Below are 230,686 nucleotides of genomic sequence, written 5' to 3'. Positions count from 1 at the left end.
GAAGAAGGCTATAAAGCCATATGGAAAAATTTAAACTCTGATATAGAAAATATGTTAAATGGATTATGCAAAGGGAGGTAAAGGTGATTTATGAGAATGAAAAGAAGAAGAAAAAATAAATTAGTATTAAAAAGATATGCCTTTATCTTAGGTGTTTTAATGTGTATTACAGCTTTTATAACATCATTAGTTTCAGAGTTTGATGTTTATGCAAATAATAATATAAAAACTTCTGAAAGTTTTGATGAAGTAAATGGAATAAAGTACCTTAAAACAGCAGCTCCAACAGGTGAAGAAGGGGTATATGAGATTACATTTAAGATAAAGGGTACTCCAACTACTGAAATAATTCCATCAGATATAATTATGGTAATGGATACATCAGGTAGTATGAAAAATGATATGAGAACATTAAAAACATCTATGAATAAATTTGTAGATGAAGTTTTAAAAATAAAAGATACAAGGGTATCAGTAATTGAATTTGCAGGTCCAAGCGATTTCCGTACAGAAGGAAAAAGTTCAGATGCTAAAGTAATTCAAGAATTTAGTCAAGATGCAGAAACTATAAAGTCAAAAATACAAGCTACAACAGCAGGTGGCGGTACAAATGCTCAAGCAGCATGGCAAGCTGTTGGAAATCAATTAAAGAAAGCGAGAAAAGGAAGTAAAAAATATGTTGTATTTTTTACAGATGGTATACCAACAGTTAAAAATGAAATTAAGTCAGTTGAAGCTACAGATTTAAATAAAATAAGAAAAGAAATAAAACCAGATACTATAAAAGCATATAATGAAGCGATAAAAGATAAAGGTGCAAAAGTATATTCTATTGGATTATTAGATAATATAAAAGGAAATTTGTGGGTTTCAACAGAAAAAGTAAGAGAATTAGCTAGAGAAATTTTAAATGCAACTCAAAATGCTGGTACTCATTTCATTGAAAATGGAAATAGTGATTTAGGTAGTATATATAAGGAAATAGCAAATAATATAATTACAGATATGTCAATGTCTACAAACACTATTATAACAGATGAAGTAACAAAAGAATTTGATATAATACCAAATTCAAATATACAAGTAATAAAACCAGGGGTAGAAGGAAAAGAAGATGAAATATTAAATATACAACCAACTATTAATGGTAATAAAATATCATTTAATCTTGGTAATGTTGGAACAGAAGGAAGAATAATAAAGTTTAGAATAAAACTTAAAGATGAGTATTATGGAATAGGGGATGAAAAAATAAAAACAAACGTAAAGGCAACAATGAATTATAAAGATAAAAACAATCAAAATAAAGAAATAACATTCCAAGTTCCAGAAGTTAATATTCCTTATAAACAAGGTTCAATAACTATAGAAAAAGAAGTAATAAATAAAGATGGCTTAAAAGCTCCTAAAGATGATAACTTTAATATATTATTAAAGGGAAATAGTAATAGTTACGCATTTAATTTAAAGGATGGAGAAAGTAAAAAAATAAACTTTACATTAAAGCATAAAGATGCTAAAGTTTCAGATGAAAATTTAGCAAAACAGGATTTCTTAAATATTGGAGAATTTAATATTAAGGAAATAGTTCCAATGAACTATGAAATTCAAAGTATAATTGTAAATAATGAAAATGTAACTAATAATCCTAAAGTTACAATAAACAACAGTACAACAGATATAAAAATAAAAATAACAAATAAATATGTAAATGATAATTACTTCTATGATAAAGATGGAAAGAAGAATGTACTTAAAGTTAGTAAATAAATTTAAATTATTAATAAGTGTAATATTGATAATTATAATAATTATATGCAGTTTTATTTTAATAGATAAAGTAAATAGTTATAAAAAAGCAAAGAACACCTATAAAGAATTATTAAATATAAAAAATGAATTAAATAATAAAGATCAAATATTGGATAGTAAACTAAAAGCTATAAATAAGGATTATAAGATGTGGCTCCAAGTTGAAGGTACAAGTATAAACTATCCAGTAGTTCAAGGAGTGGATAATGAGTATTATTTAAATCATGATTTTAACAATAATATAAATAGTTCTGGAAGTATTTTTATTGATTATAAAAATGATATAAAAGAAGATAAAAATATAATTGTTTATGGACATAATATGAAAAATAAAACTATGTTTCAGCCACTTATTAATTTTAAAGAAAAACAATTTTTTGAGAAGAATAAATATATAATACTAAATGTCAATAATAAGGAATATAAATATGAGATATTTGCAAGCTATTTAATTGATGCAAATATTGATGAATTAAGAATAAATTTTTCATCAAATGAAGATTTTCTTAATTATATAAAAAAAATTAAAGAAAAAAGTTTATATAATAGAAATTTAAATATAAAAAATGATGATAAAATTATAACTTTAAGCACTTGTAGTTATGAAACTAAAAGTACTAGAATTGTAGTTTGTGGAAAATTAATAAAATAATTTAATTTAAAATAAGGTTGGATGTAAAGTAATATCCAACCTTATCTATTTAAGGTATTTATAACTTAAATAGAATAAAATTTCTAAGTAAAAACTTTTCGACTTTTTTATACAGTTAAAATTTAACAATATTTGATGAATTATATAAAATATATATGAATTTATTAATTTAAGTTTAAATAAGCAAATTTTTATGTTAATTATACATATTAAGTTTAATAAAAAGAAAAAAATAATCCTTTAAAAGTAAAAAAAAGGAGAAAAAATATATTAAAAAAATTACAAGTTTCTTAACATTTAAAGAAAGATATAGTAGAATAACAAAGTAATACAAAATAGTATTAAAAAAATGTGAATTTATAATATATAATATGTTAAAAAAGGATAAATATTGATGGAAAAAGGAAGAATAAATTCATATTTATGTTATAATTTCAAAGGAAATGTAAAAAATACGGGGGAACTTAAATGAAAGAAGAAAATATTAATATTAGTGAAATCTTTGAAGCTCTTAAAAAGAGATGCAAAATGATAATTGGTATAACATTAGCATTTACAATTATCACTGGAATTATAAGCTTTTTCGTGATAAAACCAAAATATGAAGTTACAACAAAGCTTTTTATTGGTAAACAAGAAAGTAAAACAGAACAATATAATAGCAATGATGTAATGATGTATCAAAAATTACTTCAAACTTATGCTGAAGTTATAAAAACTGATGATTTAATAGAAAAAGGCTTAAAGAAAGCAAATGCAAGTCATGATGTTAAAGATATAAATGATGTAGAGGCAAGTTTAAAAGTTACTCCAAGAGCTGATACTCAAATACTTGAAATATCTTATACTGGAACAGATAAAGATGAAGTTGCACGTGTAGTAAAAGGAATTACAGATGAATTCATAAAAGAATCAAAGCAACTTATTCCAAATGGAAATGTTAAAGTTATAGAAAAAGTAAAAGTTCCAGAAAAGCCAGTAAGTCCAAATAAAAAACTTAATATACTTATAGCTTTTGTACTTGGTCTTATGGTAAGCGTTGGATTAGCATTACTTTTAGAATTTATGGATAATACATATAAGTCAAAAGAAGAATTAGAAGATGACTTAGATTTACCTGTTATTGGTGTTATACCAGAGCTTGATGATGAAACTAATAATAGAGATGTAAAGAGAAAGAAAGGTAGAAGGTAGGTGGAAATATGTTAATAGTTGAAAAACAGCCAAAATCAATACCAGCAGAAAGTTATAGAACTTTAAGAACTAATATTCAATATTCATCTTTTGATAAAGAAATTGAAAAAATATTAGTTACAAGTTCAGAACCAGGAGAAGGAAAATCAACAACAGCTGGAAACTTAGCACTTGCCTTTTCACAAGATGAAAAGAAGGTATTACTTATAGATTGTGACCTTAGAAAGCCAAGTATTCATAAGAAGTTTAGAATATCAAATAATATTGGTCTTTCAGATGTTGTAATTGATAGTTCAAAGTTTAGTAAAGCAGTAATTCATCACACGGAATATCTTGATGTATTACCATCAGGTAAAATTCCACCAAACCCTTCAGAGCTTTTAGGTTCAAAAGCAATGGAAAATTTACTTAATGAGCTGCAAAAACATTATGATTTAATAATACTTGATACTCCACCAGTACATGCAGTTACTGATGCTCAAATACTTTCAACAAAAGTTGATGGAGTTGTGCTTGTAGTAAGAGCAGAAATAACTAAAAAAGATTCAGTTGCATCAGCAAAGGCATCACTTGAAAAAGTTAATGCTAATATTTTGGGAGTTGTGTTAAATGGTGGAGAAAGAAGCTCAGGAAAATATTATTATTACTACGCTGACTAGGAGGACAATATATGATAGATATACATTCACATATATTACCTGGAATTGATGATGGATCAAAAAGTATAGAAATGTCTCTTGATATGATAAAAAGAGCAGAAAGAGAAGGGCTTAAAAATATTGTAGCTACTCCACATTTTAGGAGAGGATGTTTTGAAGTTACTTATAATGAAGTAAAAGAGTTAGTTTCAAAAATTAATAAGCTTTTGGAATTAGAAGGAATTGATATAAAGGTTTATGTTGGACAAGAAGTATATTTTTCAGAAAGAATAATTGATGATTTTGAAGAAGGAATAATTGGAACAATTAATGGTGGAAAATATATGTTAATTGAGTTTCCAATGAGAAAAATTCCAAAAGAAGCTACTGATTATATGTATGAACTTAAATTAAGAGGAGTTACTCCAATTATTGCTCACCCTGAAAGATATTCTGAAGTTATAAGTAATGTTGAAGTATTAAATCAATTTATTGATGAAGGATGCCTTTTTCAGCTTAATGCAGGAAGTATAAGAGGAGACTTTGGAAAAGATGTCAAAAAAACAGCAGAAAAGCTTATAAAATCTGGAGTATATGCTTTTATTGGAAGTGATGCTCATAATAATAAAGGTAGAAATACTGGAATATTTGAAGAGTCTCAAGAGGTATTTAAGAAAAATATTTTATTAAGAAGTGTATTTTTAGAAAATGAAGTTAAGTTACTTAATAATGAAGATATAATTTATGAAGGAAGTAAATTAAAGAGAAAGAAATTTTTCTTTATATAAAATAAAATTATAAGGGGGAAGTGCTTTGGAGAGAATAGAAGTGGATAGTCAGGCTCAAGAAAAAGAATCTACTTTATATAACTTTACAAAAAGATTAATTGATATTATTGGTTCATCACTTGGGGTTATAGCTTTAAGTCCTTTGTTTTTAGTTGTTGCTATTCTTATAAAAAAAGAATCAGAAGGGCCAGTTATATTCTCTCAAGATAGAATTGGGAAAAATGGAGTTTCTTTTAAGATGCATAAGTTTAGATCAATGGTTCAAAATGCAGAAGAACTTAAAGAAAAACTTAAGGAACAAAATGAAATGTCAGGACCAATGTTTAAGATGAAGGAAGATCCAAGGGTTACAAGAGTAGGGAAATTTATAAGAAAGACAAGTATTGATGAATTACCACAGCTTATAAATGTACTTAAAGGAGATATGAGTCTTGTAGGTCCAAGGCCAAGCCTTCCTAAAGAAGTAAAAGAGTTTGAACCATGGATGATGGAAAGACTTAATGTAAAACCAGGTCTTACTTGTTACTGGCAAGTATCAGGAAGAAATAATATTGATTTTGAAGATTGGATGAAACTTGATATTAAATATGTAAGGGAACGTAATACACTTACTGATTTAAAACTTATATTTACAACAGTTTTTGTTTTATTTGGAGATGAGAATGCTAGATAGGGGATGGATAATATGAAAAAATTAAATATTATAGGATTAGGTTACATTGGATTACCAACTGCACTTTCTTTTGCATCTGCAGGTGTAGAAGTTGTTGGTACAGATTATAATAAAGATATAGTAGATACTTTAAATCATGGAAAGACAACATTTAAGGAAGATGGATTAGATGAATTGTATAAAAAAGCACTTAATAAAGGAATTACATTTTCTAATGAGTACTTAAGAACAGACAGGTATATAATAACAGTTCCAACACCATATATAAAGGAGACCAAGAAATTAGATTCAAAATATGTTATTGCAGCTGTAAATTCGGTTTTAGATGTATGTGAAAAAGGAACTATTCTTATAATAGAATCGACAGTATCACCAGGCACTATGGATAAATTTGTTAGACCGATAGTTGAAGAAAGAGGTTTTAAAATAGGTGAAGATATACATTTAGTGCATGCACCAGAAAGAATAATACCAGGTAATATGGTATATGAATTAGAATATAATTCAAGAACTATAGGTGCTGATAATGTAGAAATTGGACAAATGGTAAGAGAATGGTACAAATCTTTTTGTAAGGGAGATATAGTAGTTACAGATATAAAAACTGCTGAGCTTTCAAAAGTTGTAGAAAATACATTTAGAGATATAAATATAGCATTTGCAAATGAGCTTTCAAGAATATGTAGAAGAGAAAATATGGACGTTTATGAACTTATAAAAATAGCTAATAAGCATCCAAGAGTGAATATATTAACTCCAGGCCCAGGTGTTGGTGGACATTGTATATCTGTTGATCCATGGTTCTTAGTTGGAGATTATCCAGATTTAGTTAACATAATAAAAGCAGCAAGAGAGGTTAATGATTCACAACCAGATTTTGTTATAGATAGAATAAGAGATGTTATGAATGAAAATGGAATAACTGATATTTCAAAAGTTGGCTTATATGGACTTACATATAAAGAAAATGTTGATGACATGAGAGAAAGTCCAACTCTTCAATTATTAGAAAAATTAGAAAGATATTTTGTAAAGGGAATTAAGGTATATGATCCATGGATAGAAGAAAAGAAGTTAGAAAATCAATATAATAGCTTTGAAAGATTTTTAAATGATGTCGAGTTAGTTGTTATACTTGTAGCACATGATCATATAAAAGATAATAAAGAATTATTAGATAATAAAATAGTATTAGATACTAAAAATATCATTAATTTTGCTAAAAAAATATATAAGCTATAGGATGAATGAATTATGAAAGAAATTTTTATTATTGGATCAAAAGGAATACCTGCAAAATATGGAGGTTTTGAAACTTTTGTAGAAAAACTTACAGAGAATAAAAAAAATAACCAAATAAAATATCATGTTTCATGTTTGAGTGATAATTTTAACGAATTTGAACATAATAATGCTAGATGTTTTAATGTAAAAGTCCCTAATATTGGACCAGCTAAGGCTGTATATTATGATATAAAAGCATTAAAAAAAAGCCTTGAATATATTGAAGAAAATAATATAAAAAATTCGATTATATATATTTTAGCGTGTAGAATAGGACCTTTTTTAGGATATTATAAAAATAAGGCTAAAAAATTAGGTGTTAAAATTTATGTTAATCCTGATGGCCATGAGTGGAAAAGAGCAAAGTGGAATTATTTTATAAAAAGATATTGGAAACTTTCTGAAAAATTAATGGTGAAAAACGCTGACTTATTAATATGTGATTCTAGAAACATAGAAAAATATATAAAGGAAGATTATAAAAAGTATAATCCAAATACAACTTTTATAGCGTATGGTGCAGATATGAATAAATCTAAATTAACTGATGAAGATGAGGTTTTATTAAAATGGTATAAAAAAAATCAACTTAATACTAAAGAGTATTATTTAGTTGTTGGAAGGTTTGTTCCAGAAAATAACTATGAAGTAATGATAACAGAGTTTATGAAATCGAAGACAGATAAAAACTTTGTATTAATAACAAATGTTGAAAAAAATAAATTTTATGATGATTTAAAAGAAAAAACTGATTTTGATAAAGATAAAAGAATAAAATTTGTTGGGACTGTATATAATCAAGAATTGTTAAAAAAAATAAGAGAAAATGCTTATGGATATATTCATGGTCATGAAGTAGGTGGTACAAATCCATCATTACTAGAAGCTTTAGCAAGCACTGACTTGAATTTATTATTAGATGTAGGATTTAATAGGGAAGTTGGAAAAAATGGAGCGGTATATTATTCTAAAGAAGAGGGAAGTTTATGTAAATTACTTAATAATCTAGAATATATTTCAGATGATGAAATAAAGAATATATCATTAATGGCAAAAAAAAGAATAATTAATAATTATACATGGGATATTATTGTAAATAAATATGAGGATACGTTTTTTAATTAAATATGAAAGATGTGAGTAGTTTCTAATGAAAATAAAAAATATATTTAAAATTTCAATTTTTAAATCTATTTGGTATTCTATTAAATTTAAAGGAAAAATATTTGTTGGAAAAGGTTGTAATATAATTATAGCGAAAAATGCAAAAATAAAAATTAATAATGGAATTTTAAAATTAGGAATTTCGTATAACATTCCTAATAAAATGATATTACAAATAGAAAAAAAAGGATTATTTATAGTAAATGGTAATGTTTCTATAGGAAGAGGATGTAAGGTAGTTATTGGTGAAAATGCTGAGATGGAAATAAATAATAATAGTTATATAAATGAATGTTCAAAAATTGTATGTATGAAAAAGATAAGAATTGGTGAAAATTGTGCAATTTCTTGGAATGTTAATATATTGGATACTGATTATCATTTTATTATAAAAGATGGAGTAATAAAAGAAAGGGAAAAAGAGGTAATTATACATAATAAAGTATGGATTGGATGCAATTCAACAATTCTAAAAGGTACTGTAATAGGAGAAAATAGTATAATTTCAGCTAATTCTTTAGTTAATACAATTATACAAAATAATATTTTGTTTTATAATGGAAAACAAATTTCAGGTTATGATTGGAAGATATAAATTATAAGCCAGGAGATTAAAATGATAAAAAAAGTATTTAAAATTATTAGAAAAAAAGGATTAAAGCAACTAATTAATATAATTTTAAAAAGATTAAAAATTTATATTGAAAGCTATATATATAAGTTTAAAAAAGATAAATATACATATTTGAATTATAATACAAATAAAAAAAGATTATTAAGAAATAATTATGAAATAAAAGAAATGTTCAAAAATGATGGGAATATTTTAAATGCAGCAGATAAAATAATTAATCATAAGTTTAATTTTTTGGGAATGAATTATTTAAATATAGGAAAAAATATTCTTTGGAATAGAGATTATATTAATAAATTTTCGTGGAAAAATAATTATTATAAAAAAATAAAAATTGTAGATAAAGATTATAATGCTGATGTTAAGTTACCATGGGAGTTATCAAGAATGCATCAATTGGTTATTTTAGGACAAGCGTATATTATATCAAATGATGAAAAATATACAATTGAGTTTATAAATCAATTAAATTCATGGATGAAAGAAAATCCATATAAGATGTCGGTAAATTGGACTTGTGCAATGGAAGTTGCAATAAGGTCAGTAAATATAATTATCTCTCTAGAATTATTTGAAGATAGTAAATTATTAAATAAAGATTTTAAATATTTAATTAATGATTTATTGTATAAGCATGGAAGCTTTATATATGAAAATTTAGAAATAGTTGATGGAGTCAAATCAAATCATTATTTAGCTGATATATGTGGGTTATTTTGGTTAGGAATATATTTTGGACAATATGATAATAAAACAAAAGAGTGGTTTGAATTTGGGTGTAAAGAATTAGAAGTAGAAATATTAAATGAGACCAATAAGGATGGAACAAGTTATGAAGGCTCCACTTCTTATCATAAATTAGTTACAGAAATGTTCTTATTTAGTGCGATATTTGCTGAGAAAAATGGATATTATTTCTCAAAAGATTTTAATGATAGATTAAAATTGATGATAGAATTTTTATTTAATATTTCAAAAGTAGATTATACAATACCATTATTAGGAGATAATGATGATGGAAGATTTATAATTTTAGAGAAATATTATTCAAGTAAAAAGTATTCAATAAAATATCTTATTGCCTTGGCATGTGGGTATTTTGGTTGTAAAGATGTAAATCTAAATATAAAAAATATAGATTCATTTAAATTTGTATATGGAAAAAAGGAAATTAAAAATAATTGTCAATTCATAAGAAATAATTGTTATAAATATGGTGGATATTACATGTTAAGAAATGAAAGAATTAATATGATAATTAGATGTGGAGAATTGTCATTTAGAGGTCAAGGTGCACATAGTCATAATGATCAATTGAGTTTTGTATTGAATATAGATGGAAATGATATATTTATAGATCCAGGAAGTTATGTATATACTTCAAATTATGAGTTAAGAAATAAATTCAGAAGCACATCCATGCATAATACAGTTTTGATAAATAATACTGAACAAAATGAAATAGATTTTGAAATTTTATTTGCGCTTAAAGAAAGAACATATTCTAAAAAGGTATTTTTTAATGAGTATAAGTTTATAGGAATCCATGAAGGATACAAAAGTGCTTATGGATTAATTCATAAAAGAGAAATAAATTTAAATAAAAATGAAATAAATGTAATTGATGAAATATTAGGAGAAAATAAAGAAATTAAAAAAGTTATTTTAAATTTATCACCAAATGTAGAATTGAAAATAATAGATAATGAGATAATTATAAATTCATATATTCATATAATAACGGATTTAGAATTTTATGTAAATAAATCTATGATGTCAGAATCATATGGCGTTTTAAATAAAAATAAACAAATAATTTTTGAAACTAGTTTAAATAAATTTAAAATAAAAATAAAAATATAAAAAGGAATTGTTATTATGAAAAAAAACTTGATAAATAAATTACTACAACCTTTAAAATATGTATATAAAAGTATTCCAGATTATTATAGATATGGACGAATATATAGAAAAAGATATAATGAACTATGTTCATTTGATGAAACTTTATCAAGAAATCAAGTTGAAAAATTACAATTACAAAAATTACAAAAACTAATTAAATATTGTTATGATAATGTTCCATATTATAAAGAATTATTTTTAAAAGAAAATATTATTCCAGAGGATATAAAAAATATAGAAGATATAAAAAAGATTCCATATTTAACAAAAGATATTATTAGAGAAAATGCAGAAAAACTAATATCTAATAAATATGATAAAAATAAAATTTCTCCAGTAGTAACAGGTGGAACTACTGGAGTTCCTCTAAAATTATATATGGATAAAGGTTATGACAAAGATAATGAGTGGGCATATACAACATATATATGGAAGGAAATAGGATATAGCCCTTTTAAAGTGAATAAAAGTGTGATATTAAGAGGAAATAAACCAGAAGGTGAATTTTTTGAATATAGAGGAAGAGATTTAATACTATCAGGATATGATATGAGTGATGAAAATATAGAAAAGTATGTGAACCTAGTAAATAGATTTAATCCAGACTTTTTTCAAGTATATCCTTCATTTGCTTATGAATTTGTTAAATTAATAAAGAAAAATAATTTAAAAATAAAAACTAAAATTAAAGCAGTAATATCTGCTTCAGAAAATTTATATAGTTTTCAAAAAGACTTAATTGAAGAGGTATTAAATTGTAAGGTTTATACTTTTTATGGGCATACTGAACATTCAGTATTAGCAAAGCAATGTCTTAAAAGTGGAAACCTTCATTTTATTCCCCAATATGGTTATGTAGAAATAATTAATGAAAACAATGAATATGCTAAAAATGGTGAAGCGGGAGAAATTGTTTGTACAGGATTTAATAATTATGTTATGCCATTATTAAGATATAGAACAAATGATATTGGAGTATATATTGAAGAAAAATGTGAATGTAATAGTAATTATAAAAGTATTTCTAAAATTGAAGGAAGAAAACAAGAATTTTTTGTTGATAAAAATAATAAAAAAATTTCATATATTTATCAAGATGTCCCATTATGGGAAATAAAAGATAAAATAAAAGCATACCAATATGTTCAAGATGAAAAAGGAAAACTAATATTAAAAATAGTTTCTAATGAAGAAATATCAAATAAGCAAGTTGAGTTAGTAAATTCAGTATTTAATAAATATTATTCAAATATTGAACTAAAAATTATATTTACAGATAAATTAGAAAGAACTAGAAGTGGTAAATTTAGATATCTTATACAAAATATTAAGTAAAAATAAGAAGTTGAGGGAATAAATATGATAATTCAAATTGGACCATATCCGCCACCAGTAGGGGGAATATCAATTTATATAAAGAGATTAAAAGAAATTTTAGATAAATTGAATATAGAAAATGAAGTATGGACTAATACTGATGTAAAAGAAAAGTATGGAATTAAAGTATATAGGAATAGAGAGATATTATTTAAAGTTTTAAAGTACAAGAAAAATATAGATATTATACATATAAATCAAGCTGGAAGAAAAAATAAAATTTATTTTGGAATTTTAAATTTGTTTTTTGGGAAAAAAATAAGAAAAATAATAACTATGCATGGAGATTGCACAGATCTTTTTGACGGATTTTGGGGTAAAATAGCAAAGTATACTTTAAATACATTTGATGTTATTATTTGCGTAAAAAAAGGAGATAAAGATTTACTACAAAAGAATGGAATAAGCACATGTATTATTGAAGAAAATGCCTATATAAATCCAATAAAATTTGAAAAATTACCAAATAAAATAGAAGAATTTATATTAAAAAAAGATTTTATTATTTCAAGTAATGCATCTTCTTTAGATAATTTATATTCAATTGAAGAGATAATAATAATGGTTTATAAATTAAAAAAGATATATTTTAATAAAAATATAGGTTTAGTATTCTTAATTCCTCAGATTGATGATATTAAAGAATTTAAAAGATTAAATGATATTATTAAAAAATTAGGATTAAAAGATGATATTTTATTATATAGTGAAGAAAAAGTAGAATTTTCTTCATTAATTTTAAAAAGTGATTTAACTATAAGAGCAACAAAAGAAGATGGATATGGAGTTTCTATACCAGAATCTATTAGTTTAAATACTCCAGTTTTAGCAAGTGATGCATGTAAAAGGGCAGAAGGAACAATTTTATTTAAAAACTATGACTATGATGATATGTTAGAGAAGACTAAAAATATTATTGATAATTATCACTATTATTTAAGAAAAGTAAAAAAAATAAAAATAAAAGATGCAAGTGAGACTATATTAAATCTATATAAAAATAAAGGTCAATAATAAAGAGGTAAAAATGAATTCAAATAATAATTCAAAAGGAAATTTAATAAGAAAAGCAACTATAATTTATGTTATAGGACAATTTATTATGAAAGGTGTTAATTTTTTCTTAATACCTTTATATACACATAAATTAGGAACTGTTGGATTTGGACAATTATCATTAATAGATATGATATATTCTTTTGCAACTATATTTATAACTATAGGAATAGGATCAGGATATACTAGATTTTATAATGAATATAAAAGTGAAGATGAAAAAAGAATATTAAAAAACACAACAATAACTTTTGCAATAGTTTTAGCGGTTATAATAACAATTTTAGGAACTATATTTTCTCCAGTATATTCTGAAAGCCTGTTACATATAAGTAATTCTAATTTTTTAATGTTTTTATTGCTGGTAAGGTGTGCTACAGATCAAATAATATATATATTATTAATAGAGTATTCAATGACATATAATGCTAAAAAAGTGGTAATTATAGAAACTTTGAAAGTTATATTAAGTACAATTTTAATAATAATATTAATAAATATTTTAAAAAACGGAGTTATGTCTATATATATGGGATATGTCATTGGCAATATTCCTATAATGATATATTTATTTATAACTCAAAGAAAATCTTTTGAAATTACAATTAATAAAAAGATGTTGCAAGAAATGTCAAATTATAGTATACAATTGATTCCATCAGGATTATCAAGTGTAGTATTAAATTTAGCAGATAGATATGTTATAGAGTATTTTTGTGGTTTATCAACTACGGGGATATATTCATTGGGATATAAGATAGGAATGCTTATAGATCCAATTTTTATAGATCCATTTAGAAAAACATTCACTCCTTTTAAATTTTCGGTTTGTCATGATAGTGATGCAAGTGAAAAACTATCATCTAAATATGAAAGTTATAATATTTTAGGAATAGGAATTGTGTTTTTAATATCAATATTTAGTAAAACTCTTATAGGAATAATTTCTACTCCAGATTTTATAGATGCATATAAGATAATACCATTAATATTAATATCATATTTTATATACGGTAAATCGCAATTTTATAGTTTAGGAATGCATGTATCAAATAAAACATATTACGATGCTTATGTGATGATAATTGGAGGAGTATTAAATATTATACTTAATATCATTTTAGTTCATTATTTTGGAATGTATGGTGCAACTATATCAACAGTTATATCATATTATATTATGAATATTTTATATAAAAAAGTATCTGATAAATTATCAAGTTATGAGTTTAAAACAAGTAAAAAAACAATATTTATGTATTTAATAACTATAATAATGTATGCAATATATTTTACTTTAACATTATTTATTAAAAGTTCAATATTAGAATTTTTGTTTGAGTGTATAATTGCATTTTTATGGATTTTCCTAGTAGATAAATTAAAGATAATAGCTGTGAAAAGTATAGTTATAAATATATTTTCAAAATATTTAAGGAGATAGTAATGAAAGAAAAATTAAAATTGTTGACCTTTGATACACAGTCTGCAACTACACTTAGCTTAATTAGAAATTTGGGACAACAAGGAATAGAAATATTATTAGTAAAAGACAAAAAAAGTAGTATAACTAGTTTAAATGAAAAATCAAAATATATAAAGGAAATAAAGAAAATAACATGGCATGATAATGATGAAAAACAATTTATATATGATTTAATTAATATAGGTAAAAAAGATGCATATATTATTATTGCAGCTGACGATAATATTAATAGTATAATATGTAATAATTTTAGTGTTCTTAATAAATATTTTAAGTTACCATATAAAAATGCTGATATTATAAAATCTAATATAGATAAAAAATTATTCTATAATTTAATGAAAGAAAAGAATATAGTGATACCTAAAACTATTTTTGTAAACAAAGAAGCTGATTTAGTATATATTAAACAAAATTTTAAATTTCCAATAATATTAAAGCCAAATAAAATGTATAATAAAATTTTTAGAAATATATTTGGTGATAAATATTATAAAATATATTCTTATGAGGAGTTACAATCTTTCAAAAATGACATTTTAAAATTATATGGAGATTTGATAATACAAGAGTGTGTTAATTATAAAAAGTCGCTTTGTGTCTATGGATTTTTCAATAATGAATTTAAGAAAGTTAATGTACTAAAGAAAGATCTATTAGGAGAAGGTGGAACTACAGTATTAGGGCATTTAGTAAATGATGAGGATATAGTTTATATAAGCAATAATATATTGAAAAGTATAGACTATAATGGTTTTGCAGAATTAGAATTTTTGTATGATGAAGATAATAAAGAATATAAGTTGTTAGAAATAAATACTAGGCCGGTTCAATGGTGTAGTATAACAAAATATGTTAATAATTCATGTGAAGTATACCCATTTGATGAAAGTAATAAATTAAAAGCAACAAATAAAGATATATATATATATTATGAAAGTGGATTAATAGAATTATATAAACAAAAGAAAATTTCATTAAATAAATTTTTGAAAATAATGTTTGGATATAAATATAAATCTATGTTTTCAGATTATAGAGATTTAAGACCTACTATTAGATATAAATTAAGGTGTTTAAAACAAATATTAAAATAAACTAAGGCAGGAAAATGTAATGAATATATGTAAATGGTATAATGATGCGAACTCACCAGTTGTATTTATGATAGATGATTTAGCAAATGTATGGGTTGATACTAATAATAATGGAGAGATTGATATAGAAGAAGATTGGGGATATGCAGGATTTTCTGAAAATTCTTCATTTAGATATTTAGAAAATAATATTCTTAGGGATTTTAAGAATATAAAAGTTACTTTTTTTGTTCCAGTAGGTAATAGAGTTGGAATGATAGAAAATCCTTATATAAAATCAATATCAAGACCAATTAATAATTCAAATAAAAGTAAAGAATTTTTTAAAAAAATAAATGATAGTACAAAATTTGAAATAGCATACCATGGAACTGATCATGGAAGAGTTGGAAAAATAAATGAAGATTTTATACAGGAATGGGAACTATTCAATAGTGTTGAAGAAGCCAATTTAAAAACTAGAAAAGGAATTGATATTTATATAGATACATTAGGAAAAAAACCATTAGGTGGTAAGTACTGTGGATATATGAGTAATCAATTTTCAGATTGTAGTATAGATGAATTGAAATTTTTATGGTGGTGTAGATTCTGTAATTTAGATACTCAGGCTGCATCAAAGGAAAATAGATTAATTAAAGAATTTCATGGAATAGATACAAATTTTATTACTAATAATGATATAAAATTTTTTGGAAAAAACAATATTATAGATATTCCAACAACAGTTAATGGTGGATTGCTTACAGGTATATATTCAAGAAATGGGAATTTACCAAAAAAAATATTAAAAACTTTATTTCCACAAATTTTATCAAGAAAAAAATTGAAAATTATAGATAGTTTAATTGAAAATAAATTAATAATATCTATACAAGAGCATATATCTCCAGCTAGAGATGATGGTAGAAGGCAAACTCCCAATATATATGATGATAAAAAAAGCTTAGTTAATATATTTAAGTATTTAAAAAATAAAAATATATGGAATTGTACATGCAGTGAACTTGCTTCTTATGTATATTATAGAGAAAATATTAAATTTGAGATAGTTGAAGATGGTTTTGATACAAATTTTAAAATGTTGGAAAAATATGAATATAGATTTATTACTATAAAAATTAAAAAAGTAAAAAGTATAAAAACACCTTCTGGAAAAATTATAAAGGGAATAAGTGGAATTTTTAATATTCCATTAGAAAATGGAATATATAAGTATGTAGATTAGATATAGTAATAATAATTTATTGGGAAGAGGAGATTTGTTTGGAAAAAATTAATTCTGATATAGATGCATCTAGTAAAAGTTTATCAAAAATAATGTTTTGGATAATTATTTCGATAATGTTTTTTAATGATGTTATAAGAGAAACAATTTTTGGACATAATATATTTTCAAAATATAATATTATTTATATAATACTAAGTTTTATTTTATTTTATAAATTAATTGTTTACAAAAGATTGAAAATAGTATGGATTATAATATTATTCTTTTTTTGGAGTATTGGAATAGCATTTAATAATAATTTTGATTTAATAAGTAAATTTAGAATAATATTTTTTCTTATAATTCCATTATATTTTTGTGTTGATAATTTTATTACGATAAAAAGTATAAATAGATTTTTGAAGATTTATAATAAAATAATAATAGTGTTATTATTGTTTGGAACTATAGATTTTTTCTTGGATGGAAAGTTAATGAATTATGTTATATCAATATTTAATAGATATCCATTGAAAGATTTAATGTATGAAGAAAGAAGTTGGGAAGTATACAGATATTATTCAATTATTGGACATCCACTAACCAATGCAACATATTTTCTTTTTTATCTTATTATTAATTTTACATATGGAATAAAAGATAAATTTGTAACTAATAAAGCAGTTATTATAATTGTTGGGTTATTAGGACTACTTATTTCAGGAAGTAAAACTGCAATTTTAATAGGGCTAGTTTACATTATATTAATGTATGGACTTGGCGGAAAGAAAAAAATATTAAATAGTATTTTAATATTAAGTATTATTATCTTATTATTTAATACAAGTTTTTTTAGAGAAATATTATTAACAAGATTTAAGGTTGCTATAGATTCAGGAGATATTACAACTGGTAGAAATTCATTAATTTCTATTTTAGAATCATCATCTTATGTATTAAAGCCAAAATTTTTAGGATTAGGTTTAGGAGTATCAAGAAAGGTGGCAATTAGTTTAGGAAGTAATATATTTAACTTTGAATATCCATTTATAATGTTATTATATGATTTTGGATATTTAGGTGAATTAATTATATACATATATATGATTTTAATACCTTTAGTTAAAGGAATTTTAAATAGGAATATGGTACATATAATTTCTATAGTAGCTATTTTCGTTATGGTAAATACTAATAATGGAATTGCAAATATATCTGATTCTACTGTTTTATATGGAATTTTTATCCTTGTGTTGAATAGTATATTTTTTAATAAGAAAAATGATAAATTTAAAATAGATATATAGATTTTAAAATATAAATTTCTTGAATATTAATAATTTTAGTTAATGTAAATGGTGAAGAAATCTTTAGAAAAGAGGAAAAGTAATGGAAAAGATCATGTATATAACAGATTATGTTGAAGGTTTTCCTGTAGTTGCATCAGTAAGATACTCAGATCTTATGGAGCAATATAATAAAGCATTTGATGTTATTGTTGTTAATGATTTAAAGTATGGAGATTCAAAGAGTAAATATTCAAAAGAAAATTTAAAATTTTATACTGGAAAATTAAATTTTAATGTTAATAATAGAGGTTCAAATAGAAATTCTTTTAAAGATTTATTTAGGCAAGATTGGATATTAAAAATTTGGAGGAATTACAAGTATAGCTATTTGAAATTTAAAAGAGAGAATGATAAAAATTTAGATAAAATTATTGAAATTATAGAAAATAAAAAAATAAAAAAGGTTTTTATAACTGTTCCAGATGTTTATTCAATATATATTGCTAAATATATAAAAGAAATAAATAAAAGTATAATAATTATTACTGAAATTAGAGATATATTAAATCATAATATAGGTAAAGGGAATCCAAGATTTATAATGAAAAAAGCAGAAAGAAATATGTTAGAAATTTCAGATGGATTAATAGTTTTATCAGAAGGAATAGAAAATTATTATAGACAAATGGATAATACAAAGACAATTAAATTAATAAAAAATGGATATAATAGTAGAGACTTTGAAGAGTTTGATTATACATATGAAAGTAAAAAAGGAAGAATAGTTTTAGCTCATATAGGATCTATTTATAAAGGAAGAAATATAAAAGATTTTATTTTAGCATTGATAAAATATAGTGATGAAAGAAATATAAATATTATATTTAATGTTGTTGGATTCTTAGATAGTGAAGCATTAAATGACTTAGAGGAAATAGATCATTTAGTAAAAGAGTCTAAAGTAGTTTTAAATATTATAGGAACTGTTGAACATAAGAAAGCAATAGAATATTTAGTTAACTCAGATATTGCAGTTATATTAACACATATTAGCGGAAGTGGATTTGCTATTCCAGGAAAGACATTTGAATATATAGGTGCAGAAAAACCTATATTAGCAGTTACTAATGATAAACCATTAGTTGATTTAATAAATCATAAGTATGGGGAATGTGCTAAGCATAATATTGATGATATAGTAAAAAAACTAAAAATTATATTAGATACATCATATGATTTTCAAGATAAATATAAATATACACGTAAGTTTCAAGCTGATAAAATAATAGATTTTATAAAATCATTTTAGAAAGGAAATTTATTATGAGAGTATTAATGCAATCAAGGCAAAATCTATTTACTTTGCCAGGAGGAGATACAATACAATTATTAAAAACTAAAGAGTATCTAGAAAAAAGAGGCATAGATGTTGATATATCAACAGAACTTGAACCAGATTTAAATAAATATGATATAGTACATTTGTTTAATTTAACGAGAGTACAAGAAACTTATTTTCAAGCAAAAAATGCAAAAAAACAAAATAAAAAAATTATATTATCAACAATATATTGGCCTACTGATGAATTTGAAAGAAAAGGTCAAATTGGTATTAGAAAAGTTATAAATAATTTAATCAGTATAAATAATATAGAGAGATTAAAGGCTTTTTATAAATATTATATAAAAGATGAGAGGCATAAGGGAACTAAGTATTTAATGCTAAATAGTTTTAAAAAAATGCAAGATGAAATTTTACAATTAGTTGATTGGTTTCTTCCTAATTCGTATATGGAAATGGATGAGTTAGGAAAAAAATTCTATTTTAATAAGGATGATTATACAGTTGTTCCAAATGCGATAGACTTAGATAAAATAAATAATTTAGATGATTGTGAATATGAAGAGAAATATAGTAAGTATAAGGATTACATATTATGTGTAGGTAGATTAGAAACTAGAAAAAATCAATTAAATGTAATAAAAGCATTAAAAAATTCAAGTTATAAAGTACTATTTATAGGAGCTATATCACCTGGGCATAGAAAATACGGAGAAAAGGTAATTAATGAAATAAATTCAAATTCGAATTTTGAATATATTGAAAAAATTGATAATGCAGAATTATATAAGATATATAAGCAATGTAAGGTTCATATATTACCAAGTTGGCTTGAAACACCAGGATTAGTTTCATTAGAAGCAGCTGTAATGGGGTGTAATATTGTAGTATCTGATAGGGGGACAACTAAAGATTATTTTAAAAATTATGCTTATTATTGTAAGCCTGACGATATAGAGTCAATATTATGTGCAACTAATAGTGCTATGAATAATGACTATAGTAATGATTTTAGAAAATATATTTTACAAAATTACACATGGGAAAAAGCCGCTGAAAAAACAGAAGAAGGATATAGAATTTTATTAAGTTTATAAAAAGAAATCTTAGGAGGAATTTATATGAAAGGAATAATACTAGCTGGAGGAAGTGGAACAAGACTTTATCCAGTAACAAAGGCAATGTCAAAACAAATGGTTCCAGTATATGATAAACCAATGATATATTATCCAATGTCAGTTTTGATGCTTTCAGGGATAAAAGATATTCTAATTATATCAACACCAAGAGATATAGTTCATTTTAAAGAATTATTTAAAGATGGTTCAGAACTTGGATTAAATATAGAATATGCAATTCAAGAGCAACCAAATGGACTTGCAGAAGCATTTATGATAGGAGAAGAATTTATAGGTAATGATAATGTTGCCATGATACTTGGAGATAATATATTTTATGGACAAAGCTTCTCAGAAAAGTTAGTAAATGCAGCAAATCTTAAAGAAGGTGCAATGATATTTGGATATTATGTTCAAGATCCAAGAGCTTTTGGAGTTGTTGAGTTTGATAAAGAGGGTAAAGTGTTATCTTTAGAAGAAAAACCAGAAAAGCCAAAATCAAAATATGCAGTTCCAGGTCTTTATTTCTATGATAATTCAGTAATTGAAAAAGCTAAGGCTTTAAAGCCATCAGCAAGAGGAGAACTTGAAATAACTGATTTAAATAAAGTTTATATGGAAGAAGGAAATTTAAGTGTAACATTACTTGGAAGAGGAATGGCTTGGCTTGATACGGGAACTCATGCTTCAATGCTTCAAGCATCAAATTTTGTTGAAGCTGTTCAAAATACTCAAGGAACATATATTGCTTGTCTTGAAGAAATTGCATATAGAAAAGGTTGGATAGGTGAAGATAAAGTAATAGAACTTGCTAAACCTTTAATGAAAACAGGATATGGAAAATATTTAGTTGATATTGTTGAAGAAGCTGAAAAACAAAAGGCATATGAAGAAGTTGCAGCAACTAAATAGAGAGGATGAAATAAAATGGGAAAGTTTAATTTTATTGAAACCAAAATTAAAGATTTATATATTATAGAACCTACAGTCTTTGGAGATGAAAGAGGATACTTTATGGAAACATATAGTAAGAAAGATTTTTTTGAGGCTGGTCTTGCTATGGAATTTGTTCAAGATAATGAATCAAAGTCAAGAAAAGGTGTATTAAGAGGACTTCATTTTCAAACACAAAAAACTCAAGGTAAGTTAGTTAGAGTTACAAGTGGAGCTGTTTATGATGTAGCTGTTGATTTAAGAAAAGGATCACCAACATATGGACAGTGGGAAGGTGTACTTTTAACATCAGAAAATAAAAAACAATTTTATGTTCCTGAAGGATTTGCACATGGTTTTCTAGTAGTTTCAGATGAAGCAACTTTTAATTATAAATGTACAAACTTCTATGCACCAGAATATGATGGTGGAGTTTTATGGAATGATCCAGATATTGGAGTAGAATGGCCATTAGAAGGAATTGATGAAATTTTATTATCAGAAAAAGATAAAAATCAAAAAACATTAAAAGAACTTGATTTACCATTTGTATATTAAGCATTGGAGGAACGTATTATGAAAATACTTATTACAGGTGCAAAAGGTCAACTTGGTAATGAATTAATTTCAATAATTAATTCAGGAAAATCAGAAATAGGGGATATGCCAAGTTATGTTAAAGATTATGAAGTTATAGCATTAGATGTTGATAAACTTGATATAATAAATCTTTCACAAGTTAAAGAAGTTGTAAGAATTGAAAATCCGGATGTAATAATAAACTGTGCTGCAGCTACCAATGTTGATGGATGTGAAACAGATAAAGAATTTGCATTTAAAGTTAACACTTTAGGAGCAAGAAATTTAGCTATTGCAGCTGAAGAAAATGGTTCAAAATTAGTACAAGTTTCAACTGATTATGTATTTAGTGGTACAACTCAAGAAACTCCTTTTACAGAATTTGATTTAACTGGACCATATAGCGTATATGGAAAAACAAAACTTGAGGGAGAGAAATTTGTCAGAGAATTATGCTCAAAATATTTCATAGTTAGAACAGCATGGCTTTATGGATATATAGGACATAATTTTGTATATACAATGAGAAAACTTGGACAAGAAAGAGATAAGTTAACAGTTGTTAATGATCAAACTGGAAATCCAACAAATGCAAATGATTTAGCTTACCATATTTTAAAGCTTATAGAAACAGAGGAATATGGAGTATATCATTGTACAGGAAATGGAGAATGTACATGGTATGATTTTGCTAAGAAGATAATGGAACTTTCAAATATTGATTGTGAAGTAGTTCCTTGTACTTCAGAACAATTTAAAACAGCAGCAAAAAGACCAGAGTATTCATCATTAGATAATATGATGCTTAGATGTACAATTGGTGATGAAATGAGAGATTGGGAAGAAGCTATAGAAAACTTTATAAGTAATCTTAATAAATAATAGGAGTGAATAATAATGAAAACATACTTAGTTACTGGTGGAGCAGGATTTATAGGATCAAATTTCGTACTTTATATGCTAAATAAGTATAAAGATATAAAAATACTAAATTTAGATAAATTAACTTATGCAGGAAATTTAGAAAATTTAAAATCAGTTGAAAATGATGAAAGACATATATTTGTTCAAGGAGATATTTGTGATAAAGAATTAGTTACAAGACTTTTTGAAAAATATGATATAGATTATGTAGCTCATTTTGCTGCTGAATCTCATGTTGATAGAAGTATAAAAGAACCAGAAATATTTGCAAAGACAAATGTTTTAGGAACAGTAAACTTACTTAATTGTGCAAAAAATGCATGGGAAACAGAAAATGGATGGAAAGAAGGGGTTAAGTTTCTTCATGTATCAACAGATGAAGTATATGGTTCACTTGGAGATACAGGATACTTTATGGAAACAACACCATTAGATCCACATAGTCCATATTCATCAAGTAAAGCAGGATCAGACTTAATGGTTAAGGCATATGCAGATACATATAAAATGCCAGTTAACATAACAAGATGTTCAAATAACTATGGACCATACCAATTCCCTGAAAAATTAATACCACTTTTAATAAATAATTGTTTAGAGCATAGAGATTTACCTGTATACGGTGATGGTATGAATATAAGAGATTGGTTATTTGTTGAAGATCATGCTAAAGCAATTGACATGGTAATTAATAATGGAAGATTAGGAGAAGTTTATAACATTGGTGGACATAATGAAAGAACTAACATTCAAATAGTTAAAACAGTAATTTCATATATTAATGAAAATGTTGATAAAGAAGTTACAGAAAACTTAATTAAGTTTGTTGAAGATAGAAAAGGTCATGATAGAAGATATGGAATAGATCCAACTAAAATCAAAGAAGAACTTGGGTGGTATCCAGAAACAACATTTGAAGTTGGAATAAAGAAAACTATTAAATGGTATTTAGATAATAAAAAATGGATGAATAATGTAACATCTGGAGAATATCAAAGTTATTATGAAAATATGTATAGGTAGGAGATAATATATGAAAAAGATAAAAGTATTATCAGTTTTTGGAACAAGACCTGAAGGAATAAAAATGTGTCCACTAGTTAAGGCACTTGAAAAAGACGATAGATTTGAATCAATAGTATGTGTAACAGCACAACATAGAGAAATGCTTGATACAGTACTTGAAATATTTGATGTTCATCAAGATTATGATCTTGATATAATGGCTCACGGACAAACAATAGTTGATATATCAAGTAAAGTTTTAAAGGGAGTAGATGAAGTAATTAAAAAATGTCAGCCAGATATAGTATTAGTTCACGGAGATACTTCAACAACTTTAAATGGAGCACTTGCTGCATTTTATAATCAAGTTCCAGTAGGACATGTAGAAGCTGGGCTTAGAACATATGATATATATTCACCATTCCCAGAAGAAGCAAATAGAAAACTTACAGGTGCTATAACAACACTTCATTTTGCTCCAACAAAAACAAATAAAGCTAATCTTTTAAAAGAAGGTGTAGCAGAAGAAAAAATATTTATTACAGGAAATACAGTAATTGATGCGTTACTTAGTGTAATAGATGATACATTAATGTTTGAACAGCCAATATTAAATGATATAGATTATAAAAATAAAAATGTAATATTACTTACAACTCATAGAAGAGAAAATTGGGGAGAGCCAATGGAAAATATCTTCAAAGCAATGATTAAGCTTATTGAAGAAGATGAAAGGGTAGAAGTTATATTCCCAATGCACAAAAATCCTGCAATAAGAGAGTTAGCTCATAAATATTTTGATGAATATGCAGGAAGAGTATTCTTAATAGAACCTCTTGAGTATGTTGAATTTGCAAATCTTATGTCAAGAGTTAAGCTTATAATGACAGATTCAGGTGGAATTCAAGAAGAAGCACCAACACTTGGAAAACCAGTAATGGTACTTAGAACAGAAACAGAAAGACCAGAAGCAGTTGAAGCAGGTACAATAAAACTTGCAGGAATTGAAACAGATAAAATTTATGAAGAAGCTAAGAAACTTTTATTAGATGAAGAAGCATATAAAGAAATGGCACATGCAGAGAATCCATATGGAGATGGAACAGCTTGTATAAAGATATTAGATGTAATAAGTAATTACTTTATTTAAATTTTTAGTTAGTTAAAAAGGAAAAAGAATTATGAATAAAAAATAAGAAAGGCAATAATACCATCAGCAGGCCTTGGTACAAGATTTTTACCAGCGACAAAAGCACAACCAAAAGAAATGCTTCCAATAGTTGATAAACCAACAATTCAATATATTATAGAAGAAGCAATAGCTTCAGGAATAGAAGAAATACTTATAATAACAGGAAGAAGCAAAAAATGTATAGAAGACCATTTTGATAGATCAGTAGAACTTGAGCTAGAACTTAAAAAATCAGGTAAAAAAGAAATGCTTAAAATGGTTGAAGATATATCAAATATGGCAGATATATATTATATAAGACAAAAAGAACCTAAAGGACTTGGACATGCTATAAGTTGTGCTAAAACTTTCGTAGGGAATGAACCATTTGCAATATTACTTGGAGATGATGTTGTATATAATGATGAAAAACCATGCTTAAAGCAACTTATTGATTGTTATAATGAGTATAATACATCAGTACTTGGAGTACAAACTGTACCAGAAGATAAAGTAAATAAATATGGTATAGTTGATGGAATATTAATTGAAGATAGAGTATGCAAAGTTAAAGGATTAGTTGAAAAGCCAAGTGTTGAAGAAGCACCATCAAATGTTGCTATACTTGGAAGATATATTGTTACACCAAAAATATTTGAAATTTTAGAAAGAACAAAACCAGGTAAGGGTGGAGAAATTCAACTTACAGATGCATTACTTGAGCTTATAAATGAAGAAGCAATGTATGCATATAACTTCGAAGGAAGAAGATATGATGTTGGAGATAAGCAAGGTTTCTTAGAAGCAACAGTTGAATATGCATTAAGAAGAGAAGATTTAAGAGATGGCTTTATGGAGTATTTAAAAGCATTAGCAGAAAAAGAAGAAAATAAATAATAATTACTTTATTACCTCAAATGTATTATTAAATTAAATTTTAATAGTATATTTGAGGAAATTTTTTTATCTATATATAAATTTAATTAAATAGTATAATAAACAAAGTTTTTTATATATAATATTATTATGTTAATTTTAGAATATTATAGGTTACTATTAATATTAATCTTCATATAACATAATAAATAAAATTTAATATAGGGGGAAATAAAAAACAAATGAAAAAAGAAAGTATAATAAAAATATTAATATTATCTGGTATTTTATTAAGTTTTATTCCAGCATTAGATGGAAATGCTGCAACTTATCATAAAAATAATGTAAAAAAGATAAGTAGCAATGTGCAAGCAGGATGGATAAAAAGAAATGGTACTTGGTATTATAGAAATAGTAATGGCACTTTAGCAACAGGATGGAAAAAAGTAAATAATAAGTGGTATTACATGGATAGCACAGGAAAAATGAAGATAGGTTGGGTTAAAGTAAAGGGAATATGGTATTACTTAAATGATAATGGGGACATGGCAACAGGATGGAAAAAGGTAAGAGATAAATGGTATTACTTAAGTAGCAATGGAGAAATGAAAACAGGTTGGATTAAAGTAAGAGGAAATTGGTACTATTTAAATAATAATGGGGATATGGCAACAGGATGGAAAAAGGTAAATAATAAATGGTATTACTTAAGTAGTAATGGAGAAATGAAAACAGATTGGATTAAGGTAAAAGAAAATTGGTATTATTTAAATGATAATGGAGAGATGCAAACAGGGTGGCTTAAGCTTGGTGATAAAAAATATTATTTAAAATCTTCAGGTGAAAGAGCTACAGGAAAAATAAAAATAGATAATAAGGAATATGAATTTAACAGTGATGGAACTTTAAAAATAAGAAAAGCTGAATGGATTAAGAAGAATGGAAAGTGGTACTATAAAAATGAAAATGGTACTTTAGTAAAGGGTTGGAAAAAGATAAATAACAAATGGTATTATATGAATAAAGATGGTGAAATGCAAACAGGTTGGCTTAAACTTAATGATAAATGGTATTATTTAAACAATAATGGAGATATGGCAACTGAGTGGAAAAAGGTAAATAATAAATGGTATTACATGAATAATAGTGGAGAGATGCAAACAGGTTGGATTAAACTTGATAATAAGTGGTATTACTTAAATAAAGATGGTGATATGAGAACTGATAGAATAAACTTAGGAAATAAGGCTTATGAGTTTAACAGTGATGGTTCAATGAAAGATCAAAAATATGCTAAAGGAAAAATTACAGATTATACAATGAATCTTAGAAAAAGTCCAAGCCTTAAGTCAGCAGTTTTAATAACAATTTCACCAAATTCAAAAGTTGAAATTTTAGGTAGAGAAAAAAGTGATCTTACTTATTATCATATTAAATATACTGATGATGGACAAGTTTATTATGGTTATGTAAGTGTTTATTTAGGTGGAGATACAGCAGTAGAAGTTTATGAAGATAATAATTGTAATGATTATTTAGGAATATTATCTGAAAAGTATGAATCAAATGGTGATCCAGGTTGTGTGTCTTCAGGAGAAGGAGATTATGGTGGTAAATCTTATGGAGCTTGGCAATTATCATCAAAGTTAGGTTCTTTAGATAATTTTGTTAACTGGCTTTCAGGAGAAAATAATGAATTTTATACAAAGTTAATTAATGCAAGAAAGTTAGATAATGGATCAAATTGTGGAAAGAATTTTGATGCAGCTTGGAAGACAATTGCAAAAGAGCATTACAATGAATTTTATAATTTACAACATACATATACAAAGATAACTTTTTATAATGATTTAGTAAATAGATTAGAAAAGAGTGGAGATTTTAATAAAATTTTAAATGATTTTTCTGCTAGAAATGTACTTTGGTCAACAGCAGTACAACATGGTGGATATGGAGCTTACAGAATAATAGAACCTCTTAAAAATATTTCAAACATAGAAGATTTTATAACAGCTGTATATAAAGAAAGAGGACGTAGAAATTCAAAAGGAGCTTTGGTTCATTTTCCTAATTGCTCAAAAGCTGTACAAGAGGCTGTTGCAAGCAGATACAATAGAGAAAGAGAAGATGCTATAAGGATATATAGAGATGAAAAGTAAAGGAAGAATAAAAATGAAAAATAAAAGAAGACTTTTATATAGTTTGTTCATTTGTGGAATTTTAATTTTATTTCCAATATATGCTTTTGTTGGATGTGGAAATAAAGATTATAATAATGAAAATACAAAAATAGAAGATAAATCTAAGTCTAAAGAAAATATTAATAAGCAAGATAATACAGGTGGAAATAATTCTATAAACATAGAAGAAAATAAAAATACAAGTAAAGAAAGTACTAAAAGTGAACTTAATAAAAATATAAAAAATAAAGTTAATAAAGAAAAAGATTTAAATAATAAAAAGCCTTCAATTAATAATGAAGGTAATGATACAAAAAAAGTAGTTACTGCTAAAGAAAGTAATAAAGGAATTAAATCTGAAAATCAATTATCTAATAAGAAAGAACAATCAAAAACAGTATCAAGTAAATTTACATCAAAGGATGCTGTAATTGCTTGTGAAAAAAAGTATGGTAAAGATTCAGATACAATATATTCATGTAGTGAAAATATGAAAAATGTTAATGGTGAAAAAGGTTATTTGGTTCAAGTAAAATCAAAAGAGCTTATGAAACAAGGTGGAAATGGAGTAGCATTTACTGTACTTGTTACACCAAGTGGGAAAATAATAGAATTATAAAGAAAATATAATAACATAGATTGATTATATACGAAGTGTTTTATTTAAAAACACTTCATATTTTTTATATGATAAAAATTTTAAAAAAGATAAACTTAAATTTTAGCATTAATATTTGTAGTAAAATTATTATCAAAAAGAAAAGAGCAAAATTAAATATGAGTTAATTTTGAACAATTATAGAATTAAATAGTTATTTTAAAATGTAAAATTTGAATAAAATAACAAAAATGCATATTATACATAATTAAGTATTTTTTTATTTGGGAAAATTAGTTATAATAGTACTGTGTAAAGATATACAAGGGGGATTCAGAATGAATTACAAAGAAAAATATAGCAATTGGTTAGAATCAGAAATTTTTGATGAAGCAACAAAAAACGAACTTAAAGAAATAAAAGATGAAAAGGAAATTGAGGATAGATTTTATAAAGACTTAGAATTTGGTACTGGTGGACTTAGAGGAGTAATTGGAGCTGGTTCAAATAGATTAAATATTTACACAGTTGGTAAAGCAACAGAAGGACTAGCAAGATATTTAGTTAATAAGTATAAAGAAAACATATCAGTATGTATAGCTTATGATTCAAGACATATGTCGCCTGAATTTGCTGAAGAAGCTGCTCTTGTACTTGCAGGACATGGAATAAAAGCAAACCTTTTTGAAGCTTTAAGACCAACACCTGAATTATCATTTTCAGTAAGAGAACTTAAAGCAAATGCAGGAATAGTATTAACTGCATCACATAATCCAAAAGAATATAATGGATACAAAGTATATGGAAATGATGGTTGTCAAATTACTGATGAAGCTGCACATGCAATTATTACAGAAATAAATAATGTTGATTATAAAGATATTAAGAAAATTTCTAAAGAAGAAGCTTTAAATTCAGGACTTCTTAACATAATTGGAGAAGAAGTAGATAGAAAATTTATTGATAAATTAAAATCATATACTATAAGAAAAGATTTAGTTAAAAAACATGCAAAAGATTTAAAAATAATTTATACTCCATTACATGGTACAGGTTTAATGCCGGTTACTACAATATTAAAAGAACTTGGATATGAGAATTTACATGTTGTAAAAGAGCAAGAAAAACCAAATGGAGACTTCCCAACAGCTCCATATCCAAATCCAGAAGATCCAAAGGTATTTGAAATTGCACTTGATATGGCAAAGGAAATTAATCCAGATATAATATTTGGTACTGATCCAGATGCAGATAGAATTGGTGCTATTGTTAAGGATTCAAAAGGTGAATATAAAATACTTACAGGAAACCAAATGGGAGTATTACTTACTAATTACATCATTGAATCATATTCAGATTTAAATGAATTACCAGACAATGGTGCAGTAATTAAAACAATAGTTACAACTGAAATGGTAAGAAATATTTGTAAGCATTATAATGTAGAATTATTTGATGTTCTTACTGGATTTAAATATATTGGAGAAATGATGACAAACTTTGAAAAGACAGGTAGTCATAAATTCTTATTTGGATTTGAAGAAAGTTATGGATGTCTTTTTGGAGATCATGCAAGGGATAAGGATGCAGTAGTTGCCGCTGAGCTTATTGCTGAAATGACTCTTTACTATAAAACAGAAGGGTTAAGTCTTTATGAAGCATTTATAGAACTTTGTAAAAAGTATGGATTCTATAAAGAGCATTTAGTTTCAATTACTTTAAAAGGTAAAGAAGGACAAGAGAAAATTAAAGAATGTCTTGATAGCTTAAGAAAGAATCCGATAATGGATGTTAATGGAGTTATGGTAGAAACTTTCTTTGATTATAAAGCATCAACAGAAATGAATTTAAAAACAAGAGAAGTTAAAGATGTTACACTTCCAAAATCAAATGTACTTAAATATGTACTTGAAGATGGTTCATGGTTTGTTGTAAGACCTTCAGGAACTGAACCAAAAATTAAGATTTACTTAGCTGTTGTTGGTAAGTCAGTTGAAGATTCAGAAGAAAAAATTAAAGCTTTTGAAAAAAATGTTATGGAAATAGTAAATTTATAATATTTTATTTAATATAGAACCTTTATTAGCATAGTATTCGCTAATAAGGGTTCTTTTTTATAGTAATAATATTTAAAAGTTAACAAACAAAAATTAACAAATTAATAAAGAAAAGATTAAGAAAATATTAATTACAACATAATATTGATAAATATTAATAAATTAATATTGAAACAGAAAAAAAGACTGTATATAATAATGGTACAAAATATATTTTAAAATTAACATACGATAAAAGGAAGTGGATTATGGGAAATATTAAAAAATTTAAATCTATAAATGATATAGAATTAAATGAGTTTTATGGGGCAAGCGAATTTATTTTTAAAGAATATATTAAGAAATCGGATAAATACAAAATCATACTTATTGATGAAAATTATTCGGATTACATATTTAAAGAAATATATGATATGCAGATAAATGGACATATTGTAATAATACTTTATCCAGAGAAGTTAGACAAAATAACAAAAAATATAGAGGAAATTAATCATTTTTTAGATGCTGGATGTCTTTTTATTCTTGATGCAAAAAGCCTTGAGGGGGATTATGGAAGAAGTGTAAAAAATGTTGCAAAGTATTTACTTGAGAAAAATATATATAATTTTATAATAAAAAATCGTGTATCAGAAGACAGAATCGAAAACAAAATAATAAAATTTAATAACGTAAAAGATAAATTATTAAATAATTTAGAATGTTTAGTTAATGATGAAGTTATAGAACAAAGTAATAGAAGAATAAAGAAGAAAAAACTATTAGGAATTTTTTAAAGACTTTACTTATTGTAAGGTCTTTTTTATTTTATATTAATTAAAGAATTTTAGTAAATAATTATTTAATTTAAATTACTTCATTAAAAATTTCTTAAATAATATTATTTTAATAAATTTTTACATTTATAGTAATATAATAAATTAGTAAAATGAAAGAGGGATGGTAGGATATATGATCAATAATCAAAGCGATATACATAATAATGAACAACATAATTTAAAAATAAATGAAGTTAGTATAGAGCATAATAGAAATAAAAATAGAAATATTAGAAATAAACATAAAATGAATACAAATAAAGACTTATTTATGATAATATCAGTAATTTTAAGCAGCATAATAAATATTGAATTTATTTTACCGTTTTGGATTAAACTTGGATATTCGAAGAATATATTTATTCAAACAATATTTATAACACTTATTTCACTAGTTTTATATATATTATTTAATTTTTTAATAAATAATGAGAAGATTAGTATTCATGCAAATAATTTTATAGTTATTTATATATTATTTTTAATAGCTATAACTTTTTTTAAAGCAAGAACTAATAATATGTCATTTATATTTAATCCATTTGATTCTATATATAACTTAAAATCTGAAATTTTATCTCCATTAATAAATATAGTTGGTAACTTATTAATGTATATACCGATTGGAATATACATAAAATTTAAATTTAATAAGAATATTACAACTATGACAGTTATATTTATAATATATATATTATTAGTTGAATTAACTCAAGGTATAACTAAAACAGGAATATTTGATGCTAATGATATTATTATGAATACTTTAGGTTTTATAATTGGTATGAAACTAATCTCAAAATATTAGAGGTTAGTTTTTTTATATTTATTTGTAGAGTAAAATCGACATATTTCCAGGGAAATTTGTATTATAATATAAATTCTAGAATTAATATATTATATACAAAAAGTACTTAAAACTATAAATTTTTTTATTGATAATATTAATATGGTATGTTAAGATTTTCTTTAATGCCAAAAAAAGTTATATGAAAGGGATGTGGACAACTATGGATTCATCAATGAAACCCAAAAAGGAAAAATTTTTGAGTAAGAAAAAATTAATAGACAACCTATTAGTTATGCTTGGCATAATAATATTTATATCAATATTTTCAAAGTTTTTTGGAGAAGACAATACATTAGTTGGTGTAACAATAATAACTGCAGCTCTTATGTTTAGTGCTATGGATGTTAGTATAAAATTTAAAGATGCAATAGCATCAATAATTATTGTATTTACAATTATGGGAGTAACTTCATACGTAAGTATGCTTAATGCTTTTATTGGAATACCACTAAACTTTATATCAGTATATTTAATTACATATATATTTTCAAATAAAGTAGAAAATAAAGCTTATCTTCCTTTTATGTTATGTTATGTATTTATGCAAGGAAATCCAATACTAGGATTAAATCAGTTTTTAATAAGAATAGGGGCACTTTTTATTGGAAGTATTATAGTTGCATTAGTATATTATTTTACACATAAAAAATCAAAAGATGATGATAAGAGAAGTATAAAAGAAATGTTTACTACAGAATTTCATGCTAATAAAATACAAGCTAATTTTGCTTTAAGAATGGCAATTGGAATCACTATATCAATGTTTATTGGAAGTTATTTTGGATTTCAAAAAGGCATGTGGATAAGTGCTACTGTTTTATCACTTACTCAACCTTATTATGAACAAACTAAAGAAAGAATACCAGAGAGAATATTTGGAACTATAATTGGTGCAATAGCATTTGTTATTATATTTTATTTTATTGTTCCAAAATCACTAGAGTCTATGGCTGTTTTAATAATAAGTTATGTTTATATGTTTGTTAAACCTTATAAATATCAAATGATATTTGTTACTCTTAATGCACTTTCAGCTGCAATGATTTTATTTAATTTTACTGTTTCAATTCCAATGAGAATAGCTTTTATGTTAGTTGGAGTAGTTATAGCTATAATAGTAAATAAATCAATGAGACATGTTAAAGAAAAAATTGATAAAAATGAAATTTAGCTAATTATATGATAGTTGTAATGTTATAAAGATAAATCTGTTATAAAATAATATATTATAAATAAATCGTATAAAAAATAATCTAAATACAAAAGCTTAAAATGAAAGCTTTTTGTATAGGAGGTTTTATTATGGCAAAAAAGAATCAACCATCATCATGGGAAAGTAAAAGATTTAAAACACCACAAAAAAATGATATGAATCCAGTACCAGAAATTCAAGGTAAGGAAAAACATAAAAAATAATTATAAAAATAAGCAAGGATTTTAATTAAAGTCCTTGCTTACTTTTTTATGCATAACATACAATAATATGTTAAAATTAGATATATAATACAAAAAAATAGGAGGAACTATGAAAGGAAACTATATAAATGAATATACATTCCTTAAAGGAAGAGGAATAAGATACGCTGTATTAGTTGATAAAGATGATAATTTAAAAACTATTCCGTATAACTTTGATTATTTAACTTTTTTAATTGGAGGTATTTCTTATATTATAAGAAAGGAGTTTATAAAAGGTATTGGGTTATTATTAATACAAGCTCTTTTAGTCTTTTTAATAGAAATGCCTTTTGGAATTTTAGCTGATTTTGCTTTAACCTTTGTACTTTCATTTTTTACTGGTAAGGAATATGTAAAGAAACTCATTAAAGATGGAGCTATAGCTTTTGAAGAATATAAAGAAAATGGATATTCATTAAAGTACGAAGAAGGACAAGTTATAAGTAGATCTAATGATAAAAAAGGAAAAAGAATGATGGATGAATATAAAAATAGTATTAAAAAGCAAAATACTTATTTTTATATTTTTGGAATTTGCCTTTTAGTAGGAGTATTTTTAGTTTCAGGCTATAAATTTAGGCACTTAGAAAGTAAACCTACAAATGTTAATATGCAGGCTGTTACATTAGAAGATGAAGAGAGTAACAAAGAAATTAAATTACCAGAAAAATTTGTTTTACTTTTAAATAAAGGTGATGATTTACAGTATTTTTCAATAGTAAACTTAAATGAAAAAGATAAGAAGATTAGTGGAAAATATTATGATGGAAAAGTTCTTGTTTCAGAAAAGGATAATGATACTTCAACTCCATTAAATGAAATAGTAAAGAAAAAAGGAGAAATTCCAAGCTTCGTATTTAAAAAATATTTTAGTATAGATAAAAATATTCCAGAAGTAAAAGTTAATATCTCAGAGGTTGAAAAGGTGTTACCTAAATTAAAAGAAAGTGATGTAAAAGAAAAGTTTAAAGAGATTTTAGTTAATTCTACAAAACTTTCAGAAGAAGATTATGAAACTTTAATAAAAAGTATAACTTATTGTTATGATAATGCTTCAGATGATGTAAATAATGAAATTAATAAAGACGTATTTTTAAAGTACAAGGAATTTGTAAGTGAAATAAATATTAAAGAAAACTATGATTTTAATAAGGGTAATTATTATGAACTTGGTTTAGAAAGTATAGCATCAAAAGACATAATAAATACATTTAAAGATAAATTAAATGGTAATGTTATGTATTATTTAAATAATATTGATATTGAAAATAATAATATTGTAAAAGAGATTAAGAAAAAGGTAGCTGAAGAAGAAAAGAAAAGACAAGAAGAGCAAGAGAAAGAAGAAAACAATAATAATGTGAATAATTCTAATGATGATGATAATATAAATAATAGTGAAAGTAATAGTAACAATAATAATTATAGACCATCATATAATACAAATAATTCAAGACCAAACAATTCATCTGGTAATTCAAGTAGTAGGCCAACACATAGACCAACACATAGACCAAATAGGCCTTCAACACATAAGCCAGTTAATAAGCCAAGTAATAAACCAAGTAATGATAATGTACAGAATGAAGAAAATTCAGGTTCTAATGGAGAACAACATAAACCAGAAGTGGATAATAATTCAGGAGACAATAATGTTGAAAATCAAAAGCCAGATAAGCCATCTGATGGAGAAGAAAATTAAAGCTTTATATTTTAAGTAATTACTATAAATTTAAAAGAAACAATTATCCTATAAAAGAAAATAGAATATAATTAAAAAGTATAAATTATGTAAAGTGTACCCCGTTAAGAAGATACAGTAAAAGGTGCTGTTATAAATTTACTTGACGGGGTAATTTTTATTTCAAAATTTATTTATATAAATAATTTATAATAAAAGAATAAATTAATATATGGTGTAAGAAAAAAAATTTTAATTATAGAATTAAATCTTTTAAAAAGTCATATAATAAATAATATATTTGATAAATGAAATATAAGCTTAGTATATATTTAAAAATATCTTCTTTAATTTAGTACATAATTTTTTCTTTTGATATATACATTTAGAATAATCAATGTTGTATTTTTCAGAATATCTTTTTAATGGACAACGAACACCACTATACATTAAAAAATCAAAAAGTTGTCTTTCTTCAGTGGATAAAAGCTCTCTTGCTTTAAGTATACGTTTATCTTCATAGTTATTTATAAAAATATCTTCTGTTGATTTATTATCTTCAATTAAATCTATAATTTCTAATCCGTCTTCATTTTCTATATTTAAACTTGTAGCACATTTTTCTGAAGGATTTTGTCTGCAAAGATAAGCAAAGTTATTTATTACAGCAAATTTAACGTAAGATGGAAATTGTGTTTTCTTTTCAACATCAAAGGCTTTAATAGCTTTTAATATAGAAAGTATTCCGTACTGAATAAGGTCATTATAATCATAATTATCTATAAAAGGATATTTTTTAATTTCCTTTTTTACTAAAGGTAAATATTTTTCTATTAATATTTGTTTTGAATTTTTATCATTATTTTTGGCAAGTAGAATTAAAGTTATGTCTCGCATTATTATGTCCCCCTTTCAATTTATACGTTTTATTTTTAGTTTTTAATTAATAATTTTCAATAATATATTTACTTATATATATGCAAATAAAATAAAAAATAATAAAAAATATGAACGTATGTTCGTATAAATGTTAAAAATTTTGCTTAGCTACATTATGAGTAACTAAGCTTATATTTTAACTTTGCTTATACTTTAGATTTAATTATTGCTATATAAGTTTTATTATCTTTAATTATGTTTATAAAAAATAATTCTTTATTAAATAAAATATATTTTTATAAATATAGTATAGCATTATAAGGATTTTATGTAAATAAAAGTATAAAATGATTTAAAGAAATTTTTAATATAAAAATAAAAAACAAGTAGTACTATAGTTCTACTTGTTTAACTTCATTAGTTTTATAAAGTACAAAAGTAGGAAATAATATTCCTACTTTTATGTCTTAATTAATTTTCAAAAATAAATTTATGCAATTCTTTTGTTTCAGCTGGTATATCAAATGTCATATAATAAACACCTTTTATAAGCTTTCCATTTTCATGTTTATCACAAGGAACTCTTAGTTCATCAATTTTATTAGCTCCAGTATCAATTATATCTTTACCTAAGCTTATAAATTCATTTGAACTTATATTAGTAGTTACAAGAGGTAATAATTGATTTAAAATTCCTGGATAATCAGTTACAGGAGAATTTTTTATTTTATCGAAGACAGCAGTTATAACTCTTCTTTGTCTTTCAGTTCTTCTTTGATCTCCGCCATCATATCTAATTCTACAATAAGCAGTAGCTTGAACACCATCTAAATGTTGCATTCCTGTACTTGTTATATGAGGTGAATTTGTATGATCATAATTATTTATACTATCTATATAACCATTTATATATTTTAAATCACCTTTAGTAATATTCATATCAATTCCACCAAGCTTATTAATAACATTTGGTAGTGAAGTAAAGTTTACTGTTATAAATTTATCAATATTCAAATCGAAATTAGTATTGATAGTATTTAATGCAAGTTCAGGACCACCATAAGCATAAGCATGAGTAAGTTTTGTCATTCCATGACCTTTCACATTAACATATGAATCTCTCATAAGAGAAGTAAGCTTAATTTTATTATGTTTATTATCAATTGTAAGAATCATGTCAGCATCAGATCTTCCTACTTGACCTTGAGGAGCATCGATTCCAAATAATGCAATATTAGTTATATCTGATTTTTTAGCTTCATTTTGAGCTTCTTCATTAATACCAAGATTATTTTTATTAAGTTCTACTTTATTAGTTTTATTAAGCATAGCATATACATATCCAGCTCCAAGTCCTATTATAAATAATATTGCAATAACTATACCTATAACAACCTTTTTCCAAGTTGCCATTTTTCTTTTTGATTTTTCCCCCATTTTTTGTTCTCCTTTCAGTATAAAAGATTAAAGAGCAAACTTTCTAATGGCTTTAGCTACTCCAGAATTCACATTTGTATCAGTAATATACTGAGCTTCTTTTTTCAATAAATCAAGTCCATTACCCATACAAACTCCAATGCCGGCATATCTTATCATAGAAAGATCATTCTCACTATCTCCAATACACATTATTTCATCTTTATTTATATTAAGCATTTCTGATAAATGCTTAACTGCATTTCCTTTTGAAGTTCCTTTTTTCATTACTTCAAAATTATTAAGTCCTGAACTTACAACTTCATATCTGCCAAGACTTAGGAATTCATTTTTTGCTTTTAAAAGTTCTTCATCATTATTTTCATTATTTACAGCGATAAATTTTAAAATATCTCCTTCAAGCTTTATTAAAGTATCTGTTAAGTCTTTAGATACTATAAATTTAATTTTATCTTCTTCTGGGATATTTTTATTAGTAATTTTATAAGCATGATTTTCTTTAAACTCAGTAGTAGATATTGCTGTATCATGAGTATTAAAGTAAGCATTAAAATTGTAGTTTTTTGATATATTATATATTTCTAAAGATTCATCAAGTGATAATGGTCTTTCATATAAAACATGAGATGATTTTTTTTCTCTTATGTAGGCACCATTAGATGAAATTATAGGGGCATCAATTCCTATTAAATCAGAATAATATTTAGCTGATGTAAATAATCTACCTGTAGTTAAAGCAATTATAATACCTTTTTCTTTGGCTTCTATTAAAGCTTTTTTATTATCTTCTGATACTTGATGATTATTATCTAAAAGCGTTCCATCCATATCAATACAAATTAATTTTATAGACATATAAAAAAACCTCCTTTACTTAAGTTTGGAATAAATTAAATATTATAAATTTACACATTCAAAATTTTATCATTATTAAAAAATAATGTAAAGTTAACTATTTATAACGATTAAATTACAATAAAAGCAATAAATTTAAAATTATATTAGCAAAATTATATTATGTATTTATAAGAAATATATTTATAAATAAATTCTAAGTTAAAGATAATTTAATTAATAAAATGAAAAATAAAATTAATATTAAATAAGAAATAATTAAAAAGAAGCTTCTTAAAATTAAGAAGCTTCAATTTCATTTAAATTATTTAAATTAGTTTCATCATTTTTAGATTTAGATCTAAATATTACATATCCTAAAAGTATAGCAACTATTGTTGGAATAAGCCAAGGGAATCCTTGAGCTCCAAGTGGAATAAAGTTTAAGTTTACTCCAGGAATTATTCCAATTACTCCAAAAACTAATGAAGTATAAACTCCAAGTCTTACAGCATTTATATTAGTTAAGAATTTATCTAATAAAGTTGTTACAATAAGAGTTATAGCAACTGGATATAATATATTAAGTATTGGTCCTGATATTTTTACAATATGATCAACACCAAGAGAACCAATTCCGATACTAATTACTGAAATAATTAACGCATTAACTTTATAAGGTAATTTTCCTTTTGATATTTCAGTAAAGAATGATGCTCCAGCAGATATTAATCCAATTGAAGTTGTAAGACATGCTAGCCCCATAGCTATTCCTATAATTGCTGGACCAACATTTCCTAAAATATTTTTTGAAATAAATAAAAGTAATGTTGTTTTTGTTGCATCAGCTGGTGCAGCAGTAGCAGTTTGTGCTCCGATAAATGTTAAACCACCATACACAAAGGCTAGTCCAATAGCAGCAACTACTCCAGCTTTTATAGTCATAGGAACTAAATCTTTTTGTTTATAACCTTTAGCAATTATGTTACCAGATACTATTGCTGCAAAAAGTAATGCTGCAAGAGCATCCATTGTTTGATATCCTTCAAGGAATGAACTTGAAAGAACTGATGTAGCTCCAGTACTTTCAATAGCATCAATTGGAGATATTATTCCTTTAAAAATAATTATAGCTAATATAATAAGTAATGCAGGTGTTAAAAATTTACCTATTAAATCAATAACACTTGATTTTCTAAATATAAAAAATAAGTTTATAGCAAAATATACAACCATCCAAGCTATTGATGGAACTTCTGGGAAAAATGGATGTATAGTTAATTCATAAGTTGTTGCTGCAGTTCTTGGAATTGCAAGCATAGGTCCTATTGCTACAAATAAAAGTGTTGCGAAAATTAAAGCAAACTTAGGACTAATTTTTGAAGCCATTGTTTCAAAAGTACCATCACCTTTTATACATGCAATTATAGCAAGTAAAGGTAGTCCAACTCCAGTTAAGCAAAAGCCAATTATAGCAAATATATATTCACTTCCAACCGATTTACCAAGAAACGGAGGGAATATTAAGTTACCAGCACCAAAAAACATAGCAAATAGAGCAAAGCCTACTATTAAAAAATCTTTTGTTCTTTTGTTCATAATTAAAACCTTCCTTTTATAAATTCTTTTTAAAATTAAAATAATATAATTTTATTTTTTAACGTAAAATCAAATATATTTAAAGTTTGTAAACTTTTTATTTATTTACATTTTAATATATCAACTATATTAGCATTAAATTTTATAAAATTCAATAAATAAACTTTGGAAATGATGTAATATAGATTTGATAATGGCAAAAAAATTATCAAATTATCAACAGATAACGTTTAACATTGATGAATAGTTATATAGAAAAATAACTTAATGTTATGATATAATAAATTCGTATTTTTAATAAATTTTATAAATTTAACTTTACTAGGATAATTTTAGTAGATAATATTTAAATTATTGTTCTAAAGAGGGGGATAAATAATGAGAGTAAAAAAAGCAATAATACCTGCAGCTGGACTTGGAACTAGATTTTTACCTGCAACAAAAGCACAACCTAAAGAAATGTTACCAATAGTTGATAAACCAACTATACAATATATTATAGAAGAAGCTATTGCATCAGGAATTGAAGAAATATTAATTATAACAGGTAGAAATAAAAAATGTATTGAAGATCATTTTGATAAATCAGTAGAACTTGAAATGGAACTTGAGAAATCAGGAAAAGATGAACTTTTAGAACTTGTAAGAGATATATCAGATATGGTTGATATTCATTATATAAGACAAAAAGAACCTAAGGGATTAGGTCATGCTATTCATTGTGCTAAAACATTTGTTGGCAATGAGCCATTTGCAGTATTATTAGGGGATGATGTTGTAGATAGCAAAAAGCCATGTTTAAAACAACTTATGGATTGCTTTGATGAATATAAAACATCAATATTAGGAGTTCAAACTGTTCCAGAAGAAGATGTTTCAAAATATGGTATAGTTGATGGACTTCATATTGAAGATAGAGTATACAAAGTAAAGGATTTAGTTGAAAAACCAAAACAAGAAGAAGCACCAACTAATGTAGCTATTCTTGGTAGATATATAATAACTCCACAAATATTTGAAATATTAGAAAATACAGCACCAGGAAAAGGCGGAGAAATTCAATTAACAGATGCTTTAAAAACATTAATTTCTCAAGAAGCTATGTATGCTTATGACTTTGAAGGTAGAAGATATGATGTTGGAGATAAGTTTGGTTTCTTAAAAGCTACAATAGAGTTTGGACTTAAGAAAGATGAGTTAAGAAATCAGCTTTTAGATTATTTAGAAAATAAAGACTGGGAAGAAGTTCTTAAATAAATATAAATTAAAAATATAAACAAAATAAAAAAATAATACTTTTAAAAAGTAACATGAATAGAAGGTATAAACTAAAAGCTATTATGAAATAATTATTGATTTATTTCATAATAGCTTTTTTATATAAATAAACAGATAAGTAGAAATATATATTAAAGTTTAATATTTTAATTATTTTATTTAAATATATAGTACTTTTTGATAAAGAATATACATATAAACTATCAATATAAACAATAATGTTTCTAAAGTGTTAATTTGAAACAAATTATTAATAAATAGAGGTTTTTTATACATATTTTTACTAAAGTAAAATTACAAATAATCAAAAAATAATAAAATTAACTAACAAATATTAATTAGTAAAAAATCCCGAATAAAACAACAAAAAAATATATAAATATTAGTTAACATTTACATTTACATATTATATATAAAATGTCTATTATCCCTTTAAAATGAAGGATATAGCCATTTTTAAATTTTTAAAAATTTGGATAAGTTTTCAATGGAATATTAAAGAAAAAACGTATAGTAAACGGGTGAAGTACATATGTATATTATATGTGTACATATAACAAAATGATAAAAAAACAAGTATTTATTTAATAATTTATTAATCGTGTTTAAAGTTTACTAAAAATATAAAATTGCTTCTTTAAATTTTTGATAGAATATATAAAAAGGGGGCAGCAGTATGAAAGCTAAAAAAGCAATAAGCACATTTTTAATTAGCGGATTAATAGTAATTTTATTCACAGGGTGTGGAAGTAAAAGTTCTACATCATCTAAAAATTTAAAAAAGTTAAATTTAACAACTGGGGCAATTAAAACTATGGATTCTGTAAAGGCTACTGATTCTGAGTCTTTTAACATATCTCAAAATACTCAGGAAACATTATTAGTATATGATAATGATAAGCCAGTGCCTGGAGCAGCAAAATCTTTTGAAAAGAGTAAAGATGAAAAAACATATACATTTCATTTAAGGGATGGTCTTAAGTGGAGTGATGGAAAAGATCTTACATCAAAAGACTTTAAATATGCATGGATGAGAATGTTAGATCCTAATGTTGCAGCTGGATATTCATTCTTTTTATTTGGTGTAAAAAATGGAGAAAATTATTTTAATGGAAAAGCAAAAGCAGAAGATGTTGGAATAAGAACACCAGATGATAAAACTTTAGTTGTAGAACTTGAAAATCCAATTCCATATTTTTCTCAATTAGTAGCATTTCCAGCTTTAGCACCACAAAGAAAAGATGTGGTTGAAAAGCAAGGTGAAGAATATGGAAGTAGAGAAGAAGGATTAGTATTTAGTGGACCATTTATGATTTCTAATTGGCAAAGAGGAGCTAAAGTTGAATTAGTTAAAAATCCAAACTATTGGAATGCAAAAAACATTAAATTAGATGAAGTAAATTTAACTCAAATTAATGAAGCAAATACACAATATCAAATGTTTTTAAGTGGTCAGCTTGATGTAATGTTTAAGGTTAATGGTGAATACATAAAAGAACTTCAAAAAGGAGTTAGTGAAAATAAATGGGATGAAGTAAGTGGTGTAATGCCAACTGTTTTCTATAATCAATTTAATTTTAAGTCAAATAAAATATTACAAAATACAAAAGTAAGACAGGCTTTATCCATAGCTATAAATAGAGAAGAATATACAAAAGATATATTAAAAAGTGGAGTTCCAGCTTATGGATTAGTTCCAGATGGAATTGTAGTTGGAGACATGAATTATAGAAAAAAAGTTAAAGAACCATTGAAAGAAATAATAAAAGAAGATCCTAAAAAATTATTTGTAGAAGGATTAAAAGAGTTAGGACTTGATCCAGATCCTTCAAAATATAATATAAACTTTTTACTTCAAGGAAGTAGTTCAAGTTATAAAAACTTAGGAGAATATTTACAAAATACTTGGAAAAATAAAATTGGAGTAAATATTAAACTTTCAATACCAGCAGATTTTTCAGATTTCTTAAGAAAAGAGGATTCAGGAGAATTTGATATAGCAATGGCTGGATGGGGTGCAGACTATAATGACCCTATGACTTTCTTAGATTTATATGGGGCAAAAAATGGAAGTAATTATGGAAAGTATAATGATCCTAAGGTTAATAAGTTATTAGAAGAATTACAGACAGAAATAAATATTGATAAAAGGCTTGATATGTATAAAGAAATAGAAAAAATTGAAGTTGCTGAAAATCCAGCAGTAGCTCCAACATATTATTTAGATATACATTCATTCCAAAAGAAATATGTTCATGGAATGCAATATCCAAAGTTTGGTGGAAATTATCAATTAAGATGGGCATATATAGAATAAGCTAAATAAATAAGGGGGCAAAATATATGGTTAGATATCTTTTAAAAAGATTAGGATTAATGATAATAACTTTATTTGTTATAGTATCAGCTACATTTTTCTTAATGAATAGTATGCCAGGAAACCCTGTAAGGGCACAAGCTAAAAAATTACCAGAGTCAGTACTTAAGACTATGGAAGCTAAATATGGATTAGATAAGCCAATTACAGAAAGATATGTGCTATACATTAAGAATCTTGTTAAAGGAGATTTAGGTGATTCTTTTGTAACTCCAGGACTTGGAGTTGGAGAAATAATTAAAGATAGATTTCCAGCATCAGCAAGAGTCGGAGTTCAATCAGTACTTTTAGGATTAGTAGTAGGTGTGTTGCTTGGAATTATAGCAGGATTTAAGAGAAATACAGCAATAGATTATGTAGTTATGTTTATTGCAATACTTGGAGTTTCTATTCCAAGCTTTGTTCTTGCAACTTTAATACAAAGTACTGTAGGAGGAAATAGTGGACTTCCTATTGCAGGTTGGTTTAGTAGTAGTACTCCATTTTTAGAAAGATTTAAGTTTACAATATTACCAACAATAGCATTAAGTTTTAGTAGTATAGCAACTTATGCAAGATATATGAGAACTTCAGTTTTAGATGTTCTTGGACAAGATTATATATTAACAGCAAAGGCTAAAGGTTTATCTTTTGGGGCAATAACTTTTAGACATGTTTTAAGAAATTCTATGTTACCAATAATAACAATACTTGGACCACAAATAGCTACAATAATAACAGGAACTGTAGTTATTGAAAGAATATTTGCTATTCCTGGTATTGGTAATGGATTAGTAGATGCAATATATACAAAGGATTATAACGTGATTATGGGACTGACATTATTCTTTGCAGCTCTTTATATATTATCACTTCTTATGGTAGATATTTTATATAGTGTCGTAGATCCACGTATTAAATTAGAGGGTAAATAGGAGGGGGAAATATGGCTGAATTAACTAGAGAAAAGTTTAAAGTTGTTGGTATAGATAAAAATAAAGCAGAACAAATAGCTAGGCCAAACTTAACATATTGGCAAGATGCTTGGAGAAGGCTTAGGAAAAATAAAGTAGCTTTAAGCTCATTAATTATTTTAATGGTACTTATACTTATGTGTATAATACAACCTATTATTGCAGGTGATAATTATATGGTTCAAAATATAAATGCTATGAACCAAGGACCTTCAGCTTCTCATTGGTTTGGAACTGATAATCTAGGAAGAGATTTATTTGATAGATTATGGATTGGTGGAAGGGTGTCATTAATTATTGCTTTTGTTGGTACTTTAATTGAATGTGTAGTTGGAATTATATATGGAGGAGTAAGTGGATACTTTGGTGGAAAAGTAGATAGCATAATGATGAGAATAGTGGAAGTTTTAAGTGGAATTCCATATTTAATTGTTGTTATATTAATAGCTATAAGACTTGGAAATGGTATATTACCTCTTCTAATTGCACTTTGTATAACAGGATGGACAGGTATTGCAAGAATGGTTCGTGGACAAGTAATGCAACTTAAAGAGTCAGAGTATGTTATGGCAGCAAAAACTTTAGGTGCTAGTCCTTTTAGAATTATAATGAAACACATGATTCCAAATACTTTAGGGATTATTATTGTATATATAACTTTTGATATACCAAGTTACATATTTGCAGAAGCGTTTTTAAGTTTTATTGGACTTGGAATTCAACCACCACAAACAAGTTGGGGTGCTATGGCATCAGCTGGACAACAAGTAATGCAATTTTACCCAAGTCAGCTTATATTCCCATCATTAGCAATTGCAATAACAATGCTTGCGTTTAACTTATTAGGTGATGGATTAAGAGATGCTTTAGATCCTAAGCTTAGACAGTAATAATGGTTCTTGATTTGGGAGGTAGAGAGATGTCAAAAGTACTTGAAGTTAAAGATTTAAAAGTAAGGTTTAAAACTTACGCTGGGGTTGTTCAAGCTGTTAGAGGTGTTAGTTTTGATTTAAAAGAAGGAGAAACTCTAGCAATAGTTGGAGAATCTGGTTGTGGAAAGAGTATAACTGCTAAATCAATAATGAGATTATTACCAACACCACCAGCAGAAGTAGATAAAGATTCTAAAATTATATGTAACGGAAAAGATGTATTAAGTTTAAATAAAAGGGAGCTTCAAAGTTTAAGAGGTGGGGATGTAGGAATGATATTCCAAGATCCTATGACTTCTTTAAATCCTACTATGAAGCTTGGGAAGCAAATAATTGAGGTTTTAAATATACATAGAGGATTAAAGGGCGAAGAAGCCAAACAAGAAGCTATTAGGCTACTTAAGCTTGTTAATATTCCAAATCCTGAAACTAGAATAAATCAATATCCATTTGAGTTTTCAGGTGGTATGAGACAGAGAATGATGATTGCAATTGCACTTGCATGTCATCCAAAGGTATTAATTGCTGATGAGCCAACTACAGCACTTGATGTAACTATTCAAGCACAAATAATGGAGCTTATAGATAAATTAAAAGAAAAATTTAAAACAGCTGTTGTATTAATAACTCATGATTTAGGAGTTGTTGCAGAACATTCTGATAAAATTCAAGTTATGTATGCTGGAGTAATATTAGAAAGAGGAAGCGTAAAAGAAATATTTGAGGATGCAAAACATCCATATACATGGGCGCTTTTAAGATCAATGCCTACTCTAGATACAGAGCATAAAGCTGAATTATATTCAATAGAAGGAACACCACCTGACCTTTTAAATCCACCAAAAGGATGTCCATTTGCAGCTAGATGTGAGTATGCAATGGAAATTTGTAAGGAAGAGATGCCAGAAGAAACAAAACTTTCAGAATCTCATAAGGTTAATTGTTGGCTTATGCATGAATATGCTCCAAAGGTTGTATCACCTTTAAAGATAGGAGGAAAAGCTAATGAGTAAAGAAGTATTATTAGAAGTTAAAGATTTAAAAAAGTATTTTAATGTAGGAAAAGGAAAAACATTAAAGGCAGTTGATGGAGTTAGCTTTACTATAAATAAGGGTGAGACATTAGGTTTAGTTGGTGAATCAGGATGCGGTAAAACTACATGTGGTAGAACAATAATAGGTCTTTATGATGTAACTGATGGAGAAGTATTGCTTGATGGTGTTAATATGAGCAAGTTAAGCAATAAGGAAAGAAGAAAGTATGCAAGATTTGCACAGATGATATTCCAAGATCCTTATGCATCATTAAATCCACGTATGACAGTTGGAGATATAATAGCAGAAGGTATTGATATACATAAACTTTATACAGGTCAAGCAAGGACAAATAGAATATATGAGCTTTTAGATCTTGTTGGACTTAATAAAGAGCATGCATCAAGATTTCCACATGAATTTTCAGGTGGACAAAGACAACGTATAGGAATAGCAAGAGCACTTGCTGTTGAACCTAAGTTTATTGTATGTGATGAACCTATATCAGCTCTTGATGTATCAATACAAGCACAAGTTGTTAATCTGCTTATTGAGCTTCAAAGAAAAATGGATTTAACATATCTTTTTATAGCTCATGATTTATCAATGGTTAGACATATATCAGATAAGGTTGGAGTAATGTATTTAGGAAACTTAATGGAATTATCAGATAGTAATGAATTATATGAAGAGCCACTTCATCCATACACTAAGGCTCTTATGTCTGCTATACCAGTTGCACAATATAGTGAATGTGAGAAAAAGAGAATAGAACTTGAAGGTGAAATAAGTAGTCCTATAAATCCGAAACCAGGTTGTAGATTTGCAAGCAGATGTAAGTTTGCTAAGGATATATGTAAGAGTGAAACACCTGTATTAAAAGAGGTTAAGAAAGATCACTTAGTTGCATGTCATTTATATTAATTTTATAAAATAATATAAATTGAAAATTGATTTTAAATAAAGATTTATAGAATTAGTTTTAAATAGAATTAGTTTTAAAAAAAGAAGTTAAAGCATATTGCTTTAACTTCTTTTTTTTATCTAGGAATAAATCCAATTTTCTTTTGCATTTTTCTTAAAGTTTTATTAGCTATATATGAAGCTTTATTAGCTCCTTCTTTATATATAGCTTCAAGAGTTTTCTTATCTTTAATAAGTTCTTTAACTTTATCTTGAATTGGAGATAACTCATTAACGATTGCTTCAGCTACATCTTTTTTTAGATCTGCATAACCTTTACCTTCATAATTTTTAACTAAACTTTCAGGTTCTACATTATTTATTGCAGCTAGTATATTAAGTAAGTTTTTAACTCCAGGTTGTTCATCTGAATAATTAACGATTCCGATACTGTCTGTTACAGCTCTTGAAATTTTCTTTCTTATAACATCAGGTGGATCCATTAATAATATGAATGAGTTTGGATTATCATCAGATTTTGACATTTTCTTAGTTGGTTCTTGTAAACTCATTATTTTAGCACCTGTTTTAGGAACATATCCTTCAGGAATCTTAAATGTTTCACTATAATTGTTATTAAATCTTATAGCTATATCTCTTGTAAGCTCTAAATGTTGAATTTGATCTTTTCCAACTGGAACTAAATCAGTTTGATAAAGTAAAATATCAGCAGCCATAAGTACAGGATATGTAAATAATCCTGTTCCTACTGAATTTCCAGCTTTTTTTGATTTATCTTTGTATTGAGTCATTCTTGAAAGCTCACCCACATATGAGTTACAAGTTAAAAGCCATGCACATTCTGAGTGTGCAGGTACATGAGATTGAATGAAAAGAGTATTCTTTTCAGGATCAATGCCACATGCTAAATATATTGAAAGAAGTTCTAAAGTTCTTCTTCTTAAATCTGCTGGTTTTTGTGGTACTGTTATAGCATGTAAATCAACTACACAGAAATAACAATTGTATTCATCTTGAAGCTTAACCCAATTTTTTATAGCTCCTAGATAATTACCTAATGTAAGATCACCAGAAGGTTGGATTCCACTAAAGATGACTTTCTTAGCATCTTTATTTTCCATAGTGCGTCACTCCTTAATTTTAGTTATATATAAAATTATAGGGGGCATATATATTAATGTCAATTTGTATATATTAAGTTATATTTTTATTTGTATTTTTAGATTTTATGTCAGGAATAAGTTTTTTACGCCATTTAATATAATAAATTAAAAATGTTACAAATGGTAGAAGACAAAATACAATTAATGAAATAAGCTTATATAATTTTAATAAATCAAATAATAAGTAATGATGTCTAGCTAAAGGAAGAGCCAATACAAATACTAAAATTGAATATATAATTGAAAATAAAATTTTGTTAGTAAATATATTTGAATAAATATGTCTTATTGCTATTACAGCAAGGGTATATTTAAGTGTCCATATACATACTGTTTTAGCTATAAAAAATAAATCTCCAAATTCTATAAAGCCGTTAATTTGAATTCTTTGTACTCTTATAAATTCTGGATAATAAATATTATAAGCTCTAAGAGGTCCAAAAGTTCCAATAGCTGCAGCTATACTTATAACTACAATAAAAACAACAAAAATATTAGTTAAAGTTGTATATTTTAAAAATTTATTTTTTTTATCCATATATTTTAAAAATGGAAATGTTATTGCAGTTGAAGCAAATGAACCAAGTATAAGAAGTACTGCATATATAAATTTTTTACTAATTCCATAGCCCATAATTGGTAATAACAGCTGTGGCTTTATATATTTAAATGTAAATATTTCTACTATGAAAACTGAAATATATATAAAAGCACAAGATATTATTACAACAATCATAATGGTATCTAATCTTCTTGTTATTAAATAAGCAGTTGGAATTATAAACAATAATAAAGAATACCAAACTGGAGTTTCTAAAAATATATTTGTATGAATTGAATCAGCTTGTATTGCAGCTGTTTCTACTGATGTTATAAATAAATGTAATGAAAATAAAAATATAAAAATATTACTTAATGTTTTAGGATATGTAAGTTCAAATATTTCTTTGAAGTCAAAAGTATCAGTTTTCTTACATACATAAAAAATAAAAAATGAAAAAGCTATATAAATAATTCCAGCTATAATTGCTGCAACCCAAGTGTCTCTATCACCTAAATCTATAAATATAGAAGAATAACTTCTAAGACTTATTGCTGAAACTATAAGTATGAGAAATATATAATGTTTACTTGATATTTTATTCATTTAATCACCTCTAAAACTATAACTTACCATATTCAAGTATAGTATTAGCAAAATAATGAATATTAAACATTTATAGAGGAATAATATTTTTAGGTGATGCTTATGGATAAAAATTTACAAATAATAAAAGAGAGATTTAAGGATAGCTTTGACGTTAAATATAGAGAGATAAACGGCGAGCTTGGTAAAATGACTTTAGTATTTATTGATAATTTGTGTAGTACTCAGTTTATAAGTGATTATATTGTTGCGCCAATAAGAGCTCAAAGAGTTCCTTGCAATAACTTAGATGAACTTATTACTAATGTACTTGAGATAAATATTGCAAATTATGTAAAGGATAAAACAAATATAGATGATGCTATGCTTCATATAGTTTCAGGAGATATTGTAATATTTGTTGAAGGCTATGAAGAAATGATTTATTGCGAGGTAAAGGGATACGTAAGAAGAGGTATTGGCATACCAGTTACTGAATCAGTTATAAAGGGGCCAAGAGAAGGGTTTAATGAGCTTTTTGTTGATAATATTGCATTAATAAGAAGAAAAATTAAAAATCCTGATCTTAAGTTTGAACCAGTTTATGTTGGTGAAAAAAGTCAGACTGTTATTTGTGTAGCTTACATAAAGGGAATAGCTCCTAAAAATTTAATAGATTATGTAAAAAAGTGTGTTAACGATATGGATTTAGATTTTGTACTAGATACAAACTATGTTGAAAGTAAACTCAAAGAAAATAATTCTCTCTTTGACACAACTGGATATACAGAAAAGCCTGATGAAGTAGCAGCAAAGATTATGGAAGGAAGAGTAGCTATATTAGTAGATGGAACTCCATTTGTAGTTACAGTGCCATATTTTTTTGTAGAGAATTTTCAAATGCCAGATGATTATTATATAAATAGGATTTTTGCTAACTTTACAAGAGGATTAAGAATTTTAGCATTTATATTTGCTACATTTGTACCAGGAATTTATGTTGCAATAATAACATATCATTTTGCGCTTATACCGTCATTATTTTTGTTTAGGCTTGCTGTATCAAGAGCTGGAGTACCTTTTCCAACTATTGTTGAAGTGCTCATGATGATGTTTGCATTTCAAATAATAAAAGAAGCTGGTCTTAGACTTCCCCAGCCAATTGGAGGGGCAATGAGTATAGTAGCAGCACTTATTTTAGGTGATGCGGCAGTTGGTGCAGGAATTGCATCTAGAATAACTATAATTGTAGTTGCACTTAGTTCTTTGAGTTATTTCTTAATTCCAAAGCTTTATGGTGCAGTATCAATTTGGTCTATAATTTTTGTTATTGCTGGTTCTATATATGGATTACCTGGTATATTTTTATGCTTTATAGTATTCCTTACTATATTGGCAGATTTAAAGAGTACAGGATATCCATATTTATTCCCATTAGGAAGTTTAGAGGAGTTTAAATTTAAAGATTTATTATATAGGGGTAGATTAAGTAGAATATCAAAAACTATAATTGGAAAGGGTGGAGATTATGACAGTATTAAGAAAAAGTTTTAAAGTTTTAATTGTTATTTTGCTTATTCCAATTATGTTGACAGGTTGTTTTAATTATAAAGAAATAAATACAGCTACATTCACAACTTGTGCTATATTCGATATAGCAGATAATGGAGATGTATTAATTTATTTAGATTGTGTAAAGCCTTATAGAAATGCAAATGAAAGTTCTGATAAAGGTAAAAGAATAATATATAAAGGTACTGGAAGAACTGCTTTTGAGGCAATAAGAAGTATAAATATGGCATCAAGTTATAAGGTTAACTTCACTCAAAATAGAGCAATAATATTTACAGAAAAGGCTGCAAGAGGTGGAATAAACAAATATCTTAGTTTAATAAATACTGATCAAGAGTTCCAAGTTAAGCCATATGTTTTTGTATTTTTTGGAGATGTTGAACAATTAATAAAAATAAGTTCAAGTGATGAAGAGTATCTAGGGGTACTTTTAAGTGAATTAGTTCAAAAAAATAAAACTAATCCAAGAGCAATAACTACTAATATAAATGATTATTTAGTTGAATCAAAGGTAGGAAATAACTACACAGTACTTGGAGGATTAGATATTAGAAAAGATGCATTAGATGAAAGAGTAGAGCTTTCAGGTGGTGTTCTTATGAGAATGACTGAAATGGTAGAGAGAATAGACGTTATTGAATGTATGAGCTATAATTTTTTAACAAATAGAATAAAAACGGGCACTTTGGAAGTTAAAAATCCTCAGATGAAACAGGGCTTTTTAAGTTTAGAAATATTAAATAGTAATACTAAAACAGATATAGAATATAAGGATGATGAAGTTATATTAACAAAAGATATAAAAATAAATGCTGTAATTGCTGAATCACAAGGAAGATTTATAGTAACTGAAGAATCACTTAAGGAGCTTAAGAGAAATGAAGAAGAAAACATTAAACAATATTTAATGCAATTTTTTAAAAGATTTTCAAATAGTCAAGTTGATGTGTTACAAGTTGAAAGGCTTTTAGAGATGAAATATCCAAAACTTCAAGTTGAAAATATATTATCAAAAATAGATTTAAGAATAAATGTTGATGTTAATATATCAGAAAGTAATAGAGTTGAGGATAGTTATTTTTAGTATAAAATTATAATAAACTCTTAGTAATATATGATTTTTTATATATTACTAAGAGTTTTTATTTAAAGCATAGTTTATTTATTAATTTTAAGTAAGAATTGTTATAAACTTAAATAAGTTATTTATTATTTAAATTCAATATAAATAGAATGTTGTGTTATTTTAAAGAAAATATATTATATTGTTTATGAAATTAAAAAATTATGTATTATTTTTATAATATCAGTAATTTAGTAGTAATTCATAATAATATATTTAATTTGAATAATAATTTTTAATGATACAATTTGGAGCAATGCTTCAAATAGAGTAGTATTATATAGAGAGAAACACTTTATATAAAAAGGGGAAAGAGCTAGTGGATATTAAAAAGTTACACTCCTTAATTCAAAAAGATGAGGGGCAAAAATTAGATTTTAAATTGAAGTTAGACCTATGGTCAGAAAGTGGGAAAAAGGAATTTGTAAAAGATATTTGTGCTATTGCTAATTCAAAAGGTGGTAGAGGTTATATAATAGTTGGAATTAGAGATAAAAGTAAGCGTGTAGAAGGTATAAGGAAAGATGATATGTTTTCAGAGGAGCAAATTCAGCAAATAATATCATCAAGAACTGAACCTCCAATCCCTTTATTAGTAGAGTTTTTTAGGATAGAAAAGAAAAAAGTTGCTGTAATTACTATATGTGATAGTAGTGAAAAACCACATCAAGTTAAAGAGCATGGTATTTTTTATATAAGAAGGGGATCTACAACTGATGTTATGAGAAGAAGTGAGCTTATATCTGCATTTGAAGATAATATGGAGTTAACAGTTGAAACTACGAGTGTTATTAGAAGTAATATAAACATGTTAGATGATTCTTTAATAGAGAGTTATTTTTTACAAAAAGGAATAAATATTAATGATAAAAATAAAATAGCATTATTAGAGGCATCAGGAATAATAAATTATGTAAGTGAATTAAATGAATACAGATGTACCTATGGAGGCCTTTTGGTATTTTCAGAAGTTAATAGCTTATGTATACCAAATAATATTATAAAAATTGTAAAAGGAAACTACAGTAAAATAATACAAGGTAGTTTAATTACTATGGTGGACAAGGCTGAAAAGGAATTAAATAATATTTTGGATAAAAGTTATCCTAAAATTGCAGTTTTTGAAGCAATAAAAAATGCAATACTTTATAGAGAATATACAGATATTAATAAGTTTATAGAAGTTGTAATAGATGATGATAAAATAACAATTACAAGTCCTGGGGACTTTATTGATAAAGATATTGTAAAGCTACGTGGAAAAAGAAATATGTGGATTTATGAAAAGTTAATAACAATAGATAGTAAAAAAAGATTTTTAAATAATGGAAATGGACTATCAAGAATAAAGGAAGTTTTTAAAGAGAATAAAGTTAAATTTATAAATTCAAGTGAGGAAAATTGCTTTAGTGTAGTATTACCAAATAATATAAAATAAAATTTATTAAAGTTAGGATTAATTTAAAAGTTATGAATATAATGTAATATAACTAAAAATAAGGAGTGGTCCTAATGATTAGAGTATTTTGTAACAGAAGAGGTTCAGGAAAGACTAAGAAATTAATTGAGCTTGCAAATAACTATATAGATAAAGCTAAAGGAGACTCAGTATATATAGATAAAAACACTAAACACAGAAGCAGTTTAAATTGGAAGATAAGATTTGTATCTATGGAAGAGTTCAAAATATCTGATTGTAATGGATTTTATGGATTTATTTGCGGAATGATATCTGCAAATTATGATGTTGAAAATATATATATAGATGAGTTTTTAAGTATAGTTTCTTGTGACATCAATGATACCTACTATTTATTTAATAAATTAAGATCACTTACAAAACAATATAATATAAATTTATTTATTAATATTGATTCAGAGGAGAATGTTCCAAGCTTCTTAAAAGAGTATATATGTGATGCTGCTTAAAAGATAAATATTTAAAAAGTAAGTTAAAAGATTAAAAATTATAAAAATATTTTCGTTGAAAACAATTACTTTAATAATTTAAATTTTGTTTTTTAGTTAGATTAAAATTTGTTTTTAGGTTTTGAAATACACTTGAGTATATTAGCATGGGGTATAAATCAAGATAATTATAAATTAAAAAATTTTTAAAATAATAAAAGCAAGGACTGTATAAAATTACAGTCCTTTTATATTTATTCTAATTGAATGTTAAATGACAAACTTTTTTATAATATTTAAAATTAATTTATTTAAATTATACTAAAGTATTATTTAAGTTAAAGTATGCTTAAAATTTTATAATAAGGTGCCTTTTTAATTGCAAAATTTACATATTAAATATATACTATTTATTAGGCATTTAGTATATGGATTTGGAGGAATTTAAGATGGCTAGTGTATTAGACGAATTATTAGAACGTGGTTATATAAAGCAATTTACTCATGAAGCTGAAACAAGAGAATTATTAGAAAAAGAGAAAATAACTTTCTATATAGGATTTGATCCAACAGCTGATAGTTTACACGTTGGACATTTTATAGCAATGATGTTTATGGCTCATATGCAAAAGGCAGGACATAGACCAATAGCTTTACTTGGTGGTGGAACTGCAATGGTTGGAGACCCAAGTGGTAAAACTGATATGAGAAAAATGCTTACAAAAGAGCAAATTCAACATAATGTTGACTCAATAAAGAAACAAATGGAAAGATTTATTGATTTTACAGATGATAAAGCTCTTATTGTAAATAATGGAGATTGGTTATTAGACTTAAATTACATTGATTTCTTAAGAGAAGTTGGAGCTCATTTTACAGTAAATAAAATGCTTTCAGCAGAGTGTTTTAAAAAGAGACTTGCAACTGAAAATGGTCTTTCATTCTTAGAATTTAACTATATGTTAATGCAAGGATATGACTTCTATGTGTTAAATAAGAAATACGGATGTAAAATGGAACTTGGTGGAGACGACCAATGGTCAAATATGATTGCTGGTGTTGATTTAGTTAGAAAGAAATCAAGAGATAATGTATTTGCAATGACTTGTGCACTTTTAACTAACAGCCAAGGTGAAAAAATGGGTAAAACTGTTGGAGGAGCTTTATGGCTTGATCCAGAGAAATGTTCACCATTTGATTTCTATCAATATTGGAGAAACGTAGCAGATGCAGATGTTGAAAAATGCTTAAAACTTTTAACTTTTGTACCAATGGATAGAATAAAAGAACTTAGCAGTCTTGAAGGTGCAGCAATTAATGAAGCTAAAAAAGTTCTTGCTTTTGAAGTAACTAAGTTAGTTCATGGAGAAGAAGAGGCTAAAAAAGCTGAAGAAGCATCACAAGCTCTTTTTGCAGGTGGAAATGATATGACTAATGTTCCAACAGAAGTTATAAAGAAAGAATTTATAGGTAAAAGCTTAATAGATGCATTAGTTGATGTTAAAATATTCCCATCAAAAGCTGAAGGTAAGAGAATAATAAAGCAAGGTGGTCTTACAATAAACGAAGAAAAGGTTACTGATTTTATGAGACTTCTTACTGAAGAAGATTTAAAAGATGATGGAGCATTAATTAAAAGAGGTAAAAAGAAATTCTATAAGCTTATAGCAGAATAAAATATTTATATAAAAATTAAAAGTTTAAATTGTTTTTAGTTAATTATGTAAATTTAAACTATAAAAACCTTGGTAGCACGCTATCAAGGTTTTTTTAATCTATTGATGTTATGTAATTTTTTACTTTATTTACAACGTCATTTTCACCAACATAAACTATTATGTCTTTTTCAAGTATATTAAAGTATGGACCAGGTGAAAGAAATAAGTGGTCATCTCTTTTTATACCAACTATTGTTGCACCAGTATTATGCCAAAAATTAAGTTCACCTAAATTTTTACCTATCATTAAGCTATTAGGTTGAACTATACTTTCATAAGGAACTATAAGTCCAACATTTCTAAGTTGTGTTGCAAATTCTATTAAATTTTGGATTTTATTTTCTAAATTTTTTTCAAGATTTTTCTTTTCATCAAGTAAATCGTAAATTTCTTCTTTTAAATTAGTAAATTCACTTTTAGTTTTAAATTGTTCTAAAAATTTTAAGGCATTATCTCTACTACATATTCTAATACCACTTTTTTCTTCAACTTCAACAACATTCATATCTCTTAATAGTGCTATTGCCCGACGAATTGTTTCAGGAGAAACATGATATATACTTACTAAAGTAGAACGTCCTGAAAGTTTTTCACCTTCTAAAAAACCACCGTTTACTATTCTAGAAGCAACATCAATTGCTATCTTTAAATATGCTGGAGTTGATGCTTTTCTTGCCATATTGAATCACCCCTATCAGTGATTAATTGTACCATAAATGTAATGAACTTAATAGATATTAGGGGAGAATTTAAACTTGATAAGTATACATTATTTGAAATTTGAAAACTTATATGGTATCATAAAGTTGTTAGATGAATAATATAAATTAATGAAGTATTGAATTTTGCATTAATTTATATATGATATTAGGTTATTAAAAGTAAAAAATAAGTAAAGTGACAACTTGTTATTTAGAATAAAGTTATCACTTTGATTTAATTTAATAACGTGGTATCAATAGAGATAAAAATTTTTAACAATACTGACAACTTTAAAAATAAAAAAGAGTTGTCAAAAGAAAGGGTGTTACGATGAAAAGTGTAATTCAAAATATAAAAAATAATATAACTTATTATTTAACTATAATTATATCTTTAGTAGTTCTTATATGGGGAGGAATTTTTACTGATAATTTTAAAACATTCTTTGATAAAGCATATAAATTTACAACGGAAAATTTCTCGTGGTATTTTATGGCTTTAATGGCCTTCTTCTTTGTATTTAGTATTTATTTATTATTTAGTAAATATAAAAATATAAAGCTTGGAGATGATGATTCAAAACCAGAGTTTTCAAATATTTCTTGGTTTGCAATGCTTTTTAGTGCAGGGATTGGAATTGGACTTGTTTTCTGGGGAGTTGCAGAGCCATTAACCCATTATTTAAATCCAGTTGGAGCTGAAGCCGCAACAAAAGAAGCTGCAGCTTTTGCTTTTAGAAAATCTTTTTTACATTGGGGAATATCAGCTTGGGCTTGTTATGCATTACTTGCTCTTATAATTGGATATATGCATTTTAGAAAGGGTAAACCAATTCTTCTAAGTTCAGTTTTAATTCCTTTAATAGGAGAGAAAAGAGCTAGAGGACCTATTGGAAAAACTGTTGATATATTAACTATTTTCGTAACAATAGCGGGTATAATTACTTCTCTTGGAATGGGAACTTTACAAATAAATAGTGGACTTAATTATTTGTTTGGAGTGCCTGAAACAAAAACTGTACAAATTTTTATTATTGCTATAATAACAGTTCTTTTCTTAATATCAGCAACAACAGGAGTTAAAAAAGGAATAAAAATATTATCAAATTTAAATTTAGGTGTTGCTGTAGTATTTTTCTTAGGAGTATTTCTTATAGTTCCAAAGATGGATTTATTTAATAATTTTACTGTAAGTATTGGACAATATGTACAAGCAATAACTGTTGATAAGTTTAATTTATTTGCAAAAGGGGATTGGTATTCTAAGTGGACTATATTTTATTGGGCTTGGTGGATTGCTTGGGCACCATTTGTTGCTATTTTTATAGCTAGAGTTTCAAAAGGAAGAACAATAAAAGAGTTTATTAAAGGGGTCCTATTAGTACCAGCTGGATTTTGTATGCTTTGGTTTTTAGTATTTGGAACACTTGGTATTTCTGCACCATTAGATGTTGCACATAGAGCAGTACAAAAAACAGAAACAGCACTTTTTGTAATATTAAATGAATTTAGTGGTGTTGGACTTTTATTAAGTATAATAGCAGTTGTCTTGTTATTTACATTCTTTATAACATCAGCAGATTCAGCAACTTATGTTTTATCTGTAATTGCAAGTGATGGAATATTAGCACCAAAAAATTCAAGAAAAATTATTATAGGTGTTACTCAAAGTTTACTTACAATAGCATTTTTATTTGCAGGAGGATTTGATATGATTCAAACGGCAACTATTGTAATGGCGCTGCCCTTTGGTATAGTTATTTTAGGAAGTATAATATCATTTATAAAAGAAGTTAGGTGTGAAAATATTAAGGAAGTTGACGAAGCATTTTATAATGATAAGTTACAAGAAAAAGTTAATGTTGGAACAGAAAATAGAAACTTTAATGGAAACAGGGGAACTGTTAAATTAAGACTTCCTAAAGGCTTAACAATTATAAATGTTAATAATGTAAACCATAAAATAAGTTAATATAAAGATAGGGTTTCTAAGTGCATTAGAGCCCTATTTTTTTATATATTTTTAAACTCATTGGAAAAAAATAAGTATATGATGATATAATGTTTATTAGCTTATAAAATGATGAAAGAATATTAATATAGTTATTAATTATTATATTTAATTCATCTATTAATTAATATTTCTTTAATTTTAGTTTTATATAGAATATATTAATAATATTGATTGTTTATATACAAATATAGATATGGAAAGGTGATTTTAAGACATGGCTTTATATGCTATATCAGATTTACACTTAGCTTTAAGTGGGGATAAGCCAATGGATATATTTGGAGAACATTGGAGAGACCATCATGAAAAAATAAGAGTAAATTGGTTATCTAAAATAACAGAAGATGATACTGTTTTAATTGCAGGAGACATATCTTGGGCAATGAAATCAGATGAAAGTGAAGAAGACCTTAAATGGATAAATAATCTTCCAGGTAGAAAAATAATTTCAAAAGGAAATCATGATTATTGGTGGGGAAGTATTAGTAAGTTAAATAAAATGTTTGAGAATACTAAATTTCTTCAAAATAATTTTTATGAATATGGAGAATATGCTATCTGTGGAACTAGGGGATGGATATGCCCAGGGACAGATAGATTTACAGCACATGATGAAAAAATATATTTAAGAGAAGGTATAAGGCTTAGACTTTCATTAGATGAAGCTAAGAAAAAGGGATTTAATAAATTTATTGTTATGCTTCATTATCCTCCAACAAATGAAAAGTTTGAACCTTCCCAGTTTACTGAAATATGTAAGGAATATGGTGTTGAGAAGGTTATATATGGGCATCTTCATGGAAAGTGTTTAAATAGAGTTTTAGAGGGAGATTTCCATGGAGTAGAATATATAATGACAGCAGCTGATTTTATTGATTTTAATCCTAAGCTTATAAAAGAATAGTTGATTTTTGTAAAAGGGCTAAAATTTTATTTTTAGCTCTTAATTAGGTTTTAAATTTATAATAGATATACTATTTAAGATTTTTTATTAGTTAACATAATTTTAATTATAAATGGTATATCACATAAAGTTTAAATTTTGGTATAATATAGTGTAGTAATAAGGAATAGGTGGGTTATTTAAATGGCTATAAATGATTGGAAGAGTTTTTTAGTGCCTTATGATCAGGCAGTAGACGAACTAAAAGTTAAACTAAAAAGTATAAGAAAAGAATACAGAAAAAAGAAAGAATATTCTCCAATTGAATTTGTAACTGGTAGAGTTAAGGAAGTTGCAAGTATATTAGAAAAAGCCAATAAATTTGGGATTCCTGTTGATAGAATAAGATATGAAATGGAAGACATAGCTGGTATAAGAGTTATGTGTCAGTTTGTTGATGATATAGACAGGGTTGTTGAGCTTTTAAGGGGAAGAAATGATATGCAGGTTCTTTATGAAAAGGACTATGTAAGAGGGGTAAAATCAAGTGGATATAGAAGCTACCATATGATAATTAAGTATACTGTAAATATGGCAGAAGGACCAGTTGATATTTTGGCAGAATTTCAAATAAGAACCCTTGCTATGAACTTTTGGGCAACTATAGAACATTCATTAAACTATAAGTACAAGCAGCAAATTCCAGTTGAACTGAAAAGGAAGCTTAAGAGTGCTGCAGATGCTGCATTTAAGCTTGATGAAGAAATGCTTGAGATAAAAGATGAGATTAAAGATGCTCAAAAATTATTTGAGGTTAAATCAGGAATAATATCAGATATTATGAATAACATATTAGTTTTAATATCTTTAGGAAAAATACCTGAGGCAAGTAGATACGAAAAATCGTTAAATAAATTAATAGAAGATGGAGATGTTTGGGAACTTAATGATCTTCTATGTCTTATAAAAAGGGAAATAGATAAATATAAAGATTAATTTTAAATATAATTTGAAAATAGTGCTAGATGCTTAAAGTTTAAGTATCTAGCTTTTTTATGTTTTAAATATATGATTATAATTCTATTAGTTTTATATTTATTTTTTGATTTAATGTTGAGTATAATAGTAAGAAATGATATAATTTATAAATGATAATTATTATTATATAATAATTAAGTTGAATTTGAAGTTTATTACTGTATTTTTAAAAAGGTATTATATAAAAATATAATATAAATATTAGTTTTAAAAAATGTTATAGAAAACTTTATTATATATTGTTTAAGAGGTGTTATAGTGAAGGACGTTAATTTAAATGAAAAAGAAATAATAAAAATGATAGAACAAAATCCTACAAGAATAGCTGAAATTGAAAATCCAACAGAGGATATGAAAAAAGCAGCTCTTAAAGGTAATGGAATGATGATTAAATTTATGAAAAACCCAAGTGTTGAACTTCAAAGACTTGCTGTTAAAAGTGACCCTTTATCAATAGAGCATATTGATAATTTAGATGAGGAAGTTGCTATTTCATCTGTAAGAGCTTTATGGAATTCATTAAAGTATATAAAAAATCCAAATGAAAAAATTATTGAAGAAGCAGTTAAGTCAAAAGGATGGGCAATTCAATATGTAGAGAATCCTTCAGAAGAACTTAAGCTATTAGCAGTAAATAAGGATTATGATGCAATAAAATATATTAAAAATCCTTCAGAAGAAGTTCAAGAGGCAGCAGTATTAAACTACTGGGGAGCAATAAGATTTATAGAAAAGCCAACTCTTAAAGTAAAAAGACTTTCTGTAATTAAAGATGAGGAAGCTATTAATTATATAGCTGGATATTCTTACGATGAAATGAAGCTTTTTATAGAGGATAATATAAATGTTGTTAAGTATCTTTATGAAAGTATAGATCCAGAACTTGTTGTTGATGTATTAATTGAAAAATTAGATAAAGGTGAAATGACAAGGGAGTATATGAAAAACTTCTTGGATTTAGAAATATTAGAAATGGATAAGGTTTCTTTCATAAGAGAATACGGAGATAAAGAAACTAAAAAACTTTTAGTGGATTGTAAGCTTTAGGGAGGTAGACAAAATGAGATATTCAGATACTTTAAGTGCAGCAGAGTTAGTTATGTCTTCAAATGATGTTCCACTTATTATTGGAGAAAGTGGAATAGGAAAGACTGCACTTGCAAGAGAAATAGCAAAAAGAAATAATTATGTTTTAATTACAATAGATGCAAATCTTTTAAAGGAAGGGGAAATAGGTGGACTTCCAACTGTTGTAAGAGGCAGAACAGTGTATGCAACTCATGATAAGCTTTCTAAAGTTTCAGAGATTATAGAAAATGGAAGAAATGTATTGTTATTTATTGATGAACTTAACAGATGTGAGCATGCTGTTCAACAAGAGCTTATGAACTTAATATTAAATAGAGAAATAAATGGATATAACCTTCCAGAAGAAGTTAAAATAATTGCAGCTATGAATCCATCAAATAAATATGATAATTACAGAGATAGTGAATATGCAGTTGTTGATATGGACCCAGCTCAAGAAGATAGATTTGTATGGCTTGATATGGAAGTTGATGTTAAAGAGTGGATTAAATGGGCTATGAGCAAAGATGGAAATATTGATGAGGATATTATTGAATTTATAAGTACATTCCCAGAATATTTAAATACTCCAAACTCAAATGAAAGTATTAAAGCTACTCCGAGAAGTTATGAAAGAGTTTCTAAAGCTTATAAAGTTTATAAAAATAATAAGGAAAGATATTCTTTTGATGTATTTTTAAGTACAGTTAAAGGTAATTTAGGAGTTAATATATCAACTGATTTTGCAAGTTTTATAAAAAATAAGAAAAAACCTATGCTTAAACCAGAAGAAATATTTAAGTTTGATATTTTACCTGAAAATATTAAAGAAAGAATATTTAGTGAAAATAGTTCAAGACTATATATATTAGCTAAAAGTAGTTTGTTATATTTAGAAGGATTAGATGAGTTTAATAGTGAAGTTTCTATATTTGGAGAAGTTTTAAGATGTTACCCAAGAGATTTAAGACTTGGAATAATGAAAGAAATAAAGCATGAAGGAAGTAAAAGAGTTTATGAAGCTCTTCTTGATACAGATGAGTTTTTAGAAGCATTTTTTGATATTTATGCTTAAGATTATGTTACGTTAAAAAGTATATTAGTAGGAGGAAGGATATGGCTACAAGTTTTGAGGATAAGAGAAATTTACTTTTAAAAGAAGCTCTTGAATTTCAAAATATAAATGATGTTTCAAGTAAGTTTAAAAGAGAATTTTTCAGTTTAATAGAAAAAATAATAATAAATGAAATTGAAGAGGAAGACAGCTTTTTTGGTAATTTTATGCTTAAAATTGACAGAGATATAAAGCTTGATATATCTTGGCCACTTGCTACAACTCCTACATTAAATGGATTTAAAATGTTTTTTAATCCAATATTATTTTTAAATAATACAAAAAGAGAAATGGGAGCCCTTTTTAAACATGAAATATATCATATAATGTTTAATCATTATGAGAGAGAAAAAGATCTTAAAAATACTTATAGCAAAGAAGCTGTAAGTGTTGCCATGGATATATCAATAAATCAATTTATAAAGCATCTTCCTATGGAATGCAAAAGACTTCAAGCAGTAGCTATGGAATATAATATTGAACTTAAAGAAGATAAACCATTAGAATATTATGCAAAAGAAATAGATAAGGCTATTAAGAAAAGAATAGATAAAAATAAATCTAAAAAAGATAGCGATAAAGTAAAAAGAGAATATAATAGTGAAACAGCTCATGATATTTGGGAAAATATTGAGATGGATAATGAAAGAGTAAAAGAACTTACAAAAAAGACTGCTATAAGTTCAGCTAAAGGTGATACTCCAAAAAGTATATTAGATATTATTAAAGGATATAAAGAAAAAGAAGAAATTGATTGGCAAAATACTTTAAAAAGATTACTTCCAATAGTAAAGAGTGGATATAAGAAAACTATAGTTAGAAGAGATAGGAGACAGCCAAATAGGGTAGACCTTAGAGGTGTTTTACGTGATTCTATTCCAGAAGTTATTGTTGCAATAGATATAAGTGCAAGTATGAGTGATGAGGAAGTACATAAAATAATGATTGAAATACTTTCTATAACAAGAAGTAGAGTGGATAAAATAAAGGTTATAGAATGTGATGATGAAATAAGAAGAGTATATGATATAAAAACCCAAAAAGATATTAAAGCTAGAAGTAAAAAAAATGGAGCAACTAAATTTTCAAAGGTTTTTGAATATATAAAAGATAATAGATTACAAGATAGAGTTTTAATTTATTTTACTGATGGTGAAGGTGAGGCAGAACTTACTATAAAGCCAAATATAAAAAATGTTATATGGGTAATAACAGGGGACTCTAATCTTTCATTAAAAAAACCTTTTGGAACTATAAAGCATATTAATAAAACAATAAAAAAATCAGAAAGTGGAGATGCTGCTCTTCAAATGATTAGAGGAGTTATTCATGATTGGGCAAGGTGATTTATTATATAAATTATAGTTATGTAAAGTTATATGATTAAATTAATATTAATAGAATTAAATAAGATTATATATTATATAAGATTATAAGTATTTTAAATTTGTTAAGTTAATAGAAAAAATGTGTACTTTATGTTAATATTAATTTATAAGGGGTGTTAACATGCATAAGTTAAAAAAACACAATAAGTATTTAACGTTACTTGTATTAATAATGTTTGTAAGTTTTGTATTCAATATAATTATGTATTTAAATAATAGTAGATATGAACATAGAGTAGGAATGAATTCATACAAGAACATAGTAACTATAAAAGTTAGTAATGATAAAATATATAATATATTAAACAAGGCTACTGAAATAAAAAAGATTAGCAATGAAGAAGTATTATTATTATATAAAAATTATGGGGCTTTATCTGAATGTCTAATTGAACTTTGGGATGATTATAATTATTATAATTCTAATTATTCAGGAGTGTTTTCTAAGAAGAAAATAGATACAAGTTCTATATTACAAAATGAAGTATATTCAAGAATAGAAAATTATTTAGAAAATAGTTTAAGTAATATAATGAATACAGAGGAAAATGAATTAAAGCTTTCAGGAAAAGGACTTCAGGATTTCCAAGTGATGAAGAGTTTATCTGAGAAAACTAAAATGTTTTATCATGAATTTAATGATAAAAATTTAAGTGGATTAGATGGTAAAGAGAAAGAAGAAAAAGCTGTAAAAGATAAATGTTGGATTGATATGTTAAATAAAATAAATCAAATAAATGAAAATTATACAGACTATGATTTTACAAAAGAAGTAGTTAAAACAAAAATAATAAATTAATGAAATTTTGTAAATAATAAAAATAAAAGGATGTCTTAATTAAGACATCCTTTTTGTGTGGATTAGTGACATCCACCACCACATGAACCGCAACCACCTTCTGGAGCGATTACTGGTTTTAAGCTTAATCCGTTTCCGTTATTTTCTTCTGATGCAAGTAAGATAAATCCACCAAATTCATCGATTAATGATTTTTCCATAATGAAGTTTACTTCATTTACTGCTTCAACAACATCATTATCGTTAGCTTCATCAACAGTAATGTTGAATACTGGACCACTACAAGCCATTCCAGCTAAGTTTATTCTTATATTATAATTTTCAACTTTATTTTCATCTAAAAATTCTTTAAATTCATTGTAAGCTGCATCGCTTATTGTTATGTTTTTCATATATTTCACCAATCCTTATAATTAAAATTAAATTTTGAACTTATAATTATTATAACACAATTTAATTCAAAGTAAACCAGTCAGAATTAAAAAAATTATGTAAATTTTAAAAAATAAAGGTATACTAAGTTTTAAGGCGAATTTATTATTAAGTAAGGAAATAGTATTAAATGTAGAAAGGATGGTTTTTAGTGAAACCATATGTAAAAAAATTTGTAGTAGAAAAAATTAAAGAATATAATGACAAGTTAAAAGAGGAAGAAATAAATGAACATAAAATAGTAAAGCTTAAAGGACCTTTTAAAAGTACAGAAGGATATCTTTATGAAAATGAACAAGGTATAGAATTAGATTTCTTTGAACTTGTAGGTAAAAATAATTATTGGATGAGATTAGACTTTAGAGAAGTTGAAAGTACTTATGGTATTATAAAAAATGCTCATGGAAGAGTTGGAGTTGTTGGACTTGGACTTGGTTTTACTGTTCAAGAAATGGCAAAGAGAAAAGAAGTTAAAGAAATAATAGTATATGAACTTGAAAAAGATATTATAGATCTTTATTTAAATAATTTTGGAGAGAATGAAAAAATAAAAATAATTAATGAAGATGCTTTTAAAGTAAAAGGAGAAACATTTGATTATTTTTATGTTGATATATATGAATACAAATTAACAGAAAAAGTTGTTGAAGATTATAAGCATTTTATGAAAGCACATAAAATAACTGATTATGTCTTTTGGGGAGTAGAACATTTCTTATTAAGTTGTAGATATGAAGAAATAGTATGGGTTTATATTCCAGAGCTTTGGATGGATTTAAGCAAACATATATTTGTTTCACTTCAGGAATCTGGTTACTTAAAATGGTATAAGCAACTAAATGGTTCTCTTGTATCTAAAATTTTAGAGGAATTTAAAGAAGAGCTTAATAAGTAAAAATTATATTATAAGGCAACTTAATTTAATATAAAATAATTCTAAGTTAAAATATAATCTATTTTATAAATAAATTTATTATAAAAGCAAATATTTAAAATAAGTAAAAAATGAATAAATTATCATAATAATTCTAAAACTACTAAAGTGTAATAAGGCTTATTAAATAAAGCTTAGGAGGAATTATTATGAAGGTCACTAATTCAGAGGAATTATCTAAAAAGATGGAACAGCTTAGAGCTGCTCAAAAAAAGTTTCAAACATACACTCAAGAACAAGTAGATGATATTTTTAGAGCAGCTGCAATGGCAGCTAATAATGCTAGAATTGAGCTTTCAAGAATAGCTGTTAAAGAGAGCGGAATGGGAATAATAGAAGATAAGGTAATTAAAAATCATTTTGCATCTGAATATATTTATAATCAATATAAAGATATGAAAACTTGTGGAATTATAGAGAGGGATAAAACTTTTGGAATTACAAAAGTAGCTGAACCAATTGGCGTAGTTGCAGCAATTGTTCCAACTACTAATCCAACTTCAACTGCAATTTTTAAGGCTTTAATATCTTTAAAGACAAGAAATGCAATAATTATATCACCTCATCCAAGAGCTAAAAATGCAACAATTAAGGCTGCTAAAATAATATTAGATGCAGCTGTTAAGGCAGGAGCTCCAGAAGGTATAATTGGTTGGATTGATGAACCATCAGTTGAACTTTCTCAAAAGGTTATGCAAGAAGCGGATATTATACTAGCAACTGGTGGACCTGCTATGGTTAAAGCAGCTTATTCATCAGGAAAGCCAGCAATAGGTGTTGGTGCTGGAAATACTCCAGCTATAATTGATGAAACAGCACATATTAAGATGGCTGTTAACTCTATATTACTTTCAAAAACTTTTGATAATGGTGTTATATGTGCATCAGAGCAAAGTATTATAGTTTTAGATGAAGTTTATAATGAAGTTAGAAGTGAGCTTATGGATAGAGGAGCTTATCTTTTAAATGATAGAGAGTGTGATCAAGTAAGAAAAGTTATTTTAAATGAAAAGGGTGGATTAAATGCAGCCATAGTTGGTCAATCAGCATATAAGATTGCCAAGATGGCTGGGGTTAAAGTTCCAAAGGATGCTAAAGTTTTAATTGGAGAAGTAAAATCAGTTGAACTTGAAGAACCATTTTCACATGAAAAACTATCACCAATACTTGGAATGTATAGAGCAAAAACTTTTGATGAGGCTTTAAAGAAAGCATCAAGACTTATAGAACTTGGTGGATATGGCCATACATCAGTACTTTATACAGATCAAGTTAAATCAAGAGATAGAATTGATAAGTTTGGAACAACAATGAAGACAGCAAGAACTTTAGTTAATATGCCATCATCACAAGGAGCTATTGGAGATATATTTAATTTTAAACTAGCACCATCTTTAACCCTTGGTTGTGGTTCATGGGGTGGAAACTCAGTTGCAGAAAATGTTGGTCCTAAGCATTTATTAAATATTAAGAGTGTAGCTGAGAGGAGAGAAAATATGCTTTGGTTTAGAGTTCCAGAAAAAACTTACTTTAAGTATGGATGTCTTCCAGTTGCTCTTAAAGAATTATGTGAAATGGGCAAGAAGAAAGCATTTATCGTAACAGATAAAGTTTTATTTGATCTTGGATATACAGATGAAATTAGAGAAATATTAGAAGAATGTGATATAGAATTTAAAGTATTTACAGATGTTGAGCCAGACCCTACACTTGGAGCTGCAAAAAATGGAGCAAAAGAAATGCTTTCATTTAATCCTGATGTAATAATTGCAGTTGGTGGTGGATCACCAATGGATGCAGCAAAAATAATGTGGGTTCTTTATGAACATCCAGATGTTAAATTTGATGAACTTGCAATGAGATTTATGGATATAAGAAAGAGGGTATTTAAATTCCCTGAGCTTGGAAAAAAAGCTATGATGGTTTCAATTCCAACATCAGCAGGTACAGGTTCAGAAGTTACACCATTTGCTGTTATAACAGATGAAGAAACAGGTGTTAAATATCCACTTGCTGATTATGAATTAACACCAAATATGGCTATTGTTGATGCAGCACTTATGATGAGTATGCCAAAAGGTCTTACAGCAGCATCAGGAATTGATGTATTAGTTCATGCATTAGAAGCTTATGTATCAGTATTAGCTTCTGAATATACAAATGGATTAGCACTTGAAGCAATAAGATTAGTGTTTAAGTATCTTCCAGTTTCATATTTAAATGGTTCAGAAAATATAAAAGCAAGAGAGAAAATGGCTCATGCAGCATCAATGGCAGGTATGGCCTTTGCAAATGCTTTCTTAGGAGTTTGTCACTCAATGGCTCATAAGCTTGGAGCATTCCATCATATACCACATGGAATGGCAAATGCTTTATTAATAAAAGAAGTAATTAAGTTTAATGCAGAAGATGCACCAAGAAAACAAGCAGCATTTCCACAATATAAATATCCAAATGCTAAGTGGAGATATGCAAGGGTAGCAGCTTATCTTGGACTTCCAGGAGATAATGATGATGAAAAAGTTGAAAGTTTATTAAAGGCTATTGATGATTTAAATGATACAGTTGGAATGCCAAAATCAATAAAAGAAGCTGGAGTTTCAGAGGATAAATTCTATGCTACTTTAGATGAAATGGTTGAGCAAGCATTTGATGATCAATGTACTGGAGCAAATCCAAGATATCCACTTATGAGCGAAATAAAACAAATGTACATAAATGCTTATGAAGGAAATAGGGATGCAGAGCCAGTTAAGGAAGATAAGACAGAAGTCTAATTAAAATAAATATATTATAATACATATGAAATTAAAAAAAGAGATTATCTAAAATAATAGATAATCTCTTTTGTATTAAATTACTTAACAACTATATTAACTAATTTTCCTTTTATAACTATAATTTTAACTATGTTTTTACCTTCTGTATTTTTAATTACATTTTCATCAGCTAAAACAGCAGCTTTTATAGTTTCATCATCTGCTCCGTTTGGAATAACAACTTTAGCTCTTACTTTTCCGTTAATTTGAACAGCTATTTCAACTTCATCTTTAACTAATGCACTTGGGTCAAATTTTGGCCAAGCTTCGTTAAATACTGAAGTAGTATTAGAGAACTTGCTCCATTGTTCTTCAGCAAAGTGAGGTGCAAATGGTGCTAGAATTTTTATAAAGCTTTCGCATACTTCTTTTAAGAACTTAGTATTTTTAACTTGTTCTTTGTTGTATTTTGATAGGGCATTTATAAATTCCATCATTCTTGCAATTGCAGTATTAAATTGCATTTTTTCTCCATCTTCAGTAACACCTTTAATTGCAGTGTTTAACCAGAAGTTAAGTTCTTTTTCAGCCTTATCAACTGTATCTTTAGTTTGGTCTCCATTTATAGCTTCTAGTGCAGTTTCTAAGTTTCTTTCGATTCTATCTACAAATCTTGCAACAGATTTAATTCCGTCATCACTCCAAGCTCCACCTTCAGTATAAGCAAAACCAAACATTAAGTACATTCTAAATACATCAGCACCATATTCTTTAATGTAATCATCTGGTGAAATTGTATTTCCTTTTGATTTACTCATTTTAAGTCCATCTGGTCCTAAAATTAATCCTTGGTGAACTAATGAAGTAAATGGTTCATCAAAGTTTAAGTATCCCATATCTCTTAATGCTTTTGTTATAAATCTTGCATATAGAAGGTGCATACAAGCATGCTCTGGTCCTCCAACATACATATCAACAGGAAGCATTTTATCTATAAGTTCTTTATTGAAAGGTTCTTTTTCATTTTTGTTATCTGGGTATCTTAAGTAATACCATGATGAACAAACAAATGTATCTAAAGTATCAACTTCTCTTTTTGCTTTTCCACCACAGCAAGGACAAGTTGTATTTACAAATTCCTCACACTTAGCAAGTGGTGATTTACCATCTGGTGCAAATTCAACATCATATGGTAATTGAACTGGAAGGTCTTTTTCAGGTACTGGAACTGTTCCACATTTTTCACAATAAATCATTGGAATTGGAGCTCCCCAGTATCTTTGTCTTGATACAAGCCAGTCTCTTAATCTAAAGTTAACTTTTTGACTTCCTTCATTAGATTCAGCTAGTTTTTCAACTATTTTAACTTTAGCTTCTTTTGTAGTTAATCCATCAAATTCACCTGAGTTAACTAATATTCCATGCTCGCAGTATGGAAGTTCTACTTCTAAGCCATCTTTTGGCGCTATAACTCTGTTTATTGGAAGATTAAACTTAGTTGCAAAAGCAAAATCTCTTTCATCATGAGCTGGAACTGCCATAACAGCACCTGTACCATAGCTTGCAAGTACATAATCAGCTACCCATATTGGAACTTCTTTTCCGTTTATAGGATTTATAGCATAAGCACCAGTAAATACTCCAGACTTTTCTTTTGTACTTGATTGTCTTTCTATATCTGATTGTTTTATAGCTTCTTCTTTGTATTTTTCAACAGCTTCTTTGTTTTCATCAGTAACTAATTTGTTAACTAATTCATTTTCAGGAGCTAAAACAACATATGAAACTCCATTTAATGTATCAACTCTTGTAGTAAATACGTTAAATGATAAATCACTATCTTTAACTTTAAATGTAACTTCAGCACCAGTTGATTTACCAATCCAGTGTTTTTGCATAGCTACAGTTTTTTCTGGCCAGTTAAGTCCATCAAGTTTTTCAAGTAACTCGTCAGCGTAATCAGTAATTTTTAAGAACCATTGAGTTAAGTCCTTTTTAGTTACTTCAGTTCCACATCTTTCACATGCACCATCAACAACTTGTTCATTAGCTAAAACTGTGTTACATGATGGACACCAGTTTACAGGAGCTTTTTTTCTGTAAGCTAATCCTTTTTCATAAAGCTTTAAGAATAACCATTGAGTCCATTTATAGTAATCTGGTCTACAAGTTACAAGCTCATTTTCCCAGTTGAACATAGCTCCCATAGCTTTAAGTTGAGCTTCCATGTTTTTAATATTTTTTTCTGTTGAATCTTGTGGATGAATACCTGTCTTTATAGCAAAGTTTTCTGCTGGAAGACCAAAGGCATCAAATCCCATTGGTTGAAATACGTTGTAGCCATTCATTCTTTTAAATCTTGCCCATGTATCAACTGGTCCATAGTTAAACCAGTGTCCAGCGTGAAGTTGGCTTCCTGATGGATAAGAGAACATTTCAAGAACGTAAAGTTTTTTATCTAAATTGTTTGGGTCAAATTTATATAATTGTTCATTTTCCCACTTTTCTTGCCATTTCTTATCTATGGCAGTTCCATAGTTTCCCATTAAAAATTCCTCCTTAAATATATCTTTTATATGTAGCACATAATATGCTTTATAATTTGCAAATTTAAATTTTGTTTTATTAAATTCAAGAAATAAAATTGAAATTAATAACAAAATTATTAGAAAAGGAAATACATATAAAAATATTTAAAATAAGATTTAGATTAAAAATATTTTATTTCCTTTTAAGTTTGAGAGTGTTTATTTTAATAAAATATAATAAAAAAGTTAAAATCCTTACTATAATTTTTATTAATTAAAAAAGTTTAAGTTTTTATTATAAGTTCTATAAAAATTAAAGAAAATAAAAAAATCCTTAAGCCTCTTAAAAATTTAAGAGACGAAAGGATACTTCCGCGTTACCACTCTTTTTAGGAATTTAATAATTCCTCACTCAATAATTTAACGGTTTCCCGTACTTGCTTCAACACAAGTAAGCTCCTAGGCAAGTTCCTATATTTGTGATGCTATTTTGCACCAAACAATAGCTCTCTAAAAAACACAAGTTTATAGTACTACTCCTATTCAAAGCAATATATAATTAAGTTTTAAAAAATTAGTGCTATAAAAACTATAACACTTTTTCTAATTATATATTAGAAAATATAATTAAGTCAATGATATTTTAAGTTATATAGATACATGAAGGAAATATTAAGAGATTAAAGGAGAACAGGTGCCATTTGTTATAGCAATTGATTGATAGAGTTATAGATAATTAGGGAGATTTCACAATATATAGCACTTGTAATATAATACATAGTATAAGGCCTAAACAAAAATTTGTAATTTGGAGCGTGATATTTTGTATTCCAGGTCAAAAAACTTGAAAGGTATTATTAAGGGAATTCTTTTAGTAATACTAGGGTCAAGTATATTAGCTTTTGGTACTTATAATTTTAATTACCAAAATGGCATTACAGAAGGAGGGGTTTTAGGATTACTTCTTCTTGTTAAAAATATTTTTAATATATCGCCATCAGTAACTAATCTTATAATAGATTTTTCATTATTTGCTCTTGGAGCAAGATTTTTTGGAAAAAGATTTTTAATTTTTTCTATATTCTCAACAGCTTGCTTTTCAGTATTTTATAGAATATTTGAAAGCGTAGGTTTTGTTGTGCCAAGCCTTAATGAATATATGATTTTTGGAAGTATTTTTGCAGGACTTTTTGTAGGAGTTGGTGTAGGATTTGTACTTCGTGGAGGAGGAGCATCAGGTGGAGATGATGTTATTGCTCTTTTAGGTAGTAAATTTACTCCTTTAAAGGTTAATCATGTTTATATGTTAACTGATGCCATAGTACTGTTACTTTCATTAGTATATTTAAGGGTAGATCAGGTTATGTATTCTATATTAGCTGTTACTATAAGTGGAAATCTTATTGAGATTATATATGAATATAAAAATAAAAGTATTGAAAATGATAAGATAAATAAAGATGAAGAAGAAAATATAGATACAAAAAAATCTATAACAACATAGAGATTTTAAGCTATTATAGTTAATTCTATAATAGCTTTTTTGTTTTAGATAATTATACTTTATATTTAATAATATTATATTAAAAAAATATGTATCGATACATTTGACTGCCTGTCCTTAAGGTAATAACATAAAATAGAGATTATTAAATATTAAATTTTGGAACAATAATTAGTGTATAAAAAGTAAAAAATAATTTAAAGAATGAGAATATAAATAAATTTGAGGTTTAGGAGATAAGGGTTATGAAGAAGCCAATAGATAGAGTATTAATGATAAATAGTTTTTGTACAGTAGGAAAGGTTTCTATTACAAATATGATGCCTATTATGAGTGTTAGAGGAATAGAAGCATGTCCAATGCCTTCAATAGTATTATCAAGTCATACTGAAGGATTTAAAGATATTGCTACATTCACTGGTAAAACTTTTATAGAAGATGCAACTAGAAGTATGAAAGAAAATAATATATATTTTGATTTAAATTATATTGGATATTTAGGAAATATAGAAAATATAAATCAAACACAAAATTATTTGAAGGAAGTAAAAGATTGTATAAATATAATTGATCCAATATTCGCTGATGATTTTAAATTATATAGTGGATTTGATATGAATTATGTTTATAAAATTAGGGAACTTTTAAAATATAGCAATATAATTACTCCAAATTTTACTGAAGCTTTATTTTTAACAGGAAGGGAAAAAGAAATTAGAGAAATTTATAATGAAGATTATATTAAAGATATAATTTATGATTTAAGAGAACTTGGAGCTAAAAATATAATTATAACTTCAGTACCATCAAGTAAGGAAAATGAATTAAAAATAGCTGTATTTGATGGAGAAGATTTAACTTTTGTAACTCATGAAAAGATGAAAAAATCATATACAGGTACTGGAGATATTTTTGCTGGAGTTTTATGCACAGAAGTTTTAAGAGGAACAGATTTAGTTACTGCTTCAAGAAGGTCTGGGGAATTTGTTAAAGATTGTATTGAATATAGTATGCAATTTGATTATCCAGCTATTGAAGGAGTTTTACTTGAAAAGCAATTATATAGATTAATTTAAAAAGTATGGTAACATTACCATGCTTTTTTATGTTTATACATAATATAATAAGAATATTGGTATTAGTTTATTAAAAAAATAATAATATAAAATATATGACTTAAAAGATTTTAAAATTATAATTGTACTAAAACATTAAACTATTTTTATAATAGGTGGTGAAATTATGGTTAATATTTTAAATAATATCCCTTTGAAAATAAATGCTGTAAAAGTGGAGCATTTATTAAAAGGTTGGTCAAGTGATAAAAAATTTTATATTGAAGATGATAAAGGTAATAAGTACTTACTTAGAGTTAACGATATTTCACAAAAAGAAAATAAATTTAATGAATATAAAAGCATAAAGCTATGTGAAAAACTAAAAATAAAAACATCCAAAGCTATTGAAGTTGGTATTTCTAAAGATTTAAAGTATGTTTATATATTAGTTAAGTGGGTTGAAGGATATGATGCACTAGAAAAAATAAAGGAATTTAATGAAAAGGAACAATATAAGCTTGGTGTAAAATCAGGGGTAATTTTAAAGAAGATACATACAATAGAGCCTTTTGAGTTTAAAGGAACTTGGGAAAAAAGATATGAAGAAAAAATAGAAAGAAAAATTAAGCTTTATAAAGAATGTGGATATAAAATAAATGAAGATTTAAAGATGATTAACTTTATAAATAATTTAAAACCTTATATAAAGGGAAGAAAGCAAAGTTTTCATCACGGAGATTATCATATTGGAAATTTAATTATTACTGATAATAACAATATTGGAGTAATTGATTTTAATAGGTTTGATTATGGTGATCCATGGGAAGAGTTTAATAGAATATTTTTCTCATGGAGAGTAAGTGTTCCGTTTGCAATTGGTCAAATTCATGGATATTTTAACAATAAAGTACCAGAGGAATTTTTTAGGCTTTTAGCATTGTATGTTTGTACAAATTCTCTATCTGCAGTTTCATGGGCAGTTCCGTTTGGAGATAAAGAAATTAATTTTATGATTGAAAACGCTAATAATCTTGTAAAGTGGTATGATGAATTTAATACAGTTATTCCGGTTTGGTACAAAGGTCCAAAGGATATGAAGTTACTATATAAATAAATTATTATATATCTAGAAATAATAATTTAAGTCGTTTAGCTTGATATGAATTTAATATATAAATAGATTATTTAACTTGGATTTTACTGGAGCTGTCAATATTAATTTAATATAGAAATAGATTATACTAATAAAGGCATATAACTTTAGATTAAAAGTTATATGCCTTTTATTATTTTCTCTTAAAGAAATTTAAATATATCAATAAAATTATAAGTACTAATATAAGAAAAAATAAAAATAATAAGTCTTTGTTGAAAATAAATGATACAAAACTTGTTCCCATAAATATCCCCCTTTAACCTCTTCTTTTACATAAATTTATGTTGTAAATTAGAGAAAATGTTTAATATTAATAATCATTTGAAGTATAAATTAAGTGAAGCAAAATCCTATATTAAAATATAAAATTTAAAAACTAAAATTAAATTAGAAAAATAAATTATATATAATATTTTACCTTATATTTCCATAAATATTAATGAGATTAGATTTATAAATAATAAAAATTATTAAATATATAGAGTAGGTTAATAAAAAATTTAAATATAATAATAAATAAAGTTTAAATAGGGGTGATTATTTTATGAGTAATCTAAATATGAAACAAGTAATGCTTGATATAATATATAATGCTGGAGAAGCTAAAGTTGAAAGATTTGATAAAGCAGAAAAGCTTCTTAAGAAGTCTGACGAGTTACTTTTAAAGGCTAATTCAATTGAACATAAAATTATTCAGGAAGAAGCAGCAGGTAATAATATAGAAGTAACAATTTTAATGGTACATGCTCAAGACCATTTAATGACAGCAATAGAAGCTAAAAATTTAATAGAAGGCATAATTGATTTTTATAAAATAAAGACATATTCAGATAGTTCATATAACCCTATTTAATTAATAAATTTTAAGGGGGAAATTAATTAAAAATGTTAAAGGTTTTATTTGTTTGTTCTCAAGGAATAACAAGTGCAATTGCAGTTAATGAATTAAAAAAGGCAGCTGATAAAGAAGGAATTAAAATGGTAGTATCAGCAGTTAGTACTCAAGAATTTGAAGATGAAATAAAAAATGGATATGATATTGCAATGATTGCACCTCAAGTTAGGCATAGGTTTGATTATTTAAAAAATCATGCAAAGAATTTTGATACTCCATTTGCATTAATTGAATCACAAGGTTATAGACAACTTGGTGGTGATAAGCTTTTAGAACAAGTTAAGGAGATTCTTAAATTGTAATTTAGTTCAATAAAAGTTAAATAAGAAAAAAAGTATAGATTTAAATAAAAATCTATACTTTTTTATTAATTTTTATTATTCAATAAAAACAACTGGTTTAATTAAATTTTTTGGTTTGTCCTTCATTAAAAGAAGAGCTTCCTCTATTTTATCAAATCCAGTGAAGCGATGTGTTATTAATTTAGAAGGATCTACACGTTTTGTTTCAATTAAGGAAATAAGTTTTTCCATACGTAGACGTCCTCCAGGCATTAATCCAGCAGAAATTTGCTTATGTGCCATTCCGCATCCCCATTCAACACGTGGGATTTTTACATAATCACCTTCACCAAGATAATTTACATTTCCAATTTTTCCACCAGGTTTAAGTACTTTAATAGCTGTGCTGAAAGTATCTACATCTCCACCGGCAATAATAACTTTATCAACACCTTTTCCATTTGTTAGTTTCATAACTTGATCTTCAATTGAACCATTTTTATAATTAATTATGTGTGTAGCGCCATAATCTTTAGCAATTTCAATACAGTTTGGTCTACTTCCAACAGCATAAATTTCAGAAGCACCTCTAATTGCTGCACCAGCTACTGACATAAGTCCAACTGGACCAATTCCTATAACAAGAACTTTATCTCCAAATTGAACATCTGCAAGTTCAACACCATGGAATCCTGTAGGCATCATATCACAAAGCATAACTCCAGATGCATCATCAATGGATTCTGGAAGAATAGCCATATTTCCATCAGCATCATTTACATGAAAATATTCTGCAAATACCCCATCTTTAAAATTTGAGAATTTCCAACCAGATAACATTCCACCAGAATGCATAGCATAACCAGCTTGAGCTTCTAAAGAATCCCAATCTGGTGTAATAGCAGGAACAACAACTCTATCTCCAGGTTTAAAATCCTTTACTTCACTTCCAACAGCTTCTACAATACCAACAGCTTCATGTCCTAAAATCATATCTTTACGATCACCAATTGCACCAGCCCATACTGTATGAACATCTGATGTACATGGTGAAAGGGCAGTAGGTCTAACAAGTGCATCCTTTGCACCTAGAGAAGGAACTTCCTTTTCTACCCAACCAATTTCTCCTATTTTTTTCATTGCAAAACCTTTCATTAAGTCTCAACCTCCTTTGAAATTTTACTATATAATTATAACATATAGAATGGGATATTAGTAAAATATATAATAAAATGTATTTAAATGGAACACTATAATTTAATATTTATTTAAATACAGAAATTAATAATATCATTAATAATTGGTTAGACAAGAAAAAAATGGTATAATTTATGTAATTATTATAACTTTACAAAAAATATAACAAAATAGCTTTAACTACTAAAAGAAAAAGGGGGATAACTTTGGATTATTTTGGAGTTTTTTTAGGTATTGTTTTCTTTATAATAAATATAATACTTATTATAAAAACAATAAAGAGTAAAAAAGAATTAAAAGGTTATGAGTATAATATTGTAGATTTAAATTTAAAAAATGGAAGAGAGAAAAATAATTATAAAATTTCTTATTATTCAATAATAATTATGATAGTCTCTATTCAAATCATGGTTATATGTTCATTAATAGTAGGAGATATTAAATTTATAATGTTTGTAGGTTCTTTTTATGCAATGATATTAGCTTTAAATAATCAATATTTTTATGTATCTAAAAATAGAATTGGAACTTTATATAAAATAAATAATACAGAAAATATTAATTATATTGAAGCGGAGTTTAATAAGGACTATTGTAAGATGAAACTTTGTTATAAAGATAAAAGTGAAAAGAAATTATCTTTAAGATGTCGTAACACAAATGGACTTATAAAAAAATTAAGAGACCATAATTATGAAGTTCATTATATACAAAATTAAATGGCAGTATTACATAAAAGTGATGCTGCTAAAATTTTATGTATAAAATAAGTTTTTATATAGTTAAATTTAAGAATATCTTTAGAAATAGTTGATATAATTGTTTACAAGTAAATTAATAATAAAATAATGTAAGATTATAATATAAAATTTAGGACATTATAAAGTTATAAAATAAATTAACAAAGGAGGAAGTTTATTTGGAAATCTTTAATATATGCTTAATTACAGTGCTTACAATATTTAATTGTTTTCTTTTTATCGCTTTTATGAAAAATGGAATATACTTAAAGAAAAATAGTGCGGAATTTGTTGACCTTTTAAAAAAAGGATTAAAAATTAGAAGAATTAATTTTAACTTTATAGTTTTACTTTTAGCTATACAAGTTGGGTTATTTCTTATAGCATATTTAAAAGAAGAAAATTTATACTTCGTACTTATAATATACATATCACTTATGATTATTAATGACAGAGGATTTTATGTAAGTGATAAAAAAATTGGTAAGATGCTTAAGCTTCAAGATACAGAAGGTGTAGAGTATATAACAATAGCTCGTACTATTGACTATGCAGAGTTTACATTAGTTTATAATGATAACAGTATCAAGAAAATTAGAACACAAAACAAAAATGTAGAAGGAATAGAAGATGCATTAAAAGATTGTGGATATGAAGTTTATGAGAAGTCAAAATAATTAATGAAAAAGGCTAGTAGTTATTTAAACTACTAGCCTTTTGTTATTTAAATTAAATTCGTTTAAGCTTTTTATATATTTTAATTATAAATAAATATAATAACCAAACTAAAGGTACTACTTGTCCAATATAAGTAATTAATGCAGTGTAAGTATAAATAAAAGGTGATAATATAATTTCTAATAATCTATCTAAATTACTAAAGACAAATAATATACCTATTAATTTTAAGTATAAAGGTCTATTTTTTATAAATGTATTAGTAGTGTAGCATAAAAATATTAACAATAATACTGAATAAAATAAAATACTTGAATAATTCAAATAAAAACCCTCCTTATCATTTGTAATAACAGTATTATACAATATTATTTATAATAGTAATAAATTAATAATTGTAGAATAAATTGTATAATAATGGCGGAATTATAATAATATCAGTATATACTATTATTTTCTTATAATTAGTTAAAGGCTTACAGTTATACATATAATTTTAATATTTTAAAGTAGCATATTTTAACTTAAGAAATAATAAAAATACAGTAATATTAAGTTTTGTGGAGGGTTTAACTTGGGAGTTTTAGGAGAATTAATAAATTCTTTTACTGGTCAAGGAATCGTAGGATTTTTATTTGTTTTTATTATTTTAGCATTAGGGGTAACTGGGATAATTTTAAGCTTGAAACTTAAAAAAAATTATAGTGAGTTGAAAAGTAACTTTGAATCTTCACCAATAATTAATGATGAAACAGGTGAAAGAAATCTTGAAGATAAAACTCTTTATAATATTTCAGAAGAGTTTAAAAGAAGTGCATCTAAGGGAACTGAGAACATAAATACAGAAGTACTTATGGCAAAACATTTAAGTAATAGATTAGGGGTAAACGAAAAAGCACTTCATTTATTTCCAGCTTCATCAATAGCCTTAGGTCTTCTTGGAACTTTTTTAGGACTTACAGTTTCAATTAACTCAACAAATACTGTTTTGGAATCAGGTGTTAATTCAATGGAAGCTTTTTTAAGCCGTATGGAAATACCTCTTCAAGGAATGTCAAGTGCATTCTGGACAAGTATTTTTGGTGTTATTATGTCTTTGATTTTAAATTACGTAATTCAGCTTTCTAAAAAGGAAAAAGAAAGTTTTTATGACCAATTTGAAGACTACTTAGATAATATTTTATATAGTGAGCATGCTTTTAGTTTTGTTACTCAATTTGAAAGATTTAATGATGTTATTAAAGGCTCAATGATTGATTTAACTAAAGAAATTAGAGTTTTATTTAAAGAAGGTATTGATGAGCTTGTTAAAAATATTAATAAAAATACAGTTGATATGACTGAATCTGCAAAGGTTCTAGCAATATACACTAAAGATTTAGAACTTGTAATAAGTTCTCTTAATAATTCTGTGGATAATTTTAAAGCACCTATTGATAAATTTAAAGGTTCAATTGATGATTTTAATATAACAACTGAAAAGCTAGAATTTATAATGAATACTTCAATAAATAAGCTTTCAGATAAAATGGATGTTTTAGCTGAGATTCTTAATAAATTAGATATATCAATGGATGGACAAAAAGAAGTTATTGAAGTTGTTAATGATGAAATAAGGTCATATAAGGAAATAGTAAGTAGAAGTTATAGAGAACTTTCAGAAGGAATTTATAATATTTCTAAATCTATTGATCAAAATAATGAAATTTCAAAAGAGCATATTGATGAATTAAAAGATGTTTTTGAAGGGGTTAATGAAACAATAGGAGATTTTGCAAATAATGTAGATTCATTGAAAGAAGGTATTGGAGAAGTTGTTTCAAGAATAATAAAAGAGGAGCTTTTAAATATATCAGATGAAATTGCAGAAAGGCTACAAGTTTCAATTAAAGGTATAGAAGAAGCAACAGATAGTTTAAGTTATAATACAAAAACTATTGGAGAGCTTGTACGTGCAACTAATGAGTGGGTTGCTGTGGCAAATGATGATTAAAGGAGGTCCTCTTTATGAAAATAAGAACTAGAAAATATAGAAGCAGAGAAGAAGGACAGTCCTACTGGCCATCTTTTGTTGATATTATGAGTGTTTTTGCTCTTGTATTTTTCTTTCTTATGATGATTTCAATGGCTATATCATCATTATTTGTTGACAATATATCAAAAAAGAGAGAAGAAATATATAATTCTATACAAGATAATTTAGATAAAAATAATGTAGATGAAAATATTATGTATTTTGATAGAAATGAAGGCAAGATGGTTTTAAATACAGAAACATTTTTTGATACAGATAAATGGGTATTAAAAAAGGACGGACAAAATTTAGCAAAACAGCTTAATAATATTTTTTATAATATTTTATCTTCTGAAAATATAAAAGATGAAATTGAATATATTGAAGTTGTTGGTCATACAGATTATGCAGGAAGTACAATAGAAAACAGAAAACTTTCAACAGAACGTGCAATGAGCTTTTTAAATGCTATGGTTCCAATGGATAGTCAGCTTGAAAACGAGTTTGGAGGGAAATTTAAAGCTTCTGGAATGTCAGAGTTTGAAACTAATCCAAATAAAGAAGATAGAGATAAAAAAACTTACACTAAAGAAGATATAGAAAATACTAAAGATCAAAGAAAAATTGAAATTAATATGGTATTTTCTAATAAAGATTTAGAAGAGGCTATAAAGTCTAGAGTAAGTAACTAGGAGGACTTTATATGGAAAGCTTAGATAATAAGGTTTATGGCTTTAGTGTAGAAGATGCATTAAGATATAGAGAAAGAACATCACTTACTGATAGAGTATTAACTTATAAAAGAGAAAATGGACTTCATAAGGAATTTTGGATTAAATATGAAAGTGATGGTTTACTTTATAATATAAATAAAGTTTCTGTAAAGCATAATGAAATCATAGATGTTATAATTGAAAATTCTCTTTATGAAAAAAGAATAAAAGTATCTATAAATATTCCAAGGCAGTTAAGGCGTCAATATAATTTTAAGGAAACATTAATTATATACACAGGTTATGATGTTAGAGAATTTTCCTTTTACGTTCAATGCGAAGGGGCAAGAATAGAAAAAAATATTATAAAGCTTACTGATGTATTAAAGTATAGAAAAAGTGAAAGTACACTTTTAAGCATAGTAAATAACATGAATGACATTGATGATATATTAGATATTACAAGAAAAGCTCCTTATATTATAGATATGGATATCTCAATAGATACTTATTTAAAGATTGTAAAAAACTGTAAGGAAATTTCAAAAAATGATATAAAGCTTTCTTTATTTTGTGAAGAACTTATAAAAAATAAAGCAATTGTAACTAATGATATTGTTGAGTGTGTAAAAAACATGTATACAAAAGGTTTAGTTACTAAAAACACTTTAGGAGCTATAAAATATTTAAGTATTACTTGCTCAAATGATAGAGAATTAAGCTTTATATTACTTGGAATAAAAGCAAAACTTAATTTTATTGATGATGATTTTGCAAAAGAGTTTGTAAAATTATATAAAGAGGCACCAAATGTCAAAGCTTTAGATAAAATATTAAATTTAATATTATATTCAGAAAGAGTTAAATACAATAAAGAGCTTATAAAAATAATATTTGGATTTCATAAAAGAAATAATGATGTAAAATCACTATTAACTGTATGTAGATGGCTTACTAAAAATAAAGTTTCGTTAGAGCTTTATGGAATAAGTCTTAAAGATAGAAATCTTTTAGTTAAAGCTTATAGGAAAGATATTATAGATTGGAAAGAGCTTTTATTATATTGTGATGGATATTACAATAAGAGCATTTATATAAGAGATGCTTTAACTAAGCTTTTTGAAGAGAAGATTTTAAGAGGTAAAGAAAAAGATAAAAGATTTATATATTCAAAGTATAATCACGTAGTAAAAGATTTAAGTAAATATAGTAAAGTTATATACAAAGATTATATTGATTTTATTTTAAGTCTTCAAAATAGAACTGATACATTTAAAACTTTAACTCTTGAAAATTATTTAAATAACTTTAGAGATTCGTTATCTAGAGAAGAAAAAAATAATATAGTAGAAAAAATAATAACTTTTTATATAGAAGAAGGCAATAGAGAAAAATATATAAAGGTTATAAAAGAAAATAAGGAAATTTTAAATTCTATAATATATAGAAATATAAAAAATATTAATTTTATAGAAGAAATTTTATTTAGTGATTTAACTAAAGAAATACTGTTTACAAATGAATTATTAAAAGATTTTTCAACATGTATTATAAAAAACAAAAGGTTTGAATTGTTATTTTATATTTTAGAAGAATATAAAAATATAGAAAATTATGATGAAAACTTATTTAAAATATTTAAAAGCTTTATATTTAATTTTAATGGAATAAATGAAGCAGTATACGAAAAAACAATATTCCCAATATACTATAAGTTATCTCTTGAAGAAAAGGAGAAGTTTTATAAACTTTTATTAAATAGAGAGGATTTACCTTATTATTTTAGGGAAGAAAATTATAAAATATTTAAAATAAGTAAAGATAAAAAATTTATAATTGATAGTTTCTTAAAAGGAAATAATGAAAGTGTATTTTCTAAAAATTTAACTCTTAAAGAGTATTTTAATGAAGATGATATTTTTTTAAAAGCATTAAAAAAGGGTAATGAAGATGACATTACAATAAAAATTGTTTTAGAAAAAATATGTAGTAAGTTTAAAGAAGATAAGACGTATGTAGTAAGTTTATGTTCTAATATAAAAAATAAAAATACAAAAATTAAAGATATAGAAATTTTTGCAAAGGATTATTTGAAATTTAAAAACGATAAATTTAATAAATATATATTTGAGGAATTTAAAGTAACAAATAAAATTTCAGGAGAAGTTTGTAATAAAGTAGAACTTACTAATATATTTACTTTAAAAACAGAAAGTGGATATATATTTAAAGAGGAAAGTATAAAAAATTTAATAAAGAAATATTTAAAAAGAAACTATATATCCTTTAAGGAAATTGAAGGTGAAGTTATAGTAATTGATGAAAAGCCTAGTAAAGCTATTAATGATAATAATATAAATTTATTTTTGAAAAATATGATAAAAGTTATATCACTGCAACAAGGACTTATGAATAATGGATGTATTATTTTAGACTTTGGAAGTGACAGCTTTATTTATTTTAAAGAAGATATATTTTTAGATAACCTTCAAAATATATCAATATTTAAATACAATATAGAAAATAAAAACAATAAAGAGCTTAGAATAGAAAGTAAAGATAGTAGAACATTTGGTACACAAAATAATGAAGTAGTTAATATAAAATTTAATGATAAAGAATTCAATATAAAAAATAATATAACCTTCAATAATATAGAAAAAAGCTCAGTTAATAGTTTAAAATATTTTATAAATAAAAGTATTAAAGCTTTAAGTTTAGATGATAAAAATAAAGAACAACTAATTAAAAATAATATTATAAAAAATATAATTTATAATGATAAAATTAAAACTTATATAGACCTTAAAAATTCCATTAATGAAATATTAAAGGGAGAAGATGAAGGCTTTAAAGAATATAAATACAATAAGTATTTAGATGATTTTCAAATACTTCAAGATAGTTTTAAAGAAAAGGTATTAGAACTTATATTAAAGAGATGTGATATAAGAAAAAAAGCTAAGAGTATAGCTATATATTCTTCTGTTTATGAGAAGGCTCGTGAAGCACATTTTAAGTATTTACTTAATTGCTTCAATAATCACTTTTTTGATTTAGAGGATAATGATTTTAAAGAAATATACAATAAAATAATAAGTATAATAAAAGAAGATAAAAATATAGCCTATGAGTACCAAAATGAAATTACTGAAGTATTTTTAAATGCACCAAAGAGATGTAATTATAGTGGATATGATGTGCTTTTTGAAGTGAAAAAATTTCCAGATATGTTTGATGTAGATTATATTAGAGATAAAATTATAAGTTAAATATAAAATAAACGTAGGTATAATATATACCTACGTTTATTTTGCAAACAATATTAAATTTGTTTAACAAACTTAGTCTCTATCATATGAGCAAGGATTGCATGGGTTGTCATGATCTTGTTTATGACATTGTTGGTTTCTTGGAGTTGGAATAGTTAAAACTGATAGCTTTTCTTCAGCTAAAGCATATATAGTTTTCTTTATTAATAATGAAGATTCTATATTAGCTTTGAATTTCAATTGATTATCAGGTTTTCCAGGTTTATTAGTATCAACGTCTTCAGCAGCAATTTCTTGATCAGTATTATCTTCAAGACTAGGAGCTCTATTAAATAAATCAGTTGTAGGCTCTATGCAGTCTATAGAAAGACAAGATTCAAAAATTTCCCTAATTATTACACCAGAATTTGATTTAGGAATACATAATTTACCGAAGAAGTTATAATTGTTTGGTAATCCTAATGTTTGATGTAATCCAGTAACAGTAGAAGTAGGAACATATTCAGCAGTAAATGGTAGGCAACCAACTCTACCAGTTACAATAATTTTTAATCCTAAAATTCTAAATGGGATGTTTTGCTCTATAACTTTACATTGTTTTCCTTCTTTTATACGATTATTTTCATAACAACAAGAAGTATTAGTAGTGTTAAATACAAAATTATTTGAAATAAATTGACCAGGAAAAGTTGATGGAATACTTGATCCAGGAACAGCTTGGGGTGTTACTGTTTTAGAACATATAGAAACTTTGCCCTCTGGATTAAGAGAACCAGTATTAGTTATTAATGCTCCTATATGATCATATTTAACACAAATTTTATCAATACAAACTTTATCTCCTTCATTATAATTTGTATTTGGAGGTGGTGTGCTTATAATTTTAAATGTTTGTTCTGATATTGCAAAATTAGGGTTTTCTAATTTTATGCAATCAAATATTCTGTTTGTAAGAACTGGCACTGCCTTAACATTATTTAAATCTGGCACTACTTTAGGTAATCCAGAACAACATTCAGGTTTACAATTTGGTTTAAATGGAGCACAGTCAGTACAGCATTTTATTTCATCACAATGATGATGGTCTTCATGATGATGACAATGATCTTCATGGTGGCAATTATCTTCATGATTACAATTATCATCAGTATGAGGTTTTTCTTCATAGCAATTTAAGTCATTTTCGAAGTATGACATATTATCTTCAGGATATTTACAATCGGACATAAAAAGTTCCTCCTTAAATAAAATAATTTTATAAATTAAATTCCTTACTTTTATATTATGGAGATAGCTTAAATTGTTTACGAATAAATTTAATTTTAAAGAAAAATATTGACGAATAAGTAAAAATAAACGTAGGCATAAAGCCTACGCATATTATAATTGTTTATTTATGAGGTTTCATTAATCCAGAATTATTACAGCAATGCTCTCTAGGAGTATCAATAGCTAATACTGATAAATTTTCTTGAATTAAAGCATATAAAGATTTTATTATTAAAATTGATGATTCTACAGTTGCATTAAAAGTAAAGTCGCCTTGTGTTTCTTGTAATTGATTTGTTGGTTCTATACATTCTATAGATAAACATTCTTTAAAGTTTTCTCTTAAAGGTATTCCAGAATTTAAATGAGGTAAGCATATTCTACCAAAGAAATTAAATTCAGAAGGTAATCCTAAAACTGTAGTTAATAGTCCGCTTTGAGGAGCAGATTCAGCAGTAAATGGTATGCAACCAGCTCTACCAGTTACAGTTATAACTAAATCACTAATATAGAAATTAAGTCCTCTTTCTAATACTCTACAATTAGTTCCGTTTTTATTATTATGATGATTATGACAGCTATGACAACAAGGAATATTTCCAGTTGTAATAGAAAAATCATTTGCTATAGTTGTACCATTTATTGTTGTTGGATTAATAGCTGTTGCTATAGCTGTTTCTGAGCATATTGTAATGTCACCGTCTAAGGTATTATCACCAGTAACTATAGCCCCTATTGCATCATAACTAAATGATACTCTATCAACACATACATCAGTACCAGCTGCATATGCGCCATTTTGTGGTGGTTGAGAATTTATAGTAAATTCTAAATTTTCAAGAAGTCCAGGGAAAGGAATTTCTAATTTCATACAATCAAATATTTTATCAGCTAATATTGGTACACTAAAAACTGAACTTAAATCTGGTGTAACCTTTGGTAATCCAGAACAACAATTTGATTTGCAATTTGGTTTAAATGGGTTGCAAGTTGTAGCTTGGCAACATCTTTCAGGTCTATCAAAACAATTTTCTTTTTCCTCATGATTTAATCTATCATTACAGTTTAATCTATCATTATGGTTTAATCTATCTTCAAAATAAGAATCTTTATCTTTACAATATCTATAATCGGACATAATTTGAAATCCTCCTTAAAATTTTATCAGTTGTCTATCAATTTTTTATATTTTATTGAAGTGTTAAAACTATTTTTTGTAAATTTGATTTACCTACTTATATACTATGAAAATTGTCTTATATGTTTACAGAAATTTTTATAAAGTATATTAAATTATTTAAAGGAGATTAAAATTAGTTGTAATTCATAAGAATAACCAAAATAGAATATATATTTCATAAAAATAACTTTTAGGAGTGAGCATATGTCTTTTGTAAGGGAATATGGAACAATTTTAAAAAAGTCAGATGGAAGTATATATTCAATAAATTATAGTAATGGAAGTTTTAGTGTTTATGATGATGAAAAAAATATTTGTAATGAGAAAATTACAAATGAAGATTTAAGCTTTGTTGATGTATGGTTTGATATAGATAATAAAGATAATATTTATGGAATTATAAATAATAAAGAAGGTAAAATTTTATATTTTAATGAACTTAACAATATTAAATCAAAAGTATCTTTTTATAATTATGATAAATATAAAACTTTAATAAAATTTCCTTATATAAAAAATATAAATGATGAAAGTCATATTATTTATTATTCAATGGATGCTTATGATGGGAATTTTTTTAGATTGATACATTATAACAAGGTTGGAGATAAAATAGTAAAACAAGAAATAGATAAAGTTGAATGTATTATTTTAAGTAATTTTTGTGTTGATTTTACTAAGGATATGATGTATGTATTTTATTTTAAAATTGTAGACCAATTAGAAGAAATTTTTGTGTCTTGTTATGATTTAAAAAGTAAAGTGTGGGGAAATCCAATTCAACTTACAAGTACAAATAAACAAAAGGTGTATTTATCTTTAGCAAAAGATAATGAGAATAATTTTTTTGTAACATATTCTGAAAATAATGATAGCAAATATTATTGTATGTGCTTAAAGGTTAATATTTTTGAAGGAAAAATAGTTAATAAAAATATTAAGGTTGTTAATGAGTGTGTTGAGTGTACTTTTCCTCAAGTAATTAGGGAAGGGGATAGCTTATATATTCAATGGGTTGAATATGGAAAGTTAATTGAATGTTTTTCAAAGGATTCTGGAGAAAGCTTTAGTAAAGGAATTATTTATAGTAAATCAATTGATAGTGATTTTATTAGATGTAACTATGGATCAAATAATTTGGAAGATAAAGATTTAAGCTTAACAACTGTATTTTTAGAGTACTGATAAATGAAGGTTTAATTATAAATATAAAATAAAGTATAGTAAATTTTTGTTAATTTTTATAATTAATACTTATAATAAAACTGTAATAACTTAAAATAGAAGTATAAGTATATAAAGGGGAGTGAGTTTTTTGAAGATATTTATAGATACTGCAAATGTAGAGGAAATAAGAGAAGCTAGTAAGCTTGGAATTTTATCTGGAGTAACTACAAATCCATCTTTAATAGCAAAAGAAGGAAGAGATATTAAAGATGTTGTAGAAGAAATTTGTAGCATTGTAGATGGTCCTATAAGTGCTGAAGTTATGAGCCTTAATGGTGATGAAATGGTAAAAGAAGCTAGAGAACTTTCAAAAATTCACAAAAACATAGTAATTAAAATTCCTATGTGTGAAGAAGGTCTTAAAGCTGTTTCAATTCTTTCAAAAGAAGGAATTAAAACAAATGTAACTTTAATATTTTCACCACTTCAAGCATTACTTGCAGCAAGAGCTGGAGCTAGTTTTGTAAGTCCATTCATTGGAAGGCTTGATGATATAGGAAATCCAGGAATTGAAATTGTAAGGCAAATATCAGAAATGTTTGCACTTCATGGAATAGAAACAGAAATTATAGCAGCTAGTATAAGAAATCCAATGCATGTTTTGGATTCAGCTATGGCAGGTGCAGATATAGCAACAATACCTTATAAGATTATAGTAAGTATGACAAAGCATCCTTTAACTGATGCTGGAATTGAAAAATTTATAAAAGATTATGAAAAAGCTAATAAATAAGGCTAAAAAAATAAAATTATAACTTTATTTTTATATGAAAAATCAATTAGTAATTATGTATAATTAAAGTAATTTATAAACAATTATAGGATTATAAAGGAAAAAGAAGAAAGAGGGGAGCTTTTAGAGAAATTTAAAGCTAACCTCTTTTTTAATATTTATTTTCGTTTGATAATTATTATTAAAAATTATATTATAAAATAGAAAGTGTAAGGTTTTATTTTAAATCAATTTTTAAAGTAGCATTAATTATGGTTTTAAAATTATTTAAATATATAGTATAAAAATTGGGAGCGAAAGCTATGAAAAAATTAAAAATAAATAAAAATGAGAAGGAGATAGAAGTAACTCTTATAAGAAAAAATGTTAAAAATATAAATTTAAGAGTTAAAGATTCAGGAGAGATAACTGTAACAGCCAATAATAAAGTTGATGAAGAATATATTATAGATTTTCTTAAAAGGAAGATGGATTGGATTTTAAAACATATAGATGAGTTTGAGGAAAGAAAAAAACTTAAAGTAAAAAAAGAAAAGTTACTTAAAGATAATAATATAATATATTTAGGAAACATATATAAAATTAAGGGTGTTAAAAGTAATAAGGAATATGTAAAGTTAGGGAAAGATGAAATTTATGTATTCTTAAAAGATAAGGATAATTTACATAAAATAAATTTAGCATTAAATAGATGGTATAAGGATAAAATTAATGAGATATTTTTAAAAGTTTATAGGGAAACGTTTAAAAAATTTAAGAGATATAATATAAAGCATGTTGAAATAAAATCAAGAAAAATGAAAAGAAGATGGGGTTCTTGTAATCCAAATGATAGAATAATTACTTTAAATAGTGAACTTATTACAAGAAATATTGAATGTATTGAGTTTGTTATGGCACATGAGCTTGCACATTTAGTTCATGCAAACCATAGTAAAGATTTTTATGAAGTTTTAGAAGATGTTATGCCAGATTGGAAAAATAGAAAAGAAGCTTTAGGAAGTATATAAAGTATAAAAAAGCTTTAGGAAACATATAAGGTATTATTTTAAAATAATATAAATAAGTGAAACTTAAATTTAATATGTAGTTTAATTAAATATATTTATTAAGAAAACTAACCAGTAGAATTTAAATTTCTGCTGGTTTTATTATTTAATGAACTTATTTATTATGAAAGTTTGTATAAGATAAGAAAAATATACTTAAATAAAAATATATTTGTAAAAATTTTTAAGGTAAACTAAAAGAGTTTATTTAAAGTATTTATTTTATTATAGAGCTTTTATATTAGTTTATTTTTATATTTTACAATATATTTAGTTAATAATTTGAAAAACAACTAAAATTGGTGATATAATCCTAATGAAAAGGATTAAATTAACTAGGGGAGAGAATATTTTGAAAAATAAGGACAGAGTCGAAAGGTGTTTGGAAGATTTAACTTCAAGATTAATAGATAGAGAAGATTTTTTGGGCATAGAAACAACAGAAATTGCAGAGAAGCTAAATTTAAAAAGAAATTCTGTTAGTCACTATTTAAACGTTTTAGTAGATGAAGGGAAAGTTATAAAAAGAAAAAGTAGACCTGTTTATTTTATTCATAAAGGTGTTATGGATAAGTATAAAGAGGAAAAGGATATAATCGAAGGCAAAAAGGAAAAATCTTATTATACTTATAAAGATGTTATAGAAGAAGAAATTTTAAAATTAAAAAGTTTTTTAATTGAATATGACAAAAGAAATATAACTATAGATTATTTAAAAAAAGAAGTAAGATTATGTGTAAATAAAATACTTAGCATTATAGTTTACAAGGATTTTGATTTTAATGATGAAATTTTGAAAAATAATTATAATGAAAGTGTAAAAGTTGCTCTTGATAAAAGTAGTAAGTTATATGGATTTAAGTATTATAAAAATGCAGTTAATGCAGTAAGTAAAATATTATTATTTTTTAATAAGTACACTGAAATTGATGAATTTTTTGATGACTATAATAAAACAAGAATAAGAGAAATAAAAAATAAAATTTTCTGGAAAGAAAATATAATTTCAGATTACATAATAAAAGAATTATCAAGTTTAATAAATTATAAAAATAGTTTTATTATAGATTTCTTTTTTACAATTTACATATTTACAATAACAGATAATAAAGATTTAAAAACAAATATTATACTTATGGCACATGGGGAGTCTACTGCTAGAAGTCTATCAAGTGTTGTAAATAAATATTTTGGAGAATTTTTAATAACTCCTTTTGATTTTTCATTAGATACTAAAAGAGAAGATAAAATTAAGACTATAAAAGGATATTTAAATTCAGTTTGTACTTTTGGAGATAATATTATATTAGTTGATATGGAAGAATTGCTTGAAATTAGTGATGAAATTGAAAGCATAGTAAAGGGACATACATTAATTATAAAAAATATAACTACTGATTTTATTATAAATATATCTAAGAAAGTTAATGAAGGTTCTGATTTAAATTCTATTATTCAAATACTTGAAGAAGAAAATAATTTTAAATATAAGCTTGTTAAGGGTAAAAAGAAAGAAAGAGCAATTCTTACAACTTGTGTATCTGGTATTGGAACTTCTGTAAAAATAAAAGAACTTTTATCAAGATGTATTGATGATAAAGAAATAAATATAATACCTTATGAGTATGGAAGACTTGCTAATAAAGGCTTAGATGATGAAATTTTTAATGATTATGATGTTAAGCTTATAATAAGTACAACAGATTTGAAAATTGAAGGAATTGAATGTATTTTATTAAATGATTTAATGAAAATTAAAAGTTATGAAAAGATAAATAAGGCTCTTATTGAAAATATAGATAAAGATAAAGTTCAAATAATAAGAAAAGATTTAGCAAAACATTTTTCATTTGAAAATATAATAAGTAAATTAACTATTTTAAATCCACAAAAAACAATAAATGAAGTTGAAACTATTGTTACATCTATGGAAAAGAAGTTAAAGAAAAACTTTACTCCAGAACTTAGAATGCTTCTTTATATTCATATGAGTATAATGATTGAAAGACTTATGATTAATAAGGGAATAGATTGCAAGGAAGATGAATTAAAGGATTATATTAAAAATAACAAAAGAATAATAAAAATTATAGAAGATAGCTTCTATGAAATAGGAAAAGAATATAATTTGGTCATAACAACAAAAGAAGTTCAAATTATACAAGAAATAATTGAGGGACGTATAGGGAAATTATAAATTAATTTAAAAAAAGACATGTATATCCTCCATTTAGGTTAGATATGCATGTTTTTTTGTTTATAAATTAATAGGTATTATTTTAAAGAAAAGAGAAGAATTTGTAGTAATATTTAATATTTTTACAAATTAACAAAATATTATTTAACAATAGGTTTTATTTGGTTCACAGAAAAATAATTACTGATTAATTATTATGATACAAATTATTGATAAAATTTTTTTATAAAATAAAAATATTAGAAATGGGGAAAAAGAATGAAAAAATTTCAAATAAATGATTTATTAAAACAAATAATTATTATAAATAGAAACATTAATCCAGATGATAAGGAAAAATTAATAAAACAAATAAAATATAAAGAAGTTACAAGTCTTCAAGGAGTTAAAATAATAGAAGGAATATTAAATTATGGTGTTATTTTAAGTGAAGAACAGATAGAATCACTTCCTTATGTAGATTGTAAGAGGTTAAACACTGCATTATATTTAATAATTAAATGTTATAAAATTATGGATATAGAAAGCTTAAATGAAGCTTTAGATTCAATGCTTACAATTAATATTGATGAAATAACTGGTGGATTTTATGAGAGAGATACAATTGCAGATGTATCAGCGGTAAACGATATTATTGATGGATATGTTTTAGCTTCTAAGCCTTTAGAAGATGATGGTTATAACATAGGAAATGATGAAATAAGTATAGATAAAATAAAAATCAATTATGGAAATAAAGAGATGATAAGAGAATTTAATCGTGAATTATTTAGTTAATTATAAAACTAAAGGAGTGATAAAAATGAAAAATATAATAAGACTATTATTAGGTTCAGCTTTTATTTGTACATTAGCGATTTCTCTTGTAGGGTGTAACAATAATTCTATATCAAAAAACATTGATGCAGCAAAGGACTTTATAAATAATAAAGAATATAACAAGGCAGAAAGTGCACTTGAAAATGTAATTGACCAAGATAGCTCAAATAGAGAAGCAAAACAATTAATGGATATAGTAAGTAATTATGAAGGTGCATTAGCTCATTATAATGCTGGTGAATATAAAGATGCTGTAAAAGAATTAAATGAGATTCCAGTAGAATATAAAGATTATAAAATTAAAGATGATATAGATAATTTAAAACATGAATTAGCTTTTCAAATTGATAAAACTAAAGATGTAAATGGATATATAAAAAAGGCAAAGGATTTAATTGCAAAAAATAAATATGATGAAGCAGAAGAAGTTATTGAAATGATAGATGTAAATTCACCAAATAAAGCTCAAAGAGATGAAATCAATAATCTTATGACAGAAATAAGTAAACATGATGATTAATTTAAGTAAGATTTTAAAAATAAAACTTAAATAAACAAATTAGTAAAGTAAGTAAAAGATTTAAACTATATAATATTAAATTTTAAATTAAGAAGTTTTATACTTAAAATATTAAAGGAAATTAGAAGAATTTAAAGAGAGCTAGAAGAATTTACTTGTATAAAATAGAATGATTTAAAGAAAAATAATAGTATAATGAAAGGAGTGGATTCATATTATGTATACAAATGTTTATAACATGCTTTATGAAACAGGATCAACTACTTTTGGTATTATTTTATATGCTGTGGTATATTTAATTGAAATATATCCCCTTTATGTAATGGCTAAGAAGGCCAATCTTAGCAATCCATGGCTTATGTTTATTCCAGTATTTAATATGTTTAAGCTATATCATTTAGCAGGACTTTCTTACTGGTATGTATTGTTATCATTTATACCATTTATAGGATGGATTGTACCTATAATAGTTTTATACAGAGTCTTTAGGAACTTTGATGTTGGAGTTCTTGGAAGTATACTTGGAGTTGTATTCTCCTTTATAGGCTTCTGGTATCTTGCATTAAGTAACAAGAGATTCGTTGGTGAAATACCAGATAGATTTAGAGAATATATTTAAAATAATTTAAATAATGTTAGTATGAGTCATCTATTTAAAGATGGCTCTTTCTTTATATTTTAAAATATAAAAAACTAAACGAGGAATTTATTTAAAACAAGTAGTTAATTTTAAAATTATTAAATTATAAAACATTAAAACTAATACTAAAATTCTAATGTGAAATCTACGTGAAATTAGAAAATAAAAGTCTATAAAGTGTTAAAATGAAAATTAATAAAAATCTATTTAGTTAAAAACTTATTTAGTAAATAATAATCTAATTTTAAACTGTAAATTATTTTAGCTTGAAATGAATAAGAGTTAAATAAAAATATCTATTAGGAGGTAACTTAATTTCATTATGGAAAAAATATTAGTAGTTGAAGATGATAAAAAAATAAATGAGCTTATTGTAGAATTTTTAAAAAGTGAAGGCTATAAGGTTATAGGAAGTTATGATGGAATTGATGGTTTTAGTAAATTTAAAGAGAATGAATTTGACTTAGTTATTTTAGATGTAATGATGCCAAAGCTTGATGGATATGAATTATGTAAATTAATAAGAGAAATAAGCAATGTTCCAATAATATTTTTAACAGCACTTAGTGAAACAGGAGATGAGATTAAAGCTTTTGATATAATGGCAGATGATTATATAACAAAACCTTTTTCTTTTAATATACTTATAAAAAGAGTTGAGGCTATTTTAAGGAGAACTAAAATAAATAAAAAAGATAATGATAATTCTAAAGAAAAATTAAAGTTTAATGAAATAACTATAAATCCAAATACTTATAAAGTTTATGTAAATGGAGAAGATGTAGAGTTTACATTAAAGGAATTTAATATATTAAAGCTTTTAATGGAATATTATCCAAATGTAGCTTCAAGGGAATTTATTATGGATAAAGTTTGGGGATATGATTACTACGGTGATATGAGGGTAATTGATGCTCATATAAAAAATATACGAAAGAAAATAGTTTATGATTACATAGGAACTGTTAAGGGAGTTGGATATGTACTTAAAGAATAAATGGAATAACCTTGGAATAAAGAATAAATTATTTATAATATCAACAACTGTTATACTTATTACATCAATAATAACTTATACAATTTTGTTTTTTGTAGCACCAACAATATATTCAAATTCTAGAGAAAAGTCTATAAAAAATTCAACAGAAAACTTAATTAAGCTTATAGAAAATGATAATGAAGAAAATTATATTAAAGAACTTGATAAATTTTCTTATGAAAATAAAGGGTTTGTATTACTTAAAACTTTAGATGGGAAAGTATTATATGCATCAAATGATTTTTTAATTAATAAGCCTCCATTTTCAAGAGAAAAGTATTTAGGTTCAACAATAAATAATATAAACAAAAAAGAAGAAATAAAAATAATTAAAAGAGTAAAATTAAAAGCTTTAAACGAAGAATGTATTTTAGAAATATTATCACCAAATAAATTAGGTGGAGAAATACAAGGGGCAATGCTTACAATATTACCTATAATATTTTTTATAACAATAATAATTGGAGTATTATCTCAATATGTTTATTCAGTAGTAATAAGCAAGCCACTTCTAAAAATAAATGATGTATCAAGAAAAATTTCAAAAATGGATTTTGATGAAAAATTAAATTATAAAGGTAATGATGAAATTGCAGAGTTATCTGAAAGTATAAATTCAATAAGTGAAAACTTAGAAGAAACTATAAATGATTTAAAAGAAGCAAATAAAAAGCTTTTAAGTGATATTGAAAGAGAAAAACTTCAAGACAGAAGAAGACGAGATTTTATAAAAGCTATATCTCATGAACTTAAAACACCTATTACTGTTATAAATGGGCAAATAGAAGGAATGATTTATAATATAGGTCCTTATAAAGATAGGGATAAATATTTAAAAGAAAGTTTAGATAGTGTAAATGATCTTAAAGCTTTAGTTCAAGAAATAATAAATCTTGCTAGATATGAGGAAAGTATAGCTTTAAATTATGAAAATATTAATTTAAATGATTTGGTTTATGAGATTGTTTATGGATATAATTATTTAAAAAATGAAAAAAGAATTGATATAAATATAAAAGAAGAAGGAAGTATTAATATTTTTGCTGACAGCAATATAATTAAAAAGGTTATATCAAATTTAATAAATAATAGTATAAAATATTCAGATAACAATAAGGATGTAAATATAATTTTAAAATCAGATGGAACTTTAAAAATAATTAATTATGCAGAAGGAATAGAAAATATAGATAAGGACGCTATATTTACAGCTTTTTATAGAGGAGAAAAGTCAAGAAATAAGGAAACTGGAGGAAGTGGACTTGGTCTTTATATAGTTAAGACCCTTTTAGAGCTTCATAAGGATATTGATTATAAAATTGATACTAAAGATGGAAAGTTTATATTTACATTAAAATTTAAGTCTATTAAATAAATTATAAAGATTAAATAAGTTAAAGAAAAAGAAAAGTAGAAGTAACAAAATGTTATTTCTACTTTTTTTCTTTAAAAATAATACTATTAATTTCACTTAATTACTAACTTCACTTAAATTTCATGTCTCTTTCATATTCATTACAGTTTAAAGAATTAATATGATACCTGTGATGAATATTAAAAAGAGGAGGGATAAAATGAATTTTTTGTTTAGAGGATTTTTAAGTGTAAAAGAAAGATTTTCAAAATCCTTTATATTGTTTTTAGTAATGACAGCTATTTGTGTATTTGTATTAGCTGGATTTTCTATAAGAAGTGCAACAGAAAAGGCTGGAGTTTTGGCACGACAAAAGCTTGGAGCAACAGTTACTTTTTCAGCCAATATGGAGAAGATTAGAGAAAATATGAAACAAGGCATGGAAGAAAAGGGTGAACCAAAGAAGATGGAAATGCCAAAGGTTTCAATTGATGATGTAAATAAAATTTTAAAGTTAGATAATATAAAATCTTATAATCTTATATCAAAGGCTGAAGGAATAGCAGACGGGTTTGAACCAATTACAAGTAGTGATGAAGAAGATAATAAAAACAATGGGAATATGCAAATGGGAGGTGGATTTAGAGGACCTATAAGTAATGCAGATATTACTATTTATGGAGTTTCAAATTTAAGTTCATTAACTACATTTTCAGATGGAGAAAGTACATTAGAGAGCGGAAAAACAATAGATGATAGTTTAAAGAATGATAAGGTTTGTGTAATTGAAGAAACTTTAGCTAGTCAAAATAGTTTAAAGGTTGGAGATTCAATAAAGGTTAAATCATCAATTAATGAAGATGATACAGTAACATTAAAAATAGTTGGAATTTATAAAAGTGGAGAAGAAGTTACAGATTTTGCAGTAAGAAATTCAGCTATGAATCCATATAATAAAATTTATGTTCCATATACTGTGGCAAATACTTTAAAGGGAGCTGATTATAAAAACACTTTAGATAGTGCAGAGTTTTATTTAAATGACCCAGTAAATGTTGATTCATTTATAGAAGCTGGTAAAAAGATTGATATAGATTATGACACATATACACTTGATGCAAATAGTAGAGCTTATGAAACTATGATGAGCTCAATTGATAATGTAGCATCATTTGCAAAAATGACTGTAATAGTTGTATCAATAGCAGGAGCTGTTATATTAGGACTTATTATAATGCTTTCAATAAGGGAGAGAAAAAATGAAATTGGAATATTATTATCTTTAGGAGAAAGTAAGATTAGAGTAATAAGTCAGTTTATAACTGAAACTATTATAATTTTAATTTTAGCATTAGCAGTATCATCGGTATTAGGAAATACTGTAAGTAAATCAATTGGAAATGTATTAATGTCTAAAGAAACAGAAGTTACGGAAAGTGTAAATAATTTTGGACCAGGTGGTCCTATGGATAGACAAGGTGGCCCAGGCGGTATGGATAAGGGCGGAAGAGGCAGAGAAGAAAAAGTTGAAACAATAGATAATTTAGATGTATCAGTATCTGGAGAAGATTATGGCAAAATGTGTGGATTAGCAGCATTAATATCTGTTGCTTCTGTATTAATTCCATCAGGTGCTATTATGAGATTACAGCCAAAAGAAATTTTAAGCAAGCATGATTAAAGCTTATAAAGGAGGGTTAGTTTATGTCAGAGTGCATATTAAGTTTAAATGACGTATCTTATTATTATAATAGTGATAATAATATATTAGATAATTTAAATGTAAGTTTTGAAAAAGGAAAGTTTTACACTATAATTGGACCTTCTGGAAGTGGAAAGACTACATTTTTATCAATAATATCAGGACTTGATAAAGCAAAGAGTGGAGATGTTTTATATAAGGGAGAAGCTCTTAAAAAAATTGGTCTTTCAAGTTATAGAAATAAGTGCATATCAATAATATTTCAAGGGTATAATCTTATAAATTATATGACAGCACTTCAAAATGTTATTTCTGCAATGTCAATAAAAGGTGTTAAAGTAAAAAATAAAAAAGAAGTTGCATTAAATATGTTAAAAAAAGTTGGACTTACTGAAAGTCAAGGTAATCAAAAGGTTCTTACATTAAGCGGAGGACAGCAACAAAGAGTTGCAATTGCAAGAGCACTTGCTTGTGAATCAGAGCTTATAATAGCAGATGAACCAACAGGAAATTTAGATGAAAAAACGTCAGATGATATAATTATGCTTTTTAAGCAGATTGTAAAAGATGAAAATAAGTGCCTTATAATGGTAACTCACAACAATGAAATTGCAAGAAATTCAGATAAAACATATAGGCTTAAAGATAAAAAGCTTATAGAACAATTTTAATAATTTAAACTGTAATAATTTAAAGTGTAGTAAATTAAAAATAACTAAAAATTTATAAATAACTAAAAATTATAAATTAACTAACAATTTATATCCATAAGCTAGAGATAAATATGATGTTAAATCCCCCCTAAAAATTTAATATATATGTATTTAAGGCTTATGGGTAAATTGAATATAAAAGCCATATAAAATATTAAAAAATAAAAGAGGGTGTTTTAAAAAACACTCTCTTTTATCTATTATGGGATATTTTTTGGTTAACTAGCTTAATTTAAATTAAATTACTTATTTTCTTTATTTTCTTTTTTGTCTTTATTATCTAATCCACATGGTACCCATGGATAATCTGGATGTGATGGATCACATGGATTTTGTGGGTTAACTTTCTTTTCTTCTTCATAAATTTGTTCATATTTGTTTAAGTTTTCTTTATCGCTCATAATTAACATCTCCTATCTATAACTCTCAATCACTTTATGTTTATATTATATATTAAGTAATAATAATTATCAAGAAATAATTTGAAAAGTTTTTATGAATTGAGTTCTTAATATTAATATAAAATAAATTGATAGTTTAATAATATTTTTACCACAGTGATGATTTTTATTATTAAATCTAGTTAATAATAGCTTATTTTAAAGAATTAGATAGGTTATTTTGATAATAGTACCTTTTGTTAATTATAAATTATAAAGAATTATTTATAACTTTGTTTAAATAATAAAAACTATTTAAACTTATTTATAAGTATTATAAATAAACTTATGCACAAAACTATAATAAAGATTATTAATATTATAAATGTGTTTAGAACATATATATTTAAAGATTATTTAATATTATAAAAGGATTTAGGACATACTATTTATTAGAGGATAAATTACATTTAAACCCTTTATTTATAAAGGGTTTAAGTGATTAATTAAAAGCTTATATTTTATTAATATAAATTTAATATTTAACATATTGTAAAGAATGTTTAGTTATAATAAAATCAATGTAATTTATAAAATATATATAGCTTTAAAGAGAAAGCTAATATATTTTTTAAGCGTTATTACAAACTAAAAGGGAGGTTTGAATTGTATGGATATAAAAGAAAAATTAATAGACTTAGTTGTCTTAAATGGGGATGAAAGTGAAATTAAAGCATTAGAAGCAAAAGCTTTAAATGAAGACATATTTGATATAGACAATGGCAGAGAAATTGTGCGTAAAAATAATGAAAGCCTAGGAAATTACATAGATAGATATTCAGTAGAAATAATGAAGAATTTTTCAAAAGAAAAGTATTTTAAGTTAAAAAGATTATCAGAAATTTATAGTAGCAAAGGTGATAGTAGTGAAGTAGTAGTTACTATGACAATTGAAGAAAAGCCTAAGCAAAATATTTTTGGAAAACACAAAGGTAAAATTGCAGTTGGAGCTTTAGCAGTAGCAGCAGGAACAACTTTATTTAAATTTTTCTCAAAGAAAAATACTAAATAATGAAAGTTTATTTAAAGAAAAAACTTAATATATTTTTATTAATATAGTTTAAAGAGAGATAAAGTATTAAAATTTATCTCTCTTTTTTATAACTTTTATAAATAAAATTTATTAAATTATAAAAATATATTGCTTTTATAATGAAGATTAATTAATATTTATTATATCATAGTATGTTATGATATTACTTAAATGGGGTAAAAAGTAAAATTTTAAATCTATGGGAGGGTTAAATGGGAGTAAAGTTAAGTAATGATGTTGTTGTAACTAAAGTTTTTAATAATAGTATAGTTTTAGTTAAGTCAAAAGGAAAAGAAAAAATATTATTTTCAAAAGGTATAGGATTTGGCAAAAGATTTGGAGAAAAAATTTTAAAAGGAACAGAAGTTGATAAATTATTTACTATTGAAGATGAAAATAATTTAATAAACTTAAATAAAATAGTTGATAGAGTTGATTCAGAATTTTTTGCTTTCTGTGAAGAAATCATATATAGCATATCAGAAAGTTTAGGAGAAGAATTAAGTGAAAATATACATATAGGACTTATTGATCACTTATATTTTGCAATAAAAAGGCTTAAAGATGGGGAAGAAATACAAAATCCTTTTATAGTTGAAATAGAAACTTTATATCCAAAAGCTTTTAATTTAGCATCAGAAGCTTCTAAAAAAATTGGAGAAAAATTTAATGTAAAAGTACCAAATGGGGAAATTGGATTTATAGCTTTACACATTCATTCAGCAATAAATAATAGTAAGCTTTCTCACACTATAAAGTATAGCTATTTAAGCAATTTAATAGTTCAAAATGTTGAAGAAAAATTAAAAATAAAAATTAATAAAAAATCATTAGATTATGCAAGGTTTTTAACTCATATAAGATTTGCAATAGAAAGATTATTAACTAAGAAAACTATAAAAAATGAACTTACAAGTGTTATTAAAGAAAAATATGAAAAGTCTTATGAAATTGCAAGTTATATAAGTAAATTGTTAGAAGACGAGTTAAATACTAAGATTGAAGATGATGAAATTGCTTATTTAGCTATGCATATCGAAAGATTAAAATTATCTTTGTAGAAATTTAAAAAAATATGTTGAAATCGTTGACAACATTTTCAAAATGAAATAAAATTAAATTGATAAAGCAAATAATGTTTAGATCGGCGTGTTACCAATTTAAATTTGGGCATTAGCTGGGGAGAATACCATACTAATGGTATAGGTATATTCTTTCCAGCTTTTTTTGTGCTTAAAAATAAATTTATAGCTATAATATCATAATTCTTACTTTTAATCGCCTATCTAAATATAAAAAATTTATGTTGGGGGGAATTATAATGGCAAAAGGAAATGGAAAAATACTTGGCCCATTACAAAAGCTAGGTAAAGCACTTATGACGCCAGTTGCTTGCTTACCAGCAGCAGCACTTCTACTAAGACTTGGAGCTCCAGATGTTTTAGACATTGTTTGGATGAATAAAGCAGGGGCTGCTATCTTTGACAATATGGCAATTTTATTTGCAATTGGTATTGCAATAGGACTTGCTAAAGAAAATAATGGTGTTGCAGGACTTGCAGCTGCAGTTGGTTATTTTACTATTACTAATGTGGCAACTTCCTTTGATAAAGAAATTAATATGGGAGTTTTAGCTGGAGTTATTGTGGGAGTAGTTGCAGGATTACTTTATAACAGATTTAGAGATATTCAACTTCCACAATTCTTGGGATTCTTTGGAGGAAAGCGTTTTGTACCAATAGCAACAGCATTTACTTGCTTAGCATTAGGATTTGTTGCAGGATACGTTTGGCCAATGATTCAAGGTAACTTAAATGCATTTGGTAATTCAATGGCTCAAGCTGGAGCAATTGGAGCATTTGTTTTTGGAGTATTAAACAGATTACTTATTCCTTTTGGTTTACATCACGTACTTAACACTATATTCTGGTTCCAATTTGGAATATTCCAAGGTCCAGATGGAGTTGTGACTTGAGATATTAATAGATTCTTTGCAGGAGATCCAAATGCAGGAGCATATACTACAGGATTCTACTTTATAATGATGTTTGCATTACCAGCAGCTTGTATAGCTATGATAGCAGCAGCTAAAAAAGAAAATAGAAAAGCTGTAACAGGTATGCTTATAAGTATAGCAGCAACTGCATTCTTAACAGGTATTACAGAACCAATCGAATTTACATTTATGTTCTTAGCACCAGTACTTTATGTATTCCATGCAATTATGACAGGAATAGCACTGGCGGTAGCAAATATATTTGGAATGAAGATGGGATTTGGATTCTCAGCAGGTCTTTTAGATTATCTTTTAAGCTTTGGTATTTCATCAAAACCAATAATGATTGCAGTTGTAGGTTTAATATTTGCAGCAATTTATTTTGTAGTTTTCTATTTTGTAATTAAGAAATTTAACTTACCAACTCCAGGAAGAGAAGAAACTGGAGCAGATTTATTAGAAGAGGTATCAGATGGTGATTACTCAGCATCAGCTTCTTCACCAATAAAAGCTAAGGCAGAAGCTATGATTAATGCTTTAGGTGGAAAAGAAAATATAGAACACTTAGATGCATGTGTAACAAGATTAAGATTAGTTCTTAAAGATTCATCAAAAATGAATGAAAGAGAAATTAAAAAATTAGGTGCTAGTGGAATAATGAAATTAGATTCTAAAAATGTACAAGTAATAGTTGGAACAATTGCAGATCCATTAGTATCTCAAATGAAAAAGCTTATGTAGTAAATTAATAGAAGTTATATATTAAACTTTTGAGAATTATATAATTTTAATAATAATTTATAGTTTTTGTTATATGGTATTTACTAAAGTCTAAAACTCACTCCGCTCAACCATTTGGACTTATTAATGTAAATACCATTGTACAAATACTTAAATTTAATTATTTATGTTAACCATATTATATAAATAAAAAACTATTAAATACCCAAAGAACGCCAATAATATTTCTTAAGTTTAATAATAATATTCTTTAGTTTTTGAGTTTTTAAATTAAAACTCTGTAAACACTCTATTTGTTTTTAAATAGAGTGTTTTTTAATATTTAATTATTTTTGATTTTAACAAAAATGGTACTTAAATTATATGTTTTTTTATTATTTATGTAATAATCTCATAATATTTCTTGCAAAGGGTTGTACAAGAAGTAATTCTAAAAAGATAACTATGCAAAAATTACGTGGCCAGTTAAGTGGAAATTCTCTAAAGACTATAATATCAAGACCATTTGCAAAAAATCCACCTATAGCGGTCATAATTATTGACATACCGATAACAGTGAAAAATGTTTTAAATAAGATATAGGCATTTAAACTATCTGTTGGTGAAGTGAAAATTTCTACTAATTTATCAGCTATTTTACTTACAATAAAAGTTTCAATTAACATTGCAATTATAAAAAGCAGTGGGAATGCTTTTAAAGTTGTAATAAGTGATAATTTTGATATTCCACCCATAGCAATTGAAATGTTAATAGTTGCCATACATATGCAAGTTAATGCACATATAATTCCTCCATATAATAAGCCTTCTTTTGCATTTCTAGGCATACAATTTTTCATTTAATGTCCTCCTATTTTGTTTAAAATTTTTTTGATTAAAAGAAAAAATGCGTGTATCCTTTGACAAGTGGTATGACACTTTGGTACAACGCATTGACTTTCATAAGTATAGCACAAAAAAATTTTTTGATGTAATAGCAAAAAATTTAAATAATTTGTTAATTTTTAAATATTAATTTTTTTATTTCAGAAACTATTGTATGCAAATCTTTATATGTTGTATCTATTTTTATGGTGTTCATTTTATTATATAAAGATAATCTTTCTAGGCTTCTTTCGATGTTACTAGAATCCCTTAAGCCATTTTTTATATCTTTTTCTATTCTAGAAATTAATGCATCCTTTTTACATATTAATGATATTTTATATACGTCTACATTACAAAGTATTAGTTTATTTAAAATAGTTTCCATTATTTCATCTGTATGAATAACCCAATTGAATATAATATATTGACCGGATGAGTTTTTTATAAAATTATTTAATATATAAGTTATATTATCTAAAACCATACTTTTATTTTCTTCATTTAATATAAAAGGATTCATCATCCAGCAATTATCACCATCTAACCAAAAAGAGTTTTCAAGTTCTTTATAAAGAAGTTTGCTTATAGTTGTTTTACCAACCCCCATAACACCATTTATTATTATTAGTTTCTTTCTCATAAAATTCTCCTTAAAAATATTAGTTTATATTAGATTATTTAAAAAGTTGTTTGTATTCATCTGAAAGAATTGAATACAGTGAGTAATCACATATTCCTTGATTATTTATTTCAGCTTGTCTGATAGTACCCTCATATTTCATATTACATTTTATCATTACTTTACCTGAGTTTGGATTATTAGAGTCATGTCTTGCTTCAATACGATTTGCTTTAACTTCAGTGATAAAATAGTCAATTAAAGCGTTTAATGCTTCAGAAGTAATCCCTTTATGCCACCATTTTTCTCCAATACAATAACCTACATTAACTATTCCTAATTTTTCATTTTGGTCGACAATACTAATACTTCCAATAGGTTCATCCCCTGTTTCTTTAAAAATAATTGCCCATTGATAATAGTTTTTGTTTTTATACTGAGAAATCCAAGAATTTAAAATATCTTTTGTAACTTCTATATTTTCATGAGGTTTCCAAGTTAAAAACTTAGTTACATTAGAACTATTTGCCCAGTTTCTAAACATAGCTTCTGAATCTTCTAATTTGAATTGTCTTAAAATTAATCTTTCTGTTTCAATATATTTTGTTCCTAAATGATTCATAATAGCCCCCTTTTTTAGTTATCTTTAAATAATTTAAAATTATTATGCTGAAAATTAACATTAATAGACCTTGACCATATTTTTTATAGGAATTTAAATTTTGAGGTAGAGTAGTATTTTTATCATCTTATAAACGTGAAAATAGCATAGATATTGGAGTGATTAAATTTAATAGTTTATTTGTACTTTTATATAGGTTATGTTTTTGTATTAAACCTATAATAATCATTAGTAAGGAAATACATATATTACAAATTAAAATAAAAGTATTAATATTATACGCATTCTATATAAATTATATCAAAATATTAGAAAAAATAGGGGTTTAAAGAAATTATTTTATAAAAGGATAAAATTTTATTATTCTATTATTAATTAAATTTTTTACTACAATTTAATAAAATAATTTTCATAAAATATGGTAATAATTATAAAACAAACATAAAATAATAATGGTGTAATATTTTTAGGGGGATTTATTGTGGATAGTAGGAGCATTAAATCAGTTGTTTTGTGTATTATTTTTGGAATTATATGGGGAACTATACTATATGAATTTGGAATATTTATAGTTCAAAATAGTAATGAGAAATTAAGTGATATTTTATTTATTGAAGGAATTATATGTATATTATTTGGTCTTTTTTCTCATGTTGGAGGAAATTCTATTGGAATTTATATGCAAGGACTTGAAGAAAATAATGCTCATTACATTGGTAGTTTAAATCTTTCTATATCTAAAATAGAGAAAAGTAAGTTTAAAAGTAATATTAGGTCAATTGTTAGTTTAAGTTTAAGTATGGTTTCTTTTATTGTTGCAGGAACGATATGTTTTGGAATTAATTTTATTCTTTAGAAGTTTAAAAAATAAGCTAAAGATATATAATATTAAACTTTGAAAAATATAGTATATTGAAAAATATGGTATAATATTAGTTGATATTATAACTAAAGGAGAATTTTTATGAAATTAGTTTATTTTATAACTCCAGCAGTTCTTTGGATATTAGGGTTAATAATTGGAACTGGAAAGGCAAACTTTTTAATAGCAGGATATAATACTGCATCTAAAGAAGAAAAAGAGAAAATAGATGAAAAAGCATTAAGTAAGTTTATGGCTAAATTTCTTGTTGTTTTAGGTTTTATTCAATGTATTTTACCAATTGCTCAAGTTTTGGAGGTTAATAATATTGATGTTATTTTAATTTTTGAAAATATATTATTTTTCTTAGTTGTAATCGGTGGAGTTGTATATATGAATACTGGAAATAGATTCAGTAAGTAAGGTAATTATTTATGTAGTTAATAATTTATAATTTATAATAAAAAACTATGGTTTAAGTAAATGTTTATTTTTATGAGTTATTTAAATTTTAATAATAAGTTTATTAGAATTAATATTAAGAGAAAGCTATAACTTTAAATAATAAATTTATAAAAATGTAAGTATAAGTGTAATGCTTATCCTATTTTATTTAAAAAATTTAGATTTAAATAAAATGAATATTAAAATTAATTAAAGATAAATAAAAAATCAATTTAAAATACAATAAATTTTAAAAAATATTTAAATTATGCTATAAATATTTCCACTAAATTAAATGAAGGGTTATACTTGTAAATAGAGTTAAAAAGTTTATTTTTGTTTTAAAGCTAATCATAATTTATAAAAAGAAATATTTTGTAATTGGAATTTATTTAATAAAAGAAATATTTTTTATTAGAATGTATTTAATATAAGTATAGTTTTAAAACAATAGCTTAATTCATATAAGTTATAATGGATTTAATTTTGGGAGGCATAAAATATGAAAGTAATATTAGTTAATGGAAGTCCAAACGAAAAGAAATGTACTTACACAGCATTAAGTGAAGTTGCAAAGACTTTAGAAGAAAATGGAGTTGAAACTGAAATATTTCAATTAGGAAACAATCCTATGGCTGACTGTATTGGTTGTGGAGCATGTAAAAAGACAGGTCAGTGTTTTAGAGGCGATAAAGTAAATGAATTTGTAGAAAAGGCAAAGGATGCAGATGGATTTGTATTTGGTTCACCAGTTTATTATGCTGCATCAAGTGGTGCTTTAAGCTCTTTCTTAAATAGAGTATTTGTTAGTGGAGGAAAGCATTTAGCATTCAAACCAGGGGCTGCTGTTTGTAGTGCAAGACGTGCTGGAACAACATCAACTTTAGATGAAATCAATAAGTATTTTACAATATCAAATATGCCAATTGTAAGCTCTCAATATTGGAATATGGTACACGGTTCTAATGTAGAAGATGTTAAAAATGACTTAGAAGGCATGCAAACAATGAGAATATTAGGAAGAAATATGGCTTGGTTATTAAAATGTATAGAGTTTGGAAGAGAAAATAATATTAATAAGCCAGAGTTAGAAGAAAGAATATGGACTAACTTTATAAGAAATTAATTTATACAAATTATTCCTTAACATCCTTGAAATGTATAAGTTTTGTTATATATAATAAACTTATATAAAGGGTGTAGGGGGAATAATATGAAGGGAATTTTATATAAAAATCCAGTTGTATCATGTATTATTATAAATATAGTATCTTTAATAACTTATATTTATTTAATTAAAGATAGAAATTTTATATTTACTGTATTTTTGATACTTATAGGAGTAATTAATAGAAAAATTATTGAAAATGGAATAAATATTAATAAACAAAAGAAAACTATAATTTATATTAGTTTCTTTTTAATGCTTGCTTTAGGATTAATTTATGGACTTTATGTAATAAATTTTAGTGAAAAGTTTTAAATTTATAGTAACTAATAGTAATCTGTTATGAGTTATTATAAAAAGTATTCTTGTATATTAATATTATATAATATAAAAGGGAAGTAGATAAGTGCTACTTCCCTTTAAATTTATTTAAATAATTTATCAGTTTTATAATATCTAATTAATACAACAATAATTATAATTCCTTTTAATATGCTAGTTAAACTTACAGCCCACCATACACCATTTATTCCTAAAAGATTAGGACTTGATAAAATATAAGCTAAAGGAACTCTAGCTCCAGTTAAAACAATACTTATTATTGATGGAATATGAGTTTTTGAAACACCATTAAATATTCCTGATGTTGTAATTTCTATACACATAAATATTTGTGAATAACCAAGTATTTTAAGGTAAGATGTACCTTGAATAATTGCTTCTTTCTCTGGAATAAATATTGAAAATACATAATTACCAAAGAATATAAGAAGTATAGAAGCAAATACACCAACACCAAGGGCAATTAATAAAATTGCTTTATAACCTTTAATAATTCTATCAAATTTTTTAGCACCAAAGTTTTGACCAACAAATGCTCCAAGTGCAACGGCAAGTCCTTCAGTAGTCATCCAAGATATAGATTCTATTTGAGAACCAACCTTTTGAACAGCAATAGGAATTGGGCCCCAAACTGCAATAATTCTTCCAAGTATCATTGCAAATACAGTAAATAATCCACTTTGAACTGCAACTGGAGTCCCAACTTTGCATATTGTTTTTGCATATTTAAAATTAAAGTTTTTAAGTACATTAACTTTTAAAAAATCATAATTGCTTTTAATTATGTTGTATAAAAATAATAATGATACAACTACTTGAGCAATAACAGTTGCAATAGCAGCTCCTAAAACTCCAAGTCCTTTAAAATTTCCAATACCAAGTATAAAAATTGGATCTAAAATCATATTTACAATAAGACCACATGTATTTACGAAAAAAGGCATTCTACTATTGCCAACAGCATTAAAAATTGAAGTAAATACTGGATTTATAAAATAAAAAGGTAATCCAAAAACAATAGCAACTAAATAAGTTTCTGCCATATTTATAACTGTTTGGTCACCTAAGTGAAAGAAGCCAATTAACGGCCCTTTAAAGAAAATTAAAACTAACGAATATAAAATAGATAAACCTATATTTATTTGAAGTGCAGTTCTAATATAATTTTTAGCACATTCATAATCTTGACGACCAAAGCTTTGTGCAACTTTAACTTCAGCTCCCATTTTTGAAACTAAAACAAATGCCATTGCAAGCCAAGTGAAAAATCCAGCAGTACCAACAGCTGCAACTGCTGAACTACCAACTCGTCCTACCCATATCATATCAATCATATTATAAGCCATTTGTATAAACGAAGTTCCCATTATAGGCAGGGACAGTGCAATAAGCTTTTTAATAATTGGCCCTTCAGTAAGATTTAACGTTTTTCCCATATTTAATACCCCCTCTATAAATTTATTTAAATATTAAGCTATAACTATTAATTATTAGATTATATCTTATACAATTTATCAAATTATTATATTATAGCTTTTATAATTTATAATTTCAAGAAAGAAAAATATTAAAAAATATTTTTCTATATATTAGTGGCTTAATAAAGAATTTAATATATAAACAATTGAAAACTACATTTTATTTACATTATATGATAATATTAAGTTCTATTATATATTAAGGGAGAATAATAATGAAAAAAAGGTTTTTGACAATTTTACTAAGTACAGCTATTTCAAGTACTTTATTATTAGGATGCCAAAATTCTAAATTTAATTTAAGAAGTAGAGAGAATAAAACTGCTAAAGAAGCCACATTATCATCAGGGGAATGGGAAGTAGGAAAAGATATTAATGAAGGTAGATATACTATTTTTTCTAAAGGCGATACTAATAAATTAACTATTTTAAATCCTGAAGTAGAGGATATATCAAATATTTATAAAAATGTTTATACTATTTTAGATGAAAAAGGTAAAGAGGGAGTTGAATCAATTACTTGTAATTTAAAAAAAGGAGAGGTTATTAATATTTCTGGAAAAAAACAAGTTCAATTTACACCTGCAAAAAAATTAAAGGACAATAGTAAATTAACTTCTGGTGATTGGGAAGTTGGGGTTGACATAGTACCTGGAAAATATAAAGTTAAGTCTGAAAAAGAATCAGGTAATTTTATTATTTTGAATAAAGATAGAAGTAAAGCAAAAGTAAATGAAATATTAGATTCTAACGGATGTAATGGGTTAAAAGAATTAGAATGTGAATTAAATGATGGTGAAATTGTTGAATTAAGAGGTGTACATATAGTAGATTTTGAAAGATTATAGTAGATAAAAGGGGTCTTATAATTTATAAATAAAATACTAAAAGGCTAGGTAGAATGTCTATATAAGACAGCCTACATAGCCTTTTAACTTACAATTTACGGGTAACTAATAATTATACTAGGAAGTTTATATTTTAAATAGATTAATATCTATTTAAAGTCTTTTTTAAATTCATCAACTAATTTTTTTTCATCTGCTTTGCTTAATTCATTATCTTTAACAAATTGCTTCATTCCTTCATCAAACATTTTGTTAAATTCCTTTATAATTTCGGCACTTGATTTGCCTTCTTCTTTTTCTATTTTAATAAGTATCTTTTCACAATCTTTCAAGAATTTTATTTTTTCTTTAGCTTCTAACTTAGTTTCATGTTTTAAATCTTTTATTGTATCTAAGTCTAATTTCTTTTCAGCTCTTGCAATACTTGATGGTTCATCAGTATCTTTAGTTTTTTTAATTTCTTGCTTCATCTTTCCAAGTTCATCAAGATCATTTACTTTTTCAGTTTTGATGCCTTCTTTAACTCCTTTAAAGAATTCTTTTGTTTCTTTGATTTCTTCCTTTTCATTTTCTTTAATATCTTTAACATCATTACTCATTTTAAATTCACCTCAATTTTTTTAAAAGATATTTATATAATTTATAATGTAATACTCTAAAGCTCCTTAAAGGAACTTTAGAGTATTATATTGTATGGCTATAAAAGGGGGATGGGGGGTTAAGTAGATTAATATTATATTAAGGATAAGCATTAAATTTTTTTTATTTAAAAGAATATTAATCTACTTAACTTATTTTTACTACATGTTTATTATAACAAGTAAAACTCAAAAAAGTTCATGTGTAAATCAAGTTTAATAGGTTTATAAGTAAATGTTTAAAATTGGTAATATTTGTTCATTTATGACTCAAATAATAAGATTTGAAATAGACTTTAAACAAATATATTTAAATTTAAACATAATAAAGAAATCATTTATTTATGTGGTAATATAGTAAATAATTTTCAATTAAATTATAGAGGTGGTATAAAAATGAAAACAAAAGAGGTAGAGTTAAATATTAATAAAGATAATGCAGTTTATATTTTACAGATGGAAATAAACAAGCTATCTGATATAACAGGAGCTAATTCTATAAAGCTTGCAATAGAGGAGATTTTATCAAAGCTTGATGAGGTTTTATGTGATGAAAATTTGAAAAATGTTTTTAAGGAAAAAGAAGAAGAATTACTTAATGATGATGTTTTAAAAGCAAAGGAAAATGTTATAGATTTTCTTAAAACTTTAATTTATGAAATAAATGATAAAGCTTACAATGACGTTAAGAGCATCTCTGATGAAACAGCAATTAATATTGTTGAGAATGCTTTAAAAATAAAAAATAATAAGTAAAAATATAAAAGATGGGCTGTATTAAAAACAACTCATCTTTATTTATTTAAATAAAATTTTCTTATTAGAATTTTTAGTTAAAATTTCTTTATAAATAAGTTTAATATTTTATCTTATAAACTCTTTAACATAATTAAGTTTTTAGTTGATTTCTATTTAAAATAAATTTTTTATTTTAAAGTATTTAAAGATTAAAAAATTTTTCTCAAAAATTTATATAACTGCATATATGTAAAGTAGATGAAGTTTTATAGGGGAGTTGGTTTTTATGAGAAAAATAGTTTTAGGATATTTACAAGAGGAGGCTATAAAATTAGGGATAGACCTTAAAGATTTACAAATTATTAGGTACATTTATGATTTTATAAAATTAGGTTTTGTTGTAAGTAGGGAAATTGATGGAGAAAAATTTTATTGGATAAAATCATCACATTTACTTAAGGAGCTTCCAATACTTGAAATAAAAAATTGTGAAGTATTAAGAAGAAGGCTTAAAAATTTAGTTGAACTTAAAATACTTGATTATAGGTTAGTTAAAAAAGGTGGATTATTTACTTTTTATAGGTTTGGAGAGAATTATAAATTATTGTTAGCTAGGGAAGAAGAAATTAATGAGTTTAATTTTAGATTTAAAAAATTTTGCCCTAAAATAACCGTTTTATAAAGAAGAAAGGGATAAGAGTTTTAAATCTGATGCTTTAAACTCAAAGGTAGAAACAAAAGATAATCAGGTTTATATAAACAAAGAAAAAGATAATAAAAAAATATATACAAAAAAAGTTTGTGAAGAAGTAATAGATTTTTTAAATAATGAACTTGGTACAAAATATAAAAGCAATACTAAGCAAACAGTAAAGCTTATTGAAAGACTTATTGATTTAGGTTTTGATATTTCGGATTTTAAGAAAGTTATATTAAATAAAAAAAGATGTTGGAAAGATACTGAGTATGAAATTTATTTAAGACCATCAACTCTTTTTAGAGAAAGTAAATTTGAAGAATACTTAAACGAAAAGTATAAGAAAAAAGATTTTAAGGAGAAGGAAAGAAAGCTTAAAGATGTTTATAAACCTTTTTTTGAGGATTAAAATTTTATAAAGATATTTATATAAGCCTATTTGATTTTTATAAAAGCTTAGATTAGTTTTATTAAATAATTTTATATTTTATGGGGAGAGTTTATGGGTATGAATAATTTTTGTAGTATAAAAAGTATTGAGGCTGAAATAGAAGTTTTAGGAGCTATATTAGTTAAACCAAAGCTTATAGAAACTTGTGTTATGAGTCTTAAAATAGAAGATTTTTATTTGGAAAAACATAAAAAGTTATATAAGGGTATACTTAATCTTTATTATGAAGGGAAGGATATATCCGTTACAACTTTAATTGAGGAAATAACTAGAGAAAAGCTTAAAGAAGTTGGTGGAATAAGTTATATTAGTGAGCTTATAACAAGTGGACTACCTGTTAATATAGAAGGGCATATAGAAATTTTAAAAGAAAAAAGTTACAGAAGAAAAATAATGATGGCTCTAAATAAAGGACTTAAATATATACAAAATGAAAAAATAAAAGCTTTTGAAATAGCAGGTAAAATACAAAATGACCTTTTAGAAGATGAAGAATTTAGTAAAAGAAAAATTTTAAGTGATGAGGATTTGTTTAGTAAAACTTTAGATAAAATTGAGAAAATTTATAATTCTAAAGGGAATATGTTTGGCATGAAAACAGGTTTTTATAAATTTGATAGTGTAACAAATGGTCTTCAAAAAGGAGAACTTGTTGTAATTGGTGGTAGACCTTCAATGGGAAAAACAGCAACAGCTTTAAGTATTGCAGAGGGACTTGCAGATAATGGCTCAAATGTATTGCTTTTTGAAATGGAGATGACAGAAGAAAGTCTTGGTATAAGAAGATTTGCAGCAAGATCAAATATAAAAGCATCAAAAATATCAAGTGCAAAGCTAAATGATATTGAATTTACTAAACTTATAAATACTTTTAATGAATTTTCAAAAAGAGGGAGAATATTTACTGACTGCTCAAGTTACCAAGATATTTTAAAAATAAAATCAAAGTGCAATGGGTTAAAGCTTTCAAAAGGCCTTGATGTAGTAATAATAGACCACTTAGGACTTATGGATATGAGTAAAGGTGAAAATAGAGTACAGGCAGTAGGGGAAGTAACAAGAAGTTTAAAGTTACTTGCAAAAGAATTAGATATTTGTATAATTTTACTTTGTCAATTAAGTAGAGCAGTAGAACAAAGGCGAGATAAAATTCCTATGCTTTCTGATTTAAGAGAAAGTGGAAATATAGAGCAAGATGCTGACTTAGTTATGTTTATATATAGAGAAGCTTATTATGATAATGAATGTGAAAATAAAGATGTAATATGTTGGGTTATTGCAAAGCAGAGAAATGGAAAAACGGGAACATTAGAGTTTAAATACTTAGATGAATTCCAAAGAATAGAGAACTTATAATTATTTTAGTAATATTATATTAATTTATAGAGATATTTAAACTTGATTATATAAAAGAAGTATCAATAAAAAAAGACTTAGATATTAATTCTAAGTCATTTTATTTTTATATATACTTTTTATTTATATTTTTCTTTTATAGGAATGTTTGTATCAATATTTAATATTATTTTAGATGGAACTTTTTCTTTTAAAATAGCCATAATTTTATCATAATCTGATAATTTAAAGTATAAAGAACATTCTATAAAATCGCCTATTAATTCAATTTTTATATGTTTTTCACAAGACACTGTAACCTTACTTATATTTTCCCACTTAATAAGCTCATAGGAACGATATTGTCTAACAAATCCATTTTCACAAATTCCTTTATCTAAAAATATTGATATAAAACCTATTATAGCCAAAGTTCCAATTATGTAAAAGCTTATTGTATCTGAATAAAAATAAACAAATATAACTAATGCAATTATAGAAACAATCATAATAAATGATTCTAACTTTTGATTTATTGCTTTAACTTTAAGATGTATTATTGAATGTATATGTCTTATTATAATGTATAGAAAAAATATACCTACCAAAATATTTAAAATATCCATTTCTTTAGCCCCCTTATTTATATTATTTATACAACCTTGTAAAAATATCCCTATAATTATGTTAAAGAAATTATTAATATAAAACAATATAATACAATACTCTATTCACAAAAAGTTAAAATTTAAAACATTGACGACACAAAGTTAATATATTATTATTATCAATGTGATAATGATAATAAATATCAATAGAAAGAGGTAAGAAATTATGCATTTAATTTATTCATTAATTATAGTTACGGCATTATCATTGATTTTACCAAAAGCTATAAGAAAATATTCAAAAGTATTTTATGGGTTAGCTACTGTAATTGGAATTCTAGTTACAGTTTATGAAATATTAAGATTAACAAATGGTTATAAACTAGAAGGGTTTATTGGAGCTTTAGAAAAAGCATTTATGAGAGGAAATGTTGCAATAGCATTTTTCGTACTTGTTATGTTTGCAGGAGCTTTAAATAAAAAGCTTAATATAACTAAAAAATTAATAAGTATTAGAGCAGAACTTGCTATATTAGGTTCAATACTTATAACTCCACATTGTATTATGTATTTTGTAAGATTTATAAATAAATTTATGTTAGGAAAACCAATTAAATTCCTTTATGTAACTTATTTAATTATAGGACTTATAGCATTTTTCATAATGATTCCTTTATGTGTAACTTCATTTAAAAAAGTTAGACGTAAAATGGACTTTAAAAAGTGGAAGAAGATACAAAGATGGGCTTATCCATTTTATTTCTTAGTTTATGTACATATAATGATAGCTTTATTTAATCACAAGTTAGATTGGATAAAAATAATTACATATACAGTTTTATTTGTTGGATATTTTATTTTAAAGATTTTCAATGAGAATAAAAATTAATTTCGCTTAAATTATATAATAAAAATTTATTATATTTAATTTATAAATACAAATATATTATTTTAATTGTAATATGAAACATTAATATTCATTATAATAGCATTTGAAATGCTTACAAAAAATCACCTAGATTTAAACACATAATTAAAAGTAGTTAAAGAAAATAAAAGTATTTTCTTTAACTATTTTTTTATATAAATTTTAAACATTAATAAACATAAATAATAAATTATTTTATAATATTTTTTTTGTATTTTTGAGATTTAATAATTAAAACACAACCTAATACAGCAAGTATTATTGTTATTATAAATGATAATAATATTGGTAGTTCATATATGTAATAAATAGGATTAGTGTAAAAGCTACTATGCATTTGCATATCAATGTACTGAATGATTTTTAAGCCGTATAATTCTAAGGATAATAATACCAAACTTATAATAATTGCAAGCCATCCAATATAACCTTTTTTATTCATAGTTATCCTCCTAATAGTTTAAAATGATTATTTATAACTACTTTTAAAAACTACATTAAATTTATGAAAGTATAAAATTTTATTATACTTTTAATATATAGTATCACATATAACCTATTTAATAACAGAAGTGTTAAAAATTTTTTATTTTTTTAATAGATTTTTATATTCTGTATATAAATTTTCATATAATTTCGTATGCTTTTTAAATTCTATATTATGTTAAAATTAATAAGTAATAATTATGAATATAAAATTTAATTATATTGATTTATAAAATCTAAAATATATATTAAGAGAGATAAAATATTATGGAAAAGCTTACATTACAAGAATTAGAATCAACACTTTGGCAATGTGCAGATATTTTAAGAGGAGAATTAACAGGTTCATATATTTGGAATTTTATTTTTAAAAAGATTAAATGATGAATTTAATGAAGAAAGAAATGAAAGAAAAAAAGAATTTAAAGAAGATGGACTTTCAGAAGATGAAATAGAAGAAATTTTAGAAGATGCTAGTATTTACGAAACTTTCTTTGTTACAAAACAAGGAATATGGGAAAAACTTTAAAATTTAAGTTTAAATATTGGATCTGAACTTGATAAGGGATTTAAAGCAATTGAAGATGAGTCGAAAAATACAGAAATTGTTGGAGTATTAAGCACAACTAACTACAATAATAAAGAAAAAGTTCCAGATAAGAAATTATCATAGCTTTTAACTCTTTTTAATTATGTAAATTTAGCAAATTCAAACTTAGAATCAGAAGATATGTTTGGAGATGCTTACCAATACTTAATTAAACAATTTGCAGACCAAGGGGGTAAAAAAGGAGGAGAATTTTATACTCCAACAGAAGTAGTTAAAATTCTTACTAATATATTAAAGACACAAGAAGGGGAAAGAATATATGATACAACTTGTGGTTCAGGTGCTATGCTTATTCAAAGTATAGGTTATGTAAAAAAACATGGTGGAAATCCAAAGAATTTAAGTCTTTTTGGTCAAGAAATAAACCTTTCAACATGGGCAATATGTAAGATGAATATGTTATTCCATGGAGCAAAAGGGGCAGATATTTAAAAAGGTGATACTATAAGAGAACCAAAGCATATTGAAGGTGGAGCTCTTAAAGTTTTTGATAAAGTTCTTGCAAACCCTCCATTTTCTCTTAAAAACTGGGGAGCAGAAGAAGCAGAAAATGATGGATTTAATAGATTTAATTATGGAATACCACCAAAGTCTTATGGAGATTTAGCCTTTGTTGAGCATATGCTTTCAAGTTTAAATATGAAAGGGAAAATGGCGTCAGTAGTGCCTCATGGAGTATTATTTAGAGGTTCAGCTGAAGGCAAAATAAGAAAAGGCTTTATTGAAGATGATTTAATTGAAGAAGTAATAGGACTCCCTCAAAATATATTTTATGGAACAGGAATACCAGCAGCTATAATTGTTTTAAATAAAGAAAAGATGGAAGAAATAAAAGGAAAAATATTATTTATAGATGGAAGTAATGACTTTGTAAAAGAAGGAAATAAAAATAAGCTTAGAGATGAAGATATTGAAAAAATTATATCCACATTTGATGCCTTTGAAGATGTGGAAAAGTATGCAACAGTTGTTGAATTTTATGAAACAACTGATAAATCAAGTAAATAAGTGAGATTAGTCTGTTAATTGAAATTTAAAAGAATAATATGTAAAAGTAATGCTTTGAGTAATAATTAATGAAAAAAATTTTTTGTGAATAAAAGTTATATAATATAGATAATTTTATGGGGGGATTAAATGTTTAGTAAATCAGATATTTATAAAGAGTTAGGTAAAGGTATTAATATATATCCTTTTAATGAAAATAATATAAAAGAGAATTCAATAAATTTAAGTGCCAGTAAGTATTCATGGGCAATGAAATCTGGAAAAGTTTTTATAGATAAAGATGGAAATATATATAAGAATAATCATAATAATAACTTAACAGAATTACATATATCAAGGGGAAAAAGTTGTGTAAGAAAAATAAATGAAAAGGAATATATAATATTATTACCACTATCTACAACCTTGATTGAAACGAAAGAGGTTCTTGCAATTGATAATTATATTGGTGGTACATATCATTCAAAAGTAGGAATTGTATCTTTAGGGATTGGTCATATAGGAACAATGGTAGGTCCTAATTTTTGTGGACATTCTCTTATTGCTATTCATAATGTATCAGATTATCCATTGAAGATAGATATAAATGATACAATAGTGTCTGTAATATTCTATTATTTAAAGACACCTATTGATTTTAAAAATGCAACATAAAATGGTCATCTTGATAAGATGTCTAATTTTGGAATAAGGTTAGATAAAGATGAGTTAGAAAATATAAATCAAGACTGGAAAAAGGATATAGTTGAAGTAAGAAGTAAGATGCTAAGAAGTGAATCATTTAAAATATATAAGAAAGAAATGCGTAAAAGAAAATTTTCAAATTTAAAAGAGTATATTAACTTAGTTAATATGTTAAAATTTTTTATAGCATTTGGAGTTTTTATCGGAACCTATGAAATTTGTAAACATCTTGATATTAAGAATGGAAATACAGTATGGATAGATAGGTTTTGGAATATAGGGCTTTCAGGTAGTTTAGTATTAATAATACAAAAAATATTGAGTTCATTTAATCCTAAAAGTAGAAAGTAAAGATTTGAAAGATATCAATAATTATATAATAATATTTAATTTAGTATTTACTTAATAATTATTTATATATTTAACTGAATATTAATTTAAAATTTAAAAACAAAAGTAAAATTTTAGGAGGGATAAAAAATATTATGAAACAGATTAATAATGAGTATTATTCAAAAAAGATATTTAAAATATTTGATGATTTATTAAATCAATTTAATTTAATAGATATTAAAGAATGGGGAAATCCAGCAGGTACAACTGAGGAACTTGATATATATGAAATAAAAAATAATGAAGGAACTGTATGGGCTTCATTAATTGAATGGGGCAATGCAAGAACTTTAGAAACAAATAGACTTGGACTTGTTGCAACTACACCTTCAAAAAATAATCTTTCATCATTAGGACATATTGTAGAAGTAACTATACCATTTGAATTTAATAGAAGATTTAATACTAGAGCATACGAGGAAGATGGAATAATAGAAATAAGAAATTATGGTAGGTTTACTGTTGGAAGAAAAGGAATTAAAAAGAAAGATTTTTTTGATTTTGTAAGAGAAAAAAATAAAGATTTAATAAATATTGATGAAGAAGATAAAGAATATATAACTGTATTTTCAATAAAAGATGAAAATTTATCAAAAGAAGATTTTGCAAATTCTTTAATAAGGTTTACTTATTTAATAAAAGAATTTAAAGATGAAAAAAGATAAATTTAAAGATGAAAAAGAAAAGTTAGAAGAACTTAAAAAGGATTAATGAAAAATCTTTTAACTGGTAAAATAAGAGTAGTATAATTTTATTATAGGTAAATAATTATTAAATAGATTAACAGTGAATATGACATTTGTAGGGAAATAAAATAATATTTGAAATGTGTTGGTAAAAAATAATAGAGAAATCTATGATTTCAGAGTATCGACTTTGTCGACACTCTAAATATATAATATTAATTAGTATGTAAATAAAGTTAATTATTTATTTAGGAGGAAGAAATGTCTAAAGAAGAGTTAAATGAATCTAAAATTATGCAAGTATTAGATTGGAGTTATGATAAAGCTGTAAATGGATTACCAGGAATGGAAACAGCAGGAGAATTAGCTGATAAATATATGAGTAAATCAAATTCAATTGATGAAGCTATAGATAAATTTATTAATTGGCAACAAGCTAAATGTGCAACCAGTGGATTTATAACTGGATTAGGTGGAATTATAACATTACCTGTTGCAATTCCTGCCAATATAAGTTCTGTAATATATGTTCAGATGAGAATGATTGTAGCAATAGCGATTATGAAAGGTTATGATTTAAAGGATGATCAAGTTAAAACTCTTGTGTATGTATCATTAACTGGTCAAGCAGCTACTGATATATTAAAACAGGCAGGTATAAAGATAGGAACAAAGATGAGTACGGTATTAATAAAAAGAATGCCTATTGAAATAATAAAACAAATAAATAAAAGAGTAGGCTTTAGACTTGTAACGAAATTTGGGGAAAAAGGAATTATTAATCTAGGAAAATGTGTGCCTGTATTAGGGGGAGTAATTGGAGGAACTGTAGATGCAGTTGGAACACGTACTATTGGGAAAACTGCAAAGAAAGTTTTTAATTAAAAGTAAAAATATCTTTAATATAATAGTATATAAAATTTAACACTATAAAGTCATAGAGAAATCTATGGTTTTTTTGGTGTATAATTAAGGTGTAATTACAATAATTTAGGGGGATTAAAATGTCATACTTAGGAAATGAGGAAACCTTAGTAGAACTACCGGCAGTAGAATACTTAAAAGAAAACTGATGAAAATTTAATAAGTATTTCAAAATTAAAGAAAATAATTGTACTTGATGAAGAGAGATTAAGAGATTATATATAAAAGGCTCTGTTAAAATGCAGAGCTTTTTTTCTTTTTATAAATATAAATAATTTAAAGTATAAAATTTTAATTATATGAAGTTAATTTAAGTCCAAAACTTTAAAGACTATCAAAAGTATATATAAAATAAATTATATTAAATTATGTTTTTAATATAAAAATAGTTAAATGAATAAATGATATTTAAGTATATAATAGCTGAACATAAGAAAAAATACTTTGTATATAAGAAAAATATGAGGTGAATTTATGGAATCAGTATGGAGCGAAAGCTGTAAAATTACAAAAAGAGAAAGCTTAAATAAAGATATAAAAACTGATATTTTAGTTATTGGAGCTGGAATAGCAGGAATATTAACAGCATATATGTTAAAGGAAAATGGAAGAGATGTTGTTTTAATTGATGGAGATAAAATTGCAGGGGGAAACACTAAAAATACTACTGCAAAAATAACTTCTCAGCATAATTTAATTTATCACAAATTAATATCAGAATTTGGAGAAGAAAAGGCAAGGCAATATGCAAAGGCAAATGAACTTGCTATAAAAAAGTATAAAGAAATTATTGAAGAGAGAAAAATCGATTGTGATTTTGAAGAAAGACCTGCATATGTTTATTCTTTAAATGAAACATATTTTCTAAAAGATGAAGTGGAAGCTGCTAAAAAACTTGGTATTAATGCTGAGTTTGTAGAAGAAACTGAACTTCCATTTAAGGTTGAAGGTGCTGTTAAATTCAATAATCAAGCACAATTTAATCCACTTAAGTTTTTAGAAAACATTTCAAAAGATTTAACTATATATGAAAATACTAGAGCAATAGAAATTAGGAGAAATGAAGTAGTTACTAATAAAGGAAAGATAACTGCAAATTATATAGTTATAGCAACTCATTACCCAATAATGAATGCACCAGGATATTATTTCTTAAAAATGCATCAAGAAAGGTCATATGTTATTGCTTTAGAAAATGTAGATAAAATTGATGGTATGTATATAGATGTTGATGAAAGTGGATATTCTTTTAGAAATTATAAAGATTTAATGTTACTTGGTGGAATAAAGCAAAGAACAGGAGATAATGAAACTGGTGGTAGTTATGATAAATTAAGAGAAGTTTCAAAAGAATTATATCCAAATTCAAAGGAAAAGTATCATTGGTCAGCTCAAGATTGTATGACTTTAGATGGAATACCTTACATAGGAAGATATTCAGATGATACACCTAATATATATGTAGCAACTGGATTTAATAAATGGGGAATGACAAGTTCTATGGTATCTGCAATGATAATATCAGATATGATACTTGAAAAAGAAAATGACTTTAAAGAAATATTTTCGCCAAAGAGATTTGACTTATCTTTATCAATAAATAATGTTGCAAAAGATATAAGTGAAACAGCCAAAAATTTTATTGCACAAAAAATATATATTCCAAGTAGTCAAATAGAGCATATTCAAAATGGTCATGGAGGAATTGTTGAATATAATGGAGAAAAGGTTGGAGTTTATAAAGACAAGAATGGAAAAGAATATATTGTATCAACAAAATGTGCTCATTTAGGATGTGAACTTAAATGGAATGCAGATGAGTTAACATGGGATTGTCCATGTCATGGATCAAGATTTGATTATAAAGGAAGATTAATTGGAGGTCCAGCAGTTAAAAATATTGTGGAAGACTAATTTTAAAGGCTTGTGTAAAGTTATTTGTATAACATTTTTGTTGAAATAAATAGAAAAAACATAATTAAAAAATGTAGCGAAATTAATGGGATTAATAGTATTAAGGAAACTTATGGTTAAAATAAAAAGAACCAAATTTATAAAGATGAGGTTCTTTTTTAATATAAGTTATAAAAGAAATTTACTAAATTTTAATAAACTTGAACAATAAATGGAAGAATACTAGAATTAATATAGAGAGGTATAAATATTAACAAAAGTTAAAATAAAAGGAGTGTTTGAGATTGAAAAAATATTATTGCAACAAAAGAAGAATGGAAGATAAAATAAAAACCTTTTCAAAATATGGTCACACAGAAAAAGGTGGAATAACAAGATACTCTCTATCAAAGGAAGCAATACTTGCAAGAGAAGAGTTTATAAAGAGAATGAGAGCAATTGGAGCAAAAATACAATTAGATGATATGGCAAATATATATGCAACAATAGAAGGTACAGATAAAAATGCAAAAAGAATTGTTATGGCATCTCATTTAGATTCAGTAAAAAATGGTGGTAATTATGATGGAATACTAGGGGTTATTGGTGCTATGGAAGTTTTAGAAACTATAGTATCTGAAAATATAAAACATAAACATCCAATAACAGCTATGGTATGGACAAATGAAGAAGGTTCATTATATCCACCAGCAATGATGTCCTCTGGAATATTATGTGGAAAATTTGATAAAGAAAAAATGCTTCAATCAAAAAGTATAGTAGATGGAAAGAGTACATTTGGAGAAGCTTTAAAAAAGAGTGGCTATATTGGAGATGAAAAAAATAGATTAAATCCTAATGATTATAAATGTATGCTTGAATTTCATATAGAGCAAGGGCCAATACTTGAAGCAAATAAAAAAGAAGTTGGAGTTGTTACTTGTGTACTTGGAATGGTTAATTACAGAATTAAAACTTATGGACAAGCAGATCATGCAGGAACAACACCAATGAAATTTAGAAAAGATGCACTATACGCAGCAGCAAAGGTTCTTATACATATTCATAATGAACTTGATAAACTTGATGAAAATCTTGTATATACAACTGGAGAAATTACATGCCACCCTTGTGTTCACACAGTAATACCAGACTTTGTATCTTTTTCATTAGATGTAAGGCATGAAAATCCAGAAGTTATTAAGGAAGTTGTTAATGTAATTAATAATATACCAAAGGAAGTTTGTAAGTGTAAAGTTGAATGTGAACTGGCTTGGGAACGTGATACTGTTTATTTTGATAAAGAACTTGTAAAACTTATTAAGGAAAGTGCAGATGAGCTTAATATAGAAAATCAATATATAAATAGTGGAGCTGGACATGATGCACAGTATGTAGCAAGTATGCTTCCTACTGCTATGATTTTTGTTCCGTCAAAGGATGGACATAGTCATTGTGAGGAGGAGTTTACAAGTGTAGAGGAATGTACAGATGGTGCAAGTGTTATGTTAAATACTGTACTTAAAGTGGATGAGAGATAGATTAATGTTTTATAATGAGGTAGAAAAATGGAAAGGTTTAAATTTTATTCAACAAATAATTTAACATATGGATTTAATTTGAAAGAATTAGAATTTATAATAAATAAATTTAACATTAATAATATTAATTATACAATAAATGATGTTATAGATATATATAATATCAATAGATATATTGATAAAGGTATATTTGAAAATAATTGGGATAGAGATTTGATTAATAAATGTAAAGAAACAAGTATTAAATTCAAATCTTTAATAGGAAGATTTTTTTCTGAGATTTCAGACGAAAATGTAATATCAAGGTATCTTGAAGTTGAAATTGTATATAGAAAAGATTTTTGGAGTTTATTTGAGTCATTTAATTTAATATCTAAAGTATCTAGCATTAAATTTGAAGAGCTTATTAGATTAGATGAGGTTATATTATATGATGTTCTAAAATATAAAAAAATTGTTAAAGGGTATGGTGAAATAATAAAAAAGGTATTATTAGAAGACAATTCATCTGCAAAAATTTTATTAGATAAATATGAAATGAATATTGATTTAGGAAATAAAAAAATTTATTTATCAGATGAACTTACAAAAGATGATAAAGAATAAATAATTTTAAACTATATTGACTCACCAATAGCACATTTGAATGTTTTAGAGATAATACGAAATATTAGAAATAGAAGTGAATTTTCTATTTCACCTAAAACTAAGCTTAAAGCAAAAATACGTATTGATAAAGAAAAAGAAAAATATTTAAGTAAAAATTTAGGGATAGAAACAGAATTTTGTGTTAGTTTTTCTAAAAAACAAACAGAAGAAATAATTTTTGAGGATGAAGGAGAAAAAATTAAGTATTCTTACAGTAGCAATTGGATTGAGGAAAATAAAGATTTTAATACGTTATTAAATAATTTTATATATTTATTTGATTATGCAGATTGGCAAATGAGAATAACTTTTGTAAGTAAAATGATTGAAATGGGAATTTTAGAAAGAACTGTTTTTTTTCGTTCAAGATATGATTATCCTAATGGAATTACGTTCAAAAGTAAAAATATTTTAGCATTATTAAAAATGACATCATATTATTTAGAACTAGAAAAGAACAATATAAGATTAGAAGAAATAATAGAATGGTTTTTTAAAAGTTATGTAAAAGAAGAATTTGGAGTAGAGGGATTTACAATAAAATTACCATCAAAAAATTCAACATACTTAGAGAAGTGTAGAATTATATTTCCTGAAATGGAATCAGTATTGAGGCAGTATAAATTATATGTAGAAGATGGTTATATAAATAAAGAATTATTAGAAATTTCTTCAACATCTTTAGATTATGGTAGTCTACCAAGCATATTAACTGAAAAAAAATACGTATATGGTAAAGGAGAAAAATTTGAAAAGGTAAGATACTACTTAACATCTGATCAATGTATGTTAACTTATGTTAAAAGAATTGGTGATAAATATGAAAACTTCTATGAATTGATATGTAATGAGTTAGTTAATATTAATGATTATATAGAAAATTATAATTATGATATTAATTGGTTAGTCGATAATAATATTATAGTAGTTAAAAGTAATGGGGATATTAAATGGAAAGATGAAGTTATTGTGGCTATATTTATGGACTTATCTATAAATGATGTAATTAGCTATTGGAGATATCCAAAGACTTTTAGGAATAAGATTGATGAATTAAAAGAAAATGATTTTTTAGAATTTTCATGTTCACTTTTATCAAAACCAGAGCAAGATTATATAAGTTTTTTATTAAATAAAAATAAGTTTTCAAATGGATATGATATTAGAAATAAGTGTATACATGGAACACAGGCAAACAGTGAAAATGGAAAAGAAACACATAAAGTTTATTATATGTATGCAATTATAGTATTTATAATTTGTATTATTAAGATAAATGATGAATTATGTATATTTGATTCTTTTAAAAAGCATTAATAAATAGAAGTTGTAGAAATAGTTTAAGAGTTTGATACACGCTTATAATGCAGTAAAATGGTATGTAAAATCAATTTTACATAGTAAAAAGTAATGATGTAAAAGAGTTTTGATAGTACAAAAGCTCTCCAAGGTATAGAATGTAAGCAGGAGGAATATCAAAATGGACATTAGTAAACAAATAAAAAAATATAGACTAGATTCAAAATTATCTCAGGAGGCTTTGGCTGAAAAAGTATTTGTAACACGGCAAACAATTTCAAACTGGGAAACTGGAAAGAATTATCCTGATATAAATAGTTTGGTACTATCAAGTACTCTATTTGGTGTTTCTCTTGATACTCTAGTTAAAGGAGATTTAGAGGAAATGAAAGAAGAAATTAAGGCGTAGGATATCAAAAGATTTAACCATGATGGTATGATTTTTACTATACTGCTTATGGCAACAGTAGTATTATGCATTCCATTATTTCTTTACTTAGATTTTATTGGAATTGCAATTTGGTTAATACTATTTGGCGTTACAATGTATTATGCAAACTAAGGCTATAAAATAATATAAAAAAGTACCTAAGTTTTATCTTAACTATGAGGAATGTAAATAAATTTAAAACTTCATCTAAAGTATAAACATTTACGTGTTTTATCTTAACTATGAGAGAAGTTTGATATAAGTTAGTGAAAGAAGCACTACAGAACTTTAGTATAGATATAATTAATTTGTAAATTACTATATAGAAAAAAATGTATAAATTTTCAATTACTTTAAAAAATAAATAAAAAAGGTTGTAATTGATTAAAGACTATGTTATACTAAACTAGTAGCAAAGTGCTAACAAAAAAGTTTCATTTAGGTAAATAGTTTCTCAAATATTAGAGATTATTATATCAATTTAGAATCTTTAATTTTAGGAGGAATATTTATGACAGATAAGACATTAAAGTGTAGAGATTGTGGAAGTGAATTCGTATTTTCAGTAGGAGAACAAGAATTCTACAAAGAAAAAGGATTTGACAACGAGCCAACAAGATGTATATCTTGCAGAAGAGCTAAGAAAGAACAAAATAGAAGATAATTTTAGATTGTTAAGGGTTGTAGTTTAAACTACAACCTTTTTTTATTTATAAAATAAATATTAAACATAGTTATTAGATTGGATAAGAGAGGTATGTGGAGGTATAATGAAAATAATCTAATATTTTAAACTTATAAATATTAGTCATTTATATATTTAATTATGTAAGATTAATAATAATTTTTGATATTAATAGTTCCCTTATTACAATTATATATAGTAATTTTAAATTTATATTGTTTACAGTTTTTAATATTTTTAATTAGAATATACACTACTAGAACAGGGTTATTTTCCTGATAATATAATTTTAAATATTTTATTATTAAGTTCAAGAATATATTTTTTGTTATGTTATATTTTATAGTTAACTATTAGCAAGTTAAATATGAGGTTACTAAAGAATGAAAAAGCGATTTTTAGCATATAGGAAGTTAGTTTGTGGGAATATGTGTTAAATTAACAAAAAATTATTAAATTTAATAAAAAAATAAAAAAATAAATAATTTTTTAATTAGATATTATTTACCAAAAGTAGTAAAATTTAAAAGTAACATATTACATAAGGGGGATAAAAATTACATACACCTGATAGAATTTCAGTGTTAAAAGAAAAAAGATTAGTATAGAAAAACAAACGGAGTTGCCACTTGAAAATAAACGGGTTGCTACTAAATTGGTAGTAGCCTATTTTTATGAAAAGGAGGAAATTATGGAAAAGATATTCATTTTTCTTTATGGAGTATATACAGTACTTAATTATCAAGTTATAGACATGAAAAGATTTAATAGTGAGGACATGACTTTATTTTTTATAACAGCAATTATAGGTAGTATAATTATGTTGATAGTTAACAGTGGATTTAAAGATTTCTTACATAAAATTTATGCTACAATCACTGGAGGTATAATAGTTGGAATACTAATTATGATTATTGGAAAAGGTGAGGTGCTTATAGCAAATTATTTACATGAAGCTATTGTTAATAAATCTTTAAATAGTGGATTTTGTGATTCTCTTATAAAATTTATAATTATTATATTGATGATTTTAGGAGTACCATTCCTATATACTATGTTAACTATATTTGTACCAGAGTTAATGAAAACGCGTTCTAAAAACTTTTTTGTAGATTGTAAACAAAGAAAAAGAACAGGAAGAAGAAATGAAATATTAAATCATTTACGTAGTAAAATTGGTAATGTAGAAGATTATGATTTAACAGTTTGTAATAATTTTGATGAAGATAAAATTTATTTATATGATAATACATTAAAATTTGTAGAACATGAAGGTAAAAAAAGATGGTGTACAAATGAAGAAAGGGAAAAGTTAAGATTAGATGATATTGAGAAGATAAAAGAAATATCTAATAAACTTAAAAAAATAGATTTTAATTTTATAAAGAATGAAACTTGGGCTATAAATCCAGAACATAAGGCATTTGTACAAAATATAGAAAATAAAAGTTATGAAATATATAATTTAATTAATAGAAGAAAATATATATGCGAAACTGACTATAATAATATTAAAAATGGTAGGTTAGGTGAAGAAGCTGTAAATAGGGAACTTAATGAATATGAAAATATTTATAATTTACCTAATATTAGATTAGAGGAACCAGATGTTAATGGTAATATGCAAAGTATAGAAAATGACAATATTATAATATCAAGAAATGGTGTTTTTATATTAGAAGTTAAAAACTTTGGACTTAAAGGAAATTATTCTATAGAAATTGAAAGAGATGGACGATGGATTAAAGAATACGATAAAGGTAAACGTGATGTAATGAAAAGTGCTACAGCTCAAAATAATAGACATATTGTTTATATAAATAAAATTATTAATAGAGTTTTAGGTAGAGGTATAGAAAATTACATAGATGCAGAGGGTATAGTGGTTATATCTAATGACAAAGTTTCAATTACAAATCATAGTGAAAATCAAAAGGTTGTTAGAAGCTCTGAAGTTTATTCGTACATAAAAAATAAAGAAGCTATGTTATCACTTGAAGAGATGAATAAGCTAAAAGATTATTTTATTGAGAATAATCTACAAGAACAAAGTTTTCCTATATATGATTATACAGATGAAATAATTAAGAATGTAGAAATATATAATGATGAAATGACTAAAATAGAAAAAATCTTAGATAATATGCTTGAAGCTAGTAGAAAGTTACGTGGAATTAAAAATTGTTAATCTAAAATAATTTTAAAAGATGTTACTACATATGCTAATATCATAAATAACAATAGATAAAGATAGAGAAATATAGTTAATAAATTTAAAAATAAATGGTGATATAATTGAATATCTGAATAAGGAAGAAGGAGAGTCAAAGAAGAATTCTCCTTCTTTTTTTCTGTTAAGAAATATGAGTATAAGTATGCTTAATTTAGATATTGCTATATAATATTTGTATATTGAAATAAATATAATGAGATGAATTAATAGACAGTATAAGAGGGTATTTAGTAAGTAGGAGGAATTAAAGATGTCATTAGCAAATAGTTTTGATGAATTTAAAAGAGAAATAGAGCTTATAATTAAGCAAAATCCATTAGAATGTGAATTATATTCCATTGTTGCATCAATTATTCGTGAAAGGGATAGTAGTAAAAATATTTCATTAAGAGATGTATCTAATATTAAGAGTTTTTACAATCATCAAAATCAAAGAGATAGAATGTATAGAATTAATAATGGTGAATTTGGTGCTTCTGATTTTTTGATAATGGATTCAAATTACTATTATTCAGGGAGTTGTGAAAATAAGATTTTGGGTTCAATTGAAGTCAAGGCTATATATTTAGAGTTAGATTCAGAAATAAATAATAAGAAAGAGCAGTTTTATGGCGAATTACAAGAATTTAAGAAATTAATTTACACAAATGGGTTAGTATGGCGTTTATATGAATATAATTCAAATTTAAGAAAAGAAAAATTGTTATGGGAAATAAAACTTGGTGAATATAGTTTATACAATAAATGTAGTAATCAAATATCATGTAATGATAAAATAAATTGGGAAAACGTTAAGGAATGGTATAAGTTATTAACAAATTTAGAGAAAATTCATTGGAAGGAAACTATATGTAAGGTAAACAATATTGATATAGAATTAATATGGGAGAGAATTATTGAAAATGAAGGTAAAGACTTTAAGCAAAAAGGTGGTAAGATATTTACATATAATTTAATAGGGGAAAATACTATTAAATTAAATACAACTAATAGAATTATATCTAAATCACAATTTGAAAAAGCTTTAAATTTTGTTCCTTTAGATAAACTTGAACCTATTCAAAACTTACAAGCTCCTTCATACATATATGGAATATTAATGGATGACAGAGTTAGAAAAGAAAATTGGTAGAAACCTCATTTAAAGATGATACGGTGAACCGTATTACAAATAAATAACATTTATGGTCATAATCGATTTATATAATTAGATTATGGCTATTTTTTTATATAAAAATATCATAGGTGGTTTTAGTAAAAATGGATTTTAGTTATATTTTGTAGTTGGATTTTAATAATATTATTTATAATTTTAAATTGAATATTTAAAATAGTTTTATTTTCTCTTATAGGTTCTTTACCTTTATGTTATATCCTATTAGTCCAAATTTAATTAAAAAATTAATTTTATGAGAAAAGAGATAAATAGTTAGGCTCTTTTAAAAATTATGGATTATATATGATTTTTTTCTAAGAATAGGATATACTATAAGCAAAATTAATTTTAAAAGTAATAAGGGCTATTAATATTATTGATAAGGAGCAAATTTATGGTAATAAGAAATATAGAAATAATTGATTATAACGAAATAGATAAATTGATACAGCAAGTACATAGCTTACATGTAGATAATAGGCCTGATTTATATAGAGAATTAGAACATCCACTTTCTAAAAAAGAATTTGAAGAATTAGTTCAAAAAGATAATGTAATTTCAATAGTTGCTGAAAATAATGGAGCTATCATAGGATTATGTATTGTTAGCATTAGAGAAAAAAGTGGTATGGTTAATAAAAAAGTAGCTTATATGGATGATTTGTGTATAGATAAGAGATTTAGGGGACAAGGTATAGGAAAGATGCGGTAGATATTGCAAAAGAAAAAGGTGCAAAAAGACTTGATTTGATGGTTTGGTCATTTAATAAGAATGCTATAAATTTTTATAGTGAATTGGGAATGAAACCCTCAAAGATATATTTTTGAAAAGGAAATTTAAAAAAATAAAGTGGACAAGGTTATTAAATTTGAAAAAATCATTGGAATAATAAATCTTGTGAAGATGAATTAATAGAAACAATTATAGATGGAGAAATAGAAGTTGTAGAAATAGTTTAAGAGTTTGATACACGCTTATAATGCAGTAAAATGGTATGTAAAATCAATTTTACATAGTAAAAAGTAATGATGTAAAAGAGTTTTGATAGTACAAAAACTCTCCAAAGTATAGAATGTAAGCAGGAGGAATATCAAAATGGACATTAGTAAACAAATAAAAAAATATAGACTAGATTCAAAATTATCTCAGGAGGCTTTGGCTGAAAAAGTATTTGTAACACGGCAAACAATTTCAAACTGGGAAACTGGAAAGAATTATCCTGATATAAATAGCTTGGTACTATTAAGTACTCTATTTGGTGTTTCTCTTGATATTCTAGTTAAAGGAGATTTAGAAGAAATGAGAGAAGAAATTAAAAGTGAGGATATCAAAAGGTTTAACCATGACGGCATGATTTTTACTATACTGCTTATGGCGACAGTAGTATTATGCGTCCCATTATTTCTTTACTTAGATTTTATTGGAATTGCAATTTGGTTAATACTATTTGGCGTTACAATGTATTATGCAAACCGTATTGAAAAACAAAAGAAAACTCATGATATTCAAACATACAGAGAAATTATAGCTTTTACCGAAGGAAAAAAACTTGATCAGATTGAAAAGCGTTGTGAGATTGGTAAACGCCCATATCAAAAAATGTTTTTAGTAATTTGTTCAGGACTTATTTCATTAGTTGTTGGTTTAGGAATGTATTTTTTACTTAGATTAATTAATTAGATTAAACTGTTATTAGTTAGAAATTCTTTAAATATTGAATAAGATAAAAATCAAAAGATTAAAAATTAAAATTTATATAGCTGAAAATAATGAAGAATTACTAATTTACTTAGTTTGTAGAGTTGTTTATTTTAGCTAGAGTTTTTAATTGTTTTAAATAATTTATATAAGTGTTAAGTATAATTTGAAATTTTAGTTTATATTTATAAATTATTAAAAGGAAGTATAGAAGGGATTATAAATGGAGATAAGGGAATTAAAAAATGAAGAATTAAATAAGGTTATGGAAATATGGTTGCTTAGTACAATAAAAGCTCATAATTTTATTAATGAGGAATACTGGAAAAATAATTATGATATTGTAAAAGAGATTTATATACCAATGTCTAATACATTTATATATTATGATGGGGAAGATATAAGAGGTTTTATAAGTGTAATAAATAATGAATTTATAGGTGCTTTATTTGTAGATAATAATTATCAAAGTATTGGTATAGGAAGCAAATTAATTGATTATGCTATAAAAAAATATAAAAACTTGAGTTTAGCCGTTTATAAAGATAATAAAGAAGCAGTTAATTTTTATGAAAGAAAAGGGTTTAAGTTAATTAAAGAGCAAAAAAATGAGGATTCTGGCTTTAGTGAATATATAATGGAATATAATAAAAAATACAATATTATATAAAGAGATAAAAATATATTTTTATCTCTTTTGTGTATTAGAAAAAGGTAAATTTTTAGTTAGAATTAAGTTGCAATTTTAATTCATTTATACTTTTAATCTTCTCAGAGAATATATTTTCAAAATTAGACTTAAAATCTTCAATATCTTTTGAAAGCTTCATTACTGTTACAAGTTGTTTCAGATGTTCACGAAGCTCTTTTATTCCATCTTCAGTTAAGTGTCTATACATTCTATATTTTCTATCAGATCTTTTTGTAAATTTATTATAAATAGTAGGGTTATATCTATCAATTTCATAAACAGCATTTGGTGCAATCATATCATAAACGTATTTTAAATTGAATTGAGCAAAGTATCTTGGCCTTCTATTTGTTGTAGGATCATATTGTATGCCATATAATCTAAATAAATTTTCAAAATACTCAGCAGGGAATTCATTTGAATATGGTTATAGATATTTTGTTATATATTTTGAAAGTAATAATTGAAGTTCATCTTTACCTCTTTTATCTTGATAATTGGTAGCCTCATCAATTAATGCTGTTATACCTACCTTGGCTAATGATCTAAGGAGAATTTTTGCTCTTTTAAGAACATGTTCTTGACCGGAAGATATAACCCCCCTTGATTCTGCTTCAAGATATAAATCACATAGTATTGGAATGGAATTAGCATCATACCATAAGCCAGTTCTACCACTGAATTCAGCTACTTCAAATCGATCAATTGGTGAAATATCATCACCATACATTTCTAAATATAAATTTGCAAGAATTTTTGAACCGATAATTGCAGGAAATCCATCTACACGAATTTCTCCTTTTCTTATTTTACCAATAGCTGAGAAAAGCGATTTATCCTTTATTACTCTTCGTCCATCATTTAATACGCAACAGCTAATTTTCACATCACCTATCAATAAATCTTTTTCGCTAACTACTGCACGAGGAATACTGATGAAATTTTCTGGAATAAGAAAATCTTTATTACATTCAACTAATGACTTTTGTGAGATATTGAAATATTGAATTTTATTTTCTTTAATTGAACAGAAGATTTTATTTTGTCCAATTGAATAATAGCCAACAGGATTAGTGTGTGGCATTTTTAATGCTTTTTCAACATATTTAATTTCCATATTATTACTCCTTTGTTAAAGGTCCGAAATTTATACTAAGGATTAAAAAAATAGGACCTTAATGTATGATTTATAATATCAATAATATATAAACTTGTAATTAGTATTATTAAGGTAAATTAGGATATATTAGTTATAAGTTTTTAGTTTATAACCAATATATTTTTAAAATTTAATTTAATATGACGCTAGAAAGAATTTTAAGAGTATTATATATTGAAAATAAACATATTAACTTATAGAAATTTTTTATAAATTGTCTATAGTAATATTATGAGAAAATTTAAATAGGCAAAACAAAATAAGAACAAAACTTTAATATTAATTTATTTAATATGATATTATAGCGTGAACAGAAGAAAGTTATATAGAAAGAGTGCATTTAATTTTTTAAATGCACTCTTTTAATTTAATAATATAGAGGAAATATTATGAATATATAGAATTATATAAGTATAAGGGTATATAAAAGAGGATTTAAAATGAAAAATTACAAAGGAAGGTGAAATTTATGAAGAAAAAAATACTACTACCTCTTGATGGAAGCGATAGAGACTTAATGGAAGTAAACTTCATAAAAGAAAATTTCAATCCAGAAAAAACAGAGGTTATATTATTAAATGTTGGAGAAGTAGTTTATGTTGAAGGGGCTGTTGTAGCAAAATTAATAATGTCAGAACAAGAAAATAGCTCCAAAATATTAGAAAGAGCTGCAGAAAATTTAAAAGGTTTTCAATGCGTAAAGAAATTCCAATTTGGTTATGCAGATAATATTATACTTAATTGTGCTGATGAATTTAATGTGGACATGATAGTAATGGCCAAAAATACTAAAAAGAAATTTGTTCAACTTGTTGGTTCAGTAACTTCTAAAGTAATAAAAAGAGCAAAATGTTCAGTATTAATGTTACCTCAAGTTTAGGTAAATTAATTTAAAATCAAAATAAATTACAATAAAAGCAATGAGGTAGTTAAATTTTTTGACTATCTCATTACTTTATTAAATAGTATATTTTGTAAAATATGCTGTTTAATAATTTAAAATATTTAAGCTTTTAATTTTTATGCGTAATTATTAAATTTTATATTATTATTAAGATACAATTTTAATAAGTTTTCTGTTTATTAAATTAAAATAAGTTTTTATAAATAATATTATTTAAATTTAAACAGGACACTATATGACCAATTTAAGTATTATTATAATAATAAAATAACGAAACAAAATTATGACATAGTTATTTTTAAGGAGAAAAATATGAGATTATTGGAAATACTATTTTATTTATTAAGAATTAATTGTAAAACTACAATTAAAGAATTAGAAAAAAAGTTTAATGTATCAGAAAAGACAATACGTAGAGATTTAGATAAACTATCAGTTTTAGGCATTCCTATAATTTCATATAGAGGGAAAAATGGTGGGATAGAAATAGACAAAAACTACATAATAGCTAAATATATATTAACAAAAGCTGACTTTGAAGATTTAATTTTATCATTATACATATCAGAAAATATAATGAGTGATTTAAAAAGAGCAAATCTTATTGATAAATTTAAACTTGTTAATTCAAAAAGATGTGAAGAAATATTATCTGAATTAGAAGAAAAATTCATAATAGATTTAAAGAGTGAGAAAGATAATAATAAAAATAATATAAACGAAGTAATTAATAAATGTTTAAATGAAAAGTCTTTTGTAAAAATACAATTAGAAGAAAAATTTATAGAGGTATTGCCTATTTCTTATATTTTAAAAAATGATGGATTGTATTTATATTGCTATGATGGGGAGTATAAGTTAATTCCAACAAAGAATTTACATAATCCTTGTCAATGCAATAAGTATTATGATGGAAAAATAATTAAATACAAAGATAATAAAAAGTTTTTAATTAATATTTAATTATAAAAAATAAAAATTATGAGGTGAGAATATGTGTACAGGATTAAGTATTAAATCAAATGAAGGTCATAATTTTTTTGGGAGAAATATGGATTTAGCATACAATTTCAATCAATCTGTTTTAGTTATTCCAAGAAATTATATAAATAAAAGTATAGTTACAGGTGAAAATTTCTCATGTAAATATGCAATTATTGGTATGGGTACTATTATTGATAATCATCTTGCTATGGCTGATGGTATGAATGAAAAAGGATTAGGCTGTGCAGGTTTAAATTTTGATGGTTATGCTTGCTTTGCAGAAAAGCCAGTAGAAGGAAAAGATAATATTACACCATATGACTTTATATACTGGGTATTAGCTAATCACGAAACAGTAGACGAAGTTAAAGAAGCTATTAAGGGTATAGAGTTAGTAAGTATTCCTATAAATGAAAAGACACCAGTATCAATGCTTCATTTTATGATTTGTGATAAAAGCGGAAAAGCAATAGTAGTTGAAAGAACTAAAGAAGGAATTGCTGTTTATGATAATCCAGTAGGGGTTATGACTAACAATCCAAAATTTGATTGGCATTTAACAAATTTAAATGAATATTTATATATTAATCCAAATCATCCAAAAGAAACTATGTGGAGTGATGAAAAATTAGGAGCATTAGGTATTGGAGCTGGAACATTAGGAATGCCAGGAGATTTTTCTTCAGTATCAAGATTCGTAAGAATTGCATACATTAGAGCTCATATGCCAGAATTAAAAGACGATGAGGCAGCTATAACTCAATTCTTTAATATGCTTGACTATGTAAAAATGGTTAAAGGTGGAGTTATAACACAAGATGGTTTAGAAGATTTAACTACATATACAGCTTGTATGGATCAACAAAAAGGAATTTATTATTATAGAAATTATTATAATAATAGAATAAATGCTGTTGATATGCACAAAGAAAATTTAGATGGAAATGAAATTAAAAAGTTCCCATATGTAATGAAACAAGATTTTAATTATCAAAATTAATAAGAAAATATAATAATTAAAATTTATATAAAATAAAAAGATAGAAGTAATTTTACTTCTATCTTTTTTTATGTTAAAAATTATAAATTATGCTACATTTATTTATAATAAGGAAAAGATAAATTTATCAAAAAATAAATTTAAAATATTGGAAGTTATTATTGAAAATAAAGGTAAAATAGTTTCTAGGTATAGCATAATTACCAAGCTTCAGAAGTAGATAATGATAAGGAAAGAAAATCATAATTATAAGATTATTAAATATATTTTTTATTTTACAATATAGTTACAGTAATTTTATTAAGTAGATCTTCAACAATATTTTTATTTACAAAACCAGTTTCTTCTTCAACTGCATTTGCAGTACCACAAGCTGAAGCAAATTTTAAAACATCTTCTATAGGAAGAGATTTTTGAAGTCCTAAAGTAATACCAGCAACATAAGAATCTCCAGATCCAACAGTATTAACTGCAGTAACATTAGGAATAGTAACTTTATAAAACTTACCATTAAATCCTGCTATAGAGCCTTCTTCTCCAAGAGATATAACAACAAATTCTATTCCTTTTTTATGAAATTCTTTTATTTCTTTTATTGCATCTTTAGAATTTGTAATTTTTCTACCAGTCAATGATTCTATTTCATCTTTATTAGGTTTTATAAAGAAAGGTTTTGCTTCAATTCCATTTTTAAGTAACTCTCCACTTGTATCTAGGAGAAATTTTTTATTTTCATTTTTAGCTATTTCTATTAAATTTTTATAAAAATCTTTTGGTATATTTTTAGGAATACTTCCGGAAGCAACAACCATATTGCAATCTTTTATTAGAGAAGTATATTTATTTAAGAATTTTTTTTGTTCTTCATTAGTTACTGTAGGGCCTGGTTCTAAGATTTCAGTTTGAACTAAATCATCAGTTATTATAGCCAAACACTCTCTAGTATTGCCTTTAATTTTAACAAAGTCTTGATTTATATTATATTCTTTAAGTTTATTTTCTATAAATTCACCAGTTTTACCACCTAAAAAACCTGTAACAATATGATTTTCATTTAAAATGTTAAGAACATTTGCAACATGAATTCCTTTTCCACCTGGAGTATTATGAACATCCAAAGCTCTCATTACAGAGCCTTTTTCAAGATTGTTTAATGTATATTTTTTATCTAATGATGCATTAAGATTAACTACTAATATCATATAGTTTAATTCCTTTCATTAATACCTGTTTTTACTACCACAAACTTCAATTTTGTGTTCAACTATTTTTTCCATGGCTTCTTTAGCGGGAGTCATATATTTTCTAGGATCATTGGCTTTAGGGTTTTCAACAAAGTATTGTTTTAATGCTTTTGAGAAAGGAATTTTTAGGTCAGTTGCTATATTTACTTTACATATTCCAAGAGATATAGCTTTTTTTACAAGTTCATCAGGAACATCAGATGCACCATGTAATACTAAAGGAACATCAACAGTTTTTCTTATTTCTTTTAATCTATCAAAGTCAAGTTTAGGTTCACCTTTATATAATCCATGAGCTGTACCAATTGCTATTGCTAAGGAATCTATTCCTGTTTTTTCAACAAAATCTTTTGCTTGAAGGGGATTAGTATACATAGCATCTTTTTCATTTACTACAAGGTCATCTTCTTGTCCACCTAATCTACCAAGTTCAGCTTCAACTGTTGTATCAAATTTGTGAGCGTAGTCTACAACTTCTTTAACTATTTTTATATTATCTTCATAAGAATGTTTAGAGGCATCAATCATAGCTGACCTAAAACCTAAATCAATATAATGTTTAATTTGATTTACATCTTCAAAATGATCTAAATGTATTGCGATTGGTATATTATATCTTTTAGAAGCAGCTTCAGCCATGGAAACTATATAATCACCACCGGCATAAGTTAATGTAGAAGGAGTTCCAGCTAAAATTAGTGGTGATTTTAATTTAGCTGCTGTTTCTACAACTACTTGTAGAGTTTCTAAATTATGAATATTAAATGCAGGAACTGCATAACCTTCTTTTTGAGCTTTAATTAACATTTCTCTTGTTGATATTATACACATTATCTGTTCCTCCTAATAATTAATCGTGATATTCTCCATTATTCCATTTTTCAATAAACTCATCAAAATAGTGTTCATCACCATTTGCATAATCTTCTTCAATCATATTATCTATTTTTTTCATAAGTTTTTTATTTTCTTCACTTGGATTCACTTTTGTATCAAGAAATACATCTATTATATTTTCTATAAGACCAAGACCTGTAATTCTTCCACCAAGACCTAATATATTTATACCTAATTGTTCTCTAGAATACCTTGCAGTTTCAACATCTCGAACTAAAGCAACTCTAGTTCCTTTAATTTTTGCTGCTGAATTTGTTATTCCAACACCAGTCCCACAAATAACAATACCTAAATCTGCTTCATTATTTACTACTTTTTCAGCAGCTAATTTGCCGTATATAGGATAATGAGTTCTTACATGGTCATATGTACCATTATCTATAACTTCATGTCCTTTTGATTTTAAATATTCAACTATTTTATTTTTTATATCTGTAACAATATGATCACAGCCAACTGATATAATCATTTAAATCCCTCCTAAGCCATTTTATTTAACATATCAACTCTAATTTGATGTCTTCCACCAGAGTATTCAGATAAAATAAATTTTTCACATATTCTTTTTGCGATTTCTAGGCTAGTAACTTTAGAACCAATTGATATTATAGAAGTATTGTTATGGTCTCTTGTCATTTTAGCAGAATGTTCATCAGCAACTTGAGCACAAACTATTCCCTTATGTTTAGCACAAACGTTAAAAGAACCAGTTCCGTATTCATCAATAACTATAGCTCGTACACCTTCGTTATTAAGCATTCCTTCAGCTACTAAATTTGCAGCATCAAAAAAGTTTAATCTTTTTCCTTCTGTTTTATCAATTACATTAAATCCTTTATTTATTAAATGTTCTTTAATTTGATTTTTAAAATCAGAACATTTAAACTCAGATCCTATTAAAATTTTCATAAAATTCTCCTCCTCATTTATTTATTTATCTAAAATATAATTTCTGTATATTTAGAATACTTATTTATATTTTCCTTACTTATATTATTATCAGTTATAATTGCAGTTACATCTTCTAAATTGTAAAATTGATAAAAATCTCTTTTGTTTAATTTAGAAGAATCTGAAACAATATATCTTTCAAGAGAATTATTTAATACAGTAGCTTGTATCATTCCTTCATCTTCATTAGAGTTTGATATAGCATTATTATAAATTCCATTAACACCAATAAATGCTTTCTTTATATTCATCTTAGATAGAGTATCGTTTGTTATGCTACCAACAAAGGCTCCAGTTCTATTACGATAAGTACCTCCAACTAAAATTAATTCGTAACGACTATCATTAATGAATTTATTAAATACATGTATAGAATTAGTTACTATTTTTAAATAATTTGAATTTATATAATCATAAACTAATTCTATTGTTGTACCAGGTCCTAAAAATATAGAATCTCCATCATTAATTTTATTTGCAATCTTTTTTGCAATTTCTTTTTTTGCCTCAATATTAATGCTTTTTTTCTTCAAGTGACTTAATTCTTCTTTTATTATAGTGGTATTTAATTGAGCTCCACCATGAATTCTCTTTAGTAATCCTTTATTCTCTAAGTATTGAAGATCTCTTCTTACTGTCATTTCAGTTACATTAAGAACCTTAGTTATTTCACTAACTTTAATAATTCCTTTTTCATTTAATAAATTTAAAATTACGGAATATCTTTCTTCTTTAACCATTAAAAAAATCCTTTCATTTCATTAATAAAAAGTTGTTAGAAAATGTTTTAAAATTTTCGTTTGTGTTTATAATATTACGATATCATCTGTAAAAAATAAAGTCAAGGGAAAGATTTGGATAAAAAAATGCCATGAAAACCTTGACAATGAATAAAAATGATAATAATATGATATTAAACAAACTTAATCGAACTAAAACAAACTTTTTAGAACTAAAGTCAATAATTATAAAGGAGAAGTGATTAAAATGACATTATCAAAGGACGAATTAGGAATGATTGCATTTGAAATAGTAGCATACTCAGGAGATGCAAGAACAAAATTATTAGAAGCTGTTAAACAAGCTAAAAATAAAAATATAGATAAGTGTAACCAGCTTATAGAAGAAGCAAGGGAATGTTTAAATGATGCACATAAAGCTCAAACAAATTTAATTTCTTTAGAAGCTAATGGTGAAGCATCAGAAATAGGGTTTTTAACTGTACATGCTCAGGACCATTTAATGACTACCTTATTATTACAAGATATTATTGATACTTTATTGGATATATATAAATAAATTATATAAGAATGAAATATAAAATAACTAAATAATAGAGGTAAGTGTATTTTATGGGAGGTTATTAACTATGGAAACTTTAATTAAGCATATAGAAAAAAGAAAACCACTTTTTGAAAAAATATCTAGAAATAAATATTTAAGAGCTATAAGAGATGGGTTTATATCTGCAATGCCTATAGTACTGTTTTCTAGCATATTTATGCTTATAGCATTTGCTCCAAATATTTTTGGAATTTATTGGAGTAAAGAAATAGAAGCGATTATACTTAAGCCATATAATTATTCAATGGGTATATTATCTATAGTAGTTGCAGCGACAACTGCTAAAAATTTTGTGGATGCATTAAATAGGGACATGCCTAGCAATAATCAAATAAATAATATTTCAGTTATGATAGCAGCAATAGTTTGTTTTTTAACAGTAAGTGTTGATTCTATAGAAGGTGGTTTTGCAAATGGATATATGGGATCAAAGGGCTTAATAACAGCATTTATATCAGCATTTGTAGTAGGAAATGTTTATAAATTATGTGTTAAATATAATGTAACTATAAAAATGCCAGAGGCAGTCCCTCCAAATATATCTCAAACATTTAAAGATATAATACCATTTGGAGTTTCAGCTATTATATTTTGGCTATTCGACTTAGGATTTAGAAACTTTTTTGAAATAAACTTTGCAGAAGGAGTTATTCAGTTCTTTCAACCCTTATTTACAGCAGCAGATGGATACGTTGGATTGGCTATAATTTATGGCGCTATGGCATTATTTTGGTTTGTTGGTATACAAGGACCATCAATAGTTGAACCAGCAGTATCAGCTATTTATTATGTTAATATATCTGCAAATTTATCACTTTTTCAAAATGGGGAACATGCATATAACATATTAACTCCAGGAGTACAACAGTTTGTTGCTACACTTGGTGGAACAGGAGCTACTTTAGTTGTAACTTTAATGTTTGCATTTTTATCTAAGTCAAAAGAACTTAAATCCGTTGGTAGGGCATCATCAATACCAGTTTTATTTGGAGTAAATGAACCTATTCTTTTTGGTGCACCACTTATTTTAAATCCAATATTCTTTATCCCATTTATTGGAGCACCAATTATAAATGTTTGGTTATTTAAATTTTTTGTAGATTTCTTTAAAATGAATAGCTTTATGTATGTATTACCTTGGACAACTCCAGCTCCAATAGGAATAGTATTGGGATGTGGATTAGGTCTTTTAACTATAGTATTTGCCGCACTTGTATTAGTAGTTGATTTTATAATTTATTATCCATTCTTTAAGGTTTATGATGATCAAAAAGTAGAAGAAGAATTACAAAAGATTAATGTTAAATGTGAAGATGGTTCTGGAGAAATAAAGGGAAAAAATATAAGGGAAGAAGTAGAGAAGATAGATAAAGAAGTGGAGAAGATAGATAAAGAAGTAGTAAAAAATAAAAGAGTTTTAGTCTTATGTGCTGGTGGAGGTACTAGTGGTCTTTTAGCAAATGCATTAGCAAAAGCAGCTAAAGAAAATAATATAAATATGTTAACTGCTGCAAATTCTTATGGGGCACATGTTGATATGTTAAAAGATTTTGATTTAGTAATATTAGCACCACAAGTAGCATCTAATTATGAAGATTTAAAGAAAGATACTGATAAATTAGGAATTAAAGCAGTAGCGGTAGAAGGTAGGAAATATATTGAATTGACAAGAAGTCCAGATAAAGCATTGGATTTTGTCACTGAAATTTTAAATAAATAATATAAATTAAGGAGGAAAAATAATGAGACTACCAAAAGATTTTATATTTGGAGGAGCCACAGCTGCGTATCAAGCTGAAGGTGCAACAAAAGAAGGAAACAAAGGAAAGGTTGCTTGGGATGACTTTTTAGAAAATCAAGGAAGATTTTTAGCTGATCCAGCAAGTGACTTCTATCATAAATATCCAGTAGATTTGGAACTATGCGAAAAATTTGGAATTAATGGAATACGTATTTCTATAGCTTGGTCAAGAATATTCCCTAATGGATATGGAGAGGTAAATAAAGAAGGAATTAAGTTTTATCATAATCTTATAGACGAATGTTTAAAGCGTAATGTTGAACCATTTGTTACTTTACACCATTTTGATACACCAGCTAAACTACATTCAGATGGAGATTTTTTAAATAGAAAAACAATTGATTACTTTGCTGAATATGCTAAGGTATGTTTCGATGAATATGGAGATAAAGTAAAGTATTGGATTACCTTTAATGAAATTTGGCCAGTTGCTTCAGGTCAATATATTACAGGAACATTCCCCCCAGCTATTAAGTATGACTTAGAGAAGGCTATACAATCTATGCATAATATGATGGTGGCTCATGCTAAAGTTGTAAAACTATTTAAAGATAATAATTATAAAGGTGAAATAGGGGTAATACATTCTCTTGAATATAAATATCCAGATAGTAAAAAAGAAGAAGATAAAAGAGCAGCTAAGCTTGAAGATATATTAGCAAATAAATTATTACTTGATGCAACATTTATTGGAGAGTATTCTGCGGAAACTAAAAAAGGTATAGATTATATATTATCTAAAAATGGTGGTAATCTTAATATTGAAAATGGAGATATGGAACTATTAAGGGAATCAAGCAAATATAATAGTTTTTTAGGAATAAATTATTATCAAAGTAGCTTTATAAGAGCATATGAAGGAGAATCAGAAATATATCATAATGGTACAGGTGATAAGGGAACATCTGTATTTAGGTTAAAGGGGATAGGAGAAAGAAGATTTGATAAAGATATTCCTAGAACAGATTGGGATTGGTTAATATATCCTGAAGGACTTTATGATATGATGATAAGAATTAAAAATGAATATCCAAATTACAAAAAGATTTATATAACAGAAAATGGAATGGGATACAAAGATGATTTTGAAGATGGAGTAATAATGGATAGCCCAAGAATAGATTATATACGTAAGCACTTAGAAGCAGTTGCAAAAGCAATTGAAGATGGTGTTAATGTAAAGGGATATTTCTTATGGTCTTTAATGGATGTATTTTCATGGTCAAATGGATATAATAAGAGATATGGATTGTTCTATGTAGATTTTGAAACTCAAAAAAGATATCCTAAAGAATCAGCTTATTGGTTTAAGCTTGTAAGTGAGAAAAAAGAGATAATTTAATTTATAATTGATAGATTATAATATTGACTATAAAAATATTTTATATATCCTAAATATAGGAATTAGTTTATTTTAAGTTATTTAATGGGTTAAGATTTTTGAGTTAGTAAAGTTAATAAATTAAATTTAAATATTTTAATGTTACTTAAAAAATAAATAATTACAATAAATAAAAAGATAGAAGTAATTTTACTTCTATCTTTTTTTATGTTAAAAATTATAAATTATGCTATTTCACTTACTGAATTAATACATTTATTGCTTTCCTTAGGAACAAATTCTTTTTCCCACTTAGAAATAACAACAACAGCTAATGAGTTACCAAGAACATTAACAACAGTTCTTGCCATATCAACAATACGGTCAATACCAGCAATAAATGCAACTCCTGCTACTGGAATTCCTAAAGAACCAACAGTTGCTAAAAGAACTACGAAAGATGCACCAGGAACCCCTGCCATACCTTTTGAAGTAAGCATTAATACAAGCACTAAATTAATTTGCGCAGAAAGTGGAAGATGAATTCCATATATTTGAGCAATAAAAAGTGCTGCAATAGATTGATACAAAGTAGATCCATCTAAGTTAAATGAATATCCTGTTGGAATAACGAAAGAAGTAATTGCCTTAGGACAACCGAATGCCTCCATTTTCTCCATAAGTCTTGGTAAAACTGCCTCAGAACTTGCAGTAGTATAAGCTAAAATAAGTTCATCTTTTAAAACCTTCATAAGAGTTATAATACTTGTTCCAGCTATTTTTGCAACAATACCAAGTACGATAAATATAAAGAATATCATAGCACCATAAACAGTAACAATTAATTTTCCTAAAGGAATTAATGAAGTTAAACCAAACTTAGAAACAGTTACACCAATTAATCCAAAGACACCAAGTGGTGCAAGCTTCATAATTTTATCAGTTACCCAAAACATTGCATCAGCAATACCTTGACATAATGCAAGTACAGGTTTTCCTTTTTCTCCAATTGCAGCTACACCTAAACCAAACATAACTGAGAAGAAAATAATAGGAAGTAAATCACCTTTTGCAAGAGATTCAAAAATATTAGTTGGAACAATGTTTATAAAAGTATCAATAAATCCATGATTTGATGCAGCTTCTGCTGTATTCATATATTTATCAATATTAGTAGTTGCAAGACTACTTATGTTTACTCCGTTTCCTGGGTGAAATAAATTAGCTACAATTAAACCAATTATAATAGCAAAAGTAGTTATTATTTCAAAATAAAGAATTGTTTTTCCACCAATTTTTCCAAGTCTTTTAATATCTCCAACGCCAGCAACCCCAACAACAAGTGATGAGAAGACGATAGGTACAACAATCATTTTAATTAATCTTATAAAAATATCTCCAAATGGATGAAGATATGAAGTAACAACTGGGTTACCATAAAAGATAGCTCCTACAATAATACCTAGTGCTAGTCCAAGTATAATTTGAAATGCTAGTCCGAATTTTTTCATTTGTTTAATAGCCCCTTTCAATAGTTTATAATTCAAAAATTACTATTACGAATTTTATTAAATTAAATATTTGCAAGAATTGAATATGTAAAATTGCAATTTGCAGATTATAGTATAACATAAAAAAAAGAATTTATCCTTATATTTTTTAAATTTTTTAATATAATATTTGTATTTCGCAAAATAGATTGAAAAAATTTCTAATTTAAAATGAATAATTATGAAGCTAAATCTTGCAAAAATTTTAAAAAATGAAAGTTTTACGTTAAAAAATGAAAAAAACAAGTGCTTTTTAAATCAAAATTGTTATTTTTTATGAAAAAATATAATAAAAATTACGAACAATATAGTAAAAATATTAATTTTATAAGATATTTGTTTGTAAATTTGATTTTTAAAAATATGAAATTTTTTTATGGTATTTGATACAAAATAAATTAAAAAACCCAAATAAATGAATAAATAAAAGCTACTAAGAAATTTTTCTTAGTAGCTTTTTTATTTAAATTAAATCATCTAATCCATTAACTTTAGCTTGTTCATCATCATTAATAGGAATAACAATACACTTTTGTCCATTAATTACTTCAGATTTTATTTGAGATACTTTTTCAGGTTTAACTTGAAGTACAACATCATATTCAGACATATCCAAATTATTTTCTAAGTTTTCATCATTAGAATTATTAGTATCATTACTTTCTAAAGTATCTTCTGAATTTAAAGTATTTTCATCTCTGTTTTCAGAAGCTTCTTCTAATGCTATTTCTTCATTAGATTCAATATTTTCTTCTAAATCCATAGCTTCATTAGTGTCTGAGCCTTCTAAAGCTTTATTAGAATTATCTTCTGAAATATTATCATTATTTAAAGAAGCTTCTTTAGTAACTTCTTCAAGCTTAGTTTTAAGAACTTTAACTTGTTTCTTTAAGTGTTCTTCTTTTTTTCTTTGCTCATTTTCTTTAAGAACCTTTGAATCAATTAAGTTTTCAGCTAAAGGAACATCATCACCAAAGCTTTCAACAAAGGATTTTTCAATTTTAGAAGTAAGTTCTTCAGGGACTCCACTTTCTATTAAAAGGTTTTGAATATCTTTATCCTTTAAAGAAATAGGCTCTTTGTCTGTATCATCATACATTTCATTATATTCTTCAATCATGTTATTTAAATTTTCTTGCACATCCATAAAAACTTTATCAGCTAAAGCTTCATCAGGGAAGGAATCTTTAATAATTGATTTAAAAGCTTCTTTTTGAATAGTTGCAGTTTGTTTTGAATCACAACCTAAAGTATTTTCCATAAGTTCTGGGTGTGTATCTTTTGCATTTTTTGTGTAATACATAATGTAATTAACGTCAGATGAACGGTCAATAAATGCAGGGAATACAAAACCATTAGCAGGTGGCTTAACTACCCAGTCCCTAATACGTGTCTTTATAGTGTTATCTTCTTCAAAATATCTAAGTCCAGGCTCTGAAAGCTCAACAGGGCATATTGCACATAAAATATATTCATATACTTCTTCAGATTCATCTAACTTTTGATTGTCTTTAGTTTTTGTAAGAACATCATAAGAGTCATTAAAAACAAGTATTAAAAAATTACCTGTATAATCATAATTTTCTATAATAGATTTGTAAAAATCATCAAGTAAAGTATCATCATTTAGTTGACTATTTTTAAGCTGCATAAGTGAAATTTGTTTTTCGTTTATAAGATCTTCGTTAAGAGGAAAGTTAAGTTCTAAAATGTTGTTGCCTATTGTTCCAGATAGAACTTTCTTTGCAATTTCTAAGTATTTGAAGTATTCATCTTCATCTAAGTTTAGGAAAGTTTCTTTAAATTTTAAAAGTATGTTTTTTTCTCCATTAACATAGCAACCACACATCTTACTGAAGGTGCAGTAATCTTTTTTGAAACGCTTTTTTAACTCAAGTATATCTTTTTTTCTCATATATAAACTCCTCAATTTGGTATTTTTCATTTATTATTTAAGTATAGTATTTTTTTAGGGGGAATTAAAGAATTTATTAATTATAAATATATTTTTATAATTTAATCAAAAAGGTGTGCATTTTTATGTAAACTATTTTGAATTTATTCTTATTAAACTATAATCATAATGTATAATTTAATAAGAGAAATAAAAAACAAATTACAATTCCCAAAAAAAGAAAGGCTGAAAAAATATGATAAAACCAATAGTAAAAGATGTATTATTTTTAGGTCAAAAATCAGAAATAGCAACTAAAGATGATATATCAGTTATTAATGATTTAGAAGATACATTAAGAGCAAACCTAGACCGTTGTGTTGGAATGGCTGCAAACATGATAGGAATAAAAAAACGTATATTAGTATTTACCGTAGGAAATCTTATAATTCCTATGATAAATCCAAAGATATTAAAAAAAGAAAACAGTTATGAAACAGAAGAAAGCTGTTTATCCTTAACAGGTTTTAGAAAAACAACAAGATATGAAAAAATAGAAGTAGAATACTTTGATAGAAATTTCAAAAAACAAAAGGGTGTATTTACTGGCTTTACTGCACAAATTATTCAACATGAAATAGACCATTTTGAAGGAATAATAATATAAATCCAAGGAAGTGTTATTTATGATGAGGTTTGTATTAGCACCAGATTCATTTAAAGAAAGCATGACTGCAAAAGAAGTTTGCATAGCTATGGAAAAGGGAATAAAAAAAGTATTCAAAGATGCAACATGTATTCATGTTCCTATGGCTGATGGTGGTGAAGGGACATTACAATCATTAATTGATGCAACAAATGGAACAATATACGAAAAAGAAGTAACAGATCCCTTAGGTAACAAAGTAAAAGGAAAGTTTGGAATACTCGGTACAGAAAAGGTTGCTATAATAGAAATGGCACAAGCAAGTGGTATACAGTTAGTTCCAATGAACAAAAGAAATCCTCTTATAACAACAACCTATGGAACTGGAGAATTAATAAAAGAAACATTAAATAAAGGTGTTAAAAAAATAATAATAGGACTTGGAGGCAGTGCTACAAATGATGGTGGAGCAGGTATGTTACAAGCCCTTGGTGTTAAGTTTTTAAATGATGAAGGTAATGAGATACCATTTGGTGGAGAAAGCCTTAAAGATTTAAAAAATATAGATATAAGTGAAATGGATAAGAGAATATTTAATGTAAATATAGAAGTAGCTTGTGATGTAAAAAATCCTTTAATAGGTGAAAATGGTGCTACAAAAGTATTTGCAAAACAAAAGGGAGCATCAGAAAAGGATATTGATATTTTAGAAAATTCCCTTAAAAATTATTCAGAAGTTGTTTTAAAAGCCTTAGGAAAAAATATAAATGTAGAAGGTGCAGGGGCAGCAGGTGGTCTTGGAGCTGCACTTTTAGGCTTTTGTAATGCTAAGTTACTTAAAGGAATAGATATAGTAATAAAATATTCTCTCTTAAAGGAAAAAATAAAAGATGCAGATTATGTATTTACTGGAGAAGGTAGCATAGACTTTCAAACGAAATTTGGAAAAACTCCAATAGGGGTAGCAAGTCTTGCAAAATCCTTCAACATACCAGTTATAGCCTTAGCTGGTAGAGTTGGAGAAGGAACATCTGACTTATATAATCTTGGTATAACATCAATATTTGGAATACTTAAAGAAGCAACAACTTTAGAAGAAGCTCTAAAGAAAGGACCAGAAAATATAGAAAAAACAACAGAAAATATTTGTAGGTTATTAAAGGAAATAAAATTGATTTAGAATTTTCACTATGATAAAATTAAAGTATAAATTTTACTCATAAATTAAAATGGAATTATATATTTAAGTTTTCTAGGGTTCCGTAATTTTAAAAATTAGCAGGTCCGAGAGAAAACGCACATTTTTGTGTACACGGAAGGATAAAAGCCTGGGAGATATTTTTGTGATATTTCTAAGGCTTTTTTTATTTATAATTAAGGATTTTATTTAGATTTGGGAGGTTATACAAATGAAAAAGTTTATTATTGAAAATGACTTTTGGGAGCTGTTTCCTAATGCGAAAATTGGAGTTATTGTTTGTAAAGGCATAAATAATTCTATAAAAGATGAGGATAAATATAAGGATATGCTTTTAAGTGCTGAAAAAGAAGCATTAACACATTTAAACAATTCAGAATTTAGTAAAAATCAAGTTATAAAGGTTTGGAGAGATGCTTTCCAAAAATTTAAGAAAAAGAAAGGTGCAAGAGCATCAATTGAAGCTTTATTAAAGAGAGTTAATAATGGGAATCATATAGGAACAATTAATCCTTTAGTTGATATTTATAATTCTATTTCTTTAAAATATGCTATGCCATGTGGTGGTGAAGACATAGATAAATTTGTTGGAAATATAAGATTAACTAAAGCAGTTGGAGATGAGCCTTTTATAACATTAGGAAGTGATGAAAGTGCACCACCATGTGAAGGTGAAGTTGTATATAAAGATGATGCAGGTGCAATTTGTAGATGCTTTAACTGGCGTGAATCAGTAAGAACAATGCTTACTGAAGATACAAAAAATGCTTTTTTATGTATAGAATTAATTGATGAGGAAAGAACAGAGGAGTTTGAAAAGGCATTAAAAGAATTAGCTGAAATAGTTAATGAAGAATTAGGTGGAGATTTTAAAATTTCAATTCTTGATATTAATAATAAAGAAGTAGAAATTAATTAATAATTTAAAAGTGAATAAAAACGTATTTAAATACAAAGATTAGCAAACTTAAGGGGGATAACATAGTGGATAAATTTACTTACAAAGATATTTATATTGAAGATGGAAAAAGGGTACTTGAAATGAACGTACTTCCAGAGAAGTATTGTAATTTTGATTGCATATTTTGTCCAATTGGAAGATCAATAAATAAAATAGATACACAAACTTCTTTTGATGAAATGGATAATGCATTAATTGAATTTGAAAAAACTATTGAAGATACAAAACCAGATTTAATTTTTATTAATTCAAAGGGAGAAGCTTTAGTAAATGACAAAATAAGTGATATTATCGATTTAATTAAAAGAAAAGGAATACCTGTAAGATTACTTTCTAATGGATATATATTAGGTAGAGATGAATATATAAAAATTGCTAATAAATGTGATGAAATAATTGGGGAAATAAAAGCAATAAAAGAAGAAGATTTTCAAAAAGTACAAAGACCTATTGAAGGTTATACACTAGAAGAATACATTGAAAGCATGGTAAAGTTTAATAAACAATATGAAGGAAAATTTATATTTGAAATTACTATAATTAAGGGATATAACGATGATGATGAATCAGTTAAAAAGTTTAAGAACATTATTGAAAAAATAAATCCTAATAAAATAATTATTGAAAGAATGAATGATGAAGTTTTCAAAGAAAAGCTTGGAATAAGTGATGAAAGATATGCTGAAATCTCAAATGAGTTATTAGGATAAAATTTTTTGATTTTCATTACAATTTAAGAAAAAGTATAATATTAATCAATTTAGGTTTAATTATAATTTAACATATGAAAGGGTATAGAGTATGAAAAAAATAATTTTAGATTTAGATACTGGAATTGATGATGCAATGGCACTATCAATTGCTCTAGGAAGTCAAGAAATTGAACTACTAGGGGTAGTAGGAACTTATGGAAATGTTTATACAGAACAAGGAGTTAAAAATGTAGCAAATATTTTAACTATGACAGGAAATGAAAATATTCCTGTGTATGCAGGGGAAAATCATGCATTAAATAAAGATTCTTTTGAGAGATTAGAAATTTCAGCAAAAATTCATGGACAAAACGGTATAGGAGAAGTTGTTTTAAAAGAATCACAAAAAGATATACACAATAATGGTACACAGTATATTGTAGATATGATAAATAAATACGGAAAAGATTTAACAATTGTAGCAACAGGTCCTATAACTAATTTAGGAAAGGCTTTACAAATAGATAAAACAATTGCAGAAAAAGTTGGACAAATTGTTATTATGGGTGGAGCATTAACTGTTCCTGGAAATGTTAGTCCATTTGCAGAAGCTAATATTTCTCAAGATCCATATGCAGCAAAATTATTATTTGATAGTGGGGCTAATGTTATAATGGTTGGACTTGATGTTACAACTCGTTCAGTACTTAAACTTACTGATACAGATAAATGGAGAAAAACTAATACTGAAACAGGAAGAAAATTAGCTGATGCTGTTGATTATTATATTCATATTCATGATGAAATAGCACCAGGAGTAAATGGTTCTTATTTACATGACCCTTCAGCAGTAATTGCAGCAGTTCATCCAGAATGGTTTGAAATGTTACCACTTTACTTAAATGTTGAACAAGAAGGGCCTTCAGTTGGAAGAACAATAGCTTATGCAGAAAAAATAAGAGAATCTAATCCAAATGTGAGGGTTTGTATTAATGTAAATTCACCAAAGGTAGTAGAGTATTTAAATGAATCAATATTAAATTTATCTACAAAAAAAACTAAGGATATATTTTAAAAATATATCCTTAGTTTTTTATAGCTATTTTAAAGAGTGATTGTTATATAAACAAAATAGTTTTTACTAAAATTTTGTTTATTGTTGGTATTATAATTAACTTTATATTTATTTTAATAAAGTTAAATTCTTATTTTGGTCATATATTTTTTGTAAAGTATCTTTTTATATAAACATTGAAAATTGAATCTTACCTTTAATTAGTCTTATAACTTATATTTATTTTAAAAAAATTAAAATTGAATTATTTTTCTTTTTAATAGTTAACTTGACTTTCTATTAAACCTTTATTTATAAATTTTTATATTAATAAAATTATTTAAACTCCCTTAAATATGAATTATAAATATTTGTATTAATAAAATTATTTCCCCTATAATAGTATTTATAAATCTTTATTTTTAATAAACTTAATTTATGTTAATTCCCCTTATAACATCTAAATTGATTGATTCCTATAATTTATATAGTTATTTTAATAAAGTAACGTTTGTATCAATTATTTCAGGGTGTCTCTTAAATAAGAATTCACCTTTTCTAACAGAGCAGTTAACACCAACTCTTTCAAGTATTGCATCAAATTCATTTTTAGCATTTAAAACTATAAAGTTAGCATCTTTACCTACTTCTATACCATATTTATCTCCAATGTGAAGAGTTTTAGCACCATTTGTTGTAATTAAATCTAATGCATTATTAATTTCATCAAAAGACATCATATGGCATATATGAATTCCAGCATCTAATATATTCATTAAGTTACCATTTCCTAATGGATACCATGGGTCTGAAATTGAGTCTTGAGCAAAACAAACATTAATTCCAGAATCATTTAATTCTTTAACTCTTGTAAGACCTCTTCTCTTTGGATAAGTGTCATATCTTCCTTGTAAATGAATATTTTCTGTTGGACATGATATAAAATTCATTTTTGATAATTTTAAAAGTTTAAATAATTTAAATGCATAAGCATTATTATATGAACCCATAGCACAAGCATGACTTGCTGTTGTAAGTTCTCCGATTCCATTCATGTAAGCTTCAGCAGCTAAAAGTTCAACAAATCTTGATTGGTCATCATCAGTTTCATCACAGTGAACATCAATTAATTTATTATATTTCATTGCAAGTTCAACAGTTTTCTTAACTGATTTTTCACCCATTTCTCTTGTAAATTCAAAATGAGGAATAGCACCAACTACATCAGCACCCATTTTTAATGCTTCTTCCACTAATTTATCCCCACCTTTGTAAGAATACATACCTTCTTGTGGAAAAGCTATAATTTGAATGTCAATAATATCTTTATATTCATCTTTTAATTCCATAATAGCCTTTAAGCCTGTAAAGTTTGGATCAGTTACATCAACGTGAGTTCTCATATATTGAGTTCCATATAAAATTTCTTTTCTTAAAGCAATTTTTGCACGTTCTTTAATTTCATCTATTGTCATATTTCCTTTTGTTTCAGACCATCTTTGAATTCCTTCAAAAAGAGTTCCTGTTCCATTATTTGCACCAGGCATACGAGCTGTATAAACATAATCTAAATGAATATGTGGATCAACATAAGGTGGTACAACAAGGTCACCTTTTAAATCATAACTTTCTACATCTTTATATTTTTTAGAAAGATTTGGACCTATTTCCTTATAGACACCGTTTTCAACAAGTAAATCAACTAATTCATTTTTACCTTTTAATTTAGCATTTTTAAATAAAATAACTTTCATTTAAATAATCTCCCTTCAGTTTATCTTGCAATTACTAAAAATAAAAGTAAATTATTAAGTTAAATAAATTAAGTATTAATCATTAAATTATTAAAACAACTAAATAGAGTAGTAATTTGATATTTAATAATTTAAAAAATATAAATTTCAATATGCTATTAATAACTCAATAAATATAGATTTAAATATGTTATTTATTATTTTTAGTAAAGGTCTTGTCGATAATGGAAGTTTAACATGAAAAAATTAGCTAGTCATTGTACTAAATGTACAATAATATTTGGGTATTACTGTGCACGTAAAGAACATATTTTCATAGAGATATTTGTATTTTTAGTACATTGTTACAAAAATATCATTATTGTATACTGTGAATATGATAACATTTACATAAAAATTTTAAATAAGCTGTTTCTTTTATAATTTTTGTTTTTAGCTGGTTTCTTAGCAACATTCAATTTGATTATTTATTTAACTCTTTATAAACATTAAAAACATTAAATTCCTATTTATTTATTTAAAATGTTTTTAGGAAGCTAGCTAAAAATCAACATTAATTAAAATAAGCTTAAAATATCTATACGAGAAAAGGGGACTTTATTATGTACGAAAACGTAAAAATGGAAAACATGACTTGGCAAGAATTCGCAAAGAAAAAAGATGATGTAATTATATTACCAATAGGTTCAACAGAACAACATGGACCTCATCTTCCAACTTGCGTAGATACAGTATTAGCCAATGGATTTGCTTACAGAATTGCTGAAAAAATAAATGGGGTAGTTGCTCCAGCACTTTCATATGGATATAAATCAAAACCATTAAGTGGTGGTGGTCCATTATTCCCAGGAACAATAGATTTAAATGGAGCTACATTACAAGCATTAGTAATGGATATAATTGATGAATTTGTCCGTGATGGATTTAAAAAAATATTTATATTAAGTGCTCACTTTGAAAATGAAGCATTTATTGTAGAAGCTATGGATTTATGTTCAGCAAAATATGGAGATAAAGTTCAAATACTTCTTACTAACTGGTGGGATCCAATGTCACCTGACGTAATTGATAAAGTTTTTGATGAAGTACCATTCCCTGGTTGGGCTCTAGAACATGCAGCTGTTACAGAAACATCATTAATGATGTATTTTGCACCAGAGCTTGTAAGAGAAGATAAAATTATGGATACAGAAAATGCAAGCCCAGCAACTTATTATAAATATCCAATAGAAAAGGGAATAGTTCCTGAAACTGGAATACTTGCATCAGCTAAATCATCATCAGCTGAAAGAGGAAAAATAATTGTTGATGATGTTATCCCAAATATTATTAAAATTATTGAAGAAGCTTTCAATTAATGTTTAAATAGTACTTGAAAAAAATTAATAAAAAGTAGGTATTATTATGAAAACAAAAGGAATTATTTTAACAATGCTATCTTCAATTACCTTTGGTTTTGCCTTTACATTAGGCCCTATGACCTATGGTCTTGAAGGAAGCAACCCTGTAACACTAACATTTTTAAGAAACTTTTTAAGTTTACCATTTTTATTAGTAATTATTTTGCTTTTAAAAATAAACTTAAAGGTAACAAAAAAACAACTTAAAGATTTAATGATACTCGGTTTTGTTGGAAACGCAATAACAACATTAATGTTAAATATGGCTTTTGCTTATGTAGATGTAGGAATAGTTACACCAATACACTTTACTTATCCGATATTCGTAACACTTGGTTGTGTAATATTCTTCCACGAAAAATTAAGCAAACAAAAAGTTTTAGCATTAATTATTGCAATGTCTGGTATAGGATGTTTCTTTATTACAGCATTAACATCAGCTTCTCTTGGAGCTAGTACATTAATAGGATTAATTTTAGCTGTAGCATCTGGTATGTTTTATGCATTATATATTATATTTATGGACAAAAGTGGTTTAAAAAGTGAACCACCATTTAAAATAACATTTTATGTAGCAATTTCATCATCAATAGGTATGTTTATATACGGAACGATTACAAATGAACTTGTTTTTTCAACATTAACACCTAAAGCTTGGGGATTATCTGCAATATTTGCATTCTTATGCACAGTTGTTGCATTATCATTATTACAAGTTGGTATTAAACATATTGGAGCGAGTGAAGCTGCTGTTATAAGTACATTTGAACCTATAACAAGTGTTATTTTTGGAGCAATACTTTTAGGAGAAAAAATAACGTTAATGAAAATTATTGCATGTACATTAATATTTGCAGGAGTATTAATACTATCTTTTGCAAAAGAAAAAGTACAACAAACTAAAAAAGTAAAAGAACCAGTTGCAAATTAATATAAAATAAAAAGTTAAATTCAGTTTACTACTCTTACTATTTTTATATATTATAAATAAAAATAATGAAATTTATAAGCCAATAAAAACTTTTGTACATTCTTATTTTAAATAGTTATAATTTTAAATAATAAAATTGACAAAATAAATAATGGACTATATCAAAGTTAAATTATAATTTTGATATAGTCCATTTAATTTAAAAAATTAAGTTAGATTAAGCTTTATATTATTAAATTAATCTTATATTATAATTAGTTTTAACTTTTTAGTATAAGTTAAGCTTAAAGTTAAGTTTGATTTATGAATAAATATATTTAATTTAGAGTTAGTTAAAGTGATAATTTATTTTGTAAATTAAGAAATTCATAAATAAGTATACTATTAAAAAGCTCTAAATCAGTCATAGCATCATCTAAGTCTCTTTGCAAAAGATTTTTTATTGTTGATAATCTATAGAGTAAAGTATTTCTATGAATAAAAAGCTCTTGAGAAGTTTTAACTAAATGTCTATTATTTTTAAAATAACATTTTAAAGTTCCAACTAAGTCCATTCCATGATTTTTATCGTAATCTAATATAGGGCCTAGATTTTCATAACAATATTGCTCAATATCTTTAGTTTCAGCAAGTCCAATAAATAATCTTATAATGCCTAATTCATTATATTTAATAATATTTGACTCATTATTATAAATACCTATCATAGAAAGAGCTTTACAAGCTTCTTTATAACTAATTTTAATATCAGAATTACTTTCCCTTATACGACTAAAACTTAAATTCATTTCTACATTTTCAGAGTATCTAGAACTTGCAACCTTAAACATACCCTCAATATATTCTAAAGATTTTTTTGCATCTTCACAATTGTTAGCAAATACTAAACTCATTAAGTGATTGGCATATTCCATATGTAATAAAGTATAATTTTTTTCATTTAAACCTTCATCTAAAGAATTCATTATATGTTTAGTAACATTTTCAGAAGCGTGATGAGTATTTGATAATTTTTTAATTTTAAATATACAAATATAATGATAAGGTCTTAAATTTATATTATAAAATTCAGCTAAACCATTAATATCTTCATGCAACTGATCTTGTGAAAAAAGAAGTGATTCAAGAAAATGCTTTCCATTCTTTTTTTCTTCTCTTTTTTGTTCAATTTTTAGAAAAATTTCTTGTATAATATCAATTAATTTAATACCCCATGGCATTATAAATAAGGGAAGATTAGCTTCATTAGCTCTATCTATCATTTCTTTTGATATTTTACTTATATCTTTCTCATCAATTAAAATAACAATACCAGAAAGCTTTTTGAAAATACATTCTTCAATAAGTAATAAAAGGTTTTCATCATTTTCGTTATAAATAACAAAAAGCAGTTCCCCTCCATAAAGCCATTCTGAAATAGACTCGGTTGTCCTTACATAAGGCAAAGAAATTTGATTTTTTAATCCATTTTGTCCAGCTAGTAGCTTTGCCTTTGAAAAATATTTAAGCTGGAATAAATCCTTGCAGCAAAAACTCATAAAGTCACTCCTTTTTATCCCATTTCATTCCATTTTATTTATTTTACCATTTTTTTATAAACATGTTAATTGTTATGTATGTATTGTTTAGTATTAAATCACATAAATGTTTTAGAATAAGCTAAAACCGTAAATTGCAATAGATAAAAAGTTAATATTGATATAATAAAAGTGTAGTAATCTTTTAAAAAGAAATCTTTATTGAATTAATAATTTAATATTTCTATAAAATTAATATTAGAATATATAACAATAAACAGCAACATAAAAATAAAACTATAAAGCCCAAAATGCTTTATAGTTTTATTTTATAATTATATTTTTTAGATAATTTAAATCTTAACTAAGTTATCTATAGTTTATTTATTCTTACTTGCATTTTCTAAATATCTAGTTGCACATTGGGCAAAGAAAGCAGCACCTTCTGGAAGTACATCTTCATTAAATAAAACCTTTGGATTATGACCACTATAGCTTTCTCTATCTGTAAAACCAGCTGACAAGAACATATAAGCTCCAGGTACATGACTTAATACAATAGCAAAATCTTCAGAAGCACTGGCAGTAGTATCTCCAACTGGCATAAAGCCAGGAATATCAAGTTCCTTCATATATCCAAGCATTTCTCTTGTAAACTCAGGGTTTCCTATTAATGGTGGAACTGATGGAAGCCAAGAAACAGTAGCTTCACCTCTAAATGTTGAAGCAACACCTTTTGCAACTTCAACGATTCTATTTTTTAAATATTCATCTGTTTCCTTTGATACTGTTCTCATAGTTCCTTGCATCATTGTAGTTTCAGGAATTATATTACTTGCAGAACCTCCTGAAAGCTGACCAACAGTAAGAAGTGCAGGAGTTGATGGATTAGTTTCCCTTGCAATTAATTCTTGAAGAGCTAAATAAATGTGAACTGCTATGTTTAATGAATCAATAGCTTCATGAGGAGTTGCACCGTGTGAGCCTTTACCCTTTATATCAATTTTAAATCCTGTTGAAGAAAATAAAGATGCACCTTTATCATTATATGCACAAACTCCTACTGGAGCTTTTCCTGCACCAACATGAAATGATAATGCTCTGTCAACGTGAGGATTTTCTAAAACTCCTGCCTCTATCATAGCCTTTGCCCCTTGGAATGTTTCCTCTCCAGGTTGAAACATTAGTTTAATGGTACCATTAATATTTTCTTCATTTTCTTTTAGCATTTTTGCTGCACCTAGAAGCATAGCAGCATGTAAATCATGACCGCATGTATGAGCAGAGCCAGGATTTTTACTACAAAAGCTTAATCCACTTTCTTCTGTCATTGGAAGTGCATCCATATCAGCTCTAAGTAATATACAAGGACCTTTACCATTTCCAATTGTTGCAACTACGCCACTATCTATTATTTGTTTTGGTTCATAACCAAAGCTTTTTAATGTTTTCATAACAAATTCAGTAGTAGAAGGAAGGTTCATTCCTATTTCTGCATTTGAGTGTATATTTCTTCTATATGAAATTATTTCATCTTTTAATTCTTTTGCTCTTATCCAATAATTCATATGACCTATCCTTTCATTAAACTTTTAAATTTTATAAATTAATGTATTTGTAAAGTTATAATATATTAAAAACTTTTATATTGTCAAAAGCTATAAAGGGTAAATAAATCTTAAATTTTTCAAAAATAAGCGAATTTAATAGATTAATGATAAAATAAATATATAGAAGTTTTTTAAATGGGGGAATATTATGAGTATATGGTCAACATCTTGTTTAGTACTTGGAATAATATTTTTAATAGTAGCAATAATTTTTGCTGTATTAAAAGAAAAATCAACAATATTAATTAGTGGATTTAATTATTTTTCAAAAGAAAAGCAAAAAAATTATGATAGAAGTAGAATGAGTAATGATATGAGAAATTCATTTTTACTTTGGGCAACAATATTATTTTTAGGAGCAATTTTATCATATTTTTTAAATAAATATTTTGCCATTTTATCAATAATTATTTGGATAATTCTTTTTATAAAAGATGTTCATATTGATCCAGACAAGTCATTTAATAAATACAAAATAAAACAGTAAAATAAGTTTATAAATATAAATAATAAAATATTAATAGATAAAATAAAGCAGTAAACTTTAATAGTTTACTGCTTTTAATATATAAATTTTATATATAAATTTGGGTGGGAAGTTATTTTAAGGATTTTTTAAATTCTTTATATCCAATTAAAACAATCCAAACATAAGCTAAAGTTTTTGGTATCATAAGCATTCCAACAAGGAAATTTTCTGATGCCCAAAGTACAACTGGAATATAAAATGCAAAAGATAAAAATACAGCTATTCCAAGATTTTTATAATCTTTATCATTATATTTATTTCCATAACTGTATAAAAGATAAATCATTATAATTCCCATAATTGCGAAAGGTATATTTCTATAAATTCCCCAGCTTATTGGAGGATTATATATAAACCATTCATTTTGAGGGAATAAGCAAAGAATAATTCTAATTCCTGCAAGTAAATACATTGTTGTATCTAATGTTTTTGAGTTTTTAATTTCAAATCTAAGTTTAAAAATTTTATAAAGTATAATATAAAAAATTGTCATAGTTATTGATGTAACTAACTTACCAAAACCTAATGCTGCTGCATTATTTTCAAGACCAGTAGTTAATAGGGCATATATTCTAGGAATTAAGTGAAATGAATCACCAAAACCTAAAGTTACAGACATTATTCCAAAAAGTCTAAAGTATTTATCTTTTGTTTTACTTATCATTATAATTCCTAAAATAATTACAGTAGATAAATAAACTACGTGAAAAATTGGTTCCATAATTGCTTGCATAAATTTTAATCTCCTTAATTATTTATTTGTAGTTAAATTATTTTTAAATAGATTAAAACACTTTAATTTGAAGTTAATATTTTATTATATATGTAAGAAAGTAACGTTAAAAAATTTAAAGTACTTTTATTTAAATTAATTAGTTTATAATATCTATTTAAAAATTAAGGTTTGTCCCTTTGATATTAGTTTATTATTTATATATTTAATTAGGATAAAATCCATCTTAAATCCATCTTAAATTTAAATTTCATATTAAAATTGGCATTGACTTAAAACTTAAGCTTTATGATATAATCTAAACCACAAAGGGGTGGGAATAAGATGAATAGTATTTTTGAAAAATACAAAGTTTTGATAATTGATGATGAACAAGATATTGTTGATATTTTAGAAACTGTATTAAAGAGAGAGGGCTTTAATAATATTTTTGTAGCAAATAATGGAGAAGATGGAATAGAACTATTTAAAAAGATTAAGCCAGATATAGTTCTTTTAGATATTATGCTTCCAGATATAAGTGGATATGATGTTTTTAATGAAATTAGGAAATTAAGCGAAGCTCCAATATTATTTATATCAGCAAAATCAGAAGAAGTTGATAGATTATTAGGATTTGCAATTGGTGCAGATGATTATATTACAAAACCTTTTAGTCCGAAAGAAGTAGCATTTAGGCTTAAAGCAAGACTTAAAGCTTTTAATAATATTTCTATAAGTAAAAATATAAATGAAAATAAAATTATTAAGTTTGGTAATGTTGAAATAAATGAAGAAACAAGCGTAGTTTATAAGGATGGAAAAGCTTTAGAATTTACAGCAAAGGAATTAAAATTACTTAAATATTTAATTAATAATCCAAACAGAATAATTAGTAAAGAAATGATTTGCAATGAAGTTTGGGGAGAAAACTTTTTTGGATTTGATAATACAATTACAGTTCATATAAGAAAACTTAGAATGAAAATTGAAGATAATCCATCAAAGCCAAAGTACATAACAACAGTAATTGGCTTAGGATATAAGTTTGTAATGAATGGAGAATAAAAATGAAATGGAAACTTATTTTTCATTATGCTACATCTTTTATACTTGCATGCTCAGTTATTGTGTTAATAAATATAATTTTTATGAGAAACAACATTTATAAAGAAGGGGCATTATACAATTATCATCCAGAAGAGATAATATCAGAATTTAAAGATTACTTATATTTATCAAATGATAATCATATAGAAGTAAAACCTTCAGGAATTGAATTTTTAAAAGAAAATAATATAGGACTTCAAGTTTTAGACCAAAATAATAATGAAGTTTATAGTTATAATAAACCAAATAACGCACTAAAAAGCTATTCAAATAAAGAACTTATAAATAGTTTTAATAATAAAAGTAATACTTTATTTTTAGATGAAAAAACTTTAAATAACAAAGTATATACTTATCTTTTATTTTTAGATACTAATAAAGTAAAGAGAGTAAACTATTCTTATGATGTAAATTTAATTGAAAAGGCTCATAAGTTTCCAAGTTTAATTATAATGAATGTAATTTTACTTATTGTAATAAGCTTTTTATATACTTTAACAATAACAAAGCCTATAAATAGAATTGTTTATAAAATATTAGATTTATATAATGGTAAGTATTCTAAAGATAAAGTTAAGCTCGGAATGTATTATGAGGTTGAAAATTGTTTAAATAGATTAGAGGACAAGCTTCAAAGTAATGAAAAAGAAAGAGAAAAGCTTGAAAATATGAGAGAAGAGTGGATTTCAAATATTTCTCATGATATAAAAACACCTCTTACTTCAATTATTGGAAATGCAGAAATAATGGGAGATACTGAATATGAAATTGATGATTATATTAGGAAGAAGTGTTGTAACACTATAATAAGAAAAAGCGAATATATAAAAACTTTAGTTGAAGATTTAAATTTATCAACAAGGCTTAAAAACAACACTTTAGTTTTAAATAAGCAAAAAACAAATATAGTATCCTTAATTAGACATGTAATAATAGATATTATAAATGATGAAAAATATAGTCATAGGAATATAAATTTTACTTATTCAGATGAGAAAATATTTCTTGATTTAGATAAGCACTTAATAAAGAGAGTTTTTATAAATATTATAATAAATGCCTTTGTTCATAATGATAGTGATGTAAAGGTGAATATAAATATTAAAAAGTTAAATGATAAGGTAGAAGTTTTTGTTTGTGATAATGGAAAAGGTGTTTCAGAAGAAGAACTTACAAATATTTTTAAAAGATATTATAGGGGAACAAATACAAATAAAAAGGTAGAGGGTTCGGGGCTTGGAATGGCAATAGCTTATGATATAGTTAAAGCTCATAGTGGAGAAATTTATGCTCAAAGTAAACCGAATGAAGGGTTAAAAATAAATATAAAATTTAAGATAAAATAGTTATAATTAGAATGAAATATAATGAAATTTTAAAATGACATAGTTATAATTAGCATAAACATAAAATATAATAAAAATTTAAAATTATATAGTTATAATTAGTATAAGATTTGAAAGATGATTAAAGAAGCTTTGTATAATTTGCAAGGCTTCTTTTTATATATTATTAAGAAATATTTGTATTTCAATTTAATATTAAGTTATAAAGTTTTAAGTTAAAGTAATAAGAAATTTTAATATTTTAAGGTAAAGTTTTAGATTATTTATATAAAATATTATGAATTTATATAAAGTTTTTTTGTATTAATAAAATTTATAATTAATATATTTATTTAAAGTATTACAATAATATTTCAATTAAGCATATAATTTAAATAATATACAAAAAGTGTAACTTAAAATCGTATTACCTTTGAAGGGAGAGTTAATAAATGAAAAAAGAAATTTTAAAAAATCAAATTAAAAGCTCAACCAAGAAAGAATTAAGTGATTTAGTAATTAAAGATATAAATGTAGTTGATGTATTTCAAAGTGATACATTTATATGTGATGTTGCAATAAGAGATGGATATATAATTGGACTTGGAAATTATAATGGAAGGGAAGAAATTGATGGAACTTCAAAATATATAGTTCCAGGACTTATTGATGGACATGCTCACATAGAATCTTCTTTAATTACACCAAATGAATATTATAAAGAAGCCTTAAAGCATGGAATAACATCAATGGTAACAGACCCACATGAAATAGCAAATGTATTAGGTGTTGAAGGTATAAAGCTTATGATGGATTTAAGTGAAGATGTACCTTTAGATTTTTATTTTATGATTTCTTCTTGTGTTCCATCAACAGATTTTGAAGATTCAGGAGCAAGAATAGAAGCAGAAGATTTAAAGGATTTATATAATCATAAATTTGTGCTTGGACTTGCTGAAGTTATGAATGCACCAGCTGTTTTTAATTGTGATGACAAAATGATAAATAAATTTTTAGAAACTAAAAATAGAAATTTAATTGTTGATGGACATTGTGCAGGTTTTAATGAAGAAATGATAAATACTTATAGAGTTTGTGATGTAAAAACAGATCATGAATGTCATACAAGCAAGGAAGTTATAGATAGATTAAGACGAGGAATGTATGTCCTTATGCGAGAAGGAACAGTAGCAAAAAATTTAAAAGAGTTATTAGCTTCAGTTAATATATACAATACAAGAAGGTTATGCTTCTGTACAGATGACAAGCATATTGATGATTTAATGAAAAATGGAAGTATAGATAAATCAATAAAGATGGCAATTGATTATGGAATAAAAAAAGAAACAGCAATACAAATGGCAACATTAAATACAGCAGAATGTTACGGTTTAAATGATAAAGGGGCAATAGCACCAGGATATGTCGCAGATTTTGTAATATTAGATAATTTAGAAAACTTTTCTATAAATTCAGTATATAAAGATGGAAAGCTTGTAGTTAAAAAAGATAAGTTAATTTATGATTGGAGTAAAGAAAAGAAAACTATAAATATTAAAAATAGTATTCATTTACCTAAACTTTCTCTAGATAGTTTTAAAATTGATTTAAAGGATAAAAAATATATAAATGTTATAGGACTTATAAAAAATAGATTAGAAAGCAATCATTTAAAAATACAAGTTGATAATTTAGAAAATAAAGATGAATTTGTAAGTAGCACAAAAGATGATTTATTAAAGGTTGCAGTTATTGAAAGACATAAAGGAAGTGGACAGATAGGTCTTGGAATTATAAATGGACTTCAAATTAAAGAAGGTGCAATAGCAACATCAATAGCACATGACTCTCATAATATTATTGTTACAGGAAGCAATGATAATGATATGCTTCTTGCTGTTAATGAACTTGAGAGAATTGGTGGTGGAATTGTTGTTACAAAAAATAATAAAGTTTTAGCAAGTATTCAACTTGAGTTTGGTGGAATAATGACATTAAGAGATACAAAATATGTGTTAGAAGATCTTGAAAATTTACATGAAGCAGTAGGTAAAATAGGGCCAGAAATTGATTTTAATCCATTTTTAACATTATCCTTTTTAGCATTACCAGTAATTCCAGAGCTTAAAATAACAGATAGAGGTTTATTTGATGTAAATAATTTTAAGTTTATTAACGCATCTTATTAAGTGTTATATAATTATGAAATATATATAAAATTTAGGTAAAAACCAATATGTAAAGGATAAATTTACTTATAATTAGAAGTAAGATATGTACTTGTTTACTTTTAATATAGGAGATGAATTATAGATGATGGAAAATGATATCAAATATTATTTAAGTTTATCCAAGGAACCATTTAAATATGATGAATATATAAAAATATTAGAAGATTTAAATGAAATATATAATGATTTTTCTAACAACTTAAATGTAGATGCTAAAGTTTATAATATAATAAAAACTAAAGATGGTATAACGCTTAAGATTATTTCAAATTCTAATGATATAAACTTATATTCATACCCAACTTATAATTTTGAATTTAAGGTTGTTGATGATGTAGATGAATATATGGATCAAAACTTTAAGGAAAATGTTAAAAAATATGATGCTTCTGATATAAAATTTATAAAAGATGGTGGAGTAATTGTAAAATCAAGCCTTGGAACATTAGGAAAGGTTTTAAAGGTTGAAAGAGATACACCAGAAGAATATGATTCATTAGAAGAATATAATTTAGATATATTTATATCTGAGCTTGATAATTTATTAGCTGAAATAGATATAAAAGATTTTACAATTTACAGTAAACAAAAGAAAAATTTTTATGTATTAAAAGATGGAAAGTTTAGAGTTCATAGTCTTTATTCACGTTCAGCAGTTCAGTATGTTACAGAACTTATAGATAGCACATATGATTTTGTAAGAATAACTAACTGTGAAAATGTAGAAGAATATTTAGGAAGATTAATAGAACCATTTGAAGAATCAGAAGATGTATTTACTGAAAGATTACAAGATATGGTTGATTTAAAAAATAAATTTATGAGTTTACTTTATTGTGAATTAAATGCAGTATACAATAAATAAAATTAAAGTATTAATATATATTATTTTTAATAATGAAATTATACTTTTAAATTATAATATAATAAGTAATTTAAATATAAATTATAAAAAATATATAAAAACCAGTAGTATAAAATTCTACTGGTTTTTGTATGTATTAATTTAATTAATATTGGTTTAAAAAATTTTTTAAATTTATTATAAATGAAATAAAGTTTTATAATATAGATGAGCATAAATTATATGTATAAGTATAGTAAATTATCCAATAATAAATTTATATATTTAAATAGGAGAATTATTATGTTGTTAGATAAAGATTATTTTCAAAAAGATGCATTATATTTAGCAAAAGATTTACTTGGCAAAATTTTAGTTAGAGAAGTTGATGGAAAAATAATAAAGTCAAGAATTGTTGAAACAGAAGCTTATATTGGTAATGGAGATAAAGCTTGTCATGCTTATAATGGAAGAAGGACTAAAAGAACAGAAGTACTTTATTCAGAAGGGGGAATAGCTTACATTTATCTTATATATGGTATGTATAATTGTTTGAATGTAGTTACAGGAATAAAAGAAGAAGCTGAAGCTGTATTAATTAGAGCATTAGAACCTTTAAATGAATTTGATTATATTTCTAATAAAAGATTTAATAAAGATTTTGATAACCTTACAAAGGCACAAAAATTAGCCCTTACAAATGGCCCAGGAAAGTTATGCAAAGCTTTATTAATTGATAGAGAATTAAATGCAATTAAGCTTTATGAAAAAGGAAAGCTTTACTTAATAGATGATGGATTTAAAGATTTTGGTGTAGTTAAAACAAAGCGAATAGGAATTGATTATGCAGAGGAAGCTATTCATTTCCCTTGGAGATTTTACATAGAAGGAAATAAATATGTTTCTAAAAAATAAGATAGACAAAAAGTCTATCTTATTTCTTTTTCCATATAAATTGTAATTTAGTAAGTAACTTACCTGTATTATTACTTGTAATATTATGAACAGTTGTAATTTCATCATTTTCATTATTAACTATTTCGGATGTAATATGTAATGTGTCCCCATCAGTTGTTTCTTTTTTGAATAAAACTTTAATATTAAATAATCTATAATCATTTAATATTGTTCTTGGTAGAGTATCCATTGCCATTTCCATATATTTAACATTATTTACATGACCATTAGCATCTATATCACTAAATCTAATTGGATAATCTTTTATGTACTCTTCATTTTCAACATTTTTAATATCATCTAAAGGTGGAACTTCTTCTAATTCTCCTGAAATTCCATATATCTCACATTGGTCTTGTGAAATTTTTGTTGGACGTCTCTTTTCAAAATCTATTAATATAGCTGTTGAAACAACTTCTCCTATAATTTTACCTTCAGAATTTTTTATAGTATTTTTTCTGTAACCATAAAATTTCTTTGAACCTAAAACTGTAGTATCAACAGTTATAGTATCTCTAAATTTAGGATACTCGTATATTGTCATATCATATTTTAAAAGAACCCAAACGCATTTATTATGCACGAAACCTTCTTTAGTTTCTCCTAAATAGTCTGATTGTGCTATAACAACATCCCATAAATAATCAGCAAGAGTTGAGAATTTACATTTATGTTCTGTATCAACATCAAAAGCATTTATTTTATATTGTTTTTCAAAAGCTGTACTCAAAATATATTGCCTCCTTATAATTTTGTAAATATCAATAATAAATATTATAGCACAGCTTCGGAAAATATGTATTTTTTGGAATATATTAATAGTATAAATATATTTAAATTTAAAAAATAATATTATGTAGTGGAATTTAAAATAATTTATATGTAATTAAAGTTTTATAATAGAGCTGTATATTCTTCACTGTTTGTAAAATTTAAAATAATATGTAATTAAAAGTTTAAAGATAAATTTAAAGTTTTGATGTATAATAAAAATATAATTAAATTTAAAAAATTCTTTGATAAGGAGTAGTAACTAAATTTAGGTTCAATAAAGAGAGCTTTAGGTGGTGGAATTAAGGCAAGAAAGAATTTAGTGAATGGACCTTTGAGGAACAAAGTGAAATTTTATTTAAAAAAAATATATTTTTAACTAAAAAAGTATCTAAGTGGTTGGCTGCACCTTACAGCAGATAGAGTATGTTAGTACTTGAAATTGAGTGGTATAGTTTAAAATTTTATTCTATACAATTTAGGTGGCAACACGGATATAATCTTCGTCCTATTTTTTAGGGGCGAAGTTTTTTTATTTTAAAAGAAAATTGATTTTTCTAAATAATAATGTTTAATGTTATTTTATTTAGTTTAAATGATTAGATAAATCTAAATAAGATTTTGGTTATTCTGATTTTAATTTATGTATTTATTTAAAGTTATATATATGAATTTTATATGTAATTGTAAAATACAAAATTTTAATAAAAAAACAATTTCTAATAATTTTCATAATTTAAAAAGACTAATAACTTGAATTAATAAAAAATAAGGAGATGGAATTAATGAGTAAAGAAATAATATTAACAGGGGACAGACCAACAGGAAAGCTACATATAGGACATTATGTTGGTTCTTTAATAAACAGAGTAGAGCTTCAAAATAGTGATAAATATAATAGTTATATTATGATTGCAGACCAACAAGCTTTAACTGATAATGCAAGAAATCCAGAAAAAATAAGAAATAGTTTAATTGAGGTAGCTCTTGATTATTTAGCTGTTGGAATAGATCCACAAAAATCAACTATATTTGTGCAATCACAAATACCTGAGTTAAATGAGTTAACTATGCATTATTTAAATTTAGTTACTGTTTCAAGACTTGAAAGAAATCCAACAGTTAAAAATGAAATAAAAGAGAAAAATTTTAATATGAGTATTCCAGCTGGATTTTTAATTTATCCAATAAGTCAAGCAGCAGATATAACAGCCTTTAAGGCAACAGTTGTTCCAGTTGGAGAAGACCAATTACCTATGCTTGAACAAACAAGGGAAATAGTTAGAACATTTAATCAAACATATAACAAAGAAATTTTAGTAGAACCAAGAGCTGTTCTTCCAAAGAAAGGTTTAGGAAGACTTCCAGGCATAGATGGAAATTCAAAAATGAGTAAGTCTTTAAATAATGCAATATATTTATCTGATGATGAAGATACTATAAAGAAAAAAATTATGTCTATGTACACAGATCCAAATCATATAAGAGTAGAAGATCCAGGAAATGTTAAAGATAATCCAGTATTTATGTATTTAGATGCTTTTTGTGAAGATAAAATAACATTAGAAAATATGAAAAACCATTATGAAAAAGGTGGTCTTGGAGATGTTAAAATAAAAAAATATTTAAATGAAGTTATGCAAGAAAAGTTAAGACCTATAAGAGAAAGAAGAAAAGAGTACGAAAAAAATATTGATTATGTTTATAATATTCTAAAAACTGGTAGTGAAAATGCAAGAGTTATAGCAAGTGATACATTAAAAGAAGTTAGAGATGCAATAGGAATAAATTATTTTAAATAATAAAATAATCACATATATATAAGAAGATAAAAATAAAAAATATTTCTAATTAAAAGAAATATAAATAAAAGAATTTAATTAAAAATAAATTTGTTTTTTATAAAATAAAAGCTAAGAGAGGAAGGATGATAGTAAAAGGTAATTATAGGTTTATACTCTCTTAGCTTTATTAGTTATTATTAGTTTATAAGTGATATTTATTGTTAATAAAGTTATTAAGTGAATTTTTAATTCAACTTATTTTATAAGTTTGTAACTTGAAAATTTTCTAATAGGAGTAATTTATAAATGTTTATATAGTTTTACTTGCATATATGTTTTTTTCTACATCTATAAATACTTTTGCAATAACCTCATAAGCTTGTCCCCAAGCTTCTAAAACTTCAGCTGTTGCATCTTCTCCTAAAACATCCTTAATAGCTCTTAAAAGATTTTGTCCAACTATTGGATAATGTTCTGGTTTAATGTTAGCATTACAATGCTTTTCTCCAATCTTTTTTACTGCTGGAAGTAAAACTTCTAAGTTATCTATATTTTCAGCTGCAGCTAAAATAGTCATAGCCAAAGCTTTTGGTTGTTCACCTGATTTTTGTCTATCCATATTAAATAATGGTTTAACTTCTGGATTATTTTCAAACATATTTTTATAAAAAGTTTTAGTAATTTCTAATCCATGTTCCTTTAATGCAGGAACTGTACTTTTAATTATATTTATTGTATTTTTGTCTAGCATATAAAGGTCTCCTTTTAATATTTATTATTTTGAAATAATCATTATCATTTCATGAAATAAATATAGCACAATAAAATAAAATGTGCAAGTAAAATGCACATTTTATTTTATATATTTTTTTTGATATAATTTTATATAGATTTAATTACTAAAGGAGATAAAAAATGCAGTTATCAAAGTTTACAGATTATGCGTTTAGAATGCTAATATATTTGGCAAAAAACGAAGAGAGAATTTCAGTAATAGATGAGATGTCAGATGAGCTTAATATATCAAAGCATCATTTAAAGAAAATAGTTAATAAGCTTGCAAAAACTGAATATATAATATCTTTAAAGGGAAGAAATGGCGGATTAAGACTAGGGGTTGAACCTAAAGAAATAAATTTAGGTAACGTTCTAGTTTTAACAGAAGAAAATTTAAATTTAGTTTCTTGTATGGGAAATAGTGATATGTGTCCATTAATTAAAGATGATTGTAAGCTAAAAGTTGTTATATCAAAATCATTAAATACATTTATTAAAGAAATGAGCAAATATACTTTAGAAGATATATTATAATATAAAATTAAAATGTAAATACTGTATTGTATAAAACTTAACTTGGAGATGAGTTATTATGAAAAAAACATTGTATGATTATATAGATAAAATAAAGAAATTACCTATAAAAGCTAAGTATACAAAAGAAGAACTTTTAACTAAAGATTTTTTAATAGAGGAAAAAGATAATATTGAAATATATTATGCTCCACATAATGAATACATGAATAAGAAGGCTAAAATATTTATAATAGGAATAACTCCAGGATTTCAGCAAATGAGTACAGCAATAGCAGAGGCAAGAAAAGAACTTGAAATAACAAATGATATAAAAGAAATTCAATATAAGTGTAAAGTTGCTGGAAGATTTAGTGGTTCTTTAAGAAAAAATATAATAAGTATGTTAGATGAAATAGGACTTAATAAAGTTTTTAATTTAGATAGTTGTAGTGAACTTTTTTCTGATAAAGATTATTTATTACATACAGTATCATTAATCCCTTATTCAGTATTTGTAAAAAAGCAAAACTATTCAGGTCATACTCCAAAATTAATTAAAAGTGATTTTTTAATGAAATATGTTTATGAAAATTTTATTGATGAATTTAAAAGCTTAAATCATTTTAATGATATATTATTAATCCCACTTGGAAGAGCAGTCGAAGAAGTTTTATGTAAATTAGAAGATGAAGGCGTAATAAATAAAAATCAAATACTTAAAGGCTTTCCACATCCATCAGGAGCAAATGTTAATAGAGTAAAGCAACTTGAAGAAAATAAAGAAGAATTAACTGAATTTATTTTAAATTGGAGCAAAACAAAGTATTTAAATAAGTAAACATATAAAGAAGTACAATATAAATTAAAGAGATAGTATATAAAAATAAACATTATATAAAAAATTATTATATAGAAAATTATTATATAGAAAAGAAGTAGCATATAAATTAATGTCTTTTAATTAAAGAATAGACAAAAATTTTAAGCTACTTTTTTTTATATAAATTTTAAATCATTTTTATATTGATTATTGTACATAATAATGTATTATAAGTATAAAGATAAAGGATAATTATTATTAATAGAAATAAATTGTTAAGATAGAAATTATCAAGATAGAAATTTATATTAAGATTAAAAAACAAATATAAAAAGACAAATACTATTTTATTTTTTTACCTAAATGAATAAAAGTAAGATTTAAATTTCAAAATAATTTAAAATTAAAATATTTATTATTTTATTACTTATTATACTTTCAAATTAAAAATATAAGATTAGAACACAATAAAATATTAATTTAAAATATAAGATTAAATTTTACATATAGAAAAGGAGATAAGATGGAGAAAAATTTAAGAGAAACAGGCTTTAATTTTGAAAATAGTTATATAAATCTTCCAGAAAAGTTTTTTACTATACAAAATCCAAGTAATGTACCTGCACCAAAGTTAATTATATTTAATGATTCTTTAGCAGAAGATTTAGGATTAAATTCTGATGTTTTAAAAAGTGATTATGGAGTAAATATATTTTCAGGAAATGAAATTCCAGAAGGAGCAGAGCCTATTGCACAGGCCTATGCAGGACATCAATTTGGACATTTTACAATGTTAGGTGATGGGAGAGCTGTATTAATTGGAGAGCATATAACACCTAAAGGGGAAAGATTTGATATTCAACTTAAAGGTTCAGGGAGAACACCTTATTCAAGAGGTGGAGATGGTAAGGCAGCACTTGGCCCAATGCTTAGAGAATACATTATAAGCGAAGCAATGCATGGACTTAATATTGAAACAAGTCGTAGCTTAGCAGTAGTTACAATTGGTGAAAAAATAATTCGCGAAAACTACTTAGATGGTGCTATATTAACAAGAGTTGCTAAAAGTCATATTCGTGTTGGAACCTTTCAATACATTTCAAACTTTGGAAGTTATGAAGAACTTAAAGCTTTAGCTGATTATACTTTAAATAGACATTTTAAAGAGGGATTAAACAAAGAAAATCCTTACCTTTATTTATTAGAAGAAGTTATAAAAAAACAAGCAAGTCTTATTTCTAAGTGGCAATTAGTTGGATTTATTCATGGAGTAATGAATACTGATAATGTAACAATTAGTGGAGAAACAATAGATTATGGACCATGTGCATTTATGGATACTTATAATCCAGATACAGTATTTAGTTCCATAGATGTTTCAGGAAGATATGCTTATGGCAATCAACCAAACATTGGAGGTTGGAATCTTGCAAGATTTGCAGAAAGCTTACTTCCACTTCTTCATAAAAATAAGGAAGAAGCAATAAATATAGCTCAAAAAGCAATTTCAAATTATCCAGATATTTATAAAAAAACTTGGCTTAATGGTATGAGAAAAAAACTTGGAATTTTTAACGAAGAAAAGGATGATGAAACTTTAATAGATTACCTTTTAAGCATAATGTATAAATACAAAGCTGATTACACTAATACATTTTTAGAATTAACATTTAATAAAGTAGAAGATAGTGAGATTTTTAATAAAGAGGAATTTAAAAACTTTTATAAGTTATGGAAAGATAGATTAAGTAGACAAAAGCAATCAATGGAAGAATCAATAGAACTTATGAAAAATAATAATCCAGCAGTAATTCCGCGTAATCATAGAGTAGAAGAAGCATTAAAAGCAGCAACAGAAAATGGGGATTATAGTGTAATGAATAATTTAATTAAGGCTTTAAAAAATCCATATGCTCATACAAAAGAGCAAGAAGAATATGCTAAGTTGCCTGAAAAGACAAATTGCAATTACAAAACTTATTGTGGAACATAAATTATATAAATATATTTTATTTATATTTTAAAAAATTTAGTTTTAAATATTAATGTTAAATAATTAAGGAAACATATACTTTAACTATTTAAAAGCAATTTAATATATATTAATTACTAATTCTTTTAAACAATCTATAATATTAAATAATTTGGCAAAGTACTTAAATATATATTAATTACTAATATTAAATAATTAAAAGGCTGTCTTAAAATAGACGGTCTTTTTTAATTTAACTTATATTTTGAAGATATTATAAATATTGTGCAAAAAAATAATAAGCAGTAAGTTTAAAAATGAAATATTAATTTATGAGTTTTAAAGGTGTATTGTTTTTATTTTTATAAAATTTATGTAAAATATAAATAGAAGAAATTTAAATGTAGAGGAAGTAAAGAAAATGGGAACAAATATAAAAAAAAGATATCCAACCTATTTAAAAGAGTTTAAATGTATAGGTGGAGCTTGTGAAGATAGTTGTTGTATTGGTTGGAATATAGATATAGATAAAATAACTTTTAGACAATATTATAAAGTTAAAGATGAAAAAATGAAAAAAATGTTCCAAAAAAATGTACATAATAATGAATATAAAACAAGTGATGATGTAGATTACGGACAGGTAAAATTAAAAAAAGATAAGAGATGTCCTTTTTTAGATGAAAAAAATTATTGCATAATTCAATCAAACTTAGGAGAAGAATATCTTTCAAATGTTTGTACATCTTTTCCAAGAATATTAAATAAAATAGATGGATTTTATGAAATGTCACTTGATGTATCTTGTCCTGAAGCTGCAAGAATACTTTTATTAAAAGAAGAAGGAATTAAATTTTCAGATTCAGAAGAAACTTTAGGTAAACATATAATATCAAGTGAAGTAAATACAAAGGATAAAATTTTTAATAATTCACCAGTAAAATATTTTAAAGAAATAAGAGATTTAAGTATAAAAATAATTCAAAATAGAAATTTTGATATAAATGAAAGACTTTATATATTAGGTGAATTTATAAGCTCATTAGAGGAAGAGATTTCTTATAACTTTAAAGGAGTAAAACAGTTTATAGAAAATTATGATATAAATAAAATGAGAGATTATTATGGTAAAGATAATATGAGCTATATTATATCATTAGACTTTTTTAAAAAAGTAATGAAGTTTTTCAAAAACTTTAGAGAAGTGGATAGTCCTTTATTTAAAGAACATACAGAAGATATAATTAAAGCTTTTAAATTAAATGAAGATGATAATTTAAGTAAGTACTCAAAAAAGTATATAAAAGCTTTTGAGGATTATAATAAAGAGTTTTTATATAAAAATAGCTATATTTTTGAAAATTATATAGTTAATTTTATTTATAATTATATGTTCCCATTTTCAGAGAATGACTCAATATTTGATGGATATATAATGCTTTTAATGAGATATTCACTTATAAGATTTTATTTAGTTGGTATGTATTTAAAAAATAAAACTGCTTCAAAAGAAGAAATTGTTAAGTTTATTCAATTATTTTCTAAGGGAATTGGACATCATAAAAATTATTTAACAGATATGTTAAAGTATATTAAAGAGAAGGAATTTGATAATTTGGAGTTTTGTAAAAATCATTTAGGACTTTCAAATTTTAATTTTTAAATAGTTTTAGAAAAAAAGCTTAAGTTATAAATACTTAAGCTTTTTATATTAACTTACTTCAATTATCTAAAAGCTATAACTATACAAAAATACATCAAGCTTTTCATTAAAAGAATCAAACAAAACTTCCTTTTCATTTATACGTTTAAAGTTATGACTATCATAAAATCCATAATTACATCTAGTATCTGTATACAAATACAATGATTTCACATTTGAACTTTTCATATAATCAAACAAATAATTTAAAAGCTTCTTACCAACTCCAAAACCTCTGCACTCCTCTGATACAATAAACAGTTGAATACAACCATCAAAATTATTCTTTTTACCTTTAATAATTTCATTATATGCATTCTGTACTTTCATAAACTCCTTAAAGGATTTTCTATTTTCTTTATTAGTAAAAATAACTTTAAATCCACTAGAAATAAAACTAAAACTATTATAAGGTTTCTTTAAGCTACTTTTTTTATTTTTACTATTTCCTAATATAATTCCAATAACCTTTTTATCTTTTACAGCAACTTTACTAAAAGAACTTTCCAAAATACAGCTTTGAAGATATAAAGTTAATAATGAATCTAAATATTTTGTATCTTTAATAAAATCCTTAAATCCAAAGGCATCACAAATCATTTTTTTTACAGTATTATAATCATCTTTAATTAAATCTCTATAAATAATTTTACTCATTAAAATCAAACCCCTTTTAAATAAATGTTTTTTTAAGATTAAATACTTTATAATTATAGTAATATGTACTCTAAGGGGAGAGTCAATAATGTATTAAAATATATTTAAAAAAGGTGAGGGAGTTATGGAGAATTTATTTTCAATTGGAGAAGTTTCAAAAATTAAAGATATTACAATAAAGGCATTAAGGTATTATCATAAGGTTGGAATACTTATACCAAAGTATATAGATAAAGAGTCAGGGTATAGATATTATTCTATAGATCAATTTATTCATATTGATATTATAAAAGGTTGTAGAACTTTAGGAACAAGTATAAAGGAACTTAAGGAGCTTTTTAAAGAATGTAATACTGATGAATTAATTTTATTTTTAAATAAAAAGAAATTAGAGGCAGAAGAAAATATAAGGAAGATGGAAGAAATAATTGATAATATAAATAGTTTAAAGGGGATAGTAAGTTATTCAAAAAGCTTATTAAATAATTTAGATATAGAAATAAAATATTTTAAGAAACGTTATATAGTTGTAACTCCATGTAAGGAAGCTGGAAGTTTAAAAGAGCTTATTTATTATTCTGATTTAGATAAAATTATTAAAAATAAAAGATTAAATGTTTCTATTGAGAGAGGTATAATTTATAGTTTAGCTTTAGAAAATGAAAGTATAAAAAATAGAAATTTAAAATCTAAATATGTATTTAATACAATAGAAGAAGACTTAGAGTTTTTTGATAATGAAATTTATAAAGATGAAAATATTAAAGTTTTAGAAGAAGGAAGGTATTTAACTCTAGCTTATAGCAAGGATAATGAAAAAGAAAGTTTAATAAAGTTAAATGAGTATATTAAGAAAAATAATATAAACGTTAAAAGTTATATAGAAATTGATTTGCTTAATGATTTCTTTAATACAGATTATTATAGCTGTCAGGTACAAATACTTATAGATTAAAATAAGTAGGAGTTTTTTATGAGAAATTATTTAGGAAAATGGGTAAAGGTTATTAAAGTAAAGTAGACAGGTTAAACCTGTCTACTTTTTTTAAAATGATTCTATAATAACATCCATAATTCCACCACAAACCATTCCCATTGATTCAGCTACATCACCAGTCATATCAACATGTTCAATTAAGAAACCTTTATTTAGCATAATATTTCTAGCTTTAGATAATACAGAAGCTTCGCTACATCCTCCACCTATACTTCCCAAAGTACTTCCATCAAATTTATATATCATTTTAGCGCCAGCTTTTCTAGGGACAGAGCCTTTTGAAGATATTATAGTTATAACAGCTTTTGGTTTATTTTCATTTTTATATATTTCTGAAAATACTTCTTTATCAAAATCAGGATAAGAAAATTTCTTAGAATTAACTTTTAAAATATTTTTATTTTTAAACATAATAAGTTCAGAAACTATAGAAATAGCTATTTCATCAGGTGTAATTGCACCAATATCAAGACCAATAGGAGAGTTAACTTTATCTAATTTTTCCTTTGAAAAGCCTTCTTCAATTAATTCATCCATCATTCCTTTTACCCTACGTTTAGAGCCAATCATTCCAATATAATTAAGATTATAATTTAATACCTTTCTAAGTACTAAACCATCATGTCTATGACCTCTAGTTACTATAACAACAAAATCTGAATCCCTAAGATTAATAATATTAAAGGAGTTTTCAAAGCTTTCACAAATAACATTTTCTGCATTAGGAAAACGAGTTGAATTAGCAAAAGAAGGTCTGTCATCTATAACAGTTATAGCAAAACCTATTCTAGATGCAAAATCTACTAAAGGCTTGGCTACATGACCACCACCAAAAATTATTAATCTTGGCTTTGGAAAGAAAGGCTCTATTAGTAAACCTTTACTTTTTGAAATAGAAATAGTTTCTACTTGTCCAGTTGAAAGTGCAGTATTAATTTTTTCATAAATAATATTGTCTAATTCAATGGCTCTTTTACTTACTTCATCATAAGTTAAAACTAATTTTTTTTCTATGGAACCATATGTATCATTATTTAAATTTAAATATGTAAGCATTACAGCACGGTTACCACAATTAACTTTTTCCAATAAATCTTCGTAAAATTTTTCAAACATATCATATACCCTCTAACATAAAAAATTTTAAAACCTTTATACAAAATTTATTATAGTATAAATAGTTATAAAATGAAAATAAAACAAAATGTTTATATACAAATATTGTAAATTTTATTATAATTTAAATATATTAAATTATAATAAAATTATATTTAATTAATTCATTAAAAGAATAAATAAAAATTGTTTAAGGGGAATTAAATAAGATTTAAGGAGGGAATAAGTTTAAAGGGGTTAATAAAATATGGTAGGGGATGATTAAAATTTTAATATTAATACTTTTAGTTTGCTTGTTTGCATTAAGAGTTTATATAAGCTATAAGGTTAAGTTAGATTATTTTTTATCTGGTATGTATTTATTAAATATTGCAACCTTTATTATTATATCACTTGCTCTTGCTCTAAATAGTAATAGTAGAAATGAATTGTTTTTAATTAACTTAATAATGATTATGGGAATAATTATATTTAGTTGGGCTTTAGTAATTAGTATAAAAAATATAAGAAGTCAGTATATAAATACAAATAAATTAATATTATTTTTAATCAATATTGTATGCATAGTAACTATAATACCAGCAGTTTTAATATCAACTATAATATATATAATTGATGTAGGATTATTTATAAAACATATAATAGTACCACAATTAAATATTTAAATGAAAATCGCTATATTATTAGCGGTTTTTATTTTTAGTTACAATAATTTAAAAATAAGTATAAATTAATGATAAAAATAAATAATATAAGATAAATTTTTTTAAATAGATAAAATATATTTCTGAAATTGTTTTCATAAAGTGATATAATAAAATTTAGAAAATTTTTGTTTTTTTATATATTAATATTACTTTGTATATAAATTTAAAAATATTTACTTAATATTTTTTATTAATTTAAATTTGAATTATTTTATTATATAAAATTTAAGGAGTAAAAAATGGTAGTTCAAGATATTTTGAAAATTTTTTTAAGGCTAATATTAGCAGGTTTATTAGCAGGTGCTATTGGTTTTGAAAGAGAAATGAATTCTAAAGAAGCGGGAGTTAGAACTCATTTTTTAGTTGGAATTGGAAGTGCCTTGTTTATGATTGTTTCAAAATATGGATTTTATGATTTACTATCACATCAATCAATTGGATTAGACCCAAGTAGAATAGCAGCTCAAGTAGTTAGTGGAATTGGATTTTTAGGAGCTGGAACTATATTTTTAGAAAAGAAAATAGTTAAGGGGTTAACTACAGCAGCAGGAATATGGGCAACTGCAGCAATAGGATTAGCAGTTGGTGCAGGAATGTATTTCATTGGAATATTTTCAAGTGTTATAGTTCTTATAGTTCTTCAGTTGCTTAAAAAAATTAATAGATTATGTTGTTATAGAGCATTTGATATAACATTAAAGTTATCAAGTACACCAGATAAAAAACTAATGGATATATTATCTAAAGAGTGTTATAAAATATCAAGACTAAAAACAAGTAAAATAAATGATAATAATGAAAGTATATATGTTTTAGAATTTGTATTAAAAACAAAAACTTTTAGTACCACATCAGACATAAGTAAAGAATTGTGTAGTGTAGATAATATAATATACTGTGATGTGGAAAATGTATAATTTACTATATAAAATTATTTATTAAGTTATTAAAATTTTACATATAAAAATAAATTATAGGAGCAATTTATTATGATAAAGACATTAAATATAGCACATAGAGGACTAAGTGGTTTATATCCAGAAAATACAATGCTTGCTTTTGAGAAAGCAATAGAAGCTGGATGTGATGGAATTGAATTAGATGTACATTTAACAAAAGATAATAAATTAGTTATATGTCATGATGAAGAAGTTGATAGAACAACTAATGGAACAGGATTTATAAAAGATTATACACTCAATCAATTAAAAAACTTAGATGCAGGAATTAAATTTGGTGAAGAATTTAAAGGTCTTAAAATTCCAACACTTGAGGAGTTTTTAGATTTTATGAAAAACAATAATAAGCTTATAAATATAGAAATTAAAAATAGTATAATTCATTATAAAAATATTGAAGATAAAGTTTATGAAATGATAGAAAAGTATGAAATGGAAGATAGAGTAGTAGTTTCTTCATTTGACCATTATTCAATAAGAAAGTGCATAAGGTTAAATAGAAAAATAAAAACAGGATTACTTTATTGCGATTGCTTATATGAACCATACAATTATGTTCAAATGGTAGGGGCTAATGCACTTCATCCAGAGTATAACAGTATTACAAAAGAAATTGTTGATAAAGCACATGATAATTTTTTGCAAGTTAATGTTTATACAGTAAACACAAAAGAAGATATGAAAAAAATGATTGATTTAAATGTAGATATGATAATAACAAATTACAGTAATATTTTAAAAGATTTATTATAAAAAGTATTTAAATTTATAAACAATAATTTAAAGATTAGAGTTTTATAAATTATATAAAACAATGATAAAAATTTTATATATATTAAAATTTATGAATAATAATTTAAATATAAGTATATAATAAGAAAAAGATTATTACAAAAGATAGGAAAGAGTTTTTAAGATTAATATATTAATTTATAAATTTTGGTTGAACATCATATTAACATAAACGATAGGGTACCTTTTAAAGTTTTAAGGTACTCTATTTTATTATTAAAGATATATTATTAAATAATTTTAATATTAAACAATAGTAATAATGAGTATAATTAAGCATTATAATGTTAATTGTGTTTAATTAGCTTTCAAAGCTAAATTTTCTTTATGAAATTACTTAATTATTTATATTATAATTATTCTCATGCTTTTAAAATAATTAAACAAATGAAAAGAAAGGATGAGTTTAAATGAAAAACAACACTTATAATCCTCTCCATGATAATAGATGGAAGATACTTATATGTGTAGTAACAGTAACTTTCATGAATTGCTTAGATAGTAGCATAGTTAATGTAGCACTTCCTATTATATCAGAAGACTTAGGTGTAACTATGGCTTCTGTTCAATGGATTGTTACAAGCTACCTTATAGCAATTTCATGCTTAATATTACTTGGAGGAAGATTTGGGGATGTAAAAGGTAAATGTAATACTTTTAAAATAGGAATATTTTTATTTACTTTAGGATCATTATTTTGTGGATTATCACATACATTACCTTTACTTGTTGCATCAAGAGTTTTCCAAGGGATTGGGTCTTCAATTACTATGGCAAATAGTCTTGGTATAATAACAGATGCTTTTTCAAAAGGTGGAAGAGGTAGAGCAGTTGGAATATCAGGGGCATCAGTTGCACTTGGTATAATGGTTGGTCCAGCACTTGGAGGAATGATAGTATCCTTTAGATGGGAATATATTTTCTTAATAAATGTACCAATAGGAATTATAGCTTTTGTAGCAGCAATGAAAATACTACCTAAAGAAAAGGGAGAAAAGAATAAAAAGATAGATATACTTGGAACAGTTCTTTTTGCAATATTTATAATATCAATAGTATTATCATTAACAGAAGGACAATTTATGGGATATAAAAGTACTCCTATACTTCTTGGATTCTTAATAAGTATAGTATCATTTATATTATTTATTTTTACAGAATTAAAAATAGAATCACCAGTTTTGGATTTAAGTATATTTAAAAACAACTTATTTTCAATTAGTATATTTTGTGGATTTATATCATTTATAGCAATAAGTTGTTTTACAATTTTATTACCATTTTATCTTCAAGATGTATTAAATCTTACACCATTTTATGCAGGGTTATTTATGATGATATATCCAATAACTTTATCAGTTATATCTCCTTTAAGTGGAAGTCTAGCTGATAAAATTGGTTCAGAACTTATAGCACTTATAGGTCTTTGCATGCTTTCTGTAAGTTTTATATTTATGTCAACAATAAATGAATTAACTCCTTTATGGCTTGTTGGAGTATATTCTGTTTTAATGGGAATTGGTAATGGAATGTTCCAATCACCAAATAATACACTTGTAATGTCTACTGTAAAAAGAGATAAGCTTGGAATTGCAGGAAGTGTAAATGCTTTAGTTAGAAATTTAGGTATGATATCTGGAGTAACACTTGGAACAACTCTTTTATATAGTAAAATGAGTAGTATGCTTGGATATACTGTTACAAATTACATTAAAGGAAAAGATCAAGTATTTATAAGTGCAACAGATTTTGTTTATGTAGTTGCAGCTATAATATGTTTTGTTGGAGTATTAATTAGTGCCACAAGATTTAGAAAGAAAAAGTTTGCTAATAAATAAAATTTACATAATATAAAATTAAATATTTAATATATTATATGAAATAAAGGACTATTTTAAATAGTCCTTTTTCTATTAATTTATAATTTATTTTTGAATTTAAATTATTATTTTTTCTTTAAAATATTTGAATTTTTAATTAATAAAAGCCTTTTATAAAATTAAACAAATTATAGAAAAAATATATAATTTTAATAAAAGTTTTTAAAAATATTTTATTATACTAAAAAATATATAAAATACACATAAGAAAAATGAAATAAGTTAATTTAGTATATTTGAAAACGTTTTAAAAAGATTTTATAATAACTTCTGATTATTATAATATTTAAATTTTCTTTTAAGAGATATTAGTTAACTATTGAAATTTTTATATTATAAAATTTGGATAACATAAGAAACGAAGTTGTATTTTCATTAAGATATTTAAAAATAATAGGTAATTGGGTTAATTTAAATAATTTAGTTAATTGATATAACTTAAGAGATAAAAGGGGGAGTTTTTTAATGAGTTTAAACAAAAAGGCAATGAAATCTATTGCTTCTTTTGGACTATCATCAATTATGCTTTTAAGTTGTACTGGGGTAAATGCCTTTGCCAGTGATAAAAGAAAAGAGGTGACGGATTATAAAAATGTGCTTGATATAAAGGGTAATATAACAAGCAGCTTATATGGAGAAAATTCAAATAATAAATACTGCAACTTTTCTGATAATGGTGCATGGCATGGATATTATTTACCTAAAGAAAGTGATACAAAAAATTATGGGGATTTCCAAGGTCCAGTAATAATTGGACAAGAATATCCAGTTAATTTATCAGATTCAATAAGTAAAATATACATAACAAATTCAGATACTGGAAAAGTATATGATTTAGCAAAAGATAGCAAAGCATCTTTTACATATTATCCAGGAAGGCTAGTTGAAAATTACAAATTAAAAGATTTTACTTTAGTTTTACAACTTATATTTCCAACTAATAGAACTGCATTAATTCAGACATCTATAATTAATAATACTGATAAAGATTTAAATCTTAAATTAGGATGGAAAGGTCATATATTTAATGAGTTTAAAGAAGGCGGAGGTTCAGCACCTCTTAATCAAAAATTATTAGCAACTAAAAATGGAGTAGAAATTACTTTCTCAAATATTGATTATACTTGGAACTTTTTCTCAACAGACCAAACTAAATTTACAATAAATTATAATGGTGATACAAATACAAAGGTAGATGGTAATAATTATACAACTGAATTAAATAAAGGTGTAAAAATATTACCAAACAAAGAGTTTAAAACATACACAACAGAAAGTTATACTTTTACAAAGGAAGAGCAAACTAAAGAAAATGAAAAGGTAAATAATTTATTAGCTAATGGAGATACATATTTTAATAAAAATAATGAACGTTGGCAAGGATACTTAAATAAAACTTTTGATGGAACAAAGAATGTAGATCCTAAATATGACAAAGTAGCAGTGAAAGCTATGGAAACTATAACTACAAACTGGAAAAGTAAAGCTGGTGCAATTAAGCATGATGGAATTGTACCTTCAATGTCATATAAATGGTTTTTAGGAATGTGGGCATGGGATTCATGGAAACATGCAGTTGCTGCTGCTAATTTTGATGGAGAGCTTGCTAAAAATAATATAAGAGCTATGTTTGATTATCAAATAAAACCAAGTGATAAAATTAGACCACAAGATGCTGGAGCTGTAATAGATGCAATATTCTATAATAAAGATTCAGAAAGAGGAGGAAAGGGAGGTAACTGGAATGAGAGAAATTCTAAGCCACCTCTATCAGCTTGGTCAGTATGGAATGTATATAAACAAACAGGTGATACAAGCTTCTTAGAAGAAATGTATCCTAAATTAGTGGCTTATCATAAATGGTGGTATGAAAATAGAGATCATGACAAAAATGGTATAGCAGAATATGGTGCTATGGTTCATAATGCTCATTATTTATATGATAAAAATGGAAATATAATTAAAGATAAAGATGGAAATCCAAAGTTTGATTCTAATGCAATCATTGAGGCAGCTGCTTGGGAAAGTGGAATGGATAATGCAACTAGATTTGATGTTAAAGGATCAGGCGAAGGAGATGTAGGAGTAAAGGTATTTGAAAATAAAAATAAAAATGGAAAAGTTGTAGGATATTCTATAAATCAAGAATCAGTTGATTTAAATGCGTATCTTTATGCTGAAGATGGTTTCTTAAAATCAATGGCAGAAGTTTTAGGCAAGGGGGAAGATGCTAAAAACTTCGAAAATCAAGCTAAACATATAAAGAAATATGTAGATGAAAATATGTTTGATAAAAATACAGGATTTTTCTATGACCTTCAAATCAATAATGATGGAACAAAGAAAAAGTTATTAGTTAATAGAGGAAAAGGTACTGAAGGCTGGATACCTTTATGGGCTAAAATGGCAACTAAGGAGCAAGCTCAAGCAGTAGAAAAAAATATGGTAGATCCAAATAAGTTTAATACTCCAATGCCATTCCCAACAGCTTCAAAGGATAATGCTAAATATTCACCTACTAAGTACTGGAGAGGTCCAGTATGGTTAGACCAAGCTTTATTTGGAGTAGAAGCACTTCAAAACTATGGTTATGATAAAGAAGCAAAAGCAATGACAGAAAAGTTATTTAATAAGGCTGAAAGATTAACAGGAGATGGACCTATAAGAGAAAATTATAATCCTGAAAATGGTGATGGATTAAATTGTAAAAACTTCAGTTGGTCATCAGCTTCATATTATTTACTATATAAAGATTTACTTGCAGCTAAAAAACCACACACAACTTCACAAACTGGATTTGCAATAGAACCTACTAAAGTTGATAATGATAAAAATAATTCAGATAAAGATAAAAATAATGAATCTGCAAATAAGGAAAATAACAAAGATAAAGTAGATGAAAATACAAATAAAGAAAATAATAAACAAGATGCTACAAAACCAACAAATAATAAAGATAATAACGTAGTTAATAATAAAGAGAATAATGTAGCTAATTCATCTAATAATAATCCAAAAGATAATAATGTTGTTGCAAATGTAGATAAAAATAATAAAGCAAACAAAGATAAAGTAGTAAATACTCAAGCAAACACTAAGGAAAATGATTCAAACAAAATAGATAATAGCAAAGAAGATAATGATAGTAATTTACCTAGTACTGGTTATAAATATGGAGCATTATCTATTGTTGTAGCTGCTATATGCATATTACTTGGAATAGTACTTATTAAAAAGAAAAATAAAGTAGAAGAACAAAAATAATAAGTATAAATTAAAAAAGAACTGTTTTTTGCAGTTCTTTTTTATATGGGAAAATATGAAGTTATGCTAATTTAAATATCAATAAAATTAAATTGTACGAAAAGTCCATATTAATTAATTTATTTTTTATATTATATGATTAATTATTTAAAAAGTAGAGAAAATATAAAAGGTCTAAAGTTATATATTTAAATTATTATAGAGAAGTTGTTATATAGATTTATTTTAAATTTATTGGTCTTATAATATTAACTTAAAGGAGATAAAATATGGATTTATTACAATTAAAAAATATTAATAAGTACTATAAGTTAGGCAATAAAGAAAAGTTTCATGCTTTGAAAAATATTAATGTGGCTTTTAATAGAGGAGAACTTGTATCTATAATAGGGGAATCGGGTAGTGGTAAATCTACAATGATGAATTTAATTGGTGGATTAGATTCAGATTTTACTGGACAATTACTTATAAATGGAAAGAACATAGGAGACTTTAAAGAGAAGGAATTAGATGAATATAGAAAAAAGAAAATAGGTTTTGTATTTCAAAGTTGCAATTTAATACCTCATTTATCCATATTAGATAATGTAACTATTGCACTTACTTTATCTAATGTAAGTAAAGATATTCGTATAAAGAAAGCTACACAGGTATTAAAGGAAGTGGGACTTGAAGATCATATAAATAAAAAGCCAAATCAATTATCAGGAGGTCAAAAGCAAAGAGTTGCAATAGCAAGAGCTTTAGTTAATGACCCTGAAATAATACTTGCAGATGAGCCTACTGGTGCATTAGATTCAGAAACAACAGAACAAGTTTTAAATATTATAAAAGATATTGCAAAAAAAGGTAAGCTTGTAATAATGGTTACTCACTCAGAGAAAGTTGCAGCCTATTCAAGTAGAATAATAAAAATATTTGATGGAGAAATAGTTGAAGATAAAGAGGAAACCCAATTAAATAATATTTCATTTAAAAATATAGAAGAAAATAAAAGCAATAAAAATTTAAGCTTTTTTTCAGCAATAAGACTTGCTGCAAATAATATGAATCAAAAACTTAAGAGAAATATATTAGTTGCAGTAGGGGTAAGTATAGGGATTATGAGCGTTGTATTAATGCTATCATTAGGTAATGGAATGAAAACATACTTTAATGATATGATAAAAAGTTTTATGAATCCTTTAGTAGTTGAAGTTAATATGCCAGCAGAAAAAAATTCTAATAATCCAAATAATCCAGCAGCTGCAATGAAAGCAATGATGGGAGCAAAGGAGCCTTTTAAAGAAAAAAACATAAAAGAGTTATCAAAAATAGAAGGTGTTAAAGAAGTAGAAAAGGGGTTTAGTTATATAAACATTTCAGGAAATAATATATTAGAATATGGAAATAAAAAATGTGATATTATGATGTTAAATAGCATGTCATCTGCTATAACTGATAAAAATTTAAAGATGGGTAAGTTACCTAAAAAGAATGAGATATTAGTAAGTGAGCTAATTTCAAAAGAACTTGGTGGAAATATTATTGGTAAGAAGGTAAAATTAAATACTTTAGTTCAAGGGATTGAAGTTGAAGGAACATTTAAAGTAAGTGGAATTTACACAACAGGAAATAAAGATCGTATGTCAGAAACAACAGAAGTTGTATTTATGAATTATGATGATTTAAATTCATTACTTAAAAAGCAAGGTGAAAGCTTAGATACAAGTGTAATATATCTTATTGCAAATACAAAAGAAGAGGCAAGTAATATAAAAACAAAAATGTTAGATATGGGGTATCAAGGTTCAGTTCAGGAAATTATGGGAGATCAAATGGTTACTATGTTAAATGTATTAACAATAGTTCTTGCAGGAATTGCAGCTATTTCTTTAATTGTTTCATCAATAATGATATTAGTAGTACTTCATATAAGTGTAGTTGAGAGAACAAAAGAAATTGGACTATTAAGAGCAATAGGTGCAAGAAGAAAAGATATAAAAAGAATATTTGTATCAGAGGCATTTTTGATAGGATTATTTAGTGGAATAATAGGGCTTATAAGTGCATTTTTAATAGAAAAATTTGCAAATATAGCTTCAATGAAAGTTTTTTATATTGATGTTGTAAATATAACACCAGCTTATGCTATTTGTGGTATTGTTGTAAGTACTATTATAAGTATGTGCTCAGGTCTTATACCAGCAAGAAAAGCTGCTAAATTAGACCCAGTTGAATCATTAAGAACAGAATAATAAATATTAAGGGAGTCTATTTGTGAAATTTTTATTTTAAATAGGCTCTTTAATTTTAGTAAAGTATATTAGTATTTAAAATTTTGTATTTAAATAAACTAAAGAATAAATTATAAATTGAATTATTTAAAAGAATATTAAGTAGAACATTAATAAATAAGGATTAAAATAGGATTAATAATTTAATACAATATTTATAAAATAATAGTAATTGTATAAATTTTTATGACTAAAATTAAATTTATTTTATTATATTGTAATATTTACAAAATAATGTTTTATATGATAAAATAGATGAAACATTGTAGCAGTGGAACAGTAGTATAGTTAGAAAAGTTAGGATTTAAGTACAAAAAATTAAAAGAAAAATTTAATAGTAGTATAGGAGGTATGAACATGAAAAGAAAACATGATTTCATAGCAGTAGGTTTCACAATATTTGCCATATTCTTTGGAGCAGGAAACTTAATATTTCCACCAGAGATTGGTATAAATTCAGGAAAAGATTGGTTTATGTCTTTATTAGGATTTTTTATTTCAGGAATAGGACTACCCCTTCTTGGAATATTGGCACTTAATAAAGCAGGTAGTTTAGAAAAGTTTGGAGAAAAGATAGGGTCTAAGTTTACAAATATTTATACAGCATTAATTTTAATATGTCTAGGACCAATTGTTGCAATTCCAAGAACTGGAGCAAGTACTTATGAAATGGCTTTATTACCTAATATAGGAGATACTATAAGTCCTGGTATTTTTGCAGCAATATTTTTTGCAATAACACTTATATTAACTTTAAAACCAACAAAAATTGTAGGATACATTGGTAAGGTATTAACACCAATAATTTTAATTATACTTTCAGTAATTATAATTAAAGGTATATTTTTTACTGAACATGTATTTAGAGATGGTACAGTAAATGGATTTAGTTTTGGATTTATAAATGGATATCAACCAATGGATGCACTAGGAGCACCAATTACAGCAGTAATTGCTATAAATGCAATAGTTGCTTTAGGTTACAATAAAGATTCAGAAAAAAAATCCATTTTAAAGAAAGCAAGTATAGTATCAAGTATTGGTTTTATATTTGTTTATGGTGGATTATTATACTTAGGAGCAGCTCTTGGAGGATATTTTCCACAAGATATAAGTCAAGCTGAACTAACTATAGGTATTGCTCATTTAATTTTAGGTAACTTTGGTAAAGTGGCACTTGGAATAGCTGTTGCAGCTGCATGTCTTACAACATCAATTGGTTTAACAGCTATGGTAGGGGAGTTTTTCTCAAAGGTATTAAAGATTAAATATGAAATTATAGTTGCAGTTATTTGTGTTGCATCAGCAGTTATGTCTATTGCAGGTATAAGCAGTATAATATCACTTGCAGTACCAATACTTATGATTTTTTACCCAATGCAAATAGTTCTTATATTATTTAATATAATTGGAGTAGAGAGTAAGTTAACTTATAAGATTACAGTATATACAACTCTTGTAGTATCAGTATTAGATGTTCTTCATACTCAATTTGGAGTAACAGCTCTTAATGGAATATTTAAATTTGTACCATTAGCTAATGTAGGATTTGCATGGGTAGTGCCAGCAGTTATTGCGATAGTAGTTTCAATTATACTTAATATGCTTTTAAAGAAAGAAGAAGCAGCTGTAGATATGTTAGATAGTTAATAAATTTATATAAGAGAAGGTATTAGATTTAATCTAATACCTTTTTAATATAGTTAAACGAATAATTACAGGAGAATTTTATTTTATGGTTTATGCGCCTTATTTGCTCTTCATTTTTAATAGAATATGAAGAGTGGTTAAGATGATAATAAAAAATTTAATAAATATAGTTAATAATGATGAATATAAAAAATTAATAGTATTTGCAATACCGTTAATGTTTAATAGTATAACTTCTATGATTATAAGTCTTTTTGAATTAGCACTTAGCTTAAATATTTTATTTTAAATATAAAAAATAATGGATTAAAAGTTTTAATATTAATTAAATAAAAAGGATATGTTATATTTTATAACATATCCTTTTTATTTTGAACGAAGTATTATATTATTGAAATATTTATATTATAAATTTAGTATTGAGCTTAATTACCTAGAACTTGTGATGCATTTCTGATTATATTTTCAATGTAATCAGAACTTTCTTCACCAAAGTAGTTTAGTATTTCTTCACAAGAGGATGAGTTTTTTGTAAGAATTTCAAGCATTTTAACTTGATTATTTAAGATAGCTAATTGTTTTTCCATATTTTTAATTGATTCTTTTTCAGTCATATTGAACACATCCTTTTTTATAAATTTTAATTTTATAACATTAAATCTTATTAAATAAGATTATTTGCTTTTGCAAACTCTGTAAGCTCATCTCTGAATTTTGGGTGAGCTATTTTTATTAAACTTTTAACTCTATCTCTTACACTTTTTCCTGTAAGGTTTGCGATACCATATTCAGTAACAACATAATCAACATCATTTCTAGAATAAGAGATTGCAGTTCCAGGTGCGTGTCCTGTTGATATAGTTGAAATTGTACCATTTTTAGCAGTAGAGTGAAGTGCTATAATTGATTTTCCTCCCTCTGACATAAATGCTCCAATTCCAGTATCGCTTTGTCCACCTGTTCCACTATATTGATTAAATCCAAAGCTTTCAGATGAACATTGACCTGTTAAATCAACAGATAAAGCTGTATTTATTGAAATCATTTTTTTGTTTTTTGCAATTACATATGGATCGTTTACATAAGAGCAAGATTTTAATTCTACACAAGGATTATCATCTAAAAAGTCATAAAGCTTTTGAGTTCCAAGAGCAAATGTTCCAATTATTTTATTTTTGTGAAGAGTTTTTTCACTATTTGTAATAACTCCAGAATCAAAAAGGTCAACTATTCCTTCTGTAATCATTTCTGTGTGAACACCTAAATCTTTTTTTGTCATTAAAGATTTAGCAACAGCATTTGGGATTCCACCAATACCAAGTTGTATAGTAGAACCGTCTTCAACTAAAGATGCTATATAATCACCAATTACTAAGTCAGTTTCTGATGGCTCTTTTGGTTGAAGTTCTGGAACTTTAATTGTATTTTCCATTATATAATTAACTTCACTTATATGAACTTGTGTATCACCATGAGTTCTTGGTAAGTTTTCATTTACTTCAAGAATTACTATATCTGCTTTTTCTACATTTTCACGTTCATAAACTAATGAAAGTGAAAGTGAGAAGAAACCGTGTTTGTCCATTGGAGTTGCAGCTCCAACAAATATATTAGGTTTTCTATATCTTAATCTTTTAGTAGCAGAATATCTTAAGTGAGTAGGGATATATGCTCCTAATCCATTTTTTCTAGCATTTCTTGCAGGTCCTCCCATAAATAGAGATTCATTAAAAAAGTGACCTTTCATAGATTCATCTGTATTATAAATATACTTATTTAAGCTTAACATTGTTACCACATTAACATTTTCAACTCTATCTTTAATTGTATGTAATTTATTAAGAAAACCTTGTGGTTCACATGGTCCTAGTGAACAAACTATTTCATCATTTGATTTGACAAGGTTTAGTGCGTCATCCACTGTTATAAGTTTTTCTTTATATTGTTTTGAATAATCCATAAAAAATACCTCCATTATACCATAAAATAAGTTAAAATTTTAACAAAGTGGTTAAAAAAAAGCGCAGCTAATCTATAAACCTTATAGAATAGCACGCCACTCATAATTCTCTCAATGCGTACATTTAAAACATATAAACTTTTTATATATATTATTTAACTTGAGTTCATTATATACCAAAATCAAGAAAAATAAAACACTATTTGAAATTGTTTACAATTTATTATTAAATTATTGTAAGTTCTTTTTTATTGCCTTCAATGAAGCAATTCATATCATATACATCATATTCATTAGGTTCTTTATTAAAAACTTTTTTAAATTCTTTTATGCAATCTTCAATAGCAAGCTTATCAGAAACAATATTACTTAATAGTTTCATATGATTTACATATTCATAAAAGCTCTCTTTAGTATATAATCCGTGATGAGAAGGAACATAATAATCTGCCTCATAACATTCAAGTTCTATTAATAGTGGAATAAATTTATCTTTTGAATAACTCCAAGCACCATTATACATATCTAAATAAAGAGAATCACCAACAAAAGCTGTAGTTTTATTATTTTCTTCTATTAAAACTATTGAATTATCATTTGAGTGATCACTAGATATATGTTCAACAAAAACTTTAACTCCACCTAAATCTATTTTTAAAAATTCATCATAAATTATATCACCTGTTGGTATTAAAATCTCTCTATCATCATTTGGATGTTCTATTTTTATATGTTCTAAACAAAATTCAATTTCTTGTCCATTTTTAACTCTTTCTTCTAATGCACTGTTTGTCCATTTTAAATCTCTAAGTGAATCAAGTTTTTCATTAGTTACTCCATTTACTATATTTATTAAGTTCATATAATTTGCTCCAACTATATGATCCCAATGCCAATGTGTTATAACTAAATATTTTATTTCAGAAGTAGCTATTTTTTGGGCTTCCTTTAAAAAGCTTTCTGCATGACTTTTTGAATTTCCACCATCAATAACTAAACTATATTTATCTCCAATTACAAGACCAAGGGTTGGTCTGTCTCCAGATTCTTTGTGCTCCATATAATATACTCTATCTGTAAGTTTTTTTAGCATATTTTCATCCCTTCTTTTTGTATTATTTAGTTAATTATAACATTTATATATATCTAATCTCAATTTAATAACTTTAAAAAAAATATAGCTTATTTATTAAACATTATTTAATAGTCTGTTCATTGTATTTGTTAATAAAAAATATTATGATAATAAAGTAGTTAGGATGCTAACTAAATTTATTTCAGTAGTGAAATAAAGGATTTAAGCAAAGTTTTGTGTACTTTTTACTTAAATGAAATTATGTTAATAAAAAATAGTAAACTTTAAAAGAAAAGGAGAGATTTTTATGCCAAAATTATTAATTCCAGCAATTATATTTATAACACTTGCATTAATTTTTTATACAGTAGGTGTATGGGGAGAACATAGAGCTAAAGTATTAGAAAAGAAACATGTTATCATTTTCTGGTGTGGTTTAGTTTGTGATACTTTAGGAACTTTTACAATGAGTAGAATTGCAGCAGCACATGCTGATAAAACAATAACACCAACACAACTTTTAATTCATCAATCAACAGGGATGCTTGCAATATTATTAATGTTATTCCATGCAGTTTGGGCAACTTGGGTTTTAAATAAAGGAAGTGAAAAAGCTAAACAAGCATTCCATAAATTTAGTATGGTAGTTTGGTTTATATGGTTAATTCCTTACTTTGTAGGAATGTACATTGGAATGGCAGGCTAAAATATAAATAAATTTGTTTTAGATTAACTTAATAGATGTAAAAGAAAAGGTGCTAAGTTTTAGCACCTTTTCTTAATACCAGGAGGTCAGGAGTATCAAAAAGGTTTATATTAATATATATTAATGAAAGTTGATATTTAGGATAAAATAAATGGTTAAATTTTAAGGATTTTTATAATTAATAATTGAAATTATAATATATATAATTATGTAAATAGGTTTAATTATATATATTAAGGTAAAACTTAAAGTCAACAGTAAAAATAATAAAATGTTTAGCGAGTTTAATTATTTTATATTAAGGCAAAACTAATTATTATTTAAGGATTTTTTAAAGAAATTTTTGTATATTTAAATAAAGAGATTTTAAAGGGGAGATAATTATGGAAAAAAAGCAGTATGTTTGTGCAAAGTGTGGAAATAATCATTATGAATCAGATCAATTTCAAGCTACAGGAGGAAATTTCGCAAAGATATTTGATATTCAAAATAAGAAGTTTATAACTATAAGTTGTACAAGATGTGGATTTACTGAGCTATATAAAGCACAAAGCAGTGATGGTTGGAACATACTTGATTTTTTAATTGGTTAATTCTTTGTATTTTAATTAATTATATAATAAATAGGATTTTAAGAGGGTTTTGCATTTTATGTAAGGTTCTCTTTTTTATTTTAATAGATTTTTCAAAGTTAAAATATTTTATAAAAAATTTCTTTCATTTTTAGTAAAGTGCATATTTATTAAATGAAAGGAGTTGATAAGCATGGCAACAAAAACAATAAAAGGATTAGCTTTATCAGTAAATTATAATAGGGGAAAGGATGAGAAGGAAAACGATATAATTAAGCATCAAACTTATAAGAATTTAAACTTACAAGCAAGTGATGAAAATATATATGCAGTAGGAAAAGCTATATCAGAATTAATATCTTATCCATTAGTTTCAATTGAAAGAGAAGAAGAAAGCGTATTAATATCAGAATAATTTAAGAAGAAAAATAGTTTTATAAATTAAAAGGGGGTATTTATAATGATTGATAGAATATTAGTTATGGGGTTTAAAAATGAGCTTGGTAAAAGGGTTAATTTAACAATTAGAGAAGTAAGAGATGATTTAACTAATACTGAAGTAAATGATTTAATGGACTTAATTATTGAGAAAGACGTATTTATTACATCTGGTGGAGCTTTAAGTGAAAAAGTTAAAGCAGAGGTAATTACAAAAGAAATAACAGAAATGGAATTAGTAATATCATAAAACATTTATTAAATAAAAGATTAATAATAAAAAAATAGGGACGTATTTAGCGTCCCTTAATACTTGAATTTAATTTTTAAATAACGCTAAATCAAAGTAGTTTATTTGAAAAATATATTTTTTGATTTGAATTAAAAGGTTATAGAAGCGTTTAATAATTCTTCAGCTTCAGTATTAGATAAGTTTTTAGATTGACATATTTCTTCGATTAAAATTTTCTTTGTACTTGTTAGCATTTGTTTTTCAACATTATTTAAATGATGTTTAGAATTGATTTTACTAAGATTACATATAACTTGTATACAATCTGTCAAAGTGCCAGATTTAATCTTTTCATTATTAATAGCAATTCTTTCTCTAAAATTGTTAGGGATTGAATCATAATCTATATCTAAGAATTCATCAATATGGTCAAATATGTTATCAATTTCATCTTTATCACTTACTAATCGTATATGTGATGGTTCAACTACGCTAAATGGTACCATTAATTTCATTGAACTATTAAAAAGGTGTATTTTATAATAATTTTGCATTTTTCCTTTGAATTCTTTTGATTCAATAAGATCAATAACACCTACCCCTTGGCTTGGATATACAATTTTATCACCGACATTAAACAAATAAAAAACCTCCTTATTATATTTTTCTTATGTGTATAACTTTTTTAATAATAGTTTTTATCCTATAAATTGAGATAAATTAAAAGCAATAATATAGCATTATTACTTTGAAGCAAAAAATTTTTTTATTATTTAAATATATTATAACATAATTTTTTATAATAATAAAATTTTTATTATATCACAAATTATTAATGGTATCAATTACAATATACATTTATATATTATTTAGGCAATAGGCTTTATAACAATATGTAATTTTATAAAAAAATAATTATTAAAAACAAAAAGCTGTTAATTTTTTAAATAAATATTGGTTAATATGGAGATTATATATTAATGTATGGGGTGAGATTATGAGAAAAGAATTTAATTTCTTATTTATAGCATTAATTATAACGAATATATTTTTTATCGGTATAGCAACAAAGTATAAAAATAAATCAGATATTATAAATAAGTCATTTAAAGTTTATTCAGTAAATGGAGAAAATGAATATTTAAAAGTTACTGATGGAATTATAATAGAAAGCTATAATAAAGATATATTAGAAGGAGGAAGAATTGAATATTTAGGAGTTCATAAAGAAAATTTAAAGTTTTATGAAATTCAAATATGTGTTAATGGAAATGGTGTTGATATAAATGGTAATGAAAAGACATTATTTTCTACTAAGTTTAAATCAGAAAATTATGATAAACATTTATTTTCCTTTCCAGGAGATTTAAAAGCAAATATAGGCAGAATCTCTGGAGAGTACATAACAAGACATTATGATAAAAAATATTTACTTAATAATATGTATTTAAAGTTAAAATTACAATTTGAAAATGGTCAAAAAGAGGAATATAAAGTTAAATTAAATGTAAAGAGGATTTAGAAGATTTTGAATAAATCTCTTTCTTTGTGGTGATACTCTAAGATAATTGAAGTGTATCTATTGCAAAGCGAGGGATTTTTTTGATTAAAGAAAAAATAAAACAAATATTATCAAATAAAATTATAATTGCTATAAGTTCTTTTCTTATAGGAGTTTTATTTATGAGCCTTGTAGGAAATGGGGTAAACCTTACAAAAGAAAGATATCAGTACCTTTTAGAAATGGAGAGTAAAGTATTAAATAACAGTAATTTATACAAAGAAATAAAATCTTATGATAATAACAGTAATAAGTATAAAAGTGATGAAGAAGTTTCTAGTGAAAATTTAAGTGAAGAAAACAATAAATATAAATTAAAAGAAGCATATTATGAAAAAGATGACGATGGAAATAAACTTATGTCTGTTAAGATTAATAGTTTAAATACAACAAAAGAAAGAAATGAATTTTTAAATACAAAGGCTAATAAAGTTATTTTATTAGAATTTACTTATGAAAATTTAAATTTAAGTGAAAATTTATTTATATCAGATAGTAATTTTAAAGTTTATGATAAAGAAGGAAATATATTAGAGAGTTATCCAATAAGTTCAGAAAAGGTTTCGAAGAGTATAAGTAAAGGTAAAAAGTGTACTGCAAGTGCAGCTTATGCTTTAAACAGTAAATCAGAAGATATTATAGTTGAGTTTTATCCAAATATTTTAGATAGTAAACCAAGTGCTATATTTAACTTAAAATTAAATTAGAAATAAAAAAACTACCATATATAAATTATATATGGTAGTTTTTTTAAAACACTCTATCTCCTTCATTATCAAAAAACTCTACTTTATTTGAAAAAGTATCATTAGATTTTATTTTGTATACTCCTAAAATATATTGATTAACATTTAAATTTTCATCATAAAGTATTTTGTCATTATTAACTATTTCGTATTTAGAAGCATGTAGCTTTGAATTATTACCAAAAACTACAACTAAATTGTAATTAGTCTGAGGAAAAATATATATTTCAACAGGATCTGTTTTAAATGAAGAGCCTGATGAACCAAATAAACAATATCTATTTTTAAAAATATTATCTCTATTTAAAATTATAAGTTTGTATGAGTTATTGTTTTTAGTATATAAAAGAAAACATAAATCACCATAGCTTTTTTTCTTTTTAATTTCAATGTTTGAAGAATTCTCTTTTTTTTCAATATAAGATATTAAAGATTCATCATTATTAACGTTTACAGTATCACAAATTCTAAAGGTAAGTATTACAGCAATTACTATCACTATAAAAGATGTTATTTTTATGATTAAAGGGATTATTTTTTTATTTTTCATAATAAAACAGTCCTTTTTAATTAAATTTAAAGTTTGTTTTTCATAATATTAAATTTTCTAAAAATATAATAAAGTTATTTTAGGCTTAAAAACTTTAAAATAAAGCCTAATATAATAATAAAAATAATTAAAATTAAATAGCTTATAAAAATTAAGTTTAAGTATATATTTCTTATATATACTAATTATACCATTAAGGTAAGAATTAAAATTATAATAAATATTAATAAAATGAAAACATATACATAAAAGTAATTTTAAAATAAACTAATTATAAAAAACAAAAAAATATAAGTAAAAATTCAATATATTAATAAATAAATGCGCTTAATTTTAATAAATTATAAGTATATACTTTTAATTTTAATTATAAAAAAATATAAATAAAACAAAAGTATTATATTTACAAAATAGTGGATTAAAAATAGAAAAATGACGTATTTTGACAATTAGAATATATTATAAAAAAGAACTTAATATTATATAATTTATGTGAAAATATAAAAATTAATTTTAATTAATAGGCTAAACAAAGTGGAGGGAGAGAATTTTGAAAATTAAATATGGTAATATTTTAATTTTAAGTTTAAGTTTAATTTTAATTGGATTAATTGTTTATTATTTCGCTGAAAAAGATAGTTTTGTAATCTATAAGAGAAATAGTTTTATAAACTGTCAAGAAGATAGTAGAGTTTATTATGAAATTTCAGTAAGAGAATTTAGTGACAGCAATGGAGATGGAATAGGGGATATTAATGGAATAATTAATAACTTAGATTATCTAGAAAACTTAGGGATAGGAGCCATTAATTTGTTACCTATTCAAGAATCTTATAGTAGTCATGGATATGATATTATTGATTACAAAAAAATAAAAAAAGAATATGGCACAATGGAAGATTTTGAAAATTTAATAAAAGAGGCAAATAGGAGAGATATAAAAGTTAATATTAGTTTAGTTCTAAATAATACATCAGACAAGCATATGTGGTTTGAAGAAGCTAAGAATGGAAATAATAAATATAGAGATTATTATATATGGAAGCATGACGAAGATAATGTTGATAAAATTAATCATAATATAATTGCACCTTCAACAAAATTTGCTTGGAGAGAATTAAATGAACATAATATTTATTATGCCTTATTATCACCATGTATGCCGGATTTAAATTTAAGTAATGAATTTGTTAAAAATGAAATAAAGGATATAGCAAAATTTTATATTGATAAAGGTGTAGATGGCTTTAAATTAGAATCAGTTAAATTGTATTTTAATTCCTATAAAGAAAATGTTGAGTTCATAGAAAATCTAACGAGCTATTGTAAAGGTTTAAGAAGTGATTTTACAATTATAGGAGATGTTAGAGAAGGCGAATCAAATATGAAAGGTTATTTAGATAATTTAGATGGTCTTTTATTTCAAAATCTTGCTGATATTATTGAGAAAGGATTATTAGAAAAAAATATAAATAATTTATCTAAAGTGTTATCTCATTACTATTATCAATTAAATAAATATTCAAATAATAATTTTGCAATTTATCCTATTTTAAATAATAAATTTGAAGATAGATTTATAAATAGTTTAGGGATTTCTGAAGAAAATATGAAAATGGCAGCTACTATTTATTTAACTTTACCTGGCAATCCTATTATATATTTTGGTGAAGAGTTGGGGGTTTCCGGGAAAGGTTTTGTTAAAAGTAAAAATGAAGCTAGCTTAATTGAGTTTATTAATTATGATTCAGATAAAGCTAGTAAGATTTATAATAATATAAATGAAAATATATTATTAAGTAATTTAGAAAAAAATAAATCTATATATGAGTTTTATAAAAAGTTATTAAAGGCTAGAAATGAAAATATATCATTAAAAGAGGGTACAGTCCATTATCAAAATTCGGGAAAAGAATCAGTTATGATAATTAAAAGAAAGATGAAAGATGAAATTTCATATGTAATAATAAATAGTAATAAAAATTCAGTTAAGGTAAATTTACCAGCAGGAGAATATAAAGTTACATTATCTAATAAAAGAGAATCAGAAATTGAAAATATTAAAAAAAATTTATATATAGATGGTGAAGAAATATTAATATTAACTAAATAAAATATATATAGAAAACTATCTCAACTAAATTAATAGTTGAGATAGTTTTTTTAGAATTTAGAGGTTATTTCATTTTTTTCAATTCTTTTTATATCTTTTAATCTTAAATGAGTTTCAGCTATTATATCATCATATGATTCACCTTCAATGAGCATTTGCTTAGCTTTTTCATGTGAAGCCTTTTCTTTTATAGCCATAATTACAACCTCCTAAAATATAAAGAAATTTCTTAATTAGTTTTCCTAAATTAAATACTAGATATTCATATAGAAAGATATTTTTATTATTTCATTAATTAATATACATTATAAAGATAAATAAAGTTCTTTAAAAGAATTAAAGGAAGTACATAAATATAACAGAAGGTTTTATTTCCAAAGTAAAAGAATTTAGTGATAATGAGTTTATAGTAGTAAGAGAGGTTATGACTTGGTGTGCTTTAGATACTCAATTCGTTGGTCTTTTATGTAAGTATAAAAATTTATCTGATTTCAAAGAAGGGGGATGGGTTAGTATAGAAGGTATTATAAAGGTTATAGATAATAAACCTTTAGTATCTATAAGTAAAATTTTAAAAATAAGTAAGTCAGGGAATAGATACATACATTCTAACTAAAAATTAAAATAAACTACATAAAAATATAGCTAATAAGAATATATTCTTATTAGCTATATTTTTATTTTAAATTTTAGTGATGACCACAAGAATGTACTGAAGAATGTCCAGCACAAGAGTTTGCAGGATTAAATTCAATTAATTTATTTTCCATAAATAAATTAACATTTTCTTTTAGTGAAGTATTTTCTGCTTTGAATACTTTTTTTCCTAAGCTGTTTAATTTATTTATAGCACCAGCACCTATTCCAAGAACTAAAACAACATCTATGTCAGCGCCACCGATTGCTTTAATTGGTTGACATTTACCGTGTTCATGGTTTAAATCGCCATTGTTTATAGCTTTAATTTCATTTGTTTCAGTATCAACAACTAAGAAAAATGGTGCTGAACCAAAGTGATTATAAGGAACACTTTCAAAACCTTTATTTTCTTTTACAGGAATACAAATTTTCATTATTAATATCTCCTTTCAAATTAGAATTACAATTTTTTTTACAATGCTTTTTACCTTCACATTGAAATTTTGGAAGGTCAATATAATTTTTAGTTTCTAAAGTTTTGCTTTTAATTGCATTTATAAAATTAACTAATTCATCTAAAATATCATCATTAATTGAATAGTGAACAAAATATCCAGCTTTTTCACCTTCAATAATATTAGCTTCTTTAAGAACTTTTATATGTTGTGAAACTGCTGCTTCAGATATATTAAGATGTTTAGCTAAACCTTTAGCACAAATATTTTTTTTTGAAAGCAAGATTAAAATTTTTAATCTAGTTTCATCTCCAAAAGCTTTGAATAATTTTTCTATATTTTTCATAAGTACCTCGAAATTTAATTAAGTAATTACTTAATTAAATTTTAATACTATTAGGAAAATAATTCAAGGGGTTTTTAAATATTAAATGGAATAAATTTGTTTATTAGAATATAATTTTTATATAGGATTAAACTAATGAGAGAATGGAGAGGTATAATAATGCTTAAAAAGAAAATAATTACTTTTGTAATAACGGGAATAATATTAAGTACAGGAATTCTTGGGTGTACTAATAGCAATATAAAAAAGGAATTAGAAAAGGGGATTACATCTATTGAAAACGGGCAGTATGATGAGGCTAAAGCAGATTTTGAAAATGTATTGAAAGAGGATAGTTCAAATCAAGAAGCAACAAAACTTTTAAATATAATAAATAATTACTATAATTCAAAAAAGGAATTTGAAGCTGACAATATAAAAGAGGCAGAAAAATATATAAATGAAATACCAAGTGAATATTCAAATTATAAGATAAAAGATGATATAAATAATTTAAAGAAAAAAATAAATGATAGAAAGAAAGAGATAGAAAGTATAAATAATGAATTAAATAATGTTGATAAATTAATAAAAGATAAAAAGTATGAAGATGCTAAAAAAGTAATTGATAAAATAGATAATAATGGAACAAAACATCAAAAGGAAAAGTTAGAAGGTTATAAAAAGATAATAAATGAAAAACTTAAAGAGCTTGAGGAAAAGAAAAAAAGAGAAGAAGAAAAGGCTAAAAAAGAAGTTATTGAAAAGAAAGAATTAGAAAGAAAAAATAAAGAAAAAGAAGCTATTAAGAAACCTTCATCAAGTAATAAAGTAAATACAAAAAATGAAGTTATCAACAATAATCAGCAATCTAAGAAAGAACATGTGTATAAAAATATTAATTTAGGAATCCAAATAACATTTCCTGCAAGTTGGAGTGGACTTTATACTGTAAAATCTTATGATGATGGAATTGGTGTATATATGATACCTCAAGAGCCATATAAGTATAGTAGTGAAGGTTTTCTATTTTCAGTAACTAAGTATAAATCAAAAGAAGATGAAAATTTTAAAGATACTGTTGGAAGTAAAAGATTTGTAACTGCAAAAGGGGTTAAGTATATTATAGGTGGACCAACAGATTTTCCTATTGGTGATGGAGAAAAAAATATGAAATTATATTTAAAGTTAAGTAATGAAAAATATGGGGTTGCAAGTACTATAAAGGCTATAAGCTAATAAAATCAGGCTATCTTATTTATGATAGCCTGATTTTTATTTTAATATTTATACCTCAATACATGTCTATAAATATTTACTACATAGTTATAACCATCTATCCAATAAGGTAAAAGTTCAGGTTTATAATCTACAACATGCTTAATAAAATCGTCAAATAAGTTAAGCTTTAATAGAACTTTAATTATATCTTTAGGATATGGAGTAACTTTATCATAAGATTTTCTTGGGTCTATAACCATTATATTTTCTTTATTATTCACAAATATGTGAGCATTTCTTATATTTATACGTTTAAATTTAAGTATTTTTAAATCTTCAATAAGATCTATTAATTCTTTTGAAACTTTAAAAGAAAGTCCGTGTTCTCTTAAATATTCATAAAGAGTTTCTCCATGAACACATTCTCTTATTACTATGTTACTAACCTTTAACAGGAGTTTAGGGAAGAATCTGCTATCCTCTGTATTTTTTAATATATTTGCTTCACTTTCGGCAGATTTTATACTATTAAAAACTTTAAGAGCATAACCTTCAGGAGTTAGGTAAACACTTCCTTCACATCCAGAACCTAAAATTTCACAATCATTTAATTTTATAACATATTCCATAATATCACTTTTATAAATTGATTATAATCATTATATGCAAAATAAGGTTTATTGATTAAGTAATTTAAAATGTTAAATTTTATAAATATTTACATAATAGCAAATAAAAATTTAAAATTGAAAAAAGTGTTTAATGATATTATTATTCTATACATTTATATAAAATGTAAACATATTTAAGGGGGATAAAAATGAAAAAAGCTTTAAAAACTTTAGGCATAGTAATAGGATTACCAGTAATTTTTGTAATAATACAGGCTGTGGTCCAAAGTATGCAAATATTTATAGTGGCAAAACAAAATAATTTACAATTTAGTTATGAAAAAGTTATGCCTTTAATTTCAAAAACAAACCTAGGATTAAATTTATCAGTTTTTATTAGTGATTTAATAATGTTAATAATATTATTATTAATTTTTACAAAACATAAAAATAATCTTATAAATAAAGAAAAATTTAAAAAGATTAGCATAAAAAAATGTGTATATATTATTATGTTAGCTTGCGGAATTTATATGTTATCAATGTATATAATAACTTTCTTAACACCTATTTTTTCAAGTTATAAGGACGTTCAGATGAATTTAAGTCAAGCACAAAATTCAATAATAGGAATTTTAATAATATCAATATTTGTACCTATATTTGAAGAAATATTTTTTAGAGGTGTTATATTTGGATTTTTAAAAAACAATTATAACATTGTAGTTGCTATTATAATTCAAGCATTAGTATTTTCATTTATGCACTTTAATGTAGTACAAGGGATATATACTTTTATATTAGGTGTTGTTTGTGCATTAATGTATATGTATAGTGAATCATTAATAGGCGGTATAATAGTACATATAGTATTTAATTTTTTAGGAATGACACTTACAAAATTGGCTACTGTTTCAGTAGCATTAACAGGAATATTTGGAATTATATTTTTAGTTATATTTTTACCTGTTTCTATAATTATGATTTTAAAATCTAGAAAGCAAGTATATTAAAAATAATATTTAAATTAAAGATTGGAGTTTTAAAACTCCTTTTTTTATATGTTTAAATATTTGTATAGATATAGAAATTTATTTTTATGATGTATAAAATATTAAAAGTTTAAACTATCTATATATAAATAAAAACATAATAGGTAGCTTATAAGTAATATAAGATATTCATATTATAACAATAAATCAATAAGGAGTATAATGTTAGTATAATATATAAGTTCTTATGCTTAAATTAAAAGTTAACAGAAGAAAAAATATAAGAAGGAAAGAAGATGGAAGTTATGAGTAATGTAATTAATTCATATTGGGGAGTAGAGCTAAAGACACATTTAGTTAATCAAGGAAGTGAAACATTGGCAATAGTACTTCCTGGAATAGGTTATACTTTAGATAGAGTAACTCTAGAATATATAAGCGAACTATCACTAAAATTAGGTTATGATTTAATTAAAGTTGAATATGGATTTCAAATTGCAAGAAAAACTTTTGATGTAGCTAAGGAATTTGATATAGTAGCAAAGGAAACTTTAGAGCAAATAAATAGTATACTAAATTCAAAATATAAAAATATAGTTATAATAGGTAAAAGTATAGGAACTTGTGTGCAAAATGTATTAAATGAAAATATAAAAGGGTACAATATAACAAATGTTTATATAAGTCCTATAGATAAAACTGTAAATATGGGAATTAAAGAAAATTCATTAGTTATAACAGGAAGTGCAGATCCACTTTTGAAAGAAGAAAATATAAGTAAAATAAATAGAATAAATGGAGTTAAATTAATAAAGTTTGAAGGTGCAAATCATGCTTTAAATATAGAAAAGCATCCAATTGATAGCTTGAAAATTCAAATAGATATAGTAAAAGCAGTTGAAGATTATTTAAAGTAATTTAAAATTATAGATAAAAAAGAGATTTTATTCAGTTAAATATTATAAGTTAATAAAGATAATAGTCATAAAGAATATTATCTTTATTAAAGTTTAAATTAAATAATAAAATTTAAAATATATTTTGTTATTTAATTAAAATTATGAATTTTAGAAAAAAACCACCACATATTACGGTGGTTTTTTATTTTATTAAAATTATTATTAAAATTTATATAAATATAATTTAAAAAAATTATATAAACATAAATATATGAATTATTAAAAGTTTTAAAATAATTGACTGTATAAAAAGGTTATAGTAACATTGGATGAAATAGTATTAAATTACCATTATTATAAATTATTATTGTAACTTATAATAATGGTAATATAGTATAATTTCTTACAAAATAATTAAGTATTTTTATAAAAATATTTAAATCTATGCAATTTTCATCATTTTAGCTATTTATAATAAATTTATAAAATATAGAGATTTGATTTATTTAAGTATATATATAAACTTGTTGAAGTAATAATGTTATTAAATATACTTTTAACTTGAAATTTATAATTATTAAAATTAACTTTATAAAGTTAATATTTTAGTACTACATATTCTATTTATAGTTTTTAGATTAATCTCTCCATTATATAATGGAGAGATTATTTAGTTGTATTCAATAAAAATATGCAACATTTATTTAGATGGGTTTTAACAAATGAGGAGGGATTTTAATGAAGGATCTACTGAATAATTTGGATATGAGAAAAGTTTCAATTATATATGAATTATCTAAAAATCAAGGATTAGTACATCTTAAAGATTTAGCTAAATTGTTAAATTTAAATGAGAGAACCTTATTAAGTACAATAGATGAAATTAATTATGATGCAAAAATTTATAATATAGATTTAAATATAGAAAAATCACAGAAACTAAACTTAATTTTGGAGGTAAATGCAGATTTTTCAGTTGATTATTTTAAATATATTTACATAAAGAGATCTATTTTATATCGTTTAATAGATTCAATTTTTAGAAATAATTATGAGAATATAAGAAAAACAGCAAAGAATCTACATATAAGTTTATCATCCATATACAGACAATTACCTAATTTAAAAAAATTATTAAATAAATTTGATTTAGATTTTTGTGGACAAAATAAATTTCCTATTATGGGGAAGGAGTATCAAATAAGATATTTCTTTTTAAAATTTTATTGGTGTAGTAATAGAATATTTGAATGGCCTTTTGATGAGGAATTAAAAAAAGAAAGTAATGAAATTTATTGTAATTTATATGTAGGTAGATTTAATACTAATAATATATTTCTTAAGGAAAAAATGATATTGTGGATAGCAATTAATTTAATCAGAGATAAGGAAGGATATGTTCTAGATGATATAGGTAATATGAATAAGTTTTTTGATAATAATAAAAACTTTTTAGAATTTAAAGAGATAATGTTATCAGCTTATGAATTTAATTTTGATAGCAAAAATAAAAATTTAATTCATAATGAGATTGTTCTTTTTTATTCATTAATGGTATCAGAAGAAATGTACTCAGAAAAATTAGATTATTTGTCTAGCTTTTTTACAATAGGTGGAGAACAATCTATATGTGAAGAAGCTGCATATTTATTTATAAATAAATTAAATAAGTTTTTAAATCAATATATAACTAATAAAGAATATACTGAAATGTTTTGTAAAATATTTTGTGCTAATTTAGTTAGTTATTTTTTTTATGAAGACACTACATTTTTTTATAACTTAAGAGAAATTGATTTTTTAAAGGATAATTATAATGATCTTATAAATATATTTGATATTTTTATTAAAGAAGTATTTAAAAATAATAGTAAGTTTGAGAAATTCTTTAAAAATAAATATTTATATTATAAATATCTTTATATAATAATAAGCACATTAAATGTAAATTATTTTTATAATGAAATTAAAATTGCTCTTTTAATTTCATCACGAAATAAGCCAAGAAAATTACTTGAAAACAAGATAAGAGCATTGACAATATTACCTATAACTTTTGTGGATAAAATTTATGATGATGTTGATTTAGTTATATCAGATACTTTAATTTATATAGAAGAAAAAAAGTGTTTTATTATTAATAATACAGCTTACAATTGGGAATGGGAAAGATTAAAAAATAGCCTAGATAAAATGAGGCGATTAAAGATTAAAAATAAAGATTAAAAATTTAAATAAAATTATAATAAGGTTTTTATAATTATGCATAGTACTACACATAGCAAGGATAAAGTTTATTAATATAAAATTTACATTCTCATTTTTTGTTCTTTTAACTAAAAAAGTGGAAGAGTTAATATATTCTAATTTTTTTACTTGTATATATAATAAGATTATAGTTATATATTTATTTAATTTCTCGAAAGGAGGAGAAAGATTAATTTGTTTTTAATAAATTTTATTTATAAATATAAGATGAAGTGTGAATAAATATAAAATAATAACTAGATTATTTATAACGAATAAAATATTTACCTTTATTATTTTAAATATTTTTATTAAATAAATTTTGAAATTAAATAAACTCTCTTTTTATAACTATTTAATAATTAAATTAGAATAGGGGAGAATTGATATGAGTAGAAAAAATAAATTTAAATTATTTTTTTCTAAAATTAGTATTATGCTAATAACTTTAATTATTGGTACAAATTTTACAGGAGTAAAAGAAGCAAAAGCATCGGACAATAAACTTGGTGTAGAATTAAAAAGCATTACTGGTAATACAAAATTAACATCTAAAAAATCAGTAAAAAGACCTGATGGGTTAAAGGTGAATTATACAACCTATACAGATTATAAAGATAAATTTGAATATTTAACTATAAATGGTAAACCAGTTTTTTGTGTTGAACCTTGGATGCAAGCTAAAAAGGGATATAATTATACACAAGAGTATTTAGAAAATTTATTTGAAAATAATAAAGAATTAAAAAGAGATATTGAACTAATTACATATTACGGTTGGAATACAAGTAAACAAACAATGGAAGATTATACTACAACACAGTTATTAATATGGGAAGTTATGAGTAATTATGGTGTGTATAAATTAACTTGGGAATCAAAGCCAGGATTTTATGATTCTAATAAAAATATTATTATTAAAAAAGTTAATAAAAGCAAAAAAACTCCTTCATTTAATGGACAAGTAATAAATACAAAATTAGGAAAAGTAACAAAATTAATAGATGAAAATAATGTATTGTTTACTTATATGGAGGCAAGTGGATATAGTCCCAATAAGGATATAAATAAAGATGGATACATATTAAGATATGGTGTAGAAGGTGGAAAAGAATTTCTTACAATTAAGCCAACAGAAAATGCAGTAAACGGATTAAAATTATCATTTGAAAATATAATTAAAAAGCATCAAGGAACAAATATTGTTTATATAAATGAAACAAGTCAAAAGGTTTCACCAATAACAAAAGTTAGTGACTTTAATTCATTTAATTTAGTATTAAATGTAAAAAAAGAAGCATCATTGAAACTTTTAAAGGTAGATGAAAATAATAATCCAGTTAAAGGAGTAGTTTTTGAGGCATCTTATAATAAAGATTTTTCAGGAAGTGTATTTGAATTAGTAACTGAAAATGATGGATCGGTTTCTAAAACATTAAATGAAGTTGGAAGAATTATATATGTACGTGAAAAATCAGTACCTAATTATCTAGTAAAGTCAAATGAAATAAAATCTATAGAATTAAAATCAAACAAAGTAAATGAAATTAAATTTGTAAATAAATTTATAAAAGGAAAAGTAAAAATAGTAAAAACAGACTCTAAAAATGGTTCAAAATTATATGGAGCTAAATTTGAAATTAAGCAAAAAGAAAATGGATTACTTGTAGATTCCTTAGAAACAAATAAACAAGGAATTGCTGAAAGTAAGCTATTACCTTATGGTGAATATATTGTTAAAGAAGTAAAGGCTCCTGAAAATTATAAATTGAATTCAAAGGAATTTACAATTAAAATTAATGAAAATAATCAAATAGTAACAATGAATATTACAAATGAGAAACAAAAAGGAATATTAGAATTCAGTAAAACAGATATATCAAGTGGAAAACCGGTAGCGGGAGCAACAATTGAATTTTATAAAAAAGGAATGAATAAGCCATTTTTAATAGGAATTACAGATGAAAATGGTAAGATAAATAAAAATGGGGCAATAGGAGAAATAGAGCGTATAACAGAAAATGGAGGAATATCACTAGAAGAAGGGGAGTATTTCTTTAAAGAAACAAAAGCACCAAAGGGATATATATTAAATGATGAAAATCATGAGTTTATAATAAAAGTAGGAGAAGTTACAAAAGATAACTTAGCAAATGAGAAACAAAAAGGAATATTAGAATTCAGTAAAACAGATGTATCAAATGGAAAACCGGTAGCGGGAGCAACAATTGAATTTTATAAAAAAGGAATGAATAAGCCATTTTTAACAGGAATTACAGATGAAAATGGTAAAATAAATAAAAATGGGGCAACAGGAGAAGTAGCACGTATAACAGAAAATGGAGGAATATTACTAGAAGAAGGGGAGTATTTCTTCAAAGAAACAAAAGCACCAAAGGGATATGTATTGAATGATGAAAATCATGAGTTTGCAATAAAAGCAGGTGAAGTTACAAAAGATAATTTAACAAACGAGAAGAAAATTGAAAAACCAAGTTACAAAAATAATACTCCTAATAAGAAAAATAAAAGTACAAGTACAAAAGAATTGCCTAAGACTGGAAATGAATCTGGATTGTATTTTATGATGTTAGGATTTATAGGGGTAATATTAGGGATGATTCTTTTTAGAAAAAAAGTAATAAATAAATAAAAATAATTTAAATAAAAGAGTGATTTTTAAATCACTCTTTTTCTTTTAAAAAATTATAATGACATTTACTATATTGAATTTAAATAAAAAAGTAGTTTCTTAAATAATATAGCTAAATTAAAATAGATTAAACTTAAATTAATATTTATATTTTAGAAACAGAAAAAAATAATATAGTTTGATAAAATCAAATTATAAAAGGAGGTATTTTAAATGAAAGTAATTTTACATGTAAATGAAGAAGGAAAATTGGAAGTGGCATTAGGAAATATAAAAAATTTATTAAATTTAAATAAGAATATAACCATTGAATTATTAATTAATGGAAAGTCAGTAGTTAATTTAAAAGAAGATTATGCTAAAAAACATGGAATAATTAATGAACTAAATGATGTATTTAATAAAGGTGTTATAATAGCAGTATGTAATAATAGTATAAATAAATTTAATATAGATAAAAACGAACTTTTAAACTTTGTAAAAGTTGTACCTGCAGGAGTTATGGAGCTTATAGAAAAGCAAAATGAAGGATTTGCATATGTAAAACCTTAAAATATTTTACAAGATAATATTATTTATAAATAGAATTAATCTGTCTAGATAACGTTTTCTTAGAAGGGTTAATGGACTTTAGTTTAACTTAGGGGGAGAGAAATGGCTAAATATACTATAGGAATTGATTATGGAACATTATCAGGAAGAATACTTTTAGTTGATGTGAAAGATGGAAAAGAAATTGGTTGTAAAGAAGTGATTTATAAACATGGAGTTATGGATGAGTTTATGCCGGATGGAAAAACAAGATTACCAATTGATACAGCCCTTCAACATCCAAATGACTATTTAGAGGTTTTATATAAAATACCAAAACTTATAGAAGAATGTAAAGTAAATAAGAATGATATTATAGGAATTGGGGTTGATTTCACAGCTTGTACTATAATGCCAATAGATAAAAATAACGAACCTTTATGTTTAAAAGATGAATTTAAAAATAGAAGACATGCTTATGTTAAGTTATGGAAAGATCATTCATCACAGGATGAGGCTAATAAGTTAAATAAGATAGCAATTGATAGGGAAGAAACTTTTATTAAAAGGTATGGGGGGAAAATATCTTCTGAATGGCTTGTTCCAAAGGTTATGAAACTTATAAATGAAGATGAAGAAATTTATAATAATGCATATAGAATAATAGAAGCACTAGATTGGATTATACTAAAGCTTACAGGAAAAGAAAGTAGAAGTATATGTAGTGTTGGATTTAAAGGAATGTGGTCTAAGGAAAAGGGGTATGAATCAAAAGAATTTTTTAAATCATTAGATATTAAATTAGAAAATTTTACAGAAGAGAAACTTAGTAATAATATTAAATGCTTAGATCAGTGTGCAGGAACTTTAACTAAAGAAATGGCAGATAAGTTAAATTTAAAAGAAGGAATTAAGGTTGCAACTGGAATAGTAGATGCGCATGCAGCACTTCCAGCTTTAGGAATTGTTAAACCAGGAAAAATGCTTATGATTATGGGAACATCAACTTGTCATATAATGATGGATGATAAAGAAAGATTTATAAGTGGAGTAAGTGGAGTTGTTGAAGATGGAATAATACCGGGATATTATGCTTATGAAGCTGGACAAGCTTGTGTTGGAGATCATTTTGATTGGTTTGTAAAAAATGCTGTACCAAAAGAATATGAAGATGAAGCAAAAAATAAAAATATTAATATTCATCAGTTATTATGTGAAAAAGTAAAAGGACAAAAGCCAGGAGAAAGTGGTTTAATTGCTTTAGATTGGTTTAATGGAAATAGAAGTGTTCTTACAGATGCAGATTTAACAGGAGCGATTATAGGTTATACACTTCATACAAAGCCGGAAGAAATATATAGAGCATTGATTGAGGGAACAGCTTTTGGTACTAAAATAATTATAGATGCTTTTGAAAATGAAGGTGTTGATATTAAAGAGATATATGCAGCTGGAGGAATAGCACAAAAAAATGAGATGATGATGCAAATTTATTCTGATGTATTAAACAAAGAAATAAATATATCTGATTCTAATCAAGCTTCAGCATTAGGTTCTGCAATACTTGCAGCAGCTATTGTAGGCAAAGAAAATGGTGGATATGATAGCATAGAGGAAGCATCAAAGTATATGTCTAGAAAAAAAGAAAAAACATATAAGCCTATTAAAGAAAATGTGGCACTTTATAATAAGTTATTTAAAGAGTATAAAATATTACATGATTATTTTGGTAAAGGTGAAAATAATGTAATGAAGAGACTAAAAAAATTAAAAAATGAATTAATATAAAATAAAAAACTTATTGCTTTTTAGCAGTAAGTTTTTTATTTTATGGGAAAAATTTTAAATTTTATATTGAACATTTATTCTATATGTTATATATTATATATAACAAATAGAATAAAGTTAATAAAGGAGGTAAAAATGTTTTTAGTTTTAGAATTTGAAAGCGAAACTCCTATATATCTTCAGATAAGAAATAAAATAATTGAAGGAATAGCAAAAGGCCAAATAAAGGAAGGGGATAAACTTCCATCTGTAAGAGAGTTAGCTTCTGGAGTGGAAGTTAATCTTCATACAGTAAATAAGGCATATAACTTATTAAAAGACGAAGGTTTTGTATCTGTAGATAGAAGAAAAGGTGTAATAGTTAATATTAAAAAAGCAAAAGATGACATAGAATTTAAAGAAAAATATAATTTAAAGCTTAATGAAATAACACAAGAAGGCATTGCAAAAGGGTTGTCTAAGGAAGAGATATTAAATTTATTAGATGGTATTTTAAAAGAGTATTAGGGAGGGTTAAATATGTTTGATATTAGTTATGTAATTATTATGACTTTAGTAATTTTTATTGAATTTTATTCAATGACAATACTTCCTATAAAGGGTAAGAAGCAATTACTTTTAGGTTGTGTAGTAACAGAAGAAATGAAAAATAATAAGGATGTAAAAAAGTTAGTAAATAGATATAAATGGGTTAATATTATAATTTCAATTATAGCAGAGGGACTAATAATATTTAGTTATTTAAAATCAAGTATAGCTCTTAATGTAGTTTCAATATTTTTTACTATATTTGCATTAATGATATCCTTTGGATTTTATAATGAAAAAATGAAAGGACTAAAGAGAAATTTAGGAGGGTTAAAAGGGAAAAAACAAGTTGTTATTTATGAACTTGAAGAGGTTAAATATAATTTAAGAACATTAATTTTTTATATAGTTACTATGGGAACATTAATTTTATTTAATCTTTACTTAGCAATATCAAAATATGATTCAATGCCAAATATAATAGCAACAAACTTTGATTTTAGTGGAAATGTTATTGGTTATTCAGAAAAGAGCTTCTTTACTGTATTTTCAATAATATTATCAATGATATTTATTTTTGGAATATTTATATTTATAGATTTTTTAATCCAAAAACAAAAACTTAAAATAGATCCAAGAAATCCAGAGAAATCAAGAGAAGGTAATTTAAAGTATAGAAGAATTTTATCAAATATGATGATTTTTACTGGAGTTTTAACTATGGTTATATTAACAGTTGGAAATCTTCAAATACTTCAAATTATACCTATGAGCAGTTTTTTAGTTAGTTTTATATTAATTCTTGTAGTATTTATGTTTACTGTACTTTTTATATTTATGATTAAAGCTTACAAAGTAAGAAATAATTATAAAATAGAGAATAACAATGTAGTACAAAAAGACGATGATGATAATTGGAAGTTTGGAATTATATATTACAATAAAGATGATCCACGTGTTAATGTAGAAAAAAGATTTGGTATGGGGTACACAGTAAATGCTGCAACAAAAACAGGAATGGCAATGTATATTGGAATAATAGTTGTTTTAATTGTAGCATTAGTTATAACTTTTACTCAAACTTAAATTAATATAAAGAGGTAGTATAAGTGACTTTATTTGTACTATCTTTTTAATTTTACAGCTTTAAAATGTAAAAAAGTATTTACATCAATAAAATGGAAGTGTACAATAAATGTAAAGAAGTTTTTACATTAGAGGAGGAAGATATAATGTTAGGATTTAAAAAAATGGATGAAATGGAAATGCAAATATCTTTTAAGAGTATAAAGGTTGCATGGGCGTATACTGCTATTTTTTTATTTATATGGTCAGTTTATAATTATGTAATAAATGGTATATGGGGAGCAGAATTCTTTTTATTTATAACACAAAATCTTGTATTCTTAGGAGCAAGTACTATTTTAAAAATAAGGATGCAAAAATAAATGAGAAATAGAATAAAAGAATTAAGAAAAGAACTTGGATATAGACAAGAAGATTTAGCAATTAATATGAATGTAACTAGACAGACAATAAATGCAATAGAAAATAATAAGTATAATCCTACTTTAGAGTTAGCAATGAAGCTTGCTAAGTTTTTAGGGACAACAGTAGAAAATTTATTTTTTATTGATGACTAAATATAGTATTGAATAAATAAAAAGTAGAAGGTAAATACCATCTACTTTTTATCTGTTTTTTAAAACATTTTCTATAAACTCTTCATTAGTCATTGAAACTGGTTCATTTCTTCTAAGAAGTTCAATTTCATATTTATAAGGTGGAACAGATTTTTTGCTTTCTCCAGGAATGGTAACATAAGGAGTTTCAAGTATTTTTGGAATTTCTAAAAAGTCCTTATGCCATACAACATATCTTAAAGCATCAAAACCTATATTACCTATACCAATATTCTCGTGACGGTCCTTTTTAGCTCCAGGAATATTTTTACTATCATTTAAATGAAATACTGCAATTTGATTTTTTCCAATAAGTTTATCAAATTCATTAATAACTCCATCAAAGTTATTAATAATATCATAACCACTATCACTTGTATGACAAGTATCAAAACAAACTCTAAGTTTATCATTATGAGTTACACCATCATAAATTCTTGCAATTTCCTCAAAGTTTCTACCAATTTCAGTTCCTTTACCAGCCATAGTTTCAAGAGCTATATTACATTTTGTATCTTTAGTTAATACTTCATTAAGACCTTTTATTATTTGATTAATTCCAGCATCAACACCAGCACCAACATGAGCACCAGGATGAAGAACTAAAGTTTTACTTCCCATAGCTTCAGTTCTTTGCAGTTCTAATGCTAAAAATTCAGTTGCAAGTTCAAAAGTTTCTGGTTTTACAGTATTAGCTAAATTTATTATATAAGGTGCATGAATAACTATATCATCTATTCCGTGCTCCTTCATGTAAGCCCAACCTTCGTCTATTCTAAGTTCACTAATGTCTTTACGTCTAGTATTTTGAGGAGCTCCAGTATATACCATAAAAGTATTAGCTCCATAAGAAACAGCTTCTTTAGCTGATCCTAAAAACATTTCTTTTCCACTCATTCCTACGTGGCATCCTAATTTTATCATATGAATTTCTCCCTTTAATCCAAAATTAAATTTATAAATATATTTTACTATTTTTAATAGAAATATGACAGTATAAATTTTTAAGTGATATAAATTATTACTTAAAAATAATTAATAGTTATAAATTTTTAAAATATTATTAAATAATTATAGTAAAAAATATAATAAAAAATATAAATTAAATTAATCAAAACTAAGAAAAAATAATAATAAATAAAAAAGTTTACAAAATGTTAACAATTATTTTCAAAAAAATTCATTAAATTTTTATTTTTTAGGTCTATATGAATAAAAATAAGTAAAATCAATCTTTTAAAGTACTTGAGATAATAATATTATGTTTAGTAATACTAAATTTTAAAGTTAGTATTTATTACACAAAATTATTTTATTTACAAAAATATAATAAAAATACAAAAATGGAAAATAATAGTGTTGGTAAATGGTAAATTTGTACTATATAATTAATTGAAATTAATTCCGGGATTTAAAATAATAACAAATAAGATAGGGGATGATATTCAAAATGACTGAAAAAATTAAGCTTTATGGTTTTAATAATTTAACTAAAACTTTAAGTTTTAATATTTATGATGTTTGCTATGCAAAAACAGAAAAAGAGAAAGAAGATTATATAAAATATATAGATGAACAGTACAACTCAGAGAGATTAACAAAAATACTTTTTGATGTTACAGAAATAATAGGAGCACATGTACTTAATGTTTCAAGACAAGATTATGAACCACAAGGAGCTAGTGTAAACATATTAATAACAGAGGAAGCACTTCCAATAGCTAATGTGGATCCATCTTGTAATAAGGGCGAACTTTCATATGTAGATTTAAGAGATAGTATTGTAGGACATCTAGATAAAAGTCATCTAACTGTCCATACATACCCAGAATTTCATCCAAATAATGATATAAGTTCATTTAGGGTTGATATAGATGTATCAACTTGTGGAAAAATATCTCCATTAAATGCATTAAATTATTTGATTAATAGTTTTGATTCCGATGTAATAACAATGGATTATAGAGTTAGAGGCTTTACAAGAGATGTAAATGGACGTAAGCACTACTTAGACCATGAAATAAGAACAATACAAGATTTTATAGATAAAGATACATTAAAGAGATATGATGCTATAGATACTAACATATATCAATCTAATATATTTCATACAAAGATGATGGTTAGAGATATAAAACTTGATAATTATATGTTTAAAAAAGATCCTTACGAATTATCACCAGATGAGAGACGCGATATTAGAGATAGACTTACAAGAGAAATGATAGAAATATATGGTGGTATGAATATTTATTAGGAAAGGTGGGTTAATGGATTGAAAAATTTATCACAGTTTTGTGCACCTATATATGAGGCTTTAAAGTGGTATAAAAATCAAAGAATAGTTCCTTTTGATGTTCCAGGACATAAGCAAGGAAGGGGAAATGAAGAGCTAAAAGAGTTTCTTGGTGAAGATTGTTTAGCAGTAGATGTAAATTCTATGAAACCTTTAGATAACCTTATGCATCCTGTTTCTGTAATTAAAGAAGCTGAAGCACTTGCAGCAGAAGCTTTTAATGCAGATAATGCATTTTTTATGATAAACGGTACAACATCAGCTGTACAAGCAATGATAATGAGTGTTTGTAAAGATGGAGATAAAATTATAATGCCAAGAAATGTTCATAAATCTGCTATTAATTCATTAATTGTTTCTGGAATAAAACCTGTTTATATAAATCCAGGAATACATAATGATATAGGTATATCATTAGGAATGGCAATTGAGGATGTTGAAAAGGCAATATTAGAAAATAAAGATGCAAAAGCGATTTTTGTAAACAATCCAACTTATTATGGAATTTGTTCACCACTTAAAGAAATTGTTAAATTAGCTCATGAAAATAATATGTACGTTCTTGTAGATGAAGCTCATGGAACACATCTTTATTTTGGAGAAAATCTTCCAGTTTCAGCTATGGAAGCTGGAGCAGATATGGCTGCTATAAGTATACATAAAACAGGAGGGTCACTTACACAAAGTTCAATGCTTGTTATGAAGAGTGATAGAATAAGTCCTGATTATGTTAGAACAATTATAAATTTAACACAAACAACAAGTGCGTCATATCTTTTATTATCTTCATTAGATTTGGCAAGGAGAAATCTTGCTTTAAATGGTAAGAAAATATTTAAAGAGGTAGTAGAACTTTCGGAATATGCAAGAAATGAAATAAATAAAATTGGTGGATATTATGCTTTTTCAAGAGAAATAGTAAATGGCAATAGTATTTATGATTTTGATGTAACAAAGCTTACTATAAATACTTTAGGAATAGGTCTTGCAGGTATAGAAGTTTATGACATATTAAGAGATGAATATGGTATTCAAATAGAGCTTGGTGATATAGGAAATATTCTTGCAATAATATCAGTTGGTGATACAAAATACAATATAGAAAGATTAGTATCAGCTTTAAGTGAGATAAAAAGAAGATATGCAAAAAAAGAATTATTAGCATTTGACCATGAATATATAAACCCAATAATTAAGGTTACTCCAAAAGAAGCTTTTTATGCAGAAAAGGTAAGTAAGAAAATTACTGAGTGTGAAGGGGAAGTATCTGGTGAGTTTATTATGTGTTATCCACCTGGAATTCCAATTTTAGCACCAGGAGAACTTGTAACAAAAGAAGCAATAGACTGTATAGTTTACTCAAAGGAAAAGGGATGTTTAGTAACTGGAACTGAGGACATGAAAATAGAAAATATAAAAGTATTAAAATTATAGGGAGGTATTTTAAAGATGGAATTATGGTATACAGAAGAACATACAGATAAAGTTAGATTTTCAATAAAGGTTGAAGAACAATTATATAAAGGAGAAAGTGATTTTCAAAGAATAGATGTTTTTAAATCAGAAGAATTTGGAACATTTTTTACATTGGATGGTCTTATGATGGTTACAGAGAAAGATGAATTCATTTATCATGATATGATAGTTCATGTTCCAATGGCAACAAATCCTAATATAAAAAATGTATTAGTAATTGGTGCTGGAGATGGTGGCACTGTAAGAGAACTTACTAGGTATAAAACAATAGAAAAAATAGATATGGTTGAAATAGATAAGTTAGTTGTTGATGTATGTAAAAAATATTTACATCAAACAGCTAGTAAATTAGATGATGAAAGAGTAAATATATATTATGAAGATGGACTAAAGTTTGTAAGAGGTGTTCAAGATAAGTATGATCTTATAATTGTTGATTCAACAGATCCATTTGGACCAGGAGAAGGATTATTTACAAGAGAGTTTTATGGAAATTGTTTCAATGCACTTAAAGAGGATGGGATACTTGTAAATCAACATGAAAGCCCATATTATAAGGCTTATGAAAATAATATGAAAAGAGCTCATAAGAGAATAAAAGAATGTTTCCCAATTTGCAAAGTTTATCAAGCGCATATACCAACATATCCATCAGGGCATTGGTTATTTGGATTTGCATCAAAAAAATACGATCCTGTAAATAATGAATCAATAGATAAATGGAATGAGCTTAATATAAAAACTAAATATTACAACACAGAACTTCATAGAGGATCATTTGCTCTTCCAAACTATGTAAAGGAAGCTTTAGAAAATGCAAATGAATAAAAATATTTCAACATTTATAGGGTGTGAATCAGAATATGATGAAGCAAAAGTTGTAGTTTTTGGAGCTCCTTTTGATTCAACAACATCATTTAGACCAGGTACAAGATTTGCAAGTCAAACTATGAGAATAGATTCTTGGGGACTTGAAAGTTATAGCCCTTATCAAGATATTGACCTTTATGATATGAAAGTATTTGATGGTGGAGATTTAGAATTACCTTTTGGAAACAGTGAAATGGCACTTAAAGAAATAGAAAAATTTTCAGCTAAAGTAGTATTAGATGATAAAATACCTGCTATGATAGGTGGAGAACATTTAGTAACATTAGGAAACTTTAGAGCTGTTTTTAAAAAGTATCCAAATGTTCATGTTATACATTTTGATGCTCATGCAGATTTAAGAGAAGAGTATTTAGGGGAAAAGTTATCTCATGCAACAGTACTTCATAGAGTTTGGGATTTAGTTGGGGATGATAAAATATTTCAATTTGGAATACGTTCAGGATCAAAAGAAGAATTTAATTGGGGAAAACAACATGTATATACAAATAAATTTAATTTAGATAATTTAGAATTTGCTATAGATAAAGTTAAGAATTTTCCAGTATATATAACTATAGATTTAGATGTTTTAGATCCATCAGTATTTCCAGGAACAGGTACTCCAGAACCTGGTGGAGTTGAATTTAAAGAGTTATTAAATTCAATATTAAAGCTTAAAGGATTAAATATTGTAGGATTTGATATAAATGAATTATCTCCACAATATGATAGTACAGGTGTATCTACAGCTGTGGCTTGTAAAATTTTAAGAGAGATGATTCTTATAACAAATAATAAATAGAAGGTTTATATAAATAAAAAACTCTAATTAGTTTATACTGGTTAGAGTTTTTTTCTTTTTATATGTTATATATAAATTTATGATAAAAATATTATTATATGTCCATAATGAAATAGTATAGTTAAATTTAGCATATATATGAATCAAAATATAGTTTATAAAATAATTAATAATATTGAAATTAAAAATAGAGGTGTAGGTTTTATATGTTCAATTCATTAAAAAGGAAAGTAGTAGATTATAATGGATCAAGATATGAATTAGAATTAAGTCCACTTACTAATACTATTAGATTTTCAATTGATTATAAAGGTGCGGTAGATGCTTTTGTACTTGGAGACTTTAATGATTGGAAGAAAAAAGACGATTTTAAACTTAAATGGAATTTAGATACTTCAGATGGAAATGTGAAAATGATTAGAGATATTACTTTCTCAGAAGGATTAAGGAATGGCGAATATAAGTATGGATACTTAATAATAGATTCTGAAGGAAATGAAGTTTATATAAATAACTGGAATCAAAATATAGAGGAATTTTCATTTAACTGGAAAGGGTTTAATGAAGTTATAGAAATTAAATCTTCAGCAAACTTTGTTTCAGAATATTATCCAACAGAACTTGTTTTAGTTAAAAAATCATTATATGGAAATATACCTATTGAAGATTCAATTTTTTATTTAGAAAGTAAAGTTGAAGGAGTACATATAGAAGAAAATATTTTGAAGGTCTCAGAAGAAGTAAAAGAAGGAACAGAAATTATAATAGTAGCCATAGATGAAGAAACAAAAAGATGGGCTAAAAAAACTATAATAGTTAGAAAATATAAAGAAAAAGGATCATTTTTTCAATTTATAAAAGGAAATGGATTGTATTTTGGTGACAATTTTAGTTGGAATATATGGAGTTTTGATGATAATAAACATGGTGAAGAAGTTTCTCTTAATTTTAAGACTGACCTTGGTATAGGGGAGTTTTTAAGGAAAGATAAGTTTATATTGAGAAAAAGAATATGGGGTAATGGGTGGGTAAATGATTGGAGTGAACAGACTAATACATTTAATTTAAATAAAGATGAAAAAAATATTTATTTAATATATGAAAATAATAAAATTACTACATCATTAAAAGAAGCAATAAAGCTTACTGCTCCTAAAATAGAAAAAGCTATAATGGACAATAAAAATAAAATAAGAGTATTTTTATCACATGAGCCTATTATAGGAATAAAATATTTCTTATATATAAATGGAATAAAAGTAGATAATATATCAACAATAGTTAAGGAAAAACAAAGAGAAGTTTTAATTATAAATTTTCCAGACAATATAGAACCATCAAGTCTTTTGGAAATAAGAGCATCAAGTATGTTTTCGTCATGCAAAGTTATGATAAGAGATTACTTAGAAAACTTTTATTATGGTGGTAATGACTTGGGGGTAACTTTTAAAGAAAATACAATAAGGTTAAAGCTTTGGGCACCAACAGCTAAAAAAGTTGAGGTTTTAATTTATAAAAATAATGAAGATTTAAATGAGGATTTTTTAGAATCATATGAAATGATGAAAAATAAAGAAAATGGCACATTTAAATGTGAAATATTTAGAAATACAAATGAAGAAAAATATTATTTATATAGATTATACTTTAATGAAATTGATGAAAAAAATAAAGTTTATACTAAAATAACATATGCAGTTGACCCTTATGTTGAAGCCGTAGGTTTAAACGGTAAAAAGGGAGCTTTAATTAGTTTAACTAATGAAAGAGCTGTTCCTTATAAATGGAATTCTTATATTAAACCTAAAATCAAAAGTATAGAAGATTCAATAATATATGAAATGCATATAAGAGATTTTACAATAAGTGAAACATCAGGAGTTTCTAAGGAGTTAAGAGGAAAGTTTTTAGGGGCAGCTCAAGAAGGAACAGTATTTACAAATAAATATACAGGTAAAACTGTAAAAACAGGATTAGATCATTTAAAAGAGTTAGGAGTAACGCATATACACTTACTTCCAGTATTTGATTTTAAAACAGTAGATGAAAGTATGGAAAGTGAAGAAAATAGAAATTGGGGATATGACCCACAAAATTTTAATGCAATAGAAGGAAGTTACTCAACAAATCCAAGGGATCCTTATGTAAGAATAAAAGAATTTAGAGAGATGATTAAGACATTTCATGAAAATGGATTAATGATAGTAATGGATGTTGTATACAATCATATGTATGACACAAAAAATATGGACAATATAGTTCCAGGGTATTATTTTAGAAGTGATATTTATGGAAATTATACTAATGGGTCTGGATGTGGAAATGAAATAGCAACAGAAAGACCAATGATTAGAAAGTTTATAATAGATTCTATTTTACATTTAATAAGAGATTTTCACATTGATGGATTAAGGTTTGACCTTATGGAACTTATAGATTTAGAAACTATGAAAGAAATAGTTATGAAAGTTAAAGAAATTAATGAAAATATATTAATTTATGGGGAGCCATGGAAAGGTGGTAATTCAGAAGTTAGAAATGGAACTTATAAAGGAAGTCAAAAGGGGCTTGGTTTTTCAATTTTTAATGATGATTTTAGAGATGCCCTTAGAGGGGATAATTCACCATCAAGAGGTTTTATAAATGGAGATCAGCATAATAAAGAAAAGGCTTGGAAGGTAATTGAGGGTTTAAAAGGTTCAATTAATACAATAACTTATAATCCAATAGAAAGTATAAATTATTTAGCTTCACATGATAACTATACAATATGGGACCAAATAGTTAAGACTGATAATTATAGTGTACAAAACAAGCATTATAGAGATTCTATTAAAGAACTTTCTGGAAGTGAAATATTAAAAAATTATTATGTGAAAGAAAATATTTTAGGTGCAAGTTTAATATTTACAGCACAAGGAATACCATTTATTCAAAGTGGAGCTGAATTTTTAAGAACTAAAGAGGGTGATTATAATAGCTATAAAAGCTCTGATAAAATAAATGCAATAAATTGGGCAGAAAAAGAAAAGTTTATAGAAGTATTTAATTATTATAAAGGACTTATAAAGTTAAGAAGAAACTTTAATATATTTAAAATGAAAACTCAAGATGAAATTAGAGAAAATTTAAATATATATTTCCAAGATAATAATGATACAACAGGAGTAATAATAGCTCATTTTAAAGCTAATAATAGTAAGTATAAGGATTTTGTTATTATATATAATAGTTCATCAATTGATAATTATGATGTTAATAGATCTATTCCTATAATTGATAATAGGGATTGGTATATAATAGCAGATGAGAAAATAGTGTCAACAGAGCCAATAGGGGTAGCTAAAAATGGTTATATACCAGGACTTAAAGCTCATTCTATGATGATAATTTGTAAATAAATAATACTAAAATACTATATAATTTTTAAAAACTAAAATGTAAACAAAATTTTAATATTTTTATATATTAAGACACAGAATATATAAAATGATAAAATAAAATTAAAGAAAATTAATATAAGATTTACAAAAAGTAGAAATGTTAATAGCTAATTATTACTATAATGATACAAATTTTATAAAAGTATTTTGGAGGAATTACAAATGAAAAAAAGTAAGTATGTAGTGATAGGAGTGGTTATGGTATTAGCAACTATAGCTATAGTATCAGCATGTGCTTCAAGAAAAGAAATTGATGTTGAGAATGAGGCTGGAATAATAAAAGAGGATTATAGTAAACGCAATAAAGTAAGGCAAGATGTTATAGACGAAATTAACAAAGAAAAAAGTTCTTCATCTATAAATAAATTAGTAATTTAATTAATTTCTAAGCTATATTAAATGTAAGGAGATATAAAATTAGACAATTCTAATATTATATCTCCTTATTTAAAATTTGTTTAAAAAATATAGAAATTATATATAAATGAATAAAAATTTCTATTTGTAAATAATCATATTATTTATTATTAAACTTAATTCAAAAATATATAATTATAAAATTTAATTGCTATAATTAAACCGTAAGTACAATCAATTATAAAGATTAATTAAAGAAAATCATTTTTGATTTTTTAGGAGGTTTTAAAATGAGCAAAAAAGTAGAAGAATTAAGAGAAAAAATAATAAAAAAAGCAGAAGAAGATCTTAAAGTAGCAGAAGAAAATACAAAAGAATATAAAGAAGACCAAAAAGAAGCTAATAAATTAGGAAAAGCTATAACAGAAGAGCTTGATAAAGAAGAAAAAGAAGAAGAAGCTTTACAAAAAGAATTTGCTAAAGAATTAAAAAGTGATATGGAAAGTAAATAATAAAAAGAAATATTTTGAATAATGCTTTTATTTGAATTAAAAATAATGAATGTATTATAGAAAGTATACAACAATTAAAATTTTTAATTTTATAGTTTTTCTATAAATAAAAGTAGAGTTAATAAAATAACTCTACTTTTGTTTATTTTATTATGAATTTTTTATAATAATAATCATTAATAAAATAAGTAAAATTAATAAAATAAAAGTTGAATGTACAGGAATGTCAATAAGTTGGATTTTTTCAATTAATAAGGTTGTAATTATAAAAATCATACTAAGAAGTGAAAAGAATTTTACGGTTGATTTAGAATTAAGCATCATAAAATATCAACTCCTTTCAAATTAGAGCTATTTTATAATTTAATTATACTATAAATTTTTTAATTTAAGTAATTAAAACTTGTATAAAAGACAAAATTTTATTAAAGTTAATAAATACTCATTTAAGAAGGTAAATATATGTAAAAAAATATGGTTTTATGATAAAATTATCATGTAATTTAAAATTTAATAAAAAAATAAAATGTTACATTTATACGTCACCATTAAATTGTATTATATTATTATAATAATAATTCCTGATTACAATATTAAATAAGTTTTCTCAAATTATTTTATATAAGGTAAATTAATCTTTTAACTACAATTGAACGGCAATAAAAGGAATTATATTGATTATGAGATTTTACTAGGGGGTGAAATCTCATTTTTTTTGAATTATGAGATGGGTAATTTAGTAGTATAGCAGGTGAGGGATTATAGGAAAGATAAATAATGCTTTAAATATGTTAGTACTCCTTAAGACTAGAAAGAAAATGTCAAGAAGAGAACTTGCAAATAAGCTAGAAGTTGATGTTAGGCAAATTAGTAGATATAAAGAAGCTCTTTGTATGGCAGGAATTAATATAAAGGAAGAGCGAGGAAGGTATGGAGGTTATAGTATAGATAAGGAGTCAAGTTTAATAGCTGTTGGATTAAGTGAAGATGAAGCAATAGCACTTAAACTTGGTATTAATTATTTAGAAAGAGGAACTTTTCCTTTAAAAGAAGATTTTAATTCAGGAATATTAAAGATATTAGCGGATTATGGTAAAGATAATGATAAATTTTGCAATAATTGTGCAGTAGCCCAACATAAGAGAATAAATAGATATAATATAAATTTAAAAGATAAATGGAAAATAGTTAATAATTCAATATCTAATAAGAAAAAGATTAAAATAAGATATTCTAATATGAATGATGAAGAAATGATTAGAGTAATACATCCTTATGGAATCTATATATACGAAGGAGCAAGTTATATAGTAGCTTTTTGTGAATATAGAAATGAAGTTAGAAATTTTAAATTAGTAAGAATACTAAATCTTGAGGAGTTAGATGAAGATTTTAAAGATGATGACTTTGATGTTAAATCATATTTAAAAAGAAGGATTGGTATATATAGTGATACTAATAAATATGATATTAAGTTAAAAATACATTATCCTTACGCAAAGTGTTTTAAGGAACATATATGGGTAGAAAAAGATCAGTTTGAGGATTATAAAGAAGAAGGATATATTATATATAATGGACTTATAGAAGGAAAACCAGATATAGTTAAATGGATATTAGAAATGGGTTCTTCCTGTGAAGTTTTAGAACCGAAGGAAATAAAAGATGCTGTAATGGAAGAATGCAAAAAAATAATCAAATTATATAATTAAATAATATAGAATAATTATGATGTAACATTTTAAAAATAGTTAAAAATAAACTTAAGAATTTTCTTGAGTTTATTTTTTATTTTATAAACTTTATAGTAATTTAAAAATAATATATAATAAGATAATTTAGTAATAATATATATTTTTTTATAAATATAATTTTTATTAAGTAATTTATTTATTAATTTTAAGTAAGGGGTTGATAAAATGAGTTGTCTTGGAAATATTATATGGATAATATTTGGAGGTTTTTTTAATTCAATAGGGTGGTTATTTATAGGGGCATTATGGTGCCTAACAATAATTGGAATTCCAGTTGGTTTACAATGTTTTAAAATGGCAAAGTTACAATTAGCACCTTTTGGAAGAGATGTAGTTACAGTAAATGATAGTGGAGTTAGCCTTGTAATGAATATACTATGGATAATATTTGGTGGATTAGCAATGTGTTTAGCAAATATATTAAGTGCAATACTTTTATGTATAACAATAATAGGTATACCATTTGCAGCACAAAGCTTAAAAATTGCTAAGCTTTCACTTATGCCTTTTGGGAAAGAGGTTAGATAATGTATGAAATGTAAATTAAATAGTAGAATTTAGAGGGGATTTTAGTTATAATTAACATTAAGGAATTATTTAACGTATTTTATTCAAAAATGTAAAATAATATACCTTAATTTAAAATTAAATTAACAAAGGATTAAGAAAAAGTTATTTACAACTAATAATTATTATTATATAATAAGTTCATAGTAAGAAATTAAATTTTCTTAATCCAAATATGTAGATTATAATTTATTGAAATAAATACATTAAGTTATAATGTATATAAAAGTGGGTTTGAATATGAGGAGGAGTTAATTATGAAAAAATTTGTATGTACAATCTGTGGATATGTTTATGAAGGAGAAACTGCACCAGAAAAATGTCCAGTATGTGGAGCAGGTGCTGATAAATTCAAAGTTCAAGAAGGAGATATGGCTTGGGCTGATGAACATAGAATCGGAGTAGCTAAGGGAGTAGACGAAAGAATCGTAGAAGGATTAAGAGCAAACTTTACTGGAGAATGTACAGAAGTAGGAATGTACTTAGCAATGTCAAGACAAGCTGACAGAGAAGGATACCCAGAAGTTGCAGAAATATATAAGAGAGCTGCATTTGAAGAAGCAGAACACGCTGCAAAATTCGCTGAGCTTTTAGGTGAAGTATTAGAAGCAGATACAAAGAAAAACTTACAAGCAAGAGTAGATGCAGAATTTGGAGCATGTCAAGGAAAGAAAGAATTAGCAACTTTAGCTAAACAATTAAACTTAGATGCAATCCATGACACAGTACACGAAATGTGTAAAGATGAAGCAAGACATGGTCAAGCATTCAAGGGTGTATTAGATAGATATTTTGGTTAATATAAATTTATACTAAAAAATAGCAGATGCTAAATATTTTAGTGTCTGCTATTTTTATTTATAAAATTATATTTATTTTTTGAATATTTTAAAAATTTAAAATATTAATTATTTTTTGTAAAAAACTTGTTTATTATATTTAATTATGATATAATATTTAAAGTAGAAATACAAAATTTAAGTTATTAAAGATGTTTAATTAGGTTATAATTTTCTCCTTTTTAGAGAATTTATAATTAAGTAGGGTCTTTAACTAGGAGGAATTTAGAATGGATAAAACAATAGTATGTAAAGATTGCGGTAAAGAATTCATCTTCACTGAAGGAGAACAAGCATTTTACAAAGAAAAAGGATTCGATAACGATCCAGTAAGATGTAAAGAATGCAGAATCGCTAAGAAAAACCAAAGAAATAACAACAGATAGTTTTAATCTGTTTAAGAAATCCTAAAGGTTTTAACCTTTAGGATTTTATTTTTTATTTATAAGTGTAGCAATTAATTGCTACACTTATTTAATTAGAAAGTTTAAAATAATTTTCAGAAATTTTTCCATCTAAAGTAGGAGATAAACTATTTATAAATTTTAAAATAGATTTTCCACTTTCTCCTTTAGCTAAAGTAGGAACATAATCATTTCTGCTTGAAATAGATGATATTGTAGCAGGTAAAACTTTAAATTCAATATCACTTAAGCTATTATCACTAAAATTAAATTTTCCTTGTAATATAAATGTTTTCTTATCTTGAGGATTAGAATTTCCTCCAAACGCAAAGTTTGCAAGTGAATAAGCAATAAGCTTACCCTTATAATTTTCAAGTCCTTGTATTACGTGAGGATGAGAACCTAGAACCATAGTAGCTCCATTATCTATTGAAAAATGAGCTAAATCAACTTGATAATTAGTAGGTTTATTTTCTCTCTCTATTCCCCAATGAAAATATGGAATTATAATTTGAGTTCCTAAAGCTTTTAAATCATCAATATCCTTTTTAATTTTTGCTTTAGTATTTTCACTATTATCCCATGATTGATATCCTAAAAATCCAAATTTAATTCCCTTTATAGTCTTTTTTATTATGTGCCCCTCACCAGTTATATCAATTTTTTTTTCTTTTAAAGCATTAATAGTATCATTAAAGCCTTTTTGTCCGTAATCGTATATGTGATTATTTGCAACTGTAACTCCTTCAATAGAACCTTCTATTAATATATTGCTGTATTCCTTAGGACCTTTAAAATGAAATTGAACAGATGCTCCTTTATCAACTTTCTCAGTAGAATTAGTAAATGTAGTTTCTAAGTTAACAAGAGTATAATCATCTTTACTAAATATAGGTTTAACATTTTTAAATATGTAAGAATAATCATTGCCATTTGCTTTTACAGTTGTTGGTAAACTTGTTGATTGATCAAAGGTTGTATCTGTTCCTAAAGTACAATCACCGGCAAAAGATATTAAAACATCTTTTTTTTCAGGTTCTTTAGCAATAGATTCATTATTTTTAGATTTATCATTAGAAATAGTTGTTACATCTTTATTATCAGTGCTTTTATTAATAATTTTATTTGATATATAAGATATAGATATTATAAGTAAAATTAATATGATAGAGAATATTATTCTGTTTCTAATTATACGATTCCTTCTAAGTTTTCTTTTTTTATTTTTTAGATAAGCTTTATTATAAGTTTTCCTTTTCATAAATACCTCCTATTAAATACCATATATAAATATAATATTATAAAATATGTAAAAAAGTAAGGTTTTTGTAAAAAAAGTGAGAGAAAATAAAATTTTATAGAAAAATTTTAAAAAAGATGTTTACAACGGATAATTATTATTATATAATAATAAATGTAATCAGGAAAAACAAAAACGAATTAAGA

Annotated in this window: 211 protein-coding genes, 6 pseudogenes, 1 riboswitch and 1 other annotated feature (1 of these 219 cut by a window edge); of the genes and pseudogenes, 168 read left to right on the top strand and 49 right to left on the bottom strand. The window is 25.0% G+C overall.

Features of this window, described 5'->3' with window-relative positions; genetic code table 11:
- The 34 genes and pseudogenes from AC4FQW_RS08345 to AC4FQW_RS08180 form a co-directional block, all read left to right on the top strand.
- Window positions 1-81 carry the 3' portion of a hypothetical protein gene (locus AC4FQW_RS08345; RefSeq protein WP_491148465.1) on the top strand. Its footprint begins 528 nt before the window's first position, so only the last 81 of its 609 coding nucleotides appear in the window; its start codon lies beyond the left edge, outside the window; the stop codon is at window positions 79-81.
- Between the two features lie 9 nt (window positions 82-90).
- Window positions 91-1,770, top strand: a complete 1,680-nt coding sequence (locus tag AC4FQW_RS08340) for a vWA domain-containing protein (RefSeq protein WP_491148463.1) — start codon at window positions 91-93, stop codon at window positions 1,768-1,770.
- A complete protein-coding gene (gene srtB, locus AC4FQW_RS08335) occupies window positions 1,748-2,464 on the top strand; it encodes a class B sortase (protein ID WP_491148461.1) in 717 nt (238 codons plus the stop codon). The genes AC4FQW_RS08340 and srtB overlap by 23 nt, the downstream gene beginning before the upstream one ends.
- 468 nt (window positions 2,465-2,932) lie before the next feature.
- Window positions 2,933-3,658, top strand: coding sequence for a YveK family protein (locus AC4FQW_RS08330; RefSeq protein WP_491148459.1), 726 nt, complete (start codon window positions 2,933-2,935; stop codon window positions 3,656-3,658).
- 8 nt (window positions 3,659-3,666) lie between these two features.
- The gene (locus AC4FQW_RS08325) at window positions 3,667-4,317 is read left to right on the top strand and encodes a CpsD/CapB family tyrosine-protein kinase (protein ID WP_491148457.1); all 651 of its coding nucleotides are present in this window, start codon (window positions 3,667-3,669) and stop codon (window positions 4,315-4,317) included.
- An 11-nt stretch (window positions 4,318-4,328) separates the two neighbouring features.
- Complete coding sequence (locus AC4FQW_RS08320; RefSeq protein WP_491148455.1) at window positions 4,329-5,084, top strand: tyrosine-protein phosphatase; 756 nt, start codon at window positions 4,329-4,331, stop codon at window positions 5,082-5,084.
- A gap of 25 nt (window positions 5,085-5,109) precedes the next feature.
- On the top strand, window positions 5,110-5,757 hold the full coding sequence (locus AC4FQW_RS08315) for a sugar transferase (protein ID WP_491148453.1): 648 nt from the start codon (window positions 5,110-5,112) through the stop codon (window positions 5,755-5,757).
- Between the two features lie 12 nt (window positions 5,758-5,769).
- Window positions 5,770-6,999 (top strand): nucleotide sugar dehydrogenase, encoded by a 1,230-nt coding sequence (locus AC4FQW_RS08310; protein ID WP_491148451.1) that lies wholly within the window; start codon window positions 5,770-5,772, stop codon window positions 6,997-6,999.
- Window positions 7,000-7,011: 12 nt separating this feature from the next.
- Window positions 7,012-8,166 (top strand): beta 1-4 rhamnosyltransferase Cps2T, encoded by a 1,155-nt coding sequence (gene cps2T, locus AC4FQW_RS08305; RefSeq protein ID WP_491148449.1) that lies wholly within the window; start codon window positions 7,012-7,014, stop codon window positions 8,164-8,166.
- Window positions 8,167-8,191: 25 nt separating this feature from the next.
- Window positions 8,192-8,800, top strand: a complete 609-nt coding sequence (locus AC4FQW_RS08300; RefSeq protein ID WP_491148447.1) for an acyltransferase — start codon at window positions 8,192-8,194, stop codon at window positions 8,798-8,800.
- 21 nt (window positions 8,801-8,821) lie between these two features.
- The gene (locus AC4FQW_RS08295; protein ID WP_491148445.1) at window positions 8,822-10,702 is read left to right on the top strand and encodes an alginate lyase family protein; all 1,881 of its coding nucleotides are present in this window, start codon (window positions 8,822-8,824) and stop codon (window positions 10,700-10,702) included.
- A 15-nt stretch (window positions 10,703-10,717) separates the two neighbouring features.
- Window positions 10,718-12,079, top strand: coding sequence for a phenylacetate--CoA ligase family protein (locus tag AC4FQW_RS08290; RefSeq protein ID WP_491148443.1), 1,362 nt, complete (start codon window positions 10,718-10,720; stop codon window positions 12,077-12,079).
- Window positions 12,080-12,103: 24 nt separating this feature from the next.
- Window positions 12,104-13,135, top strand: a complete 1,032-nt coding sequence (locus tag AC4FQW_RS08285; protein ID WP_491148441.1) for a glycosyltransferase — start codon at window positions 12,104-12,106, stop codon at window positions 13,133-13,135.
- Window positions 13,136-13,148: 13 nt separating this feature from the next.
- Entirely contained in the window at window positions 13,149-14,621 is a 1,473-nt protein-coding gene (locus tag AC4FQW_RS08280) for a lipopolysaccharide biosynthesis protein (RefSeq protein ID WP_491148439.1), read from the top strand.
- A gap of 2 nt (window positions 14,622-14,623) precedes the next feature.
- Window positions 14,624-15,760, top strand: a complete 1,137-nt coding sequence (locus AC4FQW_RS08275; RefSeq protein ID WP_491148437.1) for a hypothetical protein — start codon at window positions 14,624-14,626, stop codon at window positions 15,758-15,760.
- A 19-nt stretch (window positions 15,761-15,779) separates the two neighbouring features.
- On the top strand, window positions 15,780-16,988 hold the full coding sequence (locus AC4FQW_RS08270) for a polysaccharide deacetylase family protein (RefSeq protein ID WP_491148435.1): 1,209 nt from the start codon (window positions 15,780-15,782) through the stop codon (window positions 16,986-16,988).
- 38 nt (window positions 16,989-17,026) lie between these two features.
- On the top strand, window positions 17,027-18,277 hold the full coding sequence (locus AC4FQW_RS08265) for a hypothetical protein (protein ID WP_491148433.1): 1,251 nt from the start codon (window positions 17,027-17,029) through the stop codon (window positions 18,275-18,277).
- 82 nt (window positions 18,278-18,359) lie between these two features.
- The gene (locus tag AC4FQW_RS08260; protein ID WP_491148431.1) at window positions 18,360-19,568 is read left to right on the top strand and encodes a glycosyltransferase; all 1,209 of its coding nucleotides are present in this window, start codon (window positions 18,360-18,362) and stop codon (window positions 19,566-19,568) included.
- Window positions 19,569-19,582: 14 nt separating this feature from the next.
- Window positions 19,583-20,698, top strand: a complete 1,116-nt coding sequence (locus tag AC4FQW_RS08255; RefSeq protein ID WP_491148429.1) for a glycosyltransferase — start codon at window positions 19,583-19,585, stop codon at window positions 20,696-20,698.
- 24 nt (window positions 20,699-20,722) lie between these two features.
- Window positions 20,723-21,631 (top strand): glucose-1-phosphate thymidylyltransferase RfbA, encoded by a 909-nt coding sequence (gene rfbA / locus AC4FQW_RS08250; RefSeq protein ID WP_491148427.1) that lies wholly within the window; start codon window positions 20,723-20,725, stop codon window positions 21,629-21,631.
- A gap of 15 nt (window positions 21,632-21,646) precedes the next feature.
- Window positions 21,647-22,210: a dTDP-4-dehydrorhamnose 3,5-epimerase gene (gene rfbC, locus AC4FQW_RS08245; protein WP_491148426.1), complete on the top strand. Its 564-nt coding sequence runs from the start codon at window positions 21,647-21,649 to the stop codon at window positions 22,208-22,210.
- 18 nt (window positions 22,211-22,228) lie between these two features.
- Entirely contained in the window at window positions 22,229-23,113 is an 885-nt protein-coding gene (gene rfbD / locus AC4FQW_RS08240; RefSeq protein ID WP_491148424.1) for a dTDP-4-dehydrorhamnose reductase, read from the top strand.
- A 15-nt stretch (window positions 23,114-23,128) separates the two neighbouring features.
- The gene (rfbB, locus tag AC4FQW_RS08235) at window positions 23,129-24,178 is read left to right on the top strand and encodes a dTDP-glucose 4,6-dehydratase (protein WP_491148422.1); all 1,050 of its coding nucleotides are present in this window, start codon (window positions 23,129-23,131) and stop codon (window positions 24,176-24,178) included.
- Between the two features lie 10 nt (window positions 24,179-24,188).
- Window positions 24,189-25,310: a non-hydrolyzing UDP-N-acetylglucosamine 2-epimerase gene (wecB, locus tag AC4FQW_RS08230; RefSeq protein ID WP_491148420.1), complete on the top strand. Its 1,122-nt coding sequence runs from the start codon at window positions 24,189-24,191 to the stop codon at window positions 25,308-25,310.
- Window positions 25,311-25,352: 42 nt separating this feature from the next.
- Window positions 25,353-26,228: a UTP--glucose-1-phosphate uridylyltransferase GalU gene (gene galU / locus AC4FQW_RS08225; RefSeq protein ID WP_491148704.1), complete on the top strand. Its 876-nt coding sequence runs from the start codon at window positions 25,353-25,355 to the stop codon at window positions 26,226-26,228.
- Between the two features lie 221 nt (window positions 26,229-26,449).
- Window positions 26,450-26,755: pseudogene (locus tag AC4FQW_RS08220) on the top strand (N-acetylmuramoyl-L-alanine amidase family protein); the annotation flags it as partial.
- Window positions 26,756-26,758: 3 nt separating this feature from the next.
- Window positions 26,759-27,052, top strand: a pseudogene (locus AC4FQW_RS08215) (choline-binding protein A); the annotation flags it as partial.
- Between the two features lie 15 nt (window positions 27,053-27,067).
- Entirely contained in the window at window positions 27,068-28,366 is a 1,299-nt protein-coding gene (locus AC4FQW_RS08210) for an SH3 domain-containing protein (RefSeq protein WP_491148703.1), read from the top strand.
- Entirely contained in the window at window positions 28,356-29,006 is a 651-nt protein-coding gene (locus tag AC4FQW_RS08205; protein WP_491148418.1) for a hypothetical protein, read from the top strand. Before AC4FQW_RS08210 ends, AC4FQW_RS08205 begins: the two co-directional genes overlap by 11 nt.
- 317 nt (window positions 29,007-29,323) lie before the next feature.
- Complete coding sequence (locus tag AC4FQW_RS08200; RefSeq protein ID WP_491148416.1) at window positions 29,324-31,042, top strand: phospho-sugar mutase; 1,719 nt, start codon at window positions 29,324-29,326, stop codon at window positions 31,040-31,042.
- Window positions 31,043-31,290: 248 nt separating this feature from the next.
- Window positions 31,291-31,818 (top strand): CpsB/CapC family capsule biosynthesis tyrosine phosphatase, encoded by a 528-nt coding sequence (locus tag AC4FQW_RS08195; protein ID WP_491148414.1) that lies wholly within the window; start codon window positions 31,291-31,293, stop codon window positions 31,816-31,818.
- Window positions 31,819-31,993: 175 nt separating this feature from the next.
- Window positions 31,994-32,668, top strand: coding sequence for a VanZ family protein (locus AC4FQW_RS08190; protein ID WP_491148412.1), 675 nt, complete (start codon window positions 31,994-31,996; stop codon window positions 32,666-32,668).
- A gap of 181 nt (window positions 32,669-32,849) precedes the next feature.
- On the top strand, window positions 32,850-33,881 hold the full coding sequence (locus AC4FQW_RS08185; RefSeq protein ID WP_491148410.1) for an FUSC family protein: 1,032 nt from the start codon (window positions 32,850-32,852) through the stop codon (window positions 33,879-33,881).
- A 354-nt stretch (window positions 33,882-34,235) separates the two neighbouring features.
- Window positions 34,236-35,870: a hypothetical protein gene (locus AC4FQW_RS08180; protein WP_491148408.1), complete on the top strand. Its 1,635-nt coding sequence runs from the start codon at window positions 34,236-34,238 to the stop codon at window positions 35,868-35,870.
- A gap of 300 nt (window positions 35,871-36,170) precedes the next feature.
- Here AC4FQW_RS08180 and AC4FQW_RS08175 read toward each other — a convergent pair whose 3' ends face one another.
- From AC4FQW_RS08175 to brnQ (AC4FQW_RS08160), 4 genes are all read right to left on the bottom strand, one after another.
- Window positions 36,171-36,746, bottom strand: a complete 576-nt coding sequence (locus AC4FQW_RS08175; protein WP_491148406.1) for a sigma-70 family RNA polymerase sigma factor — start codon at window positions 36,744-36,746, stop codon at window positions 36,171-36,173.
- Between the two features lie 453 nt (window positions 36,747-37,199).
- Window positions 37,200-38,165, bottom strand: a complete 966-nt coding sequence (locus AC4FQW_RS08170) for an LCP family protein (RefSeq protein ID WP_491148404.1) — start codon at window positions 38,163-38,165, stop codon at window positions 37,200-37,202.
- A gap of 27 nt (window positions 38,166-38,192) precedes the next feature.
- The gene (locus AC4FQW_RS08165) at window positions 38,193-39,020 is read right to left on the bottom strand and encodes a Cof-type HAD-IIB family hydrolase (RefSeq protein ID WP_491148402.1); all 828 of its coding nucleotides are present in this window, start codon (window positions 39,018-39,020) and stop codon (window positions 38,193-38,195) included.
- A gap of 279 nt (window positions 39,021-39,299) precedes the next feature.
- Window positions 39,300-40,598, bottom strand: a complete 1,299-nt coding sequence (brnQ, locus tag AC4FQW_RS08160; RefSeq protein ID WP_491148400.1) for a branched-chain amino acid transport system II carrier protein — start codon at window positions 40,596-40,598, stop codon at window positions 39,300-39,302.
- Window positions 40,599-40,976: 378 nt separating this feature from the next.
- Between brnQ (AC4FQW_RS08160) and galU (AC4FQW_RS08155) the strand changes: the two genes are divergently transcribed.
- The 6 genes from galU (AC4FQW_RS08155) to AC4FQW_RS08130 all read left to right on the top strand — a co-directional run bounded on the left by galU (AC4FQW_RS08155) (window position 40,977) and on the right by AC4FQW_RS08130 (window position 48,097).
- Window positions 40,977-41,855 (top strand): UTP--glucose-1-phosphate uridylyltransferase GalU, encoded by an 879-nt coding sequence (gene galU / locus AC4FQW_RS08155; protein ID WP_303129522.1) that lies wholly within the window; start codon window positions 40,977-40,979, stop codon window positions 41,853-41,855.
- Window positions 41,856-42,552: 697 nt separating this feature from the next.
- Complete coding sequence (locus AC4FQW_RS08150; RefSeq protein ID WP_303129521.1) at window positions 42,553-44,193, top strand: peptide ABC transporter substrate-binding protein; 1,641 nt, start codon at window positions 42,553-42,555, stop codon at window positions 44,191-44,193.
- A 26-nt stretch (window positions 44,194-44,219) separates the two neighbouring features.
- Window positions 44,220-45,167: an ABC transporter permease gene (locus AC4FQW_RS08145; RefSeq protein WP_303129520.1), complete on the top strand. Its 948-nt coding sequence runs from the start codon at window positions 44,220-44,222 to the stop codon at window positions 45,165-45,167.
- Between the two features lie 11 nt (window positions 45,168-45,178).
- The gene (locus AC4FQW_RS08140; RefSeq protein WP_491148397.1) at window positions 45,179-46,096 is read left to right on the top strand and encodes an ABC transporter permease; all 918 of its coding nucleotides are present in this window, start codon (window positions 45,179-45,181) and stop codon (window positions 46,094-46,096) included.
- A 29-nt stretch (window positions 46,097-46,125) separates the two neighbouring features.
- The gene (locus tag AC4FQW_RS08135; protein ID WP_303129518.1) at window positions 46,126-47,151 is read left to right on the top strand and encodes an ABC transporter ATP-binding protein; all 1,026 of its coding nucleotides are present in this window, start codon (window positions 46,126-46,128) and stop codon (window positions 47,149-47,151) included.
- On the top strand, window positions 47,144-48,097 hold the full coding sequence (locus AC4FQW_RS08130) for an ABC transporter ATP-binding protein (protein WP_491148395.1): 954 nt from the start codon (window positions 47,144-47,146) through the stop codon (window positions 48,095-48,097). The genes AC4FQW_RS08135 and AC4FQW_RS08130 overlap by 8 nt, the downstream gene beginning before the upstream one ends.
- Window positions 48,098-48,213: 116 nt before the next feature.
- Here AC4FQW_RS08130 and trpS (AC4FQW_RS08125) read toward each other — a convergent pair whose 3' ends face one another.
- On the bottom strand, window positions 48,214-49,218 hold the full coding sequence (gene trpS, locus AC4FQW_RS08125) for a tryptophan--tRNA ligase (RefSeq protein WP_491148393.1): 1,005 nt from the start codon (window positions 49,216-49,218) through the stop codon (window positions 48,214-48,216).
- Between the two features lie 73 nt (window positions 49,219-49,291).
- The gene (locus AC4FQW_RS08120; RefSeq protein ID WP_491148391.1) at window positions 49,292-50,407 is read right to left on the bottom strand and encodes an endospore germination permease; all 1,116 of its coding nucleotides are present in this window, start codon (window positions 50,405-50,407) and stop codon (window positions 49,292-49,294) included.
- A gap of 102 nt (window positions 50,408-50,509) precedes the next feature.
- Here AC4FQW_RS08120 and AC4FQW_RS08115 point away from each other — a divergent pair, with 102 nt between their 5' ends.
- The 5 genes from AC4FQW_RS08115 (at window position 50,510) to tyrS (ending at window position 56,665) form a co-directional block, all read left to right on the top strand.
- A complete protein-coding gene (locus AC4FQW_RS08115; RefSeq protein ID WP_491148390.1) occupies window positions 50,510-51,940 on the top strand; it encodes a spore germination protein in 1,431 nt (476 codons plus the stop codon).
- On the top strand, window positions 51,915-53,042 hold the full coding sequence (locus AC4FQW_RS08110; RefSeq protein WP_491148389.1) for a Ger(x)C family spore germination protein: 1,128 nt from the start codon (window positions 51,915-51,917) through the stop codon (window positions 53,040-53,042). Before AC4FQW_RS08115 ends, AC4FQW_RS08110 begins: the two co-directional genes overlap by 26 nt.
- A 358-nt stretch (window positions 53,043-53,400) precedes the next feature.
- A complete protein-coding gene (locus AC4FQW_RS08105) occupies window positions 53,401-54,519 on the top strand; it encodes an AlbA family DNA-binding domain-containing protein (RefSeq protein WP_303129512.1) in 1,119 nt (372 codons plus the stop codon).
- Between the two features lie 74 nt (window positions 54,520-54,593).
- Complete coding sequence (locus AC4FQW_RS08100; RefSeq protein ID WP_491148388.1) at window positions 54,594-55,010, top strand: hypothetical protein; 417 nt, start codon at window positions 54,594-54,596, stop codon at window positions 55,008-55,010.
- Between the two features lie 428 nt (window positions 55,011-55,438).
- Window positions 55,439-56,665, top strand: a complete 1,227-nt coding sequence (tyrS, locus tag AC4FQW_RS08095) for a tyrosine--tRNA ligase (protein WP_303129510.1) — start codon at window positions 55,439-55,441, stop codon at window positions 56,663-56,665.
- Between the two features lie 94 nt (window positions 56,666-56,759).
- On the opposite strand, the gene AC4FQW_RS08090 is transcribed toward tyrS, so the two are convergent.
- The gene (locus tag AC4FQW_RS08090; RefSeq protein ID WP_491148387.1) at window positions 56,760-57,386 is read right to left on the bottom strand and encodes a GntR family transcriptional regulator; all 627 of its coding nucleotides are present in this window, start codon (window positions 57,384-57,386) and stop codon (window positions 56,760-56,762) included.
- Between the two features lie 353 nt (window positions 57,387-57,739).
- Between AC4FQW_RS08090 and AC4FQW_RS08085 the strand changes: the two genes are divergently transcribed.
- The 7 genes from AC4FQW_RS08085 to AC4FQW_RS08055 all read left to right on the top strand — a co-directional run bounded on the left by AC4FQW_RS08085 (window position 57,740) and on the right by AC4FQW_RS08055 (window position 65,712).
- A complete protein-coding gene (locus AC4FQW_RS08085) occupies window positions 57,740-59,380 on the top strand; it encodes a BCCT family transporter (RefSeq protein ID WP_491148385.1) in 1,641 nt (546 codons plus the stop codon).
- 256 nt (window positions 59,381-59,636) lie between these two features.
- Window positions 59,637-60,326, top strand: coding sequence for a metallophosphoesterase (locus AC4FQW_RS08080; RefSeq protein ID WP_303129507.1), 690 nt, complete (start codon window positions 59,637-59,639; stop codon window positions 60,324-60,326).
- Between the two features lie 183 nt (window positions 60,327-60,509).
- Window positions 60,510-61,301: a GTP diphosphokinase gene (gene yjbM / locus AC4FQW_RS08075; protein WP_303129506.1), complete on the top strand. Its 792-nt coding sequence runs from the start codon at window positions 60,510-60,512 to the stop codon at window positions 61,299-61,301.
- Window positions 61,302-61,640: 339 nt separating this feature from the next.
- On the top strand, window positions 61,641-62,390 hold the full coding sequence (locus AC4FQW_RS08070; protein ID WP_303129525.1) for a hypothetical protein: 750 nt from the start codon (window positions 61,641-61,643) through the stop codon (window positions 62,388-62,390).
- Between the two features lie 13 nt (window positions 62,391-62,403).
- Window positions 62,404-63,486 carry an ATP-binding protein gene (locus AC4FQW_RS08065; RefSeq protein WP_491148383.1) on the top strand — a complete coding sequence of 361 codons (1,083 nt, stop codon included), beginning with the start codon at window positions 62,404-62,406 and terminating at the stop codon, window positions 63,484-63,486.
- 41 nt (window positions 63,487-63,527) lie between these two features.
- Entirely contained in the window at window positions 63,528-64,871 is a 1,344-nt protein-coding gene (locus AC4FQW_RS08060; protein ID WP_491148381.1) for a vWA domain-containing protein, read from the top strand.
- A 163-nt stretch (window positions 64,872-65,034) separates the two neighbouring features.
- Window positions 65,035-65,712: a hypothetical protein gene (locus tag AC4FQW_RS08055; RefSeq protein ID WP_491148380.1), complete on the top strand. Its 678-nt coding sequence runs from the start codon at window positions 65,035-65,037 to the stop codon at window positions 65,710-65,712.
- A gap of 62 nt (window positions 65,713-65,774) precedes the next feature.
- Here AC4FQW_RS08055 and AC4FQW_RS08050 read toward each other — a convergent pair whose 3' ends face one another.
- Window positions 65,775-66,104, bottom strand: a complete 330-nt coding sequence (locus tag AC4FQW_RS08050) for a HesB-like protein (protein ID WP_303129502.1) — start codon at window positions 66,102-66,104, stop codon at window positions 65,775-65,777.
- 191 nt (window positions 66,105-66,295) lie between these two features.
- On the opposite strand from AC4FQW_RS08050, the gene AC4FQW_RS08045 reads away from it, so the two are divergent.
- Window positions 66,296-67,039: a hypothetical protein gene (locus AC4FQW_RS08045; RefSeq protein ID WP_491148379.1), complete on the top strand. Its 744-nt coding sequence runs from the start codon at window positions 66,296-66,298 to the stop codon at window positions 67,037-67,039.
- 188 nt (window positions 67,040-67,227) lie between these two features.
- Window positions 67,228-69,855, top strand: a complete 2,628-nt coding sequence (gene adhE, locus AC4FQW_RS08040) for a bifunctional acetaldehyde-CoA/alcohol dehydrogenase (protein ID WP_491148377.1) — start codon at window positions 67,228-67,230, stop codon at window positions 69,853-69,855.
- Between the two features lie 80 nt (window positions 69,856-69,935).
- On the opposite strand, the gene leuS is transcribed toward adhE, so the two are convergent.
- Window positions 69,936-72,383, bottom strand: coding sequence for a leucine--tRNA ligase (leuS, locus tag AC4FQW_RS08035; RefSeq protein ID WP_491148375.1), 2,448 nt, complete (start codon window positions 72,381-72,383; stop codon window positions 69,936-69,938).
- A 333-nt stretch (window positions 72,384-72,716) separates the two neighbouring features.
- Window positions 72,717-72,921: a binding site (T-box leader), on the bottom strand.
- A gap of 288 nt (window positions 72,922-73,209) precedes the next feature.
- On the opposite strand from leuS, the gene AC4FQW_RS08030 reads away from it, so the two are divergent.
- The 5 genes from AC4FQW_RS08030 to AC4FQW_RS08010 all read left to right on the top strand — a co-directional run bounded on the left by AC4FQW_RS08030 (window position 73,210) and on the right by AC4FQW_RS08010 (window position 77,280).
- Window positions 73,210-73,869: a YitT family protein gene (locus AC4FQW_RS08030; protein WP_303130160.1), complete on the top strand. Its 660-nt coding sequence runs from the start codon at window positions 73,210-73,212 to the stop codon at window positions 73,867-73,869.
- Between the two features lie 245 nt (window positions 73,870-74,114).
- Window positions 74,115-74,945 (top strand): pyridoxamine kinase, encoded by an 831-nt coding sequence (locus tag AC4FQW_RS08025; protein WP_303130159.1) that lies wholly within the window; start codon window positions 74,115-74,117, stop codon window positions 74,943-74,945.
- A 166-nt stretch (window positions 74,946-75,111) separates the two neighbouring features.
- Window positions 75,112-76,041, top strand: coding sequence for an aminoglycoside phosphotransferase family protein (locus AC4FQW_RS08020; RefSeq protein WP_491148373.1), 930 nt, complete (start codon window positions 75,112-75,114; stop codon window positions 76,039-76,041).
- A 586-nt stretch (window positions 76,042-76,627) separates the two neighbouring features.
- A complete protein-coding gene (locus tag AC4FQW_RS08015; protein WP_491148371.1) occupies window positions 76,628-76,936 on the top strand; it encodes a PTS sugar transporter subunit IIA in 309 nt (102 codons plus the stop codon).
- Between the two features lie 32 nt (window positions 76,937-76,968).
- Complete coding sequence (locus AC4FQW_RS08010) at window positions 76,969-77,280, top strand: PTS sugar transporter subunit IIB (protein ID WP_491148369.1); 312 nt, start codon at window positions 76,969-76,971, stop codon at window positions 77,278-77,280.
- Between the two features lie 75 nt (window positions 77,281-77,355).
- On the opposite strand, the gene AC4FQW_RS08005 is transcribed toward AC4FQW_RS08010, so the two are convergent.
- Window positions 77,356-78,414, bottom strand: a complete 1,059-nt coding sequence (locus AC4FQW_RS08005; protein ID WP_303130154.1) for an NAD(P)-dependent alcohol dehydrogenase — start codon at window positions 78,412-78,414, stop codon at window positions 77,356-77,358.
- A 248-nt stretch (window positions 78,415-78,662) separates the two neighbouring features.
- Between AC4FQW_RS08005 and AC4FQW_RS08000 the strand changes: the two genes are divergently transcribed.
- Together AC4FQW_RS08000 and AC4FQW_RS07995 are read left to right on the top strand one after the other, a co-directional pair.
- A complete protein-coding gene (locus AC4FQW_RS08000; RefSeq protein ID WP_491148368.1) occupies window positions 78,663-79,175 on the top strand; it encodes a hypothetical protein in 513 nt (170 codons plus the stop codon).
- A 200-nt stretch (window positions 79,176-79,375) separates the two neighbouring features.
- Window positions 79,376-79,873 carry a hypothetical protein gene (locus AC4FQW_RS07995; protein WP_303130151.1) on the top strand — a complete coding sequence of 166 codons (498 nt, stop codon included), beginning with the start codon at window positions 79,376-79,378 and terminating at the stop codon, window positions 79,871-79,873.
- Window positions 79,874-79,925: 52 nt separating this feature from the next.
- On the opposite strand, the gene AC4FQW_RS07990 is transcribed toward AC4FQW_RS07995, so the two are convergent.
- The gene (locus AC4FQW_RS07990; protein WP_491148367.1) at window positions 79,926-80,198 is read right to left on the bottom strand and encodes a hypothetical protein; all 273 of its coding nucleotides are present in this window, start codon (window positions 80,196-80,198) and stop codon (window positions 79,926-79,928) included.
- Window positions 80,199-80,448: 250 nt separating this feature from the next.
- On the opposite strand from AC4FQW_RS07990, the gene AC4FQW_RS07985 reads away from it, so the two are divergent.
- From AC4FQW_RS07985 to AC4FQW_RS07975, 3 genes are read left to right on the top strand one after another with little or no spacing between them, the layout of a single operon-like run.
- Window positions 80,449-81,867 carry a hypothetical protein gene (locus AC4FQW_RS07985; RefSeq protein WP_491148366.1) on the top strand — a complete coding sequence of 473 codons (1,419 nt, stop codon included), beginning with the start codon at window positions 80,449-80,451 and terminating at the stop codon, window positions 81,865-81,867.
- A gap of 14 nt (window positions 81,868-81,881) precedes the next feature.
- The gene (locus AC4FQW_RS07980; protein ID WP_491148364.1) at window positions 81,882-82,580 is read left to right on the top strand and encodes an OmpA/MotB family protein; all 699 of its coding nucleotides are present in this window, start codon (window positions 81,882-81,884) and stop codon (window positions 82,578-82,580) included.
- Window positions 82,581-82,591: 11 nt separating this feature from the next.
- Window positions 82,592-85,873, top strand: coding sequence for a hypothetical protein (locus AC4FQW_RS07975; RefSeq protein ID WP_491148362.1), 3,282 nt, complete (start codon window positions 82,592-82,594; stop codon window positions 85,871-85,873).
- Window positions 85,874-85,945: 72 nt separating this feature from the next.
- Here the strand turns inward: AC4FQW_RS07975 and AC4FQW_RS07970 are convergent, their stop codons facing one another.
- Together AC4FQW_RS07970 and AC4FQW_RS07965 are read right to left on the bottom strand one after the other, a co-directional pair.
- Window positions 85,946-87,100 carry a hypothetical protein gene (locus AC4FQW_RS07970; RefSeq protein WP_491148360.1) on the bottom strand — a complete coding sequence of 385 codons (1,155 nt, stop codon included), beginning with the start codon at window positions 87,098-87,100 and terminating at the stop codon, window positions 85,946-85,948.
- Window positions 87,101-87,263: 163 nt separating this feature from the next.
- Entirely contained in the window at window positions 87,264-88,280 is a 1,017-nt protein-coding gene (locus AC4FQW_RS07965) for a hypothetical protein (protein WP_491148358.1), read from the bottom strand.
- 246 nt (window positions 88,281-88,526) lie between these two features.
- On the opposite strand from AC4FQW_RS07965, the gene AC4FQW_RS07960 reads away from it, so the two are divergent.
- From AC4FQW_RS07960 to AC4FQW_RS07910, 11 genes are all read left to right on the top strand, one after another.
- Window positions 88,527-89,507 carry a hypothetical protein gene (locus tag AC4FQW_RS07960; RefSeq protein ID WP_491148356.1) on the top strand — a complete coding sequence of 327 codons (981 nt, stop codon included), beginning with the start codon at window positions 88,527-88,529 and terminating at the stop codon, window positions 89,505-89,507.
- A gap of 130 nt (window positions 89,508-89,637) precedes the next feature.
- Window positions 89,638-90,282, top strand: a complete 645-nt coding sequence (fsa, locus tag AC4FQW_RS07955) for a fructose-6-phosphate aldolase (protein WP_303130144.1) — start codon at window positions 89,638-89,640, stop codon at window positions 90,280-90,282.
- A 302-nt stretch (window positions 90,283-90,584) separates the two neighbouring features.
- Window positions 90,585-91,292: a M48 family metallopeptidase gene (locus AC4FQW_RS07950; protein WP_491148354.1), complete on the top strand. Its 708-nt coding sequence runs from the start codon at window positions 90,585-90,587 to the stop codon at window positions 91,290-91,292.
- Between the two features lie 391 nt (window positions 91,293-91,683).
- Window positions 91,684-93,528, top strand: a complete 1,845-nt coding sequence (locus AC4FQW_RS07945) for a PRD domain-containing protein (protein WP_491148353.1) — start codon at window positions 91,684-91,686, stop codon at window positions 93,526-93,528.
- A 258-nt stretch (window positions 93,529-93,786) separates the two neighbouring features.
- A complete protein-coding gene (locus AC4FQW_RS07940) occupies window positions 93,787-94,305 on the top strand; it encodes a hypothetical protein (RefSeq protein WP_491148352.1) in 519 nt (172 codons plus the stop codon).
- 25 nt (window positions 94,306-94,330) lie between these two features.
- Complete coding sequence (locus AC4FQW_RS07935; protein ID WP_303130139.1) at window positions 94,331-94,867, top strand: tetratricopeptide repeat protein; 537 nt, start codon at window positions 94,331-94,333, stop codon at window positions 94,865-94,867.
- 217 nt (window positions 94,868-95,084) lie between these two features.
- Window positions 95,085-95,486, top strand: a complete 402-nt coding sequence (locus AC4FQW_RS07930; RefSeq protein WP_491148350.1) for a DUF5684 domain-containing protein — start codon at window positions 95,085-95,087, stop codon at window positions 95,484-95,486.
- Between the two features lie 340 nt (window positions 95,487-95,826).
- A complete protein-coding gene (locus tag AC4FQW_RS07925) occupies window positions 95,827-96,504 on the top strand; it encodes a response regulator transcription factor (RefSeq protein WP_491148701.1) in 678 nt (225 codons plus the stop codon).
- Window positions 96,488-97,921 carry a HAMP domain-containing sensor histidine kinase gene (locus AC4FQW_RS07920; RefSeq protein ID WP_491148348.1) on the top strand — a complete coding sequence of 478 codons (1,434 nt, stop codon included), beginning with the start codon at window positions 96,488-96,490 and terminating at the stop codon, window positions 97,919-97,921. The genes AC4FQW_RS07925 and AC4FQW_RS07920 overlap by 17 nt, the downstream gene beginning before the upstream one ends.
- Before the next feature lie 199 nt (window positions 97,922-98,120).
- Window positions 98,121-99,581 (top strand): ABC transporter permease, encoded by a 1,461-nt coding sequence (locus AC4FQW_RS07915; protein ID WP_491148346.1) that lies wholly within the window; start codon window positions 98,121-98,123, stop codon window positions 99,579-99,581.
- Window positions 99,582-99,604: 23 nt separating this feature from the next.
- Window positions 99,605-100,273 carry an ABC transporter ATP-binding protein gene (locus tag AC4FQW_RS07910; protein ID WP_491148344.1) on the top strand — a complete coding sequence of 223 codons (669 nt, stop codon included), beginning with the start codon at window positions 99,605-99,607 and terminating at the stop codon, window positions 100,271-100,273.
- A 284-nt stretch (window positions 100,274-100,557) separates the two neighbouring features.
- On the opposite strand, the gene AC4FQW_RS07905 is transcribed toward AC4FQW_RS07910, so the two are convergent.
- Window positions 100,558-100,716 carry a hypothetical protein gene (locus AC4FQW_RS07905; protein WP_303131113.1) on the bottom strand — a complete coding sequence of 53 codons (159 nt, stop codon included), beginning with the start codon at window positions 100,714-100,716 and terminating at the stop codon, window positions 100,558-100,560.
- A gap of 649 nt (window positions 100,717-101,365) precedes the next feature.
- On the opposite strand from AC4FQW_RS07905, the gene AC4FQW_RS07900 reads away from it, so the two are divergent.
- From AC4FQW_RS07900 to nagE, 3 genes and pseudogenes are all read left to right on the top strand, one after another.
- Window positions 101,366-101,767: a hypothetical protein gene (locus AC4FQW_RS07900; RefSeq protein ID WP_303131114.1), complete on the top strand. Its 402-nt coding sequence runs from the start codon at window positions 101,366-101,368 to the stop codon at window positions 101,765-101,767.
- 233 nt (window positions 101,768-102,000) lie between these two features.
- The gene (gene glcT / locus AC4FQW_RS07895; protein ID WP_303131116.1) at window positions 102,001-102,849 is read left to right on the top strand and encodes a glucose PTS transporter transcription antiterminator GlcT; all 849 of its coding nucleotides are present in this window, start codon (window positions 102,001-102,003) and stop codon (window positions 102,847-102,849) included.
- Between the two features lie 260 nt (window positions 102,850-103,109).
- Window positions 103,110-104,525: pseudogene (gene nagE, locus AC4FQW_RS07890) on the top strand (N-acetylglucosamine-specific PTS transporter subunit IIBC).
- Window positions 104,526-104,899: 374 nt separating this feature from the next.
- Here nagE and AC4FQW_RS07885 read toward each other — a convergent pair.
- The 3 genes from AC4FQW_RS07885 to AC4FQW_RS07875 all read right to left on the bottom strand — a co-directional run bounded on the left by AC4FQW_RS07885 (window position 104,900) and on the right by AC4FQW_RS07875 (window position 106,633).
- The gene (locus AC4FQW_RS07885) at window positions 104,900-105,364 is read right to left on the bottom strand and encodes a DUF2798 domain-containing protein (protein WP_491148342.1); all 465 of its coding nucleotides are present in this window, start codon (window positions 105,362-105,364) and stop codon (window positions 104,900-104,902) included.
- Between the two features lie 158 nt (window positions 105,365-105,522).
- On the bottom strand, window positions 105,523-106,032 hold the full coding sequence (locus AC4FQW_RS07880) for an ATP-binding protein (RefSeq protein WP_491148341.1): 510 nt from the start codon (window positions 106,030-106,032) through the stop codon (window positions 105,523-105,525).
- A gap of 34 nt (window positions 106,033-106,066) precedes the next feature.
- Window positions 106,067-106,633, bottom strand: a complete 567-nt coding sequence (locus tag AC4FQW_RS07875) for a GNAT family N-acetyltransferase (RefSeq protein ID WP_491148339.1) — start codon at window positions 106,631-106,633, stop codon at window positions 106,067-106,069.
- A 481-nt stretch (window positions 106,634-107,114) separates the two neighbouring features.
- On the opposite strand from AC4FQW_RS07875, the gene AC4FQW_RS07870 reads away from it, so the two are divergent.
- The 4 genes from AC4FQW_RS07870 (at window position 107,115) to AC4FQW_RS07855 (ending at window position 109,422) form a co-directional block, all read left to right on the top strand.
- Window positions 107,115-107,489 (top strand): hypothetical protein, encoded by a 375-nt coding sequence (locus AC4FQW_RS07870; protein WP_491148337.1) that lies wholly within the window; start codon window positions 107,115-107,117, stop codon window positions 107,487-107,489.
- Window positions 107,490-107,597: 108 nt separating this feature from the next.
- Window positions 107,598-107,918, top strand: coding sequence for a DUF3784 domain-containing protein (locus tag AC4FQW_RS07865; RefSeq protein WP_491148335.1), 321 nt, complete (start codon window positions 107,598-107,600; stop codon window positions 107,916-107,918).
- Window positions 107,919-108,441: 523 nt separating this feature from the next.
- Window positions 108,442-109,065 (top strand): flavodoxin family protein, encoded by a 624-nt coding sequence (locus AC4FQW_RS07860; RefSeq protein ID WP_491148333.1) that lies wholly within the window; start codon window positions 108,442-108,444, stop codon window positions 109,063-109,065.
- An 87-nt stretch (window positions 109,066-109,152) separates the two neighbouring features.
- Complete coding sequence (locus AC4FQW_RS07855) at window positions 109,153-109,422, top strand: hypothetical protein (protein WP_491148332.1); 270 nt, start codon at window positions 109,153-109,155, stop codon at window positions 109,420-109,422.
- A 110-nt stretch (window positions 109,423-109,532) separates the two neighbouring features.
- Here AC4FQW_RS07855 and AC4FQW_RS07850 read toward each other — a convergent pair whose 3' ends face one another.
- A complete protein-coding gene (locus AC4FQW_RS07850) occupies window positions 109,533-110,885 on the bottom strand; it encodes an MATE family efflux transporter (RefSeq protein WP_491148330.1) in 1,353 nt (450 codons plus the stop codon).
- A gap of 257 nt (window positions 110,886-111,142) precedes the next feature.
- On the opposite strand from AC4FQW_RS07850, the gene AC4FQW_RS07845 reads away from it, so the two are divergent.
- Complete coding sequence (locus AC4FQW_RS07845) at window positions 111,143-111,775, top strand: hypothetical protein (RefSeq protein ID WP_491148328.1); 633 nt, start codon at window positions 111,143-111,145, stop codon at window positions 111,773-111,775.
- Window positions 111,776-111,924: 149 nt separating this feature from the next.
- On the opposite strand, the gene AC4FQW_RS07840 is transcribed toward AC4FQW_RS07845, so the two are convergent.
- Window positions 111,925-112,374, bottom strand: a complete 450-nt coding sequence (locus AC4FQW_RS07840; RefSeq protein ID WP_303130667.1) for a hypothetical protein — start codon at window positions 112,372-112,374, stop codon at window positions 111,925-111,927.
- Between the two features lie 435 nt (window positions 112,375-112,809).
- On the opposite strand from AC4FQW_RS07840, the gene AC4FQW_RS07835 reads away from it, so the two are divergent.
- The 4 genes from AC4FQW_RS07835 (at window position 112,810) to AC4FQW_RS07820 (ending at window position 115,655) form a co-directional block, all read left to right on the top strand.
- Window positions 112,810-113,169, top strand: coding sequence for a hypothetical protein (locus AC4FQW_RS07835; protein WP_303130665.1), 360 nt, complete (start codon window positions 112,810-112,812; stop codon window positions 113,167-113,169).
- A gap of 268 nt (window positions 113,170-113,437) precedes the next feature.
- Complete coding sequence (locus AC4FQW_RS07830; RefSeq protein ID WP_491148325.1) at window positions 113,438-113,833, top strand: hypothetical protein; 396 nt, start codon at window positions 113,438-113,440, stop codon at window positions 113,831-113,833.
- A gap of 73 nt (window positions 113,834-113,906) precedes the next feature.
- On the top strand, window positions 113,907-114,257 hold the full coding sequence (locus AC4FQW_RS07825) for a conserved phage C-terminal domain-containing protein (RefSeq protein ID WP_491148699.1): 351 nt from the start codon (window positions 113,907-113,909) through the stop codon (window positions 114,255-114,257).
- Window positions 114,258-114,356: 99 nt separating this feature from the next.
- On the top strand, window positions 114,357-115,655 hold the full coding sequence (locus AC4FQW_RS07820; protein ID WP_491148324.1) for a replicative DNA helicase: 1,299 nt from the start codon (window positions 114,357-114,359) through the stop codon (window positions 115,653-115,655).
- Window positions 115,656-115,774: 119 nt separating this feature from the next.
- Here the strand turns inward: AC4FQW_RS07820 and AC4FQW_RS07815 are convergent, their stop codons facing one another.
- Window positions 115,775-116,260: a PH domain-containing protein gene (locus AC4FQW_RS07815; RefSeq protein WP_491148322.1), complete on the bottom strand. Its 486-nt coding sequence runs from the start codon at window positions 116,258-116,260 to the stop codon at window positions 115,775-115,777.
- 208 nt (window positions 116,261-116,468) lie between these two features.
- Between AC4FQW_RS07815 and AC4FQW_RS07810 the strand changes: the two genes are divergently transcribed.
- Window positions 116,469-117,131, top strand: coding sequence for a ferric reductase-like transmembrane domain-containing protein (locus AC4FQW_RS07810; protein ID WP_491148320.1), 663 nt, complete (start codon window positions 116,469-116,471; stop codon window positions 117,129-117,131).
- A 229-nt stretch (window positions 117,132-117,360) separates the two neighbouring features.
- On the opposite strand, the gene AC4FQW_RS07805 is transcribed toward AC4FQW_RS07810, so the two are convergent.
- A complete protein-coding gene (locus tag AC4FQW_RS07805; RefSeq protein WP_303130655.1) occupies window positions 117,361-117,612 on the bottom strand; it encodes a hypothetical protein in 252 nt (83 codons plus the stop codon).
- 393 nt (window positions 117,613-118,005) lie between these two features.
- Here AC4FQW_RS07805 and AC4FQW_RS07800 point away from each other — a divergent pair, with 393 nt between their 5' ends.
- The 17 genes and pseudogenes from AC4FQW_RS07800 to AC4FQW_RS07720 all read left to right on the top strand — a co-directional run bounded on the left by AC4FQW_RS07800 (window position 118,006) and on the right by AC4FQW_RS07720 (window position 134,215).
- Window positions 118,006-118,185, top strand: a complete 180-nt coding sequence (locus AC4FQW_RS07800; RefSeq protein WP_491148698.1) for a type I restriction-modification system subunit M N-terminal domain-containing protein — start codon at window positions 118,006-118,008, stop codon at window positions 118,183-118,185.
- A 201-nt stretch (window positions 118,186-118,386) separates the two neighbouring features.
- A pseudogene (locus AC4FQW_RS07795) lies at window positions 118,387-119,274 on the top strand (N-6 DNA methylase).
- Between the two features lie 129 nt (window positions 119,275-119,403).
- The gene (locus AC4FQW_RS07790) at window positions 119,404-119,928 is read left to right on the top strand and encodes a dCTP deaminase domain-containing protein (protein WP_491148319.1); all 525 of its coding nucleotides are present in this window, start codon (window positions 119,404-119,406) and stop codon (window positions 119,926-119,928) included.
- An 18-nt stretch (window positions 119,929-119,946) separates the two neighbouring features.
- Window positions 119,947-120,309 carry a hypothetical protein gene (locus AC4FQW_RS07785; protein WP_491148317.1) on the top strand — a complete coding sequence of 121 codons (363 nt, stop codon included), beginning with the start codon at window positions 119,947-119,949 and terminating at the stop codon, window positions 120,307-120,309.
- Between the two features lie 134 nt (window positions 120,310-120,443).
- Entirely contained in the window at window positions 120,444-121,016 is a 573-nt protein-coding gene (locus AC4FQW_RS07780) for a hypothetical protein (protein WP_491148316.1), read from the top strand.
- Between the two features lie 282 nt (window positions 121,017-121,298).
- On the top strand, window positions 121,299-121,922 hold the full coding sequence (locus AC4FQW_RS07775) for an EcsC family protein (RefSeq protein WP_491148314.1): 624 nt from the start codon (window positions 121,299-121,301) through the stop codon (window positions 121,920-121,922).
- A 513-nt stretch (window positions 121,923-122,435) separates the two neighbouring features.
- Window positions 122,436-123,875, top strand: coding sequence for an FAD-dependent oxidoreductase (locus tag AC4FQW_RS07770; protein ID WP_491148312.1), 1,440 nt, complete (start codon window positions 122,436-122,438; stop codon window positions 123,873-123,875).
- A 284-nt stretch (window positions 123,876-124,159) separates the two neighbouring features.
- Window positions 124,160-125,395 (top strand): Zn-dependent hydrolase, encoded by a 1,236-nt coding sequence (locus tag AC4FQW_RS07765; RefSeq protein WP_491148310.1) that lies wholly within the window; start codon window positions 124,160-124,162, stop codon window positions 125,393-125,395.
- Window positions 125,396-125,422: 27 nt separating this feature from the next.
- Window positions 125,423-126,001, top strand: coding sequence for a hypothetical protein (locus AC4FQW_RS07760; RefSeq protein ID WP_491148308.1), 579 nt, complete (start codon window positions 125,423-125,425; stop codon window positions 125,999-126,001).
- A gap of 36 nt (window positions 126,002-126,037) precedes the next feature.
- Window positions 126,038-127,360 carry a hypothetical protein gene (locus AC4FQW_RS07755; RefSeq protein ID WP_491148306.1) on the top strand — a complete coding sequence of 441 codons (1,323 nt, stop codon included), beginning with the start codon at window positions 126,038-126,040 and terminating at the stop codon, window positions 127,358-127,360.
- A 163-nt stretch (window positions 127,361-127,523) separates the two neighbouring features.
- A complete protein-coding gene (locus AC4FQW_RS07750) occupies window positions 127,524-127,751 on the top strand; it encodes a helix-turn-helix domain-containing protein (protein WP_491148304.1) in 228 nt (75 codons plus the stop codon).
- A gap of 532 nt (window positions 127,752-128,283) precedes the next feature.
- Window positions 128,284-128,436, top strand: coding sequence for a zinc-ribbon domain-containing protein (locus tag AC4FQW_RS07745; RefSeq protein ID WP_024615861.1), 153 nt, complete (start codon window positions 128,284-128,286; stop codon window positions 128,434-128,436).
- Between the two features lie 712 nt (window positions 128,437-129,148).
- The gene (locus tag AC4FQW_RS07740; protein ID WP_491148303.1) at window positions 129,149-130,645 is read left to right on the top strand and encodes a nuclease-related domain-containing protein; all 1,497 of its coding nucleotides are present in this window, start codon (window positions 129,149-129,151) and stop codon (window positions 130,643-130,645) included.
- Window positions 130,646-130,940: 295 nt separating this feature from the next.
- Window positions 130,941-131,822 carry a hypothetical protein gene (locus tag AC4FQW_RS07735; RefSeq protein ID WP_491148302.1) on the top strand — a complete coding sequence of 294 codons (882 nt, stop codon included), beginning with the start codon at window positions 130,941-130,943 and terminating at the stop codon, window positions 131,820-131,822.
- A 418-nt stretch (window positions 131,823-132,240) separates the two neighbouring features.
- Window positions 132,241-132,674: pseudogene (locus AC4FQW_RS07730) on the top strand (GNAT family N-acetyltransferase).
- A gap of 268 nt (window positions 132,675-132,942) precedes the next feature.
- Window positions 132,943-133,527 (top strand): helix-turn-helix domain-containing protein, encoded by a 585-nt coding sequence (locus AC4FQW_RS07725; RefSeq protein WP_491148300.1) that lies wholly within the window; start codon window positions 132,943-132,945, stop codon window positions 133,525-133,527.
- A 241-nt stretch (window positions 133,528-133,768) separates the two neighbouring features.
- On the top strand, window positions 133,769-134,215 hold the full coding sequence (locus tag AC4FQW_RS07720; protein ID WP_491148298.1) for an N-acetyltransferase: 447 nt from the start codon (window positions 133,769-133,771) through the stop codon (window positions 134,213-134,215).
- Window positions 134,216-134,267: 52 nt separating this feature from the next.
- Here AC4FQW_RS07720 and AC4FQW_RS07715 read toward each other — a convergent pair.
- Window positions 134,268-134,648: pseudogene (locus tag AC4FQW_RS07715) on the bottom strand (P63C domain-containing protein); the annotation flags it as partial.
- Between the two features lie 15 nt (window positions 134,649-134,663).
- Window positions 134,664-135,353: a hypothetical protein gene (locus AC4FQW_RS07710; protein ID WP_491148296.1), complete on the bottom strand. Its 690-nt coding sequence runs from the start codon at window positions 135,351-135,353 to the stop codon at window positions 134,664-134,666.
- 511 nt (window positions 135,354-135,864) lie between these two features.
- Between AC4FQW_RS07710 and AC4FQW_RS07705 the strand changes: the two genes are divergently transcribed.
- The 3 genes from AC4FQW_RS07705 (at window position 135,865) to bsh (ending at window position 138,283) form a co-directional block, all read left to right on the top strand.
- A complete protein-coding gene (locus tag AC4FQW_RS07705) occupies window positions 135,865-136,275 on the top strand; it encodes a universal stress protein (RefSeq protein WP_491148295.1) in 411 nt (136 codons plus the stop codon).
- A 336-nt stretch (window positions 136,276-136,611) separates the two neighbouring features.
- Window positions 136,612-137,262: a helix-turn-helix transcriptional regulator gene (locus AC4FQW_RS07700; protein ID WP_491148293.1), complete on the top strand. Its 651-nt coding sequence runs from the start codon at window positions 136,612-136,614 to the stop codon at window positions 137,260-137,262.
- A 31-nt stretch (window positions 137,263-137,293) separates the two neighbouring features.
- Window positions 137,294-138,283 (top strand): choloylglycine hydrolase, encoded by a 990-nt coding sequence (gene bsh / locus AC4FQW_RS07695; protein WP_491148291.1) that lies wholly within the window; start codon window positions 137,294-137,296, stop codon window positions 138,281-138,283.
- Between the two features lie 275 nt (window positions 138,284-138,558).
- Here the strand turns inward: bsh and pfkB are convergent, their stop codons facing one another.
- From pfkB to AC4FQW_RS07670, 5 genes are read right to left on the bottom strand one after another with little or no spacing between them, the layout of a single operon-like run.
- Window positions 138,559-139,485 (bottom strand): 1-phosphofructokinase, encoded by a 927-nt coding sequence (gene pfkB, locus AC4FQW_RS07690; protein WP_491148289.1) that lies wholly within the window; start codon window positions 139,483-139,485, stop codon window positions 138,559-138,561.
- 18 nt (window positions 139,486-139,503) lie between these two features.
- Window positions 139,504-140,358 (bottom strand): tagatose bisphosphate family class II aldolase, encoded by an 855-nt coding sequence (locus tag AC4FQW_RS07685; protein WP_491148287.1) that lies wholly within the window; start codon window positions 140,356-140,358, stop codon window positions 139,504-139,506.
- A gap of 19 nt (window positions 140,359-140,377) precedes the next feature.
- Complete coding sequence (gene lacB / locus AC4FQW_RS07680) at window positions 140,378-140,893, bottom strand: galactose-6-phosphate isomerase subunit LacB (RefSeq protein ID WP_491148286.1); 516 nt, start codon at window positions 140,891-140,893, stop codon at window positions 140,378-140,380.
- A gap of 11 nt (window positions 140,894-140,904) precedes the next feature.
- Window positions 140,905-141,333 (bottom strand): galactose-6-phosphate isomerase subunit LacA, encoded by a 429-nt coding sequence (gene lacA / locus AC4FQW_RS07675; protein ID WP_491148285.1) that lies wholly within the window; start codon window positions 141,331-141,333, stop codon window positions 140,905-140,907.
- A 29-nt stretch (window positions 141,334-141,362) separates the two neighbouring features.
- Window positions 141,363-142,115, bottom strand: a complete 753-nt coding sequence (locus AC4FQW_RS07670) for a DeoR/GlpR family DNA-binding transcription regulator (protein ID WP_491148283.1) — start codon at window positions 142,113-142,115, stop codon at window positions 141,363-141,365.
- A gap of 247 nt (window positions 142,116-142,362) precedes the next feature.
- On the opposite strand from AC4FQW_RS07670, the gene AC4FQW_RS07665 reads away from it, so the two are divergent.
- The 3 genes from AC4FQW_RS07665 to lacG all read left to right on the top strand — a co-directional run bounded on the left by AC4FQW_RS07665 (window position 142,363) and on the right by lacG (window position 145,862).
- Window positions 142,363-142,674, top strand: coding sequence for a PTS sugar transporter subunit IIA (locus AC4FQW_RS07665; RefSeq protein ID WP_491148281.1), 312 nt, complete (start codon window positions 142,363-142,365; stop codon window positions 142,672-142,674).
- A gap of 70 nt (window positions 142,675-142,744) precedes the next feature.
- Window positions 142,745-144,439, top strand: coding sequence for a lactose/cellobiose PTS transporter subunit IIB (locus AC4FQW_RS07660; protein WP_491148279.1), 1,695 nt, complete (start codon window positions 142,745-142,747; stop codon window positions 144,437-144,439).
- Window positions 144,440-144,458: 19 nt separating this feature from the next.
- Window positions 144,459-145,862, top strand: a complete 1,404-nt coding sequence (gene lacG, locus AC4FQW_RS07655) for a 6-phospho-beta-galactosidase (protein WP_491148696.1) — start codon at window positions 144,459-144,461, stop codon at window positions 145,860-145,862.
- Window positions 145,863-146,086: 224 nt separating this feature from the next.
- Here lacG and AC4FQW_RS07650 read toward each other — a convergent pair whose 3' ends face one another.
- Together AC4FQW_RS07650 and AC4FQW_RS07645 are read right to left on the bottom strand one after the other, a co-directional pair.
- Window positions 146,087-147,352 (bottom strand): cation:dicarboxylate symporter family transporter, encoded by a 1,266-nt coding sequence (locus tag AC4FQW_RS07650; protein ID WP_491148277.1) that lies wholly within the window; start codon window positions 147,350-147,352, stop codon window positions 146,087-146,089.
- Between the two features lie 502 nt (window positions 147,353-147,854).
- Entirely contained in the window at window positions 147,855-149,306 is a 1,452-nt protein-coding gene (locus tag AC4FQW_RS07645) for a DUF4317 domain-containing protein (RefSeq protein WP_491148276.1), read from the bottom strand.
- 235 nt (window positions 149,307-149,541) lie between these two features.
- Here AC4FQW_RS07645 and AC4FQW_RS07640 point away from each other — a divergent pair, with 235 nt between their 5' ends.
- The 5 genes from AC4FQW_RS07640 (at window position 149,542) to AC4FQW_RS07620 (ending at window position 153,857) form a co-directional block, all read left to right on the top strand.
- On the top strand, window positions 149,542-149,952 hold the full coding sequence (locus tag AC4FQW_RS07640) for a peptide deformylase (RefSeq protein ID WP_491148274.1): 411 nt from the start codon (window positions 149,542-149,544) through the stop codon (window positions 149,950-149,952).
- 22 nt (window positions 149,953-149,974) lie between these two features.
- On the top strand, window positions 149,975-151,111 hold the full coding sequence (locus AC4FQW_RS07635; protein ID WP_491148694.1) for a glycerate kinase: 1,137 nt from the start codon (window positions 149,975-149,977) through the stop codon (window positions 151,109-151,111).
- Window positions 151,112-151,172: 61 nt separating this feature from the next.
- Window positions 151,173-151,268: riboswitch (guanidine-I (ykkC/yxkD leader) on the top strand.
- 72 nt (window positions 151,269-151,340) lie between these two features.
- Window positions 151,341-152,048, top strand: coding sequence for a B3/B4 domain-containing protein (locus tag AC4FQW_RS07630; protein ID WP_491148272.1), 708 nt, complete (start codon window positions 151,341-151,343; stop codon window positions 152,046-152,048).
- A 65-nt stretch (window positions 152,049-152,113) separates the two neighbouring features.
- Window positions 152,114-152,800 (top strand): radical SAM protein, encoded by a 687-nt coding sequence (locus tag AC4FQW_RS07625; RefSeq protein ID WP_491148271.1) that lies wholly within the window; start codon window positions 152,114-152,116, stop codon window positions 152,798-152,800.
- 91 nt (window positions 152,801-152,891) lie between these two features.
- Window positions 152,892-153,857 (top strand): nucleoside hydrolase, encoded by a 966-nt coding sequence (locus AC4FQW_RS07620; RefSeq protein WP_491148270.1) that lies wholly within the window; start codon window positions 152,892-152,894, stop codon window positions 153,855-153,857.
- 470 nt (window positions 153,858-154,327) lie between these two features.
- Here the strand turns inward: AC4FQW_RS07620 and codA are convergent, their stop codons facing one another.
- Complete coding sequence (codA, locus tag AC4FQW_RS07615; RefSeq protein WP_491148268.1) at window positions 154,328-155,590, bottom strand: cytosine deaminase; 1,263 nt, start codon at window positions 155,588-155,590, stop codon at window positions 154,328-154,330.
- A 602-nt stretch (window positions 155,591-156,192) separates the two neighbouring features.
- Here codA and AC4FQW_RS07610 point away from each other — a divergent pair.
- Together AC4FQW_RS07610 and AC4FQW_RS07605 are read left to right on the top strand one after the other, a co-directional pair.
- Window positions 156,193-156,948, top strand: coding sequence for a creatininase (locus tag AC4FQW_RS07610; RefSeq protein ID WP_303130787.1), 756 nt, complete (start codon window positions 156,193-156,195; stop codon window positions 156,946-156,948).
- Between the two features lie 46 nt (window positions 156,949-156,994).
- On the top strand, window positions 156,995-157,921 hold the full coding sequence (locus AC4FQW_RS07605) for a DMT family transporter (protein ID WP_491148265.1): 927 nt from the start codon (window positions 156,995-156,997) through the stop codon (window positions 157,919-157,921).
- 332 nt (window positions 157,922-158,253) lie between these two features.
- Here the strand turns inward: AC4FQW_RS07605 and AC4FQW_RS07600 are convergent, their stop codons facing one another.
- Both AC4FQW_RS07600 and AC4FQW_RS07595 read right to left on the bottom strand, forming a co-directional pair.
- Window positions 158,254-159,459 (bottom strand): PucR family transcriptional regulator, encoded by a 1,206-nt coding sequence (locus tag AC4FQW_RS07600; RefSeq protein ID WP_491148263.1) that lies wholly within the window; start codon window positions 159,457-159,459, stop codon window positions 158,254-158,256.
- Between the two features lie 359 nt (window positions 159,460-159,818).
- Window positions 159,819-161,006 (bottom strand): M20 metallopeptidase family protein, encoded by a 1,188-nt coding sequence (locus tag AC4FQW_RS07595; RefSeq protein ID WP_491148261.1) that lies wholly within the window; start codon window positions 161,004-161,006, stop codon window positions 159,819-159,821.
- Between the two features lie 190 nt (window positions 161,007-161,196).
- Between AC4FQW_RS07595 and AC4FQW_RS07590 the strand changes: the two genes are divergently transcribed.
- The gene (locus AC4FQW_RS07590) at window positions 161,197-161,535 is read left to right on the top strand and encodes a DUF3784 domain-containing protein (RefSeq protein WP_491148259.1); all 339 of its coding nucleotides are present in this window, start codon (window positions 161,197-161,199) and stop codon (window positions 161,533-161,535) included.
- A gap of 112 nt (window positions 161,536-161,647) precedes the next feature.
- Here the strand turns inward: AC4FQW_RS07590 and AC4FQW_RS07585 are convergent, their stop codons facing one another.
- The gene (locus AC4FQW_RS07585; RefSeq protein ID WP_303131078.1) at window positions 161,648-162,310 is read right to left on the bottom strand and encodes a hypothetical protein; all 663 of its coding nucleotides are present in this window, start codon (window positions 162,308-162,310) and stop codon (window positions 161,648-161,650) included.
- A 324-nt stretch (window positions 162,311-162,634) separates the two neighbouring features.
- Between AC4FQW_RS07585 and AC4FQW_RS07580 the strand changes: the two genes are divergently transcribed.
- The 5 genes from AC4FQW_RS07580 (at window position 162,635) to AC4FQW_RS07560 (ending at window position 168,714) form a co-directional block, all read left to right on the top strand.
- Window positions 162,635-163,357, top strand: coding sequence for a response regulator transcription factor (locus AC4FQW_RS07580; RefSeq protein ID WP_491148257.1), 723 nt, complete (start codon window positions 162,635-162,637; stop codon window positions 163,355-163,357).
- Between the two features lie 83 nt (window positions 163,358-163,440).
- The gene (locus AC4FQW_RS07575) at window positions 163,441-164,745 is read left to right on the top strand and encodes a sensor histidine kinase (RefSeq protein ID WP_491148255.1); all 1,305 of its coding nucleotides are present in this window, start codon (window positions 163,441-163,443) and stop codon (window positions 164,743-164,745) included.
- 431 nt (window positions 164,746-165,176) lie between these two features.
- Complete coding sequence (gene ade / locus AC4FQW_RS07570) at window positions 165,177-166,913, top strand: adenine deaminase (RefSeq protein WP_491148253.1); 1,737 nt, start codon at window positions 165,177-165,179, stop codon at window positions 166,911-166,913.
- A 124-nt stretch (window positions 166,914-167,037) separates the two neighbouring features.
- Entirely contained in the window at window positions 167,038-167,820 is a 783-nt protein-coding gene (locus tag AC4FQW_RS07565) for a hypothetical protein (protein WP_491148251.1), read from the top strand.
- A 282-nt stretch (window positions 167,821-168,102) separates the two neighbouring features.
- On the top strand, window positions 168,103-168,714 hold the full coding sequence (locus tag AC4FQW_RS07560; protein ID WP_491148249.1) for a DNA-3-methyladenine glycosylase: 612 nt from the start codon (window positions 168,103-168,105) through the stop codon (window positions 168,712-168,714).
- Between the two features lie 19 nt (window positions 168,715-168,733).
- Here AC4FQW_RS07560 and AC4FQW_RS07555 read toward each other — a convergent pair whose 3' ends face one another.
- Window positions 168,734-169,486: an acyl-[acyl-carrier-protein] thioesterase gene (locus AC4FQW_RS07555; protein WP_303130769.1), complete on the bottom strand. Its 753-nt coding sequence runs from the start codon at window positions 169,484-169,486 to the stop codon at window positions 168,734-168,736.
- 826 nt (window positions 169,487-170,312) lie between these two features.
- Here AC4FQW_RS07555 and trpS (AC4FQW_RS07550) point away from each other — a divergent pair.
- On the top strand, window positions 170,313-171,329 hold the full coding sequence (gene trpS, locus AC4FQW_RS07550) for a tryptophan--tRNA ligase (protein ID WP_491148246.1): 1,017 nt from the start codon (window positions 170,313-170,315) through the stop codon (window positions 171,327-171,329).
- A gap of 292 nt (window positions 171,330-171,621) precedes the next feature.
- Here the strand turns inward: trpS (AC4FQW_RS07550) and AC4FQW_RS07545 are convergent, their stop codons facing one another.
- Window positions 171,622-172,062 carry a globin domain-containing protein gene (locus tag AC4FQW_RS07545; RefSeq protein WP_491148244.1) on the bottom strand — a complete coding sequence of 147 codons (441 nt, stop codon included), beginning with the start codon at window positions 172,060-172,062 and terminating at the stop codon, window positions 171,622-171,624.
- Window positions 172,063-172,226: 164 nt separating this feature from the next.
- Here AC4FQW_RS07545 and AC4FQW_RS07540 point away from each other — a divergent pair, with 164 nt between their 5' ends.
- From AC4FQW_RS07540 to fliB, 4 genes are all read left to right on the top strand, one after another.
- Window positions 172,227-172,622 carry an RrF2 family transcriptional regulator gene (locus AC4FQW_RS07540; RefSeq protein WP_303130773.1) on the top strand — a complete coding sequence of 132 codons (396 nt, stop codon included), beginning with the start codon at window positions 172,227-172,229 and terminating at the stop codon, window positions 172,620-172,622.
- Between the two features lie 58 nt (window positions 172,623-172,680).
- Window positions 172,681-173,442 (top strand): hypothetical protein, encoded by a 762-nt coding sequence (locus tag AC4FQW_RS07535; RefSeq protein ID WP_491148242.1) that lies wholly within the window; start codon window positions 172,681-172,683, stop codon window positions 173,440-173,442.
- Window positions 173,443-173,947: 505 nt separating this feature from the next.
- Complete coding sequence (locus AC4FQW_RS07530; protein WP_491148240.1) at window positions 173,948-175,417, top strand: protein adenylyltransferase SelO; 1,470 nt, start codon at window positions 173,948-173,950, stop codon at window positions 175,415-175,417.
- A gap of 400 nt (window positions 175,418-175,817) precedes the next feature.
- Window positions 175,818-177,059, top strand: a complete 1,242-nt coding sequence (fliB, locus tag AC4FQW_RS07525; RefSeq protein WP_491148239.1) for a flagellin lysine-N-methylase — start codon at window positions 175,818-175,820, stop codon at window positions 177,057-177,059.
- A gap of 66 nt (window positions 177,060-177,125) precedes the next feature.
- On the opposite strand, the gene AC4FQW_RS07520 is transcribed toward fliB, so the two are convergent.
- Window positions 177,126-177,755 carry a GNAT family N-acetyltransferase gene (locus AC4FQW_RS07520; RefSeq protein ID WP_491148237.1) on the bottom strand — a complete coding sequence of 210 codons (630 nt, stop codon included), beginning with the start codon at window positions 177,753-177,755 and terminating at the stop codon, window positions 177,126-177,128.
- Between the two features lie 124 nt (window positions 177,756-177,879).
- On the opposite strand from AC4FQW_RS07520, the gene AC4FQW_RS07515 reads away from it, so the two are divergent.
- A complete protein-coding gene (locus tag AC4FQW_RS07515) occupies window positions 177,880-178,710 on the top strand; it encodes a MerR family transcriptional regulator (protein WP_491148235.1) in 831 nt (276 codons plus the stop codon).
- A 90-nt stretch (window positions 178,711-178,800) separates the two neighbouring features.
- Here the strand turns inward: AC4FQW_RS07515 and AC4FQW_RS07510 are convergent, their stop codons facing one another.
- Window positions 178,801-179,868 carry an XdhC family protein gene (locus AC4FQW_RS07510; RefSeq protein WP_491148233.1) on the bottom strand — a complete coding sequence of 356 codons (1,068 nt, stop codon included), beginning with the start codon at window positions 179,866-179,868 and terminating at the stop codon, window positions 178,801-178,803.
- Window positions 179,869-180,125: 257 nt separating this feature from the next.
- Between AC4FQW_RS07510 and AC4FQW_RS07505 the strand changes: the two genes are divergently transcribed.
- The 8 genes from AC4FQW_RS07505 to AC4FQW_RS07470 all read left to right on the top strand — a co-directional run bounded on the left by AC4FQW_RS07505 (window position 180,126) and on the right by AC4FQW_RS07470 (window position 191,685).
- Entirely contained in the window at window positions 180,126-180,533 is a 408-nt protein-coding gene (locus tag AC4FQW_RS07505; protein ID WP_491148231.1) for a hypothetical protein, read from the top strand.
- Window positions 180,534-180,814: 281 nt separating this feature from the next.
- A complete protein-coding gene (locus AC4FQW_RS07500; protein WP_303130244.1) occupies window positions 180,815-181,492 on the top strand; it encodes an MgtC/SapB family protein in 678 nt (225 codons plus the stop codon).
- Window positions 181,493-181,564: 72 nt separating this feature from the next.
- Window positions 181,565-182,287: a glycerophosphodiester phosphodiesterase gene (locus tag AC4FQW_RS07495; RefSeq protein ID WP_491148229.1), complete on the top strand. Its 723-nt coding sequence runs from the start codon at window positions 181,565-181,567 to the stop codon at window positions 182,285-182,287.
- A 449-nt stretch (window positions 182,288-182,736) separates the two neighbouring features.
- The gene (locus AC4FQW_RS07490) at window positions 182,737-184,164 is read left to right on the top strand and encodes an MFS transporter (protein WP_491148227.1); all 1,428 of its coding nucleotides are present in this window, start codon (window positions 182,737-182,739) and stop codon (window positions 184,162-184,164) included.
- 507 nt (window positions 184,165-184,671) lie between these two features.
- On the top strand, window positions 184,672-187,470 hold the full coding sequence (ygjK, locus tag AC4FQW_RS07485; protein WP_491148225.1) for an alpha-glucosidase: 2,799 nt from the start codon (window positions 184,672-184,674) through the stop codon (window positions 187,468-187,470).
- Window positions 187,471-187,739: 269 nt separating this feature from the next.
- Window positions 187,740-189,707 (top strand): ABC transporter ATP-binding protein/permease, encoded by a 1,968-nt coding sequence (locus AC4FQW_RS07480; protein ID WP_491148223.1) that lies wholly within the window; start codon window positions 187,740-187,742, stop codon window positions 189,705-189,707.
- A 396-nt stretch (window positions 189,708-190,103) separates the two neighbouring features.
- Window positions 190,104-191,396, top strand: a complete 1,293-nt coding sequence (gene brnQ / locus AC4FQW_RS07475) for a branched-chain amino acid transport system II carrier protein (RefSeq protein ID WP_491148222.1) — start codon at window positions 190,104-190,106, stop codon at window positions 191,394-191,396.
- A gap of 142 nt (window positions 191,397-191,538) precedes the next feature.
- Window positions 191,539-191,685 (top strand): hypothetical protein, encoded by a 147-nt coding sequence (locus AC4FQW_RS07470; RefSeq protein WP_491148221.1) that lies wholly within the window; start codon window positions 191,539-191,541, stop codon window positions 191,683-191,685.
- 136 nt (window positions 191,686-191,821) lie between these two features.
- Here AC4FQW_RS07470 and AC4FQW_RS07465 read toward each other — a convergent pair whose 3' ends face one another.
- From AC4FQW_RS07465 to AC4FQW_RS07455, 3 genes are all read right to left on the bottom strand, one after another.
- Window positions 191,822-192,010, bottom strand: a complete 189-nt coding sequence (locus AC4FQW_RS07465) for a hypothetical protein (RefSeq protein ID WP_303130231.1) — start codon at window positions 192,008-192,010, stop codon at window positions 191,822-191,824.
- 50 nt (window positions 192,011-192,060) lie between these two features.
- A complete protein-coding gene (locus AC4FQW_RS07460; RefSeq protein WP_491148218.1) occupies window positions 192,061-193,356 on the bottom strand; it encodes an acetyl-CoA hydrolase/transferase family protein in 1,296 nt (431 codons plus the stop codon).
- A gap of 226 nt (window positions 193,357-193,582) precedes the next feature.
- The gene (locus tag AC4FQW_RS07455) at window positions 193,583-194,449 is read right to left on the bottom strand and encodes an MBL fold metallo-hydrolase (RefSeq protein ID WP_491148216.1); all 867 of its coding nucleotides are present in this window, start codon (window positions 194,447-194,449) and stop codon (window positions 193,583-193,585) included.
- Window positions 194,450-194,738: 289 nt separating this feature from the next.
- Here AC4FQW_RS07455 and AC4FQW_RS07450 point away from each other — a divergent pair, with 289 nt between their 5' ends.
- From AC4FQW_RS07450 to AC4FQW_RS07435, 4 genes are all read left to right on the top strand, one after another.
- The gene (locus tag AC4FQW_RS07450) at window positions 194,739-195,137 is read left to right on the top strand and encodes an HsmA family protein (protein WP_303130228.1); all 399 of its coding nucleotides are present in this window, start codon (window positions 194,739-194,741) and stop codon (window positions 195,135-195,137) included.
- Between the two features lie 383 nt (window positions 195,138-195,520).
- Complete coding sequence (locus tag AC4FQW_RS07445; protein ID WP_303130226.1) at window positions 195,521-195,730, top strand: zinc ribbon domain-containing protein; 210 nt, start codon at window positions 195,521-195,523, stop codon at window positions 195,728-195,730.
- A gap of 172 nt (window positions 195,731-195,902) precedes the next feature.
- Window positions 195,903-196,124: a DUF1659 domain-containing protein gene (locus AC4FQW_RS07440; RefSeq protein WP_303130225.1), complete on the top strand. Its 222-nt coding sequence runs from the start codon at window positions 195,903-195,905 to the stop codon at window positions 196,122-196,124.
- A gap of 45 nt (window positions 196,125-196,169) precedes the next feature.
- Complete coding sequence (locus AC4FQW_RS07435; protein ID WP_491148213.1) at window positions 196,170-196,397, top strand: DUF2922 domain-containing protein; 228 nt, start codon at window positions 196,170-196,172, stop codon at window positions 196,395-196,397.
- A 131-nt stretch (window positions 196,398-196,528) separates the two neighbouring features.
- On the opposite strand, the gene AC4FQW_RS07430 is transcribed toward AC4FQW_RS07435, so the two are convergent.
- Window positions 196,529-197,020 (bottom strand): CarD family transcriptional regulator, encoded by a 492-nt coding sequence (locus AC4FQW_RS07430; protein WP_303130220.1) that lies wholly within the window; start codon window positions 197,018-197,020, stop codon window positions 196,529-196,531.
- A gap of 356 nt (window positions 197,021-197,376) precedes the next feature.
- Between AC4FQW_RS07430 and AC4FQW_RS07425 the strand changes: the two genes are divergently transcribed.
- Window positions 197,377-197,901, top strand: coding sequence for a hypothetical protein (locus AC4FQW_RS07425; RefSeq protein WP_491148211.1), 525 nt, complete (start codon window positions 197,377-197,379; stop codon window positions 197,899-197,901).
- 80 nt (window positions 197,902-197,981) lie between these two features.
- Window positions 197,982-198,647, top strand: a complete 666-nt coding sequence (locus AC4FQW_RS07420) for a DUF4352 domain-containing protein (RefSeq protein ID WP_491148209.1) — start codon at window positions 197,982-197,984, stop codon at window positions 198,645-198,647.
- A gap of 43 nt (window positions 198,648-198,690) precedes the next feature.
- Here AC4FQW_RS07420 and AC4FQW_RS07415 read toward each other — a convergent pair whose 3' ends face one another.
- Window positions 198,691-199,236 (bottom strand): hypothetical protein, encoded by a 546-nt coding sequence (locus AC4FQW_RS07415; protein WP_491148207.1) that lies wholly within the window; start codon window positions 199,234-199,236, stop codon window positions 198,691-198,693.
- Window positions 199,237-199,786: 550 nt separating this feature from the next.
- Here AC4FQW_RS07415 and AC4FQW_RS07410 point away from each other — a divergent pair.
- On the top strand, window positions 199,787-201,349 hold the full coding sequence (locus tag AC4FQW_RS07410; protein ID WP_491148206.1) for an alpha-amylase family glycosyl hydrolase: 1,563 nt from the start codon (window positions 199,787-199,789) through the stop codon (window positions 201,347-201,349).
- 50 nt (window positions 201,350-201,399) lie between these two features.
- Here AC4FQW_RS07410 and AC4FQW_RS07405 read toward each other — a convergent pair whose 3' ends face one another.
- Window positions 201,400-201,546 carry a hypothetical protein gene (locus tag AC4FQW_RS07405; protein ID WP_303130013.1) on the bottom strand — a complete coding sequence of 49 codons (147 nt, stop codon included), beginning with the start codon at window positions 201,544-201,546 and terminating at the stop codon, window positions 201,400-201,402.
- A gap of 152 nt (window positions 201,547-201,698) precedes the next feature.
- Between AC4FQW_RS07405 and AC4FQW_RS07400 the strand changes: the two genes are divergently transcribed.
- Complete coding sequence (locus AC4FQW_RS07400) at window positions 201,699-201,965, top strand: TIGR03943 family putative permease subunit (protein ID WP_368410168.1); 267 nt, start codon at window positions 201,699-201,701, stop codon at window positions 201,963-201,965.
- Between the two features lie 73 nt (window positions 201,966-202,038).
- Here the strand turns inward: AC4FQW_RS07400 and AC4FQW_RS07395 are convergent, their stop codons facing one another.
- Together AC4FQW_RS07395 and AC4FQW_RS07390 are read right to left on the bottom strand one after the other, a co-directional pair.
- Window positions 202,039-202,422, bottom strand: coding sequence for a NifB/NifX family molybdenum-iron cluster-binding protein (locus AC4FQW_RS07395; protein WP_303130010.1), 384 nt, complete (start codon window positions 202,420-202,422; stop codon window positions 202,039-202,041).
- Window positions 202,391-202,789 (bottom strand): ArsR/SmtB family transcription factor, encoded by a 399-nt coding sequence (locus AC4FQW_RS07390; RefSeq protein ID WP_303130008.1) that lies wholly within the window; start codon window positions 202,787-202,789, stop codon window positions 202,391-202,393. The genes AC4FQW_RS07395 and AC4FQW_RS07390 overlap by 32 nt, the downstream gene beginning before the upstream one ends.
- A gap of 135 nt (window positions 202,790-202,924) precedes the next feature.
- Between AC4FQW_RS07390 and AC4FQW_RS07385 the strand changes: the two genes are divergently transcribed.
- Window positions 202,925-204,007 (top strand): tetratricopeptide repeat protein, encoded by a 1,083-nt coding sequence (locus tag AC4FQW_RS07385; protein WP_491148205.1) that lies wholly within the window; start codon window positions 202,925-202,927, stop codon window positions 204,005-204,007.
- Between the two features lie 41 nt (window positions 204,008-204,048).
- On the opposite strand, the gene AC4FQW_RS07380 is transcribed toward AC4FQW_RS07385, so the two are convergent.
- A complete protein-coding gene (locus AC4FQW_RS07380; RefSeq protein WP_303130004.1) occupies window positions 204,049-204,618 on the bottom strand; it encodes a serine/threonine protein kinase in 570 nt (189 codons plus the stop codon).
- A 191-nt stretch (window positions 204,619-204,809) separates the two neighbouring features.
- Between AC4FQW_RS07380 and AC4FQW_RS07375 the strand changes: the two genes are divergently transcribed.
- The 10 genes from AC4FQW_RS07375 to AC4FQW_RS07330 all read left to right on the top strand — a co-directional run bounded on the left by AC4FQW_RS07375 (window position 204,810) and on the right by AC4FQW_RS07330 (window position 215,881).
- A complete protein-coding gene (locus AC4FQW_RS07375) occupies window positions 204,810-205,613 on the top strand; it encodes a CPBP family intramembrane glutamic endopeptidase (RefSeq protein ID WP_491148202.1) in 804 nt (267 codons plus the stop codon).
- Between the two features lie 275 nt (window positions 205,614-205,888).
- Window positions 205,889-206,509 carry an alpha/beta hydrolase gene (locus AC4FQW_RS07370; protein ID WP_491148201.1) on the top strand — a complete coding sequence of 207 codons (621 nt, stop codon included), beginning with the start codon at window positions 205,889-205,891 and terminating at the stop codon, window positions 206,507-206,509.
- 720 nt (window positions 206,510-207,229) lie between these two features.
- Complete coding sequence (locus tag AC4FQW_RS07365) at window positions 207,230-208,717, top strand: AcpB/EbpR/MafR family transcriptional regulator (RefSeq protein ID WP_491148199.1); 1,488 nt, start codon at window positions 207,230-207,232, stop codon at window positions 208,715-208,717.
- A 409-nt stretch (window positions 208,718-209,126) separates the two neighbouring features.
- Entirely contained in the window at window positions 209,127-211,391 is a 2,265-nt protein-coding gene (locus AC4FQW_RS07360; protein ID WP_491148197.1) for a SpaA isopeptide-forming pilin-related protein, read from the top strand.
- Between the two features lie 213 nt (window positions 211,392-211,604).
- A complete protein-coding gene (locus tag AC4FQW_RS07355; RefSeq protein WP_491148195.1) occupies window positions 211,605-211,943 on the top strand; it encodes a DsrE family protein in 339 nt (112 codons plus the stop codon).
- 102 nt (window positions 211,944-212,045) lie between these two features.
- The gene (locus AC4FQW_RS07350) at window positions 212,046-213,710 is read left to right on the top strand and encodes a ribulokinase (protein WP_491148194.1); all 1,665 of its coding nucleotides are present in this window, start codon (window positions 212,046-212,048) and stop codon (window positions 213,708-213,710) included.
- 135 nt (window positions 213,711-213,845) lie between these two features.
- Complete coding sequence (locus AC4FQW_RS07345; protein ID WP_303129990.1) at window positions 213,846-214,217, top strand: GntR family transcriptional regulator; 372 nt, start codon at window positions 213,846-213,848, stop codon at window positions 214,215-214,217.
- Between the two features lie 12 nt (window positions 214,218-214,229).
- Window positions 214,230-215,324, top strand: a complete 1,095-nt coding sequence (locus tag AC4FQW_RS07340) for a DUF1648 domain-containing protein (protein WP_491148192.1) — start codon at window positions 214,230-214,232, stop codon at window positions 215,322-215,324.
- A 146-nt stretch (window positions 215,325-215,470) separates the two neighbouring features.
- Window positions 215,471-215,686: a hypothetical protein gene (locus AC4FQW_RS07335; protein ID WP_303129986.1), complete on the top strand. Its 216-nt coding sequence runs from the start codon at window positions 215,471-215,473 to the stop codon at window positions 215,684-215,686.
- On the top strand, window positions 215,687-215,881 hold the full coding sequence (locus AC4FQW_RS07330; RefSeq protein WP_303129985.1) for a helix-turn-helix transcriptional regulator: 195 nt from the start codon (window positions 215,687-215,689) through the stop codon (window positions 215,879-215,881).
- A 48-nt stretch (window positions 215,882-215,929) separates the two neighbouring features.
- Here the strand turns inward: AC4FQW_RS07330 and AC4FQW_RS07325 are convergent, their stop codons facing one another.
- Window positions 215,930-216,844 carry a deoxyribonuclease IV gene (locus AC4FQW_RS07325; RefSeq protein WP_491148191.1) on the bottom strand — a complete coding sequence of 305 codons (915 nt, stop codon included), beginning with the start codon at window positions 216,842-216,844 and terminating at the stop codon, window positions 215,930-215,932.
- 526 nt (window positions 216,845-217,370) lie between these two features.
- On the opposite strand from AC4FQW_RS07325, the gene speD reads away from it, so the two are divergent.
- The 11 genes from speD to AC4FQW_RS07270 all read left to right on the top strand — a co-directional run bounded on the left by speD (window position 217,371) and on the right by AC4FQW_RS07270 (window position 229,222).
- Complete coding sequence (gene speD, locus AC4FQW_RS07320) at window positions 217,371-218,177, top strand: adenosylmethionine decarboxylase (protein WP_303129983.1); 807 nt, start codon at window positions 217,371-217,373, stop codon at window positions 218,175-218,177.
- A gap of 18 nt (window positions 218,178-218,195) precedes the next feature.
- Entirely contained in the window at window positions 218,196-219,650 is a 1,455-nt protein-coding gene (locus AC4FQW_RS07315) for an aminotransferase class I/II-fold pyridoxal phosphate-dependent enzyme (RefSeq protein ID WP_303129980.1), read from the top strand.
- Window positions 219,651-219,665: 15 nt separating this feature from the next.
- Entirely contained in the window at window positions 219,666-220,520 is an 855-nt protein-coding gene (speE, locus tag AC4FQW_RS07310) for a polyamine aminopropyltransferase (protein ID WP_491148188.1), read from the top strand.
- The gene (speB, locus tag AC4FQW_RS07305) at window positions 220,507-221,364 is read left to right on the top strand and encodes an agmatinase (protein WP_303129976.1); all 858 of its coding nucleotides are present in this window, start codon (window positions 220,507-220,509) and stop codon (window positions 221,362-221,364) included. The genes speE and speB overlap by 14 nt, the downstream gene beginning before the upstream one ends.
- 206 nt (window positions 221,365-221,570) lie before the next feature.
- Window positions 221,571-224,765: a type I pullulanase gene (gene pulA, locus AC4FQW_RS07300; protein WP_491148186.1), complete on the top strand. Its 3,195-nt coding sequence runs from the start codon at window positions 221,571-221,573 to the stop codon at window positions 224,763-224,765.
- Window positions 224,766-224,969: 204 nt separating this feature from the next.
- The gene (locus AC4FQW_RS07295; RefSeq protein ID WP_303129972.1) at window positions 224,970-225,185 is read left to right on the top strand and encodes a hypothetical protein; all 216 of its coding nucleotides are present in this window, start codon (window positions 224,970-224,972) and stop codon (window positions 225,183-225,185) included.
- Between the two features lie 269 nt (window positions 225,186-225,454).
- Complete coding sequence (locus AC4FQW_RS07290) at window positions 225,455-225,676, top strand: hypothetical protein (protein ID WP_303129971.1); 222 nt, start codon at window positions 225,455-225,457, stop codon at window positions 225,674-225,676.
- A gap of 788 nt (window positions 225,677-226,464) precedes the next feature.
- Window positions 226,465-227,388, top strand: a complete 924-nt coding sequence (locus tag AC4FQW_RS07285) for a helix-turn-helix transcriptional regulator (RefSeq protein ID WP_491148183.1) — start codon at window positions 226,465-226,467, stop codon at window positions 227,386-227,388.
- 207 nt (window positions 227,389-227,595) lie between these two features.
- Window positions 227,596-227,958, top strand: coding sequence for a YccF domain-containing protein (locus tag AC4FQW_RS07280; RefSeq protein WP_491148182.1), 363 nt, complete (start codon window positions 227,596-227,598; stop codon window positions 227,956-227,958).
- 296 nt (window positions 227,959-228,254) lie between these two features.
- Complete coding sequence (locus AC4FQW_RS07275; protein WP_491148181.1) at window positions 228,255-228,797, top strand: NADH peroxidase; 543 nt, start codon at window positions 228,255-228,257, stop codon at window positions 228,795-228,797.
- 269 nt (window positions 228,798-229,066) lie between these two features.
- Window positions 229,067-229,222, top strand: coding sequence for a zinc-ribbon domain-containing protein (locus tag AC4FQW_RS07270; RefSeq protein ID WP_303129965.1), 156 nt, complete (start codon window positions 229,067-229,069; stop codon window positions 229,220-229,222).
- Window positions 229,223-229,310: 88 nt separating this feature from the next.
- Here the strand turns inward: AC4FQW_RS07270 and AC4FQW_RS07265 are convergent, their stop codons facing one another.
- A complete protein-coding gene (locus AC4FQW_RS07265) occupies window positions 229,311-230,501 on the bottom strand; it encodes a CapA family protein (RefSeq protein WP_491148179.1) in 1,191 nt (396 codons plus the stop codon).
- Between the last annotated feature and the right edge of the window lie 185 nt (window positions 230,502-230,686).

This window comes from Clostridium sp. TJA085 (assembly GCF_058310235.1).
This window is presented reverse-complemented; position numbering and strand designations above follow the sequence as displayed.

Bases quoted from the DNA above. Each gene is read 5' to 3' on its own strand.
- AC4FQW_RS08340 (WP_491148463.1), top strand. From the start codon at position 91: ATGAGAATGAAAAGAAGAAGAAAAAATAAATTAGTATTAAAAAGATAT.
- srtB (WP_491148461.1), top strand. From the start codon at position 1,748: ATGTACTTAAAGTTAGTAAATAAATTTAAATTATTAATAAGTGTAATA.
- AC4FQW_RS08330 (WP_491148459.1), top strand. From the start codon at position 2,933: ATGAAAGAAGAAAATATTAATATTAGTGAAATCTTTGAAGCTCTTAAA.
- AC4FQW_RS08325 (WP_491148457.1), top strand. From the start codon at position 3,667: ATGTTAATAGTTGAAAAACAGCCAAAATCAATACCAGCAGAAAGTTAT.
- AC4FQW_RS08320 (WP_491148455.1), top strand. From the start codon at position 4,329: ATGATAGATATACATTCACATATATTACCTGGAATTGATGATGGATCA.
- AC4FQW_RS08310 (WP_491148451.1), top strand. From the start codon at position 5,770: ATGAAAAAATTAAATATTATAGGATTAGGTTACATTGGATTACCAACT.
- cps2T (WP_491148449.1), top strand. From the start codon at position 7,012: ATGAAAGAAATTTTTATTATTGGATCAAAAGGAATACCTGCAAAATAT.
- AC4FQW_RS08300 (WP_491148447.1), top strand. From the start codon at position 8,192: ATGAAAATAAAAAATATATTTAAAATTTCAATTTTTAAATCTATTTGG.
- AC4FQW_RS08295 (WP_491148445.1), top strand. From the start codon at position 8,822: ATGATAAAAAAAGTATTTAAAATTATTAGAAAAAAAGGATTAAAGCAA.
- AC4FQW_RS08290 (WP_491148443.1), top strand. From the start codon at position 10,718: ATGAAAAAAAACTTGATAAATAAATTACTACAACCTTTAAAATATGTA.
- AC4FQW_RS08285 (WP_491148441.1), top strand. From the start codon at position 12,104: ATGATAATTCAAATTGGACCATATCCGCCACCAGTAGGGGGAATATCA.
- AC4FQW_RS08280 (WP_491148439.1), top strand. From the start codon at position 13,149: ATGAATTCAAATAATAATTCAAAAGGAAATTTAATAAGAAAAGCAACT.
- AC4FQW_RS08275 (WP_491148437.1), top strand. From the start codon at position 14,624: ATGAAAGAAAAATTAAAATTGTTGACCTTTGATACACAGTCTGCAACT.
- AC4FQW_RS08270 (WP_491148435.1), top strand. From the start codon at position 15,780: ATGAATATATGTAAATGGTATAATGATGCGAACTCACCAGTTGTATTT.
- AC4FQW_RS08260 (WP_491148431.1), top strand. From the start codon at position 18,360: ATGGAAAAGATCATGTATATAACAGATTATGTTGAAGGTTTTCCTGTA.
- AC4FQW_RS08255 (WP_491148429.1), top strand. From the start codon at position 19,583: ATGAGAGTATTAATGCAATCAAGGCAAAATCTATTTACTTTGCCAGGA.
- rfbA (WP_491148427.1), top strand. From the start codon at position 20,723: ATGAAAGGAATAATACTAGCTGGAGGAAGTGGAACAAGACTTTATCCA.
- rfbC (WP_491148426.1), top strand. From the start codon at position 21,647: ATGGGAAAGTTTAATTTTATTGAAACCAAAATTAAAGATTTATATATT.
- rfbD (WP_491148424.1), top strand. From the start codon at position 22,229: ATGAAAATACTTATTACAGGTGCAAAAGGTCAACTTGGTAATGAATTA.
- rfbB (WP_491148422.1), top strand. From the start codon at position 23,129: ATGAAAACATACTTAGTTACTGGTGGAGCAGGATTTATAGGATCAAAT.
- wecB (WP_491148420.1), top strand. From the start codon at position 24,189: ATGAAAAAGATAAAAGTATTATCAGTTTTTGGAACAAGACCTGAAGGA.
- AC4FQW_RS08205 (WP_491148418.1), top strand. From the start codon at position 28,356: ATGAAAAGTAAAGGAAGAATAAAAATGAAAAATAAAAGAAGACTTTTA.
- AC4FQW_RS08200 (WP_491148416.1), top strand. From the start codon at position 29,324: ATGAATTACAAAGAAAAATATAGCAATTGGTTAGAATCAGAAATTTTT.
- AC4FQW_RS08195 (WP_491148414.1), top strand. From the start codon at position 31,291: ATGGGAAATATTAAAAAATTTAAATCTATAAATGATATAGAATTAAAT.
- AC4FQW_RS08190 (WP_491148412.1), top strand. From the start codon at position 31,994: ATGATCAATAATCAAAGCGATATACATAATAATGAACAACATAATTTA.
- AC4FQW_RS08185 (WP_491148410.1), top strand. From the start codon at position 32,850: ATGAAAGGGATGTGGACAACTATGGATTCATCAATGAAACCCAAAAAG.
- AC4FQW_RS08180 (WP_491148408.1), top strand. From the start codon at position 34,236: ATGAAAGGAAACTATATAAATGAATATACATTCCTTAAAGGAAGAGGA.
- AC4FQW_RS08175 (WP_491148406.1), bottom strand. From the start codon at position 36,746: ATGCGAGACATAACTTTAATTCTACTTGCCAAAAATAATGATAAAAAT.
- AC4FQW_RS08170 (WP_491148404.1), bottom strand. From the start codon at position 38,165: ATGGGGGAAAAATCAAAAAGAAAAATGGCAACTTGGAAAAAGGTTGTT.
- AC4FQW_RS08165 (WP_491148402.1), bottom strand. From the start codon at position 39,020: ATGTCTATAAAATTAATTTGTATTGATATGGATGGAACGCTTTTAGAT.
- brnQ (WP_491148400.1), bottom strand. From the start codon at position 40,598: ATGAACAAAAGAACAAAAGATTTTTTAATAGTAGGCTTTGCTCTATTT.
- galU (WP_303129522.1), top strand. From the start codon at position 40,977: ATGAGAGTAAAAAAAGCAATAATACCTGCAGCTGGACTTGGAACTAGA.
- AC4FQW_RS08150 (WP_303129521.1), top strand. From the start codon at position 42,553: ATGAAAGCTAAAAAAGCAATAAGCACATTTTTAATTAGCGGATTAATA.
- AC4FQW_RS08145 (WP_303129520.1), top strand. From the start codon at position 44,220: ATGGTTAGATATCTTTTAAAAAGATTAGGATTAATGATAATAACTTTA.
- AC4FQW_RS08140 (WP_491148397.1), top strand. From the start codon at position 45,179: ATGGCTGAATTAACTAGAGAAAAGTTTAAAGTTGTTGGTATAGATAAA.
- AC4FQW_RS08135 (WP_303129518.1), top strand. From the start codon at position 46,126: ATGTCAAAAGTACTTGAAGTTAAAGATTTAAAAGTAAGGTTTAAAACT.
- AC4FQW_RS08130 (WP_491148395.1), top strand. From the start codon at position 47,144: ATGAGTAAAGAAGTATTATTAGAAGTTAAAGATTTAAAAAAGTATTTT.
- trpS (WP_491148393.1), bottom strand. From the start codon at position 49,218: ATGGAAAATAAAGATGCTAAGAAAGTCATCTTTAGTGGAATCCAACCT.
- AC4FQW_RS08120 (WP_491148391.1), bottom strand. From the start codon at position 50,407: ATGAATAAAATATCAAGTAAACATTATATATTTCTCATACTTATAGTT.
- AC4FQW_RS08115 (WP_491148390.1), top strand. From the start codon at position 50,510: ATGGATAAAAATTTACAAATAATAAAAGAGAGATTTAAGGATAGCTTT.
- AC4FQW_RS08110 (WP_491148389.1), top strand. From the start codon at position 51,915: ATGACAGTATTAAGAAAAAGTTTTAAAGTTTTAATTGTTATTTTGCTT.
- AC4FQW_RS08100 (WP_491148388.1), top strand. From the start codon at position 54,594: ATGATTAGAGTATTTTGTAACAGAAGAGGTTCAGGAAAGACTAAGAAA.
- tyrS (WP_303129510.1), top strand. From the start codon at position 55,439: ATGGCTAGTGTATTAGACGAATTATTAGAACGTGGTTATATAAAGCAA.
- AC4FQW_RS08090 (WP_491148387.1), bottom strand. From the start codon at position 57,386: ATGGCAAGAAAAGCATCAACTCCAGCATATTTAAAGATAGCAATTGAT.
- AC4FQW_RS08085 (WP_491148385.1), top strand. From the start codon at position 57,740: ATGAAAAGTGTAATTCAAAATATAAAAAATAATATAACTTATTATTTA.
- AC4FQW_RS08080 (WP_303129507.1), top strand. From the start codon at position 59,637: ATGGCTTTATATGCTATATCAGATTTACACTTAGCTTTAAGTGGGGAT.
- yjbM (WP_303129506.1), top strand. From the start codon at position 60,510: ATGGCTATAAATGATTGGAAGAGTTTTTTAGTGCCTTATGATCAGGCA.
- AC4FQW_RS08070 (WP_303129525.1), top strand. From the start codon at position 61,641: ATGATAGAACAAAATCCTACAAGAATAGCTGAAATTGAAAATCCAACA.
- AC4FQW_RS08065 (WP_491148383.1), top strand. From the start codon at position 62,404: ATGAGATATTCAGATACTTTAAGTGCAGCAGAGTTAGTTATGTCTTCA.
- AC4FQW_RS08060 (WP_491148381.1), top strand. From the start codon at position 63,528: ATGGCTACAAGTTTTGAGGATAAGAGAAATTTACTTTTAAAAGAAGCT.
- AC4FQW_RS08055 (WP_491148380.1), top strand. From the start codon at position 65,035: ATGCATAAGTTAAAAAAACACAATAAGTATTTAACGTTACTTGTATTA.
- AC4FQW_RS08050 (WP_303129502.1), bottom strand. From the start codon at position 66,104: ATGAAAAACATAACAATAAGCGATGCAGCTTACAATGAATTTAAAGAA.
- adhE (WP_491148377.1), top strand. From the start codon at position 67,228: ATGAAGGTCACTAATTCAGAGGAATTATCTAAAAAGATGGAACAGCTT.
- leuS (WP_491148375.1), bottom strand. From the start codon at position 72,383: ATGGGAAACTATGGAACTGCCATAGATAAGAAATGGCAAGAAAAGTGG.
- AC4FQW_RS08025 (WP_303130159.1), top strand. From the start codon at position 74,115: ATGAAGAAGCCAATAGATAGAGTATTAATGATAAATAGTTTTTGTACA.
- AC4FQW_RS08020 (WP_491148373.1), top strand. From the start codon at position 75,112: ATGGTTAATATTTTAAATAATATCCCTTTGAAAATAAATGCTGTAAAA.
- AC4FQW_RS08015 (WP_491148371.1), top strand. From the start codon at position 76,628: ATGAGTAATCTAAATATGAAACAAGTAATGCTTGATATAATATATAAT.
- AC4FQW_RS08010 (WP_491148369.1), top strand. From the start codon at position 76,969: ATGTTAAAGGTTTTATTTGTTTGTTCTCAAGGAATAACAAGTGCAATT.
- AC4FQW_RS08005 (WP_303130154.1), bottom strand. From the start codon at position 78,414: ATGAAAGGTTTTGCAATGAAAAAAATAGGAGAAATTGGTTGGGTAGAA.
- AC4FQW_RS07980 (WP_491148364.1), top strand. From the start codon at position 81,882: ATGAAAATAAGAACTAGAAAATATAGAAGCAGAGAAGAAGGACAGTCC.
- AC4FQW_RS07975 (WP_491148362.1), top strand. From the start codon at position 82,592: ATGGAAAGCTTAGATAATAAGGTTTATGGCTTTAGTGTAGAAGATGCA.
- AC4FQW_RS07970 (WP_491148360.1), bottom strand. From the start codon at position 87,100: ATGTCCGATTGTAAATATCCTGAAGATAATATGTCATACTTCGAAAAT.
- AC4FQW_RS07965 (WP_491148358.1), bottom strand. From the start codon at position 88,280: ATGTCCGATTATAGATATTGTAAAGATAAAGATTCTTATTTTGAAGAT.
- AC4FQW_RS07960 (WP_491148356.1), top strand. From the start codon at position 88,527: ATGTCTTTTGTAAGGGAATATGGAACAATTTTAAAAAAGTCAGATGGA.
- AC4FQW_RS07950 (WP_491148354.1), top strand. From the start codon at position 90,585: ATGAAAAAATTAAAAATAAATAAAAATGAGAAGGAGATAGAAGTAACT.
- AC4FQW_RS07940 (WP_491148352.1), top strand. From the start codon at position 93,787: ATGAAAAAATTTCAAATAAATGATTTATTAAAACAAATAATTATTATA.
- AC4FQW_RS07935 (WP_303130139.1), top strand. From the start codon at position 94,331: ATGAAAAATATAATAAGACTATTATTAGGTTCAGCTTTTATTTGTACA.
- AC4FQW_RS07930 (WP_491148350.1), top strand. From the start codon at position 95,085: ATGTATACAAATGTTTATAACATGCTTTATGAAACAGGATCAACTACT.
- AC4FQW_RS07920 (WP_491148348.1), top strand. From the start codon at position 96,488: ATGTACTTAAAGAATAAATGGAATAACCTTGGAATAAAGAATAAATTA.
- AC4FQW_RS07915 (WP_491148346.1), top strand. From the start codon at position 98,121: ATGAATTTTTTGTTTAGAGGATTTTTAAGTGTAAAAGAAAGATTTTCA.
- AC4FQW_RS07910 (WP_491148344.1), top strand. From the start codon at position 99,605: ATGTCAGAGTGCATATTAAGTTTAAATGACGTATCTTATTATTATAAT.
- AC4FQW_RS07905 (WP_303131113.1), bottom strand. From the start codon at position 100,716: ATGAGCGATAAAGAAAACTTAAACAAATATGAACAAATTTATGAAGAA.
- AC4FQW_RS07900 (WP_303131114.1), top strand. From the start codon at position 101,366: ATGGATATAAAAGAAAAATTAATAGACTTAGTTGTCTTAAATGGGGAT.
- glcT (WP_303131116.1), top strand. From the start codon at position 102,001: ATGGGAGTAAAGTTAAGTAATGATGTTGTTGTAACTAAAGTTTTTAAT.
- AC4FQW_RS07885 (WP_491148342.1), bottom strand. From the start codon at position 105,364: ATGAAAAATTGTATGCCTAGAAATGCAAAAGAAGGCTTATTATATGGA.
- AC4FQW_RS07880 (WP_491148341.1), bottom strand. From the start codon at position 106,032: ATGAGAAAGAAACTAATAATAATAAATGGTGTTATGGGGGTTGGTAAA.
- AC4FQW_RS07875 (WP_491148339.1), bottom strand. From the start codon at position 106,633: ATGAATCATTTAGGAACAAAATATATTGAAACAGAAAGATTAATTTTA.
- AC4FQW_RS07865 (WP_491148335.1), top strand. From the start codon at position 107,598: ATGAAATTAGTTTATTTTATAACTCCAGCAGTTCTTTGGATATTAGGG.
- AC4FQW_RS07860 (WP_491148333.1), top strand. From the start codon at position 108,442: ATGAAAGTAATATTAGTTAATGGAAGTCCAAACGAAAAGAAATGTACT.
- AC4FQW_RS07855 (WP_491148332.1), top strand. From the start codon at position 109,153: ATGAAGGGAATTTTATATAAAAATCCAGTTGTATCATGTATTATTATA.
- AC4FQW_RS07850 (WP_491148330.1), bottom strand. From the start codon at position 110,885: ATGGGAAAAACGTTAAATCTTACTGAAGGGCCAATTATTAAAAAGCTT.
- AC4FQW_RS07845 (WP_491148328.1), top strand. From the start codon at position 111,143: ATGAAAAAAAGGTTTTTGACAATTTTACTAAGTACAGCTATTTCAAGT.
- AC4FQW_RS07840 (WP_303130667.1), bottom strand. From the start codon at position 112,374: ATGAGTAATGATGTTAAAGATATTAAAGAAAATGAAAAGGAAGAAATC.
- AC4FQW_RS07835 (WP_303130665.1), top strand. From the start codon at position 112,810: ATGAAAACAAAAGAGGTAGAGTTAAATATTAATAAAGATAATGCAGTT.
- AC4FQW_RS07830 (WP_491148325.1), top strand. From the start codon at position 113,438: ATGAGAAAAATAGTTTTAGGATATTTACAAGAGGAGGCTATAAAATTA.
- AC4FQW_RS07820 (WP_491148324.1), top strand. From the start codon at position 114,357: ATGAATAATTTTTGTAGTATAAAAAGTATTGAGGCTGAAATAGAAGTT.
- AC4FQW_RS07815 (WP_491148322.1), bottom strand. From the start codon at position 116,260: ATGGATATTTTAAATATTTTGGTAGGTATATTTTTTCTATACATTATA.
- AC4FQW_RS07810 (WP_491148320.1), top strand. From the start codon at position 116,469: ATGCATTTAATTTATTCATTAATTATAGTTACGGCATTATCATTGATT.
- AC4FQW_RS07805 (WP_303130655.1), bottom strand. From the start codon at position 117,612: ATGAATAAAAAAGGTTATATTGGATGGCTTGCAATTATTATAAGTTTG.
- AC4FQW_RS07790 (WP_491148319.1), top strand. From the start codon at position 119,404: ATGTTTAGTAAATCAGATATTTATAAAGAGTTAGGTAAAGGTATTAAT.
- AC4FQW_RS07785 (WP_491148317.1), top strand. From the start codon at position 119,947: ATGTCTAATTTTGGAATAAGGTTAGATAAAGATGAGTTAGAAAATATA.
- AC4FQW_RS07780 (WP_491148316.1), top strand. From the start codon at position 120,444: ATGAAACAGATTAATAATGAGTATTATTCAAAAAAGATATTTAAAATA.
- AC4FQW_RS07775 (WP_491148314.1), top strand. From the start codon at position 121,299: ATGTCTAAAGAAGAGTTAAATGAATCTAAAATTATGCAAGTATTAGAT.
- AC4FQW_RS07770 (WP_491148312.1), top strand. From the start codon at position 122,436: ATGGAATCAGTATGGAGCGAAAGCTGTAAAATTACAAAAAGAGAAAGC.
- AC4FQW_RS07760 (WP_491148308.1), top strand. From the start codon at position 125,423: ATGGAAAGGTTTAAATTTTATTCAACAAATAATTTAACATATGGATTT.
- AC4FQW_RS07750 (WP_491148304.1), top strand. From the start codon at position 127,524: ATGGACATTAGTAAACAAATAAAAAAATATAGACTAGATTCAAAATTA.
- AC4FQW_RS07745 (WP_024615861.1), top strand. From the start codon at position 128,284: ATGACAGATAAGACATTAAAGTGTAGAGATTGTGGAAGTGAATTCGTA.
- AC4FQW_RS07740 (WP_491148303.1), top strand. From the start codon at position 129,149: ATGGAAAAGATATTCATTTTTCTTTATGGAGTATATACAGTACTTAAT.
- AC4FQW_RS07735 (WP_491148302.1), top strand. From the start codon at position 130,941: ATGTCATTAGCAAATAGTTTTGATGAATTTAAAAGAGAAATAGAGCTT.
- AC4FQW_RS07725 (WP_491148300.1), top strand. From the start codon at position 132,943: ATGGACATTAGTAAACAAATAAAAAAATATAGACTAGATTCAAAATTA.
- AC4FQW_RS07720 (WP_491148298.1), top strand. From the start codon at position 133,769: ATGGAGATAAGGGAATTAAAAAATGAAGAATTAAATAAGGTTATGGAA.
- AC4FQW_RS07710 (WP_491148296.1), bottom strand. From the start codon at position 135,353: ATGGAAATTAAATATGTTGAAAAAGCATTAAAAATGCCACACACTAAT.
- AC4FQW_RS07705 (WP_491148295.1), top strand. From the start codon at position 135,865: ATGAAGAAAAAAATACTACTACCTCTTGATGGAAGCGATAGAGACTTA.
- AC4FQW_RS07700 (WP_491148293.1), top strand. From the start codon at position 136,612: ATGAGATTATTGGAAATACTATTTTATTTATTAAGAATTAATTGTAAA.
- bsh (WP_491148291.1), top strand. From the start codon at position 137,294: ATGTGTACAGGATTAAGTATTAAATCAAATGAAGGTCATAATTTTTTT.
- pfkB (WP_491148289.1), bottom strand. From the start codon at position 139,485: ATGATATTAGTAGTTAATCTTAATGCATCATTAGATAAAAAATATACA.
- AC4FQW_RS07685 (WP_491148287.1), bottom strand. From the start codon at position 140,358: ATGTGTATAATATCAACAAGAGAAATGTTAATTAAAGCTCAAAAAGAA.
- lacB (WP_491148286.1), bottom strand. From the start codon at position 140,893: ATGATTATATCAGTTGGCTGTGATCATATTGTTACAGATATAAAAAAT.
- lacA (WP_491148285.1), bottom strand. From the start codon at position 141,333: ATGAAAATTTTAATAGGATCTGAGTTTAAATGTTCTGATTTTAAAAAT.
- AC4FQW_RS07670 (WP_491148283.1), bottom strand. From the start codon at position 142,115: ATGGTTAAAGAAGAAAGATATTCCGTAATTTTAAATTTATTAAATGAA.
- AC4FQW_RS07665 (WP_491148281.1), top strand. From the start codon at position 142,363: ATGACATTATCAAAGGACGAATTAGGAATGATTGCATTTGAAATAGTA.
- AC4FQW_RS07660 (WP_491148279.1), top strand. From the start codon at position 142,745: ATGGAAACTTTAATTAAGCATATAGAAAAAAGAAAACCACTTTTTGAA.
- AC4FQW_RS07650 (WP_491148277.1), bottom strand. From the start codon at position 147,352: ATGAAAAAATTCGGACTAGCATTTCAAATTATACTTGGACTAGCACTA.
- AC4FQW_RS07645 (WP_491148276.1), bottom strand. From the start codon at position 149,306: ATGAGAAAAAAAGATATACTTGAGTTAAAAAAGCGTTTCAAAAAAGAT.
- AC4FQW_RS07640 (WP_491148274.1), top strand. From the start codon at position 149,542: ATGATAAAACCAATAGTAAAAGATGTATTATTTTTAGGTCAAAAATCA.
- AC4FQW_RS07635 (WP_491148694.1), top strand. From the start codon at position 149,975: ATGAGGTTTGTATTAGCACCAGATTCATTTAAAGAAAGCATGACTGCA.
- AC4FQW_RS07630 (WP_491148272.1), top strand. From the start codon at position 151,341: ATGAAAAAGTTTATTATTGAAAATGACTTTTGGGAGCTGTTTCCTAAT.
- AC4FQW_RS07620 (WP_491148270.1), top strand. From the start codon at position 152,892: ATGAAAAAAATAATTTTAGATTTAGATACTGGAATTGATGATGCAATG.
- codA (WP_491148268.1), bottom strand. From the start codon at position 155,590: ATGAAAGTTATTTTATTTAAAAATGCTAAATTAAAAGGTAAAAATGAA.
- AC4FQW_RS07610 (WP_303130787.1), top strand. From the start codon at position 156,193: ATGTACGAAAACGTAAAAATGGAAAACATGACTTGGCAAGAATTCGCA.
- AC4FQW_RS07605 (WP_491148265.1), top strand. From the start codon at position 156,995: ATGAAAACAAAAGGAATTATTTTAACAATGCTATCTTCAATTACCTTT.
- AC4FQW_RS07600 (WP_491148263.1), bottom strand. From the start codon at position 159,459: ATGAGTTTTTGCTGCAAGGATTTATTCCAGCTTAAATATTTTTCAAAG.
- AC4FQW_RS07595 (WP_491148261.1), bottom strand. From the start codon at position 161,006: ATGAATTATTGGATAAGAGCAAAAGAATTAAAAGATGAAATAATTTCA.
- AC4FQW_RS07590 (WP_491148259.1), top strand. From the start codon at position 161,197: ATGAGTATATGGTCAACATCTTGTTTAGTACTTGGAATAATATTTTTA.
- AC4FQW_RS07585 (WP_303131078.1), bottom strand. From the start codon at position 162,310: ATGCAAGCAATTATGGAACCAATTTTTCACGTAGTTTATTTATCTACT.
- AC4FQW_RS07580 (WP_491148257.1), top strand. From the start codon at position 162,635: ATGAATAGTATTTTTGAAAAATACAAAGTTTTGATAATTGATGATGAA.
- AC4FQW_RS07575 (WP_491148255.1), top strand. From the start codon at position 163,441: ATGAGAAACAACATTTATAAAGAAGGGGCATTATACAATTATCATCCA.
- ade (WP_491148253.1), top strand. From the start codon at position 165,177: ATGAAAAAAGAAATTTTAAAAAATCAAATTAAAAGCTCAACCAAGAAA.
- AC4FQW_RS07565 (WP_491148251.1), top strand. From the start codon at position 167,038: ATGATGGAAAATGATATCAAATATTATTTAAGTTTATCCAAGGAACCA.
- AC4FQW_RS07560 (WP_491148249.1), top strand. From the start codon at position 168,103: ATGTTGTTAGATAAAGATTATTTTCAAAAAGATGCATTATATTTAGCA.
- trpS (WP_491148246.1), top strand. From the start codon at position 170,313: ATGAGTAAAGAAATAATATTAACAGGGGACAGACCAACAGGAAAGCTA.
- AC4FQW_RS07545 (WP_491148244.1), bottom strand. From the start codon at position 172,062: ATGCTAGACAAAAATACAATAAATATAATTAAAAGTACAGTTCCTGCA.
- AC4FQW_RS07540 (WP_303130773.1), top strand. From the start codon at position 172,227: ATGCAGTTATCAAAGTTTACAGATTATGCGTTTAGAATGCTAATATAT.
- AC4FQW_RS07535 (WP_491148242.1), top strand. From the start codon at position 172,681: ATGAAAAAAACATTGTATGATTATATAGATAAAATAAAGAAATTACCT.
- AC4FQW_RS07530 (WP_491148240.1), top strand. From the start codon at position 173,948: ATGGAGAAAAATTTAAGAGAAACAGGCTTTAATTTTGAAAATAGTTAT.
- fliB (WP_491148239.1), top strand. From the start codon at position 175,818: ATGGGAACAAATATAAAAAAAAGATATCCAACCTATTTAAAAGAGTTT.
- AC4FQW_RS07520 (WP_491148237.1), bottom strand. From the start codon at position 177,755: ATGAGTAAAATTATTTATAGAGATTTAATTAAAGATGATTATAATACT.
- AC4FQW_RS07515 (WP_491148235.1), top strand. From the start codon at position 177,880: ATGGAGAATTTATTTTCAATTGGAGAAGTTTCAAAAATTAAAGATATT.
- AC4FQW_RS07510 (WP_491148233.1), bottom strand. From the start codon at position 179,868: ATGTTTGAAAAATTTTACGAAGATTTATTGGAAAAAGTTAATTGTGGT.
- AC4FQW_RS07505 (WP_491148231.1), top strand. From the start codon at position 180,126: ATGATTAAAATTTTAATATTAATACTTTTAGTTTGCTTGTTTGCATTA.
- AC4FQW_RS07500 (WP_303130244.1), top strand. From the start codon at position 180,815: ATGGTAGTTCAAGATATTTTGAAAATTTTTTTAAGGCTAATATTAGCA.
- AC4FQW_RS07495 (WP_491148229.1), top strand. From the start codon at position 181,565: ATGATAAAGACATTAAATATAGCACATAGAGGACTAAGTGGTTTATAT.
- AC4FQW_RS07490 (WP_491148227.1), top strand. From the start codon at position 182,737: ATGAAAAACAACACTTATAATCCTCTCCATGATAATAGATGGAAGATA.
- ygjK (WP_491148225.1), top strand. From the start codon at position 184,672: ATGAGTTTAAACAAAAAGGCAATGAAATCTATTGCTTCTTTTGGACTA.
- AC4FQW_RS07480 (WP_491148223.1), top strand. From the start codon at position 187,740: ATGGATTTATTACAATTAAAAAATATTAATAAGTACTATAAGTTAGGC.
- brnQ (WP_491148222.1), top strand. From the start codon at position 190,104: ATGAAAAGAAAACATGATTTCATAGCAGTAGGTTTCACAATATTTGCC.
- AC4FQW_RS07470 (WP_491148221.1), top strand. From the start codon at position 191,539: ATGATAATAAAAAATTTAATAAATATAGTTAATAATGATGAATATAAA.
- AC4FQW_RS07465 (WP_303130231.1), bottom strand. From the start codon at position 192,010: ATGACTGAAAAAGAATCAATTAAAAATATGGAAAAACAATTAGCTATC.
- AC4FQW_RS07460 (WP_491148218.1), bottom strand. From the start codon at position 193,356: ATGGATTATTCAAAACAATATAAAGAAAAACTTATAACAGTGGATGAC.
- AC4FQW_RS07455 (WP_491148216.1), bottom strand. From the start codon at position 194,449: ATGCTAAAAAAACTTACAGATAGAGTATATTATATGGAGCACAAAGAA.
- AC4FQW_RS07450 (WP_303130228.1), top strand. From the start codon at position 194,739: ATGCCAAAATTATTAATTCCAGCAATTATATTTATAACACTTGCATTA.
- AC4FQW_RS07445 (WP_303130226.1), top strand. From the start codon at position 195,521: ATGGAAAAAAAGCAGTATGTTTGTGCAAAGTGTGGAAATAATCATTAT.
- AC4FQW_RS07440 (WP_303130225.1), top strand. From the start codon at position 195,903: ATGGCAACAAAAACAATAAAAGGATTAGCTTTATCAGTAAATTATAAT.
- AC4FQW_RS07435 (WP_491148213.1), top strand. From the start codon at position 196,170: ATGATTGATAGAATATTAGTTATGGGGTTTAAAAATGAGCTTGGTAAA.
- AC4FQW_RS07425 (WP_491148211.1), top strand. From the start codon at position 197,377: ATGAGAAAAGAATTTAATTTCTTATTTATAGCATTAATTATAACGAAT.
- AC4FQW_RS07415 (WP_491148207.1), bottom strand. From the start codon at position 199,236: ATGAAAAATAAAAAAATAATCCCTTTAATCATAAAAATAACATCTTTT.
- AC4FQW_RS07405 (WP_303130013.1), bottom strand. From the start codon at position 201,546: ATGGCTATAAAAGAAAAGGCTTCACATGAAAAAGCTAAGCAAATGCTC.
- AC4FQW_RS07395 (WP_303130010.1), bottom strand. From the start codon at position 202,422: ATGAAAATTTGTATTCCTGTAAAAGAAAATAAAGGTTTTGAAAGTGTT.
- AC4FQW_RS07390 (WP_303130008.1), bottom strand. From the start codon at position 202,789: ATGAAAAATATAGAAAAATTATTCAAAGCTTTTGGAGATGAAACTAGA.
- AC4FQW_RS07385 (WP_491148205.1), top strand. From the start codon at position 202,925: ATGAGAGAATGGAGAGGTATAATAATGCTTAAAAAGAAAATAATTACT.
- AC4FQW_RS07380 (WP_303130004.1), bottom strand. From the start codon at position 204,618: ATGGAATATGTTATAAAATTAAATGATTGTGAAATTTTAGGTTCTGGA.
- AC4FQW_RS07375 (WP_491148202.1), top strand. From the start codon at position 204,810: ATGAAAAAAGCTTTAAAAACTTTAGGCATAGTAATAGGATTACCAGTA.
- AC4FQW_RS07370 (WP_491148201.1), top strand. From the start codon at position 205,889: ATGGAAGTTATGAGTAATGTAATTAATTCATATTGGGGAGTAGAGCTA.
- AC4FQW_RS07365 (WP_491148199.1), top strand. From the start codon at position 207,230: ATGAAGGATCTACTGAATAATTTGGATATGAGAAAAGTTTCAATTATA.
- AC4FQW_RS07360 (WP_491148197.1), top strand. From the start codon at position 209,127: ATGAGTAGAAAAAATAAATTTAAATTATTTTTTTCTAAAATTAGTATT.
- AC4FQW_RS07355 (WP_491148195.1), top strand. From the start codon at position 211,605: ATGAAAGTAATTTTACATGTAAATGAAGAAGGAAAATTGGAAGTGGCA.
- AC4FQW_RS07350 (WP_491148194.1), top strand. From the start codon at position 212,046: ATGGCTAAATATACTATAGGAATTGATTATGGAACATTATCAGGAAGA.
- AC4FQW_RS07345 (WP_303129990.1), top strand. From the start codon at position 213,846: ATGTTTTTAGTTTTAGAATTTGAAAGCGAAACTCCTATATATCTTCAG.
- AC4FQW_RS07340 (WP_491148192.1), top strand. From the start codon at position 214,230: ATGTTTGATATTAGTTATGTAATTATTATGACTTTAGTAATTTTTATT.
- AC4FQW_RS07335 (WP_303129986.1), top strand. From the start codon at position 215,471: ATGTTAGGATTTAAAAAAATGGATGAAATGGAAATGCAAATATCTTTT.
- AC4FQW_RS07330 (WP_303129985.1), top strand. From the start codon at position 215,687: ATGAGAAATAGAATAAAAGAATTAAGAAAAGAACTTGGATATAGACAA.
- AC4FQW_RS07325 (WP_491148191.1), bottom strand. From the start codon at position 216,844: ATGATAAAATTAGGATGCCACGTAGGAATGAGTGGAAAAGAAATGTTT.
- speD (WP_303129983.1), top strand. From the start codon at position 217,371: ATGACTGAAAAAATTAAGCTTTATGGTTTTAATAATTTAACTAAAACT.
- speE (WP_491148188.1), top strand. From the start codon at position 219,666: ATGGAATTATGGTATACAGAAGAACATACAGATAAAGTTAGATTTTCA.
- speB (WP_303129976.1), top strand. From the start codon at position 220,507: ATGCAAATGAATAAAAATATTTCAACATTTATAGGGTGTGAATCAGAA.
- pulA (WP_491148186.1), top strand. From the start codon at position 221,571: ATGTTCAATTCATTAAAAAGGAAAGTAGTAGATTATAATGGATCAAGA.
- AC4FQW_RS07295 (WP_303129972.1), top strand. From the start codon at position 224,970: ATGAAAAAAAGTAAGTATGTAGTGATAGGAGTGGTTATGGTATTAGCA.
- AC4FQW_RS07290 (WP_303129971.1), top strand. From the start codon at position 225,455: ATGAGCAAAAAAGTAGAAGAATTAAGAGAAAAAATAATAAAAAAAGCA.
- AC4FQW_RS07285 (WP_491148183.1), top strand. From the start codon at position 226,465: ATGTTAGTACTCCTTAAGACTAGAAAGAAAATGTCAAGAAGAGAACTT.
- AC4FQW_RS07280 (WP_491148182.1), top strand. From the start codon at position 227,596: ATGAGTTGTCTTGGAAATATTATATGGATAATATTTGGAGGTTTTTTT.
- AC4FQW_RS07275 (WP_491148181.1), top strand. From the start codon at position 228,255: ATGAAAAAATTTGTATGTACAATCTGTGGATATGTTTATGAAGGAGAA.
- AC4FQW_RS07270 (WP_303129965.1), top strand. From the start codon at position 229,067: ATGGATAAAACAATAGTATGTAAAGATTGCGGTAAAGAATTCATCTTC.
- AC4FQW_RS07265 (WP_491148179.1), bottom strand. From the start codon at position 230,501: ATGAAAAGGAAAACTTATAATAAAGCTTATCTAAAAAATAAAAAAAGA.